The organism is Roseovarius sp. TE539, from assembly GCF_003298505.1.
Taxonomy (GTDB): Bacteria; Pseudomonadota; Alphaproteobacteria; order Rhodobacterales; family Rhodobacteraceae; genus Roseovarius.
Genome location: NZ_QNGB01000002.1, coordinates 57,672 through 238,911, shown reverse-complemented (window position 1 = coordinate 238,911; position 181,240 = coordinate 57,672). Strand labels below are relative to the sequence as shown.

Annotated in this window: 173 protein-coding genes and 2 tRNA genes (1 of these 175 running past the window's edge); 81 read left to right on the top strand and 94 right to left on the bottom strand. The window is 64.1% G+C overall.

Translation table 11 applies throughout. The annotated features are described in order from the left end of the window. Nucleotides 1-164: 164 nt before the first annotated feature. Together tsf and rpsB are read right to left on the bottom strand one after the other, a co-directional pair. On the bottom strand, nt 165-1,040 hold the full coding sequence (tsf, locus tag DQW77_RS02465) for a translation elongation factor Ts (protein ID WP_113256577.1): 876 nt from the start codon (nt 1,038-1,040) through the stop codon (nt 165-167). 74 nt (nt 1,041-1,114) lie between these two features. Beyond that, nucleotides 1,115-1,933: a 30S ribosomal protein S2 gene (gene rpsB, locus DQW77_RS02460; RefSeq protein ID WP_113256576.1), complete on the bottom strand. Its 819-nt coding sequence runs from the start codon at nt 1,931-1,933 to the stop codon at nt 1,115-1,117. A gap of 234 nt (nt 1,934-2,167) precedes the next feature. Here rpsB and DQW77_RS02455 point away from each other — a divergent pair, with 234 nt between their 5' ends. From DQW77_RS02455 to DQW77_RS02445, 3 genes are all read left to right on the top strand, one after another. Next, nucleotides 2,168-3,052: a PfkB family carbohydrate kinase gene (locus DQW77_RS02455; RefSeq protein ID WP_113256575.1), complete on the top strand. Its 885-nt coding sequence runs from the start codon at nt 2,168-2,170 to the stop codon at nt 3,050-3,052. Further along, nucleotides 3,049-3,972, top strand: a complete 924-nt coding sequence (locus DQW77_RS02450; protein WP_113256574.1) for a pseudouridine-5'-phosphate glycosidase — start codon at nt 3,049-3,051, stop codon at nt 3,970-3,972. The genes DQW77_RS02455 and DQW77_RS02450 overlap by 4 nt, the downstream gene beginning before the upstream one ends. A 104-nt stretch (nt 3,973-4,076) precedes the next feature. Then, nucleotides 4,077-4,778 carry a DUF502 domain-containing protein gene (locus tag DQW77_RS02445; RefSeq protein WP_113256573.1) on the top strand — a complete coding sequence of 234 codons (702 nt, stop codon included), beginning with the start codon at nt 4,077-4,079 and terminating at the stop codon, nt 4,776-4,778. On the opposite strand, the gene DQW77_RS02440 is transcribed toward DQW77_RS02445, so the two are convergent. Then, a complete protein-coding gene (locus DQW77_RS02440; RefSeq protein WP_113256610.1) occupies nt 4,775-5,494 on the bottom strand; it encodes an RlmE family RNA methyltransferase in 720 nt (239 codons plus the stop codon). The two genes, DQW77_RS02445 and DQW77_RS02440, sit on opposite strands and share 4 nt — an antisense overlap. Further along, the gene (locus DQW77_RS02435) at nt 5,494-6,609 is read right to left on the bottom strand and encodes a Ppx/GppA phosphatase family protein (RefSeq protein ID WP_113256572.1); all 1,116 of its coding nucleotides are present in this window, start codon (nt 6,607-6,609) and stop codon (nt 5,494-5,496) included. The genes DQW77_RS02440 and DQW77_RS02435 overlap by 1 nt, the downstream gene beginning before the upstream one ends. Before the next feature lie 236 nt (nt 6,610-6,845). On the opposite strand from DQW77_RS02435, the gene DQW77_RS02430 reads away from it, so the two are divergent. The 4 genes from DQW77_RS02430 to DQW77_RS02415 are packed head-to-tail and all read left to right on the top strand — an operon-like array spanning nt 6,846 to nt 9,627. Next, nucleotides 6,846-7,142, top strand: a complete 297-nt coding sequence (locus DQW77_RS02430; RefSeq protein WP_113256571.1) for a virulence factor — start codon at nt 6,846-6,848, stop codon at nt 7,140-7,142. A gap of 26 nt (nt 7,143-7,168) precedes the next feature. Further along, nucleotides 7,169-8,104: a methylenetetrahydrofolate reductase gene (locus DQW77_RS02425; RefSeq protein WP_113256570.1), complete on the top strand. Its 936-nt coding sequence runs from the start codon at nt 7,169-7,171 to the stop codon at nt 8,102-8,104. Between the two features lie 10 nt (nt 8,105-8,114). Then, nucleotides 8,115-9,188 (top strand): methyltetrahydrofolate cobalamin methyltransferase, encoded by a 1,074-nt coding sequence (locus DQW77_RS02420; protein ID WP_113256569.1) that lies wholly within the window; start codon nt 8,115-8,117, stop codon nt 9,186-9,188. Between the two features lie 13 nt (nt 9,189-9,201). Further along, on the top strand, nt 9,202-9,627 hold the full coding sequence (locus DQW77_RS02415) for a VOC family protein (RefSeq protein WP_113256568.1): 426 nt from the start codon (nt 9,202-9,204) through the stop codon (nt 9,625-9,627). Nucleotides 9,628-9,786: 159 nt separating this feature from the next. Here the strand turns inward: DQW77_RS02415 and DQW77_RS02410 are convergent, their stop codons facing one another. The 9 genes from DQW77_RS02410 to DQW77_RS02370 all read right to left on the bottom strand — a co-directional run bounded on the left by DQW77_RS02410 (nt 9,787) and on the right by DQW77_RS02370 (nt 19,218). Beyond that, nucleotides 9,787-10,575: a xanthine dehydrogenase family protein subunit M gene (locus tag DQW77_RS02410; RefSeq protein WP_113256567.1), complete on the bottom strand. Its 789-nt coding sequence runs from the start codon at nt 10,573-10,575 to the stop codon at nt 9,787-9,789. Between the two features lie 10 nt (nt 10,576-10,585). Further along, entirely contained in the window at nt 10,586-12,955 is a 2,370-nt protein-coding gene (locus DQW77_RS02405) for a xanthine dehydrogenase family protein molybdopterin-binding subunit (protein WP_113256566.1), read from the bottom strand. Between the two features lie 121 nt (nt 12,956-13,076). Further along, nucleotides 13,077-13,562, bottom strand: coding sequence for a (2Fe-2S)-binding protein (locus DQW77_RS02400; RefSeq protein WP_113256565.1), 486 nt, complete (start codon nt 13,560-13,562; stop codon nt 13,077-13,079). Between the two features lie 103 nt (nt 13,563-13,665). Then, nucleotides 13,666-14,655: a molybdopterin-binding protein gene (locus DQW77_RS02395; protein WP_113256564.1), complete on the bottom strand. Its 990-nt coding sequence runs from the start codon at nt 14,653-14,655 to the stop codon at nt 13,666-13,668. Continuing rightward, nucleotides 14,652-15,617 carry an XdhC family protein gene (locus tag DQW77_RS02390; protein WP_113256609.1) on the bottom strand — a complete coding sequence of 322 codons (966 nt, stop codon included), beginning with the start codon at nt 15,615-15,617 and terminating at the stop codon, nt 14,652-14,654. Before DQW77_RS02390 ends, DQW77_RS02395 begins: the two co-directional genes overlap by 4 nt. 151 nt (nt 15,618-15,768) lie before the next feature. Further along, complete coding sequence (locus tag DQW77_RS02385) at nt 15,769-16,347, bottom strand: YeeE/YedE thiosulfate transporter family protein (RefSeq protein WP_113256563.1); 579 nt, start codon at nt 16,345-16,347, stop codon at nt 15,769-15,771. A 3-nt stretch (nt 16,348-16,350) separates the two neighbouring features. Next, the gene (locus DQW77_RS02380; RefSeq protein WP_113256562.1) at nt 16,351-16,902 is read right to left on the bottom strand and encodes a YeeE/YedE thiosulfate transporter family protein; all 552 of its coding nucleotides are present in this window, start codon (nt 16,900-16,902) and stop codon (nt 16,351-16,353) included. A 98-nt stretch (nt 16,903-17,000) separates the two neighbouring features. Next, entirely contained in the window at nt 17,001-18,251 is a 1,251-nt protein-coding gene (locus DQW77_RS02375; protein WP_113256561.1) for a VWA domain-containing protein, read from the bottom strand. Between the two features lie 58 nt (nt 18,252-18,309). After that, nucleotides 18,310-19,218, bottom strand: coding sequence for a MoxR family ATPase (locus tag DQW77_RS02370; RefSeq protein WP_113256608.1), 909 nt, complete (start codon nt 19,216-19,218; stop codon nt 18,310-18,312). A gap of 176 nt (nt 19,219-19,394) precedes the next feature. Here DQW77_RS02370 and DQW77_RS02365 point away from each other — a divergent pair, with 176 nt between their 5' ends. The 13 genes from DQW77_RS02365 to DQW77_RS02305 all read left to right on the top strand — a co-directional run bounded on the left by DQW77_RS02365 (nt 19,395) and on the right by DQW77_RS02305 (nt 32,799). Beyond that, nucleotides 19,395-20,360 carry a phosphoadenosine phosphosulfate reductase gene (locus tag DQW77_RS02365; protein WP_113256560.1) on the top strand — a complete coding sequence of 322 codons (966 nt, stop codon included), beginning with the start codon at nt 19,395-19,397 and terminating at the stop codon, nt 20,358-20,360. A gap of 66 nt (nt 20,361-20,426) precedes the next feature. Further along, the gene (pyrC, locus tag DQW77_RS02360; RefSeq protein ID WP_113256559.1) at nt 20,427-21,470 is read left to right on the top strand and encodes a dihydroorotase; all 1,044 of its coding nucleotides are present in this window, start codon (nt 20,427-20,429) and stop codon (nt 21,468-21,470) included. Continuing rightward, nucleotides 21,467-22,141 (top strand): orotate phosphoribosyltransferase, encoded by a 675-nt coding sequence (locus tag DQW77_RS02355; protein ID WP_113256558.1) that lies wholly within the window; start codon nt 21,467-21,469, stop codon nt 22,139-22,141. Before pyrC ends, DQW77_RS02355 begins: the two co-directional genes overlap by 4 nt. A gap of 326 nt (nt 22,142-22,467) precedes the next feature. Beyond that, nucleotides 22,468-23,967 carry a replicative DNA helicase gene (locus DQW77_RS02350; RefSeq protein WP_113256557.1) on the top strand — a complete coding sequence of 500 codons (1,500 nt, stop codon included), beginning with the start codon at nt 22,468-22,470 and terminating at the stop codon, nt 23,965-23,967. A 98-nt stretch (nt 23,968-24,065) separates the two neighbouring features. Continuing rightward, complete coding sequence (gene alr, locus DQW77_RS02345) at nt 24,066-25,103, top strand: alanine racemase (protein ID WP_113256556.1); 1,038 nt, start codon at nt 24,066-24,068, stop codon at nt 25,101-25,103. After that, on the top strand, nt 25,100-25,885 hold the full coding sequence (locus DQW77_RS02340; protein ID WP_113256555.1) for an ABC transporter permease: 786 nt from the start codon (nt 25,100-25,102) through the stop codon (nt 25,883-25,885). The genes alr and DQW77_RS02340 overlap by 4 nt, the downstream gene beginning before the upstream one ends. Further along, nucleotides 25,882-26,628 (top strand): ABC transporter ATP-binding protein, encoded by a 747-nt coding sequence (locus DQW77_RS02335; protein WP_113256554.1) that lies wholly within the window; start codon nt 25,882-25,884, stop codon nt 26,626-26,628. Before DQW77_RS02340 ends, DQW77_RS02335 begins: the two co-directional genes overlap by 4 nt. A gap of 159 nt (nt 26,629-26,787) precedes the next feature. Then, complete coding sequence (locus DQW77_RS02330) at nt 26,788-28,203, top strand: MATE family efflux transporter (protein WP_113256553.1); 1,416 nt, start codon at nt 26,788-26,790, stop codon at nt 28,201-28,203. Nucleotides 28,204-28,331: 128 nt separating this feature from the next. Continuing rightward, complete coding sequence (locus DQW77_RS02325; protein ID WP_113256552.1) at nt 28,332-28,775, top strand: paraquat-inducible protein A; 444 nt, start codon at nt 28,332-28,334, stop codon at nt 28,773-28,775. Nucleotides 28,776-28,807: 32 nt separating this feature from the next. Then, nucleotides 28,808-30,172, top strand: coding sequence for a DNA repair protein RadA (radA, locus tag DQW77_RS02320; RefSeq protein ID WP_113256551.1), 1,365 nt, complete (start codon nt 28,808-28,810; stop codon nt 30,170-30,172). Between the two features lie 26 nt (nt 30,173-30,198). Beyond that, complete coding sequence (locus DQW77_RS02315; RefSeq protein ID WP_113256550.1) at nt 30,199-30,759, top strand: CvpA family protein; 561 nt, start codon at nt 30,199-30,201, stop codon at nt 30,757-30,759. A gap of 116 nt (nt 30,760-30,875) precedes the next feature. After that, on the top strand, nt 30,876-32,360 hold the full coding sequence (gene purF, locus DQW77_RS02310) for an amidophosphoribosyltransferase (RefSeq protein ID WP_113256549.1): 1,485 nt from the start codon (nt 30,876-30,878) through the stop codon (nt 32,358-32,360). A gap of 160 nt (nt 32,361-32,520) precedes the next feature. Further along, nucleotides 32,521-32,799 (top strand): hypothetical protein, encoded by a 279-nt coding sequence (locus DQW77_RS02305; protein ID WP_147094917.1) that lies wholly within the window; start codon nt 32,521-32,523, stop codon nt 32,797-32,799. A gap of 78 nt (nt 32,800-32,877) precedes the next feature. Here DQW77_RS02305 and DQW77_RS02300 read toward each other — a convergent pair whose 3' ends face one another. Continuing rightward, nucleotides 32,878-33,444 carry a biotin transporter BioY gene (locus DQW77_RS02300; RefSeq protein ID WP_113256547.1) on the bottom strand — a complete coding sequence of 189 codons (567 nt, stop codon included), beginning with the start codon at nt 33,442-33,444 and terminating at the stop codon, nt 32,878-32,880. A gap of 110 nt (nt 33,445-33,554) precedes the next feature. On the opposite strand from DQW77_RS02300, the gene DQW77_RS02295 reads away from it, so the two are divergent. The 4 genes from DQW77_RS02295 to DQW77_RS02280 all read left to right on the top strand — a co-directional run bounded on the left by DQW77_RS02295 (nt 33,555) and on the right by DQW77_RS02280 (nt 36,963). Beyond that, entirely contained in the window at nt 33,555-34,208 is a 654-nt protein-coding gene (locus DQW77_RS02295) for an SDR family oxidoreductase (protein ID WP_113256546.1), read from the top strand. A gap of 69 nt (nt 34,209-34,277) precedes the next feature. Then, the gene (gene surE, locus DQW77_RS02290) at nt 34,278-35,060 is read left to right on the top strand and encodes a 5'/3'-nucleotidase SurE (RefSeq protein WP_113256545.1); all 783 of its coding nucleotides are present in this window, start codon (nt 34,278-34,280) and stop codon (nt 35,058-35,060) included. Then, complete coding sequence (locus DQW77_RS02285) at nt 35,057-35,716, top strand: protein-L-isoaspartate(D-aspartate) O-methyltransferase (protein WP_113256544.1); 660 nt, start codon at nt 35,057-35,059, stop codon at nt 35,714-35,716. The genes surE and DQW77_RS02285 overlap by 4 nt, the downstream gene beginning before the upstream one ends. A 65-nt stretch (nt 35,717-35,781) precedes the next feature. Continuing rightward, nucleotides 35,782-36,963: a peptidoglycan DD-metalloendopeptidase family protein gene (locus DQW77_RS02280; protein WP_113256607.1), complete on the top strand. Its 1,182-nt coding sequence runs from the start codon at nt 35,782-35,784 to the stop codon at nt 36,961-36,963. On the opposite strand, the gene DQW77_RS02275 is transcribed toward DQW77_RS02280, so the two are convergent. The 5 genes from DQW77_RS02275 to DQW77_RS02255 form a co-directional block, all read right to left on the bottom strand. Beyond that, nucleotides 36,951-38,384, bottom strand: coding sequence for an amidase (locus DQW77_RS02275; protein WP_113256543.1), 1,434 nt, complete (start codon nt 38,382-38,384; stop codon nt 36,951-36,953). The two genes, DQW77_RS02280 and DQW77_RS02275, sit on opposite strands and share 13 nt — an antisense overlap. Nucleotides 38,385-38,470: 86 nt before the next feature. Next, entirely contained in the window at nt 38,471-39,598 is a 1,128-nt protein-coding gene (gene prfB, locus DQW77_RS02270) for a peptide chain release factor 2 (protein ID WP_113256542.1), read from the bottom strand. A gap of 86 nt (nt 39,599-39,684) precedes the next feature. Continuing rightward, nucleotides 39,685-42,207, bottom strand: a complete 2,523-nt coding sequence (locus DQW77_RS02265) for a penicillin-binding protein 1A (protein ID WP_113256541.1) — start codon at nt 42,205-42,207, stop codon at nt 39,685-39,687. Nucleotides 42,208-42,318: 111 nt separating this feature from the next. Then, nucleotides 42,319-43,542 (bottom strand): N-acetylmuramoyl-L-alanine amidase, encoded by a 1,224-nt coding sequence (locus DQW77_RS02260; RefSeq protein ID WP_113256540.1) that lies wholly within the window; start codon nt 43,540-43,542, stop codon nt 42,319-42,321. A 103-nt stretch (nt 43,543-43,645) separates the two neighbouring features. Next, on the bottom strand, nt 43,646-44,797 hold the full coding sequence (locus tag DQW77_RS02255) for a pyridoxal phosphate-dependent aminotransferase (RefSeq protein WP_113256539.1): 1,152 nt from the start codon (nt 44,795-44,797) through the stop codon (nt 43,646-43,648). 59 nt (nt 44,798-44,856) lie between these two features. Here DQW77_RS02255 and DQW77_RS02250 point away from each other — a divergent pair, with 59 nt between their 5' ends. The 3 genes from DQW77_RS02250 (at nt 44,857) to DQW77_RS02240 (ending at nt 47,487) form a co-directional block, all read left to right on the top strand. Next, the gene (locus DQW77_RS02250; RefSeq protein WP_113256538.1) at nt 44,857-46,182 is read left to right on the top strand and encodes a M48 family metalloprotease; all 1,326 of its coding nucleotides are present in this window, start codon (nt 44,857-44,859) and stop codon (nt 46,180-46,182) included. A gap of 5 nt (nt 46,183-46,187) precedes the next feature. Continuing rightward, on the top strand, nt 46,188-46,943 hold the full coding sequence (locus tag DQW77_RS02245; RefSeq protein ID WP_113256606.1) for a DsbA family protein: 756 nt from the start codon (nt 46,188-46,190) through the stop codon (nt 46,941-46,943). An 85-nt stretch (nt 46,944-47,028) separates the two neighbouring features. Beyond that, nucleotides 47,029-47,487, top strand: coding sequence for a hypothetical protein (locus DQW77_RS02240; RefSeq protein WP_258523643.1), 459 nt, complete (start codon nt 47,029-47,031; stop codon nt 47,485-47,487). Nucleotides 47,488-47,503: 16 nt separating this feature from the next. Here DQW77_RS02240 and ispG read toward each other — a convergent pair whose 3' ends face one another. The 3 genes from ispG to hemA all read right to left on the bottom strand — a co-directional run bounded on the left by ispG (nt 47,504) and on the right by hemA (nt 51,272). Next, on the bottom strand, nt 47,504-48,634 hold the full coding sequence (ispG, locus tag DQW77_RS02235; protein WP_113256537.1) for a flavodoxin-dependent (E)-4-hydroxy-3-methylbut-2-enyl-diphosphate synthase: 1,131 nt from the start codon (nt 48,632-48,634) through the stop codon (nt 47,504-47,506). A gap of 76 nt (nt 48,635-48,710) precedes the next feature. Further along, nucleotides 48,711-49,937: a helix-turn-helix domain-containing protein gene (locus DQW77_RS02230; RefSeq protein ID WP_113256536.1), complete on the bottom strand. Its 1,227-nt coding sequence runs from the start codon at nt 49,935-49,937 to the stop codon at nt 48,711-48,713. Between the two features lie 111 nt (nt 49,938-50,048). After that, nucleotides 50,049-51,272 (bottom strand): 5-aminolevulinate synthase, encoded by a 1,224-nt coding sequence (gene hemA, locus DQW77_RS02225; RefSeq protein ID WP_113256535.1) that lies wholly within the window; start codon nt 51,270-51,272, stop codon nt 50,049-50,051. 212 nt (nt 51,273-51,484) lie between these two features. Here hemA and DQW77_RS02220 point away from each other — a divergent pair, with 212 nt between their 5' ends. From DQW77_RS02220 to ilvN, 4 genes are all read left to right on the top strand, one after another. Then, nucleotides 51,485-52,855 (top strand): M20/M25/M40 family metallo-hydrolase, encoded by a 1,371-nt coding sequence (locus tag DQW77_RS02220; RefSeq protein ID WP_113256534.1) that lies wholly within the window; start codon nt 51,485-51,487, stop codon nt 52,853-52,855. Beyond that, nucleotides 52,852-53,730 carry an alpha/beta hydrolase gene (locus tag DQW77_RS02215; RefSeq protein ID WP_113256533.1) on the top strand — a complete coding sequence of 293 codons (879 nt, stop codon included), beginning with the start codon at nt 52,852-52,854 and terminating at the stop codon, nt 53,728-53,730. The genes DQW77_RS02220 and DQW77_RS02215 overlap by 4 nt, the downstream gene beginning before the upstream one ends. 295 nt (nt 53,731-54,025) lie before the next feature. Then, nucleotides 54,026-55,780 carry an acetolactate synthase 3 large subunit gene (locus DQW77_RS02210; RefSeq protein ID WP_113256532.1) on the top strand — a complete coding sequence of 585 codons (1,755 nt, stop codon included), beginning with the start codon at nt 54,026-54,028 and terminating at the stop codon, nt 55,778-55,780. A 98-nt stretch (nt 55,781-55,878) separates the two neighbouring features. Continuing rightward, nucleotides 55,879-56,439, top strand: a complete 561-nt coding sequence (ilvN, locus tag DQW77_RS02205; protein WP_113256531.1) for an acetolactate synthase small subunit — start codon at nt 55,879-55,881, stop codon at nt 56,437-56,439. A gap of 9 nt (nt 56,440-56,448) precedes the next feature. Here the strand turns inward: ilvN and DQW77_RS02200 are convergent, their stop codons facing one another. Continuing rightward, nucleotides 56,449-56,772 (bottom strand): hypothetical protein, encoded by a 324-nt coding sequence (locus DQW77_RS02200; protein ID WP_113256530.1) that lies wholly within the window; start codon nt 56,770-56,772, stop codon nt 56,449-56,451. Nucleotides 56,773-57,014: 242 nt separating this feature from the next. Here DQW77_RS02200 and DQW77_RS02195 point away from each other — a divergent pair, with 242 nt between their 5' ends. From DQW77_RS02195 to DQW77_RS02185, 3 genes are all read left to right on the top strand, one after another. After that, nucleotides 57,015-57,830 (top strand): helix-turn-helix domain-containing protein, encoded by an 816-nt coding sequence (locus DQW77_RS02195; protein ID WP_113256529.1) that lies wholly within the window; start codon nt 57,015-57,017, stop codon nt 57,828-57,830. A 121-nt stretch (nt 57,831-57,951) separates the two neighbouring features. Next, nucleotides 57,952-59,112: an aromatic ring-hydroxylating dioxygenase subunit alpha gene (locus DQW77_RS02190; protein WP_113256528.1), complete on the top strand. Its 1,161-nt coding sequence runs from the start codon at nt 57,952-57,954 to the stop codon at nt 59,110-59,112. After that, on the top strand, nt 59,109-59,321 hold the full coding sequence (locus DQW77_RS02185) for a hypothetical protein (RefSeq protein WP_113256527.1): 213 nt from the start codon (nt 59,109-59,111) through the stop codon (nt 59,319-59,321). Before DQW77_RS02190 ends, DQW77_RS02185 begins: the two co-directional genes overlap by 4 nt. A gap of 36 nt (nt 59,322-59,357) precedes the next feature. Here the strand turns inward: DQW77_RS02185 and DQW77_RS02180 are convergent, their stop codons facing one another. From DQW77_RS02180 to DQW77_RS02135, 10 genes are all read right to left on the bottom strand, one after another. Further along, nucleotides 59,358-60,116, bottom strand: coding sequence for a DUF2189 domain-containing protein (locus DQW77_RS02180; RefSeq protein WP_113256604.1), 759 nt, complete (start codon nt 60,114-60,116; stop codon nt 59,358-59,360). Nucleotides 60,117-60,251: 135 nt separating this feature from the next. After that, complete coding sequence (locus DQW77_RS02175; RefSeq protein ID WP_113256603.1) at nt 60,252-61,046, bottom strand: ATP-binding protein; 795 nt, start codon at nt 61,044-61,046, stop codon at nt 60,252-60,254. Nucleotides 61,047-61,084: 38 nt separating this feature from the next. Continuing rightward, nucleotides 61,085-62,014 (bottom strand): twin-arginine translocase subunit TatC, encoded by a 930-nt coding sequence (tatC, locus tag DQW77_RS02170; RefSeq protein ID WP_113256526.1) that lies wholly within the window; start codon nt 62,012-62,014, stop codon nt 61,085-61,087. After that, nucleotides 62,011-62,835 carry a Sec-independent protein translocase protein TatB gene (gene tatB / locus DQW77_RS02165; protein ID WP_113256525.1) on the bottom strand — a complete coding sequence of 275 codons (825 nt, stop codon included), beginning with the start codon at nt 62,833-62,835 and terminating at the stop codon, nt 62,011-62,013. Before tatB ends, tatC begins: the two co-directional genes overlap by 4 nt. Before the next feature lie 7 nt (nt 62,836-62,842). Beyond that, the gene (locus DQW77_RS02160; protein ID WP_113256602.1) at nt 62,843-63,067 is read right to left on the bottom strand and encodes a twin-arginine translocase TatA/TatE family subunit; all 225 of its coding nucleotides are present in this window, start codon (nt 63,065-63,067) and stop codon (nt 62,843-62,845) included. A 130-nt stretch (nt 63,068-63,197) separates the two neighbouring features. Further along, nucleotides 63,198-63,953 carry an SDR family NAD(P)-dependent oxidoreductase gene (locus DQW77_RS02155; RefSeq protein ID WP_181711178.1) on the bottom strand — a complete coding sequence of 252 codons (756 nt, stop codon included), beginning with the start codon at nt 63,951-63,953 and terminating at the stop codon, nt 63,198-63,200. 19 nt (nt 63,954-63,972) lie between these two features. Then, entirely contained in the window at nt 63,973-65,064 is a 1,092-nt protein-coding gene (locus tag DQW77_RS02150; protein ID WP_113256523.1) for an ABC transporter ATP-binding protein, read from the bottom strand. Nucleotides 65,065-65,352: 288 nt separating this feature from the next. Continuing rightward, the gene (gene rpsI / locus DQW77_RS02145; RefSeq protein ID WP_113256522.1) at nt 65,353-65,841 is read right to left on the bottom strand and encodes a 30S ribosomal protein S9; all 489 of its coding nucleotides are present in this window, start codon (nt 65,839-65,841) and stop codon (nt 65,353-65,355) included. Beyond that, nucleotides 65,841-66,305 carry a 50S ribosomal protein L13 gene (rplM, locus tag DQW77_RS02140; RefSeq protein ID WP_113256521.1) on the bottom strand — a complete coding sequence of 155 codons (465 nt, stop codon included), beginning with the start codon at nt 66,303-66,305 and terminating at the stop codon, nt 65,841-65,843. The genes rpsI and rplM overlap by 1 nt, the downstream gene beginning before the upstream one ends. 313 nt (nt 66,306-66,618) lie before the next feature. Next, entirely contained in the window at nt 66,619-67,047 is a 429-nt protein-coding gene (locus DQW77_RS02135) for a PaaI family thioesterase (protein WP_113256520.1), read from the bottom strand. Between the two features lie 58 nt (nt 67,048-67,105). Here DQW77_RS02135 and DQW77_RS02130 point away from each other — a divergent pair, with 58 nt between their 5' ends. The 5 genes from DQW77_RS02130 to gluQRS all read left to right on the top strand — a co-directional run bounded on the left by DQW77_RS02130 (nt 67,106) and on the right by gluQRS (nt 72,313). Then, nucleotides 67,106-67,891 carry an enoyl-CoA hydratase gene (locus DQW77_RS02130; RefSeq protein WP_113256519.1) on the top strand — a complete coding sequence of 262 codons (786 nt, stop codon included), beginning with the start codon at nt 67,106-67,108 and terminating at the stop codon, nt 67,889-67,891. A gap of 149 nt (nt 67,892-68,040) precedes the next feature. After that, nucleotides 68,041-69,387 (top strand): cytochrome c peroxidase, encoded by a 1,347-nt coding sequence (locus DQW77_RS02125; protein WP_113256518.1) that lies wholly within the window; start codon nt 68,041-68,043, stop codon nt 69,385-69,387. A gap of 39 nt (nt 69,388-69,426) precedes the next feature. Then, nucleotides 69,427-70,782: a methylenetetrahydrofolate--tRNA-(uracil(54)-C(5))-methyltransferase (FADH(2)-oxidizing) TrmFO gene (trmFO, locus tag DQW77_RS02120; protein ID WP_113256517.1), complete on the top strand. Its 1,356-nt coding sequence runs from the start codon at nt 69,427-69,429 to the stop codon at nt 70,780-70,782. A 23-nt stretch (nt 70,783-70,805) separates the two neighbouring features. Then, on the top strand, nt 70,806-71,420 hold the full coding sequence (locus DQW77_RS02115) for a class I SAM-dependent methyltransferase (RefSeq protein ID WP_113256516.1): 615 nt from the start codon (nt 70,806-70,808) through the stop codon (nt 71,418-71,420). Next, nucleotides 71,417-72,313, top strand: coding sequence for a tRNA glutamyl-Q(34) synthetase GluQRS (gene gluQRS / locus DQW77_RS02110; RefSeq protein WP_181711177.1), 897 nt, complete (start codon nt 71,417-71,419; stop codon nt 72,311-72,313). Before DQW77_RS02115 ends, gluQRS begins: the two co-directional genes overlap by 4 nt. On the opposite strand, the gene hisI is transcribed toward gluQRS, so the two are convergent. Further along, nucleotides 72,291-72,653, bottom strand: a complete 363-nt coding sequence (gene hisI / locus DQW77_RS02105) for a phosphoribosyl-AMP cyclohydrolase (RefSeq protein ID WP_113256600.1) — start codon at nt 72,651-72,653, stop codon at nt 72,291-72,293. The two genes, gluQRS and hisI, sit on opposite strands and share 23 nt — an antisense overlap. A 69-nt stretch (nt 72,654-72,722) precedes the next feature. Between hisI and DQW77_RS02100 the strand changes: the two genes are divergently transcribed. Both DQW77_RS02100 and DQW77_RS02095 read left to right on the top strand, forming a co-directional pair. Further along, nucleotides 72,723-73,178, top strand: coding sequence for an iron-sulfur cluster assembly scaffold protein (locus DQW77_RS02100; protein WP_113256515.1), 456 nt, complete (start codon nt 72,723-72,725; stop codon nt 73,176-73,178). Between the two features lie 38 nt (nt 73,179-73,216). Then, the gene (locus DQW77_RS02095; protein ID WP_113256514.1) at nt 73,217-73,408 is read left to right on the top strand and encodes a hypothetical protein; all 192 of its coding nucleotides are present in this window, start codon (nt 73,217-73,219) and stop codon (nt 73,406-73,408) included. A gap of 196 nt (nt 73,409-73,604) precedes the next feature. On the opposite strand, the gene DQW77_RS18445 is transcribed toward DQW77_RS02095, so the two are convergent. The 5 genes from DQW77_RS18445 to DQW77_RS02075 all read right to left on the bottom strand — a co-directional run bounded on the left by DQW77_RS18445 (nt 73,605) and on the right by DQW77_RS02075 (nt 79,480). Next, complete coding sequence (locus DQW77_RS18445) at nt 73,605-73,727, bottom strand: hypothetical protein (RefSeq protein WP_258523641.1); 123 nt, start codon at nt 73,725-73,727, stop codon at nt 73,605-73,607. Between the two features lie 140 nt (nt 73,728-73,867). Continuing rightward, complete coding sequence (recG, locus tag DQW77_RS02090) at nt 73,868-75,958, bottom strand: ATP-dependent DNA helicase RecG (RefSeq protein WP_113256513.1); 2,091 nt, start codon at nt 75,956-75,958, stop codon at nt 73,868-73,870. Beyond that, entirely contained in the window at nt 75,955-78,207 is a 2,253-nt protein-coding gene (gene ligA, locus DQW77_RS02085; RefSeq protein WP_113256512.1) for an NAD-dependent DNA ligase LigA, read from the bottom strand. The genes recG and ligA overlap by 4 nt, the downstream gene beginning before the upstream one ends. Nucleotides 78,208-78,361: 154 nt before the next feature. After that, on the bottom strand, nt 78,362-79,078 hold the full coding sequence (gene ctrA / locus DQW77_RS02080; RefSeq protein WP_113256511.1) for a response regulator transcription factor CtrA: 717 nt from the start codon (nt 79,076-79,078) through the stop codon (nt 78,362-78,364). Between the two features lie 117 nt (nt 79,079-79,195). Beyond that, a complete protein-coding gene (locus tag DQW77_RS02075) occupies nt 79,196-79,480 on the bottom strand; it encodes a DUF1153 domain-containing protein (protein WP_113256510.1) in 285 nt (94 codons plus the stop codon). 123 nt (nt 79,481-79,603) lie between these two features. Between DQW77_RS02075 and mnmA the strand changes: the two genes are divergently transcribed. Beyond that, nucleotides 79,604-80,746, top strand: a complete 1,143-nt coding sequence (gene mnmA, locus DQW77_RS02070) for a tRNA 2-thiouridine(34) synthase MnmA (RefSeq protein WP_113256509.1) — start codon at nt 79,604-79,606, stop codon at nt 80,744-80,746. Between the two features lie 56 nt (nt 80,747-80,802). Here mnmA and lpxB read toward each other — a convergent pair whose 3' ends face one another. The 13 genes from lpxB to pyrH form a co-directional block, all read right to left on the bottom strand. Continuing rightward, on the bottom strand, nt 80,803-81,951 hold the full coding sequence (lpxB, locus tag DQW77_RS02065; protein WP_113256508.1) for a lipid-A-disaccharide synthase: 1,149 nt from the start codon (nt 81,949-81,951) through the stop codon (nt 80,803-80,805). After that, the gene (locus DQW77_RS02060) at nt 81,951-82,757 is read right to left on the bottom strand and encodes an LpxI family protein (protein ID WP_113256507.1); all 807 of its coding nucleotides are present in this window, start codon (nt 82,755-82,757) and stop codon (nt 81,951-81,953) included. Before DQW77_RS02060 ends, lpxB begins: the two co-directional genes overlap by 1 nt. A gap of 4 nt (nt 82,758-82,761) precedes the next feature. After that, nucleotides 82,762-83,568, bottom strand: coding sequence for an acyl-ACP--UDP-N-acetylglucosamine O-acyltransferase (gene lpxA, locus DQW77_RS02055; RefSeq protein WP_113256599.1), 807 nt, complete (start codon nt 83,566-83,568; stop codon nt 82,762-82,764). A gap of 8 nt (nt 83,569-83,576) precedes the next feature. Further along, nucleotides 83,577-84,041 (bottom strand): 3-hydroxyacyl-ACP dehydratase FabZ, encoded by a 465-nt coding sequence (gene fabZ, locus DQW77_RS02050; RefSeq protein WP_113256506.1) that lies wholly within the window; start codon nt 84,039-84,041, stop codon nt 83,577-83,579. A gap of 69 nt (nt 84,042-84,110) precedes the next feature. Continuing rightward, nucleotides 84,111-84,719 carry an OmpH family outer membrane protein gene (locus DQW77_RS02045; protein WP_113256505.1) on the bottom strand — a complete coding sequence of 203 codons (609 nt, stop codon included), beginning with the start codon at nt 84,717-84,719 and terminating at the stop codon, nt 84,111-84,113. Nucleotides 84,720-84,721: 2 nt separating this feature from the next. Then, nucleotides 84,722-86,959 (bottom strand): outer membrane protein assembly factor BamA, encoded by a 2,238-nt coding sequence (bamA, locus tag DQW77_RS02040; RefSeq protein ID WP_258523640.1) that lies wholly within the window; start codon nt 86,957-86,959, stop codon nt 84,722-84,724. Between the two features lie 229 nt (nt 86,960-87,188). Beyond that, the gene (locus tag DQW77_RS18440; protein WP_258523639.1) at nt 87,189-87,314 is read right to left on the bottom strand and encodes a hypothetical protein; all 126 of its coding nucleotides are present in this window, start codon (nt 87,312-87,314) and stop codon (nt 87,189-87,191) included. Between the two features lie 106 nt (nt 87,315-87,420). Beyond that, a complete protein-coding gene (rseP, locus tag DQW77_RS02035; protein ID WP_113256504.1) occupies nt 87,421-88,767 on the bottom strand; it encodes an RIP metalloprotease RseP in 1,347 nt (448 codons plus the stop codon). A gap of 9 nt (nt 88,768-88,776) precedes the next feature. Then, nucleotides 88,777-89,949 carry a 1-deoxy-D-xylulose-5-phosphate reductoisomerase gene (gene dxr, locus DQW77_RS02030; RefSeq protein WP_113256503.1) on the bottom strand — a complete coding sequence of 391 codons (1,173 nt, stop codon included), beginning with the start codon at nt 89,947-89,949 and terminating at the stop codon, nt 88,777-88,779. Further along, the gene (locus DQW77_RS02025) at nt 89,946-90,734 is read right to left on the bottom strand and encodes a phosphatidate cytidylyltransferase (protein ID WP_113256502.1); all 789 of its coding nucleotides are present in this window, start codon (nt 90,732-90,734) and stop codon (nt 89,946-89,948) included. The genes dxr and DQW77_RS02025 overlap by 4 nt, the downstream gene beginning before the upstream one ends. Next, the gene (gene uppS, locus DQW77_RS02020; RefSeq protein ID WP_113256597.1) at nt 90,731-91,456 is read right to left on the bottom strand and encodes a polyprenyl diphosphate synthase; all 726 of its coding nucleotides are present in this window, start codon (nt 91,454-91,456) and stop codon (nt 90,731-90,733) included. The genes DQW77_RS02025 and uppS overlap by 4 nt, the downstream gene beginning before the upstream one ends. Nucleotides 91,457-91,473: 17 nt before the next feature. Beyond that, nucleotides 91,474-92,037 (bottom strand): ribosome recycling factor, encoded by a 564-nt coding sequence (gene frr, locus DQW77_RS02015; RefSeq protein ID WP_113256596.1) that lies wholly within the window; start codon nt 92,035-92,037, stop codon nt 91,474-91,476. Nucleotides 92,038-92,087: 50 nt separating this feature from the next. Then, nucleotides 92,088-92,819, bottom strand: a complete 732-nt coding sequence (gene pyrH / locus DQW77_RS02010) for a UMP kinase (protein ID WP_113256501.1) — start codon at nt 92,817-92,819, stop codon at nt 92,088-92,090. Nucleotides 92,820-92,965: 146 nt separating this feature from the next. Between pyrH and miaA the strand changes: the two genes are divergently transcribed. From miaA to DQW77_RS01995, 3 genes are all read left to right on the top strand, one after another. After that, nucleotides 92,966-93,856: a tRNA (adenosine(37)-N6)-dimethylallyltransferase MiaA gene (gene miaA, locus DQW77_RS02005; protein WP_113256500.1), complete on the top strand. Its 891-nt coding sequence runs from the start codon at nt 92,966-92,968 to the stop codon at nt 93,854-93,856. Between the two features lie 80 nt (nt 93,857-93,936). After that, nucleotides 93,937-94,731 (top strand): helix-turn-helix domain-containing protein, encoded by a 795-nt coding sequence (locus DQW77_RS02000; RefSeq protein WP_113256595.1) that lies wholly within the window; start codon nt 93,937-93,939, stop codon nt 94,729-94,731. Between the two features lie 88 nt (nt 94,732-94,819). Beyond that, complete coding sequence (locus DQW77_RS01995; RefSeq protein ID WP_113256499.1) at nt 94,820-96,487, top strand: ABC transporter substrate-binding protein; 1,668 nt, start codon at nt 94,820-94,822, stop codon at nt 96,485-96,487. Between the two features lie 11 nt (nt 96,488-96,498). On the opposite strand, the gene DQW77_RS01990 is transcribed toward DQW77_RS01995, so the two are convergent. Next, nucleotides 96,499-97,089, bottom strand: a complete 591-nt coding sequence (locus tag DQW77_RS01990) for a lytic transglycosylase domain-containing protein (protein WP_113256498.1) — start codon at nt 97,087-97,089, stop codon at nt 96,499-96,501. Between the two features lie 201 nt (nt 97,090-97,290). On the opposite strand from DQW77_RS01990, the gene ssb reads away from it, so the two are divergent. From ssb to typA, 3 genes are all read left to right on the top strand, one after another. Beyond that, the gene (ssb, locus tag DQW77_RS01985; RefSeq protein WP_113256497.1) at nt 97,291-97,776 is read left to right on the top strand and encodes a single-stranded DNA-binding protein; all 486 of its coding nucleotides are present in this window, start codon (nt 97,291-97,293) and stop codon (nt 97,774-97,776) included. Between the two features lie 281 nt (nt 97,777-98,057). Beyond that, nucleotides 98,058-98,846, top strand: a complete 789-nt coding sequence (locus DQW77_RS01980) for a GNAT family N-acetyltransferase (protein ID WP_181711176.1) — start codon at nt 98,058-98,060, stop codon at nt 98,844-98,846. 84 nt (nt 98,847-98,930) lie between these two features. Then, a complete protein-coding gene (gene typA / locus DQW77_RS01975; protein WP_113256495.1) occupies nt 98,931-100,751 on the top strand; it encodes a translational GTPase TypA in 1,821 nt (606 codons plus the stop codon). Nucleotides 100,752-100,766: 15 nt separating this feature from the next. On the opposite strand, the gene DQW77_RS01970 is transcribed toward typA, so the two are convergent. From DQW77_RS01970 to recA, 5 genes are all read right to left on the bottom strand, one after another. Further along, entirely contained in the window at nt 100,767-101,051 is a 285-nt protein-coding gene (locus tag DQW77_RS01970; RefSeq protein WP_113256494.1) for a hypothetical protein, read from the bottom strand. Between the two features lie 196 nt (nt 101,052-101,247). Continuing rightward, entirely contained in the window at nt 101,248-101,517 is a 270-nt protein-coding gene (locus DQW77_RS01965; RefSeq protein WP_113256493.1) for a hypothetical protein, read from the bottom strand. A 295-nt stretch (nt 101,518-101,812) separates the two neighbouring features. After that, the gene (locus tag DQW77_RS01960) at nt 101,813-102,100 is read right to left on the bottom strand and encodes a DUF1330 domain-containing protein (RefSeq protein WP_113256492.1); all 288 of its coding nucleotides are present in this window, start codon (nt 102,098-102,100) and stop codon (nt 101,813-101,815) included. A gap of 3 nt (nt 102,101-102,103) precedes the next feature. Then, entirely contained in the window at nt 102,104-104,767 is a 2,664-nt protein-coding gene (gene alaS, locus DQW77_RS01955) for an alanine--tRNA ligase (RefSeq protein WP_113256491.1), read from the bottom strand. 122 nt (nt 104,768-104,889) lie between these two features. Continuing rightward, nucleotides 104,890-105,972 (bottom strand): recombinase RecA, encoded by a 1,083-nt coding sequence (recA, locus tag DQW77_RS01950; protein ID WP_113256490.1) that lies wholly within the window; start codon nt 105,970-105,972, stop codon nt 104,890-104,892. 184 nt (nt 105,973-106,156) lie between these two features. Here recA and DQW77_RS01945 point away from each other — a divergent pair, with 184 nt between their 5' ends. Continuing rightward, nucleotides 106,157-106,801 (top strand): gamma-glutamyl kinase, encoded by a 645-nt coding sequence (locus DQW77_RS01945; protein WP_113256489.1) that lies wholly within the window; start codon nt 106,157-106,159, stop codon nt 106,799-106,801. Here the strand turns inward: DQW77_RS01945 and DQW77_RS01940 are convergent. Beyond that, nucleotides 106,762-109,101 (bottom strand): ATP-binding protein, encoded by a 2,340-nt coding sequence (locus tag DQW77_RS01940; RefSeq protein WP_309301304.1) that lies wholly within the window; start codon nt 109,099-109,101, stop codon nt 106,762-106,764. The two genes, DQW77_RS01945 and DQW77_RS01940, sit on opposite strands and share 40 nt — an antisense overlap. Before the next feature lie 84 nt (nt 109,102-109,185). Then, on the bottom strand, nt 109,186-110,370 hold the full coding sequence (locus DQW77_RS01935; protein WP_113256488.1) for an RsmB/NOP family class I SAM-dependent RNA methyltransferase: 1,185 nt from the start codon (nt 110,368-110,370) through the stop codon (nt 109,186-109,188). Between the two features lie 197 nt (nt 110,371-110,567). On the opposite strand from DQW77_RS01935, the gene DQW77_RS01930 reads away from it, so the two are divergent. Beyond that, nucleotides 110,568-112,010, top strand: a complete 1,443-nt coding sequence (locus DQW77_RS01930; protein WP_181711175.1) for a sodium/proline symporter — start codon at nt 110,568-110,570, stop codon at nt 112,008-112,010. On the opposite strand, the gene guaB is transcribed toward DQW77_RS01930, so the two are convergent. Then, nucleotides 111,995-113,443: an IMP dehydrogenase gene (guaB, locus tag DQW77_RS01925; RefSeq protein WP_113256486.1), complete on the bottom strand. Its 1,449-nt coding sequence runs from the start codon at nt 113,441-113,443 to the stop codon at nt 111,995-111,997. The genes DQW77_RS01930 and guaB overlap by 16 nt on opposite strands. Nucleotides 113,444-113,582: 139 nt before the next feature. Between guaB and speB the strand changes: the two genes are divergently transcribed. After that, a complete protein-coding gene (gene speB / locus DQW77_RS01920) occupies nt 113,583-114,539 on the top strand; it encodes an agmatinase (protein ID WP_113256485.1) in 957 nt (318 codons plus the stop codon). A 128-nt stretch (nt 114,540-114,667) separates the two neighbouring features. Beyond that, nucleotides 114,668-116,719: an ASKHA domain-containing protein gene (locus tag DQW77_RS01915; RefSeq protein WP_113256484.1), complete on the top strand. Its 2,052-nt coding sequence runs from the start codon at nt 114,668-114,670 to the stop codon at nt 116,717-116,719. A 280-nt stretch (nt 116,720-116,999) separates the two neighbouring features. Here DQW77_RS01915 and DQW77_RS18325 read toward each other — a convergent pair whose 3' ends face one another. Then, nucleotides 117,000-117,734: a cytochrome c family protein gene (locus DQW77_RS18325; RefSeq protein ID WP_220124937.1), complete on the bottom strand. Its 735-nt coding sequence runs from the start codon at nt 117,732-117,734 to the stop codon at nt 117,000-117,002. Between the two features lie 178 nt (nt 117,735-117,912). On the opposite strand from DQW77_RS18325, the gene DQW77_RS01905 reads away from it, so the two are divergent. The 6 genes from DQW77_RS01905 (at nt 117,913) to DQW77_RS01880 (ending at nt 123,582) form a co-directional block, all read left to right on the top strand. Beyond that, complete coding sequence (locus DQW77_RS01905; RefSeq protein WP_113256483.1) at nt 117,913-118,458, top strand: hypothetical protein; 546 nt, start codon at nt 117,913-117,915, stop codon at nt 118,456-118,458. A 397-nt stretch (nt 118,459-118,855) separates the two neighbouring features. Next, nucleotides 118,856-119,311: a cytochrome c family protein gene (locus DQW77_RS01900; RefSeq protein ID WP_113256482.1), complete on the top strand. Its 456-nt coding sequence runs from the start codon at nt 118,856-118,858 to the stop codon at nt 119,309-119,311. Between the two features lie 191 nt (nt 119,312-119,502). After that, nucleotides 119,503-119,576, top strand: a tRNA-Gly gene (locus tag DQW77_RS01895). A gap of 169 nt (nt 119,577-119,745) precedes the next feature. Further along, nucleotides 119,746-120,204, top strand: coding sequence for a (2Fe-2S)-binding protein (locus DQW77_RS01890; RefSeq protein WP_113256481.1), 459 nt, complete (start codon nt 119,746-119,748; stop codon nt 120,202-120,204). A 3-nt stretch (nt 120,205-120,207) separates the two neighbouring features. Continuing rightward, the gene (locus tag DQW77_RS01885; RefSeq protein ID WP_113256480.1) at nt 120,208-122,451 is read left to right on the top strand and encodes a xanthine dehydrogenase family protein molybdopterin-binding subunit; all 2,244 of its coding nucleotides are present in this window, start codon (nt 120,208-120,210) and stop codon (nt 122,449-122,451) included. A 69-nt stretch (nt 122,452-122,520) separates the two neighbouring features. Then, complete coding sequence (locus tag DQW77_RS01880) at nt 122,521-123,582, top strand: AbrB family transcriptional regulator (protein WP_113256479.1); 1,062 nt, start codon at nt 122,521-122,523, stop codon at nt 123,580-123,582. A 260-nt stretch (nt 123,583-123,842) separates the two neighbouring features. On the opposite strand, the gene DQW77_RS01875 is transcribed toward DQW77_RS01880, so the two are convergent. From DQW77_RS01875 to DQW77_RS01860, 4 genes are all read right to left on the bottom strand, one after another. After that, a complete protein-coding gene (locus tag DQW77_RS01875; protein WP_113256478.1) occupies nt 123,843-124,607 on the bottom strand; it encodes an ion channel in 765 nt (254 codons plus the stop codon). A 96-nt stretch (nt 124,608-124,703) separates the two neighbouring features. Continuing rightward, entirely contained in the window at nt 124,704-126,539 is a 1,836-nt protein-coding gene (locus DQW77_RS01870) for an ABC-F family ATP-binding cassette domain-containing protein (protein ID WP_113256477.1), read from the bottom strand. A 36-nt stretch (nt 126,540-126,575) separates the two neighbouring features. Next, nucleotides 126,576-127,319, bottom strand: coding sequence for a GNAT family N-acetyltransferase (locus tag DQW77_RS01865; protein WP_113256593.1), 744 nt, complete (start codon nt 127,317-127,319; stop codon nt 126,576-126,578). Nucleotides 127,320-127,407: 88 nt separating this feature from the next. After that, nucleotides 127,408-127,860 (bottom strand): outer membrane protein assembly factor BamE, encoded by a 453-nt coding sequence (locus DQW77_RS01860; RefSeq protein WP_113256476.1) that lies wholly within the window; start codon nt 127,858-127,860, stop codon nt 127,408-127,410. A gap of 89 nt (nt 127,861-127,949) precedes the next feature. On the opposite strand from DQW77_RS01860, the gene DQW77_RS01855 reads away from it, so the two are divergent. The 8 genes from DQW77_RS01855 to DQW77_RS01820 all read left to right on the top strand — a co-directional run bounded on the left by DQW77_RS01855 (nt 127,950) and on the right by DQW77_RS01820 (nt 133,637). After that, nucleotides 127,950-128,504, top strand: coding sequence for a DUF177 domain-containing protein (locus DQW77_RS01855; RefSeq protein ID WP_113256475.1), 555 nt, complete (start codon nt 127,950-127,952; stop codon nt 128,502-128,504). A 147-nt stretch (nt 128,505-128,651) separates the two neighbouring features. Beyond that, nucleotides 128,652-128,858 carry a 50S ribosomal protein L32 gene (gene rpmF / locus DQW77_RS01850; RefSeq protein ID WP_113256474.1) on the top strand — a complete coding sequence of 69 codons (207 nt, stop codon included), beginning with the start codon at nt 128,652-128,654 and terminating at the stop codon, nt 128,856-128,858. 23 nt (nt 128,859-128,881) lie between these two features. After that, nucleotides 128,882-129,988: a phosphate acyltransferase PlsX gene (gene plsX / locus DQW77_RS01845; protein ID WP_113256473.1), complete on the top strand. Its 1,107-nt coding sequence runs from the start codon at nt 128,882-128,884 to the stop codon at nt 129,986-129,988. Beyond that, entirely contained in the window at nt 129,988-130,962 is a 975-nt protein-coding gene (locus tag DQW77_RS01840) for a beta-ketoacyl-ACP synthase III (RefSeq protein WP_113256472.1), read from the top strand. The genes plsX and DQW77_RS01840 overlap by 1 nt, the downstream gene beginning before the upstream one ends. A 109-nt stretch (nt 130,963-131,071) precedes the next feature. Beyond that, complete coding sequence (gene ihfA / locus DQW77_RS01835) at nt 131,072-131,374, top strand: integration host factor subunit alpha (RefSeq protein WP_113256471.1); 303 nt, start codon at nt 131,072-131,074, stop codon at nt 131,372-131,374. A 13-nt stretch (nt 131,375-131,387) separates the two neighbouring features. Next, nucleotides 131,388-132,383 (top strand): MerR family transcriptional regulator, encoded by a 996-nt coding sequence (locus DQW77_RS01830; RefSeq protein WP_113256470.1) that lies wholly within the window; start codon nt 131,388-131,390, stop codon nt 132,381-132,383. A 60-nt stretch (nt 132,384-132,443) separates the two neighbouring features. Further along, nucleotides 132,444-132,520 (top strand) — tRNA-Pro (locus DQW77_RS01825). A gap of 43 nt (nt 132,521-132,563) precedes the next feature. Continuing rightward, nucleotides 132,564-133,637: a 2'-deoxycytidine 5'-triphosphate deaminase gene (locus DQW77_RS01820; protein ID WP_113256592.1), complete on the top strand. Its 1,074-nt coding sequence runs from the start codon at nt 132,564-132,566 to the stop codon at nt 133,635-133,637. A 6-nt stretch (nt 133,638-133,643) separates the two neighbouring features. Here the strand turns inward: DQW77_RS01820 and DQW77_RS01815 are convergent, their stop codons facing one another. The 9 genes from DQW77_RS01815 to DQW77_RS01775 all read right to left on the bottom strand — a co-directional run bounded on the left by DQW77_RS01815 (nt 133,644) and on the right by DQW77_RS01775 (nt 143,002). Continuing rightward, nucleotides 133,644-133,853, bottom strand: coding sequence for a hypothetical protein (locus DQW77_RS01815; protein WP_113256469.1), 210 nt, complete (start codon nt 133,851-133,853; stop codon nt 133,644-133,646). Between the two features lie 73 nt (nt 133,854-133,926). Beyond that, the gene (gene scpB / locus DQW77_RS01810) at nt 133,927-134,595 is read right to left on the bottom strand and encodes an SMC-Scp complex subunit ScpB (protein ID WP_113256468.1); all 669 of its coding nucleotides are present in this window, start codon (nt 134,593-134,595) and stop codon (nt 133,927-133,929) included. Nucleotides 134,596-134,599: 4 nt separating this feature from the next. Beyond that, the gene (locus tag DQW77_RS01805; RefSeq protein WP_113256591.1) at nt 134,600-135,409 is read right to left on the bottom strand and encodes a ScpA family protein; all 810 of its coding nucleotides are present in this window, start codon (nt 135,407-135,409) and stop codon (nt 134,600-134,602) included. Beyond that, nucleotides 135,402-136,412, bottom strand: a complete 1,011-nt coding sequence (nagZ, locus tag DQW77_RS01800; protein ID WP_258523638.1) for a beta-N-acetylhexosaminidase — start codon at nt 136,410-136,412, stop codon at nt 135,402-135,404. The genes DQW77_RS01805 and nagZ overlap by 8 nt, the downstream gene beginning before the upstream one ends. Then, on the bottom strand, nt 136,409-137,344 hold the full coding sequence (locus tag DQW77_RS01795) for an SPOR domain-containing protein (protein WP_113256466.1): 936 nt from the start codon (nt 137,342-137,344) through the stop codon (nt 136,409-136,411). The genes nagZ and DQW77_RS01795 overlap by 4 nt, the downstream gene beginning before the upstream one ends. Before the next feature lie 80 nt (nt 137,345-137,424). Then, entirely contained in the window at nt 137,425-139,170 is a 1,746-nt protein-coding gene (gene argS / locus DQW77_RS01790; protein WP_113256465.1) for an arginine--tRNA ligase, read from the bottom strand. An 80-nt stretch (nt 139,171-139,250) separates the two neighbouring features. Next, entirely contained in the window at nt 139,251-139,874 is a 624-nt protein-coding gene (locus tag DQW77_RS01785) for a hypothetical protein (RefSeq protein ID WP_113256464.1), read from the bottom strand. Nucleotides 139,875-139,931: 57 nt separating this feature from the next. Beyond that, the gene (locus DQW77_RS01780; RefSeq protein ID WP_113256463.1) at nt 139,932-141,785 is read right to left on the bottom strand and encodes a sodium:proton antiporter; all 1,854 of its coding nucleotides are present in this window, start codon (nt 141,783-141,785) and stop codon (nt 139,932-139,934) included. Nucleotides 141,786-141,808: 23 nt separating this feature from the next. Then, a complete protein-coding gene (locus DQW77_RS01775; protein ID WP_113256462.1) occupies nt 141,809-143,002 on the bottom strand; it encodes a deoxyguanosinetriphosphate triphosphohydrolase in 1,194 nt (397 codons plus the stop codon). Nucleotides 143,003-143,100: 98 nt separating this feature from the next. Here DQW77_RS01775 and DQW77_RS01770 point away from each other — a divergent pair, with 98 nt between their 5' ends. After that, the gene (locus DQW77_RS01770; protein WP_113256461.1) at nt 143,101-143,424 is read left to right on the top strand and encodes an iron-sulfur cluster assembly accessory protein; all 324 of its coding nucleotides are present in this window, start codon (nt 143,101-143,103) and stop codon (nt 143,422-143,424) included. A gap of 108 nt (nt 143,425-143,532) precedes the next feature. Here the strand turns inward: DQW77_RS01770 and DQW77_RS01765 are convergent, their stop codons facing one another. Genes DQW77_RS01765 through DQW77_RS01755 form a run of 3 tightly spaced genes read right to left on the bottom strand, consistent with a single transcriptional unit; the run spans nt 143,533 to nt 146,209 of the window. Continuing rightward, the gene (locus DQW77_RS01765) at nt 143,533-144,468 is read right to left on the bottom strand and encodes a DMT family transporter (protein WP_113256460.1); all 936 of its coding nucleotides are present in this window, start codon (nt 144,466-144,468) and stop codon (nt 143,533-143,535) included. Then, nucleotides 144,465-145,541 (bottom strand): DUF6902 family protein, encoded by a 1,077-nt coding sequence (locus DQW77_RS01760; RefSeq protein ID WP_113256459.1) that lies wholly within the window; start codon nt 145,539-145,541, stop codon nt 144,465-144,467. Before DQW77_RS01760 ends, DQW77_RS01765 begins: the two co-directional genes overlap by 4 nt. 53 nt (nt 145,542-145,594) lie before the next feature. Beyond that, nucleotides 145,595-146,209: a DUF6749 family protein gene (locus DQW77_RS01755; protein WP_113256458.1), complete on the bottom strand. Its 615-nt coding sequence runs from the start codon at nt 146,207-146,209 to the stop codon at nt 145,595-145,597. A 385-nt stretch (nt 146,210-146,594) separates the two neighbouring features. Between DQW77_RS01755 and xth the strand changes: the two genes are divergently transcribed. From xth to eno, 3 genes are all read left to right on the top strand, one after another. Next, nucleotides 146,595-147,377: an exodeoxyribonuclease III gene (gene xth / locus DQW77_RS01750; RefSeq protein WP_113256590.1), complete on the top strand. Its 783-nt coding sequence runs from the start codon at nt 146,595-146,597 to the stop codon at nt 147,375-147,377. A 72-nt stretch (nt 147,378-147,449) separates the two neighbouring features. After that, on the top strand, nt 147,450-148,328 hold the full coding sequence (locus DQW77_RS01745; RefSeq protein ID WP_113256457.1) for a DMT family transporter: 879 nt from the start codon (nt 147,450-147,452) through the stop codon (nt 148,326-148,328). A 135-nt stretch (nt 148,329-148,463) separates the two neighbouring features. Further along, nucleotides 148,464-149,741 carry a phosphopyruvate hydratase gene (eno, locus tag DQW77_RS01740; protein WP_113256456.1) on the top strand — a complete coding sequence of 426 codons (1,278 nt, stop codon included), beginning with the start codon at nt 148,464-148,466 and terminating at the stop codon, nt 149,739-149,741. 42 nt (nt 149,742-149,783) lie between these two features. Here the strand turns inward: eno and DQW77_RS01735 are convergent, their stop codons facing one another. Next, nucleotides 149,784-150,059: a glycine zipper 2TM domain-containing protein gene (locus DQW77_RS01735; protein ID WP_113256455.1), complete on the bottom strand. Its 276-nt coding sequence runs from the start codon at nt 150,057-150,059 to the stop codon at nt 149,784-149,786. 292 nt (nt 150,060-150,351) lie between these two features. Between DQW77_RS01735 and DQW77_RS01730 the strand changes: the two genes are divergently transcribed. After that, on the top strand, nt 150,352-150,900 hold the full coding sequence (locus DQW77_RS01730; RefSeq protein WP_113256454.1) for a fasciclin domain-containing protein: 549 nt from the start codon (nt 150,352-150,354) through the stop codon (nt 150,898-150,900). A gap of 177 nt (nt 150,901-151,077) precedes the next feature. On the opposite strand, the gene pgi is transcribed toward DQW77_RS01730, so the two are convergent. The 3 genes from pgi to zwf form a co-directional block, all read right to left on the bottom strand. Beyond that, on the bottom strand, nt 151,078-152,670 hold the full coding sequence (gene pgi / locus DQW77_RS01725) for a glucose-6-phosphate isomerase (protein WP_113256453.1): 1,593 nt from the start codon (nt 152,668-152,670) through the stop codon (nt 151,078-151,080). Nucleotides 152,671-152,749: 79 nt separating this feature from the next. Next, the gene (pgl, locus tag DQW77_RS01720) at nt 152,750-153,421 is read right to left on the bottom strand and encodes a 6-phosphogluconolactonase (RefSeq protein WP_113256452.1); all 672 of its coding nucleotides are present in this window, start codon (nt 153,419-153,421) and stop codon (nt 152,750-152,752) included. Beyond that, the gene (zwf, locus tag DQW77_RS01715; RefSeq protein ID WP_113256589.1) at nt 153,418-154,905 is read right to left on the bottom strand and encodes a glucose-6-phosphate dehydrogenase; all 1,488 of its coding nucleotides are present in this window, start codon (nt 154,903-154,905) and stop codon (nt 153,418-153,420) included. The genes pgl and zwf overlap by 4 nt, the downstream gene beginning before the upstream one ends. Before the next feature lie 255 nt (nt 154,906-155,160). Here zwf and DQW77_RS01710 point away from each other — a divergent pair, with 255 nt between their 5' ends. Together DQW77_RS01710 and DQW77_RS01705 are read left to right on the top strand one after the other, a co-directional pair. Then, complete coding sequence (locus tag DQW77_RS01710; RefSeq protein WP_113256451.1) at nt 155,161-156,309, top strand: Xaa-Pro peptidase family protein; 1,149 nt, start codon at nt 155,161-155,163, stop codon at nt 156,307-156,309. A 101-nt stretch (nt 156,310-156,410) separates the two neighbouring features. Continuing rightward, a complete protein-coding gene (locus DQW77_RS01705; protein ID WP_113256450.1) occupies nt 156,411-157,103 on the top strand; it encodes a M48 family metallopeptidase in 693 nt (230 codons plus the stop codon). A 6-nt stretch (nt 157,104-157,109) separates the two neighbouring features. Here the strand turns inward: DQW77_RS01705 and DQW77_RS01700 are convergent, their stop codons facing one another. From DQW77_RS01700 to DQW77_RS01680, 5 genes are all read right to left on the bottom strand, one after another. Then, nucleotides 157,110-157,652 carry an RSP_2648 family PIN domain-containing protein gene (locus DQW77_RS01700; protein WP_113256449.1) on the bottom strand — a complete coding sequence of 181 codons (543 nt, stop codon included), beginning with the start codon at nt 157,650-157,652 and terminating at the stop codon, nt 157,110-157,112. Then, nucleotides 157,649-158,851, bottom strand: coding sequence for an RSP_2647 family RNA methyltransferase (locus DQW77_RS01695; RefSeq protein WP_113256448.1), 1,203 nt, complete (start codon nt 158,849-158,851; stop codon nt 157,649-157,651). The genes DQW77_RS01700 and DQW77_RS01695 overlap by 4 nt, the downstream gene beginning before the upstream one ends. A 37-nt stretch (nt 158,852-158,888) precedes the next feature. After that, nucleotides 158,889-159,518, bottom strand: coding sequence for a DUF6778 family protein (locus DQW77_RS01690; protein ID WP_113256588.1), 630 nt, complete (start codon nt 159,516-159,518; stop codon nt 158,889-158,891). 130 nt (nt 159,519-159,648) lie between these two features. After that, nucleotides 159,649-159,912 carry a hypothetical protein gene (locus DQW77_RS01685; RefSeq protein WP_113256447.1) on the bottom strand — a complete coding sequence of 88 codons (264 nt, stop codon included), beginning with the start codon at nt 159,910-159,912 and terminating at the stop codon, nt 159,649-159,651. After that, nucleotides 159,902-162,718 (bottom strand): bifunctional [glutamine synthetase] adenylyltransferase/[glutamine synthetase]-adenylyl-L-tyrosine phosphorylase, encoded by a 2,817-nt coding sequence (locus DQW77_RS01680; protein ID WP_113256446.1) that lies wholly within the window; start codon nt 162,716-162,718, stop codon nt 159,902-159,904. The genes DQW77_RS01685 and DQW77_RS01680 overlap by 11 nt, the downstream gene beginning before the upstream one ends. Nucleotides 162,719-162,800: 82 nt before the next feature. Between DQW77_RS01680 and DQW77_RS01675 the strand changes: the two genes are divergently transcribed. The 4 genes from DQW77_RS01675 (at nt 162,801) to DQW77_RS01660 (ending at nt 165,230) form a co-directional block, all read left to right on the top strand. Beyond that, entirely contained in the window at nt 162,801-163,283 is a 483-nt protein-coding gene (locus DQW77_RS01675; protein WP_113256445.1) for a YbaK/EbsC family protein, read from the top strand. A gap of 103 nt (nt 163,284-163,386) precedes the next feature. Further along, nucleotides 163,387-163,803, top strand: a complete 417-nt coding sequence (locus tag DQW77_RS01670) for a DUF2852 domain-containing protein (RefSeq protein ID WP_113256587.1) — start codon at nt 163,387-163,389, stop codon at nt 163,801-163,803. A gap of 69 nt (nt 163,804-163,872) precedes the next feature. Beyond that, nucleotides 163,873-164,322: an RDD family protein gene (locus DQW77_RS01665; RefSeq protein ID WP_113256444.1), complete on the top strand. Its 450-nt coding sequence runs from the start codon at nt 163,873-163,875 to the stop codon at nt 164,320-164,322. 77 nt (nt 164,323-164,399) lie between these two features. Further along, nucleotides 164,400-165,230 (top strand): arginyltransferase, encoded by an 831-nt coding sequence (locus tag DQW77_RS01660; RefSeq protein ID WP_113256443.1) that lies wholly within the window; start codon nt 164,400-164,402, stop codon nt 165,228-165,230. A 134-nt stretch (nt 165,231-165,364) separates the two neighbouring features. Here the strand turns inward: DQW77_RS01660 and DQW77_RS01655 are convergent, their stop codons facing one another. The 3 genes from DQW77_RS01655 to DQW77_RS01645 all read right to left on the bottom strand — a co-directional run bounded on the left by DQW77_RS01655 (nt 165,365) and on the right by DQW77_RS01645 (nt 169,871). Next, nucleotides 165,365-167,719 carry a TRAP transporter large permease subunit gene (locus DQW77_RS01655; RefSeq protein WP_113256442.1) on the bottom strand — a complete coding sequence of 785 codons (2,355 nt, stop codon included), beginning with the start codon at nt 167,717-167,719 and terminating at the stop codon, nt 165,365-165,367. A gap of 14 nt (nt 167,720-167,733) precedes the next feature. Further along, a complete protein-coding gene (locus DQW77_RS01650; protein WP_113256441.1) occupies nt 167,734-168,669 on the bottom strand; it encodes a TRAP transporter small permease subunit in 936 nt (311 codons plus the stop codon). 116 nt (nt 168,670-168,785) lie between these two features. Next, on the bottom strand, nt 168,786-169,871 hold the full coding sequence (locus DQW77_RS01645; protein WP_113256440.1) for a TRAP transporter substrate-binding protein: 1,086 nt from the start codon (nt 169,869-169,871) through the stop codon (nt 168,786-168,788). Nucleotides 169,872-170,100: 229 nt separating this feature from the next. Between DQW77_RS01645 and DQW77_RS01640 the strand changes: the two genes are divergently transcribed. Together DQW77_RS01640 and DQW77_RS01635 are read left to right on the top strand one after the other, a co-directional pair. Then, entirely contained in the window at nt 170,101-171,531 is a 1,431-nt protein-coding gene (locus tag DQW77_RS01640; RefSeq protein ID WP_113256439.1) for a cache domain-containing protein, read from the top strand. After that, the gene (locus tag DQW77_RS01635) at nt 171,528-172,208 is read left to right on the top strand and encodes a response regulator transcription factor (RefSeq protein WP_113256438.1); all 681 of its coding nucleotides are present in this window, start codon (nt 171,528-171,530) and stop codon (nt 172,206-172,208) included. The genes DQW77_RS01640 and DQW77_RS01635 overlap by 4 nt, the downstream gene beginning before the upstream one ends. A 214-nt stretch (nt 172,209-172,422) precedes the next feature. Here DQW77_RS01635 and hisG read toward each other — a convergent pair whose 3' ends face one another. Genes hisG through hisS form a run of 3 tightly spaced genes read right to left on the bottom strand, consistent with a single transcriptional unit; the run spans nt 172,423 to nt 175,810 of the window. Further along, nucleotides 172,423-173,118: an ATP phosphoribosyltransferase gene (gene hisG / locus DQW77_RS01630; protein WP_113256437.1), complete on the bottom strand. Its 696-nt coding sequence runs from the start codon at nt 173,116-173,118 to the stop codon at nt 172,423-172,425. After that, complete coding sequence (locus DQW77_RS01625; protein ID WP_113256436.1) at nt 173,115-174,200, bottom strand: ATP phosphoribosyltransferase regulatory subunit; 1,086 nt, start codon at nt 174,198-174,200, stop codon at nt 173,115-173,117. Before DQW77_RS01625 ends, hisG begins: the two co-directional genes overlap by 4 nt. Further along, nucleotides 174,197-175,810, bottom strand: a complete 1,614-nt coding sequence (gene hisS / locus DQW77_RS01620; protein ID WP_113256435.1) for a histidine--tRNA ligase — start codon at nt 175,808-175,810, stop codon at nt 174,197-174,199. Before hisS ends, DQW77_RS01625 begins: the two co-directional genes overlap by 4 nt. 108 nt (nt 175,811-175,918) lie before the next feature. Between hisS and DQW77_RS01615 the strand changes: the two genes are divergently transcribed. Continuing rightward, nucleotides 175,919-176,113 (top strand): SlyX family protein, encoded by a 195-nt coding sequence (locus DQW77_RS01615; protein ID WP_113256434.1) that lies wholly within the window; start codon nt 175,919-175,921, stop codon nt 176,111-176,113. Nucleotides 176,114-176,133: 20 nt separating this feature from the next. Here DQW77_RS01615 and dnaE read toward each other — a convergent pair whose 3' ends face one another. Beyond that, a complete protein-coding gene (gene dnaE, locus DQW77_RS01610; protein WP_113256433.1) occupies nt 176,134-179,703 on the bottom strand; it encodes a DNA polymerase III subunit alpha in 3,570 nt (1,189 codons plus the stop codon). Between the two features lie 219 nt (nt 179,704-179,922). Here dnaE and DQW77_RS01605 point away from each other — a divergent pair, with 219 nt between their 5' ends. Beyond that, a protein-coding gene (locus tag DQW77_RS01605) for an ABC transporter ATP-binding protein (RefSeq protein WP_113256586.1) crosses the window boundary here: on the top strand, nt 179,923-181,240 show its 5' portion. 200 nt of this gene lie beyond the right edge of the window; 1,318 of the gene's 1,518 nt are visible here — the first part of the coding sequence; the start codon lies at nt 179,923-179,925; the stop codon falls past the right edge of the window.

Below are 181,240 nucleotides of genomic sequence, written 5' to 3'. Positions count from 1 at the left end.
CCAAAGGTTCGATGATCGCCCACTGCCTGTCTGTCAAAGTCCGTCTGCTCAAGATCGCCTCCCGTTTTTGATCTTGAATCAAACGAGAACCGATTTGGGAATCCCCTAAATGCAGACGCCGCCTAGGGGCGGCGCCGTCCATTTTCGAATACCGGGTGTCGCAATCAACCCTGGGCGGCCTTTGCGACCTCTTCGGCAAAATCCTCTTTCTCGACCTCGATGCCCTCGCCCACTTCAAGGCGCACGAAAGCGGCGATCTTGGCGCCCGCTTCCTCGGCGGCGGCACCAACCGTCAGGTCGGGATTGATCACGAAGGACTGCCCCATAAGGGTCACCTCGGACATGAATTTCTTCATGCGGCCTTCGATCATCTTCTCGATCACCTGCTCGGGCTTGCCGGATTCACGGGCGATGTCGATTTGCACCTGACGCTCCTTTTCAACCACGGCATTGTCAAGCGACGCTTCGTCAAGAGCGGCCGGGTTGGTGGCGGCGATATGCATCGCGACCTGTTTGCCGAAGGCCGCATCGCCTCCGTTCAGCGCGACCAGGACGCCGATCTTGCCCATGCCCTCGGCGGCGGCGTTGTGAACGTAGGACACCACGGTTTCGCCCTCGACCGCGGCCATGCGGCGCAGGGACATGTTTTCACCGATTGTCGCGATCTTGTCGGTGATCGTGTCAGCGACGCTCTTGCCGCCCATGTCGGCGGCGGCGAGCGCCTCTATGTCGTCAACGTCGATCGCGACTTCAGCGATCCGTGTCACCATGTCCTGAAATTCAGCATTCTTGGCGACGAAATCGGTTTCGGCGTTGACTTCGACAGCCACGCCCTTGCCATTCGCGACCTTGACGGCAACAAGCCCCTCGGCAGCGGTGCGGCCCGACTTCTTGGCGGCCTTTGCCAATCCCTTGGTGCGCAGCCAGTCCACGGCGGCGTCCATGTCGCCGTCCGTTTCGGTCAGTGCCTTTTTCGCGTCCATCATGCCTGCGCCCGTCGTGTCGCGCAGTTGTTTCACCATTGCAGCAGTGATCGCCATCTCGGCTCTCCTCAGATATACGGTCGGGTCCGGGGCGGATTAGCCCGCATCCCGTGACAGTTTCGTGAACCCGCTCAGCTTTGGGCGGCGGTGTTTTCGGCCGGTTGTTCAACCTGCGCCTCGGAGGCATCCGGAGTGTCCTCCGCCACGGCCTCTTCGGTCGGGGCCTCGGACATCGCGCCCACATCGACGCCGGCGGCCCCAAGTTGTGCGGACATGCCGTCAAGCGCCGCGCGGCTGACCAGATCACAATAAAGCGCGATGGCGCGGGCCGCGTCGTCATTGCCGGGAACGATGTAATCCACACCATCGGGCGAGCAGTTGGTATCAACGATCGCGACGACCGGAATACCCAGCTTCTTGGCTTCGGCGACCGCAAGCGCCTCCTTCTTGACGTCGATCACGAACAGCATGTCCGGCACGCCGCCCATCTCGCGGATCCCGCCAAGGCTTGCCTGAAGTTTCTCCTGATCGCGCTCCAGGCCGAGGCGTTCCTTCTTGGTCATGCCCTCGGCACCGCCTTCCAGAAGCTCGTCGATTTCCTTCAGGCGCTTGATGGATTGCGACACCGTCTTCCAGTTCGTGAGCGTGCCGCCCAGCCAGCGGTGGTTCATGTAATATTGTGCGCATTTCTCGGCGGCGTCCGCGACCGGGGCGCTGGCCTGACGCTTGGTTCCCACGAACAGGACCCTGCCGCCCTTCGCGACGGTTTCGCGAATGGCATTGAGCGCCGCGTCCAGCATCGGCACCGTCTGCGTGAGGTCCATGATGTGAATGCCGTTGCGCGCGCCGTAGATGAACTCGCCCATGCGGGGGTTCCAGCGTTGCGTCTGGTGGCCGAAGTGAACGCCGGCTTCGAGAAGCTGGCGCATGGTGAACTCTGGAAGAGCCATGTCTTGTTTCCTTTCCGGTTTACGCCTCGGCACGGGAAGAGAAGCGGATGCTTCAACCGGTGGACTTTTCGGGGATGTCTCCCCCGAAGGCCCGCCCGTGCCTGCGGATTGAATGCCGCGCGTATATAGCCGATGCCGGACCGGCGCAACCCCCGTTGCACGCCCGTCGTCAAGGGCCCTGCCCGCCGGCGAACGGGCTTGCACCGCGGCCCTGAACCGGCAACAAGTTCGGGCATGAGCGATATCCTGTGCATCGGGTCTGTCCTGTGGGACGTGATTGGCCGGTCAGCCGGTCACATGCGACAGGGCGCCGATGTGCCGGGCCGCATCACCCGACATCCCGGCGGCGTGGCCTTCAACATCGCGCTCACGCTTCTGCGCTTCGGGATGCGCCCGGCACTGCTGAGCGTGGTGGGTCGCGATCCACAGGGTGACGAGCTGGCTTTTGCCTGTGCGCGACACGGGATGGAAACGGCGTTCATCCACCGGCCCGACGACCTGCCGACAGACCGGTACATGGCCATCGAGGGTATCGAGGGCCTTGTGGCCGCGATCGCGGACGCCCATTCGCTCGAGGCGGCCGGAGAGCGTATTCTGGCCCCTTTGCATGATGGCCGGTTGGCAACGCCGGATAGTCCCTACGCCGGACCCGTCGCACTGGACGGCAACCTGACCCTTGCAATGCTCGAAGAGATTGCCGCCGGGCCGCTGATGCGCGCGGCGGACCTTCGCGTTGCCCCGGCTTCACCCGGCAAGGCGGGCCGGCTCCTGCCCTTCCTGCAGCACGGTCGCGCCGTGCTGTATGTCAACCTGGAAGAGGCCGGAATTCTGTGCCAATCCCGGTTCGAAGGCGCAGACCGGGCCGCCGAGGCCCTGCTGAATCGCGGCGCGGCGCGCGCGATTGTCACTGACGGCGCGCGCGCGGCCTGCGATGCGGCACCACATGGTCTGGTTCGGACACAGCCGCCGGAGGTGCCGATCACGCGCGTGACCGGCGCGGGCGACACGTTCATGGCCGCCCATATCGCTGCGGAACTTTCCGGCAGCGGCCGGGCCGCGGCACTGGATCGGGCGGTTATGGCGGCGGCAATCCACGTTTCAGGAGATACCGACCTTTGAATATTCTTCATCCCGCCCCCGAAGTTGCCGAGGCAGTGCGCAACGGCACGCCGATCGTGGCGCTGGAAAGCACCATCGTCACCCACGGGATGCCCTGGCCCCGAAACCTGCAAACCGCCCGGGAGGTCGAGGCGGACATCCGCGCCGCAGGCGCGGTTCCGGCCACCATCGCGGTTCTCGACGGGCGGATCCGTGTCGGCTTGACCTCCGAGGCGCTGGAAGGATTGGCGCAGGCTACCGGCATGGCCAAGCTCAGCCGCGCCGATCTTGGCGCCTGCATCGCCCGCGGCGGATCGGGTGCGACCACGGTGGCGGCAACGATGATCGTCGCGGCCCGCGCCGGTATCGCGACCTTCGCCACCGGTGGGATCGGCGGCGTGCATCGGGGCGCGGAACGCAGTTTCGACATCTCCGCGGATTTGCAGGAACTGGCACAAACTTCGGTGACAGTGGTGTCCGCCGGTCCCAAGGCGATCCTCGACATTCCCAAGACGCTGGAAGTGCTCGAAACCCTGGGCGTGCCCGTCATTGCGTATGGTCAGGACAGCCTGCCTGCCTTCTGGTCGGCGGAGTCGGAGCTGCCTGCGCCTTTGCGCATGGACAGCCCTGCCCGGATCGCGGCGGCGCATCTGGCCCGCGCCCGGCTGGATCTTCCCGGTGGCCAGCTGGTCGCGAACCCGGTTCCGGCCGAAGCCGGGATCCCGCCCTCTGAAATAGATCCGATCATCGCCCGCGCCGATCGCGAGGCCGCCGAGCGTGGCATCACCGGCAAGGCCGTGACTCCGTTCATGCTGGCGCGAATCCTTGAGCTGACCGACGGCCGCTCGCTTGAGGCGAACATCGCGTTGATACGCAACAACGCCCGCCTCGCGGCGCGCATCGCCACCGAGATGGTCTGTGCCCGGGCGGATGACCAATAAACGGTCACGCCGTGCACTCGGACCGCCTTGACAGCTTCATGGATGTTGCTGAGGCGTCAATTTGTGCTTAGGAATTATCCGTCCAACACCGGTGTCGCGAAGTCATGAGAACCCCGCCCGAAGAAGATCCGTTCAAACCAAGGAAACCGGGGCTTTTTGCCGGGCTCAGGGCCAGTTTCCTGACCGGTCTCGTGGTGATCGCGCCGGTCGGGCTGACGATATGGCTGATCTGGACCCTGGTTGGCTGGGTCGACGGGTTTGTCCTGCCGCTGGTCCCCTACAAGTTCCAGCCGGAGAAGTATATCGGCATCAACCTGCGCGGCATCGGCCTGATCATCTTTCTCATCTTCACGATCATCGTCGGGTGGATCGCGAAGGGCCTGATCGGCAAGTCTCTGATCAGTTTCGCGGAATCTCTGGTTGATCGGATGCCGGTGGTGCGCTCGATCTATTCGGGCGTCAAACAGATCGCCGAAACCGTGTTCGCGCAATCCGAACGCTCTTTCGAGAAGGCGTGCCTGATACAGTACCCGCGCAAGGACATCTGGGCGATCGGCTTCATATCCACACGCGCGAAAGGCGAAGTCACCAATCGCGCCGAAACCGGCGGCGAATTGTTGAGCGTGTTCGTCCCCACCACGCCGAATCCGACATCGGGATTCCTGCTTTTCTTTCCGCGCGAGGATGTGATCGAGCTGGACATGAGTGTCGAGGAGGCGGCGAAGCTGGTGATTTCCGCCGGGCTGGTCTACCCTGACATGATAGAGGCCGAGGGCGCCGACGATCCGAGCAAACGGCGTGGTTAACCACGGAACCCCGTCGCCACGACGAATTTTTCCGAACTGTCGGCGCGTGATGCCGGCGGCTTGACATTCGCCACCTTCAGAAACCGCGTCTTCAGCAGCTTTTGCAGGTCGCCCTCCGCCCCGCCGGCCAGCACCTTCGAGACGAATGTGCCGCCCTCGTCCAGCACGTCGAAAGCCAGCTCCGCTGCCGCTTCGCACAGGGCGATGATGCGCAGGTGATCTGTCTGCTTGTGGCCGCTCGAAGCCGCCGCCATGTCGGACATCACTACGTCTGCGCACGCGTCGTCCATCCACCCGCGCAACGTCTCGTCGGCCCCGTCTGCCATGAAGTCAAGCTGATGGATCTCGCAACCGGGAATCGGTTCGACCGGTTGCAGGTCGACGCCGAGGATCGTTCCGACGGGCTTGCCCGGCCGTGTGCCCGACGCATTGACCCGCGCCGCCGCCACCTGGCACCAGCCTCCGGGGGCGCAGCCCAGGTCGATCACCCGGGCCCCGGGCAGAAGGAACCGGTATTTGTCATCCAGTTCCATGATCTTGTAAGCGGCGCGCCCGCGATAGCCGTCCGCCTGGGCACGCTTCACGTAAGGATCGTTGAGCTGGCGCTGCAACCATCGCGTGGACGAGGATTTGCGTCCCCGTGCCGTCTTGACCTTGACCTTGAGGTCGCGCTGTCCGCGCCCGGATGTGTTCTTGCCGTCGGGTGTGCGCGCCATCACGCCTCCTCTTCTTCACCCAGCACGCCGTCGGCGGTCATCTGAGCATACAGCATACCTTCGCGCAGCCCGCGGTCCGCGACCGAAAGGCGGTCCGTCGGCCAGCAGCGCAGCAACGCCTGTAGAATCGCGGCGCCCGACATGATCAGCGCCTGACGATCCAGCCCGATGCGCGGGTCCCGCCGTCGCCCCTCGGGTCCGAGATGCAGATAGGACCGGATAACCCTGTCTATCTCGTCACTGGTCATGCGCAATCCATCAACGCGATTGCGGTCATACCGGCGCAGGCCCAGATGGCTGGCCGCCACAGTGGTCACCGTGCCGCTGGTTCCGACAATCTGGAAACCCTCGCGGGATTGCTCGTCCTTGTAGGGGGCGAACTCGGCCAGGTTCTCCTCGAAGAACCAGCTCATCAGCGCGAAGCGCGCACTGTCGTCCTCCACATCGTTGAACTGGTCGCGCAATGTGGCCACGCCGAGCGGAACGCTGATCCAGTCGACCACGCGGGCACGCGGCAGGCGGTCGTCGTCGTGATTGAAGCCGGTATGCAGGCGCATGATCGCCTTGGCCTTGTCCTTCTTGGCGATACCCCGGAGATCGAGCCAGACAAGCTCGGTTGAGCCGCCGCCGATATCGACCACGAGCAACTGTTCGGTCTTTCGCCCCACAAGTGGCGCGCAGGACACCACTGCAAGCTGCGCTTCTTCCAGCGGCCTTATGATCTCAAGATCGAGTCCGGTCTCGCGCCGGACCCGATCCATGAATTGTGCGCCATTGTCGGCACGACGGCAGGCTTCGGTGGCGACAAGGCGCATGCGGCTCACGTCGTGCCGCCTGAGCTTCTGCTGGCAGACCCGCAGCGCCTGGATCGTCCGCTGGATCGAATTCCGGGACAAGCGGCCATATCGTTCCAGCCCGGCGCCCAACTGGACCGATTTCGAAAAACTGTCCACGACTTGAAACTGAGTGCCCCTTGGACGGGCAATCAGCATCCTGCAACTGTTTGTGCCCAGATCGAGTGCCGCGTAGAGAGGCGGCCGACCGGACGGATTTGGCGCGGGGCTTTCAACCGCTTGAGGGAACGCGCCCGCACCTTCGGGACGCTTGGGCGCCATCACTTCACGCCCTCCATTTCGAGTTGGATCAAAGGTAGTGTCTTGACGGCGGCCACGCAAGCGCCGCACTGCCTCAACATCTTCTTGAGAAGAATGCGGCCCCTCCACGGTGGAAACTGACCCGTCGCCCGTGGCAGGATGTTTTCGTCGCAGGTTGCGCGCGTTCTGTCGAAATCCGACCCCGCCGACCGTCCACCCTGCTTTAGAGAAGGGCCACGAGAAAAGGGGAATCATCCATGGTTGACGTGACCATAGTCTATTGGCGGGACATCCCCGCGCAGGTGATCGTGGGCAAGGGCCGCCGCGGGGCGAAACAGCCCCTGCCGGAACGCTTCGAGCAGGCTATCGACCGGGCGGCGATGAAGATTGGTGCGGAAGACACGGATGCCTACCTGGCCGAATGGCGCAAGGCCGCCCCTTACCCGGTCGAGGGCGATCCCGCCGAGGTTGCCGCCGCGGAGGCGGCAAGGATCGATGCGGAATACGGTCAGGAGCGTATCAAGTCCCTGATAGCAAACGATGGCTGGGCATGAGCCCGAAAGGAATATGGGAGGCCGCAATGGGGCTGTTGAATTTCAGGAAACGTGATGCGGGCGCCGAGGCCCCTGCACCGGCCAACCGCGATCTCGAGGCGTTCCTCGAAGGGTACTCGATCGAGGTGATGCCGCGCACCGCCGAGAAGGTCGAGGATTTCCGCGATCTCCTGCCCGAGGGCACGCGGGTGTACATCGCCCATATCGAGGGCACTCCGATCGACGAGATGGTCGCGACCGCCCGCCGCGTGGCGGGCGAAGGCTACAGGGTCATGCCGCATTTCCCGGCACGAATCATCAAGGACCAGGCGACCCTCCGGGACTGGATCGCGCGCTATCAGGGGGAGGCGGGTGTCGATCAGGCGCTTTTGCTGGCCGGTGGCGTGGAAAAACCCCACGGTGATTTTCACAGCTCGATGCAGTTGATGGAATCGGGCGAATTCGACAAGGCCGGTTTCAAGCGTCTTCACGTCGCCGGCCATCCCGAGGGCAACCGCGATATCGATCCCAAGGGCGGCACCGCCAACGTGGACGAGGCGCTGCACTGGAAGCAGAAATTCTCGGAAACCACCGATGCAGAGATGGCAATCGCCACCCAGTTCGCCTTTGACGCCGGGCCGCTGATCAAATGGGCCGACAGCCTGCACGCGGCCGGCATAACCATGCCCATCCATATCGGTATCGCCGGACCTGCGAAACTGCAGACGCTGATCAAGTTCGCCATTGCCTGTGGGGTTGGTCCGTCTTTGAAAGTTCTGCAGAAACGGGCTATGGACGTGTCCAAGCTCCTGCTGCCCTACGAACCGACCGAAGTGCTGACAGAACTCGCCGCCCACAAGGCTGCGAACCCGGACTTCAACATCACCGGAGTGCATTTCTTTCCGCTGGGCGGTATCAAGACCAACGCCAACTGGGCGATCGAACACGGCGGCCGCTCCGCGCGGCCGGCAAACGCATCCTGAAGGACTTCAAATGACCCGCACTGTCGTCGAAAGCAAGACCAAGACCGCCATCATCGGGTTCGACGAACCCTTCTGCGTCATTGGTGAACGGATCAACCCCACGGGGCGCAAGAAGCTGGCCGCCGAACTGGAGGCCGGGGATTTCTCCACCGTCGAGGCCGACGCGGTCGCACAGGCCGATGCGGGCGCCACGGTGCTGGATATCAACGCGGGCGTTGTCTACAATTCCAATCCGAACCCGAACGAGACAGAGCCGCCGCTGATGACGAAGGTGGTCGAGCTCGTGCAAGGGCTAGTGGATCTGCCGCTCTGCATCGACAGTTCGGTTCCGGCGGCGCTCAAGGCGGGTCTTGAAACCGCCCATGGCCGGCCGCTTCTGAACTCGGTCACCGGCGAGGAAGAGCGCCTCGAGGAAGTGCTGCCGCTGGTGAAGAAATACGATGTGCCGGTGGTGGCGATCTCCAATGACGATACCGGGATCTCCGAGGACCCCGAAGTGCGTTTCGAGGTCGCGAGGAAGATCGTTCAACGCGCTGCCGACTTCGGCATTCCCGCCCATGACATCGTGGTCGATCCGCTTGTGATGCCGATCGGGGCCATGGGCACGGCCGGCCAGCAGGTGTTCACACTGGTGCGGCGCCTGCGCGAGGAACTGGGCGTCAACACCACTTGCGGTGCGTCCAACATCTCGTTCGGATTGCCCAACCGCCATGGCATCAACAACGCGTTCCTGCCCATGGCCATGGGCGCCGGGATGACGAGCGCGATCATGAACCCCGTTGCCCTCCCGGTGAAACAGGCCGATATCGCCGCAAAGAAGGCCGAAGTCGCCGCACAGGGCATTGTCCTGCCCGAAAGCATGGATGATGAAACCTTCTGCCAGCTCTTCGGGCTTGGCTCCACCAAGCCGCGCCCGGGCAAGGAGATGGAGGCGATACGTGCAGCCAATTTCCTGACCAACAACGACCCCCACGGCAGCGCCTGGATCAGGTTCAACAAGGCACCGCCCAAACCCGGCGAGGAAACCGCGGGCGGCCGGGGCGGCCGCGCGGGAAGCCGTAGCCGGGCCCGCCGGCGGGCCTGACGCGAGGGGCGCCATGTCCGCCCTGCCCCACGCCCCGCCGCCCGGCGCGGTTCTCGAGGCGGCGCTCTATGCCGACGATCTCAAGGCCGCGGCGCGGTTCTATGGCGGCGTGATGGGCCTCGAGGAGATCATCCGCGTCGCGGGACGGCATGTCTTCTTCAGGGTCGGGCCGACGGTGCTGCTGATCTTCGATCCCGTGGCCACCACCGCCGGCGGTTCGAACCCGGCGCTGCCGGTGCCGCCCCACGGGGCGCATGGCCCCGGACATCTCTGCTTTGCCGCCACACGCGACGAAATCAACCTCTGGCGCACCCGGCTCGAAGCCGCCGGATACCCGGTCGAGGCCGATTTCGATTGGCCCAACGGCGCGCGGTCGATCTATTTCCGCGATCCGGCCGGCAATTCCCTGGAAATCGCCGAACCCCGGCTCTGGGGCTGAGCGCCGGGGCTCAGCCCAAACCCCTCGGACCGCTTCCGGAAAGATGAGCAGCCCCCTCTTCATCTTTCCCGAAATACTCCCGCCGGAGGCATCCCGAGAAACCCGCCGGAGGCGGGTGACGAGACAAGACTGCGCGCCCGCAGGGCGCTCCACCCGGCTCTACCCGGCGGCCGCGACCGCCCGTTTCGTCATCACCGCCGCCAGATGGGCGCGGTAATCGCCGCTGCCATGCAGATCGGTGATCATCCCCGCCCCCTCCAGCGACAGCCCGTCGAGGGCCGCCGCGGAGAAATCCGCGCCCAGGGCGTCCTCGGCCCCGGACCAGCGGAAAACCCCCTCTTCCGAAGCGCCGGTGATCGCGACGCGCACACCATCGGCGTATTTCGCCACGAAGGCCCCGACCAGCGCGAAGCGCGAGGCCGGTTGTTCGAATTTCATGTAGGCTGCCATTTCGGGCACGGGAAAACGGATTTCGGTGATGAGTTCCCCTTCCTCCAACGCCGTCGCGAACATACCGTCGAAGAAATCTTCGGCCGCGATCTCGCGCGTGCTGGTGATGATGAGAGCCCCCGAACCGAGGACTGCCGCCGGGTAACAGGCCGAAGGATCGTTGTTTGCAAGGCTCCCGCCGATGGTGCCCCGGTTGCGGACGGCGGGGTCGCCGATATTGGCCGCCAGGGCCGCGAGGGCCGGGTAGGCCCCTGCCCCGCCGGCCACCTCGGCATGGGTCGTCCCCGCGCCGATGCAAAGCGATCCGTCATCGGCCCGGCAGACGCCTTGCATCTCGCTGATGGCTGACAAGCTCACAAGCCGTGAGGGCGCTGCAAGCCGTTGCTTCAGCGTCGGTATGAGTGTCTGGCCGCCGGCCAGCGCCAGGGCCTCCTCGGCCGAAAGGGCCTTGATCGCATCGGCGATTGTTGCGGGACGTTCGATATCGAATGCGTACATCTTGACCTCCTCAATCCTGCATCGCGGCCCAGACGCGCGCGGGCGTCAGCGGCATGTCGATGTGGGGCACGTCGCGTCCTGCCCGCTGCAGCGCGTCGACGACGGCATTCACCACCGCCGGGGGGCTGCCGATCGCACCGGCCTCTCCGCAGCCCTTCACGCCGAGGGGGTTGTGCGTACAGGGCGTCTGGCACGAATGGTCGATGTCATAGAACGGCAGGTCATCAGCCCGTGGCATGGTGTAGTCCATGTAACTGGCCGACAGGAGCTGACCGTCCTCGTCATAGACCGCCCCCTCCAGAAGCGCCTGCCCGATCCCCTGGGCCAGCCCGCCATGCACCTGACCGGAAACGATCATCGGGTTGATCACGTTGCCGAAATCGTCGGCGGCGGCGAAACGCTCGACCGTCACCTTTCCGGTCTCGGGATCGACCTCCACCTCGCAGGCATAGGCGCCCGCCGGGTAGGTGAAGTTGGCCGGGTCATAAAATGCGGTTTCCTCCAGGCCCGGCTCGATATCCTCCAGCGGAAAATCATGCGGGATGTAGGCCTTGAGCGCCACCTCCCCCCAGGCGACTGACTTGTCGGTGCCCGCGACTGAAAACGCGCCGTCCCTGAACTCGATATCGGCCTCGCTGGCCTCCATCATGTGCGCCGCGATCTTCCTGGCCTTGTTGATCACCTTCTCGGTCGCCCGCACCATCGCCGAGCCGCAAACCGCAAGCGATCGTGAGCCGTAGGTGCCCATGCCGAAGGGGATCTTGGAACTGTCGCCATGCACGATGTCGATCATCCCGGCGTCGATCCCAAGCATCTCGGCAACGACCTGCGCGAAAGCGGTCTCGTGGCCCTGCCCGTGGCTGTGCGCCCCAACCATGACGCTGAGATTGCCGGTGGCGTTCACCCGCACCGTGGCGGCATCGTAAAGCCCCACCCGGGCGCCGAGCTGCCCCACGAGGTTGCTGGGCGCGATGCCGCAGGCCTCGATATAGGAATTGATGCCCAATCCGCGAAGCTTGCCATTGCGCTCGCTCTCGGCGCGCCGCGCCTCGAACCCCGATACCTCCGCGATTTCCTCCAGCTTGTCCATCAGCGCGTCATAATCGCCGGTGTCGTATTGAAGCGCCACCGGCGTGGTATAGGGAAACTGGTCCGGCTTGACGAAATTCTTGCGCCGGATCGCGATCGGATCGATCCCCAACTCGCGCGCCGCCTTGTCGATCACCCGCTCGAGCGAATAGGTCGCCTCGGGGCGCCCGGCGCCGCGATAGGCGTCCACCGGCGCGGTGTTGGTCATCACCGCCTTCACGTTCACGTAGACATTGGGCACCGTGTAGTTTCCCGCCATCAGCGTGCCGTGCAGGAAGGTGGGCGTGACCGTCGCGAAATTCGACAGGTAGGCACCGACATTGGCCTTCGTCTCGGTGCGCACGGCAATGAAGGTACCGTCCTTCTCGCAGGCCAGTTCGATCCTGGTCTCGTGATCGCGGCCATGCGCGTCGGTCATGAAGGATTCCGAGCGCGTGGCGGTCCACTTCACTGGCCGCTTCAGCTTCTTCGCCGCGGCCAGGACCAGCGCCTCCTCGCCGTAATGGTAGATCTTGGAACCGAAACCGCCCCCCACGTCCGGCGCCACCACGGTCAGCTTGTTTTCCGGGATGCCGAGGACGAAGGCCGAGATCAGGAGCCGCGTCAGGTGCGGGTTCTGCGACGTGGTGTGCAGCGTGTATTCGTCCGAGCCGGGGTTGTAGGTCGCCAGCGAGGCCCGCGGTTCCAGCGCGTTGGGAATGCAGCGGTTGTTGACCAGCTCCATTGTGGTGACATGGGGCGCGGTCCTGATCGCCTCGTCCACCGCTGCGCGGTTGTCCTCGATCCAGCCCCAGTCGAAAACCTCGTTGGTGCCGATCTCGTCATGCACGAACCCGTCCGCCCCGTCGAGCGCACGATCCATGTTCACAACCGCCGGCAGATCCTCGATATCGGCCTCGATCGCCTCGGCGGCGGCCTCGGCCTGTTCGCGCGTCCCGGCGATGACGGCGGCATAGGCATCGCCCACGTGGCGGACCTTCCCGTGTGCCAGGACCGGGCGCTTGGGCTCCTTCATCGCGGTGCCGTCCCGGCTCTCGATGTACCAGCCGGCGGGATTGCCGCCGACCTCGGCGAAATCCTCACCGGTGAAAACGGCCAGAACGCCCTCCATCGCCTCGGCCGCCGAGGTGTCGATGGATTTGATCCGTCCATGCGCGACATTGGAGCGCGCAAAGACCGCATGGGCCTGGCCGTGCATGTTGATGTCGTCGGTATAATTTCCCGTGCCGGTCAGAAACCGCACGTCCTCGCGCCGCTTGCTGCTGGCACCGATGCCTCCGTCTTTTGGCATGTCTCGTTCCTCCCTGAAATCCTCCGGGGCCTTGCCCGGTCCATGACCCGCGGCGCTTCATCTTTCCCGAAATACTCCGGGGGAGCGCCGCAGGCGCGGGGGCAGCGCCCCTTTTAATCGCCTATTCCGCCGCGACGCGGCTCACGTCCTGGCCGCTCGCCGCCATGATGGCTTTCACGATGTTGTGATATCCGGTGCAGCGGCAGATATTGCCCTCGAGATACTCGCGCACCTCGGACTCGCTTGGTGACGGGTTGCTTTCGAGCAGAGCCGCCGCCGTCATGACCATGCCCGGCGTGCAGAACCCGCATTGCAGGCCGTGGTGATCCTGGAAGGCCTTCTGAACGGGATGCAGGGCGCCATCGCTCGCGGCCATGCCCTCGATCGTCTTGACGTCGGCGCCCTCGGCCTCGGCGGCAAACATCGTGCAGGCCTTGACGTCACGCCCGTTGACATGAACCACGCAGGTTCCGCACTGGCTGGTGTCGCAGCCCACATGCGTGCCCGTCAGGCCAAGTGTCTCTCTGAGGAATTCAACAAGCAGCGTCCGGCCTTCGATCTCGCCCGACGCGGGCTTGCCATTCACGGTCATGCTGACCTTCGGCATCGGCTTCTCCCCTCTGGTTCGGCTATGCATTCTGCTGCGAGTTAAGCACGCCCCCGGCCGGTTGAGAACCCGGTTTCTTGCCTTCCCTCTACGGTGTCCCGCCTCAGCCCCTGGAGCGCCGCGGTTGTGGCCGCGTCGGAATCTCCTTCAAGAGCCCGCCAACGCCCATTGCCGCGATGTCGTCCGAGCCGGCCGACAACCCGCAGGCGACCCGCGCCAGCACCCAGTCCGCACCGTGCAGGACCGGGCTGCGGGCGCTGCCAGGCAGCCCGATCACCGGCCGCCCCGAAATCTTGCCGATGAACAGAAGATTGCCGGGATCGACCGGCATCCCGAACCGGATCAGCCTGCCGCCGGCACGGCGCAACGCCTCCGGCGCGGTATCGCAGCTGTCGGAGGTTGCCGACACGGTGAGAATCAGCACGATATCGCCAGACGCCGCGGCGATTTCCCCGGCCAGTTCGGCGCTGTCATGATCGCATCGGCGGGTTTCGGCCAGCGTCATGCCGAGGCCCGTGACCCGCGCCTCGATCGCCTCCACGCCCTTGTCGCCCGGGCCTCCGGGGCTTTCGGTGACAATGAGGCTCGCGGTGGCATGGGTCGCGATCGCAAGGCGCACCGCCCCGCGCGCAAGATCCGTCGCACGGTCCAGGGCCCGGCCGGGCACACCGTAAGCGATGATCTTGACCGTGGCGATCATGCCGCCGGGGTGGATCTGGTGGTAGTCGGGCACAGTGGCCACAGTGATCATCGGATCGACGGCATTGGCGGCATTGATCCGCTCCGCGTCAATCCGCACCACGCCGGGCCGGTCGGCAATCAGGTTGACGCGCCCGGTAAACGGCGCCCCGGCATGCACATGCGACGCGCCGTCATTCAGTGACCGGGCCAGAACCGCCGCAGCTTCATCCTCGTGAAGATCGTCCGGATCCAGCCGCGCCACCGTGACTTCGGCACGTCCGGCCTTGCGGAGCGCCGCGATATGGTCGTCCGTCAGGCACTGCCCCTTGCGCAGCCGTTTGCCGTCCACGTCCTCGGAATGGGCGAGGATCGCGCCACGCGCCTGGTCCAGGGGCACCGGGCCGAATTTCATGTCCCGCGTCTCAGCACGTCGGTCATCTGGGCAAGGATGCTCACGGCGATTTCCGCAGGGCCCGCGGCCCCGATATCAAGGCCAACGGGCCCGTGGATGCGCCCGATCTCGGTTGCCGAGAATCCCGCATCCGTCAGCCGCGATACCCGTTTTGCATGAGTTCGACGGGACCCGAGCGCGCCAACGTAGAACGCGTCCGATCTCAGCGCCCTGTCCAGCGCCGGGTCGTCCAGCTTGGGATCATGGGTCAGCAGCACCACCGCGGTGCGCATGTCCAGCCCGGCGCGATCCAGCGCCGCATCGGGCCAGTCGTCGATGATCGTTTCCCCGGGAAAACGCGCCGCCGATCCGAAGGCATCCCGCGGGTCGATCAGCAAGGGATCGTATCCGGCGATCCGCGCCATCGGCAGCAGGGCCTGCGCGATATGCACCGCCCCCACCACGATCAGGCGAAGCGGCGGGTTGTGGATTGCCACGAAGGTCTTGCCATCGGCCTCGAATCCCGACCGGTCCATGCGGAACCTGTCGGCGTGGCCCGACCGCTCCAGCCGCGGTTCGACCCCGAGCCCGGTCAGGCAGGCCACGGGATCGCGGGCGATGCGGGCCGCGACAAGTTCCTGCAACAGCGTTTCCGGCAGGGCCGTGCCCACCGGCTCGACCAGCACCCGTATGGTGCCACCGCAGGCCAGCCCGACGGCAAATGCGTCATCGTCGCTGACACCGTATTCCAGCATCACAGGCTCGCCCGTCTCGATGGCGTCGAGGGCCTCGGCGACCACCGCCCCTTCAACGCAGCCGCCGGAGACCGAGCCGGCGATCTCGGAGTGTCCAGAAATCGCCAGTTGGCTGCCCACGCGCCTTGGCGCGCTGCCCCATGTCTCGACCACCGTGGCCAGTGCCGCGCCCTTCCCGGCCCGATGCCAGGCCAGCGCGGTTTCCGGGATGTCGTCGAACTCTGCCATTGCCTCTGCCATTACACGGTCTCCCTGCCGCCGTCAGTATGCCCTGTCCGGCTGCCGAAGCTCAAACGCAAAAGGGCACGGCATTCAAGATGCCGCGCCCGCGCCGCCCGTTCCCGACCAGTGACCGGCGGAAGGCCGGATTATCCGTCGGTCATTCCGCCGGCGCCCCCGCGGGGCGACTCACGATGCGGTCCGGCAAAAGAAAGGCCACCGCGATCATGACAGCAGCCATGACCAGCCCCAGGATGTCACCGGGCAGCCCGGTCAGCCCGGGGTATCCGGCCCCGGGCACTTCGCCCAGTGTCAACTTGGCACCGTCCAGCAGACCGCTGCCGTTCCACGCCGGATAGGAGACCATGTAGGCCGCCGCGCCCAGAAGACCGCCGGCCACGAAGGACCACGCATCGCGCCGCCCCGAGGCCGCCGCTGCAACCCCGGTGCCGGGGCAGTAACCCGCGGCAGCCCATCCCGCACCGAGAAGCAGCCCACCGATCGCGACCCCGACATAAGCCGTCTTGACGGACATGTTGGCAACCTCGACAAGGCCCAGGGTCTGGCCGCCGAACATGAGCGCCGACCCGACCCCGATGGCCAGCAGGATCGTCTTCATGAGGTGGAGATTGGTCAGGGTCAGCATCCGCCCGATCCAGTTCGGGCTTGTCGCGCCGATCCGGTCCAGAGCCGCCCCGAAGGCCGCTCCGATGATGATGGCAAGAATGATCGTGGTCATGGCTCAGACCTCCCGTCTGTAGAGGATCATTGCGGTCGGTATCGCGGCCGCGAAGGCCGCGACGGTGAAGATATAGCCGGAAATCGCGGTCTGCATCGTCCCGCTCATCATGTGCCCCGAGGTGCAACCACCGGCCAGACGCGCCCCGTAGAGGACCACGAACCCGCCAAGAAAGGTCAGGGCATGGCGCTTCCAGGGCGTATCGCCGTAATTGGCCCGCCAGATCGCCGGCATCCGGCGTTCGTCCTCGCCCAGCCCGCCGCGTAGCAACACGGACACGAGCGCCCCGCCTGCCATCGCGAGCACGAAGATGAAGCTGTAATTCAGCGGATCGGCGGCGTTGCCAGCGTATTTTCCGCCGGATTTCGCCAGATAGGCGTTGGTCGATGTGTGACCGGCCTCGGTCTTGGTGATCAGGCCGGGATTGGCGGCGTCGGCAATGATCGCATCGAGAATCACGAACTGCGTGCTTACGCCGATTGGCTTGACCAGCAGCACCGCCGCGAAAAAGACGAGGCCCAGCACAACCCCGCCCGACTTCCAGTTCAGTGGCATCGGAACGTCCTCCAGTTATATTCCATTTACTGAATATATTGAATGTGCCGGTTCCCCGCCTTGATCGAGCTCAAGCCCGCACCCTGCTGGACGCAGCCCTACAGAGCGGACATCAACCGGTCTTTCTCGCCAGTGTCACCGGGACGGGTGATGGCGGCGGCCAGATCCTCCAGAGTGGCGATGGAGTGCCCGGCCCGGAAACTGTCGACATGGGGCAGCATGGCGGCGATGCCCTTCGCTCTGGGGGCGAAACCCTCCCACCTAAGCAGCGGATTGAGCCATATCAGGTGGCGCGATGACAGGTGCAACCGCTCCATCTCGCGGGAGAGGCCGTCGGGATCGTCGCGATCCAGCCCGTCGGTGATCAGGAGCACCACCGCCCCGGCGCCCATGACACGGCGCGACCAGTCGCGGTTGAAACTGTGCAGGCAGGCGCCGATCCGCGTGCCCCCTTCCCAATCCTGCGCCTCGCGACCGGCCGCCGCAAGGGCCGTGTCCACGTCGCGGTTGGCCAGGTGCCGGGTGATGTTGGTCAGTCGGGTGCCAAAGGTGAACGCGTGAACCCTGGCCCAGCCGGCGCCCTTGCGGTTGCTTACGGCATGGAGAAAATGCAAGACCATGCGGCTGTATTGGCTCATGGAGCCCGAAATGTCGCAAAGCACGACAAGGTTGGGCCAGCGCGGCCGCGGTTTCTGCATGTGGATCTGGCGCATCTCGCCGCCCCGCCGCATCGCCGCACGGATGGTTCTGCGCGCATCGAGTCGGTGTCCGGCATGGCTTGCCTGGCCCCGACGCGATGGCAGCGGCCGCACCGGCAGGGTCATCCCGGCCAGGAGGCGCTTGGCCTCGGCGGTCTCGGCGGCGCTCATCTGTTCGAAATCGAGGCTGCGCAGACGTTCTTCCCCCGACATGGTGGCTGATGCGTCAATCTCCAGCTCCTCGCCCGGCTCTTGCGTGCCGGTCTCGGGGCGGTCGGGCTCGGCCCCGTCGAGAAGCGCCTCGGCCGCGCGTCGTTCGGCGGCCTGCGCGATCCGGTCGTCCTGTGCGCCATGAATGGCAGGCAGCATCATCGACATCATGTGTTCCATGAACCGCGGATCCCGCCAGTAAAGGCGAAAGACCTGAGCGAAAACGACCCGATGCTCGGGGCGCGAGACAAAGCAGGCCTGCAGCGTCCAGAAGAAATCCGTCCTCGAGGTGAAGCCCGCAGCCTCGACGGCGCGTATGGCGTCGATCACCCGGCCGGTTCCGATCGGCAGCCCCGCCCGGCGCAGTGCCCGGGCGAAATGGGTGATGTTGTGCGTGAGCCGGGGTCTCTCCGGCAGGTCGGGCGGCGCCGGTCCGGTCATGGCACCGCGCGGGGGCGCTGCCCCCGCACCCCCGAGGTATTTGAAGCCAGATGAAGCCTCATGCCGGATCCAGCCCCGCGCGCACCTCGTCCAGAATGCGCTTGGCTTCCGAGCCCTGCAGGCGGGCGATGTCGTCCTGGTATTTGAGGATCGCCCCCAGCGTGTCGGTGATGACCTCGGGGCTGAGGCTGATCACGTCGAGCGCCAGCAGGCATTTCGCCCAGTCGACGGTTTCCGCGACACCGGGCTTCTTGAACAGATCCTCGCCGCGCAGCCTCTGAACGAAGGCCACGACCTCGCGGCTGAGGCGTTCGGCGGCCTCGGGGGCGCGGGCGCGCAGGATCTCGATCTCGCGGTCGAATGCGGGGTAGTCGACCCAGTGGTACAGGCATCGGCGCTTGAGGGCGTCATGCACTTCGCGGGTCCGGTTCGAGGTCAGGATCACGATCGGCGGTTCGGGCGCGCGGATGGTGCCGAGTTCCGGGATCGTGACCTGAAAGTCGCTCAGCGCCTCGAGCAGGAATGCCTCGAAAGGTTCATCGGTGCGGTCGATCTCGTCGATCAGCAGCACCGGCGCACCGCCCGATTGCCACCTCATTGCCTGCAGCAGCGGACGTTCGATCAGGAATTCCTCGGTGAAGAGTTCGTCCTTGAGCATCTCGCGATCGACACCGCCCGAGGCTTCCGCGGCGCGGATGGCGATCATCTGCTCGGCGAAGTTCCATTCATAGACGGCGGTCGCGGAGTCGAGGCCCTCGTAGCACTGCAACCGGATCAGGCGCCGTCCCATGGCCGCGCTCAGCGCCTTGGCGATCTCGGTCTTGCCGGTGCCCGCCTCGCCCTCGAGGAAAAGCGGGCGGCCCAGTTTCAGCGCCAGATAGGCGACGGTCCCGAGCGCCCGCCCGCACACGTAGCCCTGTGCGCCGAGACGGGATTGCACATCGTCTATGCTGGAAATCAGGGACATCGCGGCCCTCCTTTCGGGCCAACACCTGCACACGACCTGTCCCGCGTCAAGCCGCGCCCGCGGTGCGCTGTCCTGCAAACTGCTTGGTTTTTCCCAAATTCCGCCCAGATTGAGGCCTATCACCATCGTCAACAACCCGTGAGAAAGCGGGGACCCTGTAATGAGGACCGAGTGTGATGAAGGACATGCCGCATGCTGTCGATACGCCACTGACGGGACTGTCAGACCGTGAGGCATGGCTGGACAAGGTTGCGACCATTGCCGAGGAGACCGGGTATCTGGAACGTCTGGGGGCGCGTCATGCCGCCATCCTGATCGAGGAGAAGCCCACCCTGCTGGTCAGCTTCGAGACCCATGACAGCATCGAGCGCCTTTCCGAAAAGGCGCAACCGATGGGGTGGGAAATGGTCCGCGCCCTGGGGTGGTCACATCTTTGCATCCTCGGCGACGGGGACACATGGTTCCGCGACAGGCGTGTCTTCGGCTTTTTCGACCGGCTGGTCGATGACGGCTTCTTCGAGGACTTCGAGCAGGTCATCTTCTACGGGGCGGGCGAGTGCGGTTACGCGGCGGCCGCCTTCTCGGTTGCCGCGCCCGGCGCGACGGTGATCGCGGTACAGCCACAGGCCTCGCTCGATCCGCGGGTGGCGGAGTGGGACGACCGTTTCGTGCACATGCGGCGCACCTCCTTCACGGATCGTTACGGGTATGCGCCCGACATGCTGGACGCGGCCGATCGCGCCTTCGTGCTCTATGATCCGGAGATCGAGCTTGACGCCATGCATGCCGCGCTTTTCACCCGTGACAACGTCACCAAGTTCCGGATGCGTTTCATGGGCAGCCCGATGGACGAGTCGCTGACGCGCACCGGCATACTGCTGCGGATCCTCGCCCAGGCCAGCGCCGGCAAGCTTGACCGGGTGCGACTGGCAGGGCTGTTCAGGGCGCGGCGCAAGGATCTTACCTATCTGCGGACCTTGCTCAAGCGGCTGGAATCCGACGGCCGTCTCTATCTCAATGCGGTGCTGGGACAATACGTGATGGCGCGGCGGCCCGGGCCGCGCTTTCGCAAGAGCGTGCGGGCCGCCTATGACAAGGCGCGGGAGCTGGGCCGCCCGATGCCCGAGCGCACGGTCGACTGACCCCTTGCGCCGGAGCGGCGCAATCGCCGTCTGGAAAACCTGTGCGCGATTGGCTAAAGCCGGAACATGACCGCGTCCCTGACAATAACCCGCCCCGACGACTGGCATCTTCACCTGCGCGACGGCGCCGTTCTGCGTGCCGTGCTGCCGGCGACCGCGCGCCACTTCGCCCGCGCCATCATAATGCCCAACCTGGTGCCACCGGTGGTGACCGGGGCGGACGCGGCTGCCTATCGTGATCGGATTCGCGCGGCCCTGCCCCATGGGCAGGACTTCACGCCGCTGATGACCCTCTATCTGACCGAGGACACCGATCCCGACGACGTGGCGGACGCCCATGCCGCCGGGCTGATTGCGGCAGTCAAGCTCTACCCCGCCGGGGCGACCACCAACTCCGCGTCCGGCGTGCGCGATTTCGACCGGGTACGCCCGGTCCTGGAGCGACTGGCGGATTTGGGCCTGCCGCTCTGCGTTCACGGCGAAGTGAGCGACGCCGAGGTCGATATCTTCGATCGCGAGGCGGTTTTCATCGACCGGGTGCTAGATCCGATTCGGCGCGCCACACCGGGGCTGCGGGTCGTCCTGGAACATGTGACGACACGCGAGGGGCTGGAGTATGTCCGCAGTGCCGACACCGGCCTTGGCGCCACGATCACCGCGCACCACCTGGTCATCAACCGCAATCATCTGCTCTCTGGCGGAATCCGGCCGCACTACTATTGCCTGCCGGTGGCAAAACGCGAAACCCACCGCCGCGCGCTGGTGGCGGCGGCGACCTCGGGGGATGCACGGTTCTTCCTGGGCACCGACAGCGCGCCGCATGTGAACGCGGCCAAGGAAACCGCCTGTGGGTGCGCCGGCTGCTTCACTGCGCCGAATGCGATGGCGGTCCTGGCGCATGTGTTCGAGGCCGAGGAGGCCCTGGAGCGCCTCGAAGGTTTTACCTCGATCAACGGCGCGGGATTCTACGGGATGGCCCAGAATACCGGCAGCCTGACCCTTGTCCGCGGCGACGAGGCCGCGTCCTGCCCGCCGAGCATCCCGACAGAGGACGGCCCCGTAACTGTCTTCGATCCCGGCTTTCCCCTTCACTGGAGTGTTTCCGAATGATCCCCTCAAGCTATCCCGCGCGCGACGAGATCGCCCACCTGACCGCGCGCATGCTTCTCGAGGCGCAGGCGGTGCATTTCAACGCCGAGGCGCCGTTCACGCTTGCGTCGGGCAAGTCATCGCCCACCTATATCGACTGCCGGAGGCTGATCTCGTTTCCGCGGATCCGCGCGACGCTGATGGATTTCCTGGCCGTCACCGTCATGCGGGACGCCGGGTTCGAGGCGTTCGACAACATCGCCGGCGGCGAGACCGCGGGAATCCCGTTCGCGGCGCTGATCGCGGAACGGATGGGCCTGCCGATGAGCTATGTGCGAAAGAAACCCAAGGGGTATGGCCGCAATGCACGGATCGAGGGGACAATCCGGGACGGCGACAGGGTACTTCTGGTCGAGGATCTGACAACCGACGGGGGCAGCAAGCTGAGCTTCGTGGACGCGATTCGCGACACCGGCGCCATTTGCGCGCACACGGCGGTGATCTTCTATTACGGCATATTCGCCGGCACCCGGGCCACGCTGGCCGATCACGGTGTGACGCTCCACCACCTTTGTACGTGGTGGGATGTGCTGGCCGCTGCCCGCGAGGCCGGAAATGTCGATGCCGTGACGCTGGATACGGTTGAAACCTTCCTGCGCGACCCCGCAAGCTGGCAATCCGCGCACGGCTGAGGCACGGGCGATTCGGCGGCTCAGCCGGCTTCAAGCCACTGCGGCGTGTGGTCCGGCAAAATTTCCCGATTATGGCAACGATGCCGCTGACCCGGGCATTCTTGACCAGATATTGACGAAAGCAAAGATTTCACCCCAATATAAGGGGCGGCCGGGTTATCCACAGAAACATACAGCTTGCCCCGGGCCGGGTGACATTCGTATGACATCGCAGACCCGAAAGGGACTTGGTCAGCGATCTCCGGCCCACGTCATCGCGCCGGACACCACGACCAGGCAAAACGCCGGCCGCACGCAACGGCCTGCACGAAAGAGCGGAACGGGACATGAACGAAGTCGCAGCATTCAACGCCACCGGAACGGAGGCGGACACCGCCGGGTCCATGCCGCACTCCATCGAGGCCGAACAACAGCTTCTGGGTGCGATCCTGACCAATAACGAGGTCTATGACCGCATTGCAAACCTGATCGGACCGCAGCATTTCTACGATCCGGTTCACGGACGGATCTTTGAAACCGCCGCCGCGCGGATCGCCAGGAACAACCTTGCCTCGCCGGTCACCCTCAAGGCGTTCTTCGAGGATGACGAGGGCCTGAAGGAGCTGGGTGGCGCGGCCTATCTGGCCCAGCTTGCAGGTGCGGCGATCAGCGCCTTCGCGGTGCGCGACTACGCTCAGATGATCTACGACATGGCGATCCGCCGCGAATTGATCGCCCTGGGCCATGACATCGCCGCCAAGGCTGCCCGGGTCGAAGTGGCATCGGAGCCCGCCGACCAGATCGTGGAGGCCGAACAACACCTTTACCAACTCTCCGAACAGGGCCGAAGTGAAACCGGATTCCAGAGTTTTCTCAAGGCGGTAACCGACGCGGTGGACATCGCCAATGCCGCCTATCAACGCGATGGCGGACTCGCCGGAATCTCGACCGGGCTGGTGGACATGGACCGCAAGCTTGGCGGGCTTCACAAATCGGACCTGCTGATCCTCGCCGGGCGTCCGTCCATGGGTAAGACCTCGCTGGCCACGAATATCGCCTTCAACATCGCCCGCGCCTACAAGCGCGGTGAACTTCCCGATGGTCGCGAAGGGGCTGTCGATGGCGGTGTGGTTGGCTTCTACAGCCTTGAAATGAGTGCCGAACAACTGGCCGCGCGGGTGCTTTCGGAGGCCAGCGAGGTGCCGTCCGAACAAATCCGCCGCGGCGACATGACCGAGGCCGAGTTCCGCCGCTTCGTGGAGGCGGCAAAGGCCCTCGAATCCTGTCCGCTCTTCATCGACGACACGCCAGCCCTGCCGATCAGCCAGCTTGCCGCGCGGGCCCGCCGGCTCAAGCGGACTCACGGGCTCGACGTGCTGATCGTTGATTACCTGCAATTGGTGCGCCCCGCCTCCTCGCGGACCGAGGGCCGTGTCAACGAGGTCAGCGAGATCACGCAGGGCCTCAAGGCCATCGCCAAGGAGCTGGACATTCCCGTTGTCGCGCTCAGCCAGCTTTCGCGCCAGGTGGAAGCCCGCGAGGACAAGCGCCCGCAGCTTTCCGACCTGCGCGAATCGGGCTCCATCGAACAGGACGCGGATGTTGTCATGTTCGTCTTCCGTGAAGAATATTATGCCGAGCGCGAGAAACCGTCCGAGGACAAGCTCGATGAAATGGCCACGTGGCAAGAGCGGATGGAAAAGCTTCACGGCAAGGCCGAGGTGATTATCGGAAAGCAGCGCCACGGGCCCATCGGTTCGGTCGAGCTTTCCTTCGAGGGCCGCTTCACCCGCTTCGGCAACCTCGTGCGTCCCTGGCAGCAGGATAGCGGGGATACCAGCTTCTGAGCCGAAGGCCATCCATGGGCGTCCGGGCCCTGGCGCCGGCCTCAGGCGGCAGCGCCATTTCCCCTTGACCCGGCGGCCTTGCATGTCAAAACCCTTTCATGGCCACTGCGACCCTGACCATCGACCTTGACGAGATCGCCGCCAATTGGCGGACCCTCGACCGCATGACCGAAAGCGAGACAGCGGCGGTGGTCAAGGCGGATGCCTACGGGCTGGGCGCGCATCGCGTCGCCCGCGCGTTGGCCCGTGAAGGGGTGCGCAGTTTTTTCGTGGCCATCGCGGAGGAAGGGGCCGCCCTTCGCCAGGCCCTCGGGCCGGGGCCGGCGATCAATGTCTTTTCCGGGCACATGCCCGGTGATGCCGACATGATCAACGACCTTGAACTGACGCCGATGCTCAACTCGGTGGATCAGCTCATCCGCCATGTCGAGGCCCTGCCGGGCGCGCCCTTCGGCCTGCAACTGGACAGTGGCATGAATCGCTTGGGAATGGAGCCCGCGGAATGGGCCGCGGTGCGCGACATCGCACTGGCCCAGAACCCGACACTGGTGATGACACACCTGGCCTGCGCCGACGACCCCGAGCACCCGATGAACGCAGCGCAGCTTCAGAACTTCCGCGAGATGACCGACGGCATAGAGGCGCCCCGAAGCCTTGCCAATACCGGCGGCGTCCTGATGGGACCCGACTATCACTTCGATCTGGCGCGGCCCGGTATCGGGCTTTACGGCGGATTGCCATACGTGGATGCGCGCCCGGTCGTGACGCTCGAGATTCCCGTGATCCAGTGCCGCGATATCGAGGCGGGCGAAACAGTGGGATACGGCAACGACTACTCCGCCCCCGAACCGCGCCGTATCGCCACCATCTCGGCGGGATATGCCGACGGGATCATTCGGGCCATGGGCCCCAACGCAAGGGTCTTTGCCGAAGACACGCCCTGCCCTGTCACGGGCCGCATCTCGATGGATCTGATCGGCGTGGACATCACCGCGCTGGCCGAGGATCCGAAATCGGTGGAGCTTCTGGGCCTGCATCAATCGATTGATACCCTGGCGGATGCGGCCGGCAGCATCGGCTATGAAATTCTCACTTCGCTGGGGCCGCGTTACACGCGGCGTTACCTCGGCGGATGAAACTTGCCTTCACCCTGCTGGCCGCGGTCGGGCGGCATGTTCTGGCCGGGCTGGCGATGATCGGCCGGGTGGCACTCTTTGCCGCAGAAACCGTTTCCCACCTGATGCGCCCGCCGTTCTACGCCCGCGAGTTCGGTCATGCGCTCGTGCAGATCGGCTGGCTTTCGCTTCCGGTTGTCGGGTTGACGGCGCTATTCACCGGCGGCGCCCTGGCGTTGCAGATCTACGCCGGCGGCTCCCGTTTCAACGCGGAAACCGTTGTGCCCTCCATCGTCGCAATCGGGCTCACGCGGGAGCTTGGGCCGGTCCTGGGCGGGTTGATGGTGGCGGCACGGGTGGCCTCGTCCATCGCGGCCGAAATCGGCACCATGAAAGTCACCGAACAGATCGACGCGCTTACCACCCTGTCGACCAACCCGATGAAATACCTGACCCTGCCAAGGGTGCTTGCGGCCACGCTGGCGGTGCCGCTGCTCGTGGGTGTGGGGGACGTGATCGGGATCATGGGCGGCTTTCTGGTGGGGGTCGGGCGGCTGGAGTTCGGCGCCGCCACCTACCTGCACAACACGCTGGATTTCCTCGAGGCATGGGATGTCATCTCGGGGCTGGTGAAGGGCGCGGCCTTCGGTTTCATCGTGGCCCTGATGGGGTGCTATTACGGCATGCATTCGGGCCGCGGCGCGCAGGGCGTGGGCCGGGCCACGAAATCGGCGGTGGTCGCGTCCTCGGTGCTGATCCTTGCCGCGAACTATATCCTGACGGAGGTCTTCTTCTCGGCATGATCGAGCTTTCGGACGTTCACAAGGCCTTTGGTGACAACCACGTTCTGCGCGGGGTCGACCTGCGGGTGGAGTCTGGCACCTCGATGGTCATCATCGGGGGCTCCGGCACCGGCAAGTCCGTGGCGTTGAAATGCATCCTGGGGCTGGTTCATCCCGACAGCGGCATCATCACCCTGGACGGCCGCGATGTGACCAAGGGCGACCGCGATGCCTTTCTTGCCCGCTTCGGGATGCTCTTTCAGGGCGGCGCCCTCTTCGACAGCCTCTCGGTGTGGCAGAACGTGGCCTTCCGCCTGCTGCGCGGCAGCCTCAAGCGCCCACGGGACGAAGCACGCGAGATCGCTGTCGAGAAATTGCGCCGGGTCGGACTCAAACCGGAACAGGCCGATCTCTTCCCGGCCGAACTTTCGGGCGGCATGCAGAAGCGCGTCGGCCTCGCGCGGGCCATCTGCGCCGATCCCGAAATAATCTTCTTTGATGAACCGACCACCGGGCTTGATCCCATCATGTCGGGTGTCATCAACGATCTGGTCCGCGAGATCGTCACCGAAATGGGGGCGACGGCAATGACGATCACCCACGACATGACCAGCGTGCGCGCCATCGCCGACAATGTCGCGATGCTCCATGACGGTGTGATCCAGTGGACCGGCCCGGTCTCGGGCATGGATCAGTCCGGCGACCCTTACCTCGATCAGTTCATTCACGGCCGCGCCGACGGCCCGATCGAGGCGGTGCGCTGACCCACACGGCCACGGCAGACCGACACATTTCGATGATGGACAGAACACGGTGCCGGAATGTAAGCTCCGGTATCGCAGCGGTTTTCCGTGGCTTCGACGTACTTTCAGGCGTCAAGAATTAGGCGACAAGTTCAATTTGATCGCAACGGGGGAAATGATTTGACCAAGAGTTCCGAAAGAGAATTCACCGAAGGCAGCCTGATGAAGCATGTCGCGGTGATGTCGCTGACTTCGAGCGTCGGCATCATGGCGATTTACGTGGTCGATCTGTTCGACATCCTGTTCATCTCCATGCTGGGCCACCGCGAAATGGCCGCGGCAGCGGGCTACGGAAGCACGGTGCTTTTCTTTGTCAGCACCATCAACATGGGTCTTTCCATCGGCACCGGCACACTGGTGGCCTTTGCCCTGGGGGAAAAACGCAAGGATCGCGCCCGGCAGATCGCGACAAGCGCAATGATCGCCGCCGTGACCGCCGGCATCTTCATACCCATCGTCATGATCCCCTACATGCCGTTCCTTCTTGGCCTGATCGGCGCACGTGGCGAAGTGAACGACATGGCTATGACCTACCTTATCATCATCCTGCCGGCGACCTGCTTTTCCGGCATGGCGATGTGCGCCATCGCGGTTCTCCGGTCGCGTGGTGTGGCGAAATGGTCGATGTATCCCTCCCTGACCGGGGCGCTGGTCAACCTGATCATGGATCCGATCCTGATTTTCGGCCTGGACCTAGGGCTTCAGGGCGCAGCCGCGGCAACGGTCATGGCCCGGATGATGACTTTCGCGCTCGCGATCTACGCGGCAGGCATCATGCGGCAGGGGTTCGCGCGTATCGGGTGGGCCGAGTTCCGCTACGACATCCCACGCCTCATGCGCTACTCCACGCCGGCCGTAATCTCCTCGATCGCTGCGCCTGTGGGCCAGGCAATCATCATGCGCTACATTGCCAAGTTCGGTCCCGAGGCGGTGGCCGGCCTTGCGGTGATCGGGCGGCTGGCCCCGGTCGTCTTTTCGGTCGTGAATGCTCTTTACGGCTCGATCGGCCCGATAATCGGACAGAATTTCGGTGCCGGAAAGATGGACCGTGCAAGATCGGCCTATTTCGAGGCGCTGAAATTCCTTGCTGCCTATGTCGTCGCGGTGACGCTGGTGCTCTATCTGTTCAGGGTGCCCATTGCGGATGCGTTCGGCGCCCAGGGACTCACCCGCGAAATCCTGTATTTCTATTGCGGTCCGCTTGCCACGATCTCGTTCTTCAACGGGTCGATCTTCATCTCCAATGCGGCCTTCAACAACCTTGGGTACCCGGGATACTCCCCGATCCTCAACTGGGCGCGCAACACCATCGGTATCCTGCCCTTCGTCGCGGTCGGCGAACAGATCATGGGTGTCTGGGGGGTGGCCTACGGGTTCCTGCTGGGGGCGATCGTCTTCTCGCTGATCGCCATCTTCACGACGCTGCGCCTCAAGCCGTTCGCCGAAGAGGCGCGCAATCAGAAATACCGCAAGACGTCGTTCGAGGGCGATCAGGAGCACGAGATGATGCACAAGGGCGATTCCATGCATCTGTGAAAAACCGGGCGGCGATGGACACGGCAGCGCCGGAAGGGATGCGCTGACAACAGCCGTCCCAAGCATGGGCGGGGCTTCCGTTTGGCCGGTTCGCAGGCATAGACCGCCCACAACCCCGGAGGCCGCCAATGCTCTTGAAGGTCGCGAACATTTCCTTGCTGGTTCTCTTTCCCGTTGCCTGGTTCGCACCGTTGATGCGGGCGGGGGTTCTGCCGCTCTTCGGGTTGAGCGAGATCAGCATCATCTCGGCACTGCAATCGCTGTGGGAAACGGATGTCTTCCTTGCCCTTGCCGTGACCTTCTTCGCCCTTTTCGCGCCCTACATGAAAACCATTGGCCTGGGGTTGATCCATTTCGGCCTGCTGCGGCGCAAGACCCTGCCGATCCTGCAGGTTCTGGGCAAGCTGGCAATGGCCGACGTCTTTCTCGTGGCGCTCTATATCACCGTCGCCAAGGGGGTCGGCCTGGCCCGGATCGAGGTTGCGTGGGGGCTTTACCTCTTTACCGGCTGCGTGCTGGTGGCGATCATGCTCGGCATCCTGACCGGACGCGGGCGCCGCATTGGGGTTTGACCGGCTGTCATCGCTGGTGCATGAGGCCACGGATGGCAAAGACAACATCCTTCACCTGTGCCGCTTGCGGCGCCGTCCACTCCAAATGGTCGGGGCGTTGCGACGGCTGTGGCGAATGGAACACGATTCACGAGGACACACCGCTTTCCTCCGGCCCGTCCGCCGTCAGCCTCGGGAAGGCCAAGGGCAACCGGATCAAACTCGGCGATCTGGCAACCGAAGAGGCGCCGCCCCCCCGCAGTGAAAGCGGCCTTGCCGAACTTGATCGCGTTCTGGGCGGGGGGCTGGTTGCCGCTTCGGCGGTGCTGGTCGGCGGTGATCCCGGTATCGGCAAATCAACCCTTCTGCTGCAGGCCGCGGCGCAGTTCGCGCAGGCAGGGTTGAAAACGGTTTATGTCTCGGGCGAGGAAGCCCGTGCGCAGATCCGCCTGCGGGCGCGGCGCCTCGGGCTGGCCGACGCGTCGGTCAAGCTGGCCGCCGAAACCGCACTGCGCGACATCGTGACCACGCTGGAAGCCGAGAGGCCCGATCTCGTCATCATCGATTCCATCCAGACAATGTGGTCGGATTCCGTGGGCAGCGCCCCGGGCAGCGTCGCGCAGGTCCGCGCCGCCGCGCACGAGCTGACCGCCTTTGCCAAGCGCCGCGGCACCTGTGTGATCCTTGTCGGGCATGTCACCAAGGACGGCCAGATCGCCGGCCCCCGTGTGGTCGAGCACATGGTCGATACCGTTCTCTATTTCGAGGGTGAGCGGGGCCACCAGTTCCGCATCCTGCGCTCGGTCAAGAACCGTTTCGGGCCGGCTGACGAGATCGGGGTCTTCGAGATGACCGGAACCGGGCTGGCCGAGGTCACCAATCCATCTGCCCTTTTCCTGTCCGAGCGTGGCGCGCCCGCCCCCGGCTCTGCCGTATTTGCCGGAATCGAGGGCACGCGCCCCGTGCTGGTCGAGTTGCAGGCGCTGGTCGCGCCAACGCCACACGCACAGCCACGGCGCGCGGTCGTCGGCTGGGACGGCGCGCGACTGGCAATGATCCTTGCGGTGCTCGAGGCGCGGTGCGGCATTCCCTTCGCCGGGATGGATGTCTATCTCAATGTCGCCGGCGGCATGAAAATCTCGGAACCCGCCGCCGATCTGGCCGTGGCCGCCGCCCTTCTGAGCGCGCGCGAGGATTCCGCCCTGCCCGCGGATACGGTCGTGTTCGGCGAAATCAGCCTTTCCGGCGCGCTGCGTCCGGTGGGCCAGACCGAAAACAGGTTGAAAGAAGCCCGAAAACTTGGTTTCACATCGGCAATAGCGCCGTCTGGTGGTAAGACCGGCGGTACAAGCGGGCTGAGCCTCACCCGGATGGGCGATCTGACCGCGTTCGTGGGCGAGATTTTTGGCGCCGGTTAGCCGCCGCAAGGGACAGGACGGGATATATGGAAGGTTTCACCATCATCGACGGCGTGGTCGCGGTCGTCATCGTTCTGTCTGCCCTTCTTGCCTATTCGCGGGGGCTGGTGCGGGAGGCACTGGCGATCGCGGGCTGGGTGGCGGCGGGTATCGTGGCCTTCGTATTCGCCCCGCAGGTGGAGCCGCTTGTCAAGGAAGTGCCTGTCATAGGCGAATTCATCGCCGACAGTTGTGAACTCAGCATGATCGGCGCCTTTGCTGTCATCTTTGCAGCGGCCCTGATAATCGCCTCCCTGATCACGCCCCTCTTCGCCTCTCTGGTGCAGCGATCGGCGCTCGGAGGTCTCGATCAGGGGCTTGGTTTCCTCTTCGGTGTGGCACGCGGGGTGCTTCTGGTGGCGATTGCCTATTTTGTTTACGAAACCGTGGTGACCTCCCAGAACATACAAATGGTCGATGACAGTCGCTCCGCGCGGATCTTCTCGCGGATGACCGACAGCATCCAGAACGGCAACCCCGAAGCCGCGCTCGGATGGATCACCGAGCAGTACGAACAACTCGTGAGCGCCTGTGACAGCGAAGCCTGATCCGCGCAAATGATTGCCGGCCCGGCATGATAGTTTCGTGACACTGCTTGATCGAACGCGTAGAAGGAGCGTGACCGCAGTCATCGGATTCGGAGCTGCCAGCTTTGTCCAGACAGATGCCCCCCGCCCATCCTTTCGATTTTGATGCCGCCCGCACCGAAGGCGACGACGACAAGCTCAGGGAAGAGTGCGGCGTTTTCGGCGTCACCGGAGTCACCGATGCGGCCAACTTCGTCGCGCTTGGTCTTCATGCCCTGCAGCATCGTGGGCAGGAGGCCGGCGGCATCGTCGCCCATCACCCGGAACACGGCTTCAACAGCGCGCGCCGCTTTGGATATGTGCGGGACAATTTCACCCGCCAGTCCCTGATGGAAACCTTGCCGGGTCCGCTGGCCATCGGGCATGTCCGGTATTCCACCTCCGGGACAAAGGGTGCTGTGATCCGCGACGTGCAGCCCTTTTTCGGCGAGTTTTCGATGGGCGGAGCGGCGATTGCCCATAACGGCAACATCACCAACGCGGTCGCCCTGCGCCGCGAACTGATCGAACGCGGATCCATTTTCCAGTCCAACTCCGACAGTGAATGCATCATTCATCTCATGGCGCGTTCGCTTCAGCGCAACATTCCCGAACGGATGGAGGATGCGCTGCGCCGGGTCGAGGGGGCGTTCTCGATCGTGGCAATGACCCGCACCAAGCTGATCGGTGTGCGCGATCCTCTTGGTGTGCGCCCGCTGGTCCTCGGCCAGATCGGCGATAACGGTGGCTGGGTGCTGAGTTCCGAAACCTGTGCGCTGGACATTATCGGCGCCCGGCTCGTTCGTGAACTCGAACCCGGCGAGATGGTGGTGATCACCGAGGACGGCGTTGAAAGCCGCCAGCCCTTCCGCAGCGTGAAATCACGCTTCTGCATCTTTGAGCATGTCTATTTCTCGCGCCCCGACAGCATCATCGGCGGCCGGTCGGTTTACGAGACGCGCTGCCAGATCGGCGTGGAACTGGCCAGGGAAGCGCCGGTCGAGGCAGATCTCGTCTGTCCGGTTCCCGATTCCGGCACGCCCGCCGCGATCGGCTATTCCCAGCAAAGCGGTATCCCTTACGCAATGGGAATCATCCGCAATCAGTACATGGGCCGCACCTTCATCGAGCCGACCGAGCAGATCCGCAACATGGGTGTACGGTTGAAACTGAACGTCAACCGTGCCCTGATCGAAGGCAAGCGTGTCATCCTGGTGGATGACAGCGTGGTGCGTGGCACCACCAGCCGCAAGATCAAGGAAATGATCCTCGATGCCGGGGCGGCCGAGGTGCATTTCCGGATTGCATCGCCGCCCACCTCCTGGCCTTGTTTCTACGGGGTCGACACCCCGAACCGCGAAAAATTGCTGGCCGCCACCATGAGCGAGGAGGAGATGCGCGATCACCTCGCGGTGGACAGCCTGCGGTTCATCTCGCTCGATGGCCTTTACCGTGCCGTGGGTGAGCCCGGCGGACGTGATGGCGCTTGTCCGCAATACTGCGATGCCTGTTTTTCCGGAGAATATCCGATCGAGCCGTCGGACATGATCGAAAAGGGTTTCGAACTCAAGGCGGCGGAATAAAAGCCACGCATGTCCGCCGGCTCTTGCGCGTCAACATGTCGCAGTGCCGTGCATGCTGCATTGCCCGTTTCTTGCTTCCATCGGCTGTCCGCCGGGTATAGCTGCCGCCTTCGGTCCTTGCAGCGCAAGCGAGGCGGAAACGACAACCCTGGACAGCCCGATGACCCATGCGGACGACACGACGGAAACGACGTTCCGGACCAAGATGGCCGCGACGGAATTCGTTGCCCTGTCCGTCGCGCGCCCCCTGCTCGTCGGCACATTCATCGGGCCGGACGGGTGCAAGGCGTTGGTCCGCATGCCGTCAGGTGACATCAGAACGATGCGCGCGGGTGACCGGATCGGTCAGGCCACCGTCACCTCGATAACCGAAGGCCGCTTGCGTCTCACGCTTCGGGACCATGATTACGAGATCACCATCCCGGGCCGTCCAAGCTGATACTGCAGGCTGGCATGAAAAACGCCGCCCCCGCAAGGGACGGCGCCTTGTTCATCCGCCGGCTTGACGCCGCAAAGATCAGCCGTGCCGCGCCTTCAATGCCTTCCAGCCGCCCCATACAACCATCGCCGCCATCGCTGCCTTGATCATATCGCCCAGCAGGAACGGTGCCATCCAACCGGCCCAGAGATCCGGCAGCGACGTGCCGAGCATGGCGGCCGGCCATGCCAGGCCGGGGATGTAAAGCAGGGCCGAGATCACCATGCCGCAGATCGCCGTCGAAACGATCCCGCGGGCCGCACCCTTCTCGACCGCCAGACCGGCCAGCCAGGCCATCCCGACAAAACCGTAAAGGAACCCGGCCGTCGGTCCAACAAGTGCCGCCGTTGACATCCCGTTGGCAAAGACCGGAAGGCCCATGGCGCCCTGTGCGAGATAGGCCAGCACCGTCACAGCCCCAAGCCGCGCGCCGAAAGTCAGACCGACGATCAGGATCGCGAGGGTTTGCAGGGAGATCGGAACCGGCCAACCGACGCTTGCCTGCGCGGCCAGTGCGATGAACAACGAGCCACCGAGTACCAGGCCCGCCTTCTTGATAAGAGTATCCTGGCCGATCGTGGCCTTGACGAGTACGTTGTCACGCATCTTTCGCGTCCTTTCATCCCTGACTTCCTGCACGACTTTTTCGCCACCGACGCCGGAAAGTCAAGCAATCAGCCTTGAATTAAACGCCGTGCAATGGGATTGGCCAAGGCATGACCGACACCAATCAACAAAAGACCGCCCTTGTCACCGGTGCGTCGCGCGGGCTTGGCGCGGCCCTGGCCGAGGCCCTGGCCGAGACCCATCATGTCGTGGCCGTGGCGCGCACCACGGGGGCGCTCGAAGAGCTGGATGATCGTATCCGCACGGCCGGCGGGATGGCGACGCTGGCCCCCATGGATATCACCAATGCCGATGCCATGGCTCATCTTTGCAGGTCGATTCATGACCGTTGGGGCAAACTGGATCTATGGGCACATTGCGCGATCCACGCCGCACCGTTGGCGCCGGCCGCCCATATCGACGCGAAGGACTGGGAAAGGTCCGTGGCCTGCAACGTGACCGCGACAGGGCGGCTGATCCCGTTCGTCGCGCCGCTTCTGGGGGAAGGCGGGACGGCGCTGTTCTTCGAGGATGGAATGGCCGGGGAACGCTACTTCGGGGCTTATGGATCCACCAAGGCCGCGCAGATCGCGCTTGCGCGCAGCTGGGCGGCTGAAACCTGGCGCACCGGGCCGGCCGTCCATGTGCTCGTGCCGCGGCCCATGCCAACCGCGACCCGGGCGCGGTTTCATCCCGGAGAACCGCGCGCGCCCCTGAACGATCCCTCGGGCGAAGCACGCCGCCTTTTGGCACAGATCACCTGATCCAAGGGGCGCTTGCCCGGCGGGCAAGGCACGGATAGACATGACCACAGGCAGCAAGGGCAGGAAAACATGCGCATACTGATTACCAATGACGACGGCATAAACGCGCCCGGACTACAGGTTCTGACCGAAATCGCGGAAGAACTGGCCGGGCCGGATGGCGAGGTCTGGACAGTGGCGCCGGCCTTCGAGCAATCGGGCGTGGCGCATTGCATCTCCTTCACCCAACCGATGATGATCTCGCAGTTGGAGGAACGCCGGTATGCCGCGCAGGGCAGCCCGGCGGATTGCGTGCTGGCCGGCGTTCACGACGTGATGACGGACGCGCGCCCCGACCTGGTGCTTTCCGGGGTGAACCGGGGCAACAATTCGGCCGAGAACGCGCTTTATTCCGGCACCCTCGGTGGCGCGATGGAAGCGGCGCTTCAGGGCCTCCCCGCCATCGCGCTGAGCCAGTATTACGGGCCGGAACAGAGGGATCAGGAAGATCCCTTCGAGGCGGCCCGCCTGCACGGGCTGGAAACGCTGCGGCGCATTCTCGATCGCGGCGTCTGGACCCGCGATGATTACGGAATATTCTACAACGTGAACTTCCCTCCGGTTCCGGCGGCGGGTGTCAAGGGCGTGCGCGTGGCGCCTCAGGGGTTCCGGCGAGACATGGGGTTCGGGGTGGAGCCCCATATCGCTCCCTCCGGGCGCCGCTTCCTCTGGGTCACCGGTGCCCCGCAGCAGCAGGAGACACACCCCGGCACTGATGCGGACCTGAACCTGAAGGGCTACATTTCCGTCACTCCCATGCGCGCAGACCTGACCGCGCATGACGTGCTGGAGTCCTTGAAAGCGATAGAATGACCGGCAATGACGCAAGCAGCGATGCGGAGCGCAAGATGCAGTTCCTGTTCGCGCTGCGCTCCAAGGGTGTGACAGATACCAGCGTCCTGACGGCGATGGAGCGGATCGACCGGGCGCCTTTCATCCGCGGCTATTTCGCCGACCGCGCCTATGAGGACATGCCGCTGCCTATCGCCTGCGGCCAGACCATCAGCCAGCCATCGGTCGTGGGTCTGATGACCCAGGCACTCAGGCTCAGCCCGCGTGACAAGGTGCTGGAGGTGGGCACCGGCTCGGGCTATCAGGCAGCGATCCTCAGTCAGCTGGCGCGGCGGGTCTACACCGTTGACCGGCACAAGCGCCTGGTCCGAGAGGCCGGTGCGATCTTTAGGCAGCTTGACCTGACGAACATCACCGCCGTCACCGCCGATGGCAGTTTCGGCTTGCCGGATCAGGCCCCGTTCGACCGTATCCTTGTCACCGCGGCGGCCGAGGATCCGCCCGGCCCGCTCTTGGCGCAGCTCAAGATTGGCGGTATCATGGTGGTTCCGGTCGGGCAGTCCGACACGGTGCAAAGCTTGATCCGTGTTACCCGCGGCGAAGGCGGGCTTGACTATGAAGAACTCCGGCCGGTGCGCTTCGTGCCGCTGGTCGAGGGGCTGGGCCGCGATGGATGAGCGGCGGCAACGAATTCAGAACCCCGGCCGACACGGGGCGCGCAGATGATGAGGACGGCAGCGAAATGAACTTTCCCACACGACAGGGCATGCTTCTGGCCACAGCCGCGGTGCTGATGCTTGGCGCGTGCAGAGGACCGCTTGATTTCGATCTCCGCAGCGGGCCGGGTGTGCTGAACACCTCGGACGCCGCACGCAACGCGACAGCCACGCGCCCGAAGCCGGATGAACGCGGCATCATTTCTTACCCGGGCTATCAGGTGGCGGTGGCACAACGTGGCGACACGATTGAAAGCCTTGCGGCCAGGATCGGCGCGGATCCGGCCACCCTTGCGCGCTTCAATGGCATCAAGGTGGAGGATTCTTTGCGTCAGGGTGAAATCATCGCCCTGCCCGAACGTGTGCCGGAACCCGAGGGCGGCCCGATCCGCCCGCCCGGCGGGGTGGACATAAACGCGATCGCGGGAAATGCGATTGACGAAGCCGACAGCGACGACATCGAGACCACGGCACTGGATCCCGCGCGCACCGGGGTACAACCCGTCCGCCACAAGGTGGCACGCGGGGAAACCGCTTACACGATCGCGCGGCTATATGACGTTTCGGTGCGCGGCCTTGCGGACTGGAACGGCCTCGGGGCCGATTTTGCCGTGCGCGAGGGCCAGCATCTTTTGATACCTGTCAGCCTGCCCGAGTCCGAGGAAGAGGCCGGCGCCCCTCTGGACGCGACCGGCACGGGCCAGACGGCCCTCCCCGGGACCGGCACGACGGTTCCCGACCCGCCAAGCGCGGACGATCCTCTTCCGGAGGAAGAAACGACGCCGCCCGGTGACAACGAGACGGAGGAAACCGAGGCCCCAGACCTGAGTGGGGACATCACCCGGTCAGCGGAGAACTCCGCGCGAATGATGATGCCGGTCAGGGGCGATATCGTGCGCGAGTACTCCAAGGGCAAGAACGAAGGGATTGATATCGCGGCCAGTCCCGGAACCGCCGTCAATGCCGCCGATGACGGGGTCGTCGCGGCCATCACCGAAGATACGCGCGGCATTCCGATCATCGTGATGAAGCATGACGACAACATCCTGACCGTCTATTCCAATGTCGGCGTGGTGGCAGTGGAGAAAGGCGAAAGCCTTGAACGCGGGGCCAAGCTTGCCGAGATCCGCGAGGACGGACCCGCGACCATGCATTTCGAGGTCCGGGACGGTTTCGAAAGTGTCGATCCCTCTCCTTATCTCGAATAGGCCCGTATCGCGGTGTCGTCCGGGGGATGGGCCTGCGGCCAGTTCGTGGCGTCGTGAAACGCTTCCGCCAGTCTGAGAAGGCGTGCGTCGTCGCCGTGCCGCCCAATCAGCTGCATCCCCATGGGCCGCCCGTCGATCCCGAAACCGGCGGGCACCGCCACCGCGGGCAGCCCCGCAAGGCTTGCCGGTATCACGACCTCCATCCAGCGATGGTAGGTGTCCATATCCTGCCCGGCGATCCTGTCGGGCCACGCCTTTTCCAGCGCGAACGGCCAGACCTGCGCCGTTGGCAGCGCAAGGGCATCATATCGATCGAACAAGGCCGCCGCGCTCCGGTACCACTGCGACCTGGTCACGCTCGCGGCATGCACGTCCATGGCGCTCAGGGCCCGGCCGCGCTTGATTTCCCAAAGAGCCTCCGGCTTGAGGCGCGCCGCCGCGCCGGCCTCCTCCAGGAGCGGGGACAGCACCGCCGCGACGCCCCAGTTCCGCAACACGGTCCAGCTTTCCCAAAGCGCGTCGCGCCCGAAAGGTGCCGGCAAGGGATCAATGACGCAGCCAAGATCGGCAAGAACAGTCAGCGCGCGCTCGCACAGATCCAGAATCCCGGGTTCGAAGGGCAGCGCGCCACCCCAGTCCCCCAGCCATCCGATACGCGCGCCATCGGCGTCAGCCTCCGGAGCGGCGGCGGCAAAGCCGGGCATCGCGAAGGGCAGCCGCCGGTCCGGACCGGCCATCACATGCAGAAGCAGCGCCAGATCCGACGGGCTGCGTGCCATCGGCCCACGGGTCGAGAGTTGTTGCAGGAAACTGTCGCCTTCCGGCTCCCCGGGGATCAGGCCCCAGGACGGGCGCATCCCGTAGACATTGTTCCATCCTGCCGGATTGCGCAAAGAACCCATCATGTCGGAGCCGTCGGCAACACACAGCATCCGCGCCGCCAGCGCCACGGCCGCACCGCCGGACGAGCCGCCGCAACTGAGGGACGTGTCATAGGGGTTCGCCGTAACACCGTGGACAGGATTGTAGGTGTGGCTGCCGAGCCCGAATTCCGGCGTGTTCGTCTTGCCGACCGGGATCGCCCCCGCGGCGCGCATCCGCGCGACATGAAGATCGTCGTGATCGGCCACCTGCCCTGCAAAGAGCGGTGACCCCTGCGAGGTCGGCAGCCCACGGACATCGGCAAGATCCTTCACCGCGACCGGCAAGCCATGCAGCGGCCCCCGCTCCCCCGCCATGTCGGCCCGACGCGCCGCGGACAACAGATCATCGGCGTTCCGCAGGGACACGATGGCATTGAGGGTGTCATTGACGTCATCGACACGCGCGAGGGTCGCGCGCATCACCTCTTCGCAACTCACGGCCCCTCGTGCGATCTGCGCGGTCAGGTCACGCGCGCCCAGTTCAAGGATGTCGTTCATGGATCAGACCCCGGATATGGCGACCGGCCCGCTGGCGCGAAATTGCGGCATCACCGGACCGGGGCCGTCTTTGCGGCGGACACGGTTCAGGCCTCGCCCTGTGCTTCCGCACGGGACTTGCCGCTCACGTTCATGGCCAGCGTCGCCGCCATGAACTGATCCAGGTCCCCGTCCAGTACACCTTTGGTATCTGAGGTTTCCACACCTGTGCGCAGATCCTTCACCATCTGATAGGGCTGCAGCACGTAGGACCGGATCTGGTTGCCCCACCCGGCATCGCCCTTGGCTTCATGCGCCTCGTTGATGGCCTCGTTCCGGCGATCCAGTTCCATCTGATACAGCCGCGATTTCAGGGCCTTCATGGCGATATCGCGGTTCTGGTGCTGGGATTTTTCGGAGCTCGTCACGACGATGCCCGTGGGGTGATGGGTGATCCTCACCGCCGAGTCGGTCGTGTTCACATGCTGACCGCCGGCGCCCGAACTGCGATATGTATCAACACGGATATCAGCCGGGTTCACCTCGATTTCTATGTCGTCGTCGACCACGGGGTAAACCCAGACCGAGCAGAATGAGGTATGCCGCTTCGCAGCCGAGTCGAACGGCGAGATACGCACCAGCCGGTGAACGCCGGACTCGGATTTCAGCCAGCCATAGGCATTCGGACCGCTTATCTTGTACGCGGCGGACTTGATCCCGGCTTCGTCCCCCGGCGATTCCGATTGCAATTCCACGGTGAAGCCGCGTTTTTCAGCCCAGCGGACATACATCCGTGCCAGCATCGCGGCCCAGTCGCAACTTTCCGTGCCCCCTGCCCCGGCATTGATTTCGAGAAAAGTGTCATTGCCGTCCGCCTCGCCATTCAGCAGCGCTTCAAGCTCCTTTGCGGCGGCGCGGCGTGCCAGCCGCTTGAGGCTGGCCTCGGCTTCCTCGACAACCTCGGTGTCATCCTCGGCCTCGCCCAGTTCGATCAGATCGACCGTGTCGGTCAGCTCTTGCCGGATGGAATCATGGGTTTCAATGGCGTCGACAAGGCTCTGCCGGTCACGCATCAGCTTCTGGGCCTTTGCCGGATCGTCCCACAAGGTCGGATCCTCGACACGGGCGTTGAATTCCTCCAGCCGGTGATGGGCTGTTTCCCAGTCCATCCGCTGGCGCAGAAGCTCCAGCGAATTTTCAATGTCGGCGATCGTGCTCTGGGTCTCGGCGCGCATCGGCTCGTCCTGCCTCGTTCTTGTCAGACCCGGGTGATAGCAAGGCGACCGGCGGGGAACAAGGTCACCTATCCCCGGCATCCCGATCAGTAAAGGCCACCCGAACTGATCGAGCCGAAACTCGCATTGTCATTGTCGCTATCCGCGTCAGCGCCACCGGCCCCCGGAACCTCTTCGTTCGTTCCGTCCGCACGGCGCTCGATCAGGTTCAGATCGTCGCCCATGGCGTAGCCCCCGTCATAGGCAAGGCCGAATACCGGCTCCTCGCCGTCACGGAAATACTCGGCCACCACATCCGGCCCCGACGCGTCGCCCGACAAGCGGGCGCCGGTGTAGCGATCAATCTTGATGAAGCGTCCCCCGTCGGGCACCTTGAACGGGCCTCCACCGTATTTCTTCGTGGCCTTGCGCATGAACTCGGTAAAGACTGGCCCGCACATCGAGGATCCGTATGCGCGCCGACCCAGGCTGCGAGGCTGATCGAAACCGATATAGCAACCTGCCACGATATTGCTGGTGAACCCGATGAACCACACGTCGCGCGCATCGTTGGTGGTGCCGGTCTTGCCCGCCACCGGCACGTCCAGCCGCACATGTCCCGCCGCCGTGCCGCGTTCCACCACGCCCTTCATCATCGAGGTCAACTGATAGGCGGTGATCGCGTCCATGACCCGCTCCCGATCCGATACGATCCGCGGACCGCGGGATTCGGGAAGATCCGGGTTGTCGCAATCAACGCAGCGGCGCGTGTCATGCTGGTAGACGGTGCGTCCGTAGCGATCCTGCACCCGGTCCACAAGCGTGGGCTCCACCCGCTCGCCGCCATTGGCGAACATCGCATAGGCCGCGACCATGTTGTAGAGCGTCGATTCCTGCGACCCCAGTGAATTGGCCAGGAACCCCTTCATGTTTTCGTAGACACCGAAGCGTTCGGCATAGGACGCCACGACCTCCATGCCCACTTCCCGTGCAAGGCGGATTGTCATCAGGTTCCGGGACCGTTCAATTCCGGTACGCAGCGGGGTGGGACCATAATATTCATTGGAGGAGTTGCGCGGCCGCCACATGCCTTCGGGTGTCTCGATCTCGATAGGGGCATCGATGACCACCGTGGCCGGCGTGTAACCGCTATCCAGTGCCGAGGCATAGACAAAGGGCTTGAAACTGGATCCCGGTTGCCGCTTGGCCTGCGTTGCACGATTGAATACCGAGTCCTGATAGGAAAATCCGCCTTGCATGGCCAGAACCCGCCCGGTGTTCACGTCCATCGCCATGAAACCACCCTGAACCTCGGGAACCTGCCTGAGACTCCAGCGCTGAAAACTTCCGTCATCGCCTGTCACGCGGCGCACATGAACCACTTCGCCGCGTTCGAACGTTTCCTGGAAATTTCCGGGCAGCCAGTCGATATCGCTGCGCGGCACGACATGCGGTTGTGCATCGGTTTCGTCGACGCCGCCGATGCCAAGGCGCATTTGCTGGGTTCCGATTTCAAGGATCACGGCCGGGTACCACGTTCCGTCAAGCTCGATATCGCGGGCCACCTCCGCTTCGGAGAGGGCCGCCTGCCACTCGACATCGGACTCAAGAACATCCGCCGGCAGCGTCACGCCGGTGCCCCGCCACTCTCCGCGCGCCCGGTCATATGTCTCCAGCCGGCGGCGCAGGGCCGCCGCGGCCGCCACCTGCATTTCAGGGTCGAGTGTCGCGCGCACGCTGAGCCCCCCGGTAAAGAATTCACCTTCCCCGAAATCGCGGCTGAGCTGTCTGCGGATCTCGTCGGTGAAATAATCCCGCGGTGGCAGCGCGGCGCGGAACGGTTCGAAATCCCCGTTCTGAACCGACCGAACCGGACGTGCGGCCTCGGCGCGATGAACCTCTTCGGAGATGTAGCCGTTCTCGTACATCTCCTTCAGGACGAAATCGCGGCGCTGGCGCAGCTTCGTCTTTTCGCGCACCGGATGGAAATCGCTGGGTGCCTTGGGCATGCTGGCCAGAAACGCCGCTTCATGCGGGGCCAGCTCACCGAGGGATTTGTTGAAATAGGTCTGCGCGGCGGCGGTCACGCCATAACTGTTCTGCCCGAGAAAGATTTCATTCATGTAGAGTTCGAGGATCTTTTCCTTGCTCAGTGTCTCCTCGATCCGGGTGGCAAGGATAATTTCCTTGATCTTGCGCTCGATCCGGCGGTCACCGGACAGAAGGAAGTTCTTCATCACCTGCTGTGTAATGGTCGATGCGCCGCGCACGTTGCGCCCGCGCGAACGGATCGCCTCGACGATCGCCGCGGCAATGCCCCGCGCGTCATACCCTGAATGGCGGTAGAAATTCTTGTCTTCCGCCGAAATGAACGCCTGCTTGACCAGATCGGGAATTTCCTCGGCCGGCGTGAACAGGCGCCGCTCACGCGAAAACTCGTCAATGATGCGGCCCTCGCCCGAATAGATTCGGCTGATGGTGGGCGGGGTATAATTGGCCAGCGATGTATGACTGGGCAGATCCTTGCCATAGATATGAAAAACCGCGCCGATGCTCAGCGCGACCATCATGAGGCCCAACGTCACGAGGCTGAACAGCGCCCCGAAGAATGCAAGAATTGGCCTGAGCACATCCGCCCCCGATCACCACTGGAAACTCATATATGCATGCGGCACGGCGCCGTCAAAACACATCCGCCCCCGGGCTGTGCCGGAATCCGCCCAATCCGCGCGTCGCGGACTTCATTGACGCACCAGCTCCGCGGCGGCGGCATCGGCGATCCGCCATGCCTGCAGGGCGTTGCGGATGCCCCGCGCCATGCGGTCGCGCCATGCGCCATCGCGCAGGTTCGTCAGATCGCGCTCCGAGGACAGGAATCCCAGCTCCAGAAGAACGGACGGAATGTCGGGAGATTTCAGGACCGAGAAACCGGCGGCGCGCCGCGGACGGGAATTGAGCGGCAGATCCTGCTGGCGAATGCCCAGAACAAGTGCCTCGGCCAGCCGTTCGGCCCGCGGATCGGTTTCCAGCCGGGCAAGATCCATGAGAACATCGGCCACTACGTCATCGGCGCCGCTCAGATCGACGCCGGCAAGCATATCGGCGCGGTTGTGTCGTTCGGCCAGTTTGGCGCTGGCCTCATCGGAGGCGCTTTCGGACAGGCGGTAGACAGTGGCGCCCTGCGCGCCGCCCTCGCGGAGCGTATCCGCGTGCAGCGACAGGAACAGGTCGGCCCTTGCCCTGTGCGCCACCGCGACGCGCCGTTCCAGCGAAACAAAGCTGTCGTCGTTCCGGGTCAGGACCACCTCGAAGCCGCCGGCGCGTAGCAGAACCTCGCGCAATTCCCGCGCGAAGGTCAGCATCAGGTTCTTCTCGCTTGTTCCGTCATGCACGGCACCGGGATCAATGCCGCCATGTCCGGGGTCGATGACGACGACCAGGTCGCGCTGTACGTGGTCGCGCGGCTCAGGTGCCGATGGCGTAGCCGTGTCCACATCCGCCGCGCCCGGGGCACTTGCCGACGCGGCATCCGCGAATGCGACGGCACCGACATCCCGCAGCCGCAGGCGCAGCCGCGCGGTTCCATCGCTCCGCGAGACCTGCATTTCCGCGCTTTCGACACCGAAGGGGCCATCCAGATCCAGCACCATGCGCGTCCGCTCCGGGCCTGCGCGCCCGGTCCTGGCACCCCGCACCCGTTTCGTGCCGATCAGGGCCTCGGCATCAAGCCCGCGCCAGTCCACTTCGCGGAAATCCATGACCAGGCGGCGCGGTTCATCAAGCGTGAAAACCCGCCAGGGGACCGCTTGGCTCAGCGCCAGTTCGATCTTCAGCCCGCCTTGTGCCGCCTCGATCCGGCTCTTGTTCGGGATCACACGCGCCAGACCACCAAGCTCCTGCGTGGAGCCGGCAAAGCCGGTGCAACAAAACACCAGCGCCAGAATTGTCGCGATTAACCTGCTCATCAGCCGTTTGTCCGGTCTCGTTGACCCTGATGATACACCACCATGCGACGCATTGCACGTGGTCACGACAGGCCCTGCCCCGAAAAAAATGCCCCAGCAGGCGTCAGACTGCACCGCGCGCCTTCATGAACATGCCGAGCCGCCGCAGCCCTTCCGCGATATCGTCCGTGCCGCGCGCATAGGAAAAGCGGATCGTGCCGTGTCCTCTGTGCGGGTCGAAATCCAGCCCCGGTGTCACCGCCACACCGGCCTGATCAAGGATTTCGGCCGCAAGGGCACGGCTGTCATCGGTGAGATGACTGACATCCGCATAAACATAAAATGCGCCATCGGGCGGCGCGAACCGGTCGAATCCCGCCTTCGGCAGACCGTCCAGCATGAGCGCGCGATTGGCCCGGTAGACATCCATGTTCGCCTGCAATTCCGCGCTACAATCCATCGCCGCAAGCGCCGCAACCTGGCTCGCATGGGGTGGGCAGATGAACAGGTTCTGCGCCAGCCGCTCGATCGTGCGCACATGATCCTCCGGCACCACCATCCATCCCACACGCCATCCTGTCATGGAAAAATACTTGGAGAACGAGTTGATCACGTAGACTTCGTCGCTCACCTCCAGCGCGCTGACCGCCCGGGCCTCATATTCGATGCCGTGGTAAATCTCGTCGCTGATCATCGAAATGCCGGCCTCGCGGGCCGCGCCCATCAGCGCCTCGAGGTCCGCGTGCCCCAGCATCGTGCCCGAGGGATTCGCCGGCGAGGCCACCATCAGCCCGGCCAGGTCACGCCCGCCAAGATCGCCCGGCACGGGCTGCAAGCGGTTTTCCGCCGCAGTCTCGATCTCCACCGGCACAAGGTCGAGCGCACGCAGGATCTGCCGGTAACTGGGGTAGCCAGGGGCACCGATACCCACCCGCTCGCCCGCATCGAAAAGCGCCGTGAAGGCCAGGATGAAAGCCCCGGAAGATCCCGACGTGACCACCACCCTTTCCGGTGAGAGATCAAGATCGTACCACTCACCATAAAGCCTTGCGATCCTGGCCCTGAGGGCGGGAAGGCCAAGCGCGACGGTATATCCCATCGCGTCATCCTCCATCGCGCGGGCCAGCGCGCCACGCGCGGCCGCCGGTGCCGGCGTGCCCGGCTGACCCACCTCCATGTGGATGATGTCGCGGCCCGCGGCTTCGGCCTGCCGGGCGGCTTCCATGACATCCATCACGATGAAGGGATCGACCTGCGATCGGGTTGAGTTCCGCATGGCTTTGTTCCTAGACTGTGCCCGCAACATCGTTTCACCCGGAAACCGGCCCTTCGTCAATGACCCTGCTCCGCATCATCGCCGCTTGCGCCATCGTCCTGCTGACCGTCACGTCGCCGGCGCGTGCGCTGACATTGCTGCGGGATCCTGATATCGAATATGCGCTCAAGCGCCTTTCCGAACCGATCCTCAAGGCTGCCGGCCTCAGCCCCACGCGGGTTGATATCCTGCTCATCGATGACCGCAGTCTCAATGCGTTCGTGGTCGACAGCAGCAATATCTTCATCCACTCGGGCCTCATCCTCAAGATGAAGACGCCCGAAATGCTTCAGTCGGTGATCGCGCACGAGGCCGCCCATATCGCCAATGGTCATCTCATGCGCCGCCCCGTGGCGCTGCGCAACGCGCGCACGGCAGCGGGGCTTGGCGTTGCACTTGCCGCCGTGGCCGGCGCCGTGAGCGGTAACGCCCAGGCGGCCGCCGGAGCCGCGGTCGGGGCAAGTTCCACCGCGATGCGCATGTTCATGTCACACACCCGGGCCGAGGAAAGCTCGGCCGATCATGCCGGTGTGCGGTACATGGCCCGCGCCGGCATCGACCCGCAAGGCGCGGTCGAGGTGATGGACATCTTCCGCGGGCAGGAGGCGCTTTCGGCCGCGCGGCAGGATCCCTATGCCCGAACCCATCCGCTTTCATCGGATCGCTACAGGGTGCTGAAACGGCTTGCCGCGGCGCATTCGGACAAGGGCCAGCCGGACGAGAAAGCCCGGTACTGGTTCGCCCGCGCCAAGGGCAAGCTGTCTGCCTTCACGCGCTCGCCGAAATGGACACTGACCCGGGCCGGAGAATCCGGGTTCGAGGATGTCCGCCTCATGCGCGAGGCGATCGCCTATCACCGCCAGTCCGATCTTCAGGCGGCCCTGTCACGGATCGACAAGGCCATCGCGATGCGGGGTGATGATCCGTATCTTCACGAACTGCGCGGCCAGATCCTGATGGAAAACAGGCGCTTCGCGGACGCGACGGCGGCCTATGGCAGGGCGGTTGAACAGGCGCCGCGCAATGCGCTCATACTCGGGGCCTACGGCCGCGCGCTGCTGAGCCGCGGCCAGACGCGTCAGGCCCTCGACATTCTCGAACGTGCCCGCGCCATCGACGGGCGTGACCCACGGGTGATGCGTGATCTTGGCGTCGCGCATTCCAAGTTGGGCGACAACGGCATGGCCTCGCTGGTCACGGCCGAGCGTTATGCCATCGCCGGCCGCCTTGAAGATGCGGAAATTCATGCCACCCGCGCCTCGGACCTTCTGCCGCGCGGATCGGCCGCTTGGCAACGCGCCCAGGATGTGCTTTCTGCGGCCAAGGCCGCAAAACAACGGAGATGACCCCGATGAGACCGCGTTTCAACACCCTGATCGCCTCCGCCCTCATGGCGGTCTTCATGGCGCCCGCCCATGCCCTCGACGTGACCGAGATGTCCAAGGAAGAGCGCGCCGCGTTCCGGGCCGAGGTCCGGGCTTATCTTCTGGATAATCCCGAAGTCATCATGGAAGCGGTGGCGGTTCTCGAACAGCGTCAGACCGCGCAGCAGGCGCAGGACGATGTCTCGCTGATCCGCGCCAACGCGGATGCCATATTCTCGGACGGACATTCCTGGGTCGGGGGCAATCCCGAGGGGGACGTGACGGTGGTGGAATTCATGGATTATCGATGCGGGTATTGCCGCCGTGCCTCTCCCGAGGTGACGGAACTGGTCGACTCCGATGGCGATATCCGTTTCATCCTGAAGGAGTTCCCGATTCTCGGCGAGGAATCCATGCTGTCCTCGCGCTATGCGATCGCCGTGAAGCAACTCGCCGGGGATGACGCCTACAAGAGCGCCCATGATACCCTGATGAATTTCAAGGGATCCATCAGTGAGGCGTCGCTGCGCCGGATCTCCGGCACGCTGGGTTTCGACGCCGAAGAGATTCTTGCGCACATGCAGAGCGACCGGGTGACCGAGGTCATCGCGGCCAATCACGCGCTCGCCCGGGAGCTGGGCATTTCCGGGACTCCGTCCTTCGTGCTGGATGACCGCATGCTGCGCGGCTACGTTCCGCTGGACGGGATGCGGGACGTCGTGGCCGATATCCGCGCCCAATAGGGTGCAACCCGCGGCCTGCCCCCTGATTTGCGCGGTTCTGATCGCAGTTTCCGGGCCGTCGATGAGCGGGCAGGCAGGGTTGGGGATGACCCCGGACCAAAAGCAAGCCTTCGGCGCCCTGGTCCGTGAAACGCTTCTGGCGCACCCCGAACTTGCCGCTCCGGCCCTGGGGCAGTCGCGTCCGCCGCCGTCCGCCGCGCCAGTGGACATCTATGCCGGGCACGTACAGCGTGACCTGGACCTGATCGATCGCCATGCTGTGGCCCTGTTCGGCCCGCAGGCACCCGGGTTCGGCCCGGTGGGTCAGGATGCAGTGCTTGCGTACTTCAAGGCACCCGATTGTGACGATTGCCCCGCGGCCGAAGCCGATCTGCGCCGGATCGCACGGGATCTGCAGCTGCGCATCACGGTTCTGGACATGTCTGCCGATGCGGGGTTGGCGGCATCGCTGGGGCTGGACATGGCACCGTCCTACGTGTTGCCCGACATGATCCTGCGCGGGCGGATGCCCGCAATCGTGCTTGAACGCTACCTGACCCGCTGAGTGTTGGCCGTGCGGCTCATTCCGCGGCTGCCGGCGCGACCTCCTCCGCCTCGATTTCCGCTGCGCGCTTCTCGACCTGTTCGACGATGTGGTCGATCATCTCTTCGTTGCTCATCTTGTGGCTCTGCTTGCCGGCCAGATACACCATGCCGCTGCCCGCGCCGCCGCCGGTGAAGCCGACATCTGTCATCAACGCCTCGCCGGGGCCGTTCACCACGCAGCCGATAATGCTGAGGCTCATCGGAGTCTTGATATGCTCCAGCCGCTCCTCGAGGATTTCCACGGTCCGGATCACGTCAAACCCCTGCCGCGCACAGGACGGGCACGAGATGATGTTGACCCCGCGATGCCGCAGGCCCAGGGATTTGAGGATCTCGTACCCCACCTTGACCTCTTCCACCGGATCGGCCGAAAGCGACACGCGGATCGTGTCTCCGATGCCCATCCACAGGAGGTTGCCCAGCCCGATCGCCGACTTGATCGTGCCTGACGTCAGACCGCCAGCCTCGGTTATGCCAAGGTGAATTGGCGCATCCGTGGCATCGGCAAGCTGTTGATAGGCCGCGGCGGCCATGAACACGTCGGATGCCTTTACCGAGATCTTGAACTCGTGGAAATCATTGTCCTGAAGGATGCGGATATGCTCCAGCCCGGATTCGACCATCGCATCCGGGCAGGGTTCTCCGTACTTCTCCAGCAGATGCCGTTCCAGTGATCCGGCATTCACGCCTATGCGGATCGAACAGCCATTGTCACGTGCCGCGTCGATCACCTCGCGCACCCGCTCGGCGGACCCGATATTGCCGGGATTGATCCTCAGGCAGGCCGCGCCGGCTTCGGCCGCCTCGATCCCGCGCTTGTAGTGGAAATGAATGTCCGCAACCAGCGGCACTGGGCTTTCGGCCGCGATATCCTTCAGGGCCCGCGAACTCGCCTCGTCGGGGACCGAAACGCGGACGATATCGGCGCCCGCCTCCGCGGCGGCCTGCACCTGCGCCACCGTTGCCGACACATCCGTGGTGTCGGTGTTGGTCATGGTCTGCACGCTGATCGGCGCATCGCCGCCCACGCCGACATTGCCCACTTGAATCCGGCGGCTCTTGCGGCGGTAAATATTGCGCCACGGGCGCACGGGGTTGAGGGTCATCGGCAGTATCCCGTCAGATCAGGTCACTCATCGGTCAAGATAGGGCGCTGGCGGCAGGTCTGCAAACGCCGTGCGATCATTCCGCCGGCGCATCCGTCGAATCGAGCTGGGCAACGTAACGCGACAGATCCTCGTCACGGCTCAGATCGGCGACCGCGTAACTATCGGTCAGGGCCTCGGAGGTCAGGGCGACACCGGAGGTAACCGACCCCCTGTCCCCGACCGGGCCATAATGCTTGCCGTTCACGGCGAAATAGATCGAGCCGGAATCGCCGACCCGCAAAGTCGGCGGTTCTTCGGTGACGGGCACCTCGAAGCTGTCGCCGCCATTCATCACACCTTCGAAAATGACGGTTCCGTCCGCGGCCCGCACCCGCACCCATGCCGGACGCACCGCCACCATTCGGACCCCCGGTGCCGGTTCCTCGACAACTTGCGGCTTGGGTGGATCGGAAGGTTCTTCCGGTTCAGTGACCGTTGTCGGAACGGCCGGTTGCGCGGCCTCGGCCATGTCGGGACGCAGGGTGCCCATGCGTGCCGGATCAAGCGTGGAAATCGGTGCGTCGCGGGCAACCAGTACCGGAACGTCCAATGCCTCGGGACGATACAGCCTGTCCAGACGTCCGCCGCCGGCAACCGTGAACCGTTCGGTGCCGTTCACATTGACGGGATCGTCCGTTTCCGTCCCCGCACCTGCCAGCGGATCAAGATCCGCCAGAACATCCGGTGTGTTCTCGACAGGCGTGATCTGTACCTTCTGAACCTGCGTCAGAACCGACCACCCGCCATAGCCTATCGCACCGATCAGCGCCACGAGCACAAGGGCAGAGCCAACCGCACCCGGTTCGATGCGCGACAGAACGGATTCGGATTCCGGGGCAAAAGGCGTGTTCGGGGAAAGGAGCGGATCATCGGTGCGCCGTTCACGCGGAACCCGGGGCGCCGTCCGTTCGGCATTGCGTGCCGAAGACGCCGCGGACGACATGCCATGCGCCGTCGAGAACCCGCTTTCTGCACAGAAGGTCGCATAGGCACGGTCCGGATCCATCTCCAGGTAACGGGCATAAGACCTGACATAGCCGGGAATGAATCCCGGTGTATCGAACGCATCCGGATCGGCGTTTTCGATGGCGGCGATATACCCGGCCTTGATCTTGAGTTCGCGTTCGACGTCCAGAAGGGATTTACCCAGCGTCGCCCTTTCGCCGCGCATGAGGTCGCCAAGTCGCAGGTCATAGGAATCAAATCCACGGGATTCTTCTTCGACGACTTCGCGATCACGCGAGTACCAGCGCTTTATCATCCGTCCTGCCTCTCGTCCCCGTGCTGCCTGTGGACAAATCTCGATTCGCCCGCTGCTCTTTTGTTTCGGGTAACTTAACACATCACAAGTTTTATTGCACGAAGCAAGGATTTAGGCGGTTAATTCGGCGCGATTGAGCGCACAATGGCTCCAAAGTTCGTCCATCGCATGAACGAGACTGTCCATTTCGTCCGGGCCGTGAACCGGTGACGGGGTGAAGCGCAGACGCTCGGTGCCGCGTGGCACGGTCGGGAAATTGATCGGCTGGACATAAATTCCGTACCCTTCCAGAAGCATGTCGCTCAACTGCTTGGTATGAACGGGATCGCCCACGATTACCGGAACGATGTGACTGCCATGATCAATGAGCGGCAGACCCATCCCCTTCAGCCGTGTCTTGAGTATCTTCGCCTGTGTCTGATGCTTCTCACGCCGTTCGCGATCCTGCTTGAGATGCGCGACACTGGCTGCTGCGCCGGCTGCAACCGTTGGCGGCAAGGATGTGGTAAAGATGAAACCCGGCGCATAAGACCTTATTGCATCACACATTTTTTCTGATGCGGCGATGTAGCCACCCATCACGCCAAAGGCCTTGGCCAATGTCCCGTTGATGATGTCCAGCCGGTGCATCAGCCGGTCACGCTCGGCCACGCCCGCGCCGCGCGGCCCGTACATGCCGACCGCGTGAACCTCGTCGATATAGGTCAGCGCCCCGAATTCGTCAGAAAGATCGCAGATCGCCTCGATCGGGCCGAAATCCCCGTCCATCGAGTAGACGGACTCGAACGCGATCAGCTTGGGAGCGTCCGGGTCGTCCGCGGCCATAAGCTCACGCAGGTGATCGACGTCGTTGTGTCGGAAAACACGCTTTGCCCCGCCGTTGCGGCGCACCCCCTCGATCATGCTGGCGTGATTCAGCGAGTCCGAATAAATGATCAGACCGGGAAAAAGTTTCGGCAGGGTGCTCAATGTCGCGTCATTCGCGATATATGCGGACGTGAACAGCAAGGCCGACTCCTTGCCGTGGAGATCCGCGAGCTCGGCTTCGAGCCGCTTGTGAAAGATCGTGGTGCCAGAAATGTTTCTGGTTCCTCCCGATCCGGCACCCGTCGCGTCGAGCGCGTCATGCATCGCGTCCAGCACCACCGGATGCTGCCCCATGCCAAGGTAATCGTTTCCGCACCAGACGGTTATCGGCTGCTCCTCGCCGTCCGGACGGCGCCACACCGCGTGAGGAAAATTGCCGCGGCGGCGCTCGATGTCGATAAACGTCCGGTAACGGCCCTCTTCGTGCAGGCGGTCGATCGCTGCGTCCAGTTTCGCCGAGTAATCCACTGGCTTTCCTCCTTCTGTCCCGCCCTCTGCACCGGGGCCGGTGTGGCTGCAGCCACGTATTCAATTTCCCCGATGAATAATAGATCGCGCCCCCGCTGCGCAACAGGATACAAAATGACGCCCCCCGATGACCTTGATCTCGATCATGCTCTGGACAGGGGGGCAATCGCTGTTACCCTTGCGCCGAAACTGTCCTGTCCGAAAGGGTCCGCATGTCATTGGACGACGTTCTGCAACATATCGACGAGGCTGTGCCGGCGGCAACCGAACGGCTGAAGAGCCTGTTGCGCATCCCCTCCATTTCAACCGATCCGGCTTTTGCGCGGGATTGCGATGCGGCGGCCGACTGGCTTGTTGCGGAACTGCAAAGCATTGGTGTTACAGCGGAAAAGCATGAAACACCGGGGCATCCGATGGTCGTGGGCCATGCTGACGGACCCGGCCCCCACGTTCTTTTCTATGGCCATTACGATGTGCAGCCGGTCGATCCGCTGGAGCAATGGACCAACGATCCTTTCGACCCCCGCATCGAGGACACGCCGCGGGGTAAGGTGATCCGCGGGCGCGGAACCTCGGATGACAAGGGGCAGCTGATGACCTTCGTCGAGGCGTGCCGCGCTTACAAGGATGTGAACGGCGCGTTACCGTGCCGCGTCACCTTTTTCTTCGAAGGGGAGGAGGAATCGGGGTCGCCTTCACTCGTGCCTTTCATGCGCGACAACGCCGAGGAATTGCGTTCGGACATCGCGTTGATATGCGACACTGGTCTTTTCCAGTCGCGCACTCCGGCCATTGTCACGATGCTGCGCGGCCTGCTGGGCGAGGAGGTGACGGTCACCGGGCCGGATGTGGACCTGCATTCCGGGTTCTTCGGCGGGCTGGCGATGAACCCGGTCCGGGCACTGGCAGGCATCCTGGCCGATCTTCACGACGACCGGGGGCAGGTCGCGGTGCCGGGCTTCTACGACGGGATTCCGGAACTGTCCGACGATGTGCGCCGGCAGTGGGAGGCGCTGGATTTCGATCACGCGGCCTTCCTGGGCAGTGTCGGCCTGAGCCAGCCCGCCGGCGAGGCCGGGCGCTCTCCGCTGGAAATGATCTGGTCACGCCCCACGGCCGAGGTCAACGGCATCATCGGCGGCTATACCGGCGACGGCTTCAAGACGGTTCTGCCCGCCAGTGCCACCGCCAAAATCAGTTTCCGGCTGGTCCAGGGGCAGGACCCGCTTCGTCTTCGCGCTGCGTTCCGCCAGTTCGTTCAGGACCGCCTGCCGCCTGACTGCGAGGCTGAATTCACCGGTCACGGCGCGTCCGCCGCATCGGTGATGTCCACCGACGATCCCGCCTTCGAGGCGGCCCGCGGCGCCCTGTCCGACGAATGGCCCGACGCCGCGGCCTATGTCGGGTGCGGCGGATCGATTCCGATCGCGGGGCATTTCAAGGAAATCCTTGGCACCGATGCCATGCTTATCGGATTCGGCAAGGACGATGACGCGATCCACTCCCCGAACGAGAAATATGACCTCGAGAGCTTTCACAAGGGTATTCGAAGCTGGGCGCGCGTGATCGACGCACTGACATGATCAAGGGCTTCACGGAGCTCAGGGCGCGGGTCAACGGCGTCGATATCGCCTGTTCTGCGGGCGGGGCCGGGCCCCCGGTGCTGTTGCTGCACGGCTTTCCTCAGACCCGTGCCATGTGGGCCACGATCGCCCCTGCCCTCGCGCGTGACCACACGGTCATATGCCCCGATCTGCGCGGATATGGCGACAGCGGCAAACCCGAGGCCGTGAGCGCCTTCAGCTTCCGGGAAATGGCGCGCGACGTGCTGGCGCTGATGGCCCGGCACGGGCACGACCGGTTCGCGGTGGCCGGCCATGACCGCGGCGCGCGCGTCGCCCACCGGCTTGCCCTTGATGCGCCGGAGGCCGTGAGCCGGGTCGCGCTGATGGATATCGTGCCCACGCACACCCTGCTGGCCGATCTGCGCGCCGACGTGGCCCGCGCCTACTATCACTGGTTCTTCCTCGCACAGCCGGCGCCCTTTCCCGAAACCATGATCGGGCACGACCCGGACGCTTTCTACCACGCCTGTCTTCTGGGCTGGGGCGGCGCCCGGCCAGAGGATTTCGACATGGCACAGCTTGACGCATACCGCGCGGCGTGGCGGGATCCCGATACCATCCGCGGCATGTGCAACGATTACCGCGCGACGCTGGAGTTTGATTTCGCCGATGACACCGCCGATCACGAAACCCGCCTCGCCTGCCCGGTACTGGTGCTTTACGGCGCGCAGGGCGCGATGGCACGCGCCTATGACATGCGCGCGGTCTGGGCGCCGAAATGCCGCGACATGACCCATGCCGCGATCCCGGGGGGACATTTCTTTCCCGACACGGCCCCGGAGGCAACCCTCGCGGCGCTGGCGCCGTTTCTGGCCGCTCACCGGGGGCAGTGACCGGCCAGGGGACGATCAGGCACGGGCGGCCCGAGGGTTTGCGCAACAAATGAAAAGCGAAATCTCGTCATGGCGACATTTTATCCGCGAATGCCTGTTGACGCCCCTTGGCACCGCCCCTAATCTGCCGCGCACGCACGCAGAGGACTCGCCCGATGGCTCGCATTATCGTACTTGTAGGAAAATGGCGCATGGGCCGGTAACGGACACCATAACGGTACCCATGCGCCCCCGAAACTTCGGGGGCTTTTTTATGCGCGCGCAAATTGAATGACGTCATGAACGGAGCAAGCATATGACACGTCAGATGACCGGAGCGAAAATGGTGGTTCAGGCCCTCAAGGATCAGGGTGTGGACGTCGTATTCGGGTATCCAGGCGGCGCGGTGCTGCCGATTTATGACGAGGTTTTCCAGCAGAACGAGATCCGCCATGTGCTGGTGCGCCATGAACAGGGGGCGGTTCATGCGGCCGAGGGCTATGCACGCTCCACGGGCAAGCCGGGCGTGGTGCTTGTCACATCCGGTCCCGGCGCGACCAACGCGGTGACCGGCATCACCGACGCGCTGATGGATTCGATCCCCCTCATCGTGCTTACGGGGCAGGTGCCGACCTTCATGATCGGATCGGACGCCTTCCAGGAGGCCGACACCGTCGGGATCACCCGCGCCTGCACCAAGCACAATTGGCTGGTCAAGGATACCGCGAACCTGTCTGACGTGCTGCACCAGGCCTTCCATGTCGCCACCACCGGCCGTCCCGGGCCGGTTCTGGTGGACATCCCGAAGGACGTGCAGTTCGCCTCGGCCGATTACACGTCACCGCAGAAGGCCAAGACAAGCCATTACCAGCCTCGCGTCAAGGGAGACCTGGCAGCGATCACGGACCTCGTGGCGGCGATCGAAACGGCCGAGCGCCCGGTCTTCTACACCGGCGGCGGCGTGATCAATTCCGGCCGCGCGGCAAGCCAGCTGTTGCGAGAACTGGTCGATGCCACGGGCATTCCCGTCACCTCCACCCTGATGGGGCTGGGCGCCTATCCGGCCTCCGGCGACAACTGGCTCGGAATGCTGGGCATGCACGGTCTTTACGAGGCCAACATGGCGATGCACGGTTGCGACCTGATGATCAATATCGGCGCCCGGTTCGATGACCGGATCACCGGCCGGATCGACGCCTTCAGCCCCGGCTCCACCAAGGCCCATATCGACATCGACCCGTCCTCTATCAACAAGGTCATCAGTACCGACATTCCGATCGTCGGGGACGTGGCCCATGTGCTGGAGGATCTTCTCAGGATCTGGAAATCGCGGGGCCGCAAGACCAACCGGGAGGGCCTGGGAAAATGGTGGGACCGGATCGACACGTGGCGCCAGGTCGATTGCCTCGCGTTCAAGCAGACCGGGCCTTCGATCCGTCCGCAGCACGCGCTGGCCCGACTCGAGGCCCTGACCAAGGGGCATGACCGCTATATCTGCACCGAAGTCGGCCAGCACCAGATGTGGGCGGCGCAGTATATCGGCTTCGAGGATCCCAACCGCTGGATGACCTCGGGGGGGCTGGGAACCATGGGATACGGATTTCCCGCCTCCATCGGTGTGCAGATGGCCCATCCCGAAAGCCTGGTCATCAATGTCGCGGGGGAAGCCTCGTGGCTGATGAACATGCAGGAGATGGGCACGGCGGTACAATTCAAGCTGCCGGTCAAGCAATTCATCCTCAACAACGAACGCCTCGGGATGGTGCGCCAGTGGCAGGAACTTCTGCACGGCGAACGCTATTCGCATTCCTGGTCCGAGGCGTTGCCGGATTTCGTCAAGCTGGCAGAGGCCTTCGGTGCCAAGGGAATCCTGTGTCAGGATCCCGCCGACCTGGACGACGCGATCATGGAAATGATCAACCACGACGGGCCGGTGATCTTCGACTGTCTCGTCGAGAAGCACGAGAACTGCTTCCCGATGATCCCGTCCGGAGAGCCCCACAACAAGATGCTCCTGGGCGAGGCCTCGACCAAGGACGCGATCAAGGAAGGCGGCGCGGTGCTGGTGTGAGCGGACACGAGTGGGGGCCGTCTGCCCCCCACACCCCCCGAGAGTATTTCCCGAAAGATGAAGGCAAGGCCCCGCGCGCCGACAGAAAGGAACACCACATGTCCGCCCTGAATATCAAGAAAGGCTCGACCAGCCACTCCGCCTACAACCTGCGCCCGACATTCTCGGACGTGCACGAAACGCACACCCTTGCCGTGATCGTGGACAACGAGCCGGGCGTTCTGGCCCGGGTGATCGGGCTTTTCTCGGGACGCGGTTACAACATCGACAGCCTGACCGTGGCCGAGGTCGACCATACCGGCCATACCAGCCGCATCACAATCGTCACCACGGGCACGCCGCAGGTGATCGAACAGATCAAGGCGCAGCTCGGGCGGATCGTTCCGGTGCACGACGTGCACGACCTGACGGTCGAAGGCCCGTCGGTTGAGCGAGAGCTGGCGCTGCTCAAGGTCGGGAGCGAGGGCGACAAGCGGGTCGAGGCGCTGCGCCTGGCGGACATCTTCCGCGCCAATGTCGTTGACAGCACCCTGGACAGTTTCGTGTTCGAAATCACCGGCGCCCCGGACAAGATCGACGCTTTCGCCGATCTGATGCGCCCCCTGGGCCTGAACGAGATCGCGCGCACGGGTGTGGCCGCCCTGCCCCGCGGCAGTTGACCGGCGCGTTCAGACGGCCTGAAGATGGGGCCGTTCGGCCGGGGCGCGGGCTGGCGGCCCGTCCCGCGGCGCTGACGCATTGTCGCCGACGGCGCGCTTGAGATCCCTGGCCAGGGTCGGGTGGCTGTGTTCGGCCACGAGACGGGGGCGGCTGGCGCGGCGCATTTCCCGGCCTTCACTGATCTCGAACTGCACCAGATCGCCCGGGTCGATGGAGTCGCCCTCAAGTGCGCTTGCCCCGTCGCCGGTATAGAATGCCAGATCGCCGTGATCCTCACACCAGATCACCGCGTGATCCTGATCACTGTCACTCCAGAGAACAACGCCGTACATGACAACTCCCCCAAGTCTGAACCATCTCGGGACCCAGAATGTCGGGTCGGGGGTGTATCGGGAATTGCCGTTTTGGTGTCGGGCTTAACCAGTTTGTGACAGAAAAACCGTTGATTTGACGCTACTTAGCGTCAGTACCGGCGCCAATTCGCGTCAAAATCCGGTGGTCATGATGGCAATCACCCGCTAGGTTCTACCCATCACGGGATTATACTGGATCAGACGAGCCTGCCTGACTGCACATGATATCTTCCACCCCCTCTGAAGAGTCGCCCGACCCCGCGGAATTGCGCGGGATCTTCGGGCAGAACCTGCGCCGCCTGACCGCCGGATTTCCGTCAGTCGCCGGGTTGTGCCGTGACCTTGGCATCAACCGGACCCAGTTCAACCGTTACCTGTCGGGCGAAAGTTTTCCCCGGCCGGACGTGCTTCACCGGATCTGTCAGTTCTTCGATGTCGATGCCCGCGTGCTGCTTGAGCCGGTGGAGGATCTGCGCCCGTCGAGCTTCGACCTGCTCAACCACCCTGCCCTTGAGGGATTCTTCGGAAACACCCCCGTCACCGTCCCCGAAGAGGCGTTTCCCAGCGGGTTCTACCGCTTCGTGCGCCGCAGCTTCATCGACGATGACCAGTTCGTGCTGGGCCTTGTCAGGATCTTTCGCAGCGACGGGTATACCTTTCTGCGCGGCTTCGAGCCGCGCGAAGCGATGCGCCACCAGGGCCTTTCGCTGCGTCTGGCGGACCGTGAGTTTCGCGGCCTCGTCCTGCGGCAGGAAGAAGGGGTGATGGCGATCGTCGCGCATCGCGACGCCATGTCCTGTTCGTTCAATTTCCTGACGCCGGAAACGTCGTTCCAGTCCAATCTGTGGGAGGGCTACGCGACACGCACCGTGCGCGAGAAGGTGACCGGCCGCCGTGCCACCCGCATGGTCTATGAATATCTTGACGGCGATACGGCAACGGTGCTGCGGACCGCGCGCAGCTCGGGGCTGATTCGGCTTGATGACGTCCCCCCTTTCCATGCCCGCCTCCTGAGGCTTGACGAGCCGTTCCGCTGACGACGCCGAACCGCGCCGCCCCTGTGCGGAAGTGTCGCCTTGAGGAAACCCGGGTCGCGATCTGTCGGTCTTCTGGCGTCCGGACATGGTTTTACTGCCCTATTCGTCAAGGGAGAAGACCATGCCGCAAACCGTCACCGACTTGTCCAGTGTCCGTAGATCCGTCGAAAAGGCCAATGGTCTGCCGAATGCCCATTACATCGACCCGGAGGTCTTCGAAGAGGAAAAGCACGCATTGCTGTTTTCCCAATGGGCCGGTCTTGCCGTCGCGGCCGATGTGCCCGAACCCGGCGATGCCCGGCCGATCGAGTTCCTGGGAATGCCGCTGCTTCTGATCCGAGACAAGGACGGACAGGTGCGCGTGTTCCAGAACATCTGCCGTCACCGCGGGATGATCCTTGTCGAAGCGCCCCGCAAGATCGAGGGCGCGATCCGGTGTCCCTACCATTCCTGGTGCTACTCGACCAAGGGCAAGCTGGTGTCGACTCCGCATGTTGGCGGACCGGGCCACAACACGCATGATTCGATCAAGCGCGACGATCTGGGCCTGAACGAGGTCCGCAGTCATGTCTGGCGCGACGTCGTGTGGATCAACGTCTCGGGTGACGCGCCCGAATTCGACGCGGCGATGGCCGACATCAAGGAAAGATGGCGCGAATTCGAACTGCCGCTCTATCACGGCGGGCCGGACAGCCGGTTCGAGCTGGAGGTCGCGACCAACTGGAAGCTCGCGGTGGAGAATTACTGCGAAAGCTATCATCTGCCCTGGGTTCATCCGGGCCTCAACAGTTACTCCAAGCTCGAGGATCACTACCATATCGAGCAACCGGGAGAGTTTTCGGGCCAGGGCACGATGGTCTATCGCCAACTGACCAACGAGAACGGCGAGAAATTCCCCGATTTCGAGGAGGTCGGCGCGAAGTGGAACGAACAGGCCGAATACATTGCCGTTTATCCCAATGTTCTTCTGGGCACCCACCGCGATCATGCCTTCGCCATCGTGCTTGAGCCAAAGGGCCCCGAGCGCACGGTCGAGCATGTCCACCTCTATTATTCGGTGCCCGACAGCGACGAGGGCCTGCGCGCCCGTAACACGCAACTCTGGAAGACAGTCTTCGAGGAAGACATCTTTGTGGTCGAGGGGATGCAGCGCGGGCGCCACGCTACGCAGTTCGACGGCGGGCGGTTCTCGCCGGTGATGGACAGCCCCACCCATTGTTTCCACGACTGGGTTGCCGGCAAGATCGAAACCCATCGTGCAAAATCGAGGGCGGCGGAATGAAGGATCTCGATCAGCGCATGATCTCGGCCCACGAGGCGGATGACCGTCGGCGTCTCATCAAGCTCTATGCCGAGGCCGCGGACACGGTAAACGATCTTGACGCGTCATGCTTCTACCTGACCCATGCCTATGTCTTCGCGCTCGAGGCCGGGGCTCCCGAGGCACGCGGCCTGCATGCCCGTCTCAAGGCCCATGGCCGCGAGGCATGACCGGCGGGGCGTGCGTTTGACGGCATGGCGCGCGCGTCACCCCGCGTGTCGGGCATCGCGCGGCGCGGCGCTCAGGCGGTAGAGGTGCCAGCTCGCGTGGCCGAGTAGGGGCAAGACCGCGAAAAGCCCCAGGAAGGCCGGCAGCATCGCCAGGAACGTCACCACGGCGATGAACGCGGCCCAGCTCAGCATTGGTCCGGGACTGTGCAGGACCGCCTGGAAGCTCGTGATCATGGCGGTGACGAAATCCACCTCCCGGTCCAGCAGGAGCGGCAGCCCCATCACCGTGATCATGTAGATCAGAAGCGCGAAGGCCCCGCCGACAGCCGTACCGACCCCCAGCATCGCCAGACCTTCCCGTGTCAGGTAGATCTCGTAGGAGGTCGAAACATTGGTCATCGTCGAAAGCCCGAGGAAAAGTGCGAAGATCATGTGCGCCAGGAAGAACCAGAACAGGAATACCATGATTATGATCGCGCAGATGGACGGCAATTGCCGTCTGCTCTGGTGCAGGACGACGCCGAAGATCGCCCGCGCCTCCAGGCTGCGGCCCTCCTCCAGCCGGTGACTTACCTCGTAAAGCCCCACCGCCGCGAACGGCCCGACCAGCGGAAAGCCGACCGCCGCGAAGATCAGCCAATAGGTATGGCCGGTGATCCATGTGACCCAGATCATCACCAGCCCGAGGAAGACATAGACCCCGGCAAAGATGATCCCGTATCCGGGCGCACGACGCATGTCCGCCGCGCCACGCCGGAGGGCTTCGCCGAGCATCTGGAATCCAACCGGTGCCATCTCCGGCACGCCGTGTTCGGGTGCATCACTCACGCGGCTTGTCTCCCCTTCAGGTCCCGCGGGAAAGCCTAGCGCCCCCTTGCGCCTCCGCAAAGATGTAAGTCTCCGTCATCTTTGAAACGGCCCGCTCGCGGATCAGAGGCACACGCCGCGGCGTCCGGCCAGATCGGTGAAGAACTGCCATGCCACCCGGCCTGATCGTGCCCCGCGCGTCGCCTGCCACTCGATCGCTTCGGCGCGCAGGGCCTCGTGCGTGATCTCGATCCCGTAAGCGTCGCAGTACCCGCGGATCATGGCCAGGTACTCGTCCTGATCACACGGATGGAATCCCAGCCACAGTCCGAAGCGGTCCGACAGCGAGACCTTTTCCTCGGTTGCCTCGGACGGGCTGATCGCAGTGGCGCGCTCGTTCTCGATCATGTCGCGCGGCATCAGGTGGCGGCGGTTCGATGTGGCGTAGAATACCACGTTTTCCGGCCGCCCCTCGATGCCGCCGTCCAGAACCGCCTTGAGCGACTTGTAGTGCTGATCATCATGCGAAAAGCTCAGGTCGTCGCAGAACAGCACGAAACGCGATCCGCTCTGCCGCAGGAGATTCAGGAGCCGCCCGACGCTTGTCAGGTCCTCACGGTGCATCTCCACGATCTTGAGCGCCTGCCCCTCTTCGACAACGGCGGCATGAACTGCCTTCACGAGGCTGGATTTTCCCATCCCGCGCGCGCCCCAGAGAAGGGCGTTGTTCGCCGGCAAACCGCGGGCGAACTGTCGGGTGTTCTCCAGCAGCGTATCGCGCGCCCTGTCTATCCCCAGAAGAAGGGACATATCCACACGATTGACCCGTGGCACCGGCACAAGACGCTCCGGATCGACCTGCCAGACAAAGGCATCGGCGGCGGCGAAATCCGGCGTCTCGGTCGGCGGCGGACTCATCCGTTCCAGCGCCGCCGCGATACGCTCAAGGCGGTCGCTCACCTGTCCCTCCCGGAGTTGTCGTCCTCCGTGCCGTCCTCGTCGTCCTCGTCGTCGAATTCGGCCTCCATCGGGTCGGGCTCTTCGTCGTCATCCTCGAACCACAGGCCTTCGGCGCGCAGCTTTTCCTCGCGCTGCCGTTCCACCCTCAGCACCAGCCAGATCGACACCTCGTAAAGCCCGTAGACAACCACGAACAGGATCACCTGCGTGATCACGTCCGGCGGGGTCACCAGGGCGGCGAGCACCAGGATGCCCACAACGGCGTATTTCCGCACCCCGCGCAAACCCTCCGCGCTGACCAGGCCCGCCTTGCCCATCAGTGTCAGCAGAACCGGCAACTGGAAACACAGGCCGAAGGCGACGATGAACTTTATGGTCAGGTTCAGGTACTCCTGCGCCGACCCCTGGAACACCACACTCAGCGGCGCGGCGGCCTGCGGATCGCCCGCCGGAACCGCCTCTCCGCCCTGCCCGAACTGCTGGAACCCGAGAAAGAAATCGTAGGCCAGCGGTGTCACGACATAGAAGGCGAAAGCGGCGCCAAGGACGAACATGAAGGGCGAGGCGATCAGGAACGGCAGGAACGCCCCCTTCTCGGACCTGTAGAGCCCCGGCGCGACGAACCGCCACATCTGCCCCGCGATGTAGGGAAAGGACAGCATGAAGCCGCCCAGAAGCGAAACCTTGATCGCCACGAAGAACCCTTCCTGCGGGCTGATGAAGATCAGGTCGCAATCCTGGCCACGGCTGGCCAGAACGTCACAAAGCGGCGCGGTCAGGAAATTGAAGATCGGGGTTGCAACCGTGAAGCAGATGATCATGCCGATCAGGAAACCGACGACGCAGCGGATTAGCCGCGTGCGCAACTCTGCCAGATGTTCGATAAGCGGGGCCGAGCTGTCCTCGATCTCGTCGGAAGGGCTCATGCCTTGTCCTCAGCGGTCTTTCCCGGCGCTTTCCCGGACGTGCTACCCTTGGCGGGGGCCTTCCGGGACGTGTTCTTGCGCGACGCCGGCTTGCGGCCGGAGGCGGTCTTGCCGCTCTTCGTCTTGTCCGTGCCCGCCTTGCCCGTACTTGCCTTGCCTTTATTCGCCTTGGTCGCCGGCTTTGCGGCGTCCTCGGCCCCGTCGGCGGCGGCGGCGCTTTTGGCGGTAGCGGTCTTCTTCGCGGCGCTCGTGGACTTTGATCGGGTCTTTCCCGCTGTCGTTTTCGCCGCTGTCCCGGCCGTGCCCGCCTTGGTGGCGGATTTCTTCGCCGTGGCCTTCTTGGCCGGGGTTTTCGCGGGGGCGGACCCATCACTGTCGGCGTCGGTACCGGCGTCCCCGGCTTGACCGGTTTGTGCCTCCTCTTCGGTGGCCCTGGCCTCTTCCTTTTCGCGCGCGATCCTTTCCTCGGCAATCTCGGCCGATTTCTCGCGGATGCGGTCCGCCTGTTCCTGCCGCTCCTCGGACAGCTTGCCCTTGGGGCCGGCCATCGTCGAGGCGGTGAAACTTTCCGTCGTCTTCTTGACTTCGTCCAGCGCGCTGCCCATCGGATTGGACGCCTTGCGCAGGCTGTCCGAGACATCCTTGACCCCGGTATCGTCCGCCGCATCGTTCATCGCCTGGCTGAAATCGCGTGCCATGCGCTTGGCCTTGCCGACGAAATTGCCGACCGTGCGGAACATGCCGGGCAGGTCTTTGGGCCCCACGACAATCAGTGCCACGACACCGATCACCAGCAGCTCGGTCCAGCCAAGGTCAAGCATCGGCGGCTCAGGCCTTGTCTTTTTCGTCTTCGGGCGTGACGTCCTTCGCCGCGTCCTCCGCGGCGGCGGTTTCGTCCTCGAGTTCCTTGTTGCCTTCGCTCACGCCCTTCTTGAACGAGGTGATGCCCTTGCCGACCTCGCCCATGAGCGACGAGATCTTGCCGCGTCCGAAAAGCACGAGCACGACCACCGCGATCAGAAGAAGGCCGGGAAGGCCGATATTGTTCAGCATGTATTCATCTCCCAGTATCGGAGCCATTCTTGAGCAGCCCCGGGAATATCGTCAACCGTATCTAATAGCTTGCCAGCCGGGATGAAAGCATCAATGCGGGTGCTGCGCGGAATTTCCCCGGATTCCCCGGTCAGCCGCGCGGCAGAATTCCGGACGCCATGAAACCGCCATCGACATTCAGGACATGACCGTTGACAAAAGCCGCGGCCTCCGAGGCCAGGAACGTGACCGCCGCGGCCACCTCCTCGGGGCGCGCGTAGCGTTCAATGGGTGTCTGCGCATGCCAAAGCGCACGGTCGCCCGGCCCGTGTACCTGCCGGATCATCGGCGTATCCACCGGGATGGGCGCAACAGCGTTCGCCGTCACGCCGGAAGGTCCGAGTTCGGCCGCCAGAAGCCGTGTCAGCATATCGACGCCCCCTTTGGTACAGGAATAGGCGCCACGCCCGGCATTCGCGATCTGGCCGTTGACCGAACTCATTGTCACGATCCGGCCCCAGCCCCGCGCCACCATCTGCCGCCCGGCAAGCTGGCAACACGAAAACGTGCCGGTCAGGTTCACGTCAAGGATGCGCTGCCATTCGCCATGATCGAAATCGAGGATCGGCGCCGCCTTCACGATCGCGGCACTGGTCACCAGAATGTCCACGCCCCCGCGATCCGCCAGCGCCGCGAACGCCGTTTCACAGGCGGCGCGGTCGGCCACGTCGAAGGCGATGGCCTCGGCGCCCCTTGGCAATTCAGCGAGGGCCTTGGCACAGGGCGCGTCGTCGCGGTCCGCGATGGTGACATGCGCACCGGCCTCCAGCAGCCCCTTGGCACAGGCCATTCCGATGCCCCCGGCGCCGCCCGTAACCAGCGCGCGGCGCCCTGTCAAATCCCGCATCGCGCTCTCCCCCGGCGGTTCATGCGCCATCCTCCACCGGAAACACGAAACAGCGCTCACGCCGGATCATCAGCCACAACGGCTTGCCCCTGGCCGGCAGGAACACGTTGGGCACCGTCGCCTTGAAGATCGACCCGTCATGATCCATGCGAAACTCGACCAGGCTTTCCGAGCCCATGAAACGCGCCCGCTGTACGACGCCGCGCGCGGCGGTGCCCGTCTCGATCGTGGGATCGGGCCCGCGCCCGCCCCGGTCGAAGTCGATCTTTATGTGTTGCGGGCGCACCACGATATCCACCTCGTTGCCCTCGTGCACCCCCGGCGCCAGGAACTGGCCAAAGGCGGTCTGCACCAACGATCCCTCGACCCGGCCCCGTATCACGTTGATATCGCTGAAAAACGCCACCGCGTCGCGATCCGCGGGCGCGTTGTAGATATTATAGGGCGCCCCCTGCTGAACGATCCGTCCGCCGCGCATCAACGCGATCTCGTCGGCCATGCGCATCGCCTCGTCGGGCTCGTGGGTGACCAGCAGGACGGCAGTGTCCTGTTCGCGCAGGATATCAAGGGTCTCGTCACGGATGCCATCGCGCAGACGGTTGTCGAGCCCCGAGAAGGGTTCGTCCATCAGCATGATCCGCGGCCGTGGCGCCAGCGCACGGGCCAGTGCCACGCGCTGCTGTTCGCCGCCTGACAGCTCATGCGGCCACGCCTCAAGGTAATCGCTCATGCCCACCCGCTCCAGCAGCTCCCCGACGCGGGCCTGCATCGCCGCCTTGTCACCGCTGAGCCCGAACGAGACATTGTCGGCGACGTTTAGATGCGGGAAAAGCGCGAAGTCCTGAAACATAAGGCCGATATGGCGCCGTTCGGGCGGCACCCGGAAAACCGTGTCGCAAACAAGGTTGCCATCGACCAGGATCTCGCCCGAGTCCTGCATCTCGACCCCGGCGATCATCCTCAGCGTCGTGGACTTGCCGCAGCCGGACGGCCCCAGCAGGCAGGTCACCTGCCCGGGCTGTACCTGCAGCGACACGTCATCCACCACGGTGCGCCCGTCATAGCGCCGCACGAGGTGACGGGTTTCCAGCCTGGGAATAGAGGGCTCCAACGCGGGCTCCGCTTTTTCCGATCAAATTGATCGGGTTACACTGCGGGTGCAGATAGCAACCCCCGCCGCGGCGCGCAAGAGGACCCGCTGCGCGCCGCCACAGCCCGTCACGCGCCGCCGCTTTTGCCGCCCTCCCCGTCCCGGTCCGGGCGTTGCATCGGGGCATCCGCGCAATGCGTGCGACAGCCGTCTGACCAAGCTGTGACAGATCTTGTGCGGTTCCGCGGCGGCGAAAGAAAAAGGGCCGCCCTTCCGGACGGCCCAACAAATGCTCGATCCGGGGCGCGGTCAGCGCTTGGAGAACTGGAAGCTCCGGCGGGCCTTGGCGCGGCCGAATTTCTTGCGCTCGACGACGCGGCTGTCACGGGTCAGGAACCCGGCCGCCTTGAGCGGCGCGCGCAGCGACGGATCATAAAGCTGCAGCGCCTTGGAGATACCATGCTTGACGGCCCCCGCCTGCCCGCTCAGGCCACCACCCTTGACGGTGGCCATGACATCGAACTGATCCTCGACACCGGCCACGGTGAAGGGCTGACGCAGGATCATCTGAAGCACCGGGCGGGCGAAATACTTGCCCATTTCCTTGCCGTTGACGCTGACCTTGCCCGAGCCGGGCTTGATCCAGACGCGCGCGGCGGCGTCCTTGCGCCTTCCGGTGGCATAGGACCGCCCGAGCTCGTCACGGACGGGCTCGCGGGCGGGTTGGGTATCGGCCTGCGCCGCGACGCCCTCGGCGACCGCTTCCAGACCTTCGAGGGAATTGATTTCTTCAGCCATCAGTAAGCCACCCGCGTGTTCTTCGAGTTCATGTTCTTGACGTCGAGCACCTCGGGGCCCTGGGCCTCGTGGGGATGCTCGGTGCCGGCATAGACGCGCAGATGGGTCATCTGCCGCCGCGCCAGCCGATTGCCGGGCAGCATCCGCTTGACCGCCTGCGTCACCACCCGTTCGGGGTGGGCACCCTCGAGGATCTCGGCGGTGGTGCGCGACTTTATGCCGCCCGGATGGCCGGTGTGCCAGTAGTTCGGGTTCTCGCGCTTGCGCCCGGTCAGCTGGACCTTGTCGGCATTGATGACGATCACGTTGTCGCCCATGTCCATGTTGGGCGTGAAACCGGCCTTGTGCTTGCCGCGCAGGCGCGTGGCGATGATCGAGGCGAGACGTCCCAGAACCACGCCTTCGGCGTCGATCAGGATCCATTTCTTGTCGATATCTGCCGGTGTTGCAGAATATGTCTTCATGTCAGGTGAAACCTTTGGCTGACGGTGTATCTTGCGCCGCGGTGCCCGTGAGGCGGCTCCCGGTCGGCGGATGGGCGGGTTATAAACATTGCACCCGGCAGGTCAAGTTGCCGGGATCAGAATTTGTTGCGTGTTTGCAGGAGGTTGCAATTTCGGTATCATAATACCCCATGCACTGCGATACCCCCCGGCCCCTTTTGCAAAGGAGCGCGCCGCGGGTGCGCGCGGGGCCTCTCGCCACCGGCCTCCGGCCGCTGCCCCGGATGCCTCCGGCGGGAGTATTGGAAGAAAGATGAAGCGGCGGCGCCGCGTTTCACCCGGATCCCTGCGGGGGGATGGAATAGGTGAGGCTGGCCCGCGCCACCGGGGCGTCGGTCCCGTCCGAGCGGATCAGCACATCGCCGACCGCAAGCACCCGGCCCAGCTTGAGCAACCGGCACTCGGCGATCAGGTCGGTGCGCGCGGCCGGTTTGCGCATGAAATCGATGCTGGAACTCGTGGTCACCGCAAGGCCACGGGGGCCGATCATCGCCAGGATCGCCATGTAGACCGACACATCCGCCAGCGCGAAGATGGACGGCCCCGACACCGTGCCGCCGGGCCGCAGGTGCCGTTCGCCCACATTGAGGCGCACGGTGATTCGCATCTCTTCAAGAGCCTCGATGGTGAATTCGCCCGAGACCTGCGGGAACACCTCGTCGATGAAATCCATCACCTCTTCGGCGGTCATTTCCAGACCCATGCTTTTCTCTCCGTCAAATCGCGGTTAGACATGGCCACAACGATCTGGGAGATACAAGATGGCAATTCTCGACCGCACCGACGACGGGCCCGTGGCCCGCCTGATCCTGAACGATCCCGGCAAGCTCAACGCATTGTCGGACGCGATGCTGGCCGCACTGCAGGCCGAACTGGACCGCATTGCCGAAGAGCCGGCGATCCGCGTCGTCACCCTTGGCGGTGCCGGAAAGGCTTTCTGCGCCGGGCACGACCTCAAGGAAATGACGGCCGGTCGCCAGTCCGAGGACGGGGGGCGCGCCTATTTCGCCGATCTCTTCAGCCGCTGTACAAGCGTGATGACAGCGATCCGGAACCTGCCGCAACCTGTCATCGCCGCGCCGCACGGCATCGCCACCGCCGCCGGCTGTCAGCTTGTCGCCTCCTGCGACATGGCCGTGGCCGCCGAGAGCACCCGATTCGGTGTCAACGGTGTGAATATCGGGCTGTTCTGCTCCACGCCGATGGTCGCGCTCTCCCGCAACATTCCCCGCAAGCAGGCCTTCGAGATGCTGACGACCGGAGAATTCGTGGAAACCGGCCGGGCGCGCGAGCTGGGCCTGATCAACCGCGCCGTCCCGCATGACCAGCTTGACGCCGCCACGATGGAGCTGGCGGAAACTGTTGCAGGCAAGCTGGGCAGCGCGGTGCGGATCGGCAAGCGCGCCTTCTACGACCAGCTCGAGATGCCACTCGATCAGGCCTATGCCCATACCGGTGCCGTGATGGTCGAGAACATGCTCGACAGCGACACGGCCGAGGGCATCAGCGCGTTTCTGGAAAAACGCCCCCCCGAATGGCAGCAGTGACACCGGGTGCGGCGCTCAAAAATATATTGGAATCAAAACCCTGTGGAATGTTTCCAAATTTGCGCCGCATTTTTTCCACATTTGCCGTTTTTCCGCCGCATTTCAATCGGTAAGGTCTGATCCGAGATCATGAGTGGAGTACTCGGGTCGTGTTCAGAACGTGGGTCACCGCCGGCATCCTATCCCTCCAGGCCAGCCTCTCTCTGGCCGACTCGCTGCCCGAGGCGGTGACCCCGGACCACTTCCCGGTGCCCGGAGCCACAGCGGTGCTTCTCGGGCGCGACCTTTTCTTCGATCCCGTCCTGTCCGGCAACCGCAACATTTCCTGTGCCACCTGCCACCACCCCGATATGGGGTCGGGAGACGCGGTATCGCTGGGAATTGGCGAAGGCGGCCAGGGGCTTGGCAGCGATCGCCGGCCGGGCCTTTCCAACCTGCCGCCGGCGCGGGTGCCGCGCCATGCGCCGGCGCTCTTCAATCTCGGGGCGCGGGGGTTCACCACGCTGTTTCATGACGGCCGGGTACAGGCGGATGACGATGCGCGGTTCAACATTCGCATGCCGGAAGGGGCGATGCTGGAACGGCCCTTGCCATCGGTCCTGGCAGCGCAGGCGCTCATGCCGCTCGTCTCGGCCGACGAGATGGCGGGCCACCCCGGAGAAAACCCGGTTGCAGATGCCGCGGCCGCGGGCCGGATCCGCGGACTTGACGGTGCCTGGCAGATCCTGGCCGGGCGGGTGGCGGCGATACCGGAATACCGCCGGCGCTTTGCGTGGCTTCTTGGACCGGCGGAGCCGGTACACATCACCGACATCGCCGGCGTGATCGCCGATTTCATCACCTTCGAGTTTCGCAGCACCGACAGCCGGTTCGACGCTTTCCTCAACGGGAACGACGCGGCCCTGTCCAATCGGCAACTGCACGGCATGAACCTGTTCTACAACAAGGCCGGCTGCGCGGCCTGCCATTCCGGCCCGTTCCAGACGGATCACGATTTCCATGCCATCGGCCTGCCACCGCTCGGTCCCGGCAAGGGGCACGGGCGCGCGGGATACGCCGATCACGGGCGCGGCGCCGTGACCGCGGACCCTCGGGATCGCTACCGTTTCCGGACCCCCAGCCTGCGCAATGTGACCCTCACGGCCCCTTACGGCCACAACGGCGCGTATGCCCGGCTCGAGGACATGGTCCGCCACCACCTCGATCCGCTGACCATGCTGGCCGAGTATACCCCCGAAAAGGCCCGGCTGCCCGATTTCGCGATGCCGGCGTCGGATACGGAGGCCCTCGCCGATTTCGACGAGATGCTGCGCATCGGCATGTCCGTCGACATCACGCCGGTCGCGCTGAACGACCGAGAGGTCGACGCGATCCTGGCTTTTCTGGAGGCGCTGACCGATCCGTCGGCACGCGAAGGCCGGTTGGGCGCGCCCGCCGAGGTGCCCTCGGGGCTGCCGCTGGATCCGGGCCAGATGGTGGCGATACGGGGCGAGTGACCCTTTCCAAACCTGCAATGATCGCCTAGGTCATGTGCCATGACCATTGATCTGAACATCGTCGGGGGCGGCATGGCCGGGTCCGAGGCCGCCTGGCAGGCTGCCCGGGCCGGGCTTCGTGTCACCATCCACGAAATGCGCCCCCGGACCGGCACGTTCGCCCACCGGACCGGGGATCTGGCGGAAATGGTGTGTTCCAACTCCTTCCGCTCCGACGACGATGAACAGAACGCCGTGGGCCTTCTGCACTGGGAAATGCGCCGGGCCGGCGGCCTGATCATGGAAATGGCCGATCGCCATCGCCTGCCCGCCGGCGGGGCGCTGGCGGTGGATCGGGACCCCTTCGCGCGGGCCGTCACAGACCGCCTGCGCGCTCATCCCAACATCACCGTAAAACCCGGCGAAGTAACCACCCTGCCCGGCGAGGGCCGGTGGATCATCGCCACGGGGCCTCTTACCTCGGAGGGGCTGGGGGCGGCCATCGCCGACGAAACGGGCCGCGACGCGCTCGCCTTCTTCGATGCCATCGCACCGATCGTGCATTTCGACAGCATCGACATGTCCAGCGCCTGGTTCCAGTCACGCTATGACAAGGGCGAGACCGAGGCCGAGCGCACCGCCTACCTGAACTGCCCGATGGACCGTGACACTTACGAGGCCTTCATCGACGCGCTGATCGCCGCCCCCAAGACCGAGTTTCACGAGGGTGAGACCGCCACCTATTTCGATGGCTGCCTGCCGATCGAGGTGATGGCCGAACGCGGCCGCGAAACCCTGCGTCACGGCCCCATGAAGCCGGTGGGCCTGACCAACCCGCACCAACCGGATGTGAAGGCGCACGCCATCGTTCAGCTTCGGCGCGACAATGCGCTCGGCACGCTTTACAACATGGTCGGCTTTCAGACAAAGATGAAATATGGTGCCCAAGTCGATGTTTTCAAAATGATTCCAGGGCTCCAGGATGCCGCATTCGCCCGCCTTGGCGGCATTCACCGAAACACCTTTCTGAACGCGCCCACCCTGTTGGACGCGCAGTTGCGCCTGCGGTCGCGGCCCAACATCCGCTTCGCAGGGCAGATCACAGGCGTCGAGGGGTATGTCGAATCGGCGGCAATGGGGCTGCTGGCGGGACGGCTTGCGGCTGCCGAGGCCCGCGGGCAGACCATGCCGCCCCCGCCTCCCGAAACCGCCACCGGCGCGCTCGTCACCCATATCACCGGTGGCGCCGAGGCGAAGACCTTCCAGCCCATGAACGTCAATTTTGGCCTTTTTCCCCCGGTCGAGGGGTTCAAGTCCGGGCGCCGCGGACGCCGCGACCGCTACCAGGCCTATACCGACCGGGCCAAGGCACTCTGGGCCGAGTGGCTGGCGCAATCGGCACTGGACGCGGCCTGATCCCGGCGCTTATCCTGTCTTGCATGAGCAAGAACTTTCTCGATCACGCCTATGATACCGAAGGCACCGAGGCCACCCGCCGGCTCTATGACGACTGGGCGGCCAGCTATGACGCCGAAGTTTCCGAGAACGGCTATGCCACGCCCGAACGGGTGGCGCGGGCGCTGCATGCCGTCGCCCCCAACCCCGAGGCGCCGCTTCTCGATTTCGGCTGCGGCACCGGGCTATCGGGCCTCGCACTGCGCCTTGCCGGATTCCGGACGATCGACGGCGCGGACCTGTCGGCGGACATGCTGGAACTGGCGCGCGGGAAAGAGCTTTACCGTGACCTCTGGCAGGTGGATCCCGATGCCGGAGATCCGTTCGAGGCCGGGATCTACCCGCTGATCACGGCCATCGGCGTGATCGGCTCAGGCGCGGCCCCGGTCACCCTTTTCGACACGCTCATGCGGCTTCTGCCGCAAGGCGGGTTCTTCGCCTTCTCCTTCAACGATCATACCTTGCAGGATCCGGCCTATGAGGGGCGCGTGAACGCTTGGGTCGATCCCGGCGCGGCCCGCCTGCATTTTCGCGAGCACGGGCCGCATCTTCCGGAAAGAAACATCAACTCCACAGTATACATAATTGAGAAAACGTGATTTTCACGACCCGTTTTGCGCCATCTCCCACCGGGCCGCTGCATTTGGGACATGCTTTTTCGGCGCTTTGCGCACATGATGCGGCCGACGCGGCGGGTGGTGTTTTCCTGCTGCGGATCGACGATCTTGACCAATCCCGATGCCGCCCGGAATGGGAGGCGCGCATATTCGCGGATCTCGCGTGGCTGGGTCTCGCCTGGGCCGAGCCGGTGATGCGGCAATCCGACCGCCTGCCGCGCTATCGCGGCGCCCTCGGGAGCCTGTGGGAGCGCGGACTGCTTTACCCGTGCCGCTGTTCGCGTGCCGACATCCGCGCCGCCGCGTCCGCCCCGCAGGAAGGCGCGCCTCTCCACGGCCCCGACGGCATCGTCTATCCGGGCACCTGCCGGCCCGCTCGGCCCCCGACCGGCCCGATGCCCGATCTGCCTCTCAGGCTTGACATGGCGCGCGCCATGGCCGCCCTGTCCGCGCCTGTCGAATTCATCGAAACCGGCACCGGGCCAAGGGGCGAAACCGGGCGCATCGCGCCGCATGATCTGTTTTTCTCGGTGGGCGACGTGACGCTCGCGCGGCCCGGGCTCGGCGCTTCCTATCATCTTTCTGTGGTCCTCGACGATGCGGATCAGAATGTCACCCATGTGATCCGCGGCCACGATCTTTTCGACGCCACCGCGATTCACATCGTGCTTCAGGGGCTCTTTGGACTGCCGGTGCCTGTCTACCGCCATCATCGCCTGATCCGGGACGAAAACGGCCGGCGGCTGGCCAAGCGCGACGATGCGCGCGCCATTTCGACCTACCGGGCGGCAGGTCTCTCACCCATCGACATCCGGCGCATGGTCGCACCAACACCGGACGCCCCGGAACATGTCAGCCCGCCTCGGGGGTCATGATCTCGATTTCCCCGCCATCGCGCAGCGCGGTGTAAAAACAGCTCCGCCTGTCGGTGTGACAGGCCGGCCCGGTCTGATCGACCAGCAGAAGAAGGCTGTCGCGGTCGCAATCCACGCGCATCTCCACCAACCGCTGAACGTTCCCGGACGTCTCGCCCTTGATCCAGAACGCCTGCCGCGAACGGCTCCAGTATGTCGCGCGCCCCGTCTCCAGCGTGCGTGCCACCGCCTCAACGTTCATCCAGGCCAGCATCAGCACCTCGCCGGTGGCGTGATCCTGCGCCACCACCGGGATCAGGCCGCGCGCATCGTATTTCAGGGTTTGCGGATCAAAGCTCATTGCGGCAATTTCCTTTTGCATCCCGGCAACGCCTGCCTATTTATGAGGAACGGGCGGAAAGGAAAAGCGATGAGTGGCGACAACGATCTGATCAAGCTCTATTCGGGCCGCATTCTGGAACTTGCCGCGGAGATCCCGAATCTGCGCCGCCTTGACGCACCGGACGCCACCGTGAAACGGCGCGCACCTCTCTGCGGGTCGACCGTGACAGTTGATGTGACCTGCCGGGATGGAAAGGTTTCCGATTTCGGGCAGGAGGTGAAGGCTTGTGCCCTCGGTCAGGCCGCCGCCTCGGTGGTGGGCGCCAACATCGTCGGGTGCGATCTCGATCAGGTCACCACCGCCCGAGACGCCCTGCGCGACATGCTCAAGTCCGACGGCCCCACCCCGCCCGCACCTTTTGACGGGCTCGAGGTTCTGCGCCCGGCCCGCGATTACAAGAACCGCCACGCGTCCATCCTGCTCAGCCTCGATGCGTCGGTCGAAGCGCTCGAAAGCGCCTGCGCCTCCTCGCCCTGCGCCTGACCGCGACGCATTGGCGCGCTCTGTTCCGAGGTTCGAAAATGGCCCCCCGCACCGTCTGGAATTTCAATTTCACCGGCTGGATCCTCTTCACCCTTTCGGCGATCTTCTTCACATGGGGCGCGTGGCGCGCCGGCGACGTCATCGGCCTTCTTGCAAGCCTTGCCTTCTTCGTCGCCTGTATCTGCTTCATCGTGCCGGTTTGGCTGCACCGCCCTTCGAAGTCCGAATAAAAAAACCGCCGCGCGCTCGGCTGAGCGGCGGCGGCAGGAAGGCTCGGTTCCGATCTTGCCCGTCGCGCCATCCGGGGTCGCATGAGGCAGAAAACCCCGGCGGACTTCGGGAACAGGCAGCGTCGGTCGCGTCGCATCGGCTTGGGGACAGGAGATGCGGGCGCGAACGGGCACGGAACGTCGCAGGCAGTCCTCTCTACAGCAGGGCCGGCAGGTGCAGCCCCGCCACCAGTGTGATCATCAGGGCGGCGGCGCCAAGCGCATCGGCCAGCAGCGTATCGCCAGATCGTGTGGCGGCTGTTCTGATCCGGTCAAGCATGGTGTCCTCCGTCAATGTTTCGTGTTGCCTCTTTGTTCTCACATTTATCCACAGCTGTAAAGAACTTTTTAAGAACTTTCGTGAACATTTGGGGATTTTTCGATCAAACACCTGGAAACACCGCGAAATTTACCCACAGTTCAGCCGACCGAAATAAGACGGATCGCGGCGTCCTGTTCCATCAGCCACAACAGGACCCGTGCGGCCCGGCCACGCTCACCCTTCAGTTCGGGATCGTCATGCAGCAGACGGCGCGCGTCGCTCTGGGCCACGGCCATGAGCCCCGCCTGCGCCTCCATGTCACCCACCCGAAACCGCGGAAGACCGGATTGCGCCGTGCCGATCACGTCGCCGGCGCCGCGCATCTCCAGGTCCACCTCGGCGATACGGAACCCGTCTTCGGTGTCGCGCAGCGCGGTCAGGCGCCGCCGTCCGCCCTCGCTCAACGGCGGCTGGTACATCAGAAGGCAGGTCGATTGCGCGGTGCCCCGCCCCACCCGGCCACGCAATTGATGAAGCTGCGCAAGGCCGAAACTCTCGGCCCGTTCGATAACCATGATCGACGCATTGGGCACGTCCACCCCCACCTCGATTACCGTGGTCGCCACCAGGACCTGCGTTTCCCCGGCCTGGAAGGCGCTCATCGCGGCGTCCTTCTCCTCGGGGGGCAACTGCCCGTGGACAAGCCCCACGACAGCCTCCCCGAGCGCCGCGCGCAGGCGCCGGAACCGTTCCACCGCGCTCGACAGGTCCACCGTCTCGCTTTCCTCCACCAGAGGGCAAACCCAATAGGCCTGCCGCCCCTCGGCCACCGCCCGGCGCAGGTGATCGACGACCTCGTCCATCCGCCCCTGGCTGACCAGCGCGGTGGTCACCGGCTGGCGGCCGGGCGGTTTCTCGTCGAGAACCGAAACATCCATGTCGCCGTATTGCACCAGCGACAGGGAGCGCGGAATCGGCGTCGCGGTCATCACCAGAACGTCCGCCCCCGCCCCCTTGCGGCCCAGTTCCAGCCGTTGGCGCACCCCGAAACGATGCTGCTCGTCCACGATCGCAAGGCGCAGATCGGCAAAATCCACATCGCGCTGGAAAACCGCGTGGGTGCCCACGAGGATACCGATCTCGCCTGCCTTGAGTGCCGTCAGCTTGGCCTGCCGCACCGCGCCCTTGTCCCGCCCGGTGAGGATTTCCAGCTTCACGCCGGCGCGGTCGGCAAGCGGGCGCAGCCCTTGCAGATGCTGCCGCGCAAGGATCTCGGTGGGGGCCATCATGACCCCCTGCCCTCCGGCCTCCACCGCGATCAGCAGTGCCTTGAACGCCACCAACGTCTTGCCCGCGCCCACATCACCCTGCAACAGGCGGTTCATCCGCCGCTCGTCAGCCATGTCGGCGGCAATCTCGGCGATGGCCCGGGTCTGCGCCCCGGTCAGCGCATAGGGCAGCGCATCCAGCACCTTCGCCTGCAATTTGCCGGTGCCCACCGTGGAGCGCCCCTTGGCGCGGCGCAACCGGGCCCGCGCCAACGCCAGCGTGAGCTGATGCGCCATGAATTCATCATAGGCCAGCCGGGCCCGCGCCGGGTGCGCCGGGCTCAGGTCCGCCGCTTCTTCGGGGGCATGGGCCGCCATGATCGCGGCCCGCCAATCCGGCCAGCCCGCCTGCGCCTTCTGCACCGGGTCGATCCATTCCGCCAGGTCCGGCGCGCGTGCCAGGGCGGCCGCCGCCGCGCGGGCCATGACCTTCTGCGTCACCCCGGCAGTGAGGGGGTAGACAGGTTCGAAAGCGGGAATCGTGCCGGCCTCGTCGGGGGGCAGGATATGATCGGGATGAACCATCTGCGCCACCCCGTCGAAAAGCTCCACCCGCCCCGACACCACCCGGCGCGCGCCGGTCGGCAGAACCCGGCGCAGATAGTCTTCGCGCGCATGAAAGAAAACCAGCTGGAAGCTTGTCGCGGCATCCTCGGCCATCACCCGGTACGCCCCGCCGCGCCGGGCCGGCGCCCGGTGCTGGCCCACCACGACCTCCACCGTTACCACGCCGGGTATCTCCGCGCCCTGCACGGTGGTCCGCCGGCGTCGGTCCACGCCGGAATGAGGAAGTGTGAACAGAAGGTCGCGGGGTTTCTCGACCTCCAGCGCGGCAAGGTTCGCGGCGGTCTTGGCGCCCACTCCCTCCAGCGTCTCGAGCCCCGCGAACAGCGGATAAAGCGCCTCCGGCCGGCTGCTCATGCGTCGCCGACCAGCCGCAGCCAGCCGTCCTCGTCCAGCGTCTCGATCCCCAGTTCGGTCGCCTTGCGGGCCTTGGATCCCGCTCCCGGGCCGGCCACCACCAGATCAGTCCTGGCAGAAACCGATCCGGAAACCCGCGCCCCCAGCTCTTCCGCCCGTGCCTTCGCCTCGGCACGGGTCATTCTTTCAAGGCTGCCGGTGAAGACGATCGTCTTGCCCGCCACAGGGCTGTCGGCGGTGGCACGCGGCTCGGGTGGAAGGATGTCCAGATGCCCGATCAGACGGTCGATCGAGGCACGCTCGGCGGATTGTGCGAAACTGTCGGCAAGCGACAGGGCCACGCTGGCACCGATCCCGTCGATGCCCACCAGATCCTCCCAGGCCGCTTTCGCCCCCTCCGGAAGGGCGGCCTCCTCCCATGCCCGGCGCCGCGACTCCGCGCTCTGCGCGCGGCGCTCCCCGGCCTGCGCGGCGCGCTGTTCCGCGGCCACAGCCTTTTCCGCCGCCCGATGCGCGGCGGCGGCGGGGATGGCGGCATCGACAGCCGCCGCAAACTCCTCCCAGCTTCCGTAATGACGCGCCAGATCCGCCGCGGCCACCTCGCCCACATGACGGATCCCGAGGGCGAAGATCAGCCTTTCCAGAGGGATGCGCCGTTTTTCGTCGATGGCACGAAAGAGATTCGCGGCGCTTTTCTCACCCCAGCCCTCGCGGTTCCGCAACTGCGTCAGGCAGCCCGGGCCGTAACGCGCCTCCAGTTCGAAGATGTCCGACGGCTCCGCGATCCATCCGTCACGATAAAACTGCTCCACCTGCCTGGCGCCCAAACCCTCGATGTCAAAGGCCGCGCGGGACACGAAATGCTTCAGCTTCTCGACCGCCTGCGCGGGGCAGATCAGCCCGCCGGTGCAACGGCGCACGCTGTCACCGGCCTCGCGCACCGCGTCCGAACCGCATTCGGGGCATTTTTTCGGGAAAGCGAAGGGCACGGCCGACCCGGGCCGCCTGGAAAGATCCACGTCGGCCAGTTTCGGGATCACGTCGCCGGCACGGTAGACCTGAACCCAGTCGCCCTCGCGGACATCCTTGCCATCGCGGATCGGAGTGCCATTCGCGTCACGCCCGGCGATGTAATCCTCGTTGTGCAGGGTCGCGTTGGACAACACCACCCCGCCCACGGTCACCGGGGTCAGACGCGCCACCGGGCTAAGCGCGCCAGTGCGCCCGACCTGGATGTCGATCGCCTCCAGCCGGGTCCAGGCCAGTTCAGCCGGGAACTTTTGCGCGATGGCCCAGCGGGGGGTGGTGGACCTGTAGCCCAACCGCGCCTGCAGGCCCAGATCGTTGACTTTGCAGACGACGCCATCGATATCGTAGTCCAGTGTCGCGCGCTGCTGCTCGATCTCCGCGTAGCGCGCCAACATTTCCGCCGGCCCGTCACAAAGCACCGTGAGCGGGTTGGTGACGAAGCCGAGCGCAGACAACCGCCCGATCGCCGACATCTGCGTTTCTGCAAGAGGCTCGCTAAGCTCTCCCCAGGCATACGCGAAAAATCGCAAGGGCCGGGCCCGGGTGACCTCGGCGTCGAGCTGCCGCAGCGACCCCGCGGCTGCGTTGCGCGGATTGGCGAACGGCTTGTCAGACCTTTCGGTCTGCCGCGCGTTGAGCGCCGCGAAATCGGCATGGCTCATGTAAACCTCGCCGCGCACCTCGAGAAGCGCCGGCGCGCCCTCAAGGGTTTGCGGGATGTCATCGATTGTGCGGGCATTGGCGGTCACGTTTTCGCCCACCGTGCCGTCGCCGCGGGTTGCCGCCTGCACCAGGTGCCCGTCCTCGTAGCGCAGGCTCAGGCTCAACCCGTCGATCTTGGGCTCGCTCGTGTACCGCAACGGCGCGTCCGCGCCCAACCCCAGATAGCGCCGGATCCGGCCATCGAACTCGGTGATCTCCTCCGGATAGAAGGCGTTTTCAAGGCTCAGCATGCGCTGCGCGTGGGTGACCTTGGCAAAGCCCTCGGCCGGGGTGGCGCCGATGCGGCCGCTCGGGCTGTCGGGCCGTCTCAGGTCGGGAAACCGCGCCTCTATGGCGGCATTGCGGGCCTTGAGCGCGTCGTAATCCGCATCGCTCATCACAGGGGCGTCATCGGTATGATAGGCCCGGTCCGCGCGGGCGATCTCTTCGGCCAGACGGGCCAGTTCGGCCCGCGCCTGCGCCCTGTCCAGATCCTCAGCCGCGACTGTCCCGGTCATCCGCGCCTCCTGTGAACGCCGGGCGCCGCATCGCGCCCGCGGATCACAGTGTTAGGGCGCACCGGCCCCGAGGTCCAGCCGCCTCGCGCCTTGTCAAAGGTGACATCGGGTGCAGTGGCGCATGGTCACCGGGACCGTCTTGGTCAACATCCGGTCAGGCGCCGATCGCCAACCGCTCCTCGTCGGCATCGCGCGGTTCGGGATCACGCAGAACGTATCCACGGCCCCAGACCGTCTGGATATGATTTTCCCCGCCTGTGGCCTCGGACAATTTCTTGCGCAGCTTGCAGATGAACACGTCAATGATCTTGAGTTCCGGTTCGTCCATGCCGCCGTAAAGGTGGTTGAGGAACATTTCCTTGGTCAGCGTGGTGCCCTTCCTGAGGCTCAGCAGTTCGAGCATCTGGTATTCCTTGCCGGTCAGATGCACCCCCTTGCCCGCCACGTCCACTGTCTTGGCATCCAGGTTGACGTTGATCGGACCGGTCCGGATCACCGATTGGGAGTGCCCCTTGGAGCGGCGAATTATGGCATGGATGCGTGCCACCAGTTCCTCGCGGTGAAACGGCTTGGTCAGGTAATCATCGGCGCCGAAGCCGAAACCCTTGATCTTGTTGTCGGTATCCAGCTCGCCCGACAGGATCAGGATCGGTGTCTCGATCCTTGCAAGGCGAAGCTGGCGCAGCACATCATGCCCGTTCATGTCCGGCAGGTTCAGATCCAGAAGGATCAGATCGTAGTCATAGAGTTTCGCAAGATCTATCGCTTCCTCGCCTGATTCGGTCGTGTAGACGTTCAGGTTCGCATGGGTCAGCATCAACTCTATGCTTTTCGAGGTCGTTGGATCGTCTTCCACCAAGAGCACGCGCATCAGGTTTCTCCGCTAGTGATCACTTGTTCGACTCCAGCCTCGCCAAATTTGGTTAACTACCCGTTACCATACAGGAACATTTCGCGAATTCAATTTCAGGTTGTACTTTTCCGCGACTTAGTGATCACGGTCCCGTGTCCTGTGTGGCACCGTCGCCTTCAGCCCGGACGTACCGCCGATCCGGGCGCCGCGCACCCACTCGGAAAATTCCTCCTCGCTCAGCCGGTACCGGCGCAGCGCCTCGTGTCGCGGAATCAGGCCGTAAAGCACACCGCGCACCACGAGCAGCTTTCGCGACGCGACCCACCTTTCGGTGTCCGCGGGCGGCAGATCCGACTGTGTCAGGACCGTGCCATCGGGCAGCGTTACCGCCCTTGGCGCGTCAAGTTTTTTCAGATACATGGCACTCACCCTCCGTAAATCGGAGGCCACACTGCCGAAATCGCTCTTAAGGGCCTGTGAAACCCGGGCTTGAGAGTGCTTAGGATTTTCCTATATTCCGCCGGAACGCATTGAGGGGCCGCCATGGCACTGGACACGAATACCGAACCGAACTCGCTGGGCTTCGCCAAGCCGCCTGCCGAGACGCGCGTCGTCGTGGCCATGTCCGGTGGCGTCGACAGTTCCGTCGTGGCCGCACAACTGGCCGAGGAAGGCTACGACGTGGTCGGCGTCACCCTGCAGCTATACGATCACGGCGCGGCACTGGCCAAGAAAGGCGCGTGCTGTGCGGGCCGCGATATCCACGACGCCCGGCGAGTCGCCGGCGAGATGGGATTTCCCCATTACGTGCTGGATTATGAGAACGTCTTTCGCGATGCGGTGATCGACGAGTTCGCCGACAGCTATCTCGCCGGTGCAACGCCGGTGCCCTGCATTCGCTGCAACGAACGGGTGAAGTTCCGTGACCTGCTGGAAACGGCGAAGGATCTGGATGCGGATTGCATGGCCACCGGCCACTATATCCGCCGCAAGGCGGGCGCCAACGGACCCGAATTGCACCGTGCCGCAGACGCTGCGCGCGATCAGTCCTATTTCCTGTTTTCCACAACCCGCGAACAGCTTGATTACCTGCGCTTTCCCCTTGGTCACCTGCCGTCCAAGGATGCCACCCGTGCGCTTGCCGCGAAATACGGGCTCGGGGTGGCAGACAAACCCGACAGCCAGGACATCTGTTTCGTGCCCAATGGTGATTACGCCTCGGTCATCGAGAAGCTGCGCCCCGGCGCTGCCGACGCCGGCGAGATCGTGGATACACGCGGCCGCGTCCTCGGGCACCATGAGGGCGTGATCCACTACACCATCGGTCAGCGCCGCGGGCTGGGGATCGGCGGCTTGTCCGAACCGCTTTACGTGGTGAAACTGGATGTCGAGGAACGGCGCGTCATCGTCGGCCCGAAAGAGATGCTCGCGACCCGCACCGTGCCGGTGCGCGAGGTCAACTGGCTGGGTGACGCGGCCTTCGCGTCAGCGCCCGAGTGGCATGTGACCGTCAAGGTCCGCTCCACACGTCCAGCGGCTGACGCGGTGATCCGGCCACTGGGTCCGGACAGCGCCGAGGTCGAGCTTCTCACTCCCGAAGAGGGGGTCAGCCCCGGGCAGGCCTGCGTGTTCTACGAAGCCGACAGCAGCCGTGTGCTCGGCGGTGGCTGGATCTGGAAGGGCTGACCGCAGGCGGATTTGCTTGCAACAACCCTCTTTCAGGCCTTGAAGCTGGTCAAACGTCACAGTCCCGCCAGCACCGCGCGGGCGGCCCGGAGGCCCGGTGCCTCTTGGTCGCGTCCCAGTTTCTGCATCGTGGATCGCATCGCCGCGATCTGTACCCCCGGATCATCCATCAGCCGCAGCACGGCAGGCCCGATCAAATCGGCCCGGCACGCCTTGCCGATGAATTCCGGCACGGCGCGAGTTTCGCTGACCAGGTTGACCAGTGTCAGAGTGTCCACCTTCAGCATCCGCGCAATGATCGCGCGGCTCAACGGGTGTACGTCATAGGCGATCACCATCGGCGTATCTGCCGCAGCCAGTTCCAGGGAAACTGTCCCCGAGGCCGCAAGCGCCCAATCGGCACAATGAAATGAACATTTTTTATCAGTATTATACTGGTCACCTTTAATGTTTGATGGTGAAAGCACGACCGGCTGTTTGGGCCAGTTTGGCAAGGTCTCGCGCAACACCGGTTCGGCGGCCGCGGTGGTTGGCACGACGAGTTCCAGATCGGGGTTATTGTCAAGGACCGTGCGCAGGGCCTGTCCGAAAATCGGTCCCAGGCGCGCCACCTCGGAGCGGCGCGAGCCCGGGAGAACCAACAGAAAAGGGGCCTCGCCCAGGCCATGCCTGGCCCGGAATCCGGCCATCTGCGCCCCGGTCGGTACGGCTTCTGCAACAACCGGATGACCCACGAAATCGCAGGCCATTCCGTGCGCCTCCATGAGCGGCGGCTCAAAGGGCAAAAGAGCCAGGACATGATCGACATGGCGTGCCATCCTGCGCGCCCTCCCCGAACGCCAGGCCCAGACCGAGGGGGCAACATAGTGCACGGTTCGCACACTGCTTCTCTTCTTGACCAGCTTGGCCAAACGAAGGCAGAAGTCCGGGCTGTCGATGGTGATCAGGACATCCGGTTGCGCTGCCAGAACTGCCTCGGCCGTCTGGTGCAGTCGCCGGCGCAGATGCGGGTAGCGCGGCAGGATCTCAACCAGCCCCATCAGGCTCAACTCGTCCATCGGAAACTGGCTTGTCAGGCCCTCCGCCTCCATCATGGGGCCGCCAACACCCTGGAATTCCACAGTTTCAAGCTTTTTCAAGCCGGCCATCAATGCGCCGCCAAGGCGGTCGCCGGATGCTTCACCCGCAACCATGAAGACCCGCATCACAGACCTCTTGATGAAAGAAAAATTCCCTCATTTTCCGCGGTTTGCAAGGTCTTCTTGCGGTCAAGCACCATCACGCGCCCGGCTTCGATCACCAAACCGGACAGCCCCGCGGCCGCAACTTCCGCAATCGTCTCGGGCCCGACAACCGGCATGTCGACCCTCAGATCCTGTTGGCGTTTCGCAGCCTTGACATACACGCCCTTGAACCCCCTGCGTAGGTCGCTTGGTGTGCGACTCGCAAAGCGCAATGTCTCATTCGTGCCCTGCAAGGTTTCGATGCCCAGGCACTGACCACCTGCCACCGCACAGCCCTGCCCCACATCGACGGTTGCAAGCGCCATCAGGATTTCGATCGCCCGCGCCGCGTCGGCCTGATCCTGCGCTGTCAACGGCGGCCCGGCCAGATGCCCTTCGGGCGCCGTCAGTTCCGGCAAAAGCTCATGGGCGCCGACGATTTGAAAGCCGTTCTTCTCGAACACATCTATCACTTGCCGCAAAAGGCAGTCGTCGCCTTCTTTCATGGCGGCCATCAGCCGCGGCGCTTCCAGACGCATCGTGTCGTCGAACTGTTCAGGGTCCAGGACCGGCCGGGACAACGCACCGGCCAGAACCACGCGATCCACACCCGCGTTTCTGCAAGCCGCGAAGATCTCGCCCAGCTTCTCCAGGTGCAGTTCGCATACCTGTTCACCCAGGTCATGCGGAACACCCGCCAGCGTGATCCGCAGTGCTTCGGGATGCGCCGCCGCAATCGCCACCGGAAGGCCGCCACCACAGGCAACGATGCCAAGCCGGCCCGCCATGCGCTCAATCCGTTCCGGGGGTCAGGAACGAGCGGTCGCTCGCCCCGGTGACGAACTCGACGATCTGGCGCACATACGCGCTCTCGGTCTCTTCGCCCAGGCGTTTCGCCCTGTCCTGGAACGCACCCTCGCCCTGCGCGAGCATCTGGAAGGCGGCCCGCAGCGCGGTGATGTCCGAACGGCCGACACCGCGGCGTTTCAACCCCACAAGGTTGAGACCGTCCAGCTCGCCTCGTGGCGCCTGCACCAGACCATATGGAATGACATCATGTGTCACCATGGTGACCGCGCCAACTATGGCACCCTGTCCGATGCGTACAAACTGATGCACGCCCGACAGGCCGCCGATGATCACGTCATCCTCAAGCACGCAGTGACCGGCAAGCGCGGCATTGTTCACGATAATCACGCGGTCGCCGATCCGCACGTCATGGGCCAGATGGCATCCGGCCATGAAGAGGCCGTCATCCCCCACGCGGGTCAAACCGCCGCCACCTTCGGTCCCGGTGTTCATCGTCACATGTTCGCGGATGCGCGCCCGCGCACCAATCTCGAGCCGCGTCTCTTCCCCGCGGAATTTCAGATCCTGGGGGATCTCGCCAATACACGCGAAAGGAAAAACCACACTCTCGGCACCTATCTCGGTTCGGCCGGAAATGACAACATGGCTCTTGAGCTCGACATGATCCCCGAGCTTCACGCCAGGACCGATATGGCAGAAAGGGCCAATCCAACAGCCGACACCAAGCTCCGCGCCGTCTTCGACGACCGCAGAAGGGTGCACCCGGGTTTCTGTTTCTTTGCCGGACATGGTGGACATCAGGTTTCCGGCAGGTCCATCATCGCGGTGAATTCCGCTTCGGCTGCCATCTCTCCCTCGACCTCGGCAATGCCGGCGAACTTCCAGACCTTGCCGCCGGGTTTGCCGCGCAGTGTCCGCAGCTGCATTTCCAACACGTCTCCCGGGATCACCATGCGCCGAAACTTGCATCTGTCGATCGACATGAAATAGACCAGCATGTTGCGGTCCTCCATGCCCAGCGAGGTGCCGACCATCACTGCCGCTGTCTGCGCCATCGCTTCCACGATCGTGACCCCGGGCATGATCGGTTTGCCCGGGAAATGCCCCTGAAAATGCGGCTCGTTCATGGTCACATTCTTTATGCCGCGCGCCGATTGATGGCCGTCGATATCCACCACCCGGTCAACAAGAAGGAAAGGGTAGCGATGCGGGATCAGCCTTTGGATCAGGTGGATATCCGCGCTTCTCAGCGGTTCGTTCATCAGGTGTCCTCTTTCGCCAGCGCCGTGGGGCTGATCCCTAGCAACTCGGCCCTCGATGGGCAAGCGCGCCTAGTTCTCTCCGGGGCTTTCTTCGCCGGCTTCCGGGGCCTGCCCGCCAGCAGTTCCACCCACGTCCGGCGGACCCTCGCCAAGGGCCTCGTCAACGCGCGAGATTGCAAGATCGGTCACATCTATCACATCGGTCGCCAGGAGAAGTTGCCGTTTTTCGAGTATGATGTCGCTGTCAGAATCCTGCATCAACTCGACAAGCACCGGTTCGATTGTCCGCATGAAGGACACCGGAGCACGCTCGCGACGGCGTTCAAGGTCACGCGCCTTGCGCTCGGCCCGTTCCCGAAAGCCCTGTACCTTTTCGTCGAACGCATCCGCAAGATCGCGAAATTCGTCGGCGGGCATTGTCCCGCGCTTTTCTGTAAGGTCCTGTTCCTCGGCCTTCAGTTGTTCCTCGATCTCGCGGTTGCGCGCGATCAACGCCTCGCGCTGCCTCTGGTAATCGGCAATCATGCGCTGACCGAACCGGGACTCGTTGAAAAGCCTGTCAGTGTCCAGAACGATGACATCGTTCTGGACGACGCCGAAACTCTGGGACGTCGCCGGTGAGGCCAGAAGGCCGACAATCAGGACGGCGAGCCGCAGGCTGCTCCCCAGTGATGCCATTTCTAGAAATCCGAAGCGACGGTCAGATCGAAGTTCTGCGTCACGTCACCCGGTTCGTCGACCACCGGCACCGACCAGTTGAACCGCAGCGGACCGAAAGGTGATTTCCAGAACAATGAAACACCAACGACATGGCGCGCATTGAAGCCTTCGGATGCGATCGTCCCGGTGGCGTTCGAGGTGTCGACATCCCAGATCGAGCCAACGTCATAGAATGCGCCGCCGGAAATACCGTATTCCTCGGGAAGACCCAGCGGGAATTCGGCCTCGAACTTGGCGACCGCGAAGAAATTGCCGCCAAGATGTTCGACAAGGCCCGCGTTGGTTTCGGTGGGACCGATGCCGTTGGGCTCGAACCCGCGCATGATCTGGCTCTGGAACCGGTTAATCGCCCGGCTTTCCTGCCCGCTGTTGAAGTTCAGCGCCCCACCCTCCAGGCTTGCGCGCAGAGTCACCTCCTCGTTCAGCACCTTGGTCTGCGCGACTGCGCGTGCCGACGTCTTGAGATATTCATTGTCGCCGCCAAGACCGTAAATCTCGTTGCCGAAAGACAGCAGCACGCCGGCATTCGGATTCAGGCCAGTGCGGCGCGTGTCATATGTGTATTGATATCCCACGCCACTAGAGATCCGATCACCCTGCGCGGTTTCCGCAGCCAGGACGCCGCTGAGGCCATTGAAATCGTTCATTTCCTCATAGGCACCGCTGTAGAGCACGGACAGACGGCCATTCTCGCTGACCGGGAAGGTCAGGCTGGGCCGGAAACGCCCCAGTGTCGTGTCGAAGTTGTTGAAATCACTGTCTGTTTCCGTGTAGCCGAAATTCAGGCCGAAGGCCACGTCGCGCGCAAGGAAGGCCGGTTCGGTGAAGTCGATATTGAAGTTCAGCGCCGAGTCGGTGGTTGCGATCGACGCGGCCAGCTTCTGACCGCGACCAAGGAAGTTGCGTTCCTTGAACCCCAGCTGGATGCCAAGGCCCACGCTGGAAGAAAAGCTGGCCCCGAAAGACAGGCTTCCGGTCGATTTCTCCTCGACATTGACGTCGACGACCACTTGATCCGGCCGTGATCCTTCGCGGGCGTCCACTTCCGCGGTCTGGAAATAATCGAGCGCGCGGATTCGCTCGGCAGCGGCGCGAATCTGGCGCGGATTGAACGGATCGCCTTCCACGGAGTCGAACTGCCGCCGGATCACGCGATCCAGTGTCGTGGTATTGCCCTTGATATCTATGCGCTCGATGAAAACGCGCGGTCCACGCGTAAGCGCGAAATCGACATTGAGGGTCAGATCACGGTCATCACGGTCGATGCGCGGTTCGACCCGCAGGAAATCACGGCCATTCCGTATCGCCAGGCGCTCCATCCGGGCGATGGCATTCTCGACCAGGGTCGGCGAATAGGTCACACCTTTCCGGATCTTCAGCGTGTCATGATACGGCTCGGACTCAACGCCCGACATCTCGCTGGTCGTCGTGAGATCACCGAAAGTGAATTGCTGGCCTTCCTGAATGTTGAAGGTGACGAAATAGGCGTCGCGCTCGCGCGCCAGCTCGGCATTGACGCCGGTGACCCGGAAATCGACATACCCCCGGGACTGGTAGAAATCCGTGAGAACCTGCTTGTCGAAGGCGATCCGGTCCTCGACGAACGTGTCCTTCTCGATCAGCGCCCTAAGGAGGCCCGCCTGCTTGCTCTGCAGGACCCGGCGAAGCCGCCGATCCGAAAAGGCGCGGTTGCCGACGAACCCTATCCGTTGCACTTCGATCTTCTTGCCCTCGAAAATCTCGAAGACAAGATCGACGCGGTTGTCGCTGCGGCGGATGATGCGCGGGTTGACCCGCGCGGAGATGCGCCCGTTCTGCACATACGCTTCCGACAAGGTGGCGGCATCGCGTTCGGCCTTGTCAGGACTGAAGACCTGACGCGGACTGCTTTCGATGAAGCCCTCAAGCTCGTCATCCTTGAGACGCTTGTTGCCCTCGAAAGCGATCCGGTTGATCGTCGGGTATTCGTCCACAACGATCCGCAACCGGTTGCCCTCCGGTTCGATTGCGACGGTTTCGAACAGGCCGCTGCCGAGAATCCGCTGGTACGCGGCATTGAGCTCTCCGGCGCTGACGGCCTCTCCTTGCTCGATTCCCGCGTAGGTCAGGATCGTGCCCGGCTCGACCCGTTCATTTCCCGCAACCGTGATGGAGGTGAAACGATAAGTCTGCGCCTCGGCAGCGTTTGGCAAAGACATAACAGTGGACAGCAAAAGCATGCAAAAAAAGAAGAAAAACGCTTTTGCCGGTTTCGATACTGCGCCCCCGGACCGTGTGTGCGGCCCCAGCTTATAATTATGCATTTCTGTAACCCGATCAGACATCCCAGTAGGGGAATTCAGTAAACCGTCCGACGGGTCTTGTCAAAATACCAATGGGGCGCGGGGCCGGTTTCCGCACGCTGTGTTGCAACGACGAAAGACCGGATCACAAGGAGCCGATGAATGCCCCTGCGAGCAACGCAATCACGATCGTGGAAATATAGACGATCAGGTCCATGTTCAGGTTGAACAAAAGACTAAGGCCGCGATATCCGCCGATGATATGTTGCATGGCTCACCTCCGTGATTCCGTTATCGTGCAACATGGCTGCCGAATATGGCCGGTTTGGCCACAAATTGCGGCGAATTGATGGCCATTCGCTCTCAGGGTACGAACGTCACGGGCACAGAATGTCGTTGGCCAGGGCAAATGCCATGAGCGACAGCACGAGTGTCAGCCCGACGGTCATCATGATCTTGAGCGCTGTGTCGCTTGGCGGGCGTCCGGCCACCGCTTCGAAGGCGTAGAACACTAGGTGCCCACCATCCAGAACCGGGATCGGAAACAGGTTGAGCAAGCCGACTGCCGCCGAAAGAACAGCGACGAACCAGACAAAGCTCTCCACGCCCTGGCTGGCCATCGCGCCCGAGACCTCGGCGATTCCGATCGGCCCGGACATGTTGCAGCTGCTGATGGCTCCGGTGATCATGTGAAACAGGCCCGACAGGGAGTTGGTGATCACGCGCCAGGTCTGTGTGACGCCGCCGGCAAGCGCCTCAACAGGAGAAAGAGCCGTGGTGGCGGGTTCAAATGCCAGTCCACCGGCAATGCCGATCCGCAACGCTGTGCGGAACCCGCCATCGGGCTGAGGCTCGTCCACCCGCTTGGGTCGCAATGTCAACTGGCGGGTCTCGCCCTGGTTCCAGATTGTCAGGTCCAGGGCGCGGCCACCGGACCCTTCGACGATTTCCTTGAGTTCCGAAAAGGCCGTTATCTGGCTTCCGTCCACGGCGATGATCACGTCGCCGACCCGCATGCCGGCTTCATAGGCCGCCGATTGAGGCGCGAGCTGCGTGACCAGCGGTGGCAGGGGATACGGGCCGGAAACCGTCATCTCGCGCCCGTCCCGGCGCACGCCGTAATCCAGTCGCGGCGCGATCGGCAGGGTCTTGACGAATTCGTCCAGCCCGTCGGTTTCATCAAGATCCGGCAGGGCAGTGCCCGCGATCGAAAGAAGCTCGTCACCGGCGCGCAAGTTGATCTCGTCACCCGGAAGCGGCTTGACCTCCCCGATCGCGATCGGTTCGGCCATCTTGCCCTGCGCCATCATGACGGCTCCGAACACCAGCACCGACAGGACGAAATTGAACAGCGGACCTGCCGAAACGGTGGCCGTGCGTGCCCAAAGCGGGGCGCCGTGCATCGTGTGCCGCAATTCCTCGTCCGACATTGCCTTGAGGGTTGCGTCGCCCTGCCCGCTCGAGGCATCGGCGTCGCCGCGGAATTTCACATATCCGCCGAAGGGCAGAGCCGCGACCTGCCAGCGGGTGCCGCGCCTGTCATGGCGTGACCAGAGGACAGGGCCGAACCCGAGGGAAAATACATCCGCCTCGATCCCGCACCATCGACCGACGATGTAGTGACCGTATTCGTGGATTGCGACGATGATCGACAGCGCAACAACGAAGGCGAGAAGCACCATGAACAAATTTCCGAATTGCGGAATGAGCGCTGCAATATCCACTGACCCTACCTATCCCGGTTTCCTGCCGACCAGATCATCGACGGCAATACGTCCCAGATGGTCCAGACGATGTACGCTATCAAGTGTAATTTCGGCGTCAATAAGACCAGGTTCTGACGACAAGTGGTCCAGTGTGCCCGCGACAACTCCGTGCATGTCAGTGAAACGCAGGTTTCCGGCAATGAAATGATCGAGCGCACGCTCCTTCGCGGCGTTGAACACGGCGCCACTCAGGCCGCGCACCTCCATCACCTGGCGTGCAAGCCCGAGCGCCGGATAGCGCGCATTATCGGGGTTAAAAAATTCGAGGCTCCCCGCCGCGGCCAGATCCAGACGATCGACCGGCAGCACCAACCGGTCCGGCCAATTGAGCGCATATCCGATCGCATGCCGCATGTCATGCGGCCCCACATGGGCCATCAGCCCGCCATCCCTGAAACCAACCAGTGCATGGACAAGTGACTGCGGATGCACCAGAACCTCGATCTGGTCCGGATGAAATCCGAAATATTCCCTTGCTTCAATAACTTCCAGTGCCTTGTTGAACATCGAAGCGCTGTCTATCGTTATCCGCTGCCCCATTGTCCAGTTCGGGTGCCGCGACGCTTCCGCCACTGTCGCCTCGGCCAGTCCCTGCAACGGCCAATCGCGGAATGCGCCACCGCTGGCGGTTATGATCACCCGCTCGACCGCGGCGGTATTCTCGCCTGAAAGCGCCTGGAAGATCGCGGAATGCTCGCTGTCCACGGGCAGTATCCGCGCCCCGCTGCGCGCGGCAGCACTCATCAGGAGCGGCCCCGCCGAGACCAGCGATTCCTTGTTGGCAAGCGCCAGTGTCACGCCGTCCCGGAGCGCGGCCAGTCCCGGCTCTAGTCCGGCGGCCCCGACGATCGCGGACAAAACCCAATCTGTAGGACGCGCCGCCGCCTCGTTCAGTGCATTTCGCCCCGCGGCTGCCGCGATGCCGCTGCCCTCGAGGGCGTCACGCAGCTCCGCAAGGCGGTTTTCATGAGCCGTCACCGCGATTTCCGCCCCGAACTCGCGCGCGTCCGACGCAAGCCGGTAAATGTTGTCCCCCCCTGTCAAAGCAACCACTCGGTATTGCCCGGGTGCTTGCCTGACAAGATCGAGCGCATTTTGCCCGATGGAGCCCGTCGAGCCGAGAATCGAGATCCGTTTCATGTCGCCCCCGGAAGAAGCCCGGCCACATGCAGAAAACCGCCAAGCAGCGCGGCCGCCAACATCGCATCGAACCGGTCCAGCACCCCCCCGTGCCCCGGGATCAGACCCGAACTGTCCTTGACGCCGAGGCGGCGTTTCAGCGCGCTCTCGGACAGATCGCCCATCTGTCCGGCAAGCGCGACGAGAACCGAAAGCGGAACCAGAGCCTGTCCAAGTCCCGAAGGTCCGGAAAATGCAAGGCCAACAATCGACGCGCCGATCCAGCCCGCTATGGTCCCCGACCAGGTTTTCTTTGGGCTGATCCGTGGCCAGAATTTCGGCCCTCCGATGATGCGCCCGGCGAAATACCCCGCCACGTCCGAGATCACGACCACGCCGACCAGCCAAAGGAACAGTGCCAGACCACCTTCGACCCGCAACATCCCGGCCATCTGGCATGCCAGAAGGATGCCCGCGGCACCGACCACGAAGCATGCACGCTCCCGGCCCAGCTGCCCCGCACCGACAAGTGCCACGGCCAGAACCATGGGAATGAGGAAGATGGCCGGCAGGAACCATGTCGCGGCCAGAACGCCGGACGCGAGCGCACCAAGCCGTGTTGCCGCAGCGGGCGCATGGGGCGCGATCATGCGTGTCAGTTCCCAAATCATCAGGCCGCCGAGCACCCAAAGCGCCGCCGCGAAGACCAGACCCCCTGCCCATACCGCGCCAAGGCCCACCACGATCAGGCCGGCCGCGGATAGCAGCCGCGGCAGCAGATCAGCCCACCGGGCGTCGGCGCTCATGCGGTCACGGCGCCGAACCGCCGCTCGCGGCGGCCGTAAGCGCGTACGACACGCGCGAAGAGGTCGCGGTTGAAATCGGGCCACAGCGTATCGACGAATTCATATTCCGCGTAAGCAGACTGCCATAACAGGAAATTGGAAATCCGCGCCTCACCACTGGTTCTGATGACAAGGTCCGGATCCGGTAAAACATAAGTATCCAAGTATTTTGGCAGCGTTTCTTCATTCACGTCGTCAGGATTCAGTCGCCCTGCGGCGACATCCCGGGCAAGTCTTTGGGTCGCGCGGGCCACCTCGTCTCGGCTTCCGTAGTTGAGGGCCACGGTCAGGTGAAGAAGATCGTTGTTCGCCGTGATCTCTTCCAGCTCGTCCATAAGGGTCACCAGCTTCTTGTCGAGGCGCAGGCGATCACCGATGAAACGCACGCGAACACCCTGATCGCGCAGAACGCGGGCTTCGCGGGTTATATAACGCCGGAACAGGCTCATCAGCCCGGCGACCTCGGTCTGGGTCCGCTTCCAGTTTTCGGTCGAGAAGGCGAAAACGGTCAGGTACTTCACGCCCAGTTCGGGACAGGTTTCAACGATCTCGCGCACCCTTCTGGCGCCGGCATTGTGCCCATAGAGCCGCGGACGTCCACGGGCCTGTGCCCAACGGCCATTGCCATCCATTATGATCGCAACATGGGATGGGCCGTTCCGGCACGGCGGGCCGGGTTTCATATGGGCGCCGTCATCCATCAAACCTGCATGATCTCTGCTTGCTTCTTCTCAAGCGCATCGTCCACCGAGGCGATATATTCATCGGTCAGGTTCTGCACCTCGGTTTCCCAGAATTTCTGATCATCCTCCGACATGCCATCGCTCTTGGCCTTCTTGATCTGATCCATGCCGTCGCGGCGTACATTGCGGATCGCGACACGGGCGTTCTCGGCATATTGCGACGCCACCTTGGAGAGGTCACGCCGCCGCTCCTCGTTCAGTTCGGGGATCGGCAACATGATGATCGTGCCGTTGAGTTGAGGGTTGATCCCGAGTCCGCTTTCGCGAATTGCCTTTTCAACCTTTCCAACCAATGACTTGTCCCAAACATTCACAGTCACCATGCGCGGTTCCGGCACGTTGACCGTGCCCACCTGGTTGATCGGGGTCTTCTGCCCGTAGGCATCGACCATGACCGGTTCCAGCATGCTTGCGGAGGCGCGCCCCGTACGCAGCGAAGCAAGCTCGCTGCCGAGCGAGCCGAGCGCGCCTTTCATGCGGCGTTCCAGGTCGTCGGTGTCGATTTCAATCTCTTCAGCCATGATCTTTTCCCTTTCAGCCCGCCAGCCACGCACCCGCGCGTGACCATGAGTCAGCCATGCACCGTTGTATAAGCCCCTTGCCCGGCAAGAATACCCTTGAAGCCACCCGGCTCGTCCAGGCTGAACACGATGATCGGCAGGTCGTTGTCCCGCGCCAATGCGATCGCGCTGGCATCCATGACCTTGAGATGCCTGGCCAGCACCTCGTCATAAGTGACGCGGTCGTAGCGCTGCGCCTCGCTGCATGCGACCGGGTCGCGATCATAGACGCCGTCGACCTTGGTGCCCTTGAAGATCGCGTCGCAATTCATTTCGTTGGCGCGCAGCGTCGCGGCGGTATCCGTCGTGAAGTAGGGGTTTCCGGTTCCGGCCGCGAAAATGCACACGCGTTTCTTTTCAAGATGCCGGACGGCCCGCCGGCGGATATAGGGTTCCGCCACCTCATCCATTCTTATCGCCGAAATCACCCGGCAGAAGACACCCAGCTTCTCAAGCGCGCTTTGCATGGCGAGGGCATTCATCACCGTGGCCAGCATGCCCATGTAATCCGCGGTCGTCCGTTCCATGCCCTGTGCCGACCCCTGCAAGCCGCGAAAGATGTTGCCTCCCCCGATCACCATACAGATCTCGACCCCAAGCTCGTGAACAGCCGCCACCTCCTGCGCGATGCGCTCCACGGTGGGGGGGTGCAGACCGTATCCCGCATCCCCCATCAACGCCTCTCCCGATATCTTCAGCATCACCCGGCTGAACTTCGGAGTCGCAGGATCGGCATCGGTCATTGGACGGGCTCCGTTGGCGCCGTGGGGCAATCGGGCGCAAAATGTCCCAAATCCCGCTCAGGTTCAATCACATAAACCGTGGCCGACGTGAAAACACGGATGGGGAACTCGCAATCCGGTCCGAGTTGGCGTATCTCACTGGCCCGATGGATGACTTGCCTCAAATCCCCTCCACGGGCCCGGTCCTGATCGCGGGGCCAACCGCCTCGGGCAAATCGGAGCTGGCCCTGCGCATTGCCGAGAAATCAGGCGGCGTGGTCATCAACGCGGATGCGATCCAGGTCTTCGCGAACTGGCACATCCTGACGGCCCGCCCGTCAGCGGCCGACTTGGCGCGGGTTGCCCACCGGCTTTACGGACACGTCCCGGGCCATTCGCCCTATTCCGTCGGTCATTGGCTGCGCGAAATGGCGCCACTGCTAGATCAAGCGGAAAGGCCGATCATCGTTGGCGGAACCGGCCTGTATTTCAGCGCCCTCACCGAGGGCCTGGCCGAGATTCCCGCCGTTCCGTCATCGATTCGAAACGCGGCCGATGAACGGCTTGCCGCAGAAGGCGCCGGAGCGTTGCTCTGCGAGCTGGACGCCGCAACACGAGCCCGGATTGATACGCTCAATCCTGCCCGGGTTCAGCGCGCCTGGGAAGTGCAGGCCGCTACCGGCCGCGGGCTGGCCGCATGGCAGGACGAAACCCCGCCGCCGGCACTTTCGGTCCGGAACTGCACGCCGCTGGTGATCGATGCGCCCAAGTCGTGGCTCACGCCGCGGATCGAACAGCGGTTCGACCGGATGCTCGCGCAAGGCGCGCTGGACGAGGTGCGCGCCAACCTGCCGGGCTGGGATCCGGCGCACCCTTCATCCAAAGCCATTGGCGCACGGGAGCTGGTGGCCCATCTGCGTGGCGAGACCGGTCTGGATCAGGCACGCGCAGCCGCCACCATTGCCACGCGCCAATATGCCAAGCGCCAACGGAGCTGGTTTCGCTCGCGCATGTCGGACTGGCTGTGGATAACTCCGCCGCAATGCAAAAACTTTTGATTTATCAACAATTGATCCTGACAGAGAGGAAACTTTCTGCCAAAATTTCATAATAAATGATTTTGACCGGGTTTTCCTTCATGAGTGAAAAGTTGAGGATCCTGACACTGGCCCAATGGTCCAGAGGTGCCGATTGGCGTGTGGAGCTGCCACATAGCAGCCCGTGTCATGCCCTGGTCTGGATTACCCGCGGCCAGGGCCGATTCACGGTTGAGGGTCTGCGGCGCGGGCTTGGGGTGCACAATGCTCTGGCCATACCGGCCGGCACGCTTTTCTCACTCGATACCGGAAGCCAGAATTTCGGCCTTGTATGCCTGATTCCGCCGGGCGGACCGGTCCTGATGCCGGACACACCACAGCACTTGCGCGTCCGCGAGGTGCATGCACAGGCCGAATTGACGGCCATGCTCGACGCGATGCAACGCGAGCAGGCACTTGCGCGCCCCTTCAATGACGAGGCGCTGCAGGCGCATGCAACACTGATGACCGTCTGGCTGCGCCGTGCGATGATCGACCACGGGGTGGCCGCGCAACACAAGACCGCCGCGGAACGGCTTATCATGGCCTATTGCGCCCTGGTGGAACGCGACTACGCCAGTGGCAAGCCGATGGCCGAATACGCCCGGGCATTGGGCGTGACCCCGACGCACCTGACGCGAAGCTGCCGGCAGTGCGCCGGCCTGACGGCGGCAGAGCTCCTGACCCAACGGACTCTTCACGCCGCATTGTGCCTGATCGAGGATGGCGAAGACCCGATCCGCCACGTCGCGGCACAGTTGGGATTTGCCAGTGCTGCCTATTTTTCGCGCTTCGTCCTGCACCACACGGGGCAAAGCCCTTCGGCCTTGCGAAAGCGGGCTCGCAATCGGGACTGAAAGCGATTTCAAACGGCTTTGCACTGGCGGCAGGGGAACACGGTATGTATCCTCGACAGGCAATGACCGTTCCGACCAGGGCCTCCCAATGACCGACACTCCGATCCGGCGACAAACGCAGCATCCGGCCATCGCGTGCCACCGGGCAGACCTGGCCGCCGGCAAGATCAGCAGGCGGGAATTCCTCGCCCGGGCGACAAGCCTTGGCGCCTCCCCCGTGGTCGCGATGGGGCTTGCCGGTCTGCCCTGCCCGTCCGCCGCACAGACACGCATCGCGCCGGGCGGAACCCTGCGTATACAGCAAAGCGTGAAACCCGTGAATGATCCCCGCAGCTTCGACTGGAGCGAAATGGGCAATCAGGTTCGCGGATTTCTGGAATACCTGGTGGAATACACGCGCGAGGGCACTTTTCGCGGCATGCTCCTGGAAGGATGGGAGGTCAACGATGATGCCACCGCCTACACGCTGAAGGTGCGGCCCGGAGTCACCTGGCAGAATGGCGACAGCTTCACGGCAAAGGATGTCGCGCGGAACATCGCCCGGTGGTGCGACAGCACTGCCGAGGGCAATTCCATGGCGAGCCGAATGTCGGCCCTGATTGATCCGGCGACCGGAAAGGTCCGCGACGGGGCCATCACCATCCCCGATTCCCGGACCGTCGTTCTGTCGCTTTCAGCGCCGGATGTCGCGATCATCGCCAACATGTCCGACTATCCCGCCGCGATCACCCATGCCAGTTACGAGGGGGGGGATGTCTTCGCGCATGGTATCGGCACCGGTCCTTTCCGGCCGGTCAGCCTGACCATCGGGGAAAAATGCGTTCTCGAACGCGCCGACGATCACCAGTGGTGGGGCCGCGAGGTCCTTGGCGGTCCCTACTTGCAAAGGGTCGAGTTCATTGACTACGGGACCGATCCGTCGACGTGGATCGCCGCGGCGGAAGCAGGTGAAATAGATCTCTTGTACGAAACCGTCGGCGCTTTCATCGACGTGATGGATGCCCTTGGGTGGACGGGCACCAGCACCGAAAGCGCAGCCACCACAGTGATCCGTTCCCATCAGAAAGCACAGGTCGGCGAGATCACGCCCTACGCGGACAAACGGGTTCGCCGGGCGCTTGCGATGGCGGTTGATAACGGCATCTGCCTGGAACTTGGCCACTCGGGGCGCGGTACGGTCGCGGCCGATCATCATGTGAGCCCCATTCATCCCGCTTATGCTGATATCGGTCCCGCAGGTCATGACCCGGGCGCAGCCTTGCAGGGCATGCAGGAGGCCGGCCTGGAGGACTTCGAACATGACCTCATCACCATCGACGATGAATGGCAGCGCAACACCGGCGATGCCGTGGCCGCGCAGTTGCGCGATGCCGGTCTCAAGGTGCGGCGCACGATCCTGCCGGGCGCCATTTTCTGGCAAAACTGGAGAACATACCCCTTTTCGTCCACCCAGTGGAATCACCGCCCGCTCGAGATTCAGGTCATGGCCCTCGCCTACCGGTCCGGCGCCGCCTGGAACGAGACCGGGTTCGAGAATGCCGAATTCGATGCCTTGCTGGACCGGGCCATGTCACTTGCGGATGCCGACAGCCGCCGCGACGTGATGGCGAAGCTGGAAACACTCCTGCGCGAGGAAGGCGTCATCATCCAGCCCTATTGGCGGGCTCTCTACAATCACCACAACGGAACACTGGTGAATGCCGACCGTCACCCATCGAACGAGATCCACCTTTACAAGATCGGCTTCGCCGCCTGAACCGTGAGGGATCAGCTGTTTCCCCAGATGATCTTGACGTAATTCCGGGTTTCCTGGAACGGCGGCACGCCGCCGTATTTGCGCACCGCGCCCGGACCCGCGTTATAGGCCGCGAGCGCCAGCCGCCAGGAGCGGAATTCACGGTATTGCTGCGCCAGGTAACGTGCGCCACCGTCAAGGTTTTCCCGCGGATCATGCGGATCGACACGCAAACGCCGCGCCGTGTCCGGCATCAACTGTGCAAGGCCGATGGCGCCCTTGTGGGACTTGGCCGACGGTTTCCAGTTGGATTCCTGCTGAACAAGACGCAGAAACAGATCCTCGGGCACGTCGTACTTTCGGGCCGCCGCACGCGCGAGCGACAGGTAACGCCCGCGATACCGCCCGTCATAGGCTTTGGCAGTTCCCCATTTGGTCGGCGTGCGTATCTCGGGCGCATCAAGCTTGATGGACGCCTTGTTTTTGGCCGAGGCGCGCTTGTCCAGCACCCCTGCCTGCGACGCGAAAACGGATGTCCGGCTCTTGGTTGACAGGATATCCGCATGAACACCCCCTGCGGCGGCTACCAGAAAACCGGTCAACGCGATGGTCAGCCTGCGCATGTCGCACTGTCCCCCGAAATACTGGCGCCATTCTACTGATTCTCGGCCGGATATCCAGAGCCGTGCCGACCACGGCGTGCCGGTCGGCATTCCGTTGCGCGGGCAAGACCGGCGGTTCACCCCGCCCGGGCCCAAATTTACCTTTCCTTCATCCTGTTGGGGTGGTGTAAGCAGGGAAAACGGAATCTATCGGAGGATCACATGGCCGGATCGGTAAACAAGGTAATTCTCATCGGCAATCTTGGCCGCGATCCCGAGGTGCGCACGTTCCAGAACGGTGGCAAGGTTTGCAACCTGGCGGTTGCCACATCCGAAAACTGGAAGGATCGCAATACCGGCGAAAGGCGCGAACGCACCGAATGGCATCGCGTCGCGATCTTCAACGAGGCGCTCGTGAGGCTGGCAGAGCAATATCTTCGCAAGGGCTCCAAAGTCTATCTCGAAGGCAAGCTGGAAACCCGCAAGTGGCAGGACCAATCCGGTCAGGATCGCTACACGACCGAGGTCGTGCTGCGGCCCTATGCCGGCGAAATGACGTTCCTTGACGGTCGTGATGGCGGCAGCGGTGGCGGCGGAGGGGATTATGGCGGCGGCAGCGGCGGTGGGTATGGCGGCGGCGGGCCCGCACCCGATGACCGTATGGGCGGCGGAGCGGGCAACGATATCGACGACGAAATCCCGTTCTGATACGCGACGCTTTTGACCGGCCCTGCCCCCTGTCCGTGTGAGGGCAAGCTGCTCGGGCAGATCCAGGACGGCCTTTTCATGCCAGTGTTTACGACGATTTAGCTTCCTCCCCGCTAAATCGGCGCATGGAGATTTCATCCGACTTCGACACCGGGTCGCACAAGGTGCCCGTCGCTCTGCATCAGCATCCCAATTACGGCCGTGCCCTCTCGGCCCTGGGTGTGCAAGTTCATAATCATCGGCTTCGATGTGGCCCGGGCCAAGCGGCGCAGGCGCAAATCGTGGGCCGCCGTTTTGGTCCGATCCGCGTTCACTGGTTGCCGCGCGGCCCCGTATGGCACCCGGGAACACCGCCGGACATCCGGCAGGGCCTTCTGTCGCGTCTCCTGGTCGAGCGGAGCGGATCGGGTTTTCTGCTGGTGCAGGCCGAAGACGCCGCCGACAGCGCCCTTTACGCCGGCCTGCGATGTCAACGGCTCGTGGCCCCACAGCACGTTGCGGAACTTGACCTTGCAAGACCCGCCGCAGATCGGTGGGCGCGCCAGACGGGAAAATGGCGCAACCGTCTGCGCCATGCCCGTCGATCAGGGCTGGACGTCGGGAGCCGACCCTTTCAATCGGGTCGTGACGAAACCCTCATTGCCCGTGAATCGATCCAGCGTCGGGCGCGTGGCTACAGCGCTTTGCCACCGGAATTCACTCTTGCCTGGGCAAGACGGCAGCCGCAGGCAACCCACCTGCTCACCGCCTGTCATCGCGGACACTGCGTTGCCTTCGTCCTGTTGCTGCTCCATCCGCCCTGCGCAACCTATCATCTCGGCTGGACCGGGCCGGAGGGACGACGCCGTTCGGCCCACAACCTTCTGATCTGGGAGGCGGCGGAGTGGCTCGCGGCCCGCGGCTACATTCGGTTCGACCTCGGTGTCGTAAACACCGACTCCGCGCCCGGCCTGGCGCGTTTCAAGATCGGCTGCGGTGCGACTGTCCGCCCGCTGGGGCATACCATGCTGCACTTTTCCGGGGTCAACATCCGCCGGCGCCGCCTCGCCCGCGGGCCGGGTCCCGCGTGAAACCGCCAGGGAGGCTCCATTGGCTCTGGTATTTGTCCGGGCATCGGTATAGGGCGCGGGCAAACATCCGGAGAACCCCCGCAAATGGACCTGCGCAACATCGCGATCATCGCCCATGTCGACCACGGCAAGACCACTCTGGTGGACGAATTGCTCAAGCAATCCGGCGCCTTCCGGAAAAACCAGGCCGTGGATGAACGGGCCATGGACAGCAACGACCTTGAGCGTGAGCGTGGAATCACGATCCTCGCAAAGGCGACCAGCGTCGAGTGGAAGACCACGCGCATAAACATTGTCGATACACCCGGCCACGCCGATTTTGGCGGCGAAGTCGAACGGATCCTGAGCATGGTGGACGGTGTCGTGCTGCTGGTCGACGCGGCCGAGGGCCCGATGCCGCAGACCAAGTTCGTCACCTCCAAGGCGCTGGCTCTTGGGCTGCGGCCGATCGTGGTGCTCAACAAGGTGGACAAGCCGGACGCGGAACCGGACCGCGCGCTCAACGAATGTTTCGATCTTTTCGCCAATCTCGACGCCAGTGACGACCAGCTTGATTTTCCGCACATGTATGCAAGCGGCCGGTCAGGCTGGGCCGATCATGAACTTGACGGGCCGCGGCAAGACCTTTCGGCGCTCTTCGACCTGATCGTGAACCATGTGCCGGCCCCCAGGCAACAGGCCCGGCAGGACGAGGATTTCCGCATGCTCGCCACGACCCTTGGCAGCGATCCCTTTGTCGGACGGTTGTTGACCGGGCGGGTGGAATCCGGGCGCCTTCGGGTCGGCGCGACGGTGCAGGCTTTGTCACGGGTCGGGCAGAAGATCGAACAGTTCCGCGTCGCGCGGATCCAGGCCTTCCGCGGCCTCGCTCCGCAGGAAATAGACGAGGCCGTTGCCGGCGATATTGTCAGCCTTGCAGGGATGTCCAGGGCAACGGTGGCCGACACGATCTGCGCGCTTGCCGTGGACACGCCGATTGCCGCGCAACCGATCGACCCGCCGACGATCACCGTCACTTTCGGCATCAACGACAGCCCGCTTGCCGGGCGCGACGGCAAGAAGGTCCAGAGCCGTGTCATCCGGGACCGGTTGAAGAAGGAGGCCGAGTCCAACGTCGCGATCCGCGTCGATGACACCCCCGGCGGAGAAGCTTTCGAAGTCGCCGGGCGCGGGGAACTGCAAATGGGTGTCCTGATCGAGAACATGCGCCGCGAAGGTTTCGAACTGTCGATCTCGCGGCCGCAGGTCCTGCTCAGGGAAGGCGAGAACGGCGAGACGCTGGAGCCGGTCGAGGAGGTCACCATTGATGTCGACGAGGGGTATTCCGGTGCCGTGATCGAGAAGCTGACCGGGCCGCGCAAGGGCGAACTGACCGAGATGAAACCTGCCGGCACCGGCAAGACGCGCATCGTCGCGCTGGTGCCCTCGCGCGGGCTCATCGGGTATCACGGCGAGTTCCTGACAGATACACGGGGGACCGGGGTGCTGAATCGTGTCTTCCACGGCTGGGTGCCCCACAAGGGACCGATCCCGGGGCGGCGTGCAGGTGTCCTGATCTCTATGGAGAAGGGCGAGTCAGTCGCCTACGCGCTCTGGAACCTCGAGGAACGCGGGCGCATGTTCATCGGGGCGCAGGAAAAGGTTTATGAAGGCATGATAATCGGCGAACACAGCCGGGAGAATGATCTTGAGGTCAACCCGCTGAAGGGAAAGAAACTGACAAATGTCCGCGCCAGCGGTACCGACGAGGCGGTACGCCTGACCCCACCTGTCGAGATGAGCCTTGAAGAGGCGATCGCATATATCGACGACGACGAACTTGTCGAGGTGACGCCGAATGCCATTCGACTTCGCAAGCGGTTCCTGGACCCTCACGAGCGCAAACGCATGGCGAAGGCCGGCTGAGTCCGGGCGCCATTGTCAGTCGCAGGGAATTTCCTGCATCACGACATGCGCAGGTTCGACGAGGGTCCTGTCCTCCCGGTAGACGGCCGGGTACTCGACCAGCTCGATCCGGTTGTTGCGCCGGATGTACTTGCGCTCGGCCTCCTTGATCTTGACCTTGTTGACGCTGTATTTCGCCGGGACCTTCACCTGCTTGTAACAGGCAAGAAGCCTTTCCCGTTGTGTGGGCTCCTGCGCGCGCGCATCGGATGCCGCCATCAGCACCACCGCCCCGGCCAATGCCGCAAGGGACATTTTCATGACTGCTCTCCTTCATGCCGTCTGCCGGCAGAAGGTGGCACGCCATTGCGGCATTAATTGGAAAACTGTTTGACGGTTCGCGGACCGGCGCCGGATTTCATATCCGATACGCGGGTATCGCGTCTGGCGCACAGACATCGCGCCAGGGCCGGGATGCGCAGCGAAACCACCGCACATCCCGTGGACGCCGCATGTCTCAGTTGCAGGGCGCCTTGCGCAGCACGTAATGGCCGGGCGTGTCCACATGGCGATTTTCCATGTAGATCGGCGGGTAATACATCTTGACCATCTGGCCGTCGTGATGTTCCCACTTCTTCTTCGACGGATATTCGAGTTCCTTGGTTACGGTATAGGTCGTTTCCACCCAGACCTTGTCGTAGCAAGCCACTTTCTGCCCTTCCCAGGCCAGTGCAGGCGAGGCGGCGGCACCCATGGCGACGATCGCACCGATCATAATGGTCTTCATGTTACTTCTCCATGTTGAATTAACACGGGCAGTGTAGTCACTTGCGCCCTCATGCCGCGACCTCAAATCAGGGCGCTCGCGCGTGGCAGGCACGGAAAGCGCCGGTTTTTCCTAAAATTTGCTGGAATTGTGGCGTCAAGGCCATAGTTTTGCCATAATAACGGCAAGTCACTGAAACGTCACTGTTAATGGAACATCAACAGTTTCGTCGAAACGATATCCGATCAGTTGAACTGGAAACAATCGGCGGCGCGTGCCGATTCGCAGATGCGGGCGTCGGGGCCGAGAAAATCGGCTATTCCGATGTCTCCACGATAAGGAGTTCACGTTCGGAGGCGCCACGCGCGTGGCTCAACGCCTCCTGATAATCCGCCGAATGGTAGCACGCCTCGGCCGCCTCGACCGACGGAAAACGTGCCACCACGTTGCGCGGCCTGTCCTTGCCCTCAAGCTGCACATAGCGCCCGCCGCGGGCGATGAACTGCCCGCCATGCTTGGCGATCGCCGGGCCGGCAAGCTTGGCGTATTTGCCGTAAGCCTCTTCGTCGGTAACTGTCACATGCGCAATCCAGAGTGCCGGCATTTCCTATCCTCCCATGATCTTTCGTGCTGCATCGATGGCGGCCTCCGCGTTGGCGGCATCGCGTCCGCCTCCCTGCGCCATGTCCGGTCGACCGCCACCACCTTTTCCGCCCAGCTTCGGCACGGCTGCGCGCACGAGATCGACTGCCGAAACGGTTCCGACAAGATCCTCTGTCACCCCGGCCGCAACGGCCGCCTTGCCACCGGCATCGGCGATCAACAGCACCGCGCCCGACCCCAGCCGTGCCTTGTGTTCGTCGATGAGCGCCGGCAGGTCCTTGCCGGACACGCCCTGAAGGACCTGGGCCAGAAATTTCATTCCGCCGATCTCTTCCACGGCCGGCGCTTCGCCCTGCCCCGCGCCACCGGCCATGGCCAGTTCACGGCGCAGCTGCGAAACCTCGTTGGCAAGGGTCCGGCGCTCGTTCACCACCCCGCGCACACGTTCGACAACCTCATCGGGCCGTGCCTTGAGGTCCTCGGCCAGCGCCGCAATGCGCGCACGCTGGCGGCTCAGATGATCGAACGCGGCCGCCCCCGTCAACGCTTCGACGCGACGCACGCCCGAGCTTGACGCACTGTCGGATGTCAGGGCGAAAACGCCGATGTCGCCTGTCCGGTCGACATGTGTGCCTCCGCAAAGCTCGATCGAGTATGTACGGCCATCCAGGCCCTTGCCGGACCCGTCCTCAAACCCCATGGAAACAACCCGCACCTCGTCACCATACTTCTCTCCGAACAGGGCTTGCGCGCCCAGGTCACGCGCATCGTCCGGGGCCATGACACGGGTCTCAACCGGGGCGTTCTGGCGGATAAGGGCATTCACCTCGGCTTCTATCCTTTCGATCTCGTCAACGCTCAGCGGCCGGGAATGGCTGAAATCGAAACGCAGGCGCGACTCGTCGTTCAGGCTCCCCCGCTGTGCCACATGTTCGCCCAGAGATGATCGCAGCGCCTCGTGCAGCAGATGGGTCGCAGAATGGTTCGCCCGTATCGCGCGGCGCCGGTCATGGTCCACCTCCAGCACTGCCGCCTGCCCCGCGCCGACCCTTCCATCGGAGATTTCGGCGTAATGAACATGGACACCCGCCACCTTCCGCGTGTCGGTTATGCGCGCGCGCCCTCCCTCGACCGTCAGGCTGCCGGTATCGCCGACCTGTCCGCCGGCTTCGGCATAGAAGGGCGTCTGATTGAGAACGATCTGCACGGTCTCGCCGGCCTGCGCCGAAGGGATGGTTTCGCCGTCCCGGACCAGCGCGATGATCTGACCTTCTGCCGTTTCGGTATCGTAGCCAAGGAAATCGGTGGCCCCGTGCTCCTCTCCGAGATCGAACCAGATCGCTGCATCGGCCGACTCTCCCGAGCCCGCCCAGGCCGCCCGCGCCTGCGCCTTCTGTCGCGCCATCGCCGCATCGAACCCGGATATGTCCACCTCGCGGTCCCGCTCGCGCAGCGCGTCCTGTGTCAGGTCAAGCGGAAAGCCGAATGTGTCATAGAGTTTGAAGGCCGTCTCGCCGGGCAAGGCCGCATCGGGGGGCAACGCGCCGAGTTCCTCTTCCAGAAGGCGCAAACCACGCTCCAGTGTCTGTTTGAAGCGTGTTTCCTCCAGCTTCAGGGTTTCCTCAACCAGCGGCTGAGCGCGGCCAAGTTCAGGAAATGCCTGGCCCATCTGCGCCACGAGGCTCGGTACCAGTCGGTGCATCACCGGATCCTTCGCGCCAAGAAGATGCGCGTGACGCATGGCCCGGCGCATGATCCGGCGCAGAACATACCCGCGGCCCTCGTTGCTGGGCATCACGCCATCGGCGATCAGGAACGAGGTGGATCTCAGGTGATCGGCGATTACGCGATGATGCACGTTGCCCTCACCGTCGGGATCGGAATTCGTTACATTCGCACTCGCCTCGATCAAGCTGCGCATCAGGTCGGTGTCGTAATTGTCATGCTTGCCTTGCAGTAGCGCACCGATCCGTTCGAGTCCCATTCCGGTGTCGATTGACTGGTTCGGAAGATCTTGCAGGGTACCGTCCCCGAACCGTTCATACTGCATGAAGACGAGATTCCAGATCTCGACGAAACGGTCTCCGTCCTCTTCCGGACTGCCCGGCGGGCCACCCCAGATTTCCGGACCGTGATCATAAAAGATCTCGGTGCAGGGGCCGCATGGACCCGTCGCCCCCATGGACCAGAAATTGTCCTCCGTGGCGATCCGTATGATGCGCCCGTCATCCAGCCCCGCGTATTTCTTCCAGATTGACGCGGCGTCTTCGTCATCATGGTAAATCGTGACCAGGAGCTTTTCAGGGTCCAGTCCGAAGTCCCGGGTCAGCAAATCCCAGGCATACGGGATCGCAGCCTCCTTGAAATAATCACCGAAGCTGAAATTGCCCAGCATCTCGAAAAAGGTATGATGCCGGGCCGTGTAACCGACATTGTCCAGATCGTTATGCTTGCCACCCGCACGCACGCATTTCTGGGACGTGGCGGCGCGGTTGTAGTCCCGGTGCTCGACACCGGTGAAACAGTTCTTGAACTGTACCATGCCGGCATTCGTGAACATCAGGGTCGGATCGTTGCGCGGTACCAGAGGAGAACTCTCGACGATCTCGTGGTCGTGCCTGGCAAAGAAGTCCAGGAAGGTCGAGCGGATTTCGTTCAGCGTCGGCATGAGGTGTCTTTCGGGGTGATTGGCCTTGCGTTCCGCTGATTTAGCCGTGCCGGCGCGGCGAGTCCACCGCAAGAAAAAAGCCCGGGCACTGCCCGGGCCTTGCAAAAATGCGCCGTGTCAGGTCAGGTTTCCACGACACCACTTTCCCCGTCCTGATCCCCGCCATCGTCCATATTGAACTCCAGCCCGTGGGCGGCGCGGATCTTGTCCTCGATTTGAAGTGCGATGGCACTGTTTTCCTTGAGGAATGTCTTGGCGTTCTCGCGACCCTGGCCGATACGTTCGTCGCCGTAACTGAACCAGCTGCCCGATTTTTCCACCACGCCGGCCTTCACGCCGAGATCCAGAAGCTCGCCGTTCTTGGAGATGCCTTCGCCGTACATGATGTCGAACTCGACCTGCTTGAATGGCGGGGCGACCTTGTTCTTGACGACCTTGACCCGGGTCGCGTTTCCGACCACCTCGTCACGATCCTTGAGCGCGCCGATCCTGCGGATGTCAAGCCTGACGGAAGAGTAGAATTTCAGCGCGTTGCCGCCTGTGGTCGTTTCCGGGCTGCCGAACATGACGCCGATCTTCATCCGGATCTGGTTGATGAAGACCACTGTGCAGTTGCTGCGGCTGATCGATCCGGTAAGCTTGCGCATCGCCTGGCTCATCAACCGGGCCTGCACGCCGACATTGCTGTCGCCCATGTCGCCTTCCAGCTCGGATTTGGGCGTCAGCGCGGCAACGGAATCCACGACAACCATGCTGACTGCGCCCGAGCGCACCAGCGTGTCCACGATCTCCAGTGACTGTTCGCCCGTATCGGGCTGGCTGATCAGAAGTTCGTCAAGATCGACGCCCAGCTTGCGGGCATAGATCGGATCCAGCGCATGCTCGGCATCCACGAAAGCGCATACACCGCCTTTCTTCTGCTCCTCGGCGACGCAGTGCAGCGTCAGGGTTGTCTTGCCCGAGCTTTCGGGGCCATAAACCTCCACGATCCGCCCCTTGGGCAGACCGCCGATCCCGAGCGCGATATCCAGGCCGAGCGAGCCGGTCGATGTCGACTCGATATCCTTGACGGGATTGTCACCGCCAAGTTTCATGATCGACCCCTTGCCGAACTGCCGTTCGATCTGGGCCAGGGCGCTGTCCAGCGCCTTCTGCTTGTCCGCGCTTTTCTTGCTGTCCATGGAAAGAAGGTCTGCCGTTGCCATTGCGTTCACGTCCTTATTTCATATCGTGTCAGGCGCGGCAATCACCGCGAATGTTCACTCTGTGTTCTGTTTCGTTATGAAGACAGAACAAGAACATTTCAAGAAGATTGTTCTGGTTTCCACTTTTTACCGGAAGGGTTAAAGAGTAGTTTACGCGCAGCGGCAATAACGGGGCGAAGTGTCCATGCTTGTGTTTTCAAAAGCAAAACTGGTTTTTCTGTCTGTACCGAAGACGGGAACCACGGCGCATGAGGCCGCGCTGGCGCCCCTTGCATCCATGGTCATCTCGGATCCGCCCGAGCTGAAGCATGCCCCGGTGTTTCGCTACAACCGCTTCTTCCGCCCTGCGCTGGAGAAGTTTCTTGGCCCCGAGATCGAGGTTCTGGCCGTGATGCGTGAACCGATCAGCTGGCTGGGAAGCTGGTACAGGTATCGTCGTCGGCCCTACATGAAGGGCCGGACGAATGCAACGCACGACATCAGTTTCGAGGAGTTCGTGCTGTCCTACATGAAGGGCCGGAAGCCCGGTTTCGCCAATGTCGGCTCCCAGGCCAAGTTCCTGGAGCCGCAACGCAACGGCACCGCGGTGACACATCTTTTCCGTTACGAGGATCCCGACGGCCTGGCGCGGTTTCTCAGCGCGAGGCTCGGGAGGGACCTGCCGGGCACGGAACGCCAAAACGAATCGCCGCGCATGCCGCTGGACCTCTCCAAAGCGACCGAAGCGCGCCTGCGGCGCAAGTGCGGCGCCGAGTTCGACCTTTGGGAAGGCATCGGCAGTGACGGAGCCTATCGCCCGCTGCCGGCGCCCGAGGCGACCAGCCGCTGAACCGTCTGGGTCAGGTCGTTGAGCGAAAAGGGCTTGGACAGGAATGCCGATGCGGGCACACGGCGTTGCAGGTCCTCGAAACTCTCCTGGGCATAACCCGACATGAACACGACCCGCACATCCGGCCGTGTCTCCAGTGCCGTCTTCACCCATCCCGGTCCGTCCATTCCCGGCATGACCACGTCGGTGACGAAAACGTCCACATGCACGTCCGGATCTTCCAGCTGAGAAAGCGCGTCTTCGGCCGATCCGGCCTCCAGCACGGTAAAGCCGCGCAATTGCAGCGCGCGGGCAGCGAAGGCACGAACCGGCGCCTCGTCTTCCACCAGCAGAACCACGGCATCCCCCTCGACCGGCAAGCGTGACGGGCCTTTTCCCACCGGTTCAGGTGTGTCGGACCGTGTTTCGTGGACCGGCAGCATGATGGTAAAGAGGGTGCCGGCGCCCGGAGGACTGTCGGCAAATATGAAGCCGCCGGTCTGCTTTATGATCCCGTATGCCGTCGACAGGCCAAGCCCGGTCCCCTCCCCGACTTTCTTGGTGGTGAAGAAAGGTTCGAACACCTTGTCAAGACGATCGGGTGGAATGCCGGTGCCATGATCGATCACCCGCACCGCCACGTAGCGGCCGGCCGGCACCTCCGCCCTGTCACGGCGCAGCGGCCGGTCAAGGCACATGTTCTCGGTCTCGATGACAATGTCCCCGCCCTGCGGCATCGCATCCCGGGCATTCACAACCAGGTTCATCAGAACCTGTTCCAGTTGCTGCTTGTCGGCCCGGACGGGTGCGAGCTCCGGATCATGACGCAGGGTAAGGGTGACTTTCTCGCCGATCAGCCGGTTCAGAAGATGCATCATGTCGGAGACCGAATCGCGCAGATCCATGACGACCGGGCGTAAAGTCTGCTTGCGGGAATAGGCCAGCAGCTGCCCCACCAGCGCCGCTGCCCGGTTGGAATTCCGGGCGATCTGGACCAGGTCCGCGTAATCCGCATCCCCCCGGTCATGTCGCAGAAGAAGCAGGTCGCAATGGCCGCTGATCGCCGTGAGCAGATTGTTGAAATCATGCGCCACACCTCCGGCAAGCTGTCCGATCGCCTCCATTTTCTGGCTCTGCGTGAACTGCTGTTCCAGCGATTTCAGTTCCGTGGCATCGTTGAGCACCGCGATCAGAACGCTTTTCCCGTCTTCCATTGCGCGGTTGAGCGTGACCTGAACGAAAACTTCCCGCTCTGCGGGGCGCACCCTGAGAAACTCCGAGCGCCGTCCGCCGCGTCCCGCGGCCGCCTCGGCCAGCCAGTCCGCGATCGGCCTTCCCAATCCTTCAAGCAGGTCCTGAAGCGAGGTGTGTCTTTCAATGTCGATACCAAGCAGATCGCGCGCGGGACGATTGGACAATTGCAACTGTCCCGAGACGTCCAGCTTCAGCAACGGCACGGGCAACTCGTCGAAGAAGGCCCAGCCGTTCGGCGCCCGTTCCGCCGCGGCCTCGTCGGGCAGCAGGAACAGTTCACGCCGTCCGGCCGACGCCTCCAGCTCCAGCACCAGACAGCGCACCGGTCCGCAGGCCGTGCTGATGTCGGCCCTCATGCCCGACCGGATGGGAAGATCAGCACACAGGCGGTCAAGGTTGCGCACCCTTTCCCCGACAAGATCACGGGCCGCCGCGTTCATGAACAGGATGGCGTCGTTGCGCCCGAGGGTCAGCATCGGCAAAGGCACCGCATCGCCATTTCGAGGCTCCGGCAGGACGGTCCGTTCGATGCGCCACAACAGGCGGTCCGGGTCAAGCATCCGCAGGCCGATACGGAAAGTTCCACCGCGTGTCACGACATCCTCGTGCGCGCAATCGGCATCGTCACCGCCTGTCGCACGCGCGCGGTTTTCCAAACGGTAAAGCAATGCCCCGGGCCGGGCCGTCCAGGATTCGAGCAACGCGGCGAGGGTTCTGTCCCCGCCCGGATCGCCCAGATCGCGGGCGACGGCGGCATTGGCATACGTGATCCTGCCCTGCGCATCGGTCAAGAGGCTTGGCACCGCATCGCCGGCAACCAATGCGGCGATGGCGCCGGCCCTGCGGCGGCGCCACAGCCCCGCCAGCCAATCCAGTACCACGATCCAGGCAGCCGCCACCGCCAATATCAGCGCCACCGCGAACAGTGCCAGGCCCAACCGCTTGTCAGAAAGAACCCACCCCGAGAGGGCAAAAAGCATTGCCGCAAGGAAAACCAGCCCCGCCCGCGGTCTGAGCCGAGCCGCGGCCACGCCGATCGGCCCGCCGATATGTGTCGCGAATGCCAAGAACCGCGCCCGTCCCGCTACTGCTTTACCCGCAACCTGAGGGAAAAGCCTTAAACGTGACTTAACGGCATCCGTGGTTACACGTCAAGGTTGTGTCACCGTTGAATCATCCTGCACGAGTGCCACAAAGAAGCCGTCTCCTCCGTCGGAAACCGGCCACCGTCTTTGCAGCACGCGGCGGGTTCCCGGCGTTCTTTGCAGGAATGCCCCGACGCGCGCCTCGTTCTCGTCTTCCAGCAGCGAACAGGTCGCATAGACAAGCACACCGCCTGGCGCCAGAAGCCGCCATGCTGCATCAAGGATGTCGTCCTGCGTGACGAGGAGCCGGGCGAGCCCTTCCGCGCTGAGCCGCCACTTGGCCTCGGGCGTGCGGCGCCAGGTTCCGCTTCCCGAACAGGGCACGTCGCAGATCACGGCATCATATGGCCCATGCGCAGACAGTTCGTGCTGCGCCAGCACCTTCACATTCAGACCGGCCCGCGCGGCGCGGGCCGGAATGTCGGTGAGGCGACGGGGATTTGCGTCATGCGCAAAGAAGTCCGCATCCAGACGCGCGCCCAGTGCGAGGGTCTTGCCGCCGCCGCCCGCGCAGTAGTCCAGCACCCGCGCGCCCGAAGGTACGCCGACGATTTCCATTGCCGCCTGTCCCGAGCCGTCCTGAAGTTCGACCAACCCCTCGCGAAAGGCACGGCTGTTGGCCAATCGGCGCGCGCCACTGGTTACCTTCAGGGCCGTTTCCGCGACAGGATGGGCGTCGGTCAGGATCCCCTCCTCGGCCAACGCCGTGCGCGCGTGCCGGGTATTCCCGCGCCGCAGGTTCACACGCAGCATCACCGGTGCCCGGCCCCGCAATGCTTCGGCCTGGGCTTGCGCATCTTTCCCCAGCGAGGCCCTGAACGGCTCGATCAGCCAGTCAGGTAGATCCATCCGATCCCCGTCGGTCACCGGTGGCGCGCCGGCATCGTGTTCCGCGGCACTCAGGGGGGGCGGCGCATGGCCCTGCCCGGTAAAGAAGGCTTGCGGGTCTTCACCGGCCGCGCGCAGCAGGCCAATCATCAGCGCCCGGCCATCCTCCCCGCCGCCAAGGCAGGCGCATGAGCGCCGGCAACGCAACACCTGATAGACATGATCACGCACCGCCGCGCGGTCCCCCGATCCGGCAAAGCGCGACCGACGCGCCCACCCGGTCAGGGCCTTTTCGGCAGGAACGCCGCCCCCGATCTCGTCGAGCACCGCGATGGCAGCCGCCACAAGCGCACCCGGCCTCATGGGCCTAGCCCTCGCGACCGGGTCGGAGATGGAAACATGGCAACCTCCAAGGCAGATGCGGCAGCGATCATGATGCCCGCCCTCCGTAGACAAAGCCGCAGCACTTGCCCAGCCTTTCCCGAACGGTTGTTGCAATGATACCCTGTCCCGCGTATCCGGTCCGGGCAAGGCTGATGACCCCCGTCAGGAGCGTCCGGATGACCGTGACCGTGGTGACATTCGTCGTGGTGACCATCGCCGTGACCATGGCCGGCGCGGCTTCCGTGATCGGCAAGCGTGAAACGACCGAGGACTACCTGCTCGCCAGCCGCTCGATCCCGCCATGGCTCACGGCGCTGTCGACGGTCGCGACCAACAACAGCGGCTTCATGTTCATCGGCATGATCGCGGCAAGCTACCGCGTCGGGATCGAGACCGTCTGGATGATGCTCGGCTGGATCATCGGTGATGCGATCGCCTGGTGGCGGCTCTATCCCCGGCTCAGGGCACGGTCCGGCGCGGCCGGAACGATCACCGTGACCGCCATCCTGGCAACGGGCCCGGAGGGGCCGCGCAGGTCGCTGGTGGTGGCGGCAAGTGCCCTGACCTTCATCTTTCTGGGCGTGTATGCCGCGGCACAGCTCAAGGCCGGCAGCACAGCCCTTCACGCGCTTTTCGACTGGCATCCCGCGACCGGTGTCATGATCGGCGCCGTGATCGTGATCCTTTACTCCTTCGCCGGGGGCATACGTGCGGATATCTGGACCGACGCGGCACAATCGGCGATCATGTTCGTTTCGATCGTGCTCATTCTCACGGCCGGATTCCTCGAGGTCGGCGGTCCCGGGAAGCTGGCCACCCAGTTGCAGGCGCTGGATCCGGCCCTGTTGTCGGTCTGGCCCGAGAACATGACGTTCGGTCCGGTCCTGTTCGTGGCGGGGTTCGTTTTCGCGGGGCTGGGAACGCTGGGGCAGCCGCATCTGATGACACGCCTGATCGCCATGGATCATACAAGCGGCATCCGCCATGCACGGGTTTTCTACTTCCTTTGGTTCGTGCCGTTCTGGGCGGCCTGCATCGCGGTCGGGCTCTATGCCCGGGCGGTCCTGCCCGATCTGTCCGGCCTGCCCGGAACCGATGCCGTGCCCGACCCCACCGAACTGGCGCTGCCGCTGGTAACGATGGAACTGCTGCCCGACATATTCGTGGGCCTTGCGTTGGCGGGGTTGTTTGCCGCCACGGTCTCGACCGCGGACAGCCAGATCATCCTGTGCTCGGGCGTGATCACCCAGGACATGATGCCGCGCTGGCGCGAGAACTACCTGGCCTCCAAGCTGGCCACCGGTGCGGTGCTGGCACTGGCCCTGACGGTGGCGCTGATGGCTCCGGAAACGGTTTTCGACCTGGTGCTCATCGCCTGGTCGGGGCTGGCCGCGACGTTGGGTCCGGTCCTTTTCCTGCGGCTGTTCCGCTATCCGATGCCCTCGGGGACCGGCCTTGCAGCCATGGCGGCAGGGCTCGCAGCAGTAATCTTATGGCACAATTCCGGCCATGACGATGCGGTCTTCAAGGCCCTGCCCGGGATCCTCGCGGCCTTCGCGGCCTATGCAGCGATCCGCTGGGTGCACACTGTTCGGAAACGTCGTCAGCCGATCCGGTAGTTGGGGCTTTCGCGGGTAATCTGCACGTCATGCACATGGCTTTCCTTGAGGCCCGCACCGGTGATGCGCACGAAATCGCAGTCCGTGCGCATTTCCTCGACCGTCGCGCAACCGGTGTACCCCATGGCGGCGCGCAGGCCACCCACCAGCTGATGCAACACGGTGCCGGCAGACCCCTTGTAGGGCACCTGCCCCTCGATCCCCTCGGGCACCAGCTTGTCGCTGGCCGCGTCCTTCTGGAAATAGCGATCTGCACTGCCGCGCGCCATCGCACCGAGGCTTCCCATGCCGCGGTAGCTCTTGAAGCTGCGGCCCTGGTAGAGGATCACCTCGCCCGGGCTCTCGTCGGTGCCCGCCAGCATCGAGCCGACCATCGCGCAGGACGCGCCCGCGGCAATCGCCTTGGCGAAATCACCCGAGAACTTGATACCGCCGTCGGCGATCACCGGCACGTCCCCTGCCGCGGTGGCGCAATCCATAACCGCGGTAAGCTGGGGCATGCCCACGCCGGCCACCATGCGCGTGGTGCAGATGCTGCCCGGCCCAATGCCCACCTTGATCGCGTCGGCACCGGCTCCGATCAGGGCGCGCGTTGCTTCCGCCGTGGCCACGTTGCCGGCCACGACCTGCACTTCGTTGCTGAGTGTCTTGGCCTTCTCCACCGCGGTCGCCACCCCTTCGGAATGGCCATGCGCGGTGTCGATCACGATCATGTCCACGCCCGCATCCACCAGGGCGCGGCTGCGCTCGTACCCGGCCTCGCCGACGGTCGAGGCCGCAGCGACCCGAAGCCGGCCAAGTTCATCCTTGCAGGCCGACGGGTTGAGAACCGCCTTCTCGGTGTCCTTGAGGGTCAGCAGCCCGGTCAGCTTGCCGTCCCGGTCGGTGACCAGCAGCTTTTCGATGCGGCGCGCCTTCATCAGAGATTTCGCTTCCTCCCGATCCGCGGGTTCCTGGAGGATAGCCAGGTTCTCGGATGTCATCATCACCGACACCGGGGTCGCCTCATCTTCCGCGAAACGCATGTCGCGATTGGTGACAATGCCCAGAACCCGGCCCTTGTCATCCACCACCGGAAAGCCAGTCACGCTGTAGCGCGCCTGCAGGGCCTTCGCGTCGGCCAGCGTCTGGTCCGGTGTCAGGGTGATCGGATTGTAGACGATCCCGCTTTCGAACCGTTTCACGCGCCGGACCTGCCTTGCCTGATCCTCGATTTCGAGATTGCGGTGAATTACCCCCATGCCACCGAATTGCGCCATGCATATGGCCATTCCGGCCTCGGTCACGGTATCCATCGCCGAACTCAGCAGCGGGATGTTGAGGTCGATGCGCCGTGTCACCCTGGTGCGTGTGTCGGCGGTGTTGGGAAGAACGCTCGACGCGGCCGGAACCAGCAGCACATCATCGAATGTCAGGGCCTCTCGAATCTCCATCGGCGCTTCTCCGGGGCTGGGATCGTTTGGCGGTTCCCTATTGCATGGATCGCCTGCGGGTAAAAGCCCAATTCGTGCCTTGCCGGTCGCACCGAAACCAGCCAGTCTTCTCGCGCAACCGCCGGGAAAGGACGCAGTCATGGCAGAGCACGGATACGAGAGTGGACGGCTGGACCTGCCCTTCGTGGGCATCCCGACGTTCGGAAAGCGCCCGCACATCGCCGACTGGACGTCGATAGACGCCGATGCCGCGATCCTCGGCGCACCCTTCGATGCCGGCACGCAGTGGCGCCCCGGCGCCCGGTTCGGACCGCGTGGCGTGCGCGAGGCCAGCACGCTTTTCAGCTTCGGACATGCCGGAGCCTACGATCACGAGGATGACGTGACCTATCTGCCCGGCGACGTGCGGATCGTCGATATCGGCGATGCCGACATCATCCATACCGACACGATGCGCAGTCACGCCAATATAGAGACCGGGGTGCGCGCCATCCTTGCCGCGGGGGCCCTGCCCGTCACCATAGGGGGCGACCATTCGATCAACATACCTTGCGTAAACGCCTTTGACGATCAGGGCGACATCCACATACTTCAGATCGACGCCCACCTGGATTTTGTCGATGAACGACACGGGGTGCGTTTCGGCCACGGCAACCCGATGCGGCGCGCTGCCGAGAAAGGCTTTGTCACCGGCCTGACGCAACTTGGCATCCGCAACGTCAGTTCGACCGCGAAAGAGGGCTATGACGACGCGCGTGCCATGGGCGCCGATATCCTTTCGGTGCGGCAGGTCCGGGCGCTCGGGGCCGTCGCCACCGCGGCACGCATCCCCCGGGGCGCGCGGCTCTACATCACCATCGACATCGACGCGTTCTGCCCCTCCATCGCGCCAGGCACCGGCACGCCCAGCCATGGCGGATTCCTTTATTACGAGGTACTGGAACTCTTGCAGATCGTGGCACGCGATCACGAAGTGACGGGGATCGACCTTGTCGAGGTCGCCCCGGTGTATGACCCGACCGACAGCACCTCGATTCTCGCGGCGCAACTGCTTCTCAACATGCTGGGGTTCATCTTCCATGCCCGTCAGGCATGAGACGCCCCTCGCGTCCGGGCGTACCGCCCCGGTGACGCTCCGTCACCATATTTTGACGGTTGCGGGCTGTTCGGGCGCCGCGAAAACCTTATGGTCGCCCCCAGTATCCGCCACAGCAAGAGGCCCCAATGTCGCAAGATCCTCTCGTCGTCTTCACCCCGTCGGGCAAGCGCGGGCGTTTTCCGAGTGGTACGCCGGTCCTGACCGCCGCGCGGCAACTCGGTGTCGACCTCGATTCGGTCTGTGGCGGCCGCGGCATCTGCTCGAAGTGTCAGATTACGCCAAGCTACGGCGAATTCTCCAAGCATGGCGTGACGGTCCACGAGGACGCGCTTTCGGACTGGAACAAGGTCGAAGAACGGTATGACCAGAAGCGCGGCCTGAAACCGGGCCGCCGCCTTGGCTGCCAGGCGCAGATCATGGGCGACGTGGTGGTGGACGTACCGCCCGAATCCCAGGTGCACCGCCAGGTGGTGCGCAAGGCGGCCTCGGCCCGCGTGATCGCCATGGACCCGGCCACGCGGCTTTACTTCGTCGAGGTCGACGAGCCCGACATGCATGAGCCCACGGGCGATCTGGAGCGGCTTGAACGCGCCCTCCGGCGCGAATGGGGTATCGAGGCGATCCGCTGCGATCAGACCCTTCTCACCCGGATTCAGCCGGTGCTGCGCAAGGGCAAGTTCCAGGTCACTGTGGCACTGCACAAATCCCACACCGACACAATCGCTCGCGTGGTCGAGATCTGGCCCGGCCTTCATGAAAGCGGGCTTTACGGTCTGGCCATCGACCTTGGCAGCACCACCGTCGCCGCGCACCTCACCGATCTCGACACCGGCGAAGTAAAGGCGTCAGCGGGCATCATGAATCCGCAGATCCGTTTCGGAGAGGACCTGATGAGCCGGGTCAGCTACGCGATGATGAACCCCGGCGGGGAAAGGGAAATGACCGCCGCCGTGCGCGATGCCCTGAACACGCTTGCCTTGGAAATCTCCGCCGAGGCGGGGATCGAGCCGCATCTCATCGTCGAGACGGTTTTCGTGTGCAACCCGGTCATGCATCACCTTCTGCTGGGGATCGACCCGGTGGAACTTGGCCAGGCGCCCTTCGCGCTGGCCACCTCCGAGTCGATCTCGATGGATGCGCGCGATCTGGACCTCACAGCCATCAACCCGCGCGCAAGGACTTACATCCTGCCCTGTATCGCCGGGCATGTCGGCGCGGATGCAGCCGCCGTGGCGCTGAGCGAAGAACCCGGCAAATCCGAGGATCTGGTTCTGGTCGTCGACGTCGGCACCAACGCGGAGATCCTGCTTGGCGACACATCGCGCGTGCTGGCCTGCTCGTCGCCCACCGGGCCGGCCTTCGAGGGCGCGCAGATCAGCTCGGGTCAGCGTGCCGCGCCCGGCGCGATCGAGGCTATCCGCATCGACCCCGAAACCAAGGAACCGCGGTTCCGGGTCATCGGCAGCGACAAGTGGTCCGACGAGGATGGATTTGCCGAGGAAACAGCCGCCACCGGCATTACCGGCATCTGCGGATCCGGCATCATCGAGGCGGTGGCGGAACTGCGCATGGCCGGGCTCATGGACGACAGCGGACTGATCGGTTCAGCCGCCGCCACCGGCACCCCCCGCTGCGTGGCCGAGGGGCGCACACATGCCTACCTTGTTCACGACGCCAGCGCCGAAGGCGGGCCGCGCATCACCGTCAACCAGGGCGATATCCGTGCCATACAGCTTGCCAAGTCGGCGCTCTATGCGGGTGCACGGCTGTTGATGGACGAGCGTGGGGTCGACAAGGTGGACCGCGTGGTTCTCGCCGGGGCATTCGGTGCCCATATCAGCCCCAAACACGCGATGGTACTGGGCATGATCCCCGATGTCCCCCTGGACAAGGTCACCAGTGCCGGAAATGCCGCGGGCACCGGCGCACGCATCGCGCTTTGCAATGTCGGTGCCCGGATCGAGATCGAACGCGTCGTGCGCCAGATCACGAAGGTCGAAACGGCCATCGAGCCACGGTTCCAGGAACATTTCGTCGCCGCCAACGCGATCCCGCACAAGACCGACCCGTTTCCGGAACTCAAGAAGATCGCGCCGTTGCCCGAAGTCAGCTTCAACACCGGCAGCGGCGGGGACGGCGCGGAGGGAGGGCGCCGCCGGCGTCGCCGCAAGGTTTGACGATGGAACGTCCGCCGGCAAACAATCTGACCGGGGGCAAAAAACGACCGGCGGCCGAGCCGTCCCTGCCGGGCGTCAGTGCGTGACGCTTTTACCGTCACCGGCAGGATACCGGCGCTGTAGCGTGTTGCATTCAATCGGAAACGGTCCGCAGACGGACGTGTGACTCCGATCCGGCGCAACGCAAACGATTCCGGCCCTGTCGAACACCGCACATGCCGGCGATCGGTACCCATGCACCGCGCTGCCGATGCACCCGGCCACCAAGTAAGGTATCGGGTCAGGTGTTGGAACTCCAGAAACAGCGGTCGAAATCGACGTATTTCAGCATGTCCTCGGTCTTTCCCACCGGCACAAGACGCGAACATCCCTCGAAACCGTCCGCCTCCTCGTAGACAGAAACCGTCCCGGTGGCGCCGGGGGCGCCTTCGATGCACAGTTTCTCGCCCGGGGCGAGGAACCCGGTGCGACGCTCGGCACCATCCGCCTCGACCGCGAAGAAGTGCTCGTGCGTGTTGCGGTTGCGGACGCAAAGCCGCGTCTCGGCGGTCTGCGCCTCCGGCGCGGCCACGCCGGCCGATGCCTGCTCTTCCTCCGCCGCTGCGGGCGCGTCACTGAACGTGGCCAGATACGCGATTACGTCGCGCCTGTCCTGCGCGTCCTTGAGACGGAAGCGCATCTTGGCCTTGGCGCCGGGGTCATCTAGATAGGCGCGCAGGAAATCCCGCGGCCCGGCAAGGTACTCGAACAGCGCGTCCTCGCTCCAGACAAGGCCCGCCTCGCCGGCCGCGATCATGTCATCGCCGTAACGGTAGCCCTCGTAGCTGCCAGCCTGCCGGCCGATGACACCGCTCAGCACCGGACCGACCCGGTTGCTGGCCCCCTCGCCGACCTGATGACAGGCCGAACAGCGCTTGAATGTCCTCTCTCCGGCCGTCGCATCACCAGCCCCGTCATCAGCGGCCATCGCCGGCCCCGCCATCGCGATCCCCAGACCTATTACCCATTTCCTCATCGATTACCCTCCGGTTTTGCCTGAAATGTTTCGTCTTCCGGGCCGGCGCGGTCAAACCCCGGGCCGGGAAAGTTTCTACACAAACAGGTGATCGCATTGTGACCCCGGCGGAGCGGGAAACACGTTAGGGTTCCGCCGGGAACCAAAAAGACCCAAACTTCGGAGAGGAGACATAGGCATGAAAAGATTTTTGACAGCCGGGGTCGCGGTGCTCGCCATGACGGCAGGGGCTGCGCTTGCACAGGACAAACCATTCGGCACCGACGCCGACGCGGACTACGCCGCCAAGCTCTGGTCGGTGATGGAGGACATGGACATGGCCGGTGACGGCATGGTCCGCAGCTTCCCCTACGAGGGCATGGCACCGCATGGCATGATGCTCGAGACCCTCTACACCTCGGCCACTGTCGACGGGCATACCGGGGATCTGGTGATCAAGCGCAACTACGGCCCCGAAGGCGTGAGCGCCGGCGAGGTTCTGGACGATCCGGGCAAGCATCTGGGCGCCGTCACGGTGATGTTCCGCCGCGAGGCGGGTTTCGATTCGGACAATGCGGACTGGTTCTGGGTCAAGTATCTGCCCGACGGCTCTCTGGACAAGAACCCCAAGGGCATGCGCCTTGCCGGCAAGGTCGCCAAGGGTGCGGACCAGGGATGCATCGCCTGCCATTCCGGCGCAGGTGATGACATGCTCTTCACCACCGACCACCTGAGCGCGCAGTAACCGCAAGCGCGATGAAACAGTCCCTGCCCGCTGCACTGGCGGCGGGCGGGTGACGGCGTGCGAATCGTCGCTTGCAAATGCGCCGCCCTGCTGTCCAAGGCATTCACGCAGAATTCCAGGCCAGTTCAGCCGTCCGATGAATTCGGAACGGAACGAATCCCTGCCGGCCGTCAATACCCGTGCTACCCTCCTTGCAACGCGATTTGCGCGCCACAGGCCGTTTGCCTCCGGCCTTTCCGGTGTTGGGTAACGTCAGGAAACCGCGCTGCGCGAAATGCTCCGGAGTGTCGGTGGCGCGTGGACGGCTGCGGTTCACTGCCTCAGCAAGCGATCAGAGGATTGACATACCCGCCCTGCCGCTACTTCCTACGGGGACATTGTTCAAAGGAGGTTGACCATGAATGTTCGTATGTCTCTGGCCGTGGCGGCGCTGTCCGTTGCGTCCCCCGCATTCGCCGACAACCACTCGGGCGGTGATGCCGCTGCGGGTGAAAAGGAGTTTCGGAAATGCAAATCCTGTCACATGATCGTGGATGACGAGGGCAACAACATTGTCCGTGGTGGCCGCGTCGGACCGAACCTTTATGGCGTGATCGGCCGCACCGCCGGCAGCGTCGAGGATTTCCGGTATTCCGACCTGCTTGCCGCCGCGGGAGAGGCCGGGCTGGAGTGGGACGAGGCCGAATTCGCGGCATACGTTCAGGATCCAACCGGCTACCTGCGCGAATATACCGGCGAAAGTTCCGGGCGGGGCAAGATGGCCTACAAGGTTCGCGACGAGCAGGATGCGATGGATCTTGCTGCATATCTGGCCACCTTCTCGGACGGGATGGACGACGGCGGCGACGGTTGAACCCGCACGGACCGGCAAAACTGGCGGGGCCCGAACAGGGTTGAGTCTCGGGTCAGGGCGTTCTGTCGCGCGGCGGGGCGCCCTCCCTCCTGGGGAAAACAACCCGGGTTAATGCCCCGTCCTGACAGGGCGGTCACGCACCACGATTGATGTTGCGCCCGGACCGATCGTCCGGTATCCATCTATCCGCTGCGGGTGTAGTTCAATGGTAGAACGGCAGCTTCCCAAGCTGCATACGAGGGTTCGATTCCCTTCACCCGCTCCAGCCTTTCAGGGAAGCCGCGCTTCTCCGTGCGGTTTTCCACCACCCGGTGATCGCCCGCCCTCCGACCTGTCGCGCAGGGGAGTTCCTCGCGCCGGATGCGCGGAATGACGCCACGAAAACCGCGCCGGCATGATACGATCGGAGCCGTCGAACCGCAGGGCAGCTGAACATGCGACTGACAGTCAATGGAACCCTCCACGAGGTCGACGTCGAAGAACGGATGCCGCTCCTTTGGGTGTTGCGCGACGAGCTTGGCATTACCGGCCCGAAATACGGTTGTGGGATCGCGCAGTGCGGGGCCTGCACCGTCCATGTCGACGGGGAAGCGATGCGATCCTGCCAGTTGCCGGTCGCCGATGTATGGGGCGACGTCACCACGATTGAAGGCCTGGGCACTCCGGACGCGCCCCACCCGGTGCAGGCCGCCTGGATCGAACATCAGGTGGCCCAATGCGGGTATTGCCAATCAGGGCAGATCATGGCCGCCGCCGCCTTCCTTGCCCGCACCCCTGATCCGACCGACACCGACATCGACGACGCGTTGAGCGGCAATCTGTGCCGCTGCGGCACCTACCCTCGCATCCGCGACGCGGTTCGAGACGCTGCTGAACGGCTTCGGGGGGGCTGAACAATGGGACGCATCGGCCGCATCGCGCGTCGCAGTTTTCTCATCGGGTCGGTCGCCGTGGCGGGCGGTGTGGCCTTCGGAACCTGGCGCTACCGAACGCCCTACGCGAATCCTTTGCACGAAGGGTTGCCAACCGGCGCGGCTGCGCTGACCCCGTATGTGCTGATCGAGTCCGGGAACATCACCCTGATCACGCCACGCGCGGACAAGGGCCAGGGGGCCTATTCGGCCCAGGCAGCCCTCATTGCGGAGGAACTTGATGTCACGCTGGAGCAGATCCGCGTCGATCCCGGTCCGCCTTCCCGCGCTTACTGGAATACCGCGCTTTCGGAAATGGTGGCCGATTTCACCGCCCCGGGTGACGGCCTGATCAACAGTGCCGCGCACGGCACGCTAGACGCGATGATGAAATTCGCCGGCATGCAGATCACCGGCGGTTCCACCACCGTCGCCGACAGCTTCACCAAGCTGCGCGCGGCCGGAGCCTCGGCTCGGGAGACGCTGAAGGCGGCCGCCGCGGAACGGCACGGCGTGCCCCGCGACAGGCTGAGCACCGGTGAAGGCGCGGTCGTACTGCCCGACGGCACACGCATCCCCTATACGGACCTCGCCGCCCAGGCGGCCCGGATCGAACCGGTCCAGGACGTGCCCTTGCGCGCACCGAGCGAGTGGCGCCTGATCGGAAAGCCGATGCAGCGCATCGACATCATTGCGAAATCCACCGGAACGCTGACCTACGGTATTGATCGCGAGGTACCGGGCATGGCCCATGCCACCGTCCTGCTAAACCCCGCGCAGGGCGGCGCGCGCCACGGCTTTGACGCCAGCGAGGCAAGGGCCATGCGCGGCGTGAAGGCAGTGTTGCCCGTCACCGGGGGTGTGGCCGTTGTGGCCGACAACACCTGGCGGGCGATCCAGGCCGCGCGGCGGGTGCAGGCGGAGTGGGGGGAGGCCGCGTTTCCGCCCACAATGGAGGCGCACTGGCAAACCCTGTCGGATGCCTTCACCGAGGATCGTATCGACAGCCGCAAGCGCGATGACGGCAACGTGGCCGACCGTCTGCAGAACAACGGCATCATCGAGGCGGAATATCGCGCGCCCTACCTCGCCCACGCCCCGCTGGAGCCGATCAGCGCCATCGTCCAGGTCAATGACGGTGGCGCCGAAGTCTGGACCGGCACCCAGATACCGCGCTTCGTGCAGGGCAATGTCGCCGACATCGCCGGCATCCCGTTCGAGGCGGTCACCGTCCATGCCGAATACATTGGCGGCAGCTTCGGTCACAGGCTGGAGGACGAGATCGTTCGCCGCGCAACCGAGGTGGCCGTGCAGTTGCCAGGCACGCCGATCAAGCTCACCTACTCCCGCGAGGAGGACATGAGCCATGAATTCACCCGTCAGATCGCCATGGCGCGGCTGCGGGGCAGCGTACGCGACGGCCAGGTCGATACGCTGGATCTGGGGATCGCAATGCCCTCGGTAATTGCCTCGCAGATGGGCCGCCAGGACCAGCCTGTCCCCGGTCCCGACAGTGAAATCGTGGCCGGTGCCTGGGACCAGCCCTTCGCGGTTCCCAACCAACGGGTCACCGGCTACCGGGCTCCTGAACTGGCACCGATAAGCTCCTGGCGCTCTGTCGGGGCGTCCACGAACGGTTTTTTCTACAACGCCGCGTTGGATGAACTCATTCACGCGGCAGGCGCCGACCCAATGGAGGAACGGCTGCGGCTTTGCGACGACCCGCTTGCGCGCAAGGTTCTCGAGGCGGTGGCGGAAATGTCGGCCTGGGACGGCACGGCGCCCGGCGACGGACGAGGCCGGGGGGTGGCGCTCACATATTCCTTCGGGGTGCCCTGTGCCGAGGTGATCGAGGTCACCGGGACCGGCCGAGGCATTTCGATCGACAAGGTCTGGGTCGCCGCCGAGGTCGGCCTGGTCGTCGACCCGATCAACTTCCGGAACCTGGTGCAGGGCGGGGTGATATTCGGGCTCGGCCATGCGATGAACTGCGAAATCACCTATACCGACGGCGTAGCGGACCAGAACAATTTCCACGCCTATGAAGGGATGCGCCTGCGCCAGTGCCCCGAAATCTCTGTGCGCGGTCTGGAAAACGGCGACAAGATCCGCGGTATCGGCGAACCGCCGGTGCCGCCCGCCGCACCGGCACTGGCGGCGGCGATCTTCGCGGTGACGGGGACCCGTTTGCGGGAAATGCCGTTTTCCCGCCAGGTTGCCTTCGCCTGACGCGCAACCGGCGGCCGGAAGCCGCCCCCGCGCCCTTGCCCCCGGTGCGACACGGTGCTTGAAAGGGCCATGCCCCCCGCATCCCACACCGCCGTTACCTGTGCGCTCCTTGCGCTCGGCACATCCGTGGGGGCCTTGGCGCTGTGGATCGGCCTGCCATTGCCCTTCCTGCTGGGGCCACTGATCGCCGCGGGTCTGGTGGCAACGCTGCTGCCGCACCGGTTGCCGGACGGGTATGGCTTTCCGCCCTGGCTCCGCCTTGGTTTCATCGCGGTGATCGGTTTGATGATCGGAGCGCAGGTCAGCCCGGCACTCTTCGCCAATGTGTCGCGCCTCGCGCTCAGCCTCGGGGCCCTGACCGCGGTGACCCTTGGCGCGCATGCCCTCAATTACGCGATCTTCCGCGGCCTGGGCAGGTACGACCGCGCCACCGCATTCTATGCCGCCACGCCGGGCGGGTTGTTCGAATCCATTGCCCTGGGCGACGAGGCGGGCGCCGATCTGCCGCGTTTGATGCTGCAACAATTCCTGCGCGTGATCGTGGTGGTCACGGCACTGCCCGTCGGTTTGTCCCTATGGCTGGGCGAAGCCGTGGGCAGCGCCGGCGGCATGACCCTGGCCACCACCACGGCGGGATGGGAGGATCTGCCGATCCTGGTGGCCGCCGCCGCGGCCGGCCTCATCCTCGCGCGTCTCCTGCGTCTTCCCGCAGGGCAGATCACCGGGCCAATCGCGATCGCCGCCATGCTGTCGCTCAGCGGTGTCCTTGACCTGGCGCTACCGCAATGGCTGGTCAACCTGGCACAGATCGTGGTGGGCACGGCACTCGGGATGCGTTTCAACGGCCTCGGCCGGCGCCTAATCCTTCGCGGTATCGGCCTATCGCTTCTTTCGGTTGGCGCGATGCTGATCCTCGCGGGGTTGGCCGCGGCGGCATTGATTCCCCTGACGGACGAGCCTCTCGATGTCCTGCTGATCAGTTTTGCGCCCGGCGGCGTGACCGAAATGGCACTTGTCGCGCTCAGCCTGGAGGCCAACCCCGCCTTCGTCACCTTGCACCATGTCTATCGGATCCTGCTGACCGTGACGGGCCTTTCGCTCAGCGCATCCTGGCTCCGCCGGCGCCTTTGAAAGTCTTCTTCGAACCGGTGATCCGTACAATCCCGCATCCTCGGCCCCGCGGGACGGTACGTCGCGCGCCGGATCGGTGCCGCGGCGATCATCGAAGGGGCGGCCGTGCTCCGGGATCCGTCGCCTGTGCGCCTCACGCCCCCGGCAACCCTGCAGAATTCGGCGCCCCCGGGGGGATTCGTCGTCTGAAAGCGCCCGCTCGACAGAGGATGTGATTGCCGATCAAGGGGGCAAGGAGGACGCGCCGGGGGCGCCGGACCTTATTCCGCACCCTCGGTCTCGATCTTCAGATCGTTGCCGCAATGCTTGCAATGGATCGCGTCACGGTCATGCCGGGTCAGCCCGCATTCAGGGCAGGTATGCCGGACCTTGGCAGGCGAAAATATTGCCTTCACGAGCCGCAGGAACAGGCCCACGCCGACAACCATGATCAGGACCGAAAGAAGCCGACCGGTGGGTGTGGTCATGGTTACATCGCCAAACCCGGTGGTGGTCAGGGTCGCAACGGTAAAATACAGCGCGTCCACATAGCTGGTCAGCCCCGGCTCGTCACCGCCGCGCAGCACGAAAACCAGCGCCGTCATCGCGAAGATGAAAACCAGCAGATTGACGGCTGCGATGATTCCGTCCTCATGCAGGCGAAAAACCCGCGAATCCCGCCTCAGATCCTTGAGCAGGTGATAGGAATGGATCAGCCGGAGGGATCGAATGACCCTGAGTATCGCCAATCCCTGCCCGATGAATGGCGCCAATGCCAGCGACGCCAGAACGATGATGTCCACGATCACGTGAACCTGCCGCAGCATGCGAAACCGGTTTTTCGCGATCCACAGCCTTGCCAGGAGATCCAGAAGAATGACAGTGCCCACGACCGCATCGACCACGAGGATCGCGGGGGTCAGCACTGCCGCCGCGGTTGCCAGAAAGAAAATGATCGACGCCGCGTCGAATATCAAAAGGCCGTAACGAAATCGCGTCGCCCTTTTCGAGCGCCCCTCGTAAAGAAGCCTGATCCTGTCCTTCATCCTGCCATCGTCCCGCGCGGCACCGAAATTGAAGGCGATCGGAACCGGTGCACGCCTGCGCGGTTCCGGCCCTCATACATCCGCTTTACCATGAATTCAGCCCTCGGCCTCGGCCTTTTCCGCAAGCGTCAGCCATTCGTCCTCGGCCGAGTTCAGGGCCGTCTGCCGCGCCTTCAACGCATCTGTCGCCTTGCGGAATTTGACCGGTTCGCGATTGAACAGCTCCGGGTCCGACAGCAACTCCTCCAGTTTGGCAATCTCCGCCTCCAGCTGGTCTATTTCAGCGGGCAGATTTTCCAGCCTGTGGCGTTCGGTGAAGGTCAGCCCGGACTTGCCGGGTTTGCCACCCTGTTTGGCGTTTTCCTTCTTGGTGCGTGTCCTTGCGGGTTTCCTGTCTTTGCTCGCCGGCGCTCCGGCTCCTTCTTCCCCTCTTTGCGCGCGATAGTCGCTCCAGCCGCCGGCATAGGCAATGGCGTGCCCGTCGCCCTCCATGGCTATTGTCACGCTGGCAACGCGGTCCAGGAAATCGCGATCGTGGCTTACCAGAAGCGTGGTTCCATCGTAGTCGTCCAGCAGTTCCTGCAACAGGTCCAGAGTTTCGATGTCCAGGTCGTTGGTCGGCTCGTCCAGCACCAGAAGGTTGCTTTCCCGGGCCATGATGCGAGCCAGCAACAATCGCGCTTTTTCACCCCCTGACAGGGACTTGACCGGCGCTCTTGCCTGTCTTTCATCGAACAGGAAATCCTTGAGATAGCCCACGACATGGCGCGGTTGTCCGCGCACCATGACTTGATCCGCCCGGCCGGAAACACCGATTTCGGCATCGCCCGACAAATTCTCCCACAAGCTCTTTTCCGGCTCCAGCTTCGATCGCGCTTGATCGAAAACCGCCGGGATCAGGTTGGTACCGCGGATGACCTCCCCGCTGTCCGGCGTCACCTCGCCCAGAAGAATCTTCAGCAGCGTTGTCTTGCCCACGCCATTGGGTCCGACAAACGCCACCCTGTCACCTTTCTGAATCTTTACCGAGAAATCCCGCAGGATCAGTTTACCGCCATAAGATTTTGAAATTCCTCTGGCTTCTATAACCTTCTTGCCCGATTTCGGCCCCGCCTCCAGGGCCATCGCCGCCGTGCCCTGCCGGCGGATCTGGCTGGCACGCTCTGCACGCAGCGCCTGCAGGGCGCGCACACGTCCCTGATTGCGCTTGCGTCGGGCGCTAATGCCCTCAACGGCCCAGCGGGCCTCGGCCTTGATCTTCCGGTCCAGCTTGTGCCGGCTCTGGTCCTCCTCGTCCCAGATTTTGTCACGCCATTCCTCGAAATGCTCGAAACCTTTCTCTTGTCGTCGCATTATTCCCCTGTCTATCCAGAGGGTTGCGCGCGTAAGTTCACGCAAAAACGCACGGTCGTGGCTGATCAGTACAAAGGCCGAACGGGTCTGTTTCAATTCTTGTTCGAGCCAGGTGATTGCCGTGATGTCGAGGTGATTGGTAGGTTCGTCCAGCAGCATCAATTCCGGCGCCTCGGCCATCAAGCGCGCCAAAGCGGCACGCCGGCGCTCCCCGCCCGAGGCCGTGTCGACCGCTTGCGCAGGATCGAACTTCAATCCTTCCGCCGCCATCTCCACGCGGTACATCTCGCCCGGCTCCAGGGCCGCGGCGGCAAAATCCCCCAACGTGGAAAACCCCGCCATCTCGGGATCCTGCTCCATGTATCCAACGCTCGTGCCGGGACTTAGGGTTCGTGATCCGGTGTCGGGCTCGACAAGACCGGCCATGATTCTCATCAGCGTGGACTTGCCCGATCCGTTTCGGCCCACAAGCGCCGCGCGATCACCGGGATGAACCACCAGCGATAGGTCCGACAGGATCGGCCCGCCCCCGAAAGTGAGCGAAATGTCCGTCAGTTGCAAAAGGGGTGCCTGTGCCATGCCAGCGGGCTATCCCGCCCCGCCGGGCGGGTCAAGTTACTGCACCGCAGTCCTCAGGAGGCGCTTTCTTGCTGGCGGAATGGACCGGATTTCCAGCCCCGTGAAAACATGCAGCGTGTTCATCTGACGATCGACGACCGCATGGTCACTCACCCATCCCCCCATCAGCAGATACGTGCGCAGAAGCGGCGGCATCCGCAGCATTGCCAGCCTTGCGTCCGGTTTGCGGCGGCGCAGCTTTTGTGCGAATCGGAAAACCGATGGTGCCTTGACCCGCGGCAACCAGCGGCGCGGCGCCAGGTGACGGTCCTTCAGCATCGCGAAAGCATCGAAATACCGCTCAGCTTCGGTGCCCTGAAAGGAAGAGCAGCCAAAAAGCAACTCGACACCGTTATCATCCACAAAGCGTGTCATCGCGCCCCACGCCACCCGCAGGATATCCGGGTCCCGGCAATCCGGGTCGATGCAGAAGCGCCCCATCTCGACCATCGGGCCATCGAAGTCCTCAAGCGCGGACAGTTCGTAGAATTGCGCCGAATAGCTGTGCCCTATCTCCGAGCCGTGAGTCAGGGGCAGCATCCTGAAACAGCATACGATCCGCCCGCCCTCCGTTTCTTCAACAAGGATGTGCTTGCAAATGTCGTCGAACTCATCCGCATCCAGAGCCGCCTCATCCTCGGCCGCCGCAAAGGCGCGCGCCCTGAGCCGCTGCGCGGCGCGGACATCGCCCTGAGTCTCGGCCACCCTGGTCACGTACCGCCCATTGGCAAGCCCTGACATGGCCATTACTCCCTGCGCGAAACGGCTGATCTGCGTGGTGCTATAGCACCGCCCGTATGACAGCCTCGTGACGCGTCTGCGTCAATCACTAAAAGACCTGACCTGGATCTATGGTGCCGATATTGCCAAGCATCTGCCTCAGGAAGCCGTTGCCCTGGACCGAAGAGCTTGTCACGCGACGCGACAACGCCACCACATGTCCATCCTGAAGGTCGAAACGCTCGATATTCGCGATCACGTCGTTGCCGTCAAAACTTATCGCCAGAACTTCGCGCCGGATTTCCTGAGGTCGGGTCGGCCCGAATGTCTTGAAGCGGCTACGCACGTAGTAGTAATCGCCACCGCCCAGCATTCCCGATGTCGAGGGCGGTCCGATCGTGTCATCGACGGTCGCACGGGTATCCACACCCACCACAAGCTCCTCAAGATCCGAATCCGGCGGAACGTATCCATGGTTCTGGTAGGTCGCGCTGCATGCCGCGAGGGCCACGAGCCACACCACGACGAAGGCCGTTTTCAGCCTGTTTCCGATCCCTGCCATGCCAACCCTCTTGATCCCGGCCTCCCGGGCCGTCTATCCCGATTACAACACCCCGCCCGGATGGTTCAAGGAAGGAAGCACATCACACCATGGCCCAGGCCCCGCAAAATCACACGACGCTGCGCTTGAATGAACTTTCGGTGCGCCACCCGACGGCATTCGGCCTGGCCCCCGATGCGCAAGCACGCGACAGGATCGCTTCCGACCTGGGGCTTGTGGATCTTCGCAAACTTTCGTTCAGCGGGACGATCACCGCGGAGGGGCCGCATGATTGGCGGCTCGAGGCCACCCTGGGCGCGTCGGTGGTTCAATCCTGCGTGGTCACACTCGCACCCGTGACGACGCGGATCGATACGGTCGTGACACGGCGGTTTCTTGCCGATATGCCCGATCCCGATCCTGCGGAAGAAATCGAGATGCCCGAGGATGCCAGCGCCGAGCCACTGACAGACCCGATCGACCTTGAGCGCGTAATGATCGAGGCACTCGCCCTTTCGCTGCCGGACTATCCCCGTGCCGATGGCGCCACTTTGGGCACTGCCGTGTATGCCGCGCCGGGGGTCGCCCCCTTGCGCGAGGAGGAAACCCGCCCCTTCGCCGGCCTGGCGGACCTGAAGGCGCGGCTGAAAGGGGATGAGAAGTAGCGGAAAAACCGCTTGCCCCGGCACGAAATCGCTGTATTTTCGCGCTTTCATCGGAATTTGGGGTTGAACCGTCGGCGCCGTACGGACTATGAGCCGCGGACACCCGTAAACCGGGCGAACGAGCCCACTGCAAATCGAGGTTGCGACATGGCTGTCCAACAGAACAAAGTATCGAAATCGCGCCGCAACAATCGCCGCGCGCATGACGCTCTGACGGGCGCCAACCCCAACGAATGCCCCAATTGCGGTGAGTTGAAGCGCCCTCACCATGTCTGCGTCGCCTGTGGCCACTACGCCGACCGCGAGGTCGTTGCCATGGCGGACGAGGTCGATCTGGACGAAGACGCGGCCTGAATCGAAAAAGGACGGCTGCCCGGATGACGGCGCACCAGGAAAATCCAGCGGCGGGTTCGGGGCGCATCATCATATCGGTCGACGCCATGGGCGGTGATCAGGGACCGGCAGCCGTGGTGGCGGGCATATCGAGATCGGCAAAGAAGAACCCCGATATAGGGTTTCTCCTGCATGGTCCGCGCGGCGAACTCGAAAAGCTCGTCGCGCGACGAAAGAACCTGGCCGGGCGCTGCGAGATCCGCGATGCCAGTGATGTCGTGTCGATGGAGGACAAGCCAAGCCAGGTCATGCGGCAGGGCCGCGAGACGTCGATGTGGTCCGCGCTGGACGCGGTGCGCAACGGAGAGGCGACGGTCTGTGTATCCTGCGGCAACACCGGCGCGCTGATGCTCATGTCCGTGATGCGGTTGCGCAAGCTGCAGGGGATCTACCGGCCGGCGATCGCCGTCATGTGGCCATCCCGCAACCCGCAGAAATTCAACATCATGCTGGATGGCGGTGCGGATATCCGCGCAGATGCCAAGGACCTGATGCAATATGCATTGATGGGCGCCTCCTATGCGCGCAACGGCTTCGGGCTCGACCGGCCGCGCATCGGGCTGCTCAATGTGGGTACCGAAGAACACAAGGGCCGGGCAGAACTCAAGGAAGCCTACGACCTGATCGCGGCCAACGCAGATGATTCGCAGTTCGAATTCGTCGGTTTCGTGGAGGGCCGCGATCTTCCGGGCACCGCCTGCGACGTGATCGTTACGGACGGGTTCACCGGCAACGTGGCTCTCAAGACGGGCGAGGGCATTGCCAAGCTCATTACCGACCTGCTGCGCGAGGCTTTTGCATATACACCGCTGTCGCGCCTTGCGTCGGTGCTGGCCTACACCTCTTTGCGGCGCCTCAAGAAACGGGTTGATCCACGCCGTGCCAATGGTGGTGTTTTCCTCGGTCTCAATGGTACGGTCGTGAAATCGCATGGCTCGGCCGACGCGACCGGTGTTTCCGCGGCGGTCAAGCTTGCTTTCCAGTTGGCGCAGACCGGTTTCTCGCAGAAGCTGGCGGCCCGGGTCGCCTCGGCGTCGGTTCCGACGCGGGAGGCCGGTTCCGGCCCGAGCACGGCGGGAGGAGAAAGCTGATGACGGTTAGGGCGGTGATCGAAGGCGCCGGGCATTACCTGCCCGAACGTGTTGTGCCGAACAGCTGGTTCGAGGGCTGGCTGGACACCTCTGACGAATGGATTCGCAGTCGCTCGGGAATTGAACGCCGCCGCTTTGCGGCGGACGACGAAGCGACATCGGATCTTGCGACACACGCGGCGCGGGCGGCCCTTGACGCTGCGGGCCTGAACGTGGACGACATCGACGGCGTGATCGTCGCCACATCCACCCCCGACCTCACGTTCCCTTCGGTCGCCACGATGGTACAGCGCGACCTTGGCATGACACATGGCTTTGGCTTCGATGTGCAAGCTGTGTGCGCGGGATTCATCTATGCGCTGACCAACGCCAATGCCCTCATCATCGCCGGGCAGGCCCGCCGCCTTCTGGTGATCGGTGCCGAGACCTTCAGCCGTATCATGGATTGGCAGGACCGATCGACCTGCGTGCTTTTCGGCGATGGCGCCGGCGCGGTGGTGCTTTCGGCACAGGAAGGCAACGGCACCCCGGATGATCGCGGCATCCTGTCCGCCGATCTCAACTCCGACGGGCGTTACCGCGAGATGCTGTACGTGGACGGCGGCGTGTCGACCACAGGCGATGCCGGAAAACTGCGCATGCAAGGCAATCCGCTGTTTCGTCAGGCGGTCGAGAAGCTGACGGAAACGGCCGATGTGGCACTGGAAAAAATCGGCCTTTCGGGAAGTGACGTGGACTGGATCGTGCCGCATCAGGCCAATATCCGCATCATTCAGGGCACGGCCAGGAAGATGGGCGTCCCCATGGATCGAGTGATCCTCACGGTTCAGGATCATGGCAACACGTCGGCCGCGTCGATCCCGCTGGCGCTGTCGGTGGGCGCGGCCGACGGGCGGATCAGGAAGGGCGATCTCGTGCTGAGCGAGGCGATTGGCGGTGGCCTGGCTTGGGGGGCGGTCGCGTTGCGCTGGTAAGGGCGTTGCCGGCACTTGATTCCCTGCATAAAAAGTTCATTGCAAGTCATTGATATTGACTCGCAAAAATCTTCCGCCCTAGTATCATGTGGAAATGCGGGGGATAATAATGGCCAACAAGACACTCACAAGAATGGATCTCAGCGAGGCGATCTTTCGCGAAGTCGGCCTTTCGCGCAATGATTCCGCCCAACTGGTCGAAAGCGTTCTCGACCATATGTCGGATGCGCTCGTGCGCGGCGAACAGGTCAAGATCTCGTCGTTCGGAACCTTCTCGGTGCGGGACAAATCGGCCCGCGTCGGACGCAATCCCAAGACCGGCGAAGAGGTACCCATCAACCCTCGCCGCGTTCTGACCTTCCGTCCCTCGCACCTGATGAAGGACCGGGTTGCCGCGGGCAACAAGCGCTGAGGTCGGGTCCGCCATGGGCAAATCCGCCGATGCCTTCCGCACCATCAGCGAAGTTGCTGACTGGCTTGGTGTGCCGGCACATGTGCTGCGTTTCTGGGAAAGCAAGTTCACGCAGGTCAAACCGGTCAAGCGCGCCGGCGGGCGACGGTATTATCGGCCTGCCGACATGAAGTTGCTCGGCGGGATTCGCAAGTTGCTTCACGACGACGGGATGACCATAAAGGGCGTTCAGAAAGTATTGCGTGATCAAGGGGTTCGCCATGTCGCTGGCTTGTCGCACCCGGTTGATGACATCGTCGGTGACGAGGATATATCGCTCGACGTGGTGACCGAGGCCGGGACCGACGGCGGCACCGTGGTGCGCTTTCAGCGCGACCCGCCCGGCCCTGGCGATGTACGCGACAGCAACGTCGCGCAGCCTGAGCTGGCCCCCGCGTCGGACGCGGGCGCCGTCACCCCTGAACCACCGGCACGCGAAGAGGATGCGCCCGCGGCCGGGGCACCGCCCTCCAAGCCCGCCGGCGCGGAAAGTGACGGCTCACCGCAAGGCACGGACCCTGTGATGGACCCAACGGCGCCTGAGGAACCCGTCACAACCTCACCTCAGACAGACACCGTCCCGGACGGGGACGAAATGGCAGACCGGCCGGACATGACATCGCCGGAAGACACGTCAAGGGCGGCGGAGAAAGATGCCGCGGAACGCCACGATGACCAGGACGAATCGCGGCTGGACGATGTGGCCCGCCCCCCTCTGTCCGAGGAAGCTTCCGCCGCGTCTGATACACCCGCGCCGGAAAGCCCCCCCGCAGAGGAGTCCGCACCTGCGCCGGAACCCGTCGACACCGGCGAGGATCCGCCCGACGATGCGCCGGCCGCGCCCGGCCTGTTGGGGGGTCTTGCCCTCATCGAGCGTCCACTCGCGCCCCAGACAGCCACCCGCCTGGCCGGGGTGCGCGACCGCCTGAAGGCCCTGCGCGACAAGGCCGCGCCACAGGACGGAGCGTAGCGGAATTTTGGGAATTCCCCCTTGTCCCCACGCCCAAAACAGGTATGTAAGCTCAATCGTCGGGCTATGGCGCAGCCTGGTAGCGCGTCCGTCTGGGGGACGGAAGGTCGCAGGTTCGAGTCCTGCTAGCCCGACCAATCCAAGCTACACAGAAAGCGGATGCGCAACGGAGGCGCGGCCATGACAGGTGTGCTTTCCAGCCAGCAGCTTGTAGAAATGATCGAAGATGGTCAAATCACCGCCGATCCCTGCATTCTTCCCGAACAGGTACAGCCGGCAAGCCTGGATATGCGCCTCGGTCGAACGGCCTACCGGGTGCGTGCTTCTTTTCTTGCCGGAAAGGACCGCCCCGTCGCCGACCGGCTGGCGGAATTCGAGATGCACCGCATCGATCTTTCGCAGGGCGCGGTGCTGGAAAAGGGGTGCGTCTACGTCGTCCCGTTGCAGGAGCGGCTTGCCCTCTCAGAGAATATACGCGCCGTGGCGAACGCGAAATCATCGACAGGCAGACTGGACCTCCTGACCCGCGCGATTACCGATGGCGGCACGGAATTCGACCGGATCGCACCCGGATATCACGGCCCGCTTTACGCGGAGATCTGCCCGCGCTCCTTCTCGGTACTTGTGCGGCCCGGAATGCGCCTCAACCAGATCCGATTCCGCAGCGGAGACGCGGTACTGACCGACGCGGAACTTGGCACGCTTCATCGCGAAAACCCGCTGGTGGACAGTGACCCGGTCATCGACCACGGGCTCGGGTTCTCGGTCGATCTGCTGCCGCGGGATGGCACCCTGGTCGGCTACCGCGCCAAACCCCATGCCGGGGTCATCGACCTTGACCGGGTGGGCCATTACAGTGCCGCTGATTACTGGGAAGAGGTGCATTCCGCAAGCGGGCGTATCATCCTGGACCCGGGCGCCTTCTATATCCTCGTCAGCCGCGAGGCCGTCCATATCCCTCCCTCTCATGCGGCCGAAATGGCGCCGTACCTTGCCATGGTCGGAGAATTCCGGGTGCACTACGCGGGGTTCTTCGACCCCGGTTTCGGCCATGATGCGGCCGGTGGAGATGGATCACGCGGGGTGCTTGAAGTGCGCTGTCACGAAGCGCCGTTCGTCCTGGAACATGGTCAGACTGTCGGGCGGCTGGTCTACGAACGGATGAGCCAGGTACCCGATCAGCTTTACGGGGCCAGCATCGCCTCCAACTACCAGGGCCAGGGGCTGAAACTGTCCAAACATTTCAGCGGCTGAGGTTCCTCAGAACCGCCCGAACCGACGCGCCATGCGGACAGATTGGCGCATGCGCTGCTTGGTCTTGCCACTTTCGGGGGGCTGCCCCTGTTCCTCGGCGGACTTGCCCTTGTTCATGCGGTCACCAACCACCTCGATTCCCTTGTTGATACCGCGCCCGATCACCTGGCGCATCACCAGCCTGACGACCATGTTCACAATGTTTCCGGCATTCATGGCGTTCTCCCTGCCTGTCTGATTTGCCACCGAGATAGCATTGAATCTTGAAAATTTAAGGGCATGTCCGGCATCATTCCCCGAACAGTTCATCCTGCCCCTTCGCGTCCGTACCGTCCTCCCGTGCGTCGTCCTCGCCCTCTCCGAGAGACGGCATCTGGTCCGGGGGCGGGCGGTTTTCAAGCAGCCCCGCCGCACGCAGTTCCTTCAGCCCCGGCAGATCACGCGGGCTTTCGAGCCCGAAATGATCCAGAAACCCCTGGGTCACGACGAACGTCACCGGACGTCCCGGGGTCATCTTGCGGCGACCGAAACGGATCCATTCCAGTTCAAGCAGCTGATCCACGGTTCCTCTGCTGACCGAAACGCCGCGAATCTCCTCGATCTCGGCGCGGGTGACGGGCTGATGATAGGCGATGATCGCCAATGTCTCGATCGCCGCGCGGGACAGTTTTCTGGTTTCCACAGTCTCGCGTTGCATGAGAAAGCCAAGATCGGGGGCGGTGCGCATGGCCCAGGCATCCCCGACCCGGACCAGATGCACCCCGCGGCCTTCATAGCGCCGGCGCAGATGTGCCAGCGCCTCGGCGGCATCACTGCCATGGGGCATCCGGCTCTCGATCTCCCGCACCGTCACGGGTTCGGCTGTCGCGAACAGGATCGCTTCGCACATGCGCTCCTGTTCGGCCATCGGCGGGGCCGCGAACAGGCTTTCATGTTCGTCTTCGGTATCTTCCGGCATGGCCTCAATCCCTTCGGCGCAATTCGATCGGCGCGAAGGTTTCGCTCTGGCGAAGGTCGATCCGGCCCTCGCGCACCAGTTCCAGCGCCGCCGCGAAGGTGGACGCCGTGGCCGAGCGGCGGCGCTTCGGATCGGTGGTGAATCCTTCGGGCAGATACGCCGAGATCTCTGTCCATGTCCCTGCGAACCCAATCAGGCCACGCATGCGCTCCAGTGCCTGTTCCAAAGAGAATACCGCCTCGCGGTCCATCGCGTAGGGGCGGAACTCGTCCCGCGTGCGGATCCGCGCATACCCCTGCATGAGGTCCAGCAGGGTGGCTATATAACGTACCCGCCGCAGGCGCGTCACGTCCTCGGGCAGACCGCGTGCGAAGAAGTTCTGGCCCAGGCGGTCACGCGCCATCAGCTTCGCGGCCGCCTCTCGCATGGCCTGGAGCCGCTCAAGCTGAAACGCGAGGTGCGCCGCCAACTCCTCTCCGGAAGGGCCCTCGTCGGTAGGATCTGGCGGCAACAGGAGGCGCGACTTCAGAAACGCCAGCCAAGCGGCCATCACGAGGTAATCCGCGGCCAATTCGATACGCATTTCGCGGGCCGTCTCAACGAAGGCGAGGTATTGTTTCGCAAGCTCCAGGATGCTGACCTTTCGCAGATCCACCTTCTGGGTTCGGCCCATGGTAAGAAGCAGGTCCAGCGGCCCCTCGAACCCGTCCACATCCACGATCAATGCCTCGGCCGCCATGCGGTCGGCCACATTGGTCACGCCGCCGGCACCATCGGCATTTTCGAAATCCTCCTCGAAATCATGCTCATCCATCGCCGGGTCCATCCGTCATCAGCCGTTCCAGATTTGCCTCGAGGACGGAAATGTCAACCGTGTCAGGGGGGGTGCGCGCCGACAGCGCCGCCATGGCCCGGGCCTGAGCGGCCTCGTCCATGCGGCCAGCGGCCCCGGCAACCGCGCGCCGCGCCTCAAGTGTCCCGTTGCAATGAAGGACGACGTCACAGCCGGCATCGAGCGCCGCGCGCGCCAGATCATCGGGGCGGCCCGCCAGTGCCTTCATCGAGATGTCATCGGTCATGATCAGCCCGTCGAAACCGATATCCTCACGGATCAGGCGCATCACCGCCGGCGAGATCGTTGCGGGGAGGCTGTCAATGGCCGTGTAGACAACATGCGCCGTCATCGCCAGGGGCAAGTCCGCCAGCTCGCGGAAGGGGGCGAAATCACTGCTCTCAAGGACGGGGCACGGGTCTGTCACCTCGGGAAGCGACAGATGGCTGTCGGCGGCGGCACGTCCATGCCCGGGAATGTGCTTGAGCACCGGCAACACACCTCCTGCCAGAAGGCCATCTGCAACCGCCCTGCCGATCTCGGCCACCTCCGATGGCGCCCCCCCATAGCATCGGTCGCGCAGGAAATCATGCGTTTCCGGCCCGACCAGATCGACAAGTGGCGCGCAGTTTCCATCGATCCCGAGGGCACGCAGCTCCGCCGCGATGATCCTGTAACGCAGATACATTGCCTGTGCGCCATGCGGACCGGCAGCCGCGGTCTGGCGCAATGGCGGTGGCCAGTCCCGCGCCAACGGCGGACGCAGGCGCTGCACCCGTCCGCCTTCCTGATCCACGAATATCGCCGCCTCGCGTCCCACGGTTTCGCGCATCTCGTCACAAAGCGCGCGCACCTGTGCGGCGTTCTCCACGTTGCGGGCGAACAGGATGAAGCCGAAAGGATCGGCCTGCCTGAAAAACTTCCTTTCTTCGGCACTCAGGCGTGGACCGTCGGCATCAAGGATCGTTGCCCCGAAGCCGTTCAACGGGTAACCACCGGAATGCACTCGGTATTCTCGGCAATGAAGGCCGAACAGAAACGCCGTGCATCGCTCAGGTCGTCAAAGCCCATGGCACGCAGGCGGTAAAAGATCCGCCCACCACTTTCGGCGCGCTGGATCACCCGGTCCTTGGAGGACAGGTACTCATCAAAGCGGTTCGAAAGCCGGGCCCATTCCTCGCGTGCGACCTCGGCGCTCGCGAACGCACCCAACTGCGCCAGACGCGTGCCCGCCGGAATCGTCTCAGGGTCCACGTCACGTGGCCCGGCGGGAGCCACCGCCGATACGGTGCGCAGATTGGTCAGGTCGGCCGGGCGGATCTTCGGGCGCAGGGATCGCCCCAGCCCGGGCACATCATCCTCGCCGGTCGCCTGACGGGCGACCGCGTCGGCTTCCGGTGGCTCATCCGCCAATGGTTGAAGCGGCTCCTCGCCCTCGGCCAGCTTGTCGGCCAGCGCCTCGACGGCGCGTCGCTGCGCTGCCTCGTCATTCGCACCACCTGCATCGGCGGCCACCCGAACGCCGTTTGTTTCACCGTCGGTGGTGTCGGCCTCGGCATCCGCTGCCCCCTGCCGGGACCGGACCGGCGCAGCATCCAGTTCAAGCGGATCAGGCGCGAGGATCACTTTTTCCACCGGTCCGGACACTGCCCCGGACCCGGCAACCTCATTCACCGAGAGCCCCTGATGCAACGCCTGTTCACCGCCCGGGTCGTCGGGCTGAACCCGGATCGGCCCCTCCGCCGCCCGGATCACGGGGACACCGCTCACGTCGCGCACCAGTATCTGATACCCCCAGACACCCATGCCTACTGTCAGGGCAATCGAAACGACCGCCCCGGCTGCATAAGCAAGTCTTGCAATGGGATTGACTTGTTCAGGCACGGAGCGTTGCTGTGCCGCATACATATCTGCCATGTCTCGCCTCGCTTTCCACCGGCGATACATTGCCGCCAGGGAGTATTGTCTGCCTCAATCCCCCCGGAGCGCGCGACTTTCTATCGCATTTCCTCGACCGGGGTTACGCCGAGAATACCAAGACCGGCGGAAATAACAACGGTTACGGCACGGGCAAGGGCGATTTTGGCGCGGCTGGTGTCGGCATCGTCTTCCTGAAGGAAGCGCAAAGCGGGCTCGTCATGGCCGCGGTTCCACAAAGCGTGCAGCTCGCTGGCCAGATCATAAAGGTAGAATGCCAGGCGGTGCGGCTCGTTGGTACGGCCGGCGATCTCGACAAGGCGGGGCCATTCCGCCAGCTTCCTGAGCACCGCCAACTCGGCCTCATGGGTCAGTATGGAATGATCAGACGTTGCCAACGCCGCGTCGTCCACGTCGATATCCGCCATCCGCGCCTTGCGCAGAACGCTGCAAACCCGCGCATGTGCATACTGGACGTAAAAGACGGGGTTGTCCTTGGACTGCTCCATCACCTTGTCGAAATCGAAGTCAAGCGGCGCGTCGTTCTTGCGCGTCAGCATCACGAAACGGGTGACGTCCGCGCCGACCTGATCGACCACGTCGCGCATCGTCACGAAGGTGCCCGCACGCTTGGACATCTTGAAGGGTTCGCCGTTCTTCCACAGCTTCACAAGCTGGCACAGCTTGATTTCAAGTGGCACGCGCCCGTCGCTCAGGGCGCTGACAGCCGCCTTCATCCGTTTCACATATCCGCCGTGATCGGCTCCGAAAACGTCGATCAGCACGTCGTAGCCGCGCGCGATCTTGTCATAATGATAGGCGATATCGGGGGCGAAATAGGTCCAGCTTCCATCGGATTTGGCGATCGGGCGGTCAACGTCGTCGCCATGAACGGTGGAGCGGAAAAGCGTCTGTTCGCGGGGTTCCCAATCCTCGGGAGCCTTGCCCTTCGGCGGCTCGAGCACCCCTTCGTAGATGAGGCCCTTGTCCTTCAGGAAACCGAGTGCTTCCTCGATCCGGCCGGTTCCGTAAAGGGATTTCTCGGAATAGAAAACGTCCATCCGCACGCCAAGCGCCTCGAGGTCGGCACGGATCAGTTCCATCATCGCCTCGGTGGCGAAGGCGCGCACCTCGGCCAGCCACACTGCCTCGGGCTGGTCCACATAGGCCGCGCCAACCTCGTCGCGCAGGGCCTTGCCAACGGCGATCAGGTAATCACCGGGATAGGTCCCGTCCTCGAACGCCACGGCCTGTCCATGTGCCTCAAGGTAGCGCAGGTAAACCGAACGCGCCAACACGTCCACCTGCGCGCCCCCGTCGTTGATGTAGTATTCGCGCGTCACCTCGTAGCCGACGTAATCCAGCAGGCTGGCCAGTGCATCGCCGAAAACCGCGCCGCGCGTGTGGCCAACATGCAATGGCCCGGTGGGATTGGCGCTGACATATTCAACATTGACGCGCATGCCATGCCCCATTGCGGAGCGTCCGAAATCATTGCCTTCGGTCAATGCGGCACGCAGCACCTCGTGCCAGACGCCCGGCGCCAGCCGCAGGTTCAGAAACCCCGGACCAGCCACCTCGGCGCTTGCGATCCGGTCATCCGCCCGCAACTTGCCTGCCAGCGTTTCGGCGATATCGCGCGGTTTCAGCCCTGCGGGCTTGGCCAGGACCATCGCGGCATTGGTGGCCATGTCGCCATGGGCGGGATCGCGCGGCGGTTCGACCGTGACATTGGCATAATCCAGCCCCGCCGGCAGATGCCCCTCGGCAGTGATAGCCGAAAGCGCCCCGGTCACGAGGTCCCTGATGTCGGAAAATGGGTTCATGTCGCGCCTCCAGATTGGTCTCGCGCATACCAGAGGCCCCTCCGGTGTCAAGACCACGCTCCGAGGGCCGGCATGCAGGATCAGTCCACGGGTGTCGTCACCGGCAGAACCACACCACCGATGCCGCGCCCGCGCGGTCCGGTCAGGTAGTCCGCGGCGGCCAGCACCGAACCGGCCAGAGCCGCCCCTTGCGGCCCCTGCCCCAGTTCCAGGGCGTTCACGCGCACACCGGCCGCGCGCAAGGTCGTATCCATGGCAACCGTCAGCCGCGACATCGCCGCGGCATGGGCCTGCGTCTCGGGACGGTCCGCGGGTGTTGCCCCTTCGTGGATAGACAGAACCCGTCCCCGCGCCGCAGCCAGCCCTGCCTGCAAGCTCCGCGTGAAGGCCGGCACGGCCTTCAGCACCGCACCGGGTCTGCGCGGCTCCCGCAGGGACTGAAGATGCACGAGAACATGCAACGCCTCCGCCTCCCAGATCGCCCCGACCTGACGGATGTGGTGAGGCTGCAACGGGTCGAGGCAGAGCGGCTCGATCCTGTCCGGGTGCAGCCGCGCGGCGCTCATCGCCGCCGCCTCGTCCACATCCAGCGCCAGCACCCGTGCGCCGGCCGCCGCATATCCTTCGGCAAGCATCGCCCCCATTGGCGCACCCGCCCCGGCAATCAGGACGACCTTTTCGTCGAATTGGCTGAGGAATGGCACAGGAAACGGTTCTTTCGACGCGGCGACACCCGAGGATAGGGCCGTACCCGCACGCCTTCAAGCGCCGTTCGTGGTTTTCGGTTGACCATCCGGCTTCGGCGCATCCGGCGGTCGCAACGCGACAACCCGCGTACCGTCGCCGCCCTCCGGGCCTGTTTCCTCGTCCGGAAACCTCAGAACGCCCTTTGCACTCACCTCGATCAGTGGCAACGCCTCGGGGTTGTCTGCCGTCCAGTCCGAAACTCCATAATCCTCGCTCAGGCTCGTGGAACGTACCTGCCATCCCTCGGCCATAAGCCGTGCGATCTCGTAATACCGCAGGCCGGCCCCGAAATCGCGCCCTCCCAGGGTGGCCGGCAATGCGTGGCGGCGGCTTTCCTGCTTCGCACGCCTTAACTGAAAGACGTTTTCACGGCCGAATTCCGGGCCCAGATCGGTGGCAACCAGAGTGTTGTAGGCGTCATTGTCGCTCGCGGCGATCACCACACCGTAACTCATGACCTCGACACCGTGTTCGGCCGCCTCCGAAAGGATGTCCCCGAAGAAAACCGGCAGGCCCTCGCGCCGGGCACTGCGCAGCCTCGTGCGGTTGGCGTCAGCGACCAGAACCGGCACGTCCAGATCCCGCAGCGCCGCGGCCAAAGCGGCCGCGAACCGGGATCCGCCGACGATGATCACACCGGGTGTTTCGCCTCCGGCCAAACCCAGGAGACGGGCCAGCGGACGCAGGGAGAAGCCGTGCAGCACCACTGTCGCGGCCACCAGCCCGAAAGCCAGCGGGGCCATCAACGCGGCGTCCGTCACCCCCTCGGCCACCAGTCGTTCGGCGAACAGACCCGCCACCGCCACAAGCACCACGCCACGCGGGCCGGTGAATGCGACAAGCAGCCGCTCGCGCATCGCAACCCTTGTCCCGGCCAGCGACAGAAGAACGGTGGCCGGACGCACCACCAGGACCACCACGACGATGAAAGCCACCGCGCGCCAGTCCAGAAGCGCGAGCGTCTCCAGATCCATGGAAGCCGCCAGCAGGATGAAGACGCCCGAAACCAGCAGCACCGTGGCGTGTTCCTTGAACCTGCGCATTTCCGCATAACTGGGAAGATCGGCATTGGCGATCCATACCCCCATCACCGTCACGGTCAGAAGACCGCTTTCGTGCAACACGCTGTCGGCGACCGCGAAAACCCCGAGCAACACTGCAAAGAGCACCGGCACCTTCATGTATTCCGGCACATAGGCGCGGCGGAACGCCTCGGCGATCAGCCAGCCCGCGGCGACGCCAAGGACCGTGGCCACCACGATCCCGCGCACCATGCTCCAGGCCGCCATCTCCAGGCTTTCCGCGGCCTGCAGCACGAGCACGATCTCGAATGCCAGGACCGCCGCCAGCGCCCCGATCGGATCGTTGACGATCGCCTCCCACTGAAGCAGCTGGGCGGGGCGCCGGCGCAATCGCGCCTGTCGCAATAGCGGAGCGATCACCGTGGGGCCGGTCACGATCATGATGCCCCCGAAAACGCAGGCGGTGGCCCAGCCCAGGCCGGCCACGTAATGCAATGCCAGCGCCGAGCCCAGCCACCCGAGGGGCGCCCCAAGGATGACCAGCCGCCAGACACCTTCCGCGGCCCCCCGCAACCCGTGAAAGCTCAGCGTCAGGCCCCCTTCGAAAAGGATGATCGCGACCGCGACCGCAACGATCGGCTTCATGAGCGGACCGATGTCGCGCGCCGGGTCGAACAGGCCCAGACCCGGCCCGACGACGAGCCCGGCCACCAGCATCAGCACGATTGCCGGCATCTGAAGGCGCCAGGCCATCCATTGTGCGCCCACGCCCAGCACCCCCACAAGCGCGAAGGCCATCACCGGGGGCAGCCCGCCCGCACCCGCAACCGCCACGTCCATCGCCATGCCCGCCCTCCTTCAATACCCGATCAGCATCCGGGTCCGCAGCTTTCCGGTCCGCCCAGCCATCGGGCGTGGCAGTCAAGCGCGAAACGGTCGGTCATGCCCGAGATGTAATCACTGACTAACCGGGCCAGCCCGGTCTCGTCCCCGGCCAGCCGGGTCACTTCGGCCTGCCACCGGCCGGGCAGGTAGCCCGGTTCGCGCAGGAAGAACGGGAACAGATCCTCGACCACAGTCGTGACCTCGGCGCGCTTGGCCATGACCGCCGGCGCCCGGTACATCCGGTTGAACAGGAACCTGCGGATCTCGTCGAGGTCGCGGCGCAGCCCGTCCGAGAACCGGATCACGGACCGACCGGCGCCGCGGATCTGATCAGCGCTACCGAAGCCGCCCGCCGCCAGCACCGCGCGGGACTCCTCGATCACGTCCGCCACCATGATGCCGAACACCCGGCGCAGCGCCTCGTGGCGCCGCCGGTAGGAATCAAGCCCGGGGTAGAGCGCATCCACCTCGCGGTAACAGTCCGCGACGATCGGCAGTGCCGCGATCTCCTCTTCGTCGAACAGGCCGGCGCGCAACCCGTCATGCAAATCGTGATTGTTGTAGGCGATATCGTCGGACAGCGCGGCGACCTGTGCCTCGGCGCTGGCATGGGTTCCCAGTTCCAGATCATGGATCCTGTCATATTCGGCCAACGCCCAGGGAAGAGAGCCGCTGGACGAGTTCCCGTCATTCGGGGCCGTTACCGGTCCGTTATGCTTGGCCAGCCCCTCAAGGGTATCCCAGGTCAGGTTGAGCCCGTCGAAGCCGGCGTAATGGCGCTCCAGCGCGGTGACGATCCGCACCGCCTGGGCATTGTGATCGAACCCTCCGAAGGGCGCCATCAGGGCATCGAGCGCATCCTCGCCGGTATGCCCGAACGGCGTGTGTCCCAGATCATGGGCCAGCGCAACCGCCTCGGTCAGTTCCTCGTTGAGCCCGAGCGCGCCGGATATCGTGCGCGCCACCTGCGCCACCTCTATGGAGTGCGTGAGCCGGGTCCGATAATAATCTCCCTCGTGCTCAACGAAAACCTGGGTCTTGTGCTTGAGCCTGCGAAAGGCGCTGGAATGGATGATACGGTCTCGGTCCCGCTGATAGCAGGAGCGGAACGCGCTTTCCTCTTCTTGCACGAGCCGGCCGCGCGAAGCGGACGGATCAGAGGCATAGGCCGCCGCCATCACCGATATCCTTGTCGCCTGTCCCTGTCCCTCATATATTGATACTCGACAGACAATGAAACCGCCTTGATCCTTGCCCAAACCCGCCGGAGTTGACCATGAACATGCCCCCTCAAGTGACCGACCGCGCTTTCGAACGGCTGGCCGAGATCGGTGCCGGCGAAAAGGGCCACGCGCTGCGCATAGCCGTCGAGGGCGGTGGCTGTTCGGGGTTTCAATACGACATCCGTCTCGATGAACCCGCCGAGGACGACCTGGTGCTGGAGGGAAACGGCGAGCGCGTGGTCGTCGACAGCGTGTCGCTGCCATTTCTGACCGGCGCGCGCATCGACTTCTCCGAGGAACTCATCGGCGCCAGGTTCATCATCGACAATCCCAATGCCAGCAGTTCATGCGGCTGCGGCACCTCCTTCTCGATCTAGAATGACCGCGGCACAGGGGTTGGCGGGCGCAGCTTGAGCGGGAAACACCTGACCGAAAGCACGGCACGGCCCTGTCCCGCGATCATCGGAATGGCCCTTCTGGCAGGCTCATTCGGCCGGGACGACGCGCCGACCTGTCCGGCGTGATGTTACCGGCCGCGGGACCGCCTGGTCCCATACCAGCCAGGCACCGGCGGCAATCACGATCCCAGCACCGAGGTAGACCACTGCGGAAGGCATCTCTCCAAAAACCACCGCGCCTATCGCGACCATCCAGAGAAACTGGAGGTTCATCAGCGGTGTGACCACGTAAGCCGGCATCAACCGCAACGCCGCCACCAGCACCCACCGGGCGCCGAAGAGCACCCCTGCATAGATCACCGCCCAGCCCAGATCGGCCGCTGTCATCGGCGTGAAAACGAAGGGTAGCGCCAGCCCCATTGCCAGCATCAGCCCGAGGTTCGGATAGAAGACCTGGGTCAGAAGATTCGGGTCGCGCGTGCCGATATACCGCGACGCGACCATTGACACGGTTCCCAGCAGGACGGCCGTCAGCGCCACAAGATGCCCGGTGCCCACACTGTCGATCCCGCCCGGGAACAGACAGATAACACCGACGGCCCCGAGACACAGCGCAGCCCATGCCTGCGGGCGCACCCGCTCGCCGAGGACCGGACCGGACACAAGCGCCGCAAAAAGCGGAATCATGGCTATGAAAACAAAGACTTCTGCGAAGGGCAGCAGGCGGAACGCGTGGAAAAAGGCCAGCGTGCCGCCCACGGTCGCCACCACCCGTACCGTCATCGCGGCGGGGCAGCGGGTGCGCAACCCCTTGGGCCTGCGTCCAAGGCGGTCGAACAGGATGCAAAGCGCCGCGACGATTGCCCCTGACAGAGCGAAGAGCTGCGGCGCTGCGTACCCCGCAGCGAACATCTTGGTGATCGCGTCCGCCCCCGAAATGAGGAACGTGTAACACGCCGTGAGTCCGGCTCCCGCGATCACCGGTCCGGCCACGACGGCATGGCGGCGCACCGCTACGGTCATGCCTCCGCCCCCTGCAGGCCGACACGGGCGAAGCCCGCGAAAAACCTGTCAAAACTTTCATTGGCGGCCTCGGCCGCGATCAGCACCGCCTGCGCCTCGTTGGACAGACGGTCAGCCACGCGCGACCGCATTACCTGCCAGTCACCGCTGCGCGTTCCGTCCATGCGATACATGCATTCCGACAATTCCCGCAACGGTCCGGACCCGGGCCGCGCACCGCGGAACGCCACGCGCCCCGGCGCGATCTGCTGGGCGAACCCGCCCCGCCCTGACACGCCCATGAACCAGTTGCACATCAGGAACTCATGATAATCGTCCTGAATGTCGACCTGCGGATCGGCGTCCAGAGCGAATGTGGCGGCATGCTCGACCAGCCAGTTTTCCCATATCTGCGGCGGTTCCTGCCCGGCAAAACGCAGGGCGATGCATATCTCGGCCAGAAGATCGACATTGAGATCAAGAAAGGCCAGGGTTCCGGCAAAGCTCAGGCTGTCCAGTGTCTCGGCATCGAGCACCGGATCGCGGCGACCGTATTCCGACAGGTAAAAGACGATGTGGGTCAGTTCATAGGCGGCTTTCTTGTTGGGCATCGAAAAGGTTTCGCACCGCCTTGCGAAGCGCCGCAGCCTGTCATCCAGTCCGGTATCGTCCGCCATCGGATCGACATCCCTGCGCGCGCACAGTCTGCGCGCCTCGGCCCGTTGAAGATCCGAAAGCTCCGCCTCGGCCAACCCCTGCAAGCCGACCCAATGGGCAAGTTGCGCCCCTTTCTCACCGGGCATGCCCAGATCTTCCAGATCGAGGCAAAGCGACAGCAGGAACCGGTAATACTGCGGGAAAAAGCCCATGCGCTTCTCGATGTCATGGTAGAACTCGTCATGCACCGACAGCGCCGCGCCATCAGGCTCGGCGCCAGTCGATTCCATGATGTTGAGAAGCTCCGCATTTTCCTTGAGCCAGAACACATCATCGCCGAAACGACGATGTTGTGCAAAGCAGGCCATCAGCGCCGCCTGGCGATCGGCGCTGCTGTGCTGCCGGAACGGGACATTGAGCTGGACGACATTTTCCATCTTTCAGGTCTCCTTCATGCAATCGGGCCCAGGGCCCCGTTCCGCCAGAGGGTTCAGAGGCTCGAGGTGAACATCTCCACGCCGTCGCCGTCCGTTTCGACGGTCACCCGCGGCGAAAGCGATGATGTGAACGCCTGCACAGCCTCGCCGGTGGTGGTATCGGCTGCCGAAACAGGCGCCAGCGACGAGGTGAACATTTCCACACCCTCGCCCGCGTTTGCGGCAACATCATTGGCCGGCGCCAGCGACGAGGTGAACGCATGAAGCGCATCGCCGGTCGCCGTGTCGCCCGACGCGGCCGGGGCCAGCGACGACGTGAACATCTCCACCGCATCACCGCCGGTGGCGCTCACGCTCAGGCGTGGTGCAAGCGAGGAGGTGAACATCTCCACGCCGTCACCTTCCCCGGCAAGGGCGCTTGGCGCCAGCGAGGACGTGAACATTTCGACGGCATCCCCGGCGGAGGTTTCGGCCCTTGCCGCGGGTGCCAGCGAGGACGTGAACATCTCCAGGCCCTCTCCGACGTCCTGCGCGATGGACGCGTGTGGTGCCAGCGACGACGTGAAGGCCTCGACCGCGGTCCCGTCATGCAGGCTTGCCGCTGCACCGCCCCGCACGTTGTTTGCCTTTGATGTGACGAACTGTTCTTCTTTAAGTTGAGTAAGCATCGTTCTTCTCCCCAGTTTCCAGTTGCAGACACTCAAACGCTTGCACGTTTTACGTGTTCTGCCAATAGGTTTTCTTTTTTAAGTTGTGCTTTACTTCGGCCCACAACTTTAGGAATTCCCGCCAGCAGGCTGAATTTTAGGTGTTTTGAAAAACTTTCAGATCACCCAAAATCCACAACCTCAGGGCGTCAAGAAGGACGAAATCCCAAGACGAGGATGGCCCGGAGGATGTTCAACCCAAGCGTGCAGAGGGATTGTGCCGATGGAATCGGACGGAATGATTCGCGCCTCCGGGCACGACCGGACCTGCCAAAAACGGGGGCATCCCTTGTCTAAGACCCGCGGCTGGGTGATAGAGGGGGCCGCGCACCAGGGAGCATCGGACATGAAGATCGCCAGTTTCAACATCAACGGCATCAAGGCCCGCCATCAGGCACTGTGCGACTGGCTGGACGAGGCCGATGCCGATGTCGTCCTGCTGCAGGAAATCAAGTCTCAGGATGCGGGTTTTCCCGCCGAACCGTTCGAGGATCGCGGCTACAACATTGAAACCCACGGGCAGAAAGGGTTCAACGGTGTGGCCATCCTGTCCCGCCGGCCGCTTGAGGATATCAGCCGCGGCCTGCCCGGTGACGACAGCGATACCCAAGCGCGATGGATCGAGGCCACGGTCACCGGCGACTCGGGCGCGGTGCGGGTCTGCGGGCTCTACCTGCCCAACGGGAACCCGGCACCGGGGCCGAAATACGATTACAAGCTCGACTGGATGGAACGGCTGCGCGCCCGTGCCCGCGAACTTCTGAACGCTGAGGAGCCGGCGCTGATGGCCGGGGATTACAACGTGATTCCCGCGCCGGAGGACGCCCGCAACCCCGAAGCCTGGGCCGATGACGCACTGGCCCTGCCCGAAACCCGCGCCGCCTGGCGCCGGATAGTCAACCTTGGGTTCACCGATGCCTTCCGCGCCCGTCATCCGGGATCGGGGCACTACACGTTCTGGGATTACCAGGCCGGCGCCTGGCAACGCGACAACGGCATCCGCATCGACCATTTCCTGCTGACACCGCAGGCGGCCGACCTGCTCACGGATTGCCAGATCGACAAGCATGTGCGCGGGCGCGACAAACCGTCCGATCACGTCCCGGTCTGGATCACGCTGGACATCTGAACACCCGCCGCTTGCCGATCACCGTCCGCGGACGCCAGGCGGCACGCCCCCCGCACAACCCCGAGGATCGGCATGGAAAACCTGCGCGGCAGCATTCTGATGGTTCTGGCCATGGCTGGTTTCGCGCTTGAGGACATGTTCATCAAACGCCTTTCCCTCGATCTGCCGATAGGGCAGATCCTCATTCTTCTTGGCTCAGGCGGTGCGGTGATCTTCGGACTTGGCGCACTGGCACGCGGGCATCGCCTGTTCTCGCGCGATCTGCTGGCACGCCCGGTGCTGCTGCGCAATCTCGGCGAGTTGATCGGCACCATCGGCTTCGTCACCGCGCTTGCACTGACACCGTTGTCCTCGGCCTCCGCGATCCTTCAGGCCACACCGCTGGCCGTCACGCTGGGTGCGGCGCTTTTCTTGAAGGAGGCCGTGGGCTGGCGCCGCTGGAGCGCCATTCTTGTCGGTTTTGCCGGTGTCCTGATGGTCATCCGCCCGGGGCTGGAAGGGTTCTTGCCGGCCTCGCTCTTTGCCGTGCAGGCGGTGATCGGGTTGGCGATCCGCGATCTGGCCACCCGCGCGGTGCCCGCCACCGTTTCGTCGATGCAGCTTTCAAGCTACGGATTCGCCACCGTCGTGCCCGCCGGCGCTATCCTGTTGGTGATCACCGGTGCCCCGGTCGCGCCCGACGCCGCCAACTGGCGTGATCTGGCCTTCGCACTCTTGCTTGGCGTCGCCGCCTATTATGCGATCGTCGCCGCGATGCGGATTGGTGAAGTGTCTTTCGTCACCCCCTTCCGCTACACGCGGCTGATCTTTGCACTGATCATCGCCATGACCCTTTTCGGTGAACGTCCGGATTTCTGGACCCTTGCGGGCGCCGCGATAATCATTGCCTCCGGGCTCTACACCCTGTTGCGCGAACGCCGCCTCGCGCGTTTGCGCAGACGCCGTCCCTGACCCTGCGAAATGCAAAATCCGGATTTGTTAGCGCTATCATTAACAGTTCCCATTCCCCGCCGGATTTGCTAAGGGGGCGGCAACAGGGCACCTGGAGCCCACCCAACGCCCGATAACTTTCCGAAGGACATCAGCATGAGCACCATCATCGACATACACGCACGCGAAATCGTTGACAGCCGCGGCAATCCGACCGTCGAGGTGGACGTGATCCTCAAGGACGGCACAATGGGCCGTGCCGCCGTCCCCTCCGGAGCATCCACAGGCGCGCACGAGGCGGTGGAACGTCGCGATGGCGACAAGTCCCGCTACCATGGCAAGGGCGTTCTCGAGGCGGTTGCGGCGGTCAATGGCGAGATCGCCGAGGAGCTGCTGGGATACGACGCGACGGAACAAGTGGCCATCGACCGGGCGATGATCGAACTCGACGGCACTCCCAACAAGGGCCGTCTCGGCGCCAATGCCATTCTCGGGGTCAGCCTTGCCACCGCCAAGGCCGCCGCCGATTTCACGACGCAACCGCTTTATCGCTATGTCGGCGGCACATCGGCGCGCACATTGCCGGTGCCGATGATGAACATCATCAACGGCGGCGAACATGCCGACAATCCGATCGACATTCAGGAATTCATGATCATGCCCGTGAGCGCCGGCAATATCCGCGACGCCGTGCGCATGGGATCGGAGGTTTTCCATACCCTGAAGAAAGAGCTGACAGCCGCGGGGCTTTCAACCGGACTGGGCGACGAAGGCGGTTTCGCACCCGATCTGGGCTCCACGCGCGAGGCGCTGGATTTCATCCTGCGCTCCATCGAGAAGGCCGGCTACACGCCGGGCGCGGACATCTTCCTGGCGCTCGATTGTGCCGCAACCGAATACTTTCGCGACGGGCGCTACGAATTCTCGGGCGAAGGCAAATCCCTGACCCCGGGGGAAAACGCCGCTTATCTTCAGGCTCTTGTCTCCGATTATCCGATCATCTCCATCGAGGACGGCATGAGCGAGGATGACTGGGACGGCTGGACCGCGCTCACCGAGGCGATCGGCGACAAGGTCCAGCTGGTAGGCGATGACCTCTTCGTTACCAACCCCGAGCGTCTGGCTGAGGGCATCCGCCGCGGTGCCGGCAACGCGATGCTGGTCAAGGTCAACCAGATCGGCACCCTCACCGAAACGCTTCAGGCGGTGGATATGGCGCACCGGGCACGGATGACCAACGTGATGTCGCACCGCTCGGGCGAAACCGAGGACGCCACGATCGCCGACCTGTCCGTCGCCACCAATTGCGGCCAGATCAAGACCGGAAGCCTTGCCCGCTCGGACCGGCTTGCCAAGTACAACCAGTTGATCCGGATCGAGGAAATACTGGGGGAAACAGCCACCTATGCCGGCCGGTCCGTGCTGCGCGGCTAAGACCGGCGACATGCCCCGGCAAATCCGCATCCGCGCGATGGCTTACCGGCACGGCGCCTTGTAATACGTGCCGTCCCCGCGCGCATAGGCGCACTGGCCGGTCTCCGAGTTCCGGGCCACCACGGTGCCCGCGGCAGCACCCGCCAGCGCCGAGATCAGCCGCCAGTTGTCGCTGGCGCCAAGCGCCTCCGCAGTGATCAGCCCCGCAGCAGCGCCGCCGGCGACTCCGGCCACGGTCCGCTGCTCGGTTGTCATGCCGGTACAGCCCGCCAGGGCGATGATCGCGCTGCCGACAAGGGCAAGTGTGCGGTGTCTCATTGCAACCTCCTTTGAGCATGCCGAAGCCGTCGGGCTTCGCTCCCCTGACCCTGTGCCGGCATTGTCCCGGACGCAAAGCAGGACGCCCGCCTCGGCAACTCCTTGCCGATTGGCAGCGGGGCGGTGCGCACGGCATCACCCCCATGTCCGCGATGGCCAAACCGGAGATCGACACCCCCGCGCGGAGAACGGGCAAAAAAAATTCATGGCGGATGAAACTCCCGGCGGGATCCGCTCGTGTCTGTGGTCGCAACGCCCCGCAAGGCCGGGCATCAACAAAGGGAGACCAGACATGAAACTTGCCACTCTTCTTGCAGGCGGCACCGCAGCAGCCATCGCCACCGCGGCATTCGCGGCCAATCCGATGGTGGGCGGCGCGCCGATGTATGCCGACAGGACGATCGTCGAGAACGCCGTCAACTCGGAGGATCACAAGACCCTCGTTGCGGCGGTCAAGGCGGCCGGGCTTGTCGAAACGCTCAATTCCGAAGGGCCGTTCACGGTCTTTGCGCCGGTCGATTCGGCCTTCGCCAAGCTGCCCGAAGGCACGGTGGAGACGTTGCTCAAGCCCGAGAACAAAGACATGCTGCAAAAGGTCCTGACGGCCCACGTCGTGGCCGGTGACTGGTCCGCGGGCGCGATACGCAGCCAGGCCCTCAACAGCCCCGACAATTTCTACCATTTCGAGGCCGTCTCGGGCGATGCGCTCTCGGCGCAGGTAAAGGGAGGCGCGCTTTACATATACGATGAATCCGGCCAGGCCGGACGCATAACAATTTCCGACGTGGACCAGTCCAACGGCGTCATCCATGTGATCGACACGGTGCTCGTGCCCGAATGATCGCCTGACACCGCGACACCGCGCCCCGCCCCGAGCTGGCGCGCGGGGCGGGGCGGCCGGCCCTTCTCCATGGCTTTCCCTCCGAAGGGCGCGGGCCGGTCGTCCTTGCTTCTCCGGGTGCCGCGCGCTGCTTGCGGATCTGCGTGCCCTGCCCGTTGGCGCGCCGCCCCGCAAGGCTCACCCGCCGCCGTGATCCCGGATATACGCGATCAGCTGGCGGGTCGAACAATCCTTGTGCCGGGCGGTTTCCCCGTCAAGAAGCGGCACCATGTCCCGCGCCAGCACCTTGCCAAGCTCGACACCCCATTGATCGAACGAGTTGATCCCCAGGATCGCCCCCTCCACGAAAACCCGATGTTCGTAAAGCGCTATGATCTGGCCCAGGCGGCGCGGCGTCAGCCGGTCATGTATCAGCGTCGTCGACGGCCTGTCTCCCGGAAACGCCCGGTGTGCAGCCTGCCGCTCAAGCTCGGGGCCGGTCATTCCGGCCTCGGCCATCAGCGCCCGGGCCTCCTGCACGGACCGCCCGCGCATCAACGCCTCCGATTGCGCCAGGCAATTCGCAACCAGAAGACGGTGATGATGGGCAAGGTCCGGTTCGTGCCCCTCGGCCGCCACCATGAACTCGCAGGGTATCACCTGCCGGCCCTGATGGATCAGCTGGTAAAAGGCGTGCTGCCCGTTCGTGCCCGGCTCTCCCCAGACGATCGGACCCACAGGCCCGTCCAGCGTGGCACCGTTCATGGCCACCCCCTTGCCGTTGCTCTCCATTTCCAGTTGCTGAAGATAGGCCGGCAGGCGGGCCAGACGCTGGTCATACGGCAGGACCGCGCGGGTCGGATACCCGCAGACCTGATGATGCCAGATGCCCGTCAGCGCAAGCATCACAGCCATGTTTTCCTTTGACGGCGCGTGGCGGAAATGGTCGTCCATCGACGCCCCACCGTCCAGGAACGCCCGGAAATGCGCCGGCCCGACAGCGATCATCAATGACAGCCCGATCGGTCCCCAGACCGAGTAGCGGCCCCCGACCCAGTCCTCGAACCCGAAGATCCGCTCGGGCGCGATCCCGAACTCCGCCACCTTCGCGTCCGCCGTCGACAGCGCGACGAACTGCGCCGCCGGCTCTGCCACCGGCCCCGCCATCCATCGTCGCGCGGTTTCTGCATTGGTCATCGTCTCGATGGTGGTTAAGCTCTTGGAGGCCACGATCACAAGGGTCGTCGCCGGGTCGAGCCCCGCCAGCGTGTCGGCAATATCGGCCCCGTCCACATTCGACACGAAATGGCAACGCGGCCCGTCGTGGAACGGCCGCAGGGCCCGCACACACATCTCGGGGCCAAGATGCGACCCGCCGATGCCGATATTGACGACATCCGTGATCGCGCCGCCCTGCCCGGCAAAGCGACCGTCGCGCACCGCCCCGGCAAAGGCCTCCATGCGCGCCAGGGTCGCGCGCAGCCCGGGCATGACGTCCTGTCCACCAACCCGAACCGGCCCGCCGCCGGGATTGCGCAGCGCGACATGCAGGACCGCCCGCCCTTCGGTTTCGTTGATCGGCTCTCCCGCGAACATCGCGTCGCGCCGCTCGGCAACACCGCGGGATTCGGCCAGTTTCACAAGCGCGGCGCGCGCCGGGCGCGTCATGCTCGTCTTGGAGTAATCGAACAGGGTTCCATCGAACCGCACCGAAAAATCCTCCGCACGGCCCTCGTCCTCCAGCAGATCGGCGATGCGCGCCCCGCGATGCGCCGTCACCTCTTCCCACATGTCACCCTCATTCTTCTGGCCTCAAGTATCCCGGGGGAGTCCCGGACCCCGGTCCGGGACGGGGGCAGCGCCCCCGGCCTCAGGCCGCCCAATGGACCGTCATGTCGTCCAGCACCGCGCGCACCGGCGCTTCCCGCATGCCCAACCCCCTGGCACGCTCCAGCGCCGCGCGCTTGGCCTGGCCGGTGATCATCAAATGCTTGGACAACGCCGTATTCAGCACCCGGGCAGTCAGGGTGAGGCGCGGCTCCGGCGCATCGGGCACCCTCATCGGCATCAGGATGGGCGCGTGCGGCTCCAGTGCTTCGTCCAGCCGGTCCGCCCCCGGAATCAACGAAGCGGTATGCATGTCCGCCCCCATCCCCAGCAACAGCACGTCGATGGGAAGGCTTGGATGGATGTTGCTTTCCAGTTCCGGCAACACCGCTTCGGGCGTCTCCGCCTTCGCATAAAGCGGCAGGAAACGCGCCGCGGCGGCCCGCTCCACCAGGAGCCGCTCCCGCAGCATCCGGGTGTTGGAACGCACATGGACCTCCGGGCGCCAGCGCTCGTCGCTGGCAAGCACGTCCACCCGCGCCCAATCCAGATCGACCGCGCACAAGGCATCGAAAACCGGCCCCGGCGTGGTACCGCCCGGCACCACCAACAGGACCCTCTCGCGGTGATCCAGCGCCGTGCGCAACTCTCCGGCCAGCTTGTCCGAAAGGTCGATCACCAGCATCTCTTCGTCAGGGTATTCGATGATATTCATGCCTTTATATCCCTCCAGCGGCGCCCGTCGCGATGCATCAGCATCAAGGCATCATCCGGCCCCGCACTGCCGGTTTCATAACCAAGGGGCGGCTCACCGCCCGTCTGCCAGTCCTCGATCACCGGATCGGTCCAGGCCCAGGCCGCCTCAACCTCGTCGCCGCGCATGAACAGCGTCTGGTTGCCGCGGATCACGTCCATGATCAGCCGCTCGTAGGCATCCGGGAAATCGGCGCTGTCGGGGCCCAGGGCCTCGGCGAAGGTCATGTCAAGCGGCACGTCGACCAGGCGCATGCCGCCCGGCCCCGGCTCCTTGATCGTCACACCCAGTTCGATCCCCTCGTTGGGCTGCAGCTTGATGGTCAGGATGTTGCGGTGATCCCCGCCTTCGACGCCGAAAATCGAATGCGGTGTATCCTTGAACACCACCGCGATCTCGCTCGCGCGTTCCCTGAGGCGCTTGCCGGTGCGCATGTAGAAGGGGGTTCCGGCCCACCGCCAGTTGCTGATACGTGCCTTGAGGGCCACGAAACTCTCGGTCGTGCTCTCGGGGTCGCCCACCTCCTCGCGATAGCCGGGGCGCCCGTCCGAGCCCGTGTACTGTCCGCGCACCACGTCTCCCGGCGTCACGGGGTCGAGTGCCCGGATCACCTTCAGTTTCTCGTCGCGCACCGCGTCGGGGTCGAACTTCGCAGGCGGTTCCATCGCGATCAGGCACAGAAGCTGCATCAGGTGGTTCTGCATCATGTCGCGCATCGCGCCCGAGCGGTCGTAATAGCCGCCGCGTCCGCCCACCCCCACGTCCTCGGCTACCGTTATCTGGATGTGATCCACGTACTGGCTGTTCCACAGGGGCTCGAACAGCATGTTGCCGAACCGCACCGCCATCAGGTTCTGGACTGTCTCCTTGCCCAGATAATGGTCAATCCGGTATATCTGGGTCTCGTCGAAATGCCGCGCCAGAACCAGGTTGAGCTCCCGGGCCGAGGCCAGGTCGCGCCCGAACGGTTTCTCGACAACGATCCGGCTCTCGGCATCCGAAAGCCCGTGGTCATGCAGCCGCTCCGCCAGATCTCCGAAAAGGCCAGGCCCGACCGAGAAGTAGAACGCCCGCACGCGCCGTTCGGCTGTCGCCTCCGGGTGCGGGCCGCCGATCAAGGTTTCCAGATCGTCCCAGCCGGTGTCACCACGAGCATCGAGGGTCACATAGGCCACCATTGAAAGAAACCGCGACAACATTTCCGAAGCATCATCGTCGCACCCGGCGTCGTAACCCGCCTCGGTGATCGCCTCTGCGGCAAAGTCCCGGTATTCTGCGTCTTCAAGTTCGCTGCGGGCGGCGCCGATGATGCGCGCATCGGGGCCGATCTGCCCGGCGCGGAAACGCCGGAACAGCGCCGGCAGGATCTTTCGCCGCGCCAGATCCCCGGTGCCCCCGAAAACCACCAGGTCGAACGGTTCAACCGGAATCACGCGCGAAACCATGCCACTGTCCTCCAGACGGGGCGGTGTGCCCGGCCCATGCCGGCCTGCTTGCCCGTCGGCAATCCTAACATGCGCCCGCTCGCGCACAATGGCCGCCGGCCCCCGCGCCACTTTTATCGGCAGGTCCCTCTCGTCTTTTCCCGGTGCTCGCGAACCGGAAATCCGCGCCAAGGGGGCACTGACAGCGACCGTCAAAGCACTTGCAATCGCAACCGCCCCGGTTTCCAGTTCCCTGGTCATCACCGGAGCCGCGCCATGCCTTTTCATTTCGACGCCGCCGAATATTCCGCCCGCCAGGCCCGCGCCACGCGGGCCCTGCGCGCGGAGGGGCTGGATGCCCTGATCATGTTCGCCCCCGAGAGCCATTACTGGATCTGCGGTTACGACACGTTCGGTTTTGCCATGTTCCAGGCCATGGTGCTCACCGCTCGCGGGGATCTGCACCTGCTCACCAGGAAGCCGGACAGGCTTCAGGCGCTGCACACCTCCACGCTCGACGCCGACCACGTGCATGTATGGCCGCAATACGAGGGGTCAGATCCGGCCCTTCACCTGCGCAACCTTGTCGCCGATCTCGGGCTGGCGTCCGGCCGGCTGGGCTTCGAGTCCGAAACCGCCGGCCTCACCGATGCCAACGGTCAGCGACTGCGCGCCGCCTTCCCGGGGCTCGAGGACCGGTCGGACCTCGTCCCGGCCCTGCGGCGCGTGAAATCCCCCGCGGAGATCGCAATGCACCGGCATGCCGCCCGCCTTGCCGACGACGCCATGGATGCGGGTCTTGCCGAAACCCGCGCCGGCGCTTTCGAGGGTGACATCCTCGCTGCCATGCAGGGCGCGGTGCTGCGCGGCGGCGGCGATTATGCCGGCAACGAATTCATCATCGGGTCCGGCCCCGCCGCGCTCCTGTGCCGGTATCAATCCGGGCGCCGGCACCTGGACGCCCGGGATCAGATGACCTGGGAATGGGCCGGTGTCCATGCGCGCTACCACGCCGCGATGATGCGCACCGTGATCATCGGCCACCCCAATGACCGGCAGCGCCACATGCATGCGGCCGCCACTGCCGCTCTCGAAGCCTGCGAGGCGGCAATCCGTCCTGGCGCCCCGATGGGCAATGTCTTTGACGCGCATGCCGAGGTCTTTGACGCGTTCGGCCTTAAGGAGGCCCGGATGCAGGCCTGCGGTTATGGTATGGGCGCCGCCTACACTCCGATCTGGGTGGATTTCCCGATGTTCTACGAAGGCAACCCGCTGCTCATGCAGGCGGGTCAGGTCTTTTTCCTGCACATGATCCTGATGGATGAAACCGAGGGGCTGGCGATGTGCCCGGGGCATTCGGTACTGGTCACCGATCAGGGCGCCGAACGCCTGTCACGTCAGCCGCTCGATCTGCTGGTGCGGTGACGCCTGTCGTATTCGGTGGCCTTGTCTCTTCCACCAGCAAGGCGGACCGAAAGGTCCGATGAGCGCTTGCCGCAACGCCACGGCCGCCCCATATTGCGCCCATGATCCGATTTACCCCGATCCTGCTGGCAGTGCTCTACGCCTTCGTGATGTACCGTTTTTCGGTCTGGCGCACCACGCGCGAGCTTGACCAGCGCTCCACGGAACTTGCGGACCCCCGGCTCAAGCGCCTCAACGATCAGCTTGCGGCGGCGCTCGACCTGCCACGCATCCGTGTGCATATCTACGAGATCGACCCGGTGAACGGCCTCGCCGCGCCGGACGGACGGATCTTCATCACCCGCGGGTTCTACAGGAAATTCCAGAACGGAGAGGTCACGGCCGAGGAAATGGCAAGTGTCATCGCACATGAGCTCGGGCATGTGGCGCTTGGCCATGCACGGCGCCGCATGATCGATTTTTCGGGCCAGAACGCCCTGCGTACCGCGCTCAGCATGATCCTGTCGCGTTTCCTGCCCGGCATCGGCGTGTGGATTGCCAACGGCATCACCACGCTTCTGGCCGCGCGCCTGTCGCGCGGGGACGAATACGAGGCCGACGAATACGCCGCCGCCCTTCTCAGCAAGGCCGGCATCGGAACCGGGGCTCAGAAATCGCTGTTCACCAAGCTTGAGGAACTGACCCAGTCACGCGGCGGCGCGATGCCGGCCTGGCTGATGAGCCACCCCAAAACCGAGGAGCGGATCAAGGCCATCGAGAAACTGGAACGCAAATGGGCGGTGGCACCGCGCTGAAGATCGTCAGCCCGCCAATGCCTTGGCCAGACGCGGCAGCCGCGCCTTTTTCAAGAGCGCGCGCAGAGGCCGCTTTTCGCCGTCGATCTCGGTGGCGCGGGCACTCACCCGGGCCCCCACTTCGGCCACCATTGCCGGCTGCGCCTTCCAGATCCCCATCAGGAACGCGTCAGGGTCGGCTCGGGAAAGCCCTTCCTCGGCCAGAATGTTGCGGGGGAAGTCCCTGGCGTTCAACGTCACGATCACATCGGCGGACGACGCCACCGCGGCAGCCAGCACGTGGATGTCGCCCCGGTCGGGCAACCACAGCCGCGCCTCCAGCGATGGCGGCCAGCCGGTTTCGGCCTCCGGCCATTCCTTGGCCAAAAGCGCCGCCTCGCCCTGCGCCTGAGCCAGCCCCGCCGGCCCCAGCTTGCGTGCCGCACGCAGCCATTCCGCGATGATCCGCGCCGACCAGACCGGCGTGAAGGCCCCTTGCGCTGCCACCCCCAGAAGCATCTCGCGCATCACCGTGGGATAGATCACGCAGGTATCCAGAAGCGCCCTCATGACAGCCGGAAGAACAGGGCCTTGAGGTATCCCGATTCGGCCAGTTGAGGGTGCTGCGGATGATCGGGGCCCGCACCCCCCGAATGGATCAGTTGCGCGCCCCGCCCCGCCCGGCCAATGCCGCGCGTGCATGCACCGCGGAACTTCGGCAACGTCGCCGCGTGCGAGCACGAGCACAGGCCAAGGAACCCGCCCTCGACCACCAGCGGCGCAGCCAGCTTCGCGACCCGCTCATAGGCGCGCAACCCCGGCTCCAGCGCCTTCTTCGAGGGGGCGAAGGCCGGGGGATCGCAGATCACGAGGTCAAACCGCGCTCCCGCCTGCGCCATTTTGGCCATCACGTCGAATGCATCGCCACGCCGGTCGTCGAACCGGTCCGCGACCCCGCTGCGCACCGCACCCTCGCGCGCCAGCTCCAGGGCCGGCGCCGAGCCGTCCACAGCCGTGGCCCGCGCCGCACCGCCCGCCAAGGCGGCAAGGGAAAACCCGCCCACATGCGAAAACACGTCCAGCACCCGTGCCCCGCCGCGCGCAAGCCGGGCCGCGAAGGCGTGGTTGGGACGCTGATCATAGAACAGGCCGGTCTTCTGACCGCCGGTAAGATCGGCCATGTAGGTGGCGCCGTTCATCACCACCGGCAACGGACCCTCGGGCACGGACCCGGACAGGATCGACGCCTCATCGTCGAGCCCCTCCGCCGCCCGGGTCCGGCCCCCGGCATTCTTGAGGACGGCGCGCACACCGGTGACGTCCACGAGCGCCTCGCACAGTTCCGGCAGAAGCCGCTCGATCCAGGCAGCGTTCGGCTGCACAACGGCCGTGTCCCCGAACCGGTCGATCACAAGGCCGGGCAGGCCGTCCGCTTCGGCATGGACCAGCCGGTAAAATGGCGTGTCGTAAAGTGCCGCGCGCAAGTCAAGCGCCCGCCGCAATCGCCGCGCCAGCCAGTGCCGGTCGATCCCGGCGCCGGGATCGGAATCGAGCACCCGCGCCATTAGCCTGGAACGCGGGTTGACCGCAACGCAGGCCAGCGGCGTGCGCGCGCCATCTTCCAGCACCGCAATTGTCCCGGGCTCCAGTGCGCGCGTGCGCCGGTCGGCCACCAGATCGTCGGCATGGATCCACGGCGCGCCGTGACGGACGGCGCGGGCATCGGCCCGGGGCTTGAGGCGCACAACAGGCAAAGGGGACGACATCATGCCGTCCCCTTACGATGTTTGCCGGCGGTGGAAAAGCTCAGATCTGGTTGATCACCCCGATCAGGCCCAGCCCGGCCGCGCGGTGGCTGCCCGGATCGTTCAGTTCCTTTCGGATCACGCCGGCGAGATGGTTGGTGATCCGCACTTTCTGCGTCTTGCCCGCGCGCTCCGCGGCAATGGCCTTGGCCCCGCCGAACGCCTTCAGATCCGCCTTCACCAGGCGCGGATCGCCAAGCGCCCGGCCGGTTTCCGGATCACGCAACTGCATCTTGAATTGCAGCGCATGCACCCCGCCGATTGTATAGCGTGCCTTTTCGGTCAGGGCGTGGAAACGCGTCACCTCGATATCCAGATCGACCCGGTGACCCCCGTCAAGGCCGCGCGCGCCCTTGACCATGGCGGCTTCGAAAATCTTGCGCACCTGCTCGTGGCGATCGCCGGCCGGGTCTTCGCGCCAGACGATATCGCCACCCGGGTAATACCTGTTCGCCTCCGAAACCTGCAGGGAACGCGGCACGCTCACACGCACCTCGTTCACGCTCAGGCTCAGGGGGGCAACCGTCCTGGTTGCGTCAAGCGGCACGTTCCGTGTCGCCGTCTCCACTGTCGCGCAGGCCGAAACGGTCAGGCCCAGCGTCAGCATTGCAATCGTCCTCAGGATCCTCATCTCACACTCCTCCGCGGTCGCGGTCATTCACTGTCGGGAGGAAAGTGTCGGAAAATTGCGGCGCCTTTGGGGCATCAATCGCGCATCATTTCAGCACGGCGCGCTCGTTTTCCGGGCAGCCAGACCGCCATCAACCACGGTCGCGTGACCTCCATCCGCCGCGCCGCCGTGGTGTGGCGGCCTTCTCGGCCCCCTCCTGCAGAACGCGCGTCATGGGATGATCGGGATGATCGGCGTGGTGGCGCGCGATCAGCCTGGCGATCGCGGCCTGCGTGTCGCCATCCTGCGACAGGGCCCAGTCCAGAAAGATCGAGCGGCATTCCTCTATGCCGATACCGTCGATACGATACGCCTCGCGGATCAGGCCCTTGGGGTCAAGCGGATCACGTTCCAATCGTTTTCTCCTCCGGCGTCCGTTGCAGGGCCGCGTCGATGCATGTCGCCGCCCGCGCGGCCGCCGTTTCAAGGTCATGCAGCAACGCCTCGACGCTGTCATGCCCGGTTTCCCGCAGAAGGAACCGCCGCCCCCCTTCCCCGATCCGGTCCGGATCAAGGGGCCTGTCATTCAGGAGCTTCGCGGCCTGATGCACCTGCCAGCAAAGCGCATGCGCCCGGCCAAGCGCCGCCCTGTCCGCGTCATCAAGCCATCCGATTGCGACACCGTCATCCAGCCCGGCGGGAATGTCCCGGCTGGCCTGCCCCGCCATCAGCGTGGCGGCCTGCGCCAGCATCTCGACATCCTGCAAGCGCCCCGGACCCAGCTTCGCGTCCCAGGCACCGTCCGGTGTCTTCGCCGCTGCGATCCGGGCCCGCATCGCGGAAACCTCTTCCATCACCTTCCCGGGGGCGCGCGCCTGCGCAAGCAGCCCGGCCCGGAACTCCCTGACATCTGCGCCAAGGCCGGCATCACCAGCGAGAACCCGGGCCCGTGTCAACGCCAGATGCTCCCAGACCCAGGCTTCGTGGCGCTGATACTCGCAAAAGGAAGGCCAGGCCGTGGCCACGGGGCCCTGATTTCCCGACGGGCGCAGGCGCATGTCGACCTCGTAAAGGCGACCCTCGGCCATCGGCGCGGTCAACGCGGTGATCATCGCCTGCGTCAGGCGCGCGTAATAGGGCCGCGCGGCCAGCGGGCGGTGCCCGTCCGACCCTTCGGCGTCCTGCGCGTCGTATATCACGATCAGATCCAGGTCAGAACGCGCATTGAGCTGCGCCGCCCCCAGAGATCCCATGCCCACAACCACGCCTCCGCGGCCCGGCGGCGCGCCGTGGCGTTCGGAGAAATGTGCCACCACAACCGGCCACAGGGCCGCGATCACCGCCTCGGCCAGCTCGGCATATTGCCGGCCGGCCTCGCCTGCCCCGATCAACCCGCGCAGATGGTGCACACCGACGCGGAAATGCCATTCCCGGTGCCAGCGGCGGGCGGCATCGAGGCGGCGCTCGTAATCGTCCTCGCGGACCATCCTCGCATCGAGCCCCTCCTCCAGCGCCGCGCGCCCCGGCCAGGGCGCAAAGAAATCTCCCGCGATCACGGCGTCGAAGACATCCGCGTTGCGTGACAGATGCGCCGCCAGCGCCGGCGCGGTGCCGGCGATGTCCACCAGAAGGTCGACAAGCTGCGGATTGGCCTCGAACAACGAGAACACCTGAACCCCCGCCGGCAGACCCGCAAGAAACCCGTCGAAGGCCAGGAGCGCCTCCTGCGGGTGGGCCGATCCCGCGAGCCGGGACAGGATCTCGGGCTTCAGACGTCCGAAGATCTCGACGGCCCGGGCCGAACGCAGCGCCGGGTACCCGGGCCAGCGCGCGATCACGTCGCTGTCGAGGATGCCTTCGGTGTCCTGCCCCTCTTCCGCGTGTCCGGCACCGCCCGTCATGCCCGGTGCAAAAAAGCTCTCGATCGTTTCATGCACCTCCGAAAGGCGCTCCAGCAGTTCGGTTTCAAGGTCAGAGGTGTCGCGCCCCATGAATGCGGCCAGACGGTCAAACTCCGCCACCGAGGACGGCAGGGCATGGGTCTGGGCGTCGCGCAGCATCTGCAAGCGATGCTCCACTTCGCGGTGAAACCTGTAGTGGCGGGTCAGCAGATCGGCAGTGTCCTGCGGTATCCACCCCTTCTCGGCCAGTCGGAACAGCCCGGTTTCCGTCCCGCGCACCCTCAGATCGGCATCGCGCCCGCCGGCGATGATCTGCCGTGTCTGGGTGAAGAACTCGATCTCGCGGATCCCCCCCCGTCCCAGCTTCATGTCATGACCCGGCAGGGTCAGCGGTCCGCCCAGCCCCTTGTGCGCGCGGATTCGCAGCCGCATGTTATGGGCGTCCTCTATGGCGGCGAAATCCAGGTGCCGGCGCCAGACGAACGGTCTGAGCACATCGAGGAAACGCTTGCCGGCGGCAATGTCCCCCGCACAGGGCCGGGCCTTTATGTAGGCCGCCCTTTCCCATGTCCGCCCAAGGCTTTCGTAATATGTTTCGGCGGCACCCATCGACATGCACACAGGTGTCACCCCGGGATCCGGGCGCAAGCGAAGGTCGGTACGGAAAACGTAGCCCTCGGCGGTACGGTCGCTCAGCGTGGCCGCCATCTGCCGCGTGGCCCTGACGAAAGCGGCTCGCGCCTCGTGATACCCGTCTTCGTCGAAGCGCGTCTCGTCGAAAAGGCAGATCAGGTCGATATCCGAGCTGTAGTTGAGTTCATGCGCACCCATCTTGCCCATGGCCAGCACAACCATTCCCGCCGCCCGCGGCACATCCGCTTCGTCCATTCCCGGCAGTTTTCCGCGCCGGATGGCCCGTCCCACCGCATCCCGCAACGCCAGATCACAGGCCGTTCCGGCGAAATCCGTCAGCCGGGCCGTCACGTCCTCCAGCGGCCAGACCCCGGCCAGATCGGCCAGCCCGATGAGCAGCGCCAGCCTCCGCTTGGCCTGCCGCAGCGCATCCGCAAGCCCGGCCCCCGCGACATCCTGCAAATCCGCCAAAACCCCGGCAAACGCATCCTCCGGAGCCTGCAAGGCATCGGGCAACCAGTCACGTTCCGCGTTCATCAGCGTCTTCAGGTAGGGGCTGCATCCCGCGGCGCCCTCGATCAGATCACCGGTTGGTCCATCCAGGGTGCCGAAAAGCGCCCGCGCCTCGCCCCCCTGTTCGGGTTCGTAGGGCCGTGGGATGCGGGTGATGCGTGATGCGAAATCCATATCCCGCAGTGATACGCGCGCAGCGGGTATGGTCAATGGGCGCACGAGTTGGAATACTCCCGATGATCGGAAGGGGCATCGAATGAGCAAGAGTTTGAAGCGTGTCACCGCGGCACTGCGCGACGCGGGATTGACGAGCAACCCGGTGGAGATCGGCAATGCGACCACCGCGGAAATGGCTGCGGACCTGGCCGGGTGCGAGCTTGACCAGATCGCAAAGTCGATCATGTTCCGCGGGCTGGACAGCGGAAAAGCCTTGCTGTTCATCACCGCGGGCGGAAACCGCGTCGATGGCGCCGGGGCCAGCGCGCTGGCCGGTGAGGAGCTTGGCAAGGCGGACCCGGCGCTGATCAGGGCACAGACGGGATTTGCCATTGGCGGCGTCGCACCTGTGGGGCATCTGAGCCCGCCACGCGCCTTCTTCGACCGCCGGTTGCTGGATTTCGCGCAGGTCTGGGCCGCCGCGGGCACCCCGCGCCATGTGTTCCCTGTACATCCGGGCGATCTTCTGCGTGTTTCTGGCGCGCGCCTGGCCGATTTCACCGGCGCCCAGGAAAAAATGTGAATTTCTTTTACATACCCCCTTGCGCGAGCGGTCGGGCATACCGATCTTACCAATGTGAATGATGTTCACATTCAGGTTCACGCAACAGGAAAGGAAGTCCCGTATGACAACGCTCGCCCGCAATTCCGATGCCTGCGGCCCGTTGGGCTGGCTGGGCCGGGCCGAAGGCTGGCTTGACGAAAAGGGTAAAGGCGCCTGGATCGCCGCCATGGTAATCGCCTTCGTCCTTGTCTGGCCCGTCGGCCTGGCTCTGCTTTTCTACATGATCTGGAGTAACAAGATGCCCTGCAAATCCCGCCGCAACCGGCGCGATGCCGTACCGATGACCGGCACCACCGGCAACACCGCATTCGACAATTACCGCGCCGAAACGCTGCGTCGGCTGGAAGAAGAGCGCGAGAGTTTCGAATCCTTCCTGCATCGCCTGCGCGAGGCCAAGGACAAGGCCGAGTTCGATCAGTTCATGGATGAACGCGCCCGGGCCGCCGCAGACACCCCGACTGATCGGGCGAATGTCTGATCGCACTGCAACGAAGGCCGGTCCGGGTATTTCCGGACCGGCCACGCTCATGTATGGCCCCGAAGCAGGATGACTCATTACAACTGGCACATACCCGACCCGGACACCCAGCCCGATTTCTATTCCGACGTGCCCGTGAAGCGCCTTGTTGCGTGGGTGGCGGATACGCTTCTGATCGTGCTGATCTGCGTGGCGATTTTGCCCTTCACTGCCTTCACCGGCATTTTCTTCTTTCCCGTCCTGCTTCTGATGGTGGGGTTCGGCTACCGGGTCGTGACCATCGCCAACGGATCGGCAACATGGGGCATGCGCCTGATGGCGATAGAGTTCCGCACGCTTGCCGGCGCCCGGTTCGATTTGTCGATGGCATTCCTGCACACGCTGGGGCTGACAGTGTCATTTGCGTTCCCGGTGCTTCAGGTCATCTCGATCGTGCTGATGCTCACGACTGCACGCGGCCAGGGCCTGAGCGACCACCTGCTGGGCACGGTCGCCCTCAACCGCCGTGCGGCGACCTGAAAGCCCCGCCAATGCCCCCTTGGCGGGTGCGCAGATCGTTGCTATCGTCACGTCCGGACCAAGCCAGCAGGGGGCGCATGCGCCATACACTTCCGATAGCGCCGCAATTCTACGTGACGGCCCCGCAACCCTGTCCGTATCTGGAGGGCCGGATGGAGCGCAAGCTGTTCACCGCGTTGCAGGGCGAGGGCGCGCAGCGCCTCAATGACAGCCTCTCCAAACAGGGGTTCCGGCGTTCGCAGAACGTGCTCTACCGACCCTCCTGCGCGGATTGCGCGGCGTGTCTTTCGGCGCGGATCAACGTGGATGCCTTTACCCCGTCGAAAAGCCAGAAACGCACGCTGCGCCGCAATCGCATGCTCAAGCGCCGCACCGCATCGCCATGGGCAACCGAAGAACAGTTCACGCTGTTCCGCAGGTACCTCGAAAGCCGCCACGCCACCGGTGGCATGGCTGACATGGACGCGTTCGAATTCGCCGCGATGATCGAAGAGACGCCGATTCGAACCCGGATCGTCGAATATACCGATGCCGAAACCGATGAGCTGGTGGCGGTGTGCCTCACCGACGTGCTCGATGACGGGTTGAGCATGGTATATTCCTTCTACGACCCGGATCGGCCAAAGGCGTCGCTGGGCACCTATATCATCCTCGATCACATCCAGATCGCCCGCCAGATCGAAACCCCGAACGTATACCTGGGATACTGGGTGCCCGGCAGTCCCAAGATGGGCTACAAGGCCGCATTCTCGGGGCTCGAAGTCTACTCGGGCGGTCAATGGGAACGGATGCGCGACCCGGCCGATTACGACGCCAAGGCGCACCCGCTCAACAACGAACCCATTTCCGAACAAGTGGCCGAAATCAGCCTGCCCGACGGCCGTCCGCTGCGCCCCAAACGCGGCTGACGCGATGCAGGGTGGCGCCGGGCGCCCGGATTCTGCTCCCTGCCCCCGGACATTGCCGCGGTCTTGCCCGGACGATCCGGTTGCAATCGGCCGGTGCGACCCCCTGTTGGCCGGCCTGACCGGCGGGCGCGGTATCAGTTCCCGATCAGCTGCGGCACGATGGTGACGATACCCGGGAAGAACCACAGGATCGACAGCCCCACCACCTGAATGATCACGAACGGAAAGACACCGCGATAAATATGGCCGGTCGTCACCTCCGGGGGCGCCACCCCGCGCAGGTAGAACAGGGCAAAGCCGAATGGCGGAGTCAGGAACGAGGTCTGCAGGTTCACCGCGATCATGATCGTCACCCATTTCGGATCGAAGGTACCGCCGTAGATGACAGGCCCCACGATCGGGATCACGATGTAGATGATCTCGAGGAAATCGAGCACGAAGCCGAGGATGAACAGCACCAGCATCACGATCAGGAAAATCTTGAACTCGTTGTCGAAGCTGCGCAGGAACTGCTGGATGTAATGCTCCCCGCCAAAGCTGATCACCACGAGGTTCAGAAGCTGCGAGCCGATCAGGATCGTGAACACCATCGAGGTGACCTTGGCGGTCTCGCGCACCACCGGCGGCAATATCCCGGCACGCAGCAGAACCCAGCAGGAATAGAACAGCCCGAATGCCGCATACAGATAGGCGGCATAGGCGATGAAGAAGGCAGTCCAGCTTTCGAACCCGACCTCCTCCTGGTTGATGCGCAGGTCGAAATTGATTCCCATCAGGATCGAAACCACGATCGCGAGCGTCGACCAGATGATGATCTTGCCTTCCCTGTGCTCGTCCTTGAGACGGCGATAGGCGGCCAGCATGATCGCACCGCCCGCCCCGAGGGCTGCCGCAGGCGTCGGATTCGTGATCCCGCCCAGAATAGACCCCAGAACCGCGACAATCAGGATCAGCGGCGGAAAGACCACGCGGACAAGATCGTTCGCGGCCAGCCGCCCGGCCGCGTGCGCGCAGCCATAAAGTGCCATTCCGTAGGGAATCAGCAGCAGGATCAGCGATACCCCGGATCCGGTGGACGGCGCGATGAGAAGGATGTCCACCGCGAGGCCCAGCACAACGCCGACCGCCCCGACAAGCAGGGGTTGCGGGTTGGCGGCGGGGTTGATCCCGCGCCCGAGTGCGAGGATCAGTGACAGGACCACCATGATCACCGCCACGCCGGAGCCGATAGGTGCCGCGTTTGCTTCCTTCTGGGCGATGCGCTCCGCGATCTGCTCTTCCGAAAGCTTGACGCTCTGCTCGACGCCACCGGCCTCCTGAATGGCTTCCTGCTCGGCCACGGCCTCGTCCCAGGCCGCCTGGCCGTGCAGGTCGATCATGGCCTCCTTGCATTCCTCGCTCACGTTGGTGCGCAGTGAAGCGGTCTCGCCGGCATCGGTGAAGCTGTCGACCACCAGGTTCTGCGAGCCCACCACGTTGACCTGCGCCAGAAGCATGGTGCCCGCGATCAGGGCCGCCGGCACACCGATGAACCACGTGAAGGTTTCACCCCGCGTGCGCACCGCGCCCGCGCTGCCACCAAGTTCCACCGCCGGGGCGCGTGACGGGTTCAGAAGCGCATAGGAAAACGCGTAACCCGCGTAGAGAAGGGCCAGCAGGATCCCCGGCAAAAGTGCCGCCTGGAACAGGGTGCCCACCGATACCACCGCCGGCTCGCCCAGGTAGGTCAGCGCGTCCGAGCACCCCACCGATTGTGCCCGCGCCTCCTGCGCGGCGGAATAGAGATCCCCCGCCAGCGCGCCCAGAAGAACGATCACGATCGAGGGCGGGATGATCTGGCCCAGCGTGCCCGAGGCCGAGATCACGCCTGTGGCGATCTCGGGGCTGTAGTTGTTGCGCAGCATGGTCGGCAGGCTCAGCAGGCCCATGGTCACCACCGTCGCGCCGACGATGCCCGTCGAGGCGGCGAGGAACGCGCCCACGACGACGACCGACACGGCCAGCCCGCCGGGCAGCGGGCCGAAGACCCGTGCCATGGTGGTCAGGAGGTCCTCGGCGATGTTGGAGCGTTCCAGCGTGATGCCCATCATGACGAACATCAGCACCGCCAGCAGCGTTTCTATCGACTGTCCGGCCAGCACCCGCTCGTTGATGCGGTTGACGATGAAGCTGATGTTGCGGTCCAGCGCCATTTCCCAGCCACGCGGAAAGACAGGTTCGCCCAATCGCGGCAATTCGGGGTATCGGAAAACGGAAATGCTGTCGGGTTTGACACCCGCGGCGATCAGCGCATCATAAGCTTGGCTGCCGGTATCTATCGCCTGGTGTATCAGCAACCCGGCGCTGTCCAGCGCCGCGATTATCGCGAAAGACACCACCCCGGCCCCACCTATCGCGAAGGCCACCGGAAACCCCGAAAGGATGCCGCCGAACAGGCACAGGAAAACGATGATCAGGCCGATTTCGACGCCGTCTAGTCCGAATAGCATGTCTCAACGCCCCTTTAATGCGCGCCCTCGTAGGCGTCGTCGTCTTCGCCCAGATTGTCACGGTCGAGATACTTGTTGGCGCTCGCCTCGCCTTCTTTCCATTCCAGGAACGAGCGGTAGAGAAATGCCACCGCGTGCAGGAAGACCATGCCGGCGAAGGCCACCAGCAGCACCTTGAACAGGAAATAGCCGTTGAACCCGTTGGGGCTGAACCCGATCGTCTCGACATTCCAGCGCACGGCGCGGGATTTCAGCATCAGCCGGTCCAGCGTGTCGCTGGCGGACGGCTTGGGTGTGATCAGGTGACGCCACAGGAAAAACCAGCCGTACATCCACACCAGCACGGCCATCGGCATCATGAAAAGGACCGACCCCACCATGTCGATCACCTTCTTGGAGCGGAACCGCAGCGCGGAATAGATCAGGTCGACCCGCACATGCCCGCCCTGCACGAAGGTATAGGTGCAGCACAGCGCAACCACCATCGCGTTGTAGAGCTTGAGTTCCTCCGACCACCAGCTGATGTCCATCTCCAGCGGGATGCCGAAACCCAGCACGATGTCAGGGCGGGCGAAAATGCGCTGTATGAAGACGATTATGATCTGCTGTATCACCATGATCAGGCCGGCCCAGGCGAAAAGGTGGCCAACGGTGTTGGCGAACCCCTCCAGCACGCGAACGCAGCCCCACATGAAACCGTTGCGCCACAGGCCCACGCCGGTGACCACCAGGAAAATCGCGAAGACGGCAAAGAAGAATTCGACCGATCCGCCGTAATAGACGAACCTCATGATCGCTTCCTTGTCGGTCCAGTCCAGCCACAATTGTGGATGGGTGACAGCGTAAACGATGTGGTAGAAGGCCATCGCGACGGACTGGGCAACCCACAAGAGGCCGCTGCCAACGGCCGTCAGAATCTCGATCAGGCCGGCGCTTCTTTCATTCTCCATGGAAACCCCCAGACCGCAGTCATGTCACGGCCGCCCGCATCGGGTCCGGCCCTGCATCCGCCACGCCGGCCGCGCCCCCTGCTCGGGGGCGCGGCCTTTATGGTGTCAGGCGTGGGTCAGATACCCATCACGCGGTTACGCTGCGCGGTGAACGCGCCCTCGGAACGGCTGCCCCACCCGGCCGAGCTTTCCAGCGATTTCATGTAGCTGTCGTAACAGGTCTTGTAGATATCGTCGTCCATCGGCTCCTGCACGACCTCGCGGGAGGCGGCGCCGAAGGCGTCCCACACGCTGTCGGGGAATTCCAGAACCTTGACGCCCCCCGACTGAAGGCGCTGCAACGCGGCCCCGTTATTGGCCATGAATTGCGACATCGACCAGATGTTGGCGGCCTGCGCTCCGTTGCTGACGATCGCCTGCTGGGCCGGCGTCATGCTTTCATACACATCGAGGTTGAGCGTCAGGTTGAGGTTCGGACCCGGCTCGTGGAAACCAGCAGTGTAGTAGAATTGCGTGATCTCCTGGAACCCGGCCTTCTCGTCGGCCCACGGTCCGATCCACTCGGTGCCGTCGATCGCACCCGAAGCAAGCGCCTGATACACCTCCGAACCGGGCAGGTTCTGGACGCTCGCGCCCAGCTTGCCCAGCACCTGGCCACCCTGGCCCGGCATGCGGAACTTCAGGCCCTGGAAATCGTCGGGGCTGTTGATTTCCTTGCTGAACCAGCCGCCGGACTGCGGACCGGTGTTGCCCGCTGGGAAACACTTGAGACCGAAGATCGTATACAGTTCGTCCGCAAGTTCGCGGCCACCTGCATGGTAGAACCAGTTGTTGTATTCTTGGAAGTTCATCCCGAACGGCACCTGGCTGAAGAACGACAGCGCCGGGTGTTGCCCGAGGAAATAGTAATCCACGGCATGGTACATGTCGGCCTGACCGGCCGAGACCGCGTCGAACACCTCGAACGCGCCGACGAGTTCGCCACCGGCCTTGAGATCGACGGTGATGTTGCCGTCCGACATCTCGGTGATCACGTCCGCGCAGTACTGCGCGGCGTCATGCACACCGGCCAGCCCACGCCCCCATGTGGTGACCATGGTAAGTGTCCGCTTGCCCTGCGCATAGGCCGGCGCGGCCAGCGTGGTTGCCGCGGCGGCTGTGCCGCCGAGTGCCGAATTCTTCAGAAATGAGCGACGATCCATTTGATCTGTTCCTCCCGTATTGGTGATTTTGCGCAAGGGCCTCTCCCGAACCTTGCGCAAGCCATTGCAAGTGCCATGAACCTAGCGTCCGCTCCGGCACATGGGAATACCAATTTATGCGTAGAATGTGATACGAATTGCAGCACCCATCGGGGAAGGATGCCCCTGCCGGGCGCGCCGGGATGTCGTGCCTCTGGGATTCGGCTTCGATTCGACGTATCGAAGCGACATGCGACGCTTTTTCGACCGTCTCGACCTTGGGTATGGCCAGAAGCTTTTCCTGATGGCAACGCTGCCGCTCATCCTCTCGGCGGTCGCGATATCGGTACTTGTGACGGTGCAGTCGCGGCAGTTGACCGAACGGGAGATTCGCAGCCTGGAGGAACAGCTCATCGCGGCCAAGCGCGCGGAACTCAGGAACTACCTGTCGATCGCAAGGGGTGCCATAATGAACGATTACGGCCGCGCCGCGCCTGATGACGAGGCCGCCAAACTGGCCGTGACCCGGACGCTCGCGGCGCTGCTTTACGGGCAGGACGGCTATTTCTTCGTGTTCGATTACGATGGCAGGAACCTTGTCAGCCCGCGCCGCACCGAACTGATCGGGCGCGAATGGCGCGGACTCACCGACAGCGAAGGCACTCCGGTCACTGACGAACTGATCCGGCTGGCACGCTCGGGTGGCGGGTACCACAGTTTCCAGTGGCCCAAGCCCTCGACCGGCGAGGAGGACCGGATGGTGGCTTATGTCATCGGTCTTCAGGATTGGCGGTGGGCCGTGGGCACCGGCGTATTCATCGACGACGCGCTGGACACTGTCGGTGCCGCGCGCGCCGGGGTCGAGGCCCGCATGCAACGCACCTTCCTGTGGATCGGCGGCATCACCCTCGCGGCACTTCTCCTGGTCTTCATATCGGGACTTTTCATCAATATCCGCGAGCGCCGCCTTGCCGATGCCAAGCTCAAGAAGCTGACCCAGAGGATCTTTGACGCCCAGGAAGAAGAGCGTGGACGCGTGGCGCGCGAACTGCATGACGGCATCAGCCAGATCCTTGTCGGGGTGCGTTATGCGCTCGATATCGCCCGCCGCCGTCTCGAGACCGGGGATGCGCGCGCCTCGGAGAACCTGCAAAACGGGATCGCGCACCTGTCCGGCGCCATACAGGAAGTGCGCCGCATCAGCCGCGACCTGCGTCCCGGCACGCTTGATGATCTGGGGCTTGGCCCCGCTCTCAAGGCACTTGCCGAGGATTTCGGCACCCGTACCGGAATCGCCACCGAATTCGACACCGCGGTGTTCCGAAACCGCCTGGACGATGACGCCAAGATCGCGCTTTACCGCGTCGCGCAGGAGGCCCTGACCAACATCGAGCGCCATGCCGGCGCAAGCCGCGTTTCGATCGACATCCGCGGCCATCTTCGCGGTGCCACGCTCAGGGTCGCCGACAACGGTTGCGGCATCGGCGCGGGCGGGCGCAACCGCGATGGGCCGGCAACGGGGCTCGGCCTGCGCAACATGCAGGAACGCATCGAACAGCTTGACGGAACCCTGACGATCCAGTCAGGCCGCACCGGCACCGTGATCGAAGCGACAGTGCCGCTCAGCCACCTTCTGGCGCCGCAGGACGCCGCCGAACCCGACAGAAAGGCCCACGCATGACCCCGGAACCGGATCACGGCCCCGCGCCGTCCCCAGCCCGCCCCGCGCGCATCGTGATCGTCGACGATCATCCGATGGTCGCCGAGGGTATACAGGCAATCCTCGAAAGCTACGATCACTTTCGCGTCATTGCCACCCTTTCAAGCGGCAGCGAGATAATCGAGCGGGTTGGCACACTCGACCCGGACCTTATCGTTCTGGATCTCAACATGCCCGGCATAGGCGGGTTGTCGACCACCGAGATCATCCTCGAACGGCGCCCTCAAACCCGCATCCTCGTCCTGAGCATGCATGACAGCCCGGAATACATCACCTCGGCACTGAGCCACGGCGCAATGGGCTATGTTCTCAAGGACGTCCCGACCGAGGAGATCCGTCACGCCATCGACAAGGTGCTGGCGGGAGAGCGCTATCTTTGCACCGGCGCCCAGGGCTCGCTGACACCGCAGGACGGGCACGGTCGCGAACAGCTCACCAACCGCGAGCAGATGATCCTGCTGCAGGTCGCTCAGGGCCGCTCCAACCGCGAAGTCGCCACCGAACTCGATATTTCCGTGCGGACCGTCGAAACCCATCGCAAGAACATCAAGCGCAAACTTGGAATTTCCTCGACCGCGGGCCTGACGCGCTACGCGATGGAACACGGCGTCCTGCAGGGCACCGGCGCGCGGCTGTGAGCGGCCTCAGGGGCCGCCTCGCCGCAACGCGAAACACAAAAAGGGCCGCCAAGCCCGAAGCGCTCGGAACCGGTTGCAAGACCCGCGACGACCCGGATCGAGGCCCGGTTTCCGGGGCAGGACCAGCATGATGGGCCATCGCCCGCTTCATCGTTAAAGACCCCGGAACATGATCTTCGGATTTTTCAGGAGCCGGGGGCTGCCGGCCCGCCGTTCAATCCGCCGAAAGCCGGCGCAGCAACGCCCCGAGCGTGGCCCGCCCGCCCTCGTCCAGCGCCGCGGCGCGCGACCGGAAAAGCGTGGCCTGGGATTGCAGGATCAGGCCGTCTTCCAGCGTTTTCAAATGGTTGGCCCGCAAGGTATCTCCCGAGGAGGTGATGTCGGCGATCGCCTCGGCGGTCTCGTTCTTGACCGTGCCCTCGGTGGCGCCCTGGCTGTCCACCAACTGGTAATCCGCGACTCCGTTTTCGCGCAGGAACTCCCGCACCAGCCGGTGATACTTGGTGGCAATCCTCAAGCGAAATCCGTGCCTTGTCCGGAAAGCTGCAGCGACCGCATCAAGGTCGTCCAGCACGCTCACATCCACCCACGCCGCGGGCACAGCCAGAACCAGGTCCGCATGCCCGAACCCCAGTTCCGCCAGCTCCTCGACACGGGTGTGCCATTGGCCCAGCTTCTCGCGCACCAGATCACTGCCCGTGACGCCCAGATGGATCCGGCCGGCGGCCAACTCGCGCGGGATCTCACCCGCAGAAAGCAAAACAAGATCAACGTTATCAATGCCTTGAACGTATCCCGAATACTCGCGTTCCGACCCGGCCCGGCCCAATGTGATCCCGCGCGCGCCGAACCAGTCAAAAGTCTTCTCCATCAGCCGACCCTTGGACGGCACGCCCAGTTTAATGCTCATGCCGCGCCTCCCAGCTTCAGAACCAGCCCCGGGCGGATCACCCCGCCCACGGCCGGGATCTCGCGGCTGCCGCCCAGTTGCCGGGTCAACGCGTCATAGCGTCCACCGGTCGCCACCGGCGGCAGATCCGGCCTGCTTTCGGCATAGAATCCAAAGACAAAACCGTCGTAATATTCCATCTGGGCGCGACCGTAGCTGGCTTCGAAATCCAGTGTTCGGGCGGCAATCCCCCGCGCCTCCAGCGCCTCCAGCCGATCCGCCAGGCGGTCCACAGAAGCCGAGATCGCGGGCAGATCCACGGCAATATCGCGCAGGCGTTCGATGGCATTGTCGCTGGTTTCACGCACTGAAAGGATCGCATCCAGAAGCGCCACCTCGTTTTCCGAAATCGGCGGGGTCGCCGCATCTTCCTTCAAGGCGTTGATACGGGTCATTATTTCCTCTTCTCCCCGCAACCCGATCACGGGTCCGGCGGCGGCCATGGGATCGGCCCGGTCAAGCAGCGCCGCCCGCGCCGCAGGCACCGGCGCCCGTCCGGCGAAACGGTCGATCAAGGCGCGAAAGCGCCGTGGCCGCCATATATGCCGCCTTAGTGCCGCCTTGCGCCGGGCAGTTGTCCGCAAGCCCTCGACCGCCGCCATGAGAATACCGATATCACCCGTCGCCGCACGCAGGCCAAGCGGTTTCAGGATATTGAATATCCGTGAAAAAACCTCGGCATCCGCCATGGCCGGCGTGTCACGCCCGAAGATCTCGAACCCGACCTGAAAATACTCGTTGGCCCGGTCCGGGTCATCCTCCTGCCGGCGAAAGATTTCGCCCGCATAGGTGTAGCGCGCCGGCTCGGCGCCGTCAGACATGTGCATCTGCACGACCGGAACGGTAAAATCCGGCCGCAGCATCTGCTCGCCCCTGAGCGCATCCGAGGTGACATAAGCCCGCGCGCGCATGTCCTCGCCATAAAGATCAAGCAGCACCTCGGCAGGCTGCAGGATCGTCGTCTCGACCGGGCGGGCGCCTGCATTCTCGAAAAGGGCCCGCAGCCGCGCGGCCTCGCGGCGGACCTCGGCGCGGTCGGTCATCCGCCCTGCTCCTTCAGGATGTCCCGTATTTTCTGCACGAGCTGATCGCGCGGAACCTCGACCTGGCTGGGCCGCTCCTTCCATTCCTCAAGCGTCGCGTTCTCGGCGATCCGCGCGCCGAGCACGAGGTCCTTGACCTGAACCACGCCGCGCTCGAACTCTTCGCTGCCCGCGATCACTGCCACCGGGCTGCCGCGCTTGTCGGCGTATTTGAGCTGGTTGCCGAAGTTCTTGGGGTTGCCAAGGTAGACCTCGGCGCGAATTCCCGCCTGCCTGAGCTCACCAACCATGGCCTGATAATCGGCCATGTGCGCACGGTCCATCACGGTCACCACGACAGGCCCCTGCGCCGCACCGCCCATGCGCCCCTTTTCGCGCAGCGCTGCAAGCAACCGGTCCACCCCGATGGAGACGCCCGTTGCCGGCACCGCCTGTCCTGTGAACCGCTTCACGAGGTCATCATACCGCCCCCCGCCCGCAACCGAGCCGAATTGCCGCTTGCGGCCTTTTTCATCAAGGATTTCAAAGGTCAGCTCCGCCTCGAAGACCGGGCCGGTATAATAGCCAAGGCCGCGCACCACGGAGGGATCGATGGCAATGCGGTCTGGGCCGTAGCCTTGAGCAATCATGAAATTCGTTATTTGCGCCAGCTCTTGAACGCCTTCCTTCCCTATCTCTGAGTCTCCCACAACATCCAAAAGCTTGTTTAGGACAATTACGTTCAACTCCATCCCGGCGTCGAGATTCCCCAAATCGACTCTGTGAAAGGCCTCAACAATGCTGGCCGCGTAACCTATTCCGCGATGTGCACTGATTGCTGATTCCACTGCCAACTCTTCTAAATTAGGGATATCCCGGCGCGCCATTAAGAATGAGACTACAGTCTCGACCTGCGCGTCACTAAGGCCCACCCCATCGATAAAGGCCCCCGAGGCGTCGAGCCGCCCCTTGCCCAGCAACTCGCGCACGCCGCTCTCGCCCACCTTGTCGAACTTGTCGATGGTACGTAGAACAGCGGCCTGTTGCTCGGGGTCAGAGACGCCTGTCGCCTCCAGCACCCCGTTCAGCACCTTCCGGTTGTTCACCCGCACCACGTAATCCCCGCGCGGGATGCCGACCGCTTCCAGCGTGTCGGCGAGCATCGCGCAGATCTCTGCGTCGGCGGCCATCGAGGCGCTGCCCACCGTGTCCGCATCGCATTGATAGAATTGCCGATACCGCCCCGGCCCGGGCTTTTCGTTGCGCCAGACGGGGCCCATGGCGTAGCGCCGGTAGGGTGTTGGCAGCTCGTTGCGGTGCTGCGCGTAGACCCGCGCCAGCGGCGCGGTCAGGTCATAGCGCAGCGCCAGCCAGTCACCCTTGCCGCCCTCGTCATCCTCCTGCCATGCAAAGACGCCCGCATTGGGCCGGTCCACATCCGGAAGGAACTTGCCAAGCGCCTCGACCGTCTCGACCGCGCTGCTTTCCAGCGCGTCAAAGCCGTAGCGGTGGTAGACTGCCGCAATGGCGTCGAGCATCGCCGCGCGCTCGGTCACCTCGGCGCCGAAATAATCGCGGAATCCCTTCGGTGTCTCGGCCTTGGGACGGGGCTGTTTCCTGGTCTTGGCCATGGCGGGATCCTTGCCGGGGACGTTCGCCGCGGGGTCTAGCCGAAGGGCGCGGCGGGGGCAAGCGACCGGACACTTGACCAAGCCGCGCGGCGCGGCCTATCTGCGCTCATGAGAGAGATTGAAGAGCAGATCGCCCACCTGACCCGCGCGGTCGAGGACCTGTCGGACACCGTCGCCCGCCAGGAAACCGAGATCGCCGCTTTGAGAACACGTCTCGACTTGCTGATGTCACGCGAGGCCGCGCGCGCCACCGGCGAGGGGGATAGCGGGGCCGACACGAACCGGCCACCGCCGCACTGGTAAGGCGGGCGGCGCGCGACGGCTCAGTATTCCTCGACGGTCACCACGCCGTTCAGGCTCTTGATCGCACCCTTGACCTGCGGGCTGACAGGGAATTCGCGGCCCGTGGCCACCTCCACTTCGCCGGGCAGATCCGGGTCCAGCAGGCAGAAGCTGACCGGGCCGGCACCGCCACGTTTGACCGTGCGGGCGGCGTTTTCAAGGATTGACGCGACCGAGGCGATGACCTCCTGCTTTTCGACGAAAACACGCAGCCCCGCCATGCCCGCATCGGCCACCACGCCATCGGCGGGTTGCACGGATCGCGCCAGCAGCTTGAGTTGCTCGCTTTCCATCGACGCCTCGACGGTAATGACCACCTGCGCGCCGGTCTCAAGATGTTCGCGCGCGGTTTCCAGCGTATCCGAGAAGATGGTTACCTCGTACCCGCCGGTCGTGTCCGAAAGCTGTGCAAACGCGAAGCGGTTACCCCTCGCGGACTTGCGCTCCTGACGGCCCGCGACGACGCCCGCCATTTTCACGACAACCGGCGCGGTCGCGGCCATCGCGGTGACCTCGTCCAGGGTCTTGACGTCCTTGCGCCGCAGCGCCGCCATGTAGTCATCCAGCGGATGACCCGACAGGTAAAACCCCACGGCGCGAAATTCCTCGGTCAGCCGCTCCGCCGGAAGCCAGTCCTCCACCGCGGCAAGGCGCGGCTCCGGAAGATCCTCGCCCGCCTCCCCGAAGAGGGAAACCTGGCTGGAATTCTTCTGCTCCTGGATGGCGGTGGAATAGTTCAAGAGGGCTTCCAGGCTTTCGAAAACGCGGCGCCGGTTGGGATCCAGAGCATCGAAAGCCCCGGCGCGTGCCAGCATTTCCAGCGAGCGCTTGCCGATCCGCTTGAGATCGACGCGGCGGGCAAAATCATGGAGCGTGGCGAAGGGCCGTTCGTCCGGCCCGGTGGCTGGCCCGGGTGCGCCCTTGCCGGGCGCGGCAGCCGGTGACGGCTGACAAGCTTCGCGCCGCGCCCGGGTGATAAGCTTCATCGCCTCCACACCCACATTCTTCAACCCACCAAGGGCATAGTGCAGAACCCCGTCGCGAACCGCGAATGTGGCCTCCGAACGGTTCACACAGGGTGGCGCCCAGGGCAGGCCGAGCCCCTTTCTGACTTCCTCGAAATACAGGCTCAGCTTGTCGGTGAGGTGAATGTCGCAATTCATGACCCCGGCCATGAACTCCACCGGGTGGTTGGCCTTGAGCCAGGCGGTCTGGTAGCTGACCACGGCATAGGCCGCGGCATGGGATTTGTTGAAACCGTAATTGGCGAACTTGTCGAGAAGGTTCCACACCTCAAGCGCCTTGGCGTCATCCACCCCGTTGGCCTTGGCGCCGGCGATGAACTTGGGGCGTTCGGCGTCCATCGCCGCCTGGATCTTCTTGCCCATGGCGCGACGCAGAAGGTCGGCGCCACCGAGGGAATACCCGGCCATCTCCTGCGCGATCTGCATAACCTGCTCCTGATAGACGATGATACCCTGCGTCTCGTCCAGAATGTGATCGACCGACGGGTGCAGGTATTCGCGCTCGCTCAGCGCGTTCTTGACCTCGCAATATTTGGGGATGTTCTCCATGGGCCCGGGACGGTAGAGCGCGACAAGCGCCACTATATCCTCGATGCAGGTCGGTTTCATGCGCTTGAGCGCGTCGCGCATGCCCTCGCTTTCCACCTGGAACACGGCCGCCGTGCGGGCCCTGGCATAAAGTTCGTAAGTCTTCGGATCATCCAGGGGGATCTGTCCGATATCGTTTTCCGCACCCGGGTTGGGGGTGTAGATAAGCGCGCCATCCTGGGCGACATGCAGGTCACGCCCGGCGCCGTGGATCTGCTCGATTGCGTTCTGGATCACCGTGAGGGTCTTGAGCCCCAGGAAATCGAATTTCACCAGGCCGGCCTGCTCCACCCACTTCATGTTGAACTGGGTCGCCGGCATCTCCGAGCGGGGATCCTGGTACACCGGCACCAGTTCGTCGATCGGGCGATCGGCAATGACGACCCCCGCCGCATGGGTTGACGCGTTGCGCAACAACCCCTCGACCTGTTGGCCGTAGGTGAGAAGACGATCCACCACCTCCTCGTTCCGGGCTTCCTCGCGCAGGCGCGGCTCTTCGGCGAGAGCCTTTTCGATGCTCACGGGCTTGACCCCTTCGACCGGGATCATCTTGGACAGGCGATCCACCTGCCCATAGGGCATCTGCAACACCCGTCCGATATCGCGCACTGCCGCCTTTGACAGAAGCGCACCGAAGGTGATGATCTGTCCGACGCGGTCGCGGCCATATTTCTCCTGCACGTACTGAATGACTTCCTCGCGGCGGTCCATGCAGAAATCAATGTCGAAGTCGGGCATGCTGACCCGATCAGGGTTCAGAAATCTTTCGAAAAGAAGCGAGTAGCGCAACGGATCCAGATCGGTGATGGTCAACGCATATGCCACCAGGCTGCCCGCGCCCGATCCGCGTCCCGGACCGACGGGAATGTCGCGCCCCTTGGCCCACTTGATGAAGTCCGCAACGATCAGGAAGTAACCGGGGAACCCCATGCTCTCGATCACGCCAAGCTCGAATTCCAGCCGTGTCTGGTAATCCTCGACCGGTGCCGCATGGGGAATCACGGCAAGACGCGCCTGCAGACCCTCCTTGGCCTGGCGGCGCAGCTCCTCGACCTCGTCCTCGGCAAACCGCGGCAGGATCGGGTCGCGCCGGTAGGCCCCGAAAGCGCAACGCCTTGCGATCTCGACGGTGTTCTCGAGCGCCTCGGGCAAATCGGCAAAAAGCGGCACCATCTCCTGTTGTGTCTTGAAATAATGCTGTGGCGTCAGGCGCCGGCGCGGTTCGTTCTGGTCCACATAGGCGCCGTCGGCGACGCAGAGCATGGCGTCATGGGCCTCGAACATTCCGGACTCCGGAAAATACACATCGTTCGTGGCCACCAGCGGAAGGTCCATCGCGTAGGCCATCTCGACATGGCCGCGCTCACTCAGACGCTCGGCCTCGGGTGGGCCCTCCTCGCCCGGGTGCCGCTGCAACTCGACATACAGCCTGTCGCCGAACGCGCCCGAAAGTTGGCTCAACAAGGTTTCGGCCGCCGCGCGCTGCCCGGCTCGCAACAGGCGTCCCACCGGCCCGTCCGGCCCGCCGGTCAGGCAGATCAACCCGTCGCCAAGCTGCGCCAGCTCATCCATCGTGACGTGACCCGCCTGGCCGTCGCCACGAAGGTAGAAGCGTGAATTGAGCTTCATCAGGTTCCGGTAACCTTGCTCGTTCTGGGCCAGCAGCACCACCGGTGCGGGCGGGGTCTGCCGATCTCCGGGCGCCGCGGAGGCGTAGGACAGGTCGATCTGGCAGCCCATGATGGGCTGGATGCCCTCGCTCTGTGCGGCAACCGAAAACTCCAGCGCGGCGAACATGTTGTTGGTGTCGGTGACCGCCACGGCCGGCATCCGCGCATCGCGGCAAAGACCGGGCAGTTTCTTCAGTCGCACGGCTCCTTCCAGCAGGGAATACTCGCTGTGCACGCGCAAATGGATGAATCGGGGTGTGCTGGTCATGCAAGGCAGGGTATGGTCTGGCGACGCGGCGGGAAAGCCCCAAGATGCCGGGGGCGGAGCGGATACGCCCGCAATTCGGACAAAAGGATTTTCAAATATTCCGTTACGCTGATTATGGCCCGCGATGCAAATCCCGGCTTGCATGACCGGGGGATTGGCATTTCACTGGCGCTCACATGACCGGCGGGCCGTTCAAGGACGCGGCGGGGGGTGAACACGGTGGGCGCAGAACTTCTGAACATATCGGGGCTGAGCAAGGCCTACCCCGGTGTCATCGCCAATGACACGGTGTCTTTCAGCATACGGGAGGGTGAGGTTCACGCGCTCCTGGGAGAGAACGGCGCCGGAAAATCGACCCTGGTCAAGATGATCTACGGGCTCGTCAAGCCTGACAGCGGAACGATGGCGCTGCGCGGCCAGCCCTTCGCCCCCTCGGAACCACGTGCGGCGCGCGCGTCCGGTGTTGCAATGGTGTTCCAGCATTTCTCGCTGTTCGATGCGCTGAGTGTCGCCGAGAACGTCGCTCTGGGCATGGAAACCCCGCCCCGGATGCGCGATCTGGCACATCGCATAAGGGAGGTTTCCGAAAGCTACGGGCTGCCGCTGGACCCATACCGTATCGTGGGCGATCTTTCCGCCGGGGAACGTCAGCGCGTCGAGATCATCCGCTGTCTGCTTCAGGATCCACGGCTCCTGATCATGGACGAGCCGACCAGCGTCCTGACACCTCAGGAAGTCGAGATCCTGTTTGCGACGCTGCGGAAACTGACATCGGAAGGTGTTGCAATCCTCTATATTTCCCACAAGCTCGACGAGATCCGCACCCTTTGCGACCATGCCACTATCCTTCGGCTGGGCAGGAATGTGGGCACTTGCGTACCGTCGGAAACGACGGCGCGGGAAATGGCGGAGATGATGGTTGGCAGCGCCTTCGAACAGCCCGAGAGCGCCGGGCGCGACCCCGGGCAGGTGACGCTGGATGTAACTGGGCTTTCGCTGGCGTCTCCCGGGGCATTCGGAACCTCGCTGCGCAACATCCATTTCACCGTCCGCAAGGGCGAAATCCTCGGGATCGGTGGCGTTGCCGGTAATGGACAGGATGAGCTTCTTGCGGCCCTTTCGGGGGAAATCCGCAGCCAGGCGGACGCAATCACGCTGGATGGCCGGCCGATCGGGCGGCATGGACCGGCCGAACGGCGGGCAATGGGCCTTCTGACAGCCCCCGAGGAACGGCTGGGCCATGCCGCGGCCCCGGACATGACCCTGACCGAGAATGCCCTGATGACGGCGGCGCAACGCGAGGGGCTCGTGCGTCACGGTTTCCTGAGATGGGCCGCCGCGGAGGGGTTCGCACGCAGGATCATCGAGGCGTTCGACGTCCGCACCCCCGGCCCGGACAACGCGGCAAGATCCCTTTCCGGCGGCAACCTGCAAAAGTTCGTCATCGGCCGGGAAGTTCTTCAACGCCCCGACGTGCTTGTCGTCAATCAGCCGACATGGGGCGTGGATGCGGCCGCCGCCGCCGCGATCCGGCAGG

Excerpts from the sequence above, each read along its gene's own strand:
- DQW77_RS18440 (WP_258523639.1), bottom strand. The coding sequence starts at position 87,314 with ATGCAACATATCATCGGCGGATATCGCGGCCTTAGTCTTTTGTTCAAC.
- xth (WP_113256590.1), top strand. The coding sequence starts at position 146,595 with ATGAAGATCGCCAGTTTCAACATCAACGGCATCAAGGCCCGCCATCAG.
- DQW77_RS01775 (WP_113256462.1), bottom strand. The coding sequence starts at position 143,002 with ATGGCGGCGGCCTATGCCTCTGATCCGTCCGCTTCGCGCGGCCGGCTC.
- argS (WP_113256465.1), bottom strand. The coding sequence starts at position 139,170 with ATGAACCCATTTTCCGACATCAGGGACCTCGTGACCGGGGCGCTTTCG.
- fabZ (WP_113256506.1), bottom strand. The coding sequence starts at position 84,041 with ATGAACGAACCGCTGAGAAGCGCGGATATCCACCTGATCCAAAGGCTG.
- DQW77_RS18445 (WP_258523641.1), bottom strand. The coding sequence starts at position 73,727 with ATGCTTGACCGGATCAGAACAGCCGCCACACGATCTGGCGATACGCTG.
- hisI (WP_113256600.1), bottom strand. The coding sequence starts at position 72,653 with ATGAGCTTTGATCCGCAAACCCTGAAATACGATGCGCGCGGCCTGATC.
- DQW77_RS02280 (WP_113256607.1), top strand. The coding sequence starts at position 35,782 with ATGAACTTTCCCACACGACAGGGCATGCTTCTGGCCACAGCCGCGGTG.
- DQW77_RS01820 (WP_113256592.1), top strand. The coding sequence starts at position 132,564 with ATGACAGGTGTGCTTTCCAGCCAGCAGCTTGTAGAAATGATCGAAGAT.
- DQW77_RS02325 (WP_113256552.1), top strand. The coding sequence starts at position 28,332 with ATGCTCTTGAAGGTCGCGAACATTTCCTTGCTGGTTCTCTTTCCCGTT.
- DQW77_RS02400 (WP_113256565.1), bottom strand. The coding sequence starts at position 13,562 with ATGCCGAAGGTCAGCATGACCGTGAATGGCAAGCCCGCGTCGGGCGAG.
- DQW77_RS02240 (WP_258523643.1), top strand. The coding sequence starts at position 47,029 with ATGACCCCGGACCAAAAGCAAGCCTTCGGCGCCCTGGTCCGTGAAACG.
- eno (WP_113256456.1), top strand. The coding sequence starts at position 148,464 with ATGAGCACCATCATCGACATACACGCACGCGAAATCGTTGACAGCCGC.
- surE (WP_113256545.1), top strand. The coding sequence starts at position 34,278 with ATGCGCATACTGATTACCAATGACGACGGCATAAACGCGCCCGGACTA.
- rpsI (WP_113256522.1), bottom strand. The coding sequence starts at position 65,841 with ATGGCTGAAGAAATCAATTCCCTCGAAGGTCTGGAAGCGGTCGCCGAG.
- alr (WP_113256556.1), top strand. The coding sequence starts at position 24,066 with ATGGCCACTGCGACCCTGACCATCGACCTTGACGAGATCGCCGCCAAT.
- recG (WP_113256513.1), bottom strand. The coding sequence starts at position 75,958 with ATGAGCAGCCGGCCGGAGGCGCTTTATCCGCTGTTCGCGGGGCTCGAG.
- DQW77_RS02190 (WP_113256528.1), top strand. The coding sequence starts at position 57,952 with ATGCCGCAAACCGTCACCGACTTGTCCAGTGTCCGTAGATCCGTCGAA.
- DQW77_RS02175 (WP_113256603.1), bottom strand. The coding sequence starts at position 61,046 with ATGAGTCCGCCGCCGACCGAGACGCCGGATTTCGCCGCCGCCGATGCC.
- rpmF (WP_113256474.1), top strand. The coding sequence starts at position 128,652 with ATGGCTGTCCAACAGAACAAAGTATCGAAATCGCGCCGCAACAATCGC.
- DQW77_RS01890 (WP_113256481.1), top strand. The coding sequence starts at position 119,746 with ATGCGACTGACAGTCAATGGAACCCTCCACGAGGTCGACGTCGAAGAA.
- DQW77_RS01700 (WP_113256449.1), bottom strand. The coding sequence starts at position 157,652 with ATGAGGGCGCTTCTGGATACCTGCGTGATCTATCCCACGGTGATGCGC.
- DQW77_RS01735 (WP_113256455.1), bottom strand. The coding sequence starts at position 150,059 with ATGAGACACCGCACACTTGCCCTTGTCGGCAGCGCGATCATCGCCCTG.
- DQW77_RS02180 (WP_113256604.1), bottom strand. The coding sequence starts at position 60,116 with ATGGCACCGGTTGGATTCCAGATGCTCGGCGAAGCCCTCCGGCGTGGC.
- DQW77_RS02045 (WP_113256505.1), bottom strand. The coding sequence starts at position 84,719 with ATGGCATCACTGGGGAGCAGCCTGCGGCTCGCCGTCCTGATTGTCGGC.
- DQW77_RS02390 (WP_113256609.1), bottom strand. The coding sequence starts at position 15,617 with ATGGCAGAGTTCGACGACATCCCGGAAACCGCGCTGGCCTGGCATCGG.
- DQW77_RS01625 (WP_113256436.1), bottom strand. The coding sequence starts at position 174,200 with ATGACCGACCGCGCCGAGGTCCGCCGCGAGGCCGCGCGGCTGCGGGCC.
- DQW77_RS01765 (WP_113256460.1), bottom strand. The coding sequence starts at position 144,468 with ATGACCGTAGCGGTGCGCCGCCATGCCGTCGTGGCCGGACCGGTGATC.
- DQW77_RS02130 (WP_113256519.1), top strand. The coding sequence starts at position 67,106 with ATGGCAATTCTCGACCGCACCGACGACGGGCCCGTGGCCCGCCTGATC.
- DQW77_RS01905 (WP_113256483.1), top strand. The coding sequence starts at position 117,913 with ATGAAAAGATTTTTGACAGCCGGGGTCGCGGTGCTCGCCATGACGGCA.
- DQW77_RS01730 (WP_113256454.1), top strand. The coding sequence starts at position 150,352 with ATGAAACTTGCCACTCTTCTTGCAGGCGGCACCGCAGCAGCCATCGCC.
- lpxA (WP_113256599.1), bottom strand. The coding sequence starts at position 83,568 with ATGTCCGGCAAAGAAACAGAAACCCGGGTGCACCCTTCTGCGGTCGTC.
- DQW77_RS01830 (WP_113256470.1), top strand. The coding sequence starts at position 131,388 with ATGGGCAAATCCGCCGATGCCTTCCGCACCATCAGCGAAGTTGCTGAC.
- DQW77_RS01915 (WP_113256484.1), top strand. The coding sequence starts at position 114,668 with ATGTCGCAAGATCCTCTCGTCGTCTTCACCCCGTCGGGCAAGCGCGGG.
- tatB (WP_113256525.1), bottom strand. The coding sequence starts at position 62,835 with ATGCTTGACCTTGGCTGGACCGAGCTGCTGGTGATCGGTGTCGTGGCA.
- DQW77_RS02155 (WP_181711178.1), bottom strand. The coding sequence starts at position 63,953 with ATGCGGGATTTGACAGGGCGCCGCGCGCTGGTTACGGGCGGCGCCGGG.
- DQW77_RS02160 (WP_113256602.1), bottom strand. The coding sequence starts at position 63,067 with ATGCTGAACAATATCGGCCTTCCCGGCCTTCTTCTGATCGCGGTGGTC.
- DQW77_RS02060 (WP_113256507.1), bottom strand. The coding sequence starts at position 82,757 with ATGGCGGGCCGGCTTGGCATCGTTGCCTGTGGTGGCGGCCTTCCGGTG.
- zwf (WP_113256589.1), bottom strand. The coding sequence starts at position 154,905 with ATGGTTTCGCGCGTGATTCCGGTTGAACCGTTCGACCTGGTGGTTTTC.
- DQW77_RS02395 (WP_113256564.1), bottom strand. The coding sequence starts at position 14,655 with ATGAAATTCGGCCCGGTGCCCCTGGACCAGGCGCGTGGCGCGATCCTC.
- DQW77_RS01880 (WP_113256479.1), top strand. The coding sequence starts at position 122,521 with ATGCCCCCCGCATCCCACACCGCCGTTACCTGTGCGCTCCTTGCGCTC.
- DQW77_RS02260 (WP_113256540.1), bottom strand. The coding sequence starts at position 43,542 with ATGAGCAGGTTAATCGCGACAATTCTGGCGCTGGTGTTTTGTTGCACC.
- DQW77_RS02405 (WP_113256566.1), bottom strand. The coding sequence starts at position 12,955 with ATGCCAAAAGACGGAGGCATCGGTGCCAGCAGCAAGCGGCGCGAGGAC.
- DQW77_RS02220 (WP_113256534.1), top strand. The coding sequence starts at position 51,485 with ATGTCATTGGACGACGTTCTGCAACATATCGACGAGGCTGTGCCGGCG.
- pyrH (WP_113256501.1), bottom strand. The coding sequence starts at position 92,819 with ATGACCGATGCCGATCCTGCGACTCCGAAGTTCAGCCGGGTGATGCTG.
- ligA (WP_113256512.1), bottom strand. The coding sequence starts at position 78,207 with ATGACCGGGACAGTCGCGGCTGAGGATCTGGACAGGGCGCAGGCGCGG.
- DQW77_RS02100 (WP_113256515.1), top strand. The coding sequence starts at position 72,723 with ATGAGTGGCGACAACGATCTGATCAAGCTCTATTCGGGCCGCATTCTG.
- DQW77_RS02245 (WP_113256606.1), top strand. The coding sequence starts at position 46,188 with ATGAGACCGCGTTTCAACACCCTGATCGCCTCCGCCCTCATGGCGGTC.
- DQW77_RS01935 (WP_113256488.1), bottom strand. The coding sequence starts at position 110,370 with ATGAGGCCGGGTGCGCTTGTGGCGGCTGCCATCGCGGTGCTCGACGAG.
- DQW77_RS02340 (WP_113256555.1), top strand. The coding sequence starts at position 25,100 with ATGAAACTTGCCTTCACCCTGCTGGCCGCGGTCGGGCGGCATGTTCTG.
- DQW77_RS01900 (WP_113256482.1), top strand. The coding sequence starts at position 118,856 with ATGAATGTTCGTATGTCTCTGGCCGTGGCGGCGCTGTCCGTTGCGTCC.
- DQW77_RS02215 (WP_113256533.1), top strand. The coding sequence starts at position 52,852 with ATGATCAAGGGCTTCACGGAGCTCAGGGCGCGGGTCAACGGCGTCGAT.
- DQW77_RS01885 (WP_113256480.1), top strand. The coding sequence starts at position 120,208 with ATGGGACGCATCGGCCGCATCGCGCGTCGCAGTTTTCTCATCGGGTCG.
- rpsB (WP_113256576.1), bottom strand. The coding sequence starts at position 1,933 with ATGGCTCTTCCAGAGTTCACCATGCGCCAGCTTCTCGAAGCCGGCGTT.
- DQW77_RS02430 (WP_113256571.1), top strand. The coding sequence starts at position 6,846 with ATGGTTGACGTGACCATAGTCTATTGGCGGGACATCCCCGCGCAGGTG.
- DQW77_RS01690 (WP_113256588.1), bottom strand. The coding sequence starts at position 159,518 with ATGAGGATCCTGAGGACGATTGCAATGCTGACGCTGGGCCTGACCGTT.
- DQW77_RS01665 (WP_113256444.1), top strand. The coding sequence starts at position 163,873 with ATGACTCATTACAACTGGCACATACCCGACCCGGACACCCAGCCCGAT.
- DQW77_RS01860 (WP_113256476.1), bottom strand. The coding sequence starts at position 127,860 with ATGGCAGGGATCGGAAACAGGCTGAAAACGGCCTTCGTCGTGGTGTGG.
- DQW77_RS01960 (WP_113256492.1), bottom strand. The coding sequence starts at position 102,100 with ATGCCGGCACTCTGGATTGCGCATGTGACAGTTACCGACGAAGAGGCT.
- DQW77_RS01710 (WP_113256451.1), top strand. The coding sequence starts at position 155,161 with ATGCCTTTTCATTTCGACGCCGCCGAATATTCCGCCCGCCAGGCCCGC.
- recA (WP_113256490.1), bottom strand. The coding sequence starts at position 105,972 with ATGGCAACGGCAGACCTTCTTTCCATGGACAGCAAGAAAAGCGCGGAC.
- DQW77_RS01780 (WP_113256463.1), bottom strand. The coding sequence starts at position 141,785 with ATGGCGATGGACGTGGCGGTTGCGGGTGCGGGCGGGCTGCCCCCGGTG.
- DQW77_RS02255 (WP_113256539.1), bottom strand. The coding sequence starts at position 44,797 with ATGCGGAACTCAACCCGATCGCAGGTCGATCCCTTCATCGTGATGGAT.
- bamA (WP_258523640.1), bottom strand. The coding sequence starts at position 86,959 with ATGTCTTTGCCAAACGCTGCCGAGGCGCAGACTTATCGTTTCACCTCC.
- DQW77_RS02380 (WP_113256562.1), bottom strand. The coding sequence starts at position 16,902 with ATGCCACTGAACTGGAAGTCGGGCGGGGTTGTGCTGGGCCTCGTCTTT.
- DQW77_RS02410 (WP_113256567.1), bottom strand. The coding sequence starts at position 10,575 with ATGTACGCATTCGATATCGAACGTCCCGCAACAATCGCCGATGCGATC.
- DQW77_RS02370 (WP_113256608.1), bottom strand. The coding sequence starts at position 19,218 with ATGTCCCTGATTTCCAGCATAGACGATGTGCAATCCCGTCTCGGCGCA.
- DQW77_RS02315 (WP_113256550.1), top strand. The coding sequence starts at position 30,199 with ATGGAAGGTTTCACCATCATCGACGGCGTGGTCGCGGTCGTCATCGTT.
- pgi (WP_113256453.1), bottom strand. The coding sequence starts at position 152,670 with ATGTGGGAAGAGGTGACGGCGCATCGCGGGGCGCGCATCGCCGATCTG.
- DQW77_RS02420 (WP_113256569.1), top strand. The coding sequence starts at position 8,115 with ATGACCCGCACTGTCGTCGAAAGCAAGACCAAGACCGCCATCATCGGG.
- DQW77_RS01760 (WP_113256459.1), bottom strand. The coding sequence starts at position 145,541 with ATGGAAAATGTCGTCCAGCTCAATGTCCCGTTCCGGCAGCACAGCAGC.
- tatC (WP_113256526.1), bottom strand. The coding sequence starts at position 62,014 with ATGAGCCCTTCCGACGAGATCGAGGACAGCTCGGCCCCGCTTATCGAA.
- scpB (WP_113256468.1), bottom strand. The coding sequence starts at position 134,595 with ATGCCGGAAGATACCGAAGACGAACATGAAAGCCTGTTCGCGGCCCCG.
- DQW77_RS01650 (WP_113256441.1), bottom strand. The coding sequence starts at position 168,669 with ATGGAGAATGAAAGAAGCGCCGGCCTGATCGAGATTCTGACGGCCGTT.
- DQW77_RS01615 (WP_113256434.1), top strand. The coding sequence starts at position 175,919 with ATGAGAGAGATTGAAGAGCAGATCGCCCACCTGACCCGCGCGGTCGAG.
- ssb (WP_113256497.1), top strand. The coding sequence starts at position 97,291 with ATGGCCGGATCGGTAAACAAGGTAATTCTCATCGGCAATCTTGGCCGC.
- DQW77_RS02435 (WP_113256572.1), bottom strand. The coding sequence starts at position 6,609 with ATGGCGCCCAAGCGTCCCGAAGGTGCGGGCGCGTTCCCTCAAGCGGTT.
- DQW77_RS01865 (WP_113256593.1), bottom strand. The coding sequence starts at position 127,319 with ATGTCAGGGCTTGCCAATGGGCGGTACGTGACCAGGGTGGCCGAGACT.
- DQW77_RS02115 (WP_113256516.1), top strand. The coding sequence starts at position 70,806 with ATGAGCAAGAACTTTCTCGATCACGCCTATGATACCGAAGGCACCGAG.
- purF (WP_113256549.1), top strand. The coding sequence starts at position 30,876 with ATGCCCCCCGCCCATCCTTTCGATTTTGATGCCGCCCGCACCGAAGGC.
- miaA (WP_113256500.1), top strand. The coding sequence starts at position 92,966 with ATGGATGACTTGCCTCAAATCCCCTCCACGGGCCCGGTCCTGATCGCG.
- DQW77_RS02455 (WP_113256575.1), top strand. The coding sequence starts at position 2,168 with ATGAGCGATATCCTGTGCATCGGGTCTGTCCTGTGGGACGTGATTGGC.
- DQW77_RS01995 (WP_113256499.1), top strand. The coding sequence starts at position 94,820 with ATGACCGACACTCCGATCCGGCGACAAACGCAGCATCCGGCCATCGCG.
- radA (WP_113256551.1), top strand. The coding sequence starts at position 28,808 with ATGGCAAAGACAACATCCTTCACCTGTGCCGCTTGCGGCGCCGTCCAC.
- DQW77_RS02385 (WP_113256563.1), bottom strand. The coding sequence starts at position 16,347 with ATGACCACGATCATTCTTGCCATCATCATCGGAGCGGCCTTCGGGGCG.
- speB (WP_113256485.1), top strand. The coding sequence starts at position 113,583 with ATGGCAGAGCACGGATACGAGAGTGGACGGCTGGACCTGCCCTTCGTG.
- DQW77_RS01795 (WP_113256466.1), bottom strand. The coding sequence starts at position 137,344 with ATGGCAGATATGTATGCGGCACAGCAACGCTCCGTGCCTGAACAAGTC.
- DQW77_RS02440 (WP_113256610.1), bottom strand. The coding sequence starts at position 5,494 with ATGGCGCGCACACCCGACGGCAAGAACACATCCGGGCGCGGACAGCGC.
- ilvN (WP_113256531.1), top strand. The coding sequence starts at position 55,879 with ATGTCCGCCCTGAATATCAAGAAAGGCTCGACCAGCCACTCCGCCTAC.
- DQW77_RS01965 (WP_113256493.1), bottom strand. The coding sequence starts at position 101,517 with ATGAAGACCATTATGATCGGTGCGATCGTCGCCATGGGTGCCGCCGCC.
- DQW77_RS02375 (WP_113256561.1), bottom strand. The coding sequence starts at position 18,251 with ATGACCGGACCGGCGCCGCCCGACCTGCCGGAGAGACCCCGGCTCACG.
- DQW77_RS01840 (WP_113256472.1), top strand. The coding sequence starts at position 129,988 with ATGACGGTTAGGGCGGTGATCGAAGGCGCCGGGCATTACCTGCCCGAA.
- hisS (WP_113256435.1), bottom strand. The coding sequence starts at position 175,810 with ATGGCCAAGACCAGGAAACAGCCCCGTCCCAAGGCCGAGACACCGAAG.
- pgl (WP_113256452.1), bottom strand. The coding sequence starts at position 153,421 with ATGAATATCATCGAATACCCTGACGAAGAGATGCTGGTGATCGACCTT.
- DQW77_RS02210 (WP_113256532.1), top strand. The coding sequence starts at position 54,026 with ATGACACGTCAGATGACCGGAGCGAAAATGGTGGTTCAGGCCCTCAAG.
- dnaE (WP_113256433.1), bottom strand. The coding sequence starts at position 179,703 with ATGACCAGCACACCCCGATTCATCCATTTGCGCGTGCACAGCGAGTAT.
- hisG (WP_113256437.1), bottom strand. The coding sequence starts at position 173,118 with ATGAGCATTAAACTGGGCGTGCCGTCCAAGGGTCGGCTGATGGAGAAG.
- DQW77_RS02075 (WP_113256510.1), bottom strand. The coding sequence starts at position 79,480 with ATGTATCTGAAAAAACTTGACGCGCCAAGGGCGGTAACGCTGCCCGAT.
- DQW77_RS01855 (WP_113256475.1), top strand. The coding sequence starts at position 127,950 with ATGGCCCAGGCCCCGCAAAATCACACGACGCTGCGCTTGAATGAACTT.
- ihfA (WP_113256471.1), top strand. The coding sequence starts at position 131,072 with ATGGCCAACAAGACACTCACAAGAATGGATCTCAGCGAGGCGATCTTT.
- DQW77_RS02415 (WP_113256568.1), top strand. The coding sequence starts at position 9,202 with ATGTCCGCCCTGCCCCACGCCCCGCCGCCCGGCGCGGTTCTCGAGGCG.
- DQW77_RS02350 (WP_113256557.1), top strand. The coding sequence starts at position 22,468 with ATGAACGAAGTCGCAGCATTCAACGCCACCGGAACGGAGGCGGACACC.
- plsX (WP_113256473.1), top strand. The coding sequence starts at position 128,882 with ATGACGGCGCACCAGGAAAATCCAGCGGCGGGTTCGGGGCGCATCATC.
- DQW77_RS02095 (WP_113256514.1), top strand. The coding sequence starts at position 73,217 with ATGGCCCCCCGCACCGTCTGGAATTTCAATTTCACCGGCTGGATCCTC.
- DQW77_RS01875 (WP_113256478.1), bottom strand. The coding sequence starts at position 124,607 with ATGAAGGACAGGATCAGGCTTCTTTACGAGGGGCGCTCGAAAAGGGCG.
- lpxB (WP_113256508.1), bottom strand. The coding sequence starts at position 81,951 with ATGCGGGTCTTCATGGTTGCGGGTGAAGCATCCGGCGACCGCCTTGGC.
- DQW77_RS02445 (WP_113256573.1), top strand. The coding sequence starts at position 4,077 with ATGAGAACCCCGCCCGAAGAAGATCCGTTCAAACCAAGGAAACCGGGG.
- DQW77_RS02425 (WP_113256570.1), top strand. The coding sequence starts at position 7,169 with ATGGGGCTGTTGAATTTCAGGAAACGTGATGCGGGCGCCGAGGCCCCT.
- alaS (WP_113256491.1), bottom strand. The coding sequence starts at position 104,767 with ATGCCGACGCTGAACGAAATCCGCTCGACCTTCCTGGACTTCTTTGCC.
- dxr (WP_113256503.1), bottom strand. The coding sequence starts at position 89,949 with ATGAAACGGATCTCGATTCTCGGCTCGACGGGCTCCATCGGGCAAAAT.
- DQW77_RS01770 (WP_113256461.1), top strand. The coding sequence starts at position 143,101 with ATGAACATGCCCCCTCAAGTGACCGACCGCGCTTTCGAACGGCTGGCC.
- DQW77_RS01815 (WP_113256469.1), bottom strand. The coding sequence starts at position 133,853 with ATGAATGCCGGAAACATTGTGAACATGGTCGTCAGGCTGGTGATGCGC.
- DQW77_RS01695 (WP_113256448.1), bottom strand. The coding sequence starts at position 158,851 with ATGATGTCGTCCCCTTTGCCTGTTGTGCGCCTCAAGCCCCGGGCCGAT.
- DQW77_RS01745 (WP_113256457.1), top strand. The coding sequence starts at position 147,450 with ATGGAAAACCTGCGCGGCAGCATTCTGATGGTTCTGGCCATGGCTGGT.
- DQW77_RS02250 (WP_113256538.1), top strand. The coding sequence starts at position 44,857 with ATGACCCTGCTCCGCATCATCGCCGCTTGCGCCATCGTCCTGCTGACC.
- prfB (WP_113256542.1), bottom strand. The coding sequence starts at position 39,598 with ATGCGCGCCGAGACCCAGAGCACGATCGCCGACATTGAAAATTCGCTG.
- DQW77_RS02305 (WP_147094917.1), top strand. The coding sequence starts at position 32,521 with ATGACCCATGCGGACGACACGACGGAAACGACGTTCCGGACCAAGATG.
- DQW77_RS01675 (WP_113256445.1), top strand. The coding sequence starts at position 162,801 with ATGAGCAAGAGTTTGAAGCGTGTCACCGCGGCACTGCGCGACGCGGGA.
- DQW77_RS02000 (WP_113256595.1), top strand. The coding sequence starts at position 93,937 with ATGAGTGAAAAGTTGAGGATCCTGACACTGGCCCAATGGTCCAGAGGT.
- typA (WP_113256495.1), top strand. The coding sequence starts at position 98,931 with ATGGACCTGCGCAACATCGCGATCATCGCCCATGTCGACCACGGCAAG.
- DQW77_RS01805 (WP_113256591.1), bottom strand. The coding sequence starts at position 135,409 with ATGGATGAGCATGATTTCGAGGAGGATTTCGAAAATGCCGATGGTGCC.
- DQW77_RS02275 (WP_113256543.1), bottom strand. The coding sequence starts at position 38,384 with ATGAACGACATCCTTGAACTGGGCGCGCGTGACCTGACCGCGCAGATC.
- DQW77_RS02300 (WP_113256547.1), bottom strand. The coding sequence starts at position 33,444 with ATGCGTGACAACGTACTCGTCAAGGCCACGATCGGCCAGGATACTCTT.
- ispG (WP_113256537.1), bottom strand. The coding sequence starts at position 48,634 with ATGACCCTCAACCCCGTGCGCCCGTGGCGCAATATTTACCGCCGCAAG.
- DQW77_RS01680 (WP_113256446.1), bottom strand. The coding sequence starts at position 162,718 with ATGGATTTCGCATCACGCATCACCCGCATCCCACGGCCCTACGAACCC.
- DQW77_RS01945 (WP_113256489.1), top strand. The coding sequence starts at position 106,157 with ATGCTTGTGTTTTCAAAAGCAAAACTGGTTTTTCTGTCTGTACCGAAG.
- DQW77_RS02200 (WP_113256530.1), bottom strand. The coding sequence starts at position 56,772 with ATGTACGGCGTTGTTCTCTGGAGTGACAGTGATCAGGATCACGCGGTG.
- DQW77_RS02295 (WP_113256546.1), top strand. The coding sequence starts at position 33,555 with ATGACCGACACCAATCAACAAAAGACCGCCCTTGTCACCGGTGCGTCG.
- uppS (WP_113256597.1), bottom strand. The coding sequence starts at position 91,456 with ATGAAACCCGGCCCGCCGTGCCGGAACGGCCCATCCCATGTTGCGATC.
- DQW77_RS01655 (WP_113256442.1), bottom strand. The coding sequence starts at position 167,719 with ATGCTATTCGGACTAGACGGCGTCGAAATCGGCCTGATCATCGTTTTC.
- DQW77_RS01870 (WP_113256477.1), bottom strand. The coding sequence starts at position 126,539 with ATGGCACAGGCACCCCTTTTGCAACTGACGGACATTTCGCTCACTTTC.
- DQW77_RS01670 (WP_113256587.1), top strand. The coding sequence starts at position 163,387 with ATGACAACGCTCGCCCGCAATTCCGATGCCTGCGGCCCGTTGGGCTGG.
- DQW77_RS18325 (WP_220124937.1), bottom strand. The coding sequence starts at position 117,734 with ATGAGGAAATGGGTAATAGGTCTGGGGATCGCGATGGCGGGGCCGGCG.
- DQW77_RS01640 (WP_113256439.1), top strand. The coding sequence starts at position 170,101 with ATGCGACGCTTTTTCGACCGTCTCGACCTTGGGTATGGCCAGAAGCTT.
- mnmA (WP_113256509.1), top strand. The coding sequence starts at position 79,604 with ATGGCACTGGACACGAATACCGAACCGAACTCGCTGGGCTTCGCCAAG.
- ctrA (WP_113256511.1), bottom strand. The coding sequence starts at position 79,078 with ATGCGCGTGCTCTTGGTGGAAGACGATCCAACGACCTCGAAAAGCATA.
- frr (WP_113256596.1), bottom strand. The coding sequence starts at position 92,037 with ATGGCTGAAGAGATTGAAATCGACACCGACGACCTGGAACGCCGCATG.
- DQW77_RS01755 (WP_113256458.1), bottom strand. The coding sequence starts at position 146,209 with ATGCTTACTCAACTTAAAGAAGAACAGTTCGTCACATCAAAGGCAAAC.
- DQW77_RS01990 (WP_113256498.1), bottom strand. The coding sequence starts at position 97,089 with ATGCGCAGGCTGACCATCGCGTTGACCGGTTTTCTGGTAGCCGCCGCA.
- rplM (WP_113256521.1), bottom strand. The coding sequence starts at position 66,305 with ATGAAGACATATTCTGCAACACCGGCAGATATCGACAAGAAATGGATC.
- DQW77_RS02365 (WP_113256560.1), top strand. The coding sequence starts at position 19,395 with ATGAAGGACATGCCGCATGCTGTCGATACGCCACTGACGGGACTGTCA.
- DQW77_RS01970 (WP_113256494.1), bottom strand. The coding sequence starts at position 101,051 with ATGAAAATGTCCCTTGCGGCATTGGCCGGGGCGGTGGTGCTGATGGCG.
- DQW77_RS01930 (WP_181711175.1), top strand. The coding sequence starts at position 110,568 with ATGACCGTGACCGTGGTGACATTCGTCGTGGTGACCATCGCCGTGACC.
- DQW77_RS01645 (WP_113256440.1), bottom strand. The coding sequence starts at position 169,871 with ATGGATCGTCGCTCATTTCTGAAGAATTCGGCACTCGGCGGCACAGCC.
- DQW77_RS02025 (WP_113256502.1), bottom strand. The coding sequence starts at position 90,734 with ATGAGCGCCGACGCCCGGTGGGCTGATCTGCTGCCGCGGCTGCTATCC.
- DQW77_RS02195 (WP_113256529.1), top strand. The coding sequence starts at position 57,015 with ATGATATCTTCCACCCCCTCTGAAGAGTCGCCCGACCCCGCGGAATTG.
- pyrC (WP_113256559.1), top strand. The coding sequence starts at position 20,427 with ATGACCGCGTCCCTGACAATAACCCGCCCCGACGACTGGCATCTTCAC.
- DQW77_RS02185 (WP_113256527.1), top strand. The coding sequence starts at position 59,109 with ATGAAGGATCTCGATCAGCGCATGATCTCGGCCCACGAGGCGGATGAC.
- DQW77_RS02285 (WP_113256544.1), top strand. The coding sequence starts at position 35,057 with ATGACCGGCAATGACGCAAGCAGCGATGCGGAGCGCAAGATGCAGTTC.
- DQW77_RS01660 (WP_113256443.1), top strand. The coding sequence starts at position 164,400 with ATGCGCCATACACTTCCGATAGCGCCGCAATTCTACGTGACGGCCCCG.
- guaB (WP_113256486.1), bottom strand. The coding sequence starts at position 113,443 with ATGGAGATTCGAGAGGCCCTGACATTCGATGATGTGCTGCTGGTTCCG.
- DQW77_RS01705 (WP_113256450.1), top strand. The coding sequence starts at position 156,411 with ATGATCCGATTTACCCCGATCCTGCTGGCAGTGCTCTACGCCTTCGTG.
- tsf (WP_113256577.1), bottom strand. The coding sequence starts at position 1,040 with ATGGCGATCACTGCTGCAATGGTGAAACAACTGCGCGACACGACGGGC.
- DQW77_RS02335 (WP_113256554.1), top strand. The coding sequence starts at position 25,882 with ATGATCGAGCTTTCGGACGTTCACAAGGCCTTTGGTGACAACCACGTT.
- DQW77_RS02135 (WP_113256520.1), bottom strand. The coding sequence starts at position 67,047 with ATGGGTCTGGAAATGACCGCCGAAGAGGTGATGGATTTCATCGACGAG.
- trmFO (WP_113256517.1), top strand. The coding sequence starts at position 69,427 with ATGACCATTGATCTGAACATCGTCGGGGGCGGCATGGCCGGGTCCGAG.
- DQW77_RS02230 (WP_113256536.1), bottom strand. The coding sequence starts at position 49,937 with ATGATAAAGCGCTGGTACTCGCGTGATCGCGAAGTCGTCGAAGAAGAA.
- DQW77_RS01635 (WP_113256438.1), top strand. The coding sequence starts at position 171,528 with ATGACCCCGGAACCGGATCACGGCCCCGCGCCGTCCCCAGCCCGCCCC.
- DQW77_RS02355 (WP_113256558.1), top strand. The coding sequence starts at position 21,467 with ATGATCCCCTCAAGCTATCCCGCGCGCGACGAGATCGCCCACCTGACC.